The organism is Leptothermofonsia sp. ETS-13, assembly GCF_049200465.1.
Classification (GTDB): domain Bacteria; phylum Cyanobacteriota; class Cyanobacteriia; order Leptolyngbyales; family Leptolyngbyaceae; genus Leptothermofonsia.
This window is the reverse complement of sequence record NZ_CP120836.1, coordinates 4,779,281-5,009,966: the sequence shown is the minus strand read 5'-3', so window position 1 is coordinate 5,009,966 and position 230,686 is coordinate 4,779,281. Positions and strand designations below refer to the sequence as shown.

206 protein-coding genes, 3 tRNA genes, 3 pseudogenes, 1 riboswitch and 1 other annotated feature (1 of these 214 only partly in view) are annotated in these 230,686 nt (G+C 50.1%); of the genes and pseudogenes, 109 read left to right on the top strand and 103 right to left on the bottom strand.

What is annotated here, in order from left to right; all coding sequences use genetic code 11:
• Window positions 1–15: 15 nt before the first annotated feature.
• From P4D80_RS22835 to P4D80_RS22820, 4 genes are all read right to left on the bottom strand, one after another.
• The gene (locus P4D80_RS22835; protein WP_421656357.1) at window positions 16–426 is read right to left on the bottom strand and encodes a KH domain-containing protein; all 411 of its coding nucleotides are present in this window, start codon (window positions 424–426) and stop codon (window positions 16–18) included.
• Entirely contained in the window at window positions 419–667 is a 249-nt protein-coding gene (gene rpsP / locus P4D80_RS22830) for a 30S ribosomal protein S16 (RefSeq protein WP_421656356.1), read from the bottom strand. The genes P4D80_RS22835 and rpsP overlap by 8 nt, the downstream gene beginning before the upstream one ends.
• A 125-nt stretch (window positions 668–792) precedes the next feature.
• Window positions 793–2,256 (bottom strand): signal recognition particle protein, encoded by a 1,464-nt coding sequence (ffh, locus tag P4D80_RS22825; protein ID WP_421656354.1) that lies wholly within the window; start codon window positions 2,254–2,256, stop codon window positions 793–795.
• A gap of 172 nt (window positions 2,257–2,428) precedes the next feature.
• Window positions 2,429–2,662: a hypothetical protein gene (locus P4D80_RS22820; protein ID WP_421659618.1), complete on the bottom strand. Its 234-nt coding sequence runs from the start codon at window positions 2,660–2,662 to the stop codon at window positions 2,429–2,431.
• Window positions 2,663–3,092: 430 nt separating this feature from the next.
• Here P4D80_RS22820 and P4D80_RS22815 point away from each other — a divergent pair, with 430 nt between their 5' ends.
• From P4D80_RS22815 to P4D80_RS22795, 5 genes are all read left to right on the top strand, one after another.
• Complete coding sequence (locus tag P4D80_RS22815; protein ID WP_421656353.1) at window positions 3,093–4,046, top strand: DUF1517 domain-containing protein; 954 nt, start codon at window positions 3,093–3,095, stop codon at window positions 4,044–4,046.
• Window positions 4,047–4,359: 313 nt separating this feature from the next.
• Entirely contained in the window at window positions 4,360–5,016 is a 657-nt protein-coding gene (locus P4D80_RS22810) for a cysteine hydrolase family protein (RefSeq protein WP_421656351.1), read from the top strand.
• A complete protein-coding gene (locus P4D80_RS22805) occupies window positions 4,961–5,128 on the top strand; it encodes a hypothetical protein (protein WP_421656349.1) in 168 nt (55 codons plus the stop codon). The genes P4D80_RS22810 and P4D80_RS22805 overlap by 56 nt, the downstream gene beginning before the upstream one ends.
• Before the next feature lie 33 nt (window positions 5,129–5,161).
• Window positions 5,162–5,617, top strand: a complete 456-nt coding sequence (locus P4D80_RS22800) for a cupin domain-containing protein (RefSeq protein WP_421656347.1) — start codon at window positions 5,162–5,164, stop codon at window positions 5,615–5,617.
• Window positions 5,618–5,650: 33 nt separating this feature from the next.
• Window positions 5,651–7,267 (top strand): CocE/NonD family hydrolase, encoded by a 1,617-nt coding sequence (locus P4D80_RS22795; protein WP_421659587.1) that lies wholly within the window; start codon window positions 5,651–5,653, stop codon window positions 7,265–7,267.
• Window positions 7,268–7,537: 270 nt separating this feature from the next.
• Here the strand turns inward: P4D80_RS22795 and P4D80_RS22790 are convergent, their stop codons facing one another.
• The gene (locus tag P4D80_RS22790; protein WP_421656346.1) at window positions 7,538–7,822 is read right to left on the bottom strand and encodes a DUF427 domain-containing protein; all 285 of its coding nucleotides are present in this window, start codon (window positions 7,820–7,822) and stop codon (window positions 7,538–7,540) included.
• 235 nt (window positions 7,823–8,057) lie between these two features.
• Here P4D80_RS22790 and P4D80_RS22785 point away from each other — a divergent pair, with 235 nt between their 5' ends.
• The 3 genes from P4D80_RS22785 (at window position 8,058) to argB (ending at window position 11,718) form a co-directional block, all read left to right on the top strand.
• Window positions 8,058–10,043: an AMP-dependent synthetase/ligase gene (locus tag P4D80_RS22785; protein WP_421656344.1), complete on the top strand. Its 1,986-nt coding sequence runs from the start codon at window positions 8,058–8,060 to the stop codon at window positions 10,041–10,043.
• 135 nt (window positions 10,044–10,178) lie between these two features.
• The gene (locus P4D80_RS22780; protein WP_421656343.1) at window positions 10,179–10,628 is read left to right on the top strand and encodes a YlqD family protein; all 450 of its coding nucleotides are present in this window, start codon (window positions 10,179–10,181) and stop codon (window positions 10,626–10,628) included.
• A 196-nt stretch (window positions 10,629–10,824) separates the two neighbouring features.
• Window positions 10,825–11,718, top strand: coding sequence for an acetylglutamate kinase (gene argB, locus P4D80_RS22775; RefSeq protein WP_421656342.1), 894 nt, complete (start codon window positions 10,825–10,827; stop codon window positions 11,716–11,718).
• Here the strand turns inward: argB and queC are convergent.
• Complete coding sequence (gene queC, locus P4D80_RS22770) at window positions 11,701–12,396, bottom strand: 7-cyano-7-deazaguanine synthase QueC (protein ID WP_421656341.1); 696 nt, start codon at window positions 12,394–12,396, stop codon at window positions 11,701–11,703. The genes argB and queC overlap by 18 nt on opposite strands.
• A gap of 228 nt (window positions 12,397–12,624) precedes the next feature.
• Window positions 12,625–12,987, bottom strand: coding sequence for a DUF4058 family protein (locus P4D80_RS22765; protein WP_421656339.1), 363 nt, complete (start codon window positions 12,985–12,987; stop codon window positions 12,625–12,627).
• Between the two features lie 133 nt (window positions 12,988–13,120).
• On the opposite strand from P4D80_RS22765, the gene sat reads away from it, so the two are divergent.
• Entirely contained in the window at window positions 13,121–14,305 is a 1,185-nt protein-coding gene (gene sat, locus P4D80_RS22760; protein WP_421656338.1) for a sulfate adenylyltransferase, read from the top strand.
• Between the two features lie 313 nt (window positions 14,306–14,618).
• Here the strand turns inward: sat and murQ are convergent, their stop codons facing one another.
• Together murQ and P4D80_RS22750 are read right to left on the bottom strand one after the other, a co-directional pair.
• Window positions 14,619–15,545 carry an N-acetylmuramic acid 6-phosphate etherase gene (gene murQ, locus P4D80_RS22755; protein ID WP_421656336.1) on the bottom strand — a complete coding sequence of 309 codons (927 nt, stop codon included), beginning with the start codon at window positions 15,543–15,545 and terminating at the stop codon, window positions 14,619–14,621.
• A gap of 255 nt (window positions 15,546–15,800) precedes the next feature.
• Window positions 15,801–16,190 (bottom strand): DUF3110 domain-containing protein, encoded by a 390-nt coding sequence (locus tag P4D80_RS22750; protein ID WP_421656334.1) that lies wholly within the window; start codon window positions 16,188–16,190, stop codon window positions 15,801–15,803.
• Window positions 16,191–16,838: 648 nt separating this feature from the next.
• On the opposite strand from P4D80_RS22750, the gene P4D80_RS22745 reads away from it, so the two are divergent.
• The 5 genes from P4D80_RS22745 (at window position 16,839) to pdeM (ending at window position 27,010) form a co-directional block, all read left to right on the top strand.
• On the top strand, window positions 16,839–20,861 hold the full coding sequence (locus P4D80_RS22745; RefSeq protein WP_421656332.1) for a DUF4347 domain-containing protein: 4,023 nt from the start codon (window positions 16,839–16,841) through the stop codon (window positions 20,859–20,861).
• Between the two features lie 421 nt (window positions 20,862–21,282).
• Window positions 21,283–22,401 carry a glycine cleavage system aminomethyltransferase GcvT gene (gene gcvT, locus P4D80_RS22740; RefSeq protein ID WP_421656331.1) on the top strand — a complete coding sequence of 373 codons (1,119 nt, stop codon included), beginning with the start codon at window positions 21,283–21,285 and terminating at the stop codon, window positions 22,399–22,401.
• A gap of 73 nt (window positions 22,402–22,474) precedes the next feature.
• Window positions 22,475–22,864 (top strand): glycine cleavage system protein GcvH, encoded by a 390-nt coding sequence (gene gcvH / locus P4D80_RS22735; protein WP_421656330.1) that lies wholly within the window; start codon window positions 22,475–22,477, stop codon window positions 22,862–22,864.
• Between the two features lie 247 nt (window positions 22,865–23,111).
• Window positions 23,112–26,126, top strand: a complete 3,015-nt coding sequence (gene gcvP / locus P4D80_RS22730) for an aminomethyl-transferring glycine dehydrogenase (protein ID WP_421656329.1) — start codon at window positions 23,112–23,114, stop codon at window positions 26,124–26,126.
• A 206-nt stretch (window positions 26,127–26,332) separates the two neighbouring features.
• Complete coding sequence (gene pdeM / locus P4D80_RS22725) at window positions 26,333–27,010, top strand: ligase-associated DNA damage response endonuclease PdeM (RefSeq protein WP_421656328.1); 678 nt, start codon at window positions 26,333–26,335, stop codon at window positions 27,008–27,010.
• A 97-nt stretch (window positions 27,011–27,107) separates the two neighbouring features.
• Here pdeM and P4D80_RS22720 read toward each other — a convergent pair whose 3' ends face one another.
• Window positions 27,108–29,270, bottom strand: coding sequence for an NACHT domain-containing protein (locus P4D80_RS22720; protein WP_421656326.1), 2,163 nt, complete (start codon window positions 29,268–29,270; stop codon window positions 27,108–27,110).
• 505 nt (window positions 29,271–29,775) lie between these two features.
• Here P4D80_RS22720 and P4D80_RS22715 point away from each other — a divergent pair.
• Window positions 29,776–30,357, top strand: coding sequence for an NADPH-dependent FMN reductase (locus P4D80_RS22715; protein ID WP_421656325.1), 582 nt, complete (start codon window positions 29,776–29,778; stop codon window positions 30,355–30,357).
• Between the two features lie 19 nt (window positions 30,358–30,376).
• Here the strand turns inward: P4D80_RS22715 and P4D80_RS22710 are convergent, their stop codons facing one another.
• The 5 genes from P4D80_RS22710 to P4D80_RS22690 form a co-directional block, all read right to left on the bottom strand.
• Window positions 30,377–30,751 carry a hypothetical protein gene (locus tag P4D80_RS22710; RefSeq protein WP_421656324.1) on the bottom strand — a complete coding sequence of 125 codons (375 nt, stop codon included), beginning with the start codon at window positions 30,749–30,751 and terminating at the stop codon, window positions 30,377–30,379.
• A gap of 50 nt (window positions 30,752–30,801) precedes the next feature.
• The gene (locus tag P4D80_RS22705; protein ID WP_421656323.1) at window positions 30,802–31,068 is read right to left on the bottom strand and encodes a hypothetical protein; all 267 of its coding nucleotides are present in this window, start codon (window positions 31,066–31,068) and stop codon (window positions 30,802–30,804) included.
• A 367-nt stretch (window positions 31,069–31,435) separates the two neighbouring features.
• Window positions 31,436–31,672 (bottom strand): hypothetical protein, encoded by a 237-nt coding sequence (locus tag P4D80_RS22700; protein WP_421656322.1) that lies wholly within the window; start codon window positions 31,670–31,672, stop codon window positions 31,436–31,438.
• A gap of 69 nt (window positions 31,673–31,741) precedes the next feature.
• Complete coding sequence (locus P4D80_RS22695; protein WP_421656321.1) at window positions 31,742–32,773, bottom strand: diguanylate cyclase domain-containing protein; 1,032 nt, start codon at window positions 32,771–32,773, stop codon at window positions 31,742–31,744.
• Between the two features lie 185 nt (window positions 32,774–32,958).
• On the bottom strand, window positions 32,959–33,126 hold the full coding sequence (locus P4D80_RS22690) for a hypothetical protein (RefSeq protein WP_421656320.1): 168 nt from the start codon (window positions 33,124–33,126) through the stop codon (window positions 32,959–32,961).
• Window positions 33,127–33,138: 12 nt separating this feature from the next.
• Between P4D80_RS22690 and P4D80_RS22685 the strand changes: the two genes are divergently transcribed.
• From P4D80_RS22685 to P4D80_RS22670, 4 genes are all read left to right on the top strand, one after another.
• Entirely contained in the window at window positions 33,139–34,161 is a 1,023-nt protein-coding gene (locus P4D80_RS22685; RefSeq protein WP_421656319.1) for an ABC transporter ATP-binding protein, read from the top strand.
• Window positions 34,162–34,974, top strand: a complete 813-nt coding sequence (locus P4D80_RS22680) for an ABC transporter permease (protein ID WP_421656318.1) — start codon at window positions 34,162–34,164, stop codon at window positions 34,972–34,974.
• A 295-nt stretch (window positions 34,975–35,269) separates the two neighbouring features.
• Window positions 35,270–36,859 (top strand): GldG family protein, encoded by a 1,590-nt coding sequence (locus P4D80_RS22675; protein ID WP_421656317.1) that lies wholly within the window; start codon window positions 35,270–35,272, stop codon window positions 36,857–36,859.
• A gap of 3 nt (window positions 36,860–36,862) precedes the next feature.
• Window positions 36,863–37,495, top strand: coding sequence for a DUF4340 domain-containing protein (locus P4D80_RS22670; protein ID WP_421656316.1), 633 nt, complete (start codon window positions 36,863–36,865; stop codon window positions 37,493–37,495).
• 28 nt (window positions 37,496–37,523) lie between these two features.
• Here P4D80_RS22670 and P4D80_RS22665 read toward each other — a convergent pair whose 3' ends face one another.
• On the bottom strand, window positions 37,524–37,910 hold the full coding sequence (locus P4D80_RS22665; RefSeq protein ID WP_421656315.1) for a YybH family protein: 387 nt from the start codon (window positions 37,908–37,910) through the stop codon (window positions 37,524–37,526).
• Window positions 37,911–38,481: 571 nt separating this feature from the next.
• Between P4D80_RS22665 and P4D80_RS22660 the strand changes: the two genes are divergently transcribed.
• Window positions 38,482–39,654, top strand: coding sequence for a DNA double-strand break repair nuclease NurA (locus P4D80_RS22660; protein WP_421656314.1), 1,173 nt, complete (start codon window positions 38,482–38,484; stop codon window positions 39,652–39,654).
• A gap of 24 nt (window positions 39,655–39,678) precedes the next feature.
• On the top strand, window positions 39,679–40,389 hold the full coding sequence (locus P4D80_RS22655; RefSeq protein ID WP_421656313.1) for an HAD family hydrolase: 711 nt from the start codon (window positions 39,679–39,681) through the stop codon (window positions 40,387–40,389).
• A 407-nt stretch (window positions 40,390–40,796) separates the two neighbouring features.
• Here P4D80_RS22655 and P4D80_RS22650 read toward each other — a convergent pair.
• The 5 genes and pseudogenes from P4D80_RS22650 to P4D80_RS22630 all read right to left on the bottom strand — a co-directional run.
• A pseudogene (locus P4D80_RS22650) lies at window positions 40,797–40,988 on the bottom strand (IS982 family transposase); the annotation flags it as partial.
• A 174-nt stretch (window positions 40,989–41,162) separates the two neighbouring features.
• The gene (locus P4D80_RS22645) at window positions 41,163–42,011 is read right to left on the bottom strand and encodes a nitrate ABC transporter ATP-binding protein (RefSeq protein WP_421656312.1); all 849 of its coding nucleotides are present in this window, start codon (window positions 42,009–42,011) and stop codon (window positions 41,163–41,165) included.
• 173 nt (window positions 42,012–42,184) lie between these two features.
• Window positions 42,185–44,188: a nitrate ABC transporter ATP-binding protein gene (locus P4D80_RS22640; protein WP_421656311.1), complete on the bottom strand. Its 2,004-nt coding sequence runs from the start codon at window positions 44,186–44,188 to the stop codon at window positions 42,185–42,187.
• Between the two features lie 37 nt (window positions 44,189–44,225).
• Window positions 44,226–45,077, bottom strand: coding sequence for a nitrate ABC transporter permease (gene ntrB / locus P4D80_RS22635; RefSeq protein WP_421656310.1), 852 nt, complete (start codon window positions 45,075–45,077; stop codon window positions 44,226–44,228).
• A 171-nt stretch (window positions 45,078–45,248) separates the two neighbouring features.
• Window positions 45,249–46,613: a CmpA/NrtA family ABC transporter substrate-binding protein gene (locus P4D80_RS22630; RefSeq protein ID WP_421656309.1), complete on the bottom strand. Its 1,365-nt coding sequence runs from the start codon at window positions 46,611–46,613 to the stop codon at window positions 45,249–45,251.
• Between the two features lie 941 nt (window positions 46,614–47,554).
• Here P4D80_RS22630 and P4D80_RS22625 point away from each other — a divergent pair.
• The gene (locus P4D80_RS22625; RefSeq protein ID WP_421656308.1) at window positions 47,555–48,652 is read left to right on the top strand and encodes a leucine-rich repeat domain-containing protein; all 1,098 of its coding nucleotides are present in this window, start codon (window positions 47,555–47,557) and stop codon (window positions 48,650–48,652) included.
• Window positions 48,653–48,744: 92 nt separating this feature from the next.
• On the opposite strand, the gene P4D80_RS22620 is transcribed toward P4D80_RS22625, so the two are convergent.
• Window positions 48,745–49,584 (bottom strand): prephenate/arogenate dehydrogenase, encoded by an 840-nt coding sequence (locus P4D80_RS22620; RefSeq protein WP_421656307.1) that lies wholly within the window; start codon window positions 49,582–49,584, stop codon window positions 48,745–48,747.
• Window positions 49,585–49,782: 198 nt separating this feature from the next.
• Between P4D80_RS22620 and P4D80_RS22615 the strand changes: the two genes are divergently transcribed.
• From P4D80_RS22615 to P4D80_RS22605, 3 genes are all read left to right on the top strand, one after another.
• A complete protein-coding gene (locus P4D80_RS22615) occupies window positions 49,783–51,375 on the top strand; it encodes a pentapeptide repeat-containing protein (RefSeq protein ID WP_421656306.1) in 1,593 nt (530 codons plus the stop codon).
• 446 nt (window positions 51,376–51,821) lie between these two features.
• Window positions 51,822–52,709 (top strand): hypothetical protein, encoded by an 888-nt coding sequence (locus P4D80_RS22610; RefSeq protein WP_421656305.1) that lies wholly within the window; start codon window positions 51,822–51,824, stop codon window positions 52,707–52,709.
• Between the two features lie 72 nt (window positions 52,710–52,781).
• Window positions 52,782–53,414, top strand: coding sequence for a helicase C-terminal domain-containing protein (locus P4D80_RS22605; protein ID WP_421656304.1), 633 nt, complete (start codon window positions 52,782–52,784; stop codon window positions 53,412–53,414).
• A gap of 195 nt (window positions 53,415–53,609) precedes the next feature.
• On the opposite strand, the gene P4D80_RS22600 is transcribed toward P4D80_RS22605, so the two are convergent.
• From P4D80_RS22600 to P4D80_RS22545, 12 genes are all read right to left on the bottom strand, one after another.
• The gene (locus tag P4D80_RS22600; protein ID WP_421656303.1) at window positions 53,610–54,104 is read right to left on the bottom strand and encodes a cupredoxin domain-containing protein; all 495 of its coding nucleotides are present in this window, start codon (window positions 54,102–54,104) and stop codon (window positions 53,610–53,612) included.
• A gap of 654 nt (window positions 54,105–54,758) precedes the next feature.
• Entirely contained in the window at window positions 54,759–58,343 is a 3,585-nt protein-coding gene (locus P4D80_RS22595; RefSeq protein WP_421656302.1) for a glycerophosphodiester phosphodiesterase family protein, read from the bottom strand.
• A gap of 664 nt (window positions 58,344–59,007) precedes the next feature.
• Entirely contained in the window at window positions 59,008–64,326 is a 5,319-nt protein-coding gene (locus P4D80_RS22590) for a phytase (RefSeq protein ID WP_421656301.1), read from the bottom strand.
• Between the two features lie 337 nt (window positions 64,327–64,663).
• Window positions 64,664–68,374 (bottom strand): ExeM/NucH family extracellular endonuclease, encoded by a 3,711-nt coding sequence (locus P4D80_RS22585; RefSeq protein ID WP_421656300.1) that lies wholly within the window; start codon window positions 68,372–68,374, stop codon window positions 64,664–64,666.
• Between the two features lie 497 nt (window positions 68,375–68,871).
• The gene (locus tag P4D80_RS22580; RefSeq protein ID WP_421659586.1) at window positions 68,872–69,237 is read right to left on the bottom strand and encodes a DUF1993 family protein; all 366 of its coding nucleotides are present in this window, start codon (window positions 69,235–69,237) and stop codon (window positions 68,872–68,874) included.
• Window positions 69,234–69,398: a DUF1993 family protein gene (locus P4D80_RS22575; protein WP_421656299.1), complete on the bottom strand. Its 165-nt coding sequence runs from the start codon at window positions 69,396–69,398 to the stop codon at window positions 69,234–69,236. Before P4D80_RS22575 ends, P4D80_RS22580 begins: the two co-directional genes overlap by 4 nt.
• Window positions 69,399–69,481: 83 nt before the next feature.
• Window positions 69,482–72,289, bottom strand: a complete 2,808-nt coding sequence (locus P4D80_RS22570) for a M16 family metallopeptidase (RefSeq protein ID WP_421656298.1) — start codon at window positions 72,287–72,289, stop codon at window positions 69,482–69,484.
• A 239-nt stretch (window positions 72,290–72,528) separates the two neighbouring features.
• Window positions 72,529–73,329 carry an energy-coupling factor ABC transporter ATP-binding protein gene (locus tag P4D80_RS22565; protein ID WP_421656297.1) on the bottom strand — a complete coding sequence of 267 codons (801 nt, stop codon included), beginning with the start codon at window positions 73,327–73,329 and terminating at the stop codon, window positions 72,529–72,531.
• A gap of 17 nt (window positions 73,330–73,346) precedes the next feature.
• Window positions 73,347–74,144: a cobalt ECF transporter T component CbiQ gene (cbiQ, locus tag P4D80_RS22560; protein WP_421656296.1), complete on the bottom strand. Its 798-nt coding sequence runs from the start codon at window positions 74,142–74,144 to the stop codon at window positions 73,347–73,349.
• A 2-nt stretch (window positions 74,145–74,146) separates the two neighbouring features.
• Window positions 74,147–74,797: a cobalt transporter CbiM gene (cbiM, locus tag P4D80_RS22555; RefSeq protein ID WP_421656295.1), complete on the bottom strand. Its 651-nt coding sequence runs from the start codon at window positions 74,795–74,797 to the stop codon at window positions 74,147–74,149.
• Window positions 74,798–75,229 (bottom strand): carboxypeptidase regulatory-like domain-containing protein, encoded by a 432-nt coding sequence (locus P4D80_RS22550; protein ID WP_421656294.1) that lies wholly within the window; start codon window positions 75,227–75,229, stop codon window positions 74,798–74,800.
• 49 nt (window positions 75,230–75,278) lie between these two features.
• Complete coding sequence (locus P4D80_RS22545) at window positions 75,279–76,142, bottom strand: DUF4382 domain-containing protein (RefSeq protein WP_421656293.1); 864 nt, start codon at window positions 76,140–76,142, stop codon at window positions 75,279–75,281.
• A 265-nt stretch (window positions 76,143–76,407) separates the two neighbouring features.
• On the opposite strand from P4D80_RS22545, the gene rplS reads away from it, so the two are divergent.
• The 8 genes from rplS (at window position 76,408) to rplL (ending at window position 80,723) form a co-directional block, all read left to right on the top strand.
• Entirely contained in the window at window positions 76,408–76,770 is a 363-nt protein-coding gene (gene rplS / locus P4D80_RS22540) for a 50S ribosomal protein L19 (protein ID WP_421656292.1), read from the top strand.
• 245 nt (window positions 76,771–77,015) lie between these two features.
• Window positions 77,016–77,088 (top strand) — tRNA-Trp (locus P4D80_RS22535).
• A 75-nt stretch (window positions 77,089–77,163) separates the two neighbouring features.
• The gene (gene secE, locus P4D80_RS22530) at window positions 77,164–77,385 is read left to right on the top strand and encodes a preprotein translocase subunit SecE (RefSeq protein WP_421656291.1); all 222 of its coding nucleotides are present in this window, start codon (window positions 77,164–77,166) and stop codon (window positions 77,383–77,385) included.
• The gene (nusG, locus tag P4D80_RS22525; RefSeq protein WP_421656290.1) at window positions 77,382–78,017 is read left to right on the top strand and encodes a transcription termination/antitermination protein NusG; all 636 of its coding nucleotides are present in this window, start codon (window positions 77,382–77,384) and stop codon (window positions 78,015–78,017) included. The genes secE and nusG overlap by 4 nt, the downstream gene beginning before the upstream one ends.
• 8 nt (window positions 78,018–78,025) lie before the next feature.
• Window positions 78,026–78,451, top strand: a complete 426-nt coding sequence (rplK, locus tag P4D80_RS22520; RefSeq protein WP_421656289.1) for a 50S ribosomal protein L11 — start codon at window positions 78,026–78,028, stop codon at window positions 78,449–78,451.
• 197 nt (window positions 78,452–78,648) lie between these two features.
• Window positions 78,649–79,362, top strand: a complete 714-nt coding sequence (gene rplA, locus P4D80_RS22515) for a 50S ribosomal protein L1 (protein ID WP_421656288.1) — start codon at window positions 78,649–78,651, stop codon at window positions 79,360–79,362.
• A 109-nt stretch (window positions 79,363–79,471) separates the two neighbouring features.
• Window positions 79,472–79,634: a sequence feature (ribosomal protein L10 leader region), on the top strand.
• Between the two features lie 55 nt (window positions 79,635–79,689).
• Window positions 79,690–80,223 carry a 50S ribosomal protein L10 gene (gene rplJ / locus P4D80_RS22510; RefSeq protein WP_421656287.1) on the top strand — a complete coding sequence of 178 codons (534 nt, stop codon included), beginning with the start codon at window positions 79,690–79,692 and terminating at the stop codon, window positions 80,221–80,223.
• 104 nt (window positions 80,224–80,327) lie between these two features.
• Window positions 80,328–80,723 carry a 50S ribosomal protein L7/L12 gene (gene rplL, locus P4D80_RS22505; RefSeq protein WP_421656286.1) on the top strand — a complete coding sequence of 132 codons (396 nt, stop codon included), beginning with the start codon at window positions 80,328–80,330 and terminating at the stop codon, window positions 80,721–80,723.
• Window positions 80,724–80,878: 155 nt separating this feature from the next.
• Here rplL and P4D80_RS22500 read toward each other — a convergent pair whose 3' ends face one another.
• On the bottom strand, window positions 80,879–81,154 hold the full coding sequence (locus tag P4D80_RS22500) for a GlsB/YeaQ/YmgE family stress response membrane protein (RefSeq protein WP_421656285.1): 276 nt from the start codon (window positions 81,152–81,154) through the stop codon (window positions 80,879–80,881).
• Window positions 81,155–81,837: 683 nt separating this feature from the next.
• Between P4D80_RS22500 and P4D80_RS22495 the strand changes: the two genes are divergently transcribed.
• The gene (locus tag P4D80_RS22495; RefSeq protein WP_421659585.1) at window positions 81,838–84,216 is read left to right on the top strand and encodes a protein kinase domain-containing protein; all 2,379 of its coding nucleotides are present in this window, start codon (window positions 81,838–81,840) and stop codon (window positions 84,214–84,216) included.
• 282 nt (window positions 84,217–84,498) lie between these two features.
• Here P4D80_RS22495 and P4D80_RS22490 read toward each other — a convergent pair whose 3' ends face one another.
• The 5 genes from P4D80_RS22490 to P4D80_RS22470 all read right to left on the bottom strand — a co-directional run bounded on the left by P4D80_RS22490 (window position 84,499) and on the right by P4D80_RS22470 (window position 87,703).
• A complete protein-coding gene (locus P4D80_RS22490) occupies window positions 84,499–85,197 on the bottom strand; it encodes a DUF4079 domain-containing protein (RefSeq protein ID WP_421656284.1) in 699 nt (232 codons plus the stop codon).
• Between the two features lie 366 nt (window positions 85,198–85,563).
• Complete coding sequence (locus P4D80_RS22485; RefSeq protein ID WP_421656283.1) at window positions 85,564–86,160, bottom strand: DUF4439 domain-containing protein; 597 nt, start codon at window positions 86,158–86,160, stop codon at window positions 85,564–85,566.
• 510 nt (window positions 86,161–86,670) lie between these two features.
• The gene (locus P4D80_RS22480; RefSeq protein WP_421656282.1) at window positions 86,671–87,048 is read right to left on the bottom strand and encodes a hypothetical protein; all 378 of its coding nucleotides are present in this window, start codon (window positions 87,046–87,048) and stop codon (window positions 86,671–86,673) included.
• Window positions 87,029–87,352: a hypothetical protein gene (locus P4D80_RS22475; RefSeq protein ID WP_421656281.1), complete on the bottom strand. Its 324-nt coding sequence runs from the start codon at window positions 87,350–87,352 to the stop codon at window positions 87,029–87,031. Before P4D80_RS22475 ends, P4D80_RS22480 begins: the two co-directional genes overlap by 20 nt.
• A gap of 105 nt (window positions 87,353–87,457) precedes the next feature.
• Window positions 87,458–87,703: a hypothetical protein gene (locus P4D80_RS22470; RefSeq protein WP_421656280.1), complete on the bottom strand. Its 246-nt coding sequence runs from the start codon at window positions 87,701–87,703 to the stop codon at window positions 87,458–87,460.
• 210 nt (window positions 87,704–87,913) lie between these two features.
• Between P4D80_RS22470 and P4D80_RS22465 the strand changes: the two genes are divergently transcribed.
• From P4D80_RS22465 to P4D80_RS22440, 6 genes are all read left to right on the top strand, one after another.
• Complete coding sequence (locus tag P4D80_RS22465) at window positions 87,914–88,258, top strand: rubredoxin (protein ID WP_421656279.1); 345 nt, start codon at window positions 87,914–87,916, stop codon at window positions 88,256–88,258.
• A gap of 84 nt (window positions 88,259–88,342) precedes the next feature.
• Entirely contained in the window at window positions 88,343–89,341 is a 999-nt protein-coding gene (locus P4D80_RS22460; protein WP_421656278.1) for a photosynthesis system II assembly factor Ycf48, read from the top strand.
• A 116-nt stretch (window positions 89,342–89,457) separates the two neighbouring features.
• Window positions 89,458–89,706, top strand: coding sequence for a cytochrome b559 subunit alpha (psbE, locus tag P4D80_RS22455; protein WP_421656277.1), 249 nt, complete (start codon window positions 89,458–89,460; stop codon window positions 89,704–89,706).
• 20 nt (window positions 89,707–89,726) lie between these two features.
• Window positions 89,727–89,861: a cytochrome b559 subunit beta gene (gene psbF, locus P4D80_RS22450; RefSeq protein ID WP_421656276.1), complete on the top strand. Its 135-nt coding sequence runs from the start codon at window positions 89,727–89,729 to the stop codon at window positions 89,859–89,861.
• Window positions 89,862–89,870: 9 nt separating this feature from the next.
• On the top strand, window positions 89,871–89,993 hold the full coding sequence (locus tag P4D80_RS22445; RefSeq protein ID WP_225938291.1) for a photosystem II reaction center protein L: 123 nt from the start codon (window positions 89,871–89,873) through the stop codon (window positions 89,991–89,993).
• Between the two features lie 171 nt (window positions 89,994–90,164).
• A complete protein-coding gene (locus tag P4D80_RS22440; RefSeq protein ID WP_421656275.1) occupies window positions 90,165–90,284 on the top strand; it encodes a photosystem II reaction center protein J in 120 nt (39 codons plus the stop codon).
• A gap of 109 nt (window positions 90,285–90,393) precedes the next feature.
• On the opposite strand, the gene P4D80_RS22435 is transcribed toward P4D80_RS22440, so the two are convergent.
• The 6 genes from P4D80_RS22435 to P4D80_RS22410 all read right to left on the bottom strand — a co-directional run bounded on the left by P4D80_RS22435 (window position 90,394) and on the right by P4D80_RS22410 (window position 95,342).
• Window positions 90,394–90,522 carry a photosystem I reaction center subunit VIII gene (locus P4D80_RS22435; protein ID WP_223046032.1) on the bottom strand — a complete coding sequence of 43 codons (129 nt, stop codon included), beginning with the start codon at window positions 90,520–90,522 and terminating at the stop codon, window positions 90,394–90,396.
• Between the two features lie 183 nt (window positions 90,523–90,705).
• Entirely contained in the window at window positions 90,706–93,306 is a 2,601-nt protein-coding gene (locus tag P4D80_RS22430; RefSeq protein ID WP_421656273.1) for a hypothetical protein, read from the bottom strand.
• 149 nt (window positions 93,307–93,455) lie between these two features.
• Window positions 93,456–93,749: a hypothetical protein gene (locus tag P4D80_RS22425; protein ID WP_421656272.1), complete on the bottom strand. Its 294-nt coding sequence runs from the start codon at window positions 93,747–93,749 to the stop codon at window positions 93,456–93,458.
• Window positions 93,750–93,764: 15 nt separating this feature from the next.
• Complete coding sequence (locus tag P4D80_RS22420; protein ID WP_421656271.1) at window positions 93,765–94,310, bottom strand: hypothetical protein; 546 nt, start codon at window positions 94,308–94,310, stop codon at window positions 93,765–93,767.
• A 2-nt stretch (window positions 94,311–94,312) separates the two neighbouring features.
• Complete coding sequence (locus P4D80_RS22415) at window positions 94,313–94,777, bottom strand: hypothetical protein (RefSeq protein WP_421656270.1); 465 nt, start codon at window positions 94,775–94,777, stop codon at window positions 94,313–94,315.
• Window positions 94,778–94,925: 148 nt separating this feature from the next.
• Window positions 94,926–95,342 (bottom strand): secondary thiamine-phosphate synthase enzyme YjbQ, encoded by a 417-nt coding sequence (locus P4D80_RS22410; RefSeq protein WP_421656269.1) that lies wholly within the window; start codon window positions 95,340–95,342, stop codon window positions 94,926–94,928.
• A gap of 221 nt (window positions 95,343–95,563) precedes the next feature.
• On the opposite strand from P4D80_RS22410, the gene P4D80_RS22405 reads away from it, so the two are divergent.
• From P4D80_RS22405 to P4D80_RS22375, 7 genes are all read left to right on the top strand, one after another.
• Window positions 95,564–95,848, top strand: a complete 285-nt coding sequence (locus tag P4D80_RS22405; protein ID WP_421656268.1) for a pentapeptide repeat-containing protein — start codon at window positions 95,564–95,566, stop codon at window positions 95,846–95,848.
• A gap of 423 nt (window positions 95,849–96,271) precedes the next feature.
• Complete coding sequence (locus P4D80_RS22400) at window positions 96,272–99,034, top strand: FG-GAP-like repeat-containing protein (RefSeq protein ID WP_421656267.1); 2,763 nt, start codon at window positions 96,272–96,274, stop codon at window positions 99,032–99,034.
• Between the two features lie 490 nt (window positions 99,035–99,524).
• Complete coding sequence (locus P4D80_RS22395) at window positions 99,525–99,830, top strand: hypothetical protein (RefSeq protein WP_421656266.1); 306 nt, start codon at window positions 99,525–99,527, stop codon at window positions 99,828–99,830.
• A 10-nt stretch (window positions 99,831–99,840) separates the two neighbouring features.
• Complete coding sequence (locus P4D80_RS22390) at window positions 99,841–101,856, top strand: caspase, EACC1-associated type (protein WP_421656265.1); 2,016 nt, start codon at window positions 99,841–99,843, stop codon at window positions 101,854–101,856.
• Window positions 101,857–102,127: 271 nt separating this feature from the next.
• On the top strand, window positions 102,128–103,327 hold the full coding sequence (locus P4D80_RS22385) for a PRC-barrel domain-containing protein (RefSeq protein WP_421656264.1): 1,200 nt from the start codon (window positions 102,128–102,130) through the stop codon (window positions 103,325–103,327).
• Window positions 103,328–103,430: 103 nt separating this feature from the next.
• On the top strand, window positions 103,431–104,312 hold the full coding sequence (locus tag P4D80_RS22380) for a rhodanese-related sulfurtransferase (RefSeq protein WP_421656263.1): 882 nt from the start codon (window positions 103,431–103,433) through the stop codon (window positions 104,310–104,312).
• Window positions 104,313–104,563: 251 nt separating this feature from the next.
• Window positions 104,564–105,637 (top strand): Photosystem Q(B) protein 1, encoded by a 1,074-nt coding sequence (locus P4D80_RS22375; protein WP_421656262.1) that lies wholly within the window; start codon window positions 104,564–104,566, stop codon window positions 105,635–105,637.
• 207 nt (window positions 105,638–105,844) lie between these two features.
• Here P4D80_RS22375 and P4D80_RS22370 read toward each other — a convergent pair whose 3' ends face one another.
• From P4D80_RS22370 to P4D80_RS22360, 3 genes are all read right to left on the bottom strand, one after another.
• Complete coding sequence (locus tag P4D80_RS22370; RefSeq protein WP_421656260.1) at window positions 105,845–107,050, bottom strand: NAD(P)/FAD-dependent oxidoreductase; 1,206 nt, start codon at window positions 107,048–107,050, stop codon at window positions 105,845–105,847.
• A 467-nt stretch (window positions 107,051–107,517) separates the two neighbouring features.
• Window positions 107,518–107,679 (bottom strand): hypothetical protein, encoded by a 162-nt coding sequence (locus P4D80_RS22365; RefSeq protein ID WP_421656259.1) that lies wholly within the window; start codon window positions 107,677–107,679, stop codon window positions 107,518–107,520.
• An 85-nt stretch (window positions 107,680–107,764) separates the two neighbouring features.
• Entirely contained in the window at window positions 107,765–109,597 is a 1,833-nt protein-coding gene (locus tag P4D80_RS22360) for a phospholipase D-like domain-containing protein (RefSeq protein WP_421656258.1), read from the bottom strand.
• Between the two features lie 417 nt (window positions 109,598–110,014).
• On the opposite strand from P4D80_RS22360, the gene plsX reads away from it, so the two are divergent.
• From plsX to P4D80_RS22330, 6 genes are all read left to right on the top strand, one after another.
• Window positions 110,015–111,064, top strand: a complete 1,050-nt coding sequence (plsX, locus tag P4D80_RS22355; protein ID WP_421656257.1) for a phosphate acyltransferase PlsX — start codon at window positions 110,015–110,017, stop codon at window positions 111,062–111,064.
• A gap of 41 nt (window positions 111,065–111,105) precedes the next feature.
• Window positions 111,106–112,110 (top strand): beta-ketoacyl-ACP synthase III, encoded by a 1,005-nt coding sequence (locus P4D80_RS22350; RefSeq protein ID WP_421656256.1) that lies wholly within the window; start codon window positions 111,106–111,108, stop codon window positions 112,108–112,110.
• Between the two features lie 600 nt (window positions 112,111–112,710).
• A complete protein-coding gene (fabD, locus tag P4D80_RS22345; RefSeq protein ID WP_421656255.1) occupies window positions 112,711–113,595 on the top strand; it encodes an ACP S-malonyltransferase in 885 nt (294 codons plus the stop codon).
• A 103-nt stretch (window positions 113,596–113,698) separates the two neighbouring features.
• Window positions 113,699–114,001, top strand: coding sequence for a hypothetical protein (locus tag P4D80_RS22340; protein WP_421656254.1), 303 nt, complete (start codon window positions 113,699–113,701; stop codon window positions 113,999–114,001).
• 58 nt (window positions 114,002–114,059) lie between these two features.
• Window positions 114,060–114,323 (top strand): hypothetical protein, encoded by a 264-nt coding sequence (locus P4D80_RS22335; protein ID WP_421656253.1) that lies wholly within the window; start codon window positions 114,060–114,062, stop codon window positions 114,321–114,323.
• Between the two features lie 7 nt (window positions 114,324–114,330).
• Window positions 114,331–114,969 carry a lysophospholipid acyltransferase family protein gene (locus tag P4D80_RS22330; protein ID WP_421656251.1) on the top strand — a complete coding sequence of 213 codons (639 nt, stop codon included), beginning with the start codon at window positions 114,331–114,333 and terminating at the stop codon, window positions 114,967–114,969.
• A gap of 43 nt (window positions 114,970–115,012) precedes the next feature.
• Here the strand turns inward: P4D80_RS22330 and P4D80_RS22325 are convergent, their stop codons facing one another.
• From P4D80_RS22325 to P4D80_RS22315, 3 genes are all read right to left on the bottom strand, one after another.
• Window positions 115,013–115,303 (bottom strand): DUF2288 domain-containing protein, encoded by a 291-nt coding sequence (locus tag P4D80_RS22325; RefSeq protein ID WP_421656250.1) that lies wholly within the window; start codon window positions 115,301–115,303, stop codon window positions 115,013–115,015.
• A gap of 78 nt (window positions 115,304–115,381) precedes the next feature.
• The gene (locus tag P4D80_RS22320; RefSeq protein WP_421656249.1) at window positions 115,382–115,927 is read right to left on the bottom strand and encodes a YdcF family protein; all 546 of its coding nucleotides are present in this window, start codon (window positions 115,925–115,927) and stop codon (window positions 115,382–115,384) included.
• Window positions 115,928–116,296: 369 nt separating this feature from the next.
• A complete protein-coding gene (locus P4D80_RS22315) occupies window positions 116,297–117,097 on the bottom strand; it encodes a tetratricopeptide repeat protein (RefSeq protein WP_421656248.1) in 801 nt (266 codons plus the stop codon).
• Between the two features lie 357 nt (window positions 117,098–117,454).
• Between P4D80_RS22315 and thyX the strand changes: the two genes are divergently transcribed.
• From thyX to rpoD, 5 genes and pseudogenes are all read left to right on the top strand, one after another.
• Window positions 117,455–118,177 (top strand): FAD-dependent thymidylate synthase, encoded by a 723-nt coding sequence (gene thyX, locus P4D80_RS22310; RefSeq protein WP_421656247.1) that lies wholly within the window; start codon window positions 117,455–117,457, stop codon window positions 118,175–118,177.
• Between the two features lie 315 nt (window positions 118,178–118,492).
• Window positions 118,493–120,061 (top strand): hypothetical protein, encoded by a 1,569-nt coding sequence (locus P4D80_RS22305; RefSeq protein ID WP_421656246.1) that lies wholly within the window; start codon window positions 118,493–118,495, stop codon window positions 120,059–120,061.
• A gap of 878 nt (window positions 120,062–120,939) precedes the next feature.
• The gene (locus tag P4D80_RS22300) at window positions 120,940–121,335 is read left to right on the top strand and encodes a response regulator (RefSeq protein WP_421656245.1); all 396 of its coding nucleotides are present in this window, start codon (window positions 120,940–120,942) and stop codon (window positions 121,333–121,335) included.
• A gap of 57 nt (window positions 121,336–121,392) precedes the next feature.
• Complete coding sequence (locus P4D80_RS22295; RefSeq protein WP_421656244.1) at window positions 121,393–122,091, top strand: polysaccharide deacetylase family protein; 699 nt, start codon at window positions 121,393–121,395, stop codon at window positions 122,089–122,091.
• A 790-nt stretch (window positions 122,092–122,881) separates the two neighbouring features.
• Window positions 122,882–124,025 (top strand): annotated as a pseudogene (rpoD, locus tag P4D80_RS22290) (RNA polymerase sigma factor RpoD).
• A 520-nt stretch (window positions 124,026–124,545) separates the two neighbouring features.
• Here the strand turns inward: rpoD and P4D80_RS22285 are convergent.
• Window positions 124,546–125,526 (bottom strand): metal ABC transporter solute-binding protein, Zn/Mn family, encoded by a 981-nt coding sequence (locus P4D80_RS22285; protein WP_421656243.1) that lies wholly within the window; start codon window positions 125,524–125,526, stop codon window positions 124,546–124,548.
• Between the two features lie 79 nt (window positions 125,527–125,605).
• Between P4D80_RS22285 and P4D80_RS22280 the strand changes: the two genes are divergently transcribed.
• Both P4D80_RS22280 and P4D80_RS22275 read left to right on the top strand, forming a co-directional pair.
• On the top strand, window positions 125,606–125,776 hold the full coding sequence (locus P4D80_RS22280; RefSeq protein ID WP_421656242.1) for a transposase: 171 nt from the start codon (window positions 125,606–125,608) through the stop codon (window positions 125,774–125,776).
• 23 nt (window positions 125,777–125,799) lie between these two features.
• Entirely contained in the window at window positions 125,800–126,303 is a 504-nt protein-coding gene (locus P4D80_RS22275; protein ID WP_421656241.1) for a hypothetical protein, read from the top strand.
• A 161-nt stretch (window positions 126,304–126,464) separates the two neighbouring features.
• Here P4D80_RS22275 and P4D80_RS22270 read toward each other — a convergent pair.
• A pseudogene (locus P4D80_RS22270) lies at window positions 126,465–126,588 on the bottom strand (ISKra4 family transposase); the annotation flags it as partial.
• Window positions 126,589–126,804: 216 nt separating this feature from the next.
• Entirely contained in the window at window positions 126,805–127,377 is a 573-nt protein-coding gene (locus tag P4D80_RS22265) for a hypothetical protein (RefSeq protein WP_421656240.1), read from the bottom strand.
• Between the two features lie 578 nt (window positions 127,378–127,955).
• Between P4D80_RS22265 and P4D80_RS22260 the strand changes: the two genes are divergently transcribed.
• On the top strand, window positions 127,956–128,114 hold the full coding sequence (locus tag P4D80_RS22260; RefSeq protein WP_421656239.1) for a hypothetical protein: 159 nt from the start codon (window positions 127,956–127,958) through the stop codon (window positions 128,112–128,114).
• On the opposite strand, the gene P4D80_RS22255 is transcribed toward P4D80_RS22260, so the two are convergent.
• Window positions 128,111–130,948, bottom strand: a complete 2,838-nt coding sequence (locus P4D80_RS22255; RefSeq protein WP_421656238.1) for an ATP-binding protein — start codon at window positions 130,946–130,948, stop codon at window positions 128,111–128,113. The two genes, P4D80_RS22260 and P4D80_RS22255, sit on opposite strands and share 4 nt — an antisense overlap.
• Window positions 130,949–131,207: 259 nt before the next feature.
• Between P4D80_RS22255 and P4D80_RS22250 the strand changes: the two genes are divergently transcribed.
• Window positions 131,208–131,444, top strand: a complete 237-nt coding sequence (locus P4D80_RS22250) for a hypothetical protein (RefSeq protein ID WP_421656237.1) — start codon at window positions 131,208–131,210, stop codon at window positions 131,442–131,444.
• Between the two features lie 300 nt (window positions 131,445–131,744).
• Here the strand turns inward: P4D80_RS22250 and P4D80_RS22245 are convergent.
• Together P4D80_RS22245 and P4D80_RS22240 are read right to left on the bottom strand one after the other, a co-directional pair.
• Window positions 131,745–131,818, bottom strand: a tRNA-Pro gene (locus P4D80_RS22245).
• Between the two features lie 139 nt (window positions 131,819–131,957).
• Window positions 131,958–132,434 (bottom strand): GNAT family N-acetyltransferase, encoded by a 477-nt coding sequence (locus P4D80_RS22240; protein WP_421656236.1) that lies wholly within the window; start codon window positions 132,432–132,434, stop codon window positions 131,958–131,960.
• A 281-nt stretch (window positions 132,435–132,715) separates the two neighbouring features.
• Here P4D80_RS22240 and P4D80_RS22235 point away from each other — a divergent pair, with 281 nt between their 5' ends.
• The 3 genes from P4D80_RS22235 (at window position 132,716) to P4D80_RS22225 (ending at window position 134,772) form a co-directional block, all read left to right on the top strand.
• On the top strand, window positions 132,716–133,429 hold the full coding sequence (locus P4D80_RS22235; protein WP_421656235.1) for a hypothetical protein: 714 nt from the start codon (window positions 132,716–132,718) through the stop codon (window positions 133,427–133,429).
• Between the two features lie 53 nt (window positions 133,430–133,482).
• Window positions 133,483–134,385 (top strand): alpha/beta fold hydrolase, encoded by a 903-nt coding sequence (locus tag P4D80_RS22230; protein WP_421656234.1) that lies wholly within the window; start codon window positions 133,483–133,485, stop codon window positions 134,383–134,385.
• 111 nt (window positions 134,386–134,496) lie between these two features.
• Window positions 134,497–134,772 (top strand): hypothetical protein, encoded by a 276-nt coding sequence (locus P4D80_RS22225; RefSeq protein WP_421656233.1) that lies wholly within the window; start codon window positions 134,497–134,499, stop codon window positions 134,770–134,772.
• Window positions 134,773–135,143: 371 nt separating this feature from the next.
• Here P4D80_RS22225 and tsaD read toward each other — a convergent pair whose 3' ends face one another.
• On the bottom strand, window positions 135,144–136,193 hold the full coding sequence (gene tsaD, locus P4D80_RS22220) for a tRNA (adenosine(37)-N6)-threonylcarbamoyltransferase complex transferase subunit TsaD (RefSeq protein WP_421656232.1): 1,050 nt from the start codon (window positions 136,191–136,193) through the stop codon (window positions 135,144–135,146).
• A 164-nt stretch (window positions 136,194–136,357) separates the two neighbouring features.
• Between tsaD and P4D80_RS22215 the strand changes: the two genes are divergently transcribed.
• The 3 genes from P4D80_RS22215 (at window position 136,358) to P4D80_RS22205 (ending at window position 137,810) form a co-directional block, all read left to right on the top strand.
• Window positions 136,358–136,849, top strand: coding sequence for a Photosystem I reaction center subunit III (locus P4D80_RS22215; RefSeq protein WP_421656231.1), 492 nt, complete (start codon window positions 136,358–136,360; stop codon window positions 136,847–136,849).
• A gap of 38 nt (window positions 136,850–136,887) precedes the next feature.
• Entirely contained in the window at window positions 136,888–137,016 is a 129-nt protein-coding gene (gene psaJ, locus P4D80_RS22210) for a photosystem I reaction center subunit IX (RefSeq protein WP_421656230.1), read from the top strand.
• Window positions 137,017–137,318: 302 nt separating this feature from the next.
• The gene (locus tag P4D80_RS22205) at window positions 137,319–137,810 is read left to right on the top strand and encodes a photosystem I reaction center subunit XI (protein ID WP_421656229.1); all 492 of its coding nucleotides are present in this window, start codon (window positions 137,319–137,321) and stop codon (window positions 137,808–137,810) included.
• A gap of 123 nt (window positions 137,811–137,933) precedes the next feature.
• Here P4D80_RS22205 and P4D80_RS22200 read toward each other — a convergent pair whose 3' ends face one another.
• Window positions 137,934–138,689 (bottom strand): DUF429 domain-containing protein, encoded by a 756-nt coding sequence (locus P4D80_RS22200; RefSeq protein WP_421656228.1) that lies wholly within the window; start codon window positions 138,687–138,689, stop codon window positions 137,934–137,936.
• Window positions 138,690–138,967: 278 nt separating this feature from the next.
• Here P4D80_RS22200 and P4D80_RS22195 point away from each other — a divergent pair, with 278 nt between their 5' ends.
• Entirely contained in the window at window positions 138,968–139,183 is a 216-nt protein-coding gene (locus tag P4D80_RS22195; RefSeq protein ID WP_421656227.1) for an NAD(P)H-quinone oxidoreductase subunit O, read from the top strand.
• Window positions 139,184–139,657: 474 nt separating this feature from the next.
• On the opposite strand, the gene P4D80_RS22190 is transcribed toward P4D80_RS22195, so the two are convergent.
• Window positions 139,658–140,236, bottom strand: coding sequence for a helix-turn-helix transcriptional regulator (locus tag P4D80_RS22190; RefSeq protein ID WP_421656226.1), 579 nt, complete (start codon window positions 140,234–140,236; stop codon window positions 139,658–139,660).
• 1,571 nt (window positions 140,237–141,807) lie between these two features.
• Between P4D80_RS22190 and P4D80_RS22185 the strand changes: the two genes are divergently transcribed.
• The 5 genes from P4D80_RS22185 to P4D80_RS22165 all read left to right on the top strand — a co-directional run bounded on the left by P4D80_RS22185 (window position 141,808) and on the right by P4D80_RS22165 (window position 146,748).
• Window positions 141,808–143,523 (top strand): ABC-F family ATP-binding cassette domain-containing protein, encoded by a 1,716-nt coding sequence (locus P4D80_RS22185; protein ID WP_421656225.1) that lies wholly within the window; start codon window positions 141,808–141,810, stop codon window positions 143,521–143,523.
• A gap of 353 nt (window positions 143,524–143,876) precedes the next feature.
• Window positions 143,877–145,475 (top strand): 2,3-bisphosphoglycerate-independent phosphoglycerate mutase, encoded by a 1,599-nt coding sequence (gene gpmI / locus P4D80_RS22180; protein ID WP_421656224.1) that lies wholly within the window; start codon window positions 143,877–143,879, stop codon window positions 145,473–145,475.
• A gap of 256 nt (window positions 145,476–145,731) precedes the next feature.
• Window positions 145,732–145,965: a preprotein translocase subunit SecG gene (secG, locus tag P4D80_RS22175; RefSeq protein WP_421656223.1), complete on the top strand. Its 234-nt coding sequence runs from the start codon at window positions 145,732–145,734 to the stop codon at window positions 145,963–145,965.
• A 32-nt stretch (window positions 145,966–145,997) separates the two neighbouring features.
• On the top strand, window positions 145,998–146,372 hold the full coding sequence (locus P4D80_RS22170) for a hypothetical protein (RefSeq protein WP_421656222.1): 375 nt from the start codon (window positions 145,998–146,000) through the stop codon (window positions 146,370–146,372).
• The gene (locus tag P4D80_RS22165) at window positions 146,323–146,748 is read left to right on the top strand and encodes a hypothetical protein (protein WP_421656221.1); all 426 of its coding nucleotides are present in this window, start codon (window positions 146,323–146,325) and stop codon (window positions 146,746–146,748) included. Before P4D80_RS22170 ends, P4D80_RS22165 begins: the two co-directional genes overlap by 50 nt.
• Before the next feature lie 257 nt (window positions 146,749–147,005).
• Here the strand turns inward: P4D80_RS22165 and P4D80_RS22160 are convergent, their stop codons facing one another.
• Window positions 147,006–148,619 carry a protein kinase domain-containing protein gene (locus tag P4D80_RS22160; protein ID WP_421656220.1) on the bottom strand — a complete coding sequence of 538 codons (1,614 nt, stop codon included), beginning with the start codon at window positions 148,617–148,619 and terminating at the stop codon, window positions 147,006–147,008.
• 436 nt (window positions 148,620–149,055) lie between these two features.
• Here P4D80_RS22160 and P4D80_RS22155 point away from each other — a divergent pair, with 436 nt between their 5' ends.
• Entirely contained in the window at window positions 149,056–149,913 is an 858-nt protein-coding gene (locus P4D80_RS22155) for a DUF72 domain-containing protein (protein ID WP_421656219.1), read from the top strand.
• Between the two features lie 285 nt (window positions 149,914–150,198).
• On the opposite strand, the gene ndhD1 is transcribed toward P4D80_RS22155, so the two are convergent.
• The 4 genes from ndhD1 to P4D80_RS22135 all read right to left on the bottom strand — a co-directional run bounded on the left by ndhD1 (window position 150,199) and on the right by P4D80_RS22135 (window position 156,053).
• Window positions 150,199–151,794: a photosynthetic/respiratory NAD(P)H-quinone oxidoreductase subunit D1 gene (gene ndhD1 / locus P4D80_RS22150; protein ID WP_421656218.1), complete on the bottom strand. Its 1,596-nt coding sequence runs from the start codon at window positions 151,792–151,794 to the stop codon at window positions 150,199–150,201.
• A 234-nt stretch (window positions 151,795–152,028) separates the two neighbouring features.
• Complete coding sequence (locus P4D80_RS22145) at window positions 152,029–154,116, bottom strand: NAD(P)H-quinone oxidoreductase subunit 5 (RefSeq protein WP_421656217.1); 2,088 nt, start codon at window positions 154,114–154,116, stop codon at window positions 152,029–152,031.
• 335 nt (window positions 154,117–154,451) lie between these two features.
• Window positions 154,452–154,913 carry a DUF3531 family protein gene (locus P4D80_RS22140; protein ID WP_421656216.1) on the bottom strand — a complete coding sequence of 154 codons (462 nt, stop codon included), beginning with the start codon at window positions 154,911–154,913 and terminating at the stop codon, window positions 154,452–154,454.
• A 180-nt stretch (window positions 154,914–155,093) separates the two neighbouring features.
• Window positions 155,094–156,053: a Sll0314/Alr1548 family TPR repeat-containing protein gene (locus tag P4D80_RS22135; protein WP_421656214.1), complete on the bottom strand. Its 960-nt coding sequence runs from the start codon at window positions 156,051–156,053 to the stop codon at window positions 155,094–155,096.
• A 622-nt stretch (window positions 156,054–156,675) separates the two neighbouring features.
• Here P4D80_RS22135 and P4D80_RS22130 point away from each other — a divergent pair.
• A complete protein-coding gene (locus tag P4D80_RS22130) occupies window positions 156,676–157,338 on the top strand; it encodes an ABC transporter ATP-binding protein (RefSeq protein WP_421656213.1) in 663 nt (220 codons plus the stop codon).
• 148 nt (window positions 157,339–157,486) lie between these two features.
• Here P4D80_RS22130 and P4D80_RS22125 read toward each other — a convergent pair whose 3' ends face one another.
• The gene (locus P4D80_RS22125; RefSeq protein WP_421656212.1) at window positions 157,487–157,840 is read right to left on the bottom strand and encodes a hypothetical protein; all 354 of its coding nucleotides are present in this window, start codon (window positions 157,838–157,840) and stop codon (window positions 157,487–157,489) included.
• Between the two features lie 6 nt (window positions 157,841–157,846).
• On the opposite strand from P4D80_RS22125, the gene P4D80_RS22120 reads away from it, so the two are divergent.
• Window positions 157,847–158,185, top strand: coding sequence for a formylglycine-generating enzyme family protein (locus P4D80_RS22120; RefSeq protein WP_421656211.1), 339 nt, complete (start codon window positions 157,847–157,849; stop codon window positions 158,183–158,185).
• A 124-nt stretch (window positions 158,186–158,309) separates the two neighbouring features.
• Here P4D80_RS22120 and rbsK read toward each other — a convergent pair whose 3' ends face one another.
• The 7 genes from rbsK to P4D80_RS22085 form a co-directional block, all read right to left on the bottom strand.
• The gene (gene rbsK / locus P4D80_RS22115; RefSeq protein ID WP_421656210.1) at window positions 158,310–159,242 is read right to left on the bottom strand and encodes a ribokinase; all 933 of its coding nucleotides are present in this window, start codon (window positions 159,240–159,242) and stop codon (window positions 158,310–158,312) included.
• Window positions 159,236–159,730: a DUF427 domain-containing protein gene (locus P4D80_RS22110; protein WP_421656209.1), complete on the bottom strand. Its 495-nt coding sequence runs from the start codon at window positions 159,728–159,730 to the stop codon at window positions 159,236–159,238. Before P4D80_RS22110 ends, rbsK begins: the two co-directional genes overlap by 7 nt.
• Before the next feature lie 12 nt (window positions 159,731–159,742).
• A complete protein-coding gene (locus P4D80_RS22105) occupies window positions 159,743–160,282 on the bottom strand; it encodes a hypothetical protein (RefSeq protein ID WP_421656208.1) in 540 nt (179 codons plus the stop codon).
• Window positions 160,283–160,529: 247 nt separating this feature from the next.
• Window positions 160,530–161,798, bottom strand: a complete 1,269-nt coding sequence (locus tag P4D80_RS22100; protein ID WP_421656207.1) for a URC4/urg3 family protein — start codon at window positions 161,796–161,798, stop codon at window positions 160,530–160,532.
• Window positions 161,799–161,932: 134 nt separating this feature from the next.
• Window positions 161,933–163,201, bottom strand: a complete 1,269-nt coding sequence (locus P4D80_RS22095; RefSeq protein ID WP_421656206.1) for a GTP cyclohydrolase II — start codon at window positions 163,199–163,201, stop codon at window positions 161,933–161,935.
• 355 nt (window positions 163,202–163,556) lie between these two features.
• Window positions 163,557–164,786: an A/G-specific adenine glycosylase gene (mutY, locus tag P4D80_RS22090; RefSeq protein ID WP_421656205.1), complete on the bottom strand. Its 1,230-nt coding sequence runs from the start codon at window positions 164,784–164,786 to the stop codon at window positions 163,557–163,559.
• A gap of 94 nt (window positions 164,787–164,880) precedes the next feature.
• Window positions 164,881–165,222 carry a DUF760 domain-containing protein gene (locus P4D80_RS22085; protein WP_421656204.1) on the bottom strand — a complete coding sequence of 114 codons (342 nt, stop codon included), beginning with the start codon at window positions 165,220–165,222 and terminating at the stop codon, window positions 164,881–164,883.
• Window positions 165,223–165,905: 683 nt separating this feature from the next.
• Here P4D80_RS22085 and P4D80_RS22080 point away from each other — a divergent pair.
• Both P4D80_RS22080 and P4D80_RS22075 read left to right on the top strand, forming a co-directional pair.
• On the top strand, window positions 165,906–166,613 hold the full coding sequence (locus tag P4D80_RS22080; RefSeq protein ID WP_421656203.1) for a TVP38/TMEM64 family protein: 708 nt from the start codon (window positions 165,906–165,908) through the stop codon (window positions 166,611–166,613).
• Window positions 166,614–166,619: 6 nt separating this feature from the next.
• Window positions 166,620–168,167, top strand: a complete 1,548-nt coding sequence (locus P4D80_RS22075; protein ID WP_421656202.1) for a mercuric reductase — start codon at window positions 166,620–166,622, stop codon at window positions 168,165–168,167.
• A 42-nt stretch (window positions 168,168–168,209) separates the two neighbouring features.
• Here the strand turns inward: P4D80_RS22075 and P4D80_RS22070 are convergent, their stop codons facing one another.
• Window positions 168,210–168,734 carry a hypothetical protein gene (locus P4D80_RS22070; protein ID WP_421656201.1) on the bottom strand — a complete coding sequence of 175 codons (525 nt, stop codon included), beginning with the start codon at window positions 168,732–168,734 and terminating at the stop codon, window positions 168,210–168,212.
• Between the two features lie 962 nt (window positions 168,735–169,696).
• On the opposite strand from P4D80_RS22070, the gene P4D80_RS22065 reads away from it, so the two are divergent.
• A complete protein-coding gene (locus tag P4D80_RS22065) occupies window positions 169,697–170,287 on the top strand; it encodes a DUF2808 domain-containing protein (protein ID WP_421656200.1) in 591 nt (196 codons plus the stop codon).
• Between the two features lie 3 nt (window positions 170,288–170,290).
• Here the strand turns inward: P4D80_RS22065 and P4D80_RS22060 are convergent, their stop codons facing one another.
• Complete coding sequence (locus tag P4D80_RS22060; protein ID WP_421656199.1) at window positions 170,291–171,052, bottom strand: TIGR03943 family putative permease subunit; 762 nt, start codon at window positions 171,050–171,052, stop codon at window positions 170,291–170,293.
• Window positions 171,053–171,138: 86 nt separating this feature from the next.
• Window positions 171,139–172,179: a permease gene (locus tag P4D80_RS22055; protein ID WP_421659584.1), complete on the bottom strand. Its 1,041-nt coding sequence runs from the start codon at window positions 172,177–172,179 to the stop codon at window positions 171,139–171,141.
• 721 nt (window positions 172,180–172,900) lie between these two features.
• Window positions 172,901–173,031, top strand: a riboswitch (cyclic di-AMP (ydaO/yuaA leader).
• 125 nt (window positions 173,032–173,156) lie between these two features.
• On the opposite strand from P4D80_RS22055, the gene P4D80_RS22050 reads away from it, so the two are divergent.
• Window positions 173,157–173,819 (top strand): universal stress protein, encoded by a 663-nt coding sequence (locus P4D80_RS22050; protein WP_421656198.1) that lies wholly within the window; start codon window positions 173,157–173,159, stop codon window positions 173,817–173,819.
• A 17-nt stretch (window positions 173,820–173,836) separates the two neighbouring features.
• Here P4D80_RS22050 and P4D80_RS22045 read toward each other — a convergent pair whose 3' ends face one another.
• Together P4D80_RS22045 and P4D80_RS22040 are read right to left on the bottom strand one after the other, a co-directional pair.
• Window positions 173,837–174,820: a M48 family metallopeptidase gene (locus P4D80_RS22045; RefSeq protein ID WP_421656197.1), complete on the bottom strand. Its 984-nt coding sequence runs from the start codon at window positions 174,818–174,820 to the stop codon at window positions 173,837–173,839.
• A 69-nt stretch (window positions 174,821–174,889) separates the two neighbouring features.
• Window positions 174,890–175,957 carry a S49 family peptidase gene (locus P4D80_RS22040; protein WP_421656196.1) on the bottom strand — a complete coding sequence of 356 codons (1,068 nt, stop codon included), beginning with the start codon at window positions 175,955–175,957 and terminating at the stop codon, window positions 174,890–174,892.
• A gap of 146 nt (window positions 175,958–176,103) precedes the next feature.
• Here P4D80_RS22040 and map point away from each other — a divergent pair, with 146 nt between their 5' ends.
• Window positions 176,104–176,928, top strand: a complete 825-nt coding sequence (gene map / locus P4D80_RS22035) for a type I methionyl aminopeptidase (RefSeq protein ID WP_421656195.1) — start codon at window positions 176,104–176,106, stop codon at window positions 176,926–176,928.
• A gap of 10 nt (window positions 176,929–176,938) precedes the next feature.
• On the opposite strand, the gene fabG is transcribed toward map, so the two are convergent.
• Window positions 176,939–177,703, bottom strand: a complete 765-nt coding sequence (gene fabG, locus P4D80_RS22030; protein WP_421659583.1) for a 3-oxoacyl-[acyl-carrier-protein] reductase — start codon at window positions 177,701–177,703, stop codon at window positions 176,939–176,941.
• Window positions 177,704–178,035: 332 nt separating this feature from the next.
• Between fabG and P4D80_RS22025 the strand changes: the two genes are divergently transcribed.
• From P4D80_RS22025 to P4D80_RS22015, 3 genes are read left to right on the top strand one after another with little or no spacing between them, the layout of a single operon-like run.
• Window positions 178,036–178,950 carry a hypothetical protein gene (locus tag P4D80_RS22025; protein WP_421656194.1) on the top strand — a complete coding sequence of 305 codons (915 nt, stop codon included), beginning with the start codon at window positions 178,036–178,038 and terminating at the stop codon, window positions 178,948–178,950.
• Window positions 178,951–178,963: 13 nt separating this feature from the next.
• Window positions 178,964–179,128, top strand: a complete 165-nt coding sequence (gene rd / locus P4D80_RS22020) for a rubredoxin (protein ID WP_421656193.1) — start codon at window positions 178,964–178,966, stop codon at window positions 179,126–179,128.
• Between the two features lie 48 nt (window positions 179,129–179,176).
• A complete protein-coding gene (locus tag P4D80_RS22015) occupies window positions 179,177–180,418 on the top strand; it encodes an NAD(P)/FAD-dependent oxidoreductase (RefSeq protein WP_421656192.1) in 1,242 nt (413 codons plus the stop codon).
• On the opposite strand, the gene P4D80_RS22010 is transcribed toward P4D80_RS22015, so the two are convergent.
• Together P4D80_RS22010 and P4D80_RS22005 are read right to left on the bottom strand one after the other, a co-directional pair.
• Window positions 180,415–181,173 carry a HEAT repeat domain-containing protein gene (locus P4D80_RS22010; protein ID WP_421656191.1) on the bottom strand — a complete coding sequence of 253 codons (759 nt, stop codon included), beginning with the start codon at window positions 181,171–181,173 and terminating at the stop codon, window positions 180,415–180,417. The two genes, P4D80_RS22015 and P4D80_RS22010, sit on opposite strands and share 4 nt — an antisense overlap.
• 384 nt (window positions 181,174–181,557) lie before the next feature.
• The gene (locus P4D80_RS22005) at window positions 181,558–183,372 is read right to left on the bottom strand and encodes a M3 family oligoendopeptidase (RefSeq protein WP_421656190.1); all 1,815 of its coding nucleotides are present in this window, start codon (window positions 183,370–183,372) and stop codon (window positions 181,558–181,560) included.
• 622 nt (window positions 183,373–183,994) lie between these two features.
• On the opposite strand from P4D80_RS22005, the gene P4D80_RS22000 reads away from it, so the two are divergent.
• Both P4D80_RS22000 and P4D80_RS21995 read left to right on the top strand, forming a co-directional pair.
• Window positions 183,995–184,933: a M48 family metallopeptidase gene (locus P4D80_RS22000; protein ID WP_421656189.1), complete on the top strand. Its 939-nt coding sequence runs from the start codon at window positions 183,995–183,997 to the stop codon at window positions 184,931–184,933.
• Between the two features lie 11 nt (window positions 184,934–184,944).
• A complete protein-coding gene (locus tag P4D80_RS21995) occupies window positions 184,945–185,103 on the top strand; it encodes a hypothetical protein (RefSeq protein ID WP_421656188.1) in 159 nt (52 codons plus the stop codon).
• A 73-nt stretch (window positions 185,104–185,176) separates the two neighbouring features.
• Here P4D80_RS21995 and uvrA read toward each other — a convergent pair whose 3' ends face one another.
• A complete protein-coding gene (uvrA, locus tag P4D80_RS21990) occupies window positions 185,177–188,224 on the bottom strand; it encodes an excinuclease ABC subunit UvrA (protein WP_421656187.1) in 3,048 nt (1,015 codons plus the stop codon).
• A 699-nt stretch (window positions 188,225–188,923) separates the two neighbouring features.
• On the opposite strand from uvrA, the gene P4D80_RS21985 reads away from it, so the two are divergent.
• The 4 genes from P4D80_RS21985 to mdh all read left to right on the top strand — a co-directional run bounded on the left by P4D80_RS21985 (window position 188,924) and on the right by mdh (window position 194,611).
• Window positions 188,924–190,807, top strand: a complete 1,884-nt coding sequence (locus P4D80_RS21985) for a fibro-slime domain-containing protein (RefSeq protein WP_421656186.1) — start codon at window positions 188,924–188,926, stop codon at window positions 190,805–190,807.
• 39 nt (window positions 190,808–190,846) lie between these two features.
• On the top strand, window positions 190,847–191,425 hold the full coding sequence (locus P4D80_RS21980; protein ID WP_421656185.1) for a cupin domain-containing protein: 579 nt from the start codon (window positions 190,847–190,849) through the stop codon (window positions 191,423–191,425).
• Window positions 191,426–191,667: 242 nt separating this feature from the next.
• The gene (locus tag P4D80_RS21975) at window positions 191,668–193,560 is read left to right on the top strand and encodes an iron uptake porin (RefSeq protein WP_421656184.1); all 1,893 of its coding nucleotides are present in this window, start codon (window positions 191,668–191,670) and stop codon (window positions 193,558–193,560) included.
• 88 nt (window positions 193,561–193,648) lie between these two features.
• Window positions 193,649–194,611, top strand: coding sequence for a malate dehydrogenase (gene mdh, locus P4D80_RS21970; protein ID WP_421656182.1), 963 nt, complete (start codon window positions 193,649–193,651; stop codon window positions 194,609–194,611).
• A gap of 65 nt (window positions 194,612–194,676) precedes the next feature.
• On the opposite strand, the gene P4D80_RS21965 is transcribed toward mdh, so the two are convergent.
• The 3 genes from P4D80_RS21965 to P4D80_RS21955 form a co-directional block, all read right to left on the bottom strand.
• Window positions 194,677–195,999 (bottom strand): APC family permease, encoded by a 1,323-nt coding sequence (locus tag P4D80_RS21965; RefSeq protein WP_421656181.1) that lies wholly within the window; start codon window positions 195,997–195,999, stop codon window positions 194,677–194,679.
• A 66-nt stretch (window positions 196,000–196,065) separates the two neighbouring features.
• On the bottom strand, window positions 196,066–196,323 hold the full coding sequence (locus tag P4D80_RS21960; protein ID WP_421656179.1) for a hypothetical protein: 258 nt from the start codon (window positions 196,321–196,323) through the stop codon (window positions 196,066–196,068).
• A 177-nt stretch (window positions 196,324–196,500) separates the two neighbouring features.
• On the bottom strand, window positions 196,501–196,623 hold the full coding sequence (locus tag P4D80_RS21955) for a hypothetical protein (protein ID WP_421656178.1): 123 nt from the start codon (window positions 196,621–196,623) through the stop codon (window positions 196,501–196,503).
• A gap of 860 nt (window positions 196,624–197,483) precedes the next feature.
• Here P4D80_RS21955 and P4D80_RS21950 point away from each other — a divergent pair.
• The 5 genes from P4D80_RS21950 to P4D80_RS21930 all read left to right on the top strand — a co-directional run bounded on the left by P4D80_RS21950 (window position 197,484) and on the right by P4D80_RS21930 (window position 199,944).
• Window positions 197,484–198,566, top strand: coding sequence for a class I fructose-bisphosphate aldolase (locus tag P4D80_RS21950; protein ID WP_421656177.1), 1,083 nt, complete (start codon window positions 197,484–197,486; stop codon window positions 198,564–198,566).
• Between the two features lie 223 nt (window positions 198,567–198,789).
• Window positions 198,790–199,257, top strand: a complete 468-nt coding sequence (locus tag P4D80_RS21945) for an AI-2E family transporter (RefSeq protein WP_421656176.1) — start codon at window positions 198,790–198,792, stop codon at window positions 199,255–199,257.
• A complete protein-coding gene (locus P4D80_RS21940; protein ID WP_421656175.1) occupies window positions 199,250–199,483 on the top strand; it encodes an AI-2E family transporter in 234 nt (77 codons plus the stop codon). Before P4D80_RS21945 ends, P4D80_RS21940 begins: the two co-directional genes overlap by 8 nt.
• Window positions 199,480–199,644 carry a DUF6888 family protein gene (locus tag P4D80_RS21935; protein ID WP_421656174.1) on the top strand — a complete coding sequence of 55 codons (165 nt, stop codon included), beginning with the start codon at window positions 199,480–199,482 and terminating at the stop codon, window positions 199,642–199,644. Before P4D80_RS21940 ends, P4D80_RS21935 begins: the two co-directional genes overlap by 4 nt.
• Window positions 199,645–199,680: 36 nt before the next feature.
• Window positions 199,681–199,944 carry a DUF6887 family protein gene (locus P4D80_RS21930; protein ID WP_421659582.1) on the top strand — a complete coding sequence of 88 codons (264 nt, stop codon included), beginning with the start codon at window positions 199,681–199,683 and terminating at the stop codon, window positions 199,942–199,944.
• Here P4D80_RS21930 and P4D80_RS21925 read toward each other — a convergent pair.
• Window positions 199,937–200,350: a hypothetical protein gene (locus P4D80_RS21925; protein WP_421656173.1), complete on the bottom strand. Its 414-nt coding sequence runs from the start codon at window positions 200,348–200,350 to the stop codon at window positions 199,937–199,939. The two genes, P4D80_RS21930 and P4D80_RS21925, sit on opposite strands and share 8 nt — an antisense overlap.
• Between P4D80_RS21925 and P4D80_RS21920 the strand changes: the two genes are divergently transcribed.
• Complete coding sequence (locus tag P4D80_RS21920; protein WP_421656172.1) at window positions 200,313–200,675, top strand: phage holin family protein; 363 nt, start codon at window positions 200,313–200,315, stop codon at window positions 200,673–200,675. The genes P4D80_RS21925 and P4D80_RS21920 overlap by 38 nt on opposite strands.
• 33 nt (window positions 200,676–200,708) lie before the next feature.
• Here P4D80_RS21920 and P4D80_RS21915 read toward each other — a convergent pair whose 3' ends face one another.
• A complete protein-coding gene (locus tag P4D80_RS21915) occupies window positions 200,709–202,202 on the bottom strand; it encodes a S10 family peptidase (RefSeq protein WP_421656171.1) in 1,494 nt (497 codons plus the stop codon).
• A 722-nt stretch (window positions 202,203–202,924) separates the two neighbouring features.
• Here P4D80_RS21915 and P4D80_RS21910 point away from each other — a divergent pair.
• On the top strand, window positions 202,925–203,404 hold the full coding sequence (locus P4D80_RS21910; RefSeq protein ID WP_421656170.1) for a MarR family transcriptional regulator: 480 nt from the start codon (window positions 202,925–202,927) through the stop codon (window positions 203,402–203,404).
• Between the two features lie 294 nt (window positions 203,405–203,698).
• On the opposite strand, the gene P4D80_RS21905 is transcribed toward P4D80_RS21910, so the two are convergent.
• From P4D80_RS21905 to P4D80_RS21860, 10 genes are all read right to left on the bottom strand, one after another.
• Window positions 203,699–203,839, bottom strand: a complete 141-nt coding sequence (locus P4D80_RS21905) for a hypothetical protein (RefSeq protein ID WP_421656169.1) — start codon at window positions 203,837–203,839, stop codon at window positions 203,699–203,701.
• A 76-nt stretch (window positions 203,840–203,915) separates the two neighbouring features.
• Window positions 203,916–204,272 carry a PadR family transcriptional regulator gene (locus tag P4D80_RS21900; protein WP_421656168.1) on the bottom strand — a complete coding sequence of 119 codons (357 nt, stop codon included), beginning with the start codon at window positions 204,270–204,272 and terminating at the stop codon, window positions 203,916–203,918.
• A 101-nt stretch (window positions 204,273–204,373) separates the two neighbouring features.
• Window positions 204,374–205,066 (bottom strand): HEAT repeat domain-containing protein, encoded by a 693-nt coding sequence (locus P4D80_RS21895; RefSeq protein ID WP_421656167.1) that lies wholly within the window; start codon window positions 205,064–205,066, stop codon window positions 204,374–204,376.
• A 295-nt stretch (window positions 205,067–205,361) separates the two neighbouring features.
• Window positions 205,362–206,210 (bottom strand): HEAT repeat domain-containing protein, encoded by an 849-nt coding sequence (locus P4D80_RS21890; protein WP_421656166.1) that lies wholly within the window; start codon window positions 206,208–206,210, stop codon window positions 205,362–205,364.
• Window positions 206,211–206,239: 29 nt separating this feature from the next.
• The gene (locus P4D80_RS21885) at window positions 206,240–206,464 is read right to left on the bottom strand and encodes a phycobilisome linker polypeptide (RefSeq protein WP_421656165.1); all 225 of its coding nucleotides are present in this window, start codon (window positions 206,462–206,464) and stop codon (window positions 206,240–206,242) included.
• Between the two features lie 100 nt (window positions 206,465–206,564).
• Window positions 206,565–207,437 carry a phycobilisome rod-core linker polypeptide gene (locus P4D80_RS21880; RefSeq protein ID WP_421656164.1) on the bottom strand — a complete coding sequence of 291 codons (873 nt, stop codon included), beginning with the start codon at window positions 207,435–207,437 and terminating at the stop codon, window positions 206,565–206,567.
• Between the two features lie 312 nt (window positions 207,438–207,749).
• Window positions 207,750–208,565, bottom strand: coding sequence for a phycobilisome rod-core linker polypeptide (locus tag P4D80_RS21875; protein WP_421656163.1), 816 nt, complete (start codon window positions 208,563–208,565; stop codon window positions 207,750–207,752).
• Window positions 208,566–208,712: 147 nt separating this feature from the next.
• The gene (gene cpcA, locus P4D80_RS21870; RefSeq protein WP_421656162.1) at window positions 208,713–209,201 is read right to left on the bottom strand and encodes a phycocyanin subunit alpha; all 489 of its coding nucleotides are present in this window, start codon (window positions 209,199–209,201) and stop codon (window positions 208,713–208,715) included.
• Window positions 209,202–209,322: 121 nt separating this feature from the next.
• Entirely contained in the window at window positions 209,323–209,841 is a 519-nt protein-coding gene (locus P4D80_RS21865) for a phycocyanin subunit beta (protein ID WP_421656161.1), read from the bottom strand.
• Between the two features lie 849 nt (window positions 209,842–210,690).
• Window positions 210,691–211,254, bottom strand: a complete 564-nt coding sequence (locus P4D80_RS21860; protein ID WP_421656160.1) for a phycobiliprotein lyase — start codon at window positions 211,252–211,254, stop codon at window positions 210,691–210,693.
• Between the two features lie 505 nt (window positions 211,255–211,759).
• On the opposite strand from P4D80_RS21860, the gene P4D80_RS21855 reads away from it, so the two are divergent.
• From P4D80_RS21855 to P4D80_RS21840, 4 genes are all read left to right on the top strand, one after another.
• Entirely contained in the window at window positions 211,760–212,314 is a 555-nt protein-coding gene (locus P4D80_RS21855) for a phycobiliprotein lyase (protein ID WP_421656159.1), read from the top strand.
• Window positions 212,315–212,554: 240 nt separating this feature from the next.
• Window positions 212,555–213,178: a phycobiliprotein lyase gene (locus P4D80_RS21850; RefSeq protein WP_421659581.1), complete on the top strand. Its 624-nt coding sequence runs from the start codon at window positions 212,555–212,557 to the stop codon at window positions 213,176–213,178.
• 1 nt (window position 213,179) lies between these two features.
• Complete coding sequence (locus P4D80_RS21845; protein ID WP_421656158.1) at window positions 213,180–213,764, top strand: hypothetical protein; 585 nt, start codon at window positions 213,180–213,182, stop codon at window positions 213,762–213,764.
• Window positions 213,765–214,359: 595 nt separating this feature from the next.
• On the top strand, window positions 214,360–215,112 hold the full coding sequence (locus P4D80_RS21840) for a phycobilisome rod-core linker polypeptide (protein WP_421656157.1): 753 nt from the start codon (window positions 214,360–214,362) through the stop codon (window positions 215,110–215,112).
• Between the two features lie 368 nt (window positions 215,113–215,480).
• On the opposite strand, the gene P4D80_RS21835 is transcribed toward P4D80_RS21840, so the two are convergent.
• From P4D80_RS21835 to rimO, 3 genes are all read right to left on the bottom strand, one after another.
• Window positions 215,481–218,873, bottom strand: a complete 3,393-nt coding sequence (locus P4D80_RS21835; RefSeq protein ID WP_421656156.1) for a choice-of-anchor I family protein — start codon at window positions 218,871–218,873, stop codon at window positions 215,481–215,483.
• A gap of 650 nt (window positions 218,874–219,523) precedes the next feature.
• Entirely contained in the window at window positions 219,524–220,942 is a 1,419-nt protein-coding gene (locus P4D80_RS21830) for a DEAD/DEAH box helicase (protein ID WP_421656155.1), read from the bottom strand.
• Window positions 220,943–221,031: 89 nt separating this feature from the next.
• Window positions 221,032–222,387 (bottom strand): 30S ribosomal protein S12 methylthiotransferase RimO, encoded by a 1,356-nt coding sequence (gene rimO / locus P4D80_RS21825; protein ID WP_421656154.1) that lies wholly within the window; start codon window positions 222,385–222,387, stop codon window positions 221,032–221,034.
• 252 nt (window positions 222,388–222,639) lie between these two features.
• Here rimO and P4D80_RS21820 point away from each other — a divergent pair, with 252 nt between their 5' ends.
• The 4 genes from P4D80_RS21820 (at window position 222,640) to P4D80_RS21805 (ending at window position 224,988) form a co-directional block, all read left to right on the top strand.
• Window positions 222,640–222,858, top strand: a complete 219-nt coding sequence (locus P4D80_RS21820) for a KGK domain-containing protein (protein WP_421656152.1) — start codon at window positions 222,640–222,642, stop codon at window positions 222,856–222,858.
• Window positions 222,859–222,949: 91 nt separating this feature from the next.
• Window positions 222,950–223,021: transfer RNA gene (locus P4D80_RS21815), tRNA-Lys, on the top strand.
• A 245-nt stretch (window positions 223,022–223,266) separates the two neighbouring features.
• Complete coding sequence (gene fba, locus P4D80_RS21810; RefSeq protein WP_421656150.1) at window positions 223,267–224,346, top strand: class II fructose-bisphosphate aldolase; 1,080 nt, start codon at window positions 223,267–223,269, stop codon at window positions 224,344–224,346.
• Between the two features lie 81 nt (window positions 224,347–224,427).
• The gene (locus P4D80_RS21805; RefSeq protein ID WP_421656148.1) at window positions 224,428–224,988 is read left to right on the top strand and encodes a pyridoxamine 5'-phosphate oxidase family protein; all 561 of its coding nucleotides are present in this window, start codon (window positions 224,428–224,430) and stop codon (window positions 224,986–224,988) included.
• Between the two features lie 33 nt (window positions 224,989–225,021).
• On the opposite strand, the gene P4D80_RS21800 is transcribed toward P4D80_RS21805, so the two are convergent.
• Complete coding sequence (locus P4D80_RS21800) at window positions 225,022–226,290, bottom strand: S41 family peptidase (protein ID WP_421656146.1); 1,269 nt, start codon at window positions 226,288–226,290, stop codon at window positions 225,022–225,024.
• A 389-nt stretch (window positions 226,291–226,679) separates the two neighbouring features.
• Between P4D80_RS21800 and P4D80_RS21795 the strand changes: the two genes are divergently transcribed.
• From P4D80_RS21795 to P4D80_RS21785, 3 genes are all read left to right on the top strand, one after another.
• A complete protein-coding gene (locus tag P4D80_RS21795; RefSeq protein WP_421656144.1) occupies window positions 226,680–228,434 on the top strand; it encodes a mechanosensitive ion channel in 1,755 nt (584 codons plus the stop codon).
• 183 nt (window positions 228,435–228,617) lie between these two features.
• Window positions 228,618–229,361 carry a hypothetical protein gene (locus P4D80_RS21790; protein WP_421656142.1) on the top strand — a complete coding sequence of 248 codons (744 nt, stop codon included), beginning with the start codon at window positions 228,618–228,620 and terminating at the stop codon, window positions 229,359–229,361.
• A gap of 15 nt (window positions 229,362–229,376) precedes the next feature.
• Window positions 229,377–229,916 (top strand): hypothetical protein, encoded by a 540-nt coding sequence (locus P4D80_RS21785; RefSeq protein ID WP_421656140.1) that lies wholly within the window; start codon window positions 229,377–229,379, stop codon window positions 229,914–229,916.
• On the opposite strand, the gene P4D80_RS21780 is transcribed toward P4D80_RS21785, so the two are convergent.
• Window positions 229,902–230,686, bottom strand: the 3' portion of a protein-coding gene (locus tag P4D80_RS21780; protein ID WP_421656138.1) for a hypothetical protein. The gene runs 442 nt beyond the window's last position; 785 of the gene's 1,227 nt are visible here — the last part of the coding sequence; its start codon lies off the right edge, out of view; its stop codon occupies window positions 229,902–229,904. The two genes, P4D80_RS21785 and P4D80_RS21780, sit on opposite strands and share 15 nt — an antisense overlap.

The window sequence follows — 230,686 nt, the reverse complement described above, 5'->3', positions numbered from 1 at the left end:
TCAGGAATAGGGGAATCAGTTTCCAGAGAAATGATTGCGCGATCGTGGCCTTGATGACCCTCTAGAACTTGAAGGTCGTCGTGAATTGCTTCTTTCGGAGGGAGAATCGGGAGTGCTATCCCCATCGCGCATGTGGGGAAATCCGCCATAGATATCCAGATAGGCTGAATACCCAGCTGAGCGAGCAACACCCTCCAGAACGGTGCGAATGGCTTGAATATTGCGCCCACCCCGCCCAAAAACTCGCCCCTTGTCTGAACCTTCAAATGCCAGACGCACCCAAACCTTTGCCTTACTCTGGGAAACTTCACAGTCAACTTTAAGAGACTCCGGTACCTCAAGGAAAGGCTGAACCAAAAACTTAACCAATCCTGCGTAGTCTGGAGTAACGATTTTGGAAGCGTTTGTTGCAACGGGTTCAGGCATTGACCTGCTCAAAAACGTTGGCTTTCTGCAAAATACTGCGTACGGTATCAGTTGGCTGTGCCCCTTCTTTGAGGCGCTTTACAATCGCGGGAACATTCAGCCGCGTTTCATCCGTGCGGGGATTGTAAAAACCCAGCTCTTCCAGTGGACGTCCGTCTCGACGACTCGTGCTGTGCATCGCGACAATCCGGTAGCTGACTTCACGTTTTTTGCCGTATCGCTTCAATCGCAATTTGATCATATTCTGTAGGGTGTGCTTTTCCTAGGAATGACAACAGTTAAGGGTTTCAGTTTCAGGAAGCAGGGATGAGCCACCAACCCGCAAACTCTTAAAGAAGATCATGGACTCATTATTTTATCACACTGCTATAGCGTTCCGAATCCCTTCTTCTTTTTATCCTTCTTTTTCTTCTTACCCGGATTTCCACCGGGATAGCCCCGCCACCCTGGTTGCGGGGGACGATAGCCAGCCGCAGGACCACCCATACCGGGCATTCCACCCATACCGGGCATTCCCGGCATCCCCGGCAAACGTCCCTGCCCCATCTGTTGCATCATGTTCCGCATCTTCTGGAACTTGCTCACCAGTTCACTCACATCCCTTTCTGAGCGCCCAGAACCACGAGCCACCCGGCGACGGCGGCTGGGTGAGCCTGCTAACAGCTCCGGATTCTTTCGCTCTTCAATTGTCATCGAACCAATCATGGCTTCTGCTTTCTTCAGTTCAGCCTCCCCTTGCTGAAGCTGGTCATCGCTAATTTTGTTCATGCCTGGGATCAGTTTCATGATGCCACCCAGGGAGCCCATAGTTTTTAGCAGGCGAGTCTGTTTAAGGAAGTCGGTAAAGTCAAACTTGGCAGAAAGGATCTTTTCCTGCATCTTCTCAGCTTCTGCCAGGTCAACTTCTTCCCGCGCCTTCTCGACCAGGGTCAGCACGTCGCCCATACCCAAAATGCGGGAGGCCATGCGATCAGGATAGAAGGGTTGGAGGGCTTCTACTTTCTCGCCAACACCGATGAACTTGATTGGTTTACCGGAAATCTGCCGCACCGAAAGGGCTGCCCCACCCCGCGTATCGCCATCCATTTTGGTCAGAATGGCCCCTGTAATACCAATCTGTTCATGGAAGGTGTGGGTCAGGTTGGCCGCTTCCTGACCAGTCATGGCATCGACTACCAGCAGCACTTCGTGGGGTTGCACAGTTTCCTTGATGCGAGCCAGTTCTGCCATCATGTCCTGGTCAATCTGCAAACGACCAGCGGTGTCAATGATGACAGTGTTGATGCCATCTTCCCTGGCTTTTTCGACTCCCCGGCGGGCAATTTCAACCGGATTGGCATCCTTGCCCATCTCAAAGACAGGAACATCGATCTGTTTACCCAGGGTGATTAACTGGTCGATCGCCGCTGGACGGTAAACATCGGTGGCTACCAGCATTGTGCTACGATTTTCCTTCCGCAGGTGAAGTGCCAGTTTAGCGGTTGCCGTGGTTTTACCCGTTCCCTGCAAGCCTGCCATCAGGATGATAGTGGGGGGCGTTTCGGCTTCTGCCAGAGGCTCGTTGGCCCCACCCATCACCTCGACCAGTTCGTTATAAACAATTTCAATGAACTGCTGGTCTGGACGAACACCGGTGATGACTTCTGCACCCTGGGCTTTGGTTTCCACCTCGGCCACAAAGTTTTTTACTACCTGGAGGTTGACGTCGGCCTCCAGCAGGGCGCGCCGGACTTCCCTCACGGCTTCTTTAATATTGGACTCAGAAATTCTGTCCTGACCGCGCAGTTTTTTCCAGGCTGATTCGAGGCGATCGGAGAGGGCTTCAAACATAGAGGTTTCTTGGAGGTGACTAACCCTTATACAAAAAATAGCGTGGCAACTATTCGCCCGCTATTTACCACTATGTAACAGATTAGTGCGTTCCTGGTAAGGATCCTACAGGGAATGCCCGTACCAGCAAAACTGATATTTCTAAAATCCTTCCTGCATTCATTCTGTTCGCTTAACCTAAACCGAGCCACTCAAGTAAACCCTGACCCGTGACATATTCAATGATCAGGGTAAGTGCAAAGCCAATCATCGCAGCGCGACCGTTTAAACGCTCAGCATACTCATTGAAGCCAAATTTGGGTTCCTCTAATCTTGGGGTTGCAGTGGGCTGTGTTTGAGTCATGGGGTTCACCTTGTATCTACCGTGACGGGGAAGTTGAGTTGGGCGAAAAGCGCCAACTGCCATCAGTTTACAATTCTTAATAGGTTTTAGCACAGAGATGTTTGTGGTTCAACTGCGAGTGAGTGGATGGGAGGATGAGGGGATGGGGAAACCTCAGAATTCAAAATTTACTCAGAATTCAAAAATTTAGAACTCATCTAACCCTGCCACTCATCTGCTCATCTACTTTCCCCTCACTCCTCACTAACAACTAGCGCAGGGAGGATTAACCCTAATGTTTCAGTACGGGAATCCGCCTAAAAGCATCTTCTGGTCGATTTTCTATGTGGGTTGAAGGCGATAAAGTAGTAGTAGGCAGATTCATAACTCTTAATGAGATGTTGGTTCCTTTTAAGTCGCCTTTTGAAAAGGTTAGATTGGTTCCGTTATTCGAGTTTGGATTTAAGAGGACAGCTTTTAACTGTCATTTACGAAGCGTCTGGGTAGGCACGTTATGCGAAACAAAATTACTTCACTGTTCAAGCCATTGCTGAAGGTGCTGTTGGCGATCGGGCTGGTGCTAACCCTGGCATTTAGCCATGCCAATGGGGCTCTGGCGGCTCCTGGTGGCGGACGGATTGGGGGTGGTTCCTTTAGGGCACCGAGCCGCACCTACACGGCACCCCGGACCTATGCTCCTCCAGGTGGTGGCTATGGTTATGGGGGCGGCTATGGAGTTCCCTTCGTCTTTCCTTCGCCGATTTTTTGGGTTGGAGGGGGTGGATTGTTTAGTGTCCTGATTTTCCTGGCGATCGCCGGATTTCTGGTGCAAACCTTCCGCCGCTTCCAGAGCAGCGATGGTTACGGTTACGAGGTGGCTGATCCTACTGTTTCTGTTGCTTGTCTCCAGGTTGGGTTGCTGGCAGAGGCGCGTGAGCTGCAAACAGACTTGAACAAGCTGGCGATGAAAGCAGATACCAGCTCTACCGCGGGTCTGTCAGCCGTTCTGCAGGAAACGACATTGGCACTTTTGCGTCACCCCGAATATTGGGTTTATGGTGGCTCTACGGTTCAACAAGCCCGTTTGCAGTCGGCTGAGGCTGAGTTCAATCGGATGCTGTTATCTGAGCGTAGTAAGTTTAGTGGTGAAACCCTGTCGAATGTCAATAACCAGCTTCGTCAGGCGACGACCCCTAAACCCCTTCCCAGTTCCCAAGCTGATGGGGCATTGTTGGAGCAAGGTCCGGGCGAATATATTGTGGTGACGTTGCTGGTTGGTACACAAGGCAAGCTGGATCTGCCCAAGGTGAACAACTCGGATGATATGCGTCGGGCATTACAGCAACTGGGGGGAGTTCCCAGCGATCGTCTGCTGGCGCTAGAAGTTCTGTGGACACCTCAGGCAGAGGGCGATGTCCTCACCAGCGAAGACTTGCTGGTGCAGTATCCGAACCTGAAAATGATCTAGCATCGTAGGCCAATCGGTCTGAATCACAATCGGTCTGAATCACAATTTGTTGTAGAAAAAGGGGCTGCTCAGCCCCTTTTTTTATTTTGTTTGTCTGTAGCGAATTCCCAGAATCAGTGACTGTTTGAACTTTTTTCAGCTCTTATCTGTAGTAAAGGTGAGTCGAACAGGTTGCTGGTATAGTAACCGCACTAACAACTATAGCGATCCTGCTTGAAATTTGAATGGGGTGCAGGGGTTCTACCCCAACCCCCCTTGTTCACAAATAGCTTGTGAACGCTATAACAACCAACCACTAACAACTTTCCTGACCATGGACACACCTCTTCGGACTCTGGGAATTCCCCCCAATGCCTGGGCAGTGAATGCAGACATTGCAGACATTACCCGTCCGCCCCTGGAACCGCGACCCGTCACTTTAAAAACAGAAACGAAAACCCTGCGCCTGGATCTGGCAAAAACAGCCATGCTGGTCATCGACATGCAAAACGACTTTTGCCACCCCGATGGCTGGCTGGCCCATATTGGCGTCGATATTAACCCCGCTCGCACACCGATCGCGCCCCTCCAGAGATTGCTACCCGTTCTACGCAGTCTCCAGGTACCAGTGATTTGGGTGAACTGGGGCAACCGTCCTGACCTGCTGAATATCGGTGCCGGGTTGCGCCACGTCTACAATTCCACAGGCAACGGGGTCGGGTTGGGTGATCCCCTTCCGGCAAACGGTGCGCCCGTACTAATTAGGGATAGCTGGGCCGCCGCTGTGGTTAATGAACTGGAACAAAAACCGGAAGACATCCGGGTGGATAAGTACCGGATGAGCGGATTTTGGGACACGCCTCTCGATAGTATTCTCAAAAACCTGGGTAAGACAACGCTCCTTTTTTGGTGGAGTCAATGCCGACCAGTGTGTAATGGCAACGTTACAGGATGCCAATTTTCTGGGCTACGATTGCATTCTGGTGACTGATTGTGCTGCCACAACATCACCCGACTATTGCTGGCACGCAACCCTATACAACGTCAAACAGTGTTTTGGATTTGCAACGGATTCTTTCGCAATTTTGGATGCCGTTAAGTGAGCAACCCTCACTCATTTGTCAGGAGCACCTGTTATGGATTCTGCAAGCTGTGTGATTCCGGTGGTTAAATCTCCTAATGACTACCAGGCATTTCGTATCAGCCCCCAGGATACGAATCGTCTGGCGATCGTGTTTGATCCGCAATCGGCCAATATGTCACTTACGTTTTGTGTAGAGATTTTCGATGTGGGTGGCAAAACTCCTCCTAACCGGCATCAGCTTGCTGTAGAAATGTTCTTTGTCTTAAAGGGAGAGGGGTTAGCCACCTGTGATGGCAAAACGGTGCCCATTCGAGCAGGAGACAGTATTCTGGTACCGCCGACTGGAACCCACGAGATTCAAAATACGGGTTCTGAACGTTTGTATGCTTTGTGTATTATGGTGCCTAATGAAGATTTCGCCGAATTGATTCGCAGTGGTACCCCGGTCGAACTGGATGAAGAGGATTTGTTGGTGCTGAGGCGGGCTCCGTCGCCGGTGCTGTGTTAAATGTTCAAGGTTGGCCCTAAAGAAACAGTGTCGATGCTGACCCGGGATGGGGTGCGGCTGGATGCAGATGTTTACCGCCCGGATGCGGAGGGGCTGTTTCCGGTGTTGCTGATGCGACAGCCTTACGGGAGGGCGATCGCGTCTACTGTCGTTTATGCCCATCCCGTCTGGTATGCGGCTCACGGCTATATTGTGGTGATTCAAGATGTGCGTGGTCGTGGTACATCTGAGGGGAAGTTTCAGCTATTTGCCAATGAGATAGGGGATGGCTATGATGCGGTTAACTGGGCAGCCAGTCTTCCAGGCAGCACTGGGCAGGTTGGGATGTACGGATTCTCCTATCAGGGGATGACCCAGCTCTATGCCGCGATCGCCCAACCCCCTGCCTTGAAAACAATTTGTCCGGCGATGCTGGCCTATGACCTCTATACAGACTGGGCCTATGAGGGAGGGGCCTTTTGCCTTCAGACAAACCTGGGCTGGGCAGTTCAGCTAGCGGCTGAAACGGCTCGTTTGAAGGGGGATATGGAGTCTCACCAGACCCTGTCCACCGCTGCAAAGAATCTCACCTTTTGTGACCCGATTCCAACCCGCTCCGAAATTTTGAAAACACTGGCCCCCGATTCTTTCTACCACGAGTGGTTAGCCCATCCTGAACCGGAGGAATATTGGGACACACTCTCTCCCAGAATCCTTCTACAGGATGTGGACCTGCCCATGCTGCACATTGGGGGCTGGTTTGATACGTACATGCGTGGAACGCTCAACCTCTATAAAGCGATGGCCTGCCGCAGCCAATTCCGGCAACAACTCGTAGTGGGTCCCTGGGCTCATCTCCCTTGGGGACGCAAGGTGGGAGCGGTCGATTATGGAGAGGAGGCCGCAAGTCCATGCGATCGCCTCCAGATTCAGTGGTTCGACCACTTTCTCAAAGGCTCTAATACCAGCTTTGTAGACAATGCCCCCGTTTTGCTGTTTGAGATGGGCAGTAACACCTGGCGCTCCTTCAAAACCTGGAACGACAACCAGACGCCCTTTTACCTGGCAAGTACCGGGCTGGCCGGAATGGGCGATCGCGAAGGCTTGCTCCAGCCCACTCCCCCCACCTCGCAACCGATCCCCGATATCCTTGTCCATGACCCCTGGCGCCCCGTCCCTGCTCTCGGTGGTCACGCCGCCATTCCTTCCGGCCCCTTTGACCGTTCCAGCCTCGACTGTCGCACCGATATCCTCAAGTACACAACAGAACCCCTGAGTCATGACCTTTGCCTGGCGGGAGACATTATCGCGCTCATCTGCTGCACAGCAGACACTCCCAGCTTTGATCTCTGCGCTGTGCTGTCAGAAGTATTTCCAAATGGAAGTGTCTATCCCTTTAGCCAGGGGTATGTTCGGGTTAATCCAGGGGAGTCAACCAATCCCGTCAGGCTGGTCCTCCAGCCTACCTGTATTCGCCTCAAACAGGGGAATGCGCTTCGCCTCAGCCTTAGTGCGGCCTGCTTTCCAGCCTACCCTGTCAATGCAGGCACAGGGGCACCAGCAGGAGAAAGCCGGTTAATCGATCAGCAAATCATCACGGTTACAGTGTTTAGTGGGGGCGATCGCCCCTCTCAAGTTCTACTTCCTGTCCTGACGGAACAGTCGCCATGAGGTAACGGTTGGCATTTTTCCTCTAAAACTGCACATCTAAAGTGAATCCAGAAAGGATATCTTCGCCTGAGAGGGTGACTGGACATACAGACCATGAGTACAGCACGGCGGGAATACGGATACCATCCTGGCTCCCTCCTATTCCCCACTCCCCAACCCAATGGTTACTGGACTTATGCCATCGTCCACTGGTCCCTTAAAGAATGTGGCTAACTCAACTGAAAAACCCTGTAATAAAACACTTGATCATTCCCCACTTGTTACAACTCTTTAAGCCTCAACTTTTACTCCTCTCCAAAAGGCAACATATCCAGCAATCTTTTTGGCCGCATCTTTGGGTTCTGGGTAGTACCAGGCAGCGTTTTGATTCACCTGACCATTTACCTCAATATCGTAATAACTTGCAACGCCTTTCCAGGGGCAGGTGGTATGGGTATTGCTATCCTTGAAATACTCACGCTTAATGGTGTCGGGGGGGAAGTAATAATTCCCTTCAACAATTTCGTATTGGTTACTCTCAGCAAGAACGGCACCGTTCCAAACTGCTTTGGGCATAACTGTTCTCTCCCAATAAATACGCCAGGAAAAGCCTAACGAAGTTCAGGGTCAGGATGCAACGTTGAGAGGTTAGAAATACGAAGAACTGATCGCAGTTTTCTGGAAAAATCCAGCCAGAATCTGTTCTGTCCTTGAAAAGTTTTGAGGGTGATTGGGAAACGATAGGGTTGAATGAAAGGTGAATTCTGATCGTTAAGCCGTACAATCATCCTCAACTATCGGAGTAGCTGATATGAATAGCTCCCTCTCTTACCCGATGTCAGAGCTTGAACGTCAGAATTTGAAGCGTCTGGCAGACTATAGCCATGTTCAGTCTCTACCAGAGGTTTGGGCGATCGCAGCTCAACGCTTCAATCACAAAACTGCGCTCTATGACCCCCACTCCAGGCCCACAGTCAAGATTACCTACGCTCAGTTGTATGAGCAAATTCGGCAATTTGCGATCGGTTTGCAGATTCTGGGCATTCAACCAGGGGAACGGGTCGCCCTCTTTTCCGACAACAGCCCCCGCTGGTTCATTGCGGATCAGGGCATGATAACCGCCGGGGCCGCCAATGCCGTTCGCAGTTCACAGGCAGAGCGCGAGGAATTATTTTTCATTCTGGAACACAGTGGTTCAACCGGGCTGGTGGTAGAAGACCAGGCAACGCTGAAGAAATTGCGCGATCGCCTGACCAGTTTTCCCCTCAAATTTGTCATTTTGCTTTCTGACGAAACCCCCGACGAAAAAACGGAACTCAAAGTACTGAACTTTCCGCAGCTCATGGAGTTGGGGCAAAACCAGGACCTCCAACCCGTTAGCCAGAACCGGGGAACCCTGGCAACCCTGATTTACACCTCCGGCACCACTGGAAGACCAAAGGGCGTAATGCTGAGTCATGGTAACCTGCTGCATCAGGTCAACACCCTGGGAGCCGTCGTGCAGCCCCAACCCGAAAATCGTGTCCTCAGCATCCTGCCCACTTGGCACTCCTATGAACGCAGCGTGGAATACTTCCTGCTTTCCCAGGGCTGCACCCAGATCTACACCAGCATTCGCACCATCAAAAAAGACCTGAAGGAGTTTAAACCCCATTATATGGTCAGCGTCCCACGCATCTGGGAATCCGTTTACGAGGGGATTCAAAAGCAGTTCAAAGAGCAACCAGTCAAAAAACAGAAATTAATCCACTTCTTTCTGGGCCTCAGTCAGCGCTACATTGAAGCCCGCCGCCTGTGGCAAAATCTGGACCTGTTGCGTCAAGATCCATCTTTCCTGCAACGGTTAATTGCTGGTATTCAAGCCCTGATTCTCTATCCACTGCATGCGCTGGGAGAGAAAATTGTTTACAAGAAAGTGCGGGATGCGGTAACGGGTGGAGAATTCCGGCATGCCATCAGCGGCGGAGGTTCCCTGGCCAGGCACCTGGATGACTTTTTTGAAATCGTTGGCGTCAGCGTATTGGTTGGCTATGGCTTGACTGAAACATCCCCAGTCACCAATGCCCGTCGCCCCTGGCGTAACCTGCGTGGCTCATCCGGTCAGCCTATTCCTGGTACAGAAATTCGCATTGTTGACCCCGATACCCACCGCACCCTTACTCCCGGCCAGAAGGGGCTGGTACTGATTCGGGGGCCCCAGGTGATGCAGGGCTATTACAAAAATCCAGAAGCCACCCAAAAGGCCATTGACCCTGACGGATGGTTTGACAGCGGCGACCTGGGCTGGGTTACCCGTGAAAACGATCTGGTACTGACGGGGCGGGCTAAAGACACGATTGTATTAACGAATGGCGAAAACATTGAGCCGCAGCCGATTGAAGATGCCTGTCTGCGCAGTCCCTATATTACCCAAATTATGCTCGTTGGGCAGGATCAGAAGGCTTTAGGAGCCCTGATTGTGCCCAATCTGGATGCCCTGAGGGAGTGGGCAGCCGCTCAAGGGCTTCACCTGGAACTACCAGAAGGAAGTCCAGAGCCCGAATCTACCCCAACTCCCCATTCTCCATCCTCCACCCTTGGCCTCGACAGCAAGCCTGTTCAAGACCTGATTCGCCAAGAACTGAACCGGGAAGTTCAGAATCGCCCCGGGTACCGCCCGGACGATCGCATCGGTCCCTTCCGCCTTATCCTGGAACCCTTCACTATAGAAAACGGGTTGCTCACCCAGACCTTAAAAATTCGTCGGAATGTCGTTATGGATCGCTACCAGGGTATGATTGACGAGATGTTTGTTTAATCCAAAGTAATTCATTTGCACGGTTTCGTCGGTCGTGTGCTCCCCCACTGACGGTAATCGCATCGTCAGCGGGTACCGATCCCGGCGAGCATGTATCTACCGTTTTCCTCACACCCTTTCCTTGACGAAACGTTTATGGATGTATCTCAGTCTCACCTGCTCTTAAGACGCGCAGTAAATGTAAAAGCGATCGTCACTCCCCGCTGGAAGGAGGAGGCACAACAGCAACTGCAAGCCCAGATCAATCAACTTGACAATCAGCTACAGCAGTTGGAAATGCAGGGACAGCGTATGATTGCTGAAATCGAGAAGCAGACCCTGAAACCAATGCCTCCCGAAGTAAAACAGCAGATCGAAAACATTCAGATGCAGGTGAACCAGAAGAAAAGCGAACTGTTAGAGCAAAAAAATCAAATTTTGCAGCAACTTCAGCAAGTTCAAATGCTGGAGTTAAACCAGGAAGTCAACCAGGGGCAAATCGACAGCATTTTTCGAGTGGAAGTGGGCGACAACCTGATCGAAAAAATGCAGGTAGAAGTTCTGCTGGAGGATGGTGTAGTTAAAGACATTCGTGGCGCGCTGTAGAGCCGCCGAGCCATTGGCTATTTGCTCCTAGCCTGGTACAAACGCGATCGCCAGAACGGCGCCACTACTGGATGATGTTTTAGATCGGGGGGCGGGGTAAGTGGAAGGGAGATCGCCGAATTGTTGCAATTGAGAGTGTGGATGGGTGCAGTTTCCACTACACTGCGTATGATCTGTTTCAATTCTCCTGCGACCCATGACTACCACCCACGAATATATCCAGGAAGCTGAAGCAACTAGAGTCCGGATTCTCAGCGAAGCCTTGCCTTACATTCAGCAACTATCCGGCAAGACGGTTGTTGTCAAATATGGCGGCGCCGCCATGAAGGACAGTCACCTGAAGGATAAGGTGATCCGGGATGTCGTGCTGATGTCCTGTGTGGGAATCCGTCCGGTGGTTGTGCATGGAGGTGGACCGGAAATCAATGCCTGGTTGGATAAACTGGGCATTGAACCCCAGTTTAAAAATGGGCTGCGGGTAACGGATGCGCCGACGATGGATGTAGTGGAAATGGTCTTGGTGGGGCGGGTGAATAAGGAACTGGTCGCCCTGATTAACCAGGCAGGCGGGAAAGCTGTGGGACTCTGCGGTAAGGATGCTAACCTGATTAAGGCTCGTCCAGCAGACCACGAAGGAATTGGCTTTGTGGGAGAAGTGACCAGTGTTGACACCAGGATTTTGGAATCTTTGGTCAGCAGTGGTTATATTCCAGTGGTGTCCAGTGTGGCGGCGGACAATACCGGGCAGGCATACAATATCAACGCTGATACTGTTGCAGGGGAAATTGCTGCCGCCTTAGGGGCAGAGAAATTGATTCTGTTAACCGATACGGCTGGAATCTTGAGGGATTACAAGGACCTGTCTACCCTGATTCCAAAATTAGATATTCAGGAAGCACGAAAGCTGATTGAGACGGGGGTTGTGTCGGGCGGGATGATTCCAAAGGTGAATTGCTGTGTGCGATCGCTGGCTCAGGGAGTCCGTGCTGCCCATATTATTGACGGTCGCCTGCCCCACTCTCTCCTGCTCGAAATTTTTACCGATTCTGGAATCGGTTCTATGATCGTGGCATCAGAGTTTATGGCTTAGGTTTCGAGCCGTCGGTGTTGCTAGATCGGGACATCCAGCTTCAATTAAGGCGCGATCGCGAATTCGGCAGGAATCACAGACCCCACAGGGTTTATCTCCTCCCTGGTAGCACGACCAGGTGGTTGCAATAGGCACACCCAATTTCAATGCCCGCCGCACAATATCCACCTTTGAATCCATCACTAAGGGCGCAACCAGGCGTGGGGCTTTGCCTTCCAGTCCTGCTCTTGAGGAAAGGGTAGCGAGGTGCTGGTAAACCTCCAGGTATTCGGGTCGGCAGTCGGGGTAGCCTGAATAATCTACTGCATTGATACCCAGGTAAATGGCCTTGGCTTCTTTGGCTTCCGCAAGGGAAAGGGCGATCGCCAGAAACACCGTATTTCTTCCCGGCACGTAGGTCACGGGAATCACTCCCGGCTGCACGCCATCGGTTGGCACCTCAATTGCATCATCCGTTAAAGCAGAACCACCCCACTGGGACAGGTTCACATCTACGACAAAATGTTCTTGAATTCCCAGATACTCTGCCACCCGCTTGGCAGCGATCAGTTCCTTCTTGTGGCGTTGGCCATAGTTGAGCGAAAGCGCAATTACATCGTAACCATCGGCGATCGCCTGAGCTGCCGAGGTTGCAGAATCCAACCCGCCCGAAAGTAACACAACTGCTTTGGGTTTCATTATCATTCACTGTATTAAACCTGCCAGTAGCTATTATGAAATGTCTGTAGCAACGGCATAAAAAGTAAGTTAAGGGAAAGGCCCTATGGTGGAGTACTTTCCACCTGCTCCATGTTTTCCCAGCTCCTAATCCGTGGCCCCCTCCCTAGTGGTTCACCAAAGGAACTCTGCCTGGTTATCTAAACCCAGAAAGACCAATTTAGGAGGTTTTGAAGGGTTTGCAATCCTTCAAAATCTGCTTGGCAGACTACCAGTCGCAACCTCTCGAATTTCCGGATAGCCCTCTCGAAATTCCACAGGCATTGGCATTGTTACGTCGACTGGTATAGCTGGAGATGATGCGATCGCAATACTCGCTGAAGTTTGATCACTTGAGGTACGTGACCGCTCCACCGTCACGTCTGGAATACCTACCAACAAAGCATCTTCTCCACTCATCTGGTATACCCACTTTTCAATGGCTGCCCGGTATTTGGGCAACAGTTGCGGATTCAATGTTTCAGCCAGAATCCCAATCAACAGGTGGTGAACCTCTGTCCAAAGTTCAGAATTCTCCAGATAGGGGTTCATGCCTGGAAATGGAGAAGGCATCGATTACCTCATAGGTCAGGCTATCCCATTTTAGTCACTAAACTGCGGTCTTCTCACCCCAATGCCCCCCTGGCCTAGTAGGATTGATTTGTGAACAAAATCTAAAGTTGGCAATTCAAAATCAGCAACTTCCATGACTCATCCAGACAGCATTGCTCCCCACGGTGGCACCCTGATTAACCGCATCGCCACACCTGACCAGCGGGCAGAATTTCTTGATAAAGCTGAGTACCTACCCAACGTGCAACTGGATACGCGGGCAGTTTCTGATCTAGAGATGATTGCGATCGGTGGGTTTAGCCCTCTCATTGGATTTATGGAGAAAGCTGACTACGATCGCGTCGTCAACGATATGCATCTGGCAGATGGCCTGCCCTGGTCAATTCCCATTACCCTTTCGGTCACTGAAGAGGTAGCAGCACCGCTGAAAGAAGGCAGTCTGGTGCGTCTGGATAATCCCCATGGTCACTTCATTGGCGTGCTGCAACTGACCCAGAAGTATCACTACGACAAACGCCACGAAGCGTTAATGGTTTACCGTACCAATGAAGAGAAGCATCCCGGTGTTGCCGTAGTCTACCAGCAGGGGCCTGTCAATCTGGCGGGTCCAGTCTGGTTACTTCAACGGGACCCTGACCCACGCTTTCCTACCTATCAAATCGACCCGGCAGAGTCACGTATACTGTTTCGGGACAAGGGTTGGAAAACCATTGTCGGTTTTCAGACCCGCAACCCCATCCACCGGGCCCACGAATACATCATCAAATGTGCCCTCGAAATTGTGGATGGTCTGTTTCTCCATCCCCTGGTAGGAGCGACGAAGGAAGATGATATTCCGGCTGACGTGCGGATGAACTGCTACGAAATTATGCTGGAACACTACTTTCCGAAGGAGCGGGTGATTCTGGCAATTAATCCAGCGGCAATGCGGTATGCAGGACCTCGAGAGGCGATCTTCCACGCCTTAGTTCGAAAAAATTACGGTTGTACTCACTTTATTGTTGGGCGTGATCATGCAGGTGTGGGCGACTATTATGGCACCTACGATGCCCAGCATATCTTTGACGAGTTCAATCCAGATGAGTTAGGCATTACGCCTCTGAAATTTGAACACGCCTTTTACTGCCTGCGCACAAAGCAAATGGCAACCACGAAGACCAGCCCTAGTACACGGGAAGAACGAATTCATCTTTCCGGGACAAAGGTGCGGGAGATGTTGCGTCGGGGTGAGTTACCGCCGCCAGAGTTTTCCCGTCCAGAAGTGGCGGCTGAACTGGCAAGAGCCATGCAAGTTCAGGAAATTAGCTACGAAATTTGAAATGTTGAGCCCACGCAGATAAGTAGCCAGTGCAGGATGGCAGAAATCACGGTTCAGTTGTGATGGGGATGGGGGGATAGGGGGATGGGTAGATGAGGGGTCATCCAAACAACTGGCGAGAAACTTCTGCCATGAAACACTAGGGGTTCACCAAAGGAACTTTAGCCGGGATTCCATCCCTGCACCCCGTCCTAAGCCTGGTGGCTATAGCTTTATCGGGTTCCAACTCAGTGTGCTGGAACAATACCCTGACGCTAGAGAATCAACGTGAAGAACCTGTAAAGAGAGGTTGAGAAACGTGTGACAGGTAGAATTAAGGGAGATGGTTTCCTTGATTAACCGAATTCAGAGCTTTTCTCAAATTTCCCTGGTGCTCTGCCAGTAAGCGATCGCCCGCTTCCTTTTCTAATCCTGTCCAGTGCATCAGGAGGGCTAGTTTGACCTGGCGTCCGCTGTGTTCAAGCAAATAGCCTGCCTCTTCCCGGCTCAGGCCAGTGAGGTCACACAGAATTCGGATGGCGCGATCGTGAAGTTTTTTATTCGTCACAGCCACATCCACCATGCGATTCCCGTAGACCTTGCCCAGTTGTACCATCGTCCCGGTTGAGAGAATGTTGAGCGCCAGCTTGGTGACGGTTCCCGCTTTGAGTCGGGTAGAACCTGCCAGCACTTCGGGACCCACCAGCAGGCGAATGTCCACATCAACCTGGACGCTGACCTGCTCCGCTGAAACACAGGCAATAAAAATGGTTGTGGCACCCCGCTGGCGAGCGGCTTTCAGGGCACCGTGAACGTAAGGAGTGGTACCGCCTGCGGTGATGCCGACTACCACATCCTGGTTTGTAATCTGATGATGGGCGATCGCCTCTGCTCCATCTTCTGCCCGGTCTTCCAATTCTTCTGAACTGCGCACCAGGGCAGCAGTCCCTCCCGCAATAATGCCCTGCACCTGCTCTGGTGACGTACAGAAGGTGGGAGGACATTCCGCTGCATCCAGTACACCCAGGCGTCCACTTGTGCCTGCGCCAACGTAGAATAGCCGTCCGCCCTGGCGGAGGGCCTCAGCCGTTCGGTCAATTGCCCTGGCCAGTTCCCGTCGAACCTGGGCGATCGCTGCAATCACCTTGGCATCTTCCCGGTTAAACAGGTCAACCAGTTCCAGCGAGCTCAATTGATCCAGATTATGACTATCTGGATTGGCCTGCTCCGTCAACAGATGCCCACGTTCCGTAATGTCCATTTTCTATCCTTGCTTTTTACAGCACGTTGCTGATTTTAGGGATCTATAATTTTAGGGATCTATAGCTATAGCCACCAGGCTTAGGACAGGGGACAGGGGTGGAACCTCTGGCTGGGGGCTTCGCCCCACACCCCCTTTAAAGCCAATGTCCTGAGCAACCTGGCGACAGCTATAAAAAGTGCTAGATGCTTGATGGAAACCTGGTTCCAAATTATCCCGTTATTGAGCAATACCTTTTACAGAAGCCCTTCCAACTTACAGAAGCCCTTCTAACTGTCGCCGAATCCGCTCTAACTCAGCATCGGCAATGGGTTTCGGGGGAGCTTCTTCGGGTCGCCAATCGGTTTCTTCAACGTTCGTTTCGGGGGGAACCATGAGCAGGCGATCGGCATCACTCTGGGGCACAAAGCCTTTAGGTACCAGTTGGCAATCATACCCGGCGCTTTGACAAAACTCTTCAATTTCTTCTTGCTCCATCGCTTCGATAGTTGGGGATGGAAAGTCCTGGGCTTCCAGCAAGAGGGCATAACGGGTTGCGTCGTCTTCTTCCTCAAACATCAGCACCCAGTTTTGCTCGCCAATCCGAATCGTATGGATGCCTTCGTTTTCTGTTCTGGCATTAAACAGTAGGACAAAAACCTGCATGGGTATCAATTTCTCTCAACTATCGTTACTTAATCTTAATGATGGTCCAGACTCAATCTTAATCAAGTTCCAGACTAGTAGTCCGTCAGGATAGATTTGAGCTACCCCTCAAATCTATAAAATCCATTTCCAGGGTGTTTTAAGGGTTTTCAACCCCTCAAAACAGTCTTGACAGACCACTAGATTAATGGATTTGTGGGCATTGCTGAATCTAAGGATGAAAAAAGGTGCTGGATGCTTGAGACTTCGCTTCAATTCATCCCGCTTTTCAGCAACGCTGATTTGTGGATGCGGGAAGGGGAAAGGACCAGGGACTAGAGGCTAAGAGGGTTGTTAGTTGTTGGTTGTTAGTTGTTAGAGGGGAGGAGGGGGGAAAGGCGTGGGTAGGTGGAGGGGTGGAGGGGTGGATGAGTTCTGAGTTCTGAGTGATCTCCCAGCTCCTGCCTCCTCCCTAACCCCCCAGCCCCTTCATAGATTACATCACTCTTTGAACTTGCCGTAAATTTACGGAAAAGCTGTCCTGCGTTTCATCTCTTTTATGGAGTAGAGGAATACACCTGAGAAAGAGAGGTTACTCTGGTTAATTTTTCATTAAGAGGAGTTATTTGAGGATGAATCCATTGAAGCTCAGTGATTAGTGGGTGTTTATTGACTGGTTCAATTGTTTTGGGGGATGCGATCGTGGAATTAATAAAATCTTGTGCTTTTTTTAACACTTCATCTTTCAGGTATTCGTCGTTTGAACTTGATTCCACCTTACCCCACGCTTGTAGTTCAGAACTTGCCTCCCTGCGATGGAAACTGGGCTGGCAAACTTCCAGCGACGGGGCTGCCACCAGTCTGGTCTTTGTCGATGCGGGAGTTGGTAATTACCAGAGTCTGCTGACCAACCTGAAGCCAGGAACTGAGGTCTACTGGCTCAATCCGTGGCAGGATGCTGTTCAGCAAATTACCCAAACTTTGCTTGGACGGAGTGGAGTCTCCAGCATTCAGATTATCTCCCACGGATCAGCAGGCAGTTTACAACTGGGGGGCGGTGGTCTAAGTCTGGGCAACCTCCACCATTATTCCAGTCAGTTACAGTCCTGGTCGGGGGCGCTGACTGCCGATGCGGATATTCTCCTTTATGGCTGCAATGTGGCGGCGGCTGAGGACGGGCTGATGTTTGTGCAACAACTTGTCCAGATGACAGGTGCAGATGTTGCGGCCAGCATTGACCTGACAGGAACCAGTACGTTGGGTGGAGACTGGGACCTGGAAGTCAGTACGGGAAGCATTGAGTCGGCTTTTGCTTTCAATCCAGCAGATTATATGGGACTGCTGGCCAGCCCGGTGATTACGTTGCCGGGAGGGGCGATCGCGTACACCGAAAACACTGCGCCAGTGCTAATTGATACCAGTGCAACGGTTGCGGACAGGGACAATCCTGCCAGCTTTAACAACGGAACGTTGACAGTTAGCATTGTGGCAGGTGGTACGGCTTCAGATCGTCTTGCCATTCGTAATCAGGGCAATAGTGCCGGACAAATCGGGTTAGACGGTCGAATTATCAATTTTAGTGGTACGCAGATTGGTACCTTTACAGGGGGCATCGGCACTGAAAATTTGGTGATTAGCCTGAATAGTGCAGCGACCCCCACTGCCGTTACAGCTTTGTTGCGCAACCTGACCTATTCCAATGTTTCGGATAATTTGCCAGCGATTGGCGATCGCACCCTATCCATTGTCTTAAACGATGGCGCCGGAGAACTCAGCACCCCTGCCACCAAAACAGTCAATGTGAGTGGAATTAACGACACTCCGTTCATTGGCAGTCCGCTCACCCTATACGATGGGACGGCCAACCTGCTGATAACAGCTGCTGGTTCCGCTCCCGGAGGTCCCTGGTTTGATTACCGAGATACCTCTGCGTTGAGAGGCACTGCGAACCAGTCGGCTGGTAGCGGTGGCACTACCCTGACTACTGATATTCCAATCTCTGCCGGATATAGCAATTACCGCTTCACTCAACAAAGCACCAGCCTGACCAACATTACATTCATTCCCAGTCAGATTAACCCCACCACGTTTCCAACCCTTGATCGCAATGCGGGTTACGTTCTCAGCTTTAGTACTCAGGTTAATCGTGAAACCCGCAGCACCTCTGCCAATAAGAACAACGATGGTAAGGACGATCGCGCTGGCTTCAGTGTCATCGTGATCGGCAATGACTTGAGAGGGATTGAGCTTGGTTTCTGGGAAAACCGGATCTGGGCCCAGGAAGATGGCACATCTCAAACCAATCCAGCTTTAGAACCCGATAGCGCTCCTGCCAGCAATTTCCGCACCCTGTTTACCCAGGCAGAGTTTGTAGAGGTCAACACAACGGCTCTCACTAGCTACAATCTGGCAATCCTAGGAAATTCCTACACCCTTTTTGGCAATGGTACTCCGCTGCTGAGTGGCAGCCTGCGGGACTATACCGCCTTTGTACCACCAACTTTGTCAATTCCACCTTTCCAGGTCACGCTACCCGATCTCTACTCCCTGCCCAACTTTATCTTTTTTGGCGATAACACTCCTTCTGCCGCAGCTTCATTTAAGATTAATGCCGTTTCTCTGGCAACCAATGCTCCCCTTCCGACCCAAACGGTTAATGAAGACACACCGCTAGTGCTGCCACGGGCATTCGTCGGTGACATCGATGCAGGCAGCAACAGTGTCACCGTTACCCTCTTAGCCACCAATGGTACTGTGACCGTCAATGCAAGTGTGCCGGGTGGGTTAACTGGTGGCAATATTTCTGGCAATGGCACCTCATCGGTGACACTCACGGGAAGCCTGACGCAAATTAATGCCACGCTTAATGGATCCGCCGCATTAACCTACCAGGGAAATCCCAATTTCTTTGGGGCTGATACCCTGACGATCGCCGTGAATGACGGAGGCGCAACGGGTGGTTTGGCTCAGACCACAACCCGGCCCCTGACGATCAACGTTAACCCGGTGAACGACCGCCCCAGTTTCACCGCACTGAATCCTCCCGCCGCTAATTTCAACAGTGGGCTACAAACCATTCCCAACTGGGCCACCTTTAACCCTGGGGCAGCCAACGAAAATACCCAGACGGCAACCTACATCGTCAACAACATTTCCAATCCCAGCCTGTTTGCCCCTGGAGGAGCCCCGGCGATCGCGGCCAACGGCACCCTTACCTATATCCCAGCAACAGGGGTTTCCGGCACTTCCACCTTCCAGGTGACGGTTCAAGATAACGGCGGCACGGCCAATGGTGGGCAAAACACCTCAGTCACTCAAACCTTCACCATTACTGTCAATCCCTCTCTCGTTACCAACAGTGCCCCCGTGCTGAACAATTCCGGCAATCCCACCCTGAACTCGGTGATTCGGAACAGCCTGAATCCGGCTGGCACCTACGTTTCCACCCTGATTTCTCGCCTGGCAGGAATTACTGACGCAGATGCAGGGGCGCTGCGGGGAATTGCCATTACCGGCGTTGATAACACCAATGGTCAATGGCAGTTTTCGACGAATGGCGGCGTCACCTGGACGAATTTTGGCACGCCCACCAGTGCGATCGCCCGCCTGCTTGCCGATGCACCTGGTAACCGCATCCGCTTTGTACCCAACACCGGCTACCTGGGCAATGCCAGCATTACCTTCCGCGCCTGGGATCAGACCACGGGGAGCAACGGAGAAACCGCCAACACCAGCAGCAATGGTGGCTCTACGGCCTTCAGCACTGCCACAGAAACCGCAACGATTACTGTAACTACGCCATCCGCTGCAAACTCAGACTTTAACGGCGATGGCTTTGCCGATCTGCTCTGGCGAAATCAGGTAACGGGCGGAAATGTCCTCTGGCTGTTTGATGAAAATGGATTCAATGTCTCCGTTCCACTGTTGCCAGTTGACCCCAACTTCACCGTCGAAGCCACCAAAGATCTGGATGGGGATGGTTACGTCGATATTTTCTGGCGCAACCAGGTAACTGGCGAAAATGTTCTCTGGCTCATGAATGGTGTCACGCTTAAGTCTTTTGTCAACCTGTTTCCCGTTGCCCCAGGTTGGCGGATTGCAGCGGCTGAAGATTTTGACAACGATAACTCCATCGACTTCTTCTGGCGGAATCAGTGGACAGGTGAAAATGTCTTCTGGAAGATGAACGGCATCAATTTTCAATCCTTTGTCAATCTTTTCCCGGTTGCCCCCAACTGGACGGTGGCTGCTGCCAGGGACTTTGACAACAATGGTTCCCTGGACATTCTCTGGCGCAATCAGGCGACAGGCGAAAACGTGATCTGGAAAATGAATGGGTTTTCCTTTGGTTCTTTCGTCAGTCTGTTCCCGGTTGCCCCCAATTGGGCGATCGCCGTTGCCGAAGATTTTAATGGCGATGGTTTCGTGGACTTCCTCTGGCGCAACCAGACAACAGGGGAGAACGTAATCTGGAAAATGAACGGTCTATCCTTTGATTCCTTTGTGAACCTGTTCCCGGTTACGCCCAGCCTGGCGATCGCCACAGCCAGAGACCTGAACAAAGATGGTTCCCTAGAGATTGTCTGGCGTAACCAGGCAACCGGCGAAAATGTGGTCTGGGTAATGGACGATTTCTCCCTCGAATCCTACTTCAACCTGTCGCCAATTGGCCCCAATTGGAAGTTAGTTTAAGAAAGAAGGCGTTGCTGAAAAGCAGTATAGCGATAGTCATGATGGTTAGGACGGGGTGCAGGGGTAGAACCCCCCTGCCTGGGGGCGCAGCCCCAACTCCCTCTCTAATTCCAATGTCCTAACGCACCCGCGTAGAGCTATATGAATCGAAACAAAGTTTCGAGCATACAGCACCTATTGCATACCCAAATTCAGCAACGTCAGAAAGAAAGAAGAAAGAGAAGCCAGGAGTCAGGAGCCAGGAGGGAAGAGGCGCAGGAGTAGGCGAGTGGGGGTGTAATGGAGCCTGAATGTAAAAAGCAATCCCCCTATCCTCCCATCCACTCGTCTACCCCTCACTCACTTAACTAGCAACTAACAACTGACAACTTAACCAACTGCTATAGGATGAGAATGTTCGTCTGCTTTGGAATTCAGACTTGTGACTCAATCCGATGCTGCTTCGTTAGCGCGTACTCCTCTCTATGACCTCTGCTTAGAACTCAATGCCCGAATGACCGAGTTCTCTGGCTGGGAAATGCCTGTCCAGTACAGTGGTATTTCCCGCGAACATCAGGCAGTAAGAACAGCGGCCGGCATGTTCGATATTTCCCACATGGGCAAGTTTCGGCTGACGGGTAAGAATGTGCTGGAGCAGATCCAACGCCTGGTTCCCTCCGACCTGAGTCACTTACAGCCTGGTCAAGCGCAATACACCGTTTTGCTCAATCCCCAGGCTGGCATTGTAGACGACCTGATTTTCTACTATCAGGGTGAGGATGGTGGGGGAAGTCAGCGCTGGGTGGTGATTGTGAATGCGGCCACTACGCAGAAAGATCAGGACTGGATGAAGTCCAACCTGGATCTAAGCCAGATGGAATTCCAGGATTGCTCTGGGGCGAATACGTTAATTGCGGTGCAGGGTCCCGACGCGGTTCGCTACCTGCAATCCTTTGTGGCAGAAGATCTGTCAGCCGTTAAACCCTTTGGGCACCTGGAAGGCACGGTTCTGGGGCAACCGGGCTTTCTGGCTCGCACTGGCTATACAGGGGAAGACGGATTTGAGGTGATGACGGCCCCAGAAACGGGCCGGGAATTGTGGCGATCGCTCCTCCAGGTGGGCGTCATCCCCTGTGGCCTCGGTGCCCGCGATACCCTGCGTCTGGAAGCTGCCATGGCGCTTTACGGACAGGATATTGATGATTCCACAACTCCTTTGGAAGCTGGGCTTGGCTGGCTTGTCCATCTCGATACCAAAGGCGAATTTATCGGACGACCAGTTCTGGAAAAACAAAAGCAGGATGGGGTACAGCGACGGCTAGTAGGGCTGCAAATGCAGGGACGCAATATTGCCCGCCACGGTTATCCGGTTTATGTCGATGGCAAACCTGTGGGGGAAGTCACCAGTGGCACCCAGTCGCCCACCCTGGGGGTTGCGATCGCCCTGGCTTACGTTCCTACCCCCCTTTCCAAACTCGATCAAATTCTGGAAGTCGAAATTCGGGGTAAACTCTATCCGGCAGTTGTTGTCAAACGCCCTTTCTATCGAAGAGTGAAGTAGAGAGCAAAAATCCTCTTTACCCCTCCCTCTTTACCCTCTACCCTTTACCTGTACCCCTGATTGAGGACAACCAATGGCTTTTGAATATCCTGATGATCTGAAGTACCTGGACTCTCACGAATACGCCCGCCTGGAGGGAGAGATCGCAACGATTGGAATTACCGCCTTCGCTGTTGATCAATTGGGTGACATTGTATTTCTGGAGTTGCCTGAAGTCGGCGATGCGGTTGAAAAAGGTGAGAAATTTGGCACGGTTGAGTCAGTCAAAGCGGTTGAGGATCTGAACTCTCCAGTAACGGGAACTGTCGTTGAGTGTAATACGCCTCTTGTTGATGCCCCCGAACATCTGGCAGACGACCCCTATGGTGAAGGTTGGCTGATCAAAGTCCGGGTTGACGACCCGGCGGATCTGGATGACGCCCTTTCTGCCAGCGAGTATCAGGAGCAGGTTGAAGGGGAATAGGCCACTAGCTATTAGCTATGGCGATTAGCGATTACTCTCTGCTCTCCGGCTGCTCCCTATTTTCTAATTGGCCCACTACTCGCCTCTGGACAGTTGAACCTCTAGTATTCGCTCTGTGAAGAGTATATAAATCAGCAACTCGTAGAACCCTGCAACCAGGCGTTTGTCACAGAATATTTGTTAAAGTCTGTGAAGATGGCTTCGGCTAAAAATCCGAGTTGTAACTGTTTTCTGAATCAGAGTCCCTATGCTAAAGCGTTCTGCGGATCGAAATGGTATGCGTCTCAATGGTTCCCGAATGAATAACCTTGACCAGCCCAAGAACGGTTCAGCCGCTGCCTCCAACGGCGCATCCCAGGCGGCTCCCCGTTCCAAGCCTCAGACCCCACTTCCGGCGAACCCTCTGGCCTATACGGACTCGTTTGAACGCAGGCACATTGGTCCCAGCCCGGATGACCTGCCCCAAATGCTAAAGCTGCTGGGGTTTGATAGTCTGGATGGGTTGATTGATGCAGCCATTCCGGCAGCCATTCGGATGCAGCGGCCTTTGCATCTGGAATCTGCCAAAAGCGAGTATGAACTCCTGCAAGAGTTGAGGGAGATTGCTCAGGAAAATCATGTATACCGCTCCTTTATTGGCATGGGGTATTACAACTGCATCACTCCACCCGTCATTCAACGCAATATTCTGGAAAACCCCGGCTGGTATACCCAGTACACTCCTTACCAGCCTGAAATTTCTCAGGGACGGCTAGAAGCGCTGTTGAACTTTCAAACCCTCGTCTCTGACCTGACCGGGCTGGAAATTGCCAATGCTTCCTTACTAGATGAAGGAACAGCGGCGGCGGAAGCCATGTCCATGAGTTATGGTTTGAGTAAGACCGAATCAAAAACCTTCTGGGTATCGGAAGCCTGCCACCCCCAAACGATTGAGGTCGTGAAGACCCGAGCGGTGCCACTGGGCATCGAAGTTCTGGTAGGAGACCACCGAAAATTCCAGTTTGAGCAGCCGGTGTTTGGGGTACTGCTTCAATATCCTGCCAGCGATGGAGCGATTTACGACTATGAGGAATTTTGCGATCGCGCCCATGCTGCTGGAGCCCTGGTCACCGTTGCAGCTGACTTGCTCAGCCTCACTCTGCTGAAGCCACCAGGAGAATTTGGGGCAGACATTGCGGTTGGCAACACTCAACGTTTTGGGGTGCCCCTGGGTTATGGCGGTCCCCATGCGGCTTATTTCGTCACCAAAGAAGCCTTCAAGCGTCAGCTTCCCGGTCGACTGGTGGGTGTCTCCAAAGATGTGCATGGGCGTCCCGCTCTGCGACTGGCGCTTCAAACCCGTGAGCAACACATCCGGCGCGACAAAGCCACCAGCAACATCTGTACCGCTCAGGTACTGCTGGCGATCATCGCCAGTATGTATGCTGTTTACCACGGTGCCGAGGGATTGCGCCAAATTGCCACACGCATCCACTGCATGACCAGCATTCTGGCAGAAGGCTTACAGAAATTGGGCTATGTACTGGGTTCAGAACCTTACTTCGATACTCTGCGAGTGATGGTTCCTGCCGAAAAGGCGAAGGATGTTGTTAGACGCGCCCATTCCCATCAGATCAACCTGCGTCAGATTGATGCTCAAACCTTCGGGATTTCGCTGGACGAAACCGTTTCTTCGGATGATTTGCTGGCGCTATTCCAGATTTTTGCGGGTGAGCAGATTGCCCACTTCACACCGGAAGATGTGCTGTCCCACTGTCCGACGCCCTGTTTCCCGGAGAACCTCTGCCGTACTAGTCCCTACCTCACCCATCCTGTCTTTAACTCCTACCACTCAGAAACCGAACTGCTGCGTTACATATATCGGTTGCAGTCGAAGGATCTATCGCTGGCAACGGCGATGATTCCCCTGGGTTCCTGCACGATGAAGTTAAACGCCACCTCTGAGATGATGCCCATCACCTGGCCTGAGTTTAGCCAGATTCACCCCTTTGCTCCCTTACATCAAACAAAGGGCTACCAGATTCTGTTTGAACAGCTAGAGGAATGGCTGGCAGAAATCACAGGATTTGCAGGTATCTCACTCCAGCCGAATGCCGGTTCCCAGGGAGAGTATGCCGGGTTGTTGGTGATCCGGAAGTATCACGAATCTCGCGGAGAGGGCGATCGCACCGTATGTCTGATTCCCCAATCTGCCCACGGGACTAACCCTGCCAGTGCAGTCATGGCAGGGATGCAGGTCGTATCCGTGGCTTGCGATAGCGACGGCAATATTGATGTGGCAGATCTGAAAGCAAAAGCAGAACAGTACAAAGAACGGCTATCTGCCCTGATGGTGACCTATCCTTCCACCCATGGTGTGTTTGAAGAGTCGATTCGGGAAATCTGCGACATTATCCACGCCAATGGCGGACAGGTGTACATGGACGGAGCCAACATGAATGCCCAGGTTGGTTTGTGCCGCCCGGCGGACTTTGGGGCTGATGTTTGTCACCTTAATTTACATAAAACCTTCTGCATTCCTCATGGAGGGGGCGGTCCCGGTATGGGGCCAATTGGGGTCGCCAAACATCTGGTGCCCTTCCTGCCACAACATCCAGTGATAACGGTGGGTGGCAAGCAGGGGATTGGTCCTATTTCTGCGGCACCCTGGGGTAGTGCCAGCATTCTGCCCATTTCCTGGGTCTACATTGCGTTGATGGGCGCGGAAGGGCTAAAAAAAGCTACAGAAGTTGCGATTTTGAATGCCAACTACATTGCAAAGCGGTTGGAGAAACACTATTCCGTTCTTTATAAAGGCAAAAACGGTTTAGTTGCCCATGAGTGCATCATTGATTTGCGGCAATTTAAGAAGACGGCTGAAATCGAGGTAGATGATGTTGCCAAGCGGCTGATTGATTACGGCTTTCACCCACCCACTGTGTCTTGGCCCGTGGCTGGCACGATGATGGTAGAACCAACGGAAAGTGAATCTAGACAGGAGCTAGACCGTTTCTGTGATGCTATGATTGCCATCCGTGAAGAAATTCGTGAGATTGAAGAAGGGAAGGCCGATCGCAAAGATAATCTGTTGAAAAATGCTCCTCACACTATATTTGCGCTCATAGCCGACGAGTGGACCCATCCCTACTCCCGGCAACGGGCTGTGTACCCCGATGCCTGGACACGGGAAAACAAGTTTTGGGCCGCGGTGGGACGAATTGATCAGGCTTATGGCGATCGCAACCTGGTTTGTACCTGCCTGCCGATGGAAGCGTATCAGTAAGTAGCTAGGCGAAATTAAATTAAGGATAATTTGGGGGGTGGAGGGGGTTAAACCCCCTGCCTGGGGGCTTCGCCCCCACTCCCTTTCTAATTCCAATGTCCTAACGCACCCGCGTAGAGCTATATTAATAGGCTCATGCAGCTCTGCATCTAGTGAGTCTAATCATTACACGGTATTGTGGGTAGGAAGTTTGGTCTCAGGCTAGAGTGGTTTATTCATGGAGAAAATTAACGTTTCTGGGGTTGAACTTCAACTGCTTCCTGAAAAAAGCCATTTATGTTGAGCAATTGAAAGCTTTACTGATCTCTGATGTGCATTTGGGTAAGTCAGAAACGTTTCAATCTCTGGGAATTCCTGTTTCAAATCGGGTTAACCAGGCTACACTTGATCGCTTACAAAAATTGTGCGATCGCTTTCAGCCAGAAAATCTGTTTATCTTGGGTGATCTGTTTCACTCCAGATTTGCCTTAGTTGATGAAGTAATTGATAGCTGGTTCAGTTTTGTGAGCCATGCTTGTACAGATGTGAAGTTAGTTATCGGAAATCACGATCGCGCGCTCGTGCCAACTTTGAAAAAGCTTTCAGTCAGTTACTTCACTGATGCAGTTCAAATTGGCAATCTGATTCTTAGCCATGAACCTAAACCTCAGAAAAATTTTCTGAATGTTTGTGGGCATATTCATCCCTGTGTGCGAATCAAAACCCGATTAGACAATCTGCGATTACCTTGCTTTTATTTAGATTTCAATCAGAATCTTTTGATGTTACCGTCTTTTGGGGAATTCACAGGAGGGTTTGATGTAGCTCTAAAACTGAATTCAACTGCTTATGTTGTGACTGACAATTCAGTCATTCCATTGAAAGATAATCGTGATGCATTGTAGTAGTTTGGATGATGTTTTTAAGGGTACGGAGCATTGTTAAAAGCATTCCTATGCAGGACTACCTTAAAGCTTAGTAGCAACGTTCCCATCAGGAGAATCAGTTTACTTTTAGCATTCGTTCCTCAATTGCCATCCATGTCCTTGGGGAAACTCTGACGGCGGCTTGCTTACATCGCACTAAAAGCCAATTGGCGTATAGGTAGCGTTCTAGTTTGCGGAGCTCGTCGCTGGAAAGATGGGTCCAGGTTGGGTCTAGCTTGAGAGTACTGAACCAGATTTGAAAAATGCGATTATGAAACGCCTGCAAAACACTGGCAGGCTGTCGGATATCGGGAGCCTGCTCCTTAATTTCTTTCAATCGGGCAATGAGAACTTCGAAGCGAATGTTTTTGAAAATATTGAATTTGGCTAGCTCATCGGTAAAAGTCCGGGTGAGGGCATCGTTGAGTTCTTTCCCAAAGGCACGGGTGGCGAGGGATTGGGTCAGGGCGATCGCCAGCGCACGGGTTGGAATTGCAGCGCGGGCGGGTGTTCTATCCTGGGAATTGGTGAACCCTGGAATGCGAGTGTTGGCAAGCGTTAAGGCTAAATTCAACTTGCGAGAAAGTTCAGGGTGCAGAACATGCGCCAGGCTGAGCGCATAGTCATTCACCACTGCCAGAAAAAGGGCTGTCACTCGTTTGGTGGCGGGAGAAAGGGTATCCCTGGAGTCGTGGGTGACTTCATCGGCCCAGTTCAGGAGTGACCGTAACTTGGGCGTATCAATCAGGGTTTTTGCCTGGGCTTCCATAGCCAGTAGCAGGGAATCGGCTCCGCCCCGCATGAGTCCAGCGACGAGGAGAAACACTTCCTGCCAGCGTTCTTGGGTAAGGTGATCGGTGACGAGCTGAGGGATGAGGTGCTGATCATCGATATACTGAGCTGCCAGGTATTCCTGGAGGGTCAGGTGGGAAAAGGAAAACACCTCCTGCGCTCGCTCCACCAGAATCCCCTGTTGAACGGCGATCGCTTCCAACACTCTCTCGCCATTCAGGTGTCTGGGAGCATTCAAATTGTTAGCCAGAAAGGTCTTAATCTGGTCAACCACCTCCCGTTGGGAAAAGAATAGGCGGTTGGCTTCAAATCCCTGGTAGGCAATCTCTGACAGCAGGACTTCTTCGTACTCAGTACTCAGCCCCTGGTAAACCTCCTCCTGAAAGATACGCTTTTCCGCCGCCCACTCTTCTAACAGCACGCGCAGGGCTTTGCGGTAGAGGACACTGCGGTTTTGGGGAAAGTTTTGGGAACTGTGATAAACCAGGCAGAGCAAGGTCAGCAGGAGGGGAGACTGGGCAAGCTCTCTGGCACAGCGGTTTTCAGGCTTTTGCAACAGTTTCCAGCATTTCTCTGCCGTCCCCGCTTCCCGATCAGCATCGGAATAGAACCAGTTTTTGATGAATTGTTCGATCTGGTCCCGGCTAAAGTCTGCCATTGCCACATCGGTGAAACGGCGAAAGTTGTGGCGGTAGGCGGCGATGCGACAGGAGGCGATGAAACGGTTTTTGTCGTACTGATCGACAAAGTTCTGGATTTGACGGATGGCACTGTCCAAATTTTTAGTGGGTACTTCATCCAGCCCATCCAGCAGAATTAGCAATTGCCCCTGCTCTAACAACTTTTGAGTTACCAGATCTGGGGAAGGAAAGCCACAGATGCGAAACTCCTGAGCGATCGCCTTTTCCAGCTCAATCTCCGGTGCGGCAAAGTTTTTGAGTTCAATCAGTACAGGAATACATTCGTGGGTGTAGCCGCCTGCCTTTCCTTTCAATGCTTCCAGCCCCATTTTGCGCAGAAAGGTAGACTTGCCTGCCCCTGGTCCACCCAGCACCATCAGATATTGCTTTTCGTTGGCAACTTTCAATCCATCCTGCTTTTTAGAGTTTTTGGGTTGAAAGCTGCGATCGCCCTGTTGCCGGAAGGCTTTTTCCAGGTCTTCAATTGACTCAAACCGACTGATACCGTCTCGATCTAAAAATTGCACTGCCGTATATACTGACTCCAGCGGTACCGGCTCCCGCATTCCCAACACTTTCAAAATGCCGTGACGGGCCGTATAGTTCTGAACATACTGTTCCGATGCCCGCTCGATCAACTGCTGAGGGTCTTCATCTTTCTCCTTGATCCAACTAAAAAATTTACCCCCACCGTCGCAAACCACGCGGCTAAAGATTGATGCCAGGGTCAGCGTTGCTGCCGGAATAATAATCCGCTCAAAAAGCATGAAAGATTATCTGGACTTCTAAATTCACTGTAATCTTACTGCGGATCTTGCCCACCCGATTTAGGGTGAGTTTCTGTAGGGCTCAGGAGGGAAAAAGAAGAAAGAGGAAAGAAAACAGAGGAAAGAGGAGAGAAGTGCGGAGGAGTATAGCCCTTTTCAAGGGTGTGATGTACAGTGAAGACTCTGCACCCCGCTGCACCTCACACTCCCGTACCTCATTCAAATGAAAACCGCTATAAGGGTTGATGGCAAGATTCTCCCACCCATTCAACAGATATAGCTATAGCCACTAAGCTTAGGACGGGGTGCAGGGGTGGAACCCCTCTGGCTGGGGGTGCAGTCCCCACCCCCCCTTAAAACCAATGTCCTAAGCAACCTGGCGACAGCTATAGGTCTCTATTCAGAAGCAAATGAGACATCTCTCCAGAGAAAGTTGAAGTTCCGATACTTTTCTTCCCATAATATTTTATTGTTTTCAGTTTTTTAGCCACGTATATCGAGTTCCATGGCTTATACACCCAAAATCCTGGCATTTGCTGGCAGCACACGAACCGATTCGTTTAACAAAAAGCTGGTCAAAATTGCAGGGGCAGGCGCTCGTTCGGCGGGGGCAGACATAACATTTTTAGACCTGCGGGATATTCCCATGCCGCTGTATGATGGTGACCTGGAGGCAGAGCAGGGAATTCCGCCATGGGCGCGTCAGTTTAAAGATTTACTGTTGGCTCACGATGAATTGTTAATCGCCTCGCCTGAATACAACAGTTCACTTTCGGGAGTGTTGAAAAATGCGATCAACTGGGCCTCCCGTCCCGTTGAGGGAGAAGCACCACTCGGTTGTTTTGTGGGTAAAGTGGCTTCTATTATGAGCGCATCCCCTGGAGCCTTGGGTGGTTTGCGGGGACTGGTGCATCTGCGAGCAATCCTGGGAAACATTAAGGTACTGGTACTGCCCGATCAGGTTGCTGTGGGCAAGGCTCATGAGGCATTTAATCCCGATGGCTCTCTCAAAGAGGCCAAACAACAAGAATCCATTGAAAAATTGGGAGAGAACCTGGCGACCATACTGGCAAAGTTAACCCCTTAGGTAAATTCGACAGGCCGCCTTACAATCCGACCAATTCTCGTGTTTCTAATCCAGTTAGCTTGAGTGCGATCGCCATCTGCCGATCTAATTTGGCGACGCTAAATTCGTTTCTTAAATGTTCTAACCGGGCCACCGCGTTTGCTTTTTCAGTCGTCAGGCGGTTCAGAACATCCAGAGCCCGCTTGTATTCTAGATTCATCTGAAGGATTTCAAAACGGCGGGCTTTCCGTTGGTTGTCATTTTTCAGGTTTGCCTCGAACGCCACAATCTTGTCAGCATTTCCTTCCAGATGAGCAAGATGCTGGCGGGCTTCCGTAAGCCGGTGTTCAATTTCATTGACAACTTGCGCTGCCTGGGCGATTGCCTCAGGATACTGACTAAGACTGAGCTTCATAGCGGTACGAATCAAATTCAAAATTAAGCTTTTTAAAGTCCAGGGGCAAATCAGGCAACCTCTGCAAGCTGAGGAAATTGAGTGTGGGTGGGCACTTCTACCAGGGGCATCTGGCTACCTGGCTCTACAGCCACTTTCTCCAGTACCTTGACCTCAATGTTAACTGCAACTAGGTAAGACCCAGCTTCTGCTCCCACGGCTTCCGCAATCAAGTCAGCCAGAGCGGGGTGATTTGCCGTAATCGGATCTCGCAGAGTCCGACGGTCCCATTCGTAGCGGGCATTGGGGTCGAGGTTGAGAACATAGTGCTTTGTCATAGGGCAAAAACCTGTGGGGGGAGTATGGAGTTCGTTCCCTTTCATTATAGTACTATAGTACTAAGTCATCAACTTTGCCCTTAAAGCCTATCCGCACCCCTTAAAGCCAATGTCCTAAGCAACCTGGCGACAGTTATATAGCGGCAGTCATTGTGGTTAGGACGGGGTGCAGGGGTTCCACCCCTGGCTGGGGGCGAAGCCCCCACTCCCTCTCTAATTCCAATGTCCTAATGCACCCGCGTAGAGCTATAAAATCTGTGGTTGATTTTCCAGGAATCAGGAGTCGGTTCACCATTTCATCATTGAAAATGAAATCCTCTACCTGGGAGGAGGGGTAATGGAGTGATGGACTGACATTCCTTAGTCCTTACTCTCCCCTGGCTGTCAAGGTAATTCCCATCACTCCCCAGGTCAGAAAGAATTGCCGAAACAGATCTTTGCTGGCACTCGTCAGGTTGCCGTCGGCATCGATTTTGCCCCCTTCGATGATTTTGCCGCGATCGGTCCGAAAGCTGAGTCGTAGATCGCCATCGTTATCTTCCTGAATAAACAGTTGCCCCGTTGCCAGTACCTGCCCAGAACCACTCGAAACCGAAAACCGCATCGCTCAATCCCCTGCACGTCATGAACTATTTTGACAGGGTTGCCGGGGTTTACGCTTGTCGCCCGTTGCCTATTGCTCGATGACGCACTCTTCAATGATGCGATCGCGCCCCTCTGTCTTTGCCCGGTAAAGGGCTTTGTCAGCAGCGGCAACCAGGCAATCAGGAATCAGGGTTAGCTGGGGGACAATAGTTGCAACTCCCAGACTCAGGGTGACGAATAGTGAAACCGAGGAGCCTTTGTGTTCCATTTGCAGGCGTTTGATCCCTGTCCGAATTTCCTCCGCAACCTGAACTGCACCTTCCTGGGGGGTATTTGGCAGGATAATGGCAAACTCTTCTCCACCATAGCGGGCAACTACATCTGCTGGACGTTTAGCTGCGGCCTGCAACACCCTGGCAATAGTGCGCAGGCAATCATCTCCTGACTGGTGTCCATAGGTGTCATTGTAGGCTTTGAAGCAGTCCACATCACAAAGGATAAGGGAGAGGGGCAATTGTTCGCGGGTGAGTCTGCGCCATTCCTGCTCCAGGTATTCGTCAAAGCGGCGGCGATTGGCAACCTGGGTTAGCCCATCCAGATTAGCCAGGCGGTGGAGTTCCTGGTTGGCTGCCTGAAGGGCTGCTTCGGCGGCGAGGCGATCGCGCACTTGCTGCTTCAGCAGTTCATTCTGCTCATGCAACTGTTGCTGCAAACGCCGCAACTTTATATGAATAGTGACTCGCGCCATCACCTCTGGAATGCGAAAGGGTTTGGTAATGTAGTCCACTCCACCGACATCAAACGCCCGCAGCTTGTCTAAGACCTCATCCAGAGCACTGATAAAAATTACAGGAATGTCTTGCGTTTGGGCACTCGCCTTCAACAACTGACACAGCTCATACCCGTCCATTTGAGGCATGCAAATATCCAACAAAATCAGGTCAGGTGGTGCCGCTTGAATAGACGACAGCGCCATCTCACCACTGGTCACTGCCCGCACCTCATAGCCGCGTCGGGTTAATATCCGGGACAGCAGGTGCAAATTTTCCAGGGTGTCATCCACAATCAAAATTGTGCCCTGGTTCCTATCTCCCTGGCCATGTTCTGATTGCGTGCTCATGCCTTGTCCCCTTGCTGCACGACTCTCTGTTTCCAAAATATTCTCATTTATAGGCTCTGCCTCGCTGCTATCGCTGCTGATTTGGGGGGATCTCGGGTACCAAAGGAGCCAAATGGATTTTATAGTAATTCCCAAATAGGTGCAGTATCGTCGTCGGCCAGAATTCAAAAGCCAATAGCTGTAATTCAGAAAGGTTTTGTCGTTCTAACTTCTGACTTCTGGCTTCTGAACTCAAAGGATATGGTAAACAAAATGGAAATCACTTTCAAAATCACTTTCAAATTAGCTTGATGAACCGGAATAGTGTAAGATGCCTTTTCGCTGATGTAACCACCGTTTAAGATGGGCAACATCAGTCACGCCTGATGGTGAGGTTTATCATGATTGAAGTTGAGCATCTGAGCAAGATCTACGGCTCAACCACTGCAATTGAGGATGTCACTTTTGCAGTTGAACGAGGGGAGATCCTGGGTTTCCTGGGGCCGAATGGAGCCGGAAAGACCACCACTATGCGGATTCTGACAGGATATTTGCCCGCGACTTCTGGCACTGCAAAGGTTGCCGGATTTGAAGTGCATGAGGATTCCCTTGCAGTCCGGCGGCAGATTGGTTACTTACCAGAAACGCCACCCCTTTACCCGGAGATGACTGTCGAGGGTTTTCTGCATTTCGTAGCCCGGATTAAGGGAGTGAGTGCGGGCGATCGCGATCGCCAGGTGGAATCAGCCATGAACCGCTGTGGCCTGATAGAGAAGCGCACCACCCTCATCCGCAAGCTATCGAAAGGCTATAAGCAGCGGGTGGGCATTGCGCAGGCGATCGTCCACGACCCACCCGCCATCATTCTGGACGAACCTACCGTTGGGCTGGATCCCCGCCAAATTATTGAAGTTCGAAACCTGATCAAGAGCCTGGCCGGAGATCACACGGTCATTCTGTCTACCCATATCCTTCCGGAGGTGAGTATGACCTGTAGCCGGGTTGCTATTATCAATCGGGGACGCATTGTCGCCACCAACACCCCCGAAAACCTGATGACTCAACTTAGCGAGGCTTCCAGCTACGAGTTGGAGGTTGATGCCAATACAGGTGAGGCCGAAACTGAATTAATCTCATCTATTAAAGGATTGGCTGGGGTCAAACAGGTTGAGCGGTTAGCCAGTAACCTACCGGAACACCGCTTTAAACTGCGCGTCACGACTGAGCAGGGAGCTGAGTCCGTCGGGCGAGCCATTGCGGCTACGGTTGTGGGGGCTGGTCTGGGGCTAGAGGAAATGCGACGAACTCAGGCCAGTCTGGAGGATGTCTTCCTTCAGTTGACGACGGAAGAAGCTCCGGTGGAAACCGATACAGAGAGCCAAACTGAAACGACAGGAGAAGCGGCGTAGATGCGTGTGATTATCGCCAATATACTGGCTATTTACCAGCGGGAACTGCGGAGTTACTTTGCTTCGCCCCTGGCCTATGTGGTGGCTGGAATTTTCTGGCTGCTGGCAGGAATTTTTTACACAGCGCTGCTGTTGGGACCCGATGGGGTAATTCAGCGAGCTGCCTTGATTGATTTGCAGAGTCAGCAGTTAGGGGTTCCGGCCCCACCTGTTGATGCTCCCACCATCCTGCTGCGGTTCTTTCTGGAAGCGCTGGGGTTTATTTCCATTTTCATTCTGCCTGTTCTGTCGATGGGGCTCTATGCCGAGGAGCGCAAACGCGGCACACTGGAACTGCTGGCCACTTCGCCCATTACGAACTGGGCTGTGGCGCTGGGCAAATTGCTGGCTGTAGTGACGTTTTTCTTGACGATGGTGCTGCCCCTGCTGCTGTATCAGGCGATTGCCTACGCTGCCACCAACCCTCCGATGAGTGTGGCGATCGTCCTGCTGGGGCACTTTGGGCTGATTCTGCTGGCAGCTTCCATTCTCTCCCTGGGAATGTTCATTTCCTCCCTGACTGACAGCACCATTCTGGCCGCGATTTTCACCTTTGCCCTAGTGCTGCTGCTATGGATGATTGATAGTCTTTCCAAAAGCTTCAGCGGTCCTCTAGGTAACATCCTGGGACACCTCTCGCTCCTAAAACACTATGGTAACCTAACCCAGGGCATCCTGGATACCAGCAGCCTCATACTGTTCGCCAGCTACATTATCTTGGGGTTATTTTTGACTGCCCAGTCGATTGAGGCGTTTAAGTTTCAAAGATCATAGATGAGAGGGAGTGTTAGGGAGTGGGGAGTGATGGGGTGGATGGGCTTCTGCCGTGAGCCTCAGCCGAATGTTAGATGAGTGTTGAGTGTTGAGAATTGAGGACTGACCCCTACCCCTACCCCCTCGGCTCCCTAACTTCTGGCTCCTAGCCCCTCCCCTCGACTCCCGCCCCCTTCCCCCACCCTCTACTGAGTTCTACCGGGTTCCATGATGAAAACAATCAAAGCGAATCTGAAATATCTGAAATACCTGTTCTGGCTTGGGCCAATGCTGGTGCTGGCTGGGTTGACGGCTGGTGTTGTATCGGGAACCTGGGGGGGCTGTACCGCTGGGACTGATCGTTACAGGGATAGGGATACTTGGGCTGTGGCTCCTATTTCTGAGTCGATTTGAGGAAAGCAAAACACGGCCTGGCTTCTGGCGCAGGCGATCAACCCAGGCCGGTACCAATGCCCTGATTGCGACACTGGCGGTGCTGGCGATCCTGGGGCTTATTAACTTTTTGGGTGCCCGCTATGTGTGGCGATTGGATCTGACTGAAAATCAGATATTTACGCTGTCGCCAGAGACGCAGCAACTGGTACGCAGTTTGAAGCAACCCGTAAAGGTGTGGCTGTTTGATCCTCAACAAAGTAGTCAGGACCGGGAGCTATTGGCAAGCTACCGTCGGCTCAGTCCCCAGTTGAGCTATGAGTTTGTCAACCCCAATGCCCAGCCATCGCTGGTGGAACGGCTGGAGGTGAAGAAACCAGGGGATGTAATCGTAGAGGTTCCCGCGACCAGTCGAAAGCAATTTGTGCAGTCCGTGAATGAGCAGGAGCGGTTGTCGGAGGCGAAGTTAACGAATGCGATCGCCCAGGTTACGGGCACCCGGCAGGCCACGGTCTACTTCGTTCAGGGGCACGGAGAGCGCTCCATTGAGGAAAGCCAGGAAGCCATGGCTCAGGCAGCAAAAGCATTGCAGGACAGGGGCTATACAGTGAAGCCGTTCAATCTGGTCAAAACGGCGACGTTTCCTAAAGATGCCAGGGTAGTGGTGCTGGCCGGTCCGCAGAAAGCCTTGCTGAAGCCAGAGGTGGACGCCCTGAATAATTTTGTGAAGCAGGGTGGCAATCTGTTGGTGATGGTCGATCCCAATGTCGATCCAGGGCTGGATAGCTTGTTGGCTCCCTGGGGCATCACGCTCGGCCCGTGGGTGGTGATAGACGCCTCCGGGCGTGCAGTCAATCTAGGCCCTACCGATGTTACAGTAACTCGATACGGAGACCACCCCATTACCAGGGAGTTTGGCAATTCCCTCTCGTTCTACAGCGCTGCCAGACCTGTAGACGTGAAACAGATACCAGGAATCACCGCGACGCCACTTCTATTTACCGGCGATTTTGTCAATGATCGCGTCTGGGCCGAAAGCGACTTGAAAAAGCAGCCAGTGCAATTTGATGCCCAGAGCGATCGCCAGGGGCCGTTAGTCCTGGGTTTTGCTCTCAGCCGCCCTATTGGAGACCCCCCGAAACCTTCCCCCAGTCCTTCGCCCACGGTTTCTCCTGGAGCCAAGGCATCCCCCAGTCCCAGCCCTTCGCCCAGTCCGAATGCCGACAAGGATACTGCCTCTAAGAAAGAGGCTCGTCTGGTAGTGATTGGAAACTCCAGCTTTGTGGCGGATGGTTACTTCAACCAGGTCATTAATGGCGATGTGTTCCTCAACTCAGTTCGCTGGCTCAGCCAGGAAGAACAGCAAACCCTCTCCATCCGTCCCAAGGAAGCCAAAAATCGCCGCATTACCCTCAATAGCCAGCAGGCCAACCTGATCGCCTGGCTGTCCCTGGTCATCCTGCCACTGATTGGTTTTGGTACGGCTGCAACTGTTTGGTGGAAGAGACGATAACCCATGAAAATCCAGCGAACTCCTCTCATCTTGTTAGCGGCTGCGTTGCTGTTGGGTACCGGCGTTTTGCTCTATGAAACGCAGGTTGCTCCAAAGCAGGAAGAGGCAAAAGAGACTGCCAAAAAACTCTTCTCCTTCAAGGAAGAAGATGTTCAGACTTTGAGCCTGACGACCCCGTTGCAAACCCTCTCGTTTGAGAAAAAGCCTGCGGCAGCTCAACCCAAATCGAATCAGAAGCAGTCGTCCCAGGCTGTGGCAAACGCTTTTGTCTGGCAGATGGTGGCTCCCGTCAAAACAACGGCTAACGATGCCCATGTTTCCTACCTGCTCAACTTGATGTCAACGAGCAAGCAGCAACAGACCATCACCGTGCCAGCCACACAACGAGCCGAGTTTGGGTTTGACCAACCGATGGCGATCGCCGAAGTTAAACTCAAAAACCAACAGATCCATCGCCTGATCCTGGGCAAACCCAACTTTGATCGCACCGCCCTCTACGCCCAAATCGACCCACCCAGCGACCCTAAAAAAGATCTCTCTGTGGTACTGGTACCCATTGATTTTGACAATGCCGTCAATCGCCCCCTTTCGGAATGGCAGATGCAACAGAAATCGGATAAATCAGATAAAAAGTGACCCGATCGAACCCTCACCTCAACGGTCATTACTTGAGGTTCCACATTTGCCGCTTGATCAGCCATTCCCCTGATGCCTGTCGATGGAAAAGCCAGGTCTTTGTGGTTTTGAAGGATTTCGTCGCCCCATCCCCATGGGCAACAGTACTCACGTCGCCATGGGCAATTCCATAGACCCATTGATCGCCGATCTGCAAAGCATCAATGGGTGTAATTTTGACACTCCACTTCGCGACATCATAGTCCTTCTGCTCGTTCTTCGAGATTTCCTCTGGGCCATGTTCAGGTTCTGACCCCGGTGGAATCCGAATCGCGTCTGCGGCGAATAGTTTCGCATAGGCGATCGAATCATTAGCGCTAACGGCGGCCTGATACTTCTCACACATTGTTTTGAGAACTTCGTTTGCATCAATCATTGTTCGTGGCTCCCTGGTTAATTTGCTCCTTCCTGTTGCGCAGCAGATGAGCAGTATTGGTTAGCCGAAGTGCCTTCTTGCACCAACGTGGAAGCTCTTCACACTGCCTAAGGTATTAGCACTCACGCAAGACCAGTTTTGTGTCAAGATTGAATAGATCGCTATGCGTCCTTGTGTAGTGAATAGCCAGGACAAACTCCGCGAAGGTTCAGCAGAAAATCACTCAACCTAAACTCTTAACAGCCGCGACCACGTTATGTTTATGCTACTTAGGCTGTATGGTTTTTTGCAACAGTAAATTACAAATCTTTGGGACTGGTAATTGTGCAACCTATCCTCATCTCAAGATCTTTGGGATAGGTAAAGTAGATGGTCATAATTCACTGTAAGCAGGGGGAGTGGGGGCTGCGCCCTCAGGCAGGGGGTTTTACCCCATCCACCCCAAAATTATTGTTAATTTAATTGTGCCTAGCGACTTACGCGCTGCTTTGCCCATCTTAACCTTGTTCTAGGGACAGGCACGGAGGCACTGCCCCTATCAGAACTTGATAACTCACAACTCACAACTCCCATGCCCCTTAAACCTGCTCAAATTCTTAACCGTCTCAACGAAAAACGATCGGATTTCGAAAATTTTGACAAAACGGCTCAGGAAGCTTTTGAAATCTATCTTCAAGCGTTGAAGGAGGCTTCGCAAGAATCAGCCGACGAATTGCTGGAGCGATTGCAGGGGTTTACAATCAGCGATCGCGGTGCCGAGCCTTTAGAGCCCGTCGGTCATTATCCCCACTGGGTCATTCCTTTTCAACTGGCCTGGCAGAGCCGGGAACAGAGTTATCAGTGGGTGCGCGATCGCATTGCTGGAGTATCAACCTTTGCAGTAGACGGTTCCCAGATCTATCCCGGCAAAGATCTGTCTATCCCCATTGCGCTGGTGCAAATTGGCTGGTTCGAAAACTTTCACACTAGCGATGGCGATTACGACAAAGATGTGGAAGTGGATGTCATGACACCCAGCGATTTAAAGGTGAGCAGCGGCAGTGAACCGGTCGATCGCAAAGTCAACATGCGCCGCTTTGAGATGGAAACCCAGCGCTTGATTCGCTACATGAAAGAGCGGGAAGGCTGCGAAAATTGCCTCGCATTCTTTGATGGCTCCCTCATTGTCACCTTTGCCGATGCCTTTGATGAAACAACCCGTAACCATTACATTGATTGTGTAGTCAATCTGCTGCAAGCCAGTGAAGACTATCGCGTGCCCCTGATTGGTTACATCGATACCTCCTATGCCAGCGATTTAACCCTGATGTTGCAACGGTCGTTTAACCTGCCGGAAGCCTCCTCCCTCCAGGATGCGGCGTTAGTGGGAAGATTTATGAAATGGGGCGATCGCACCCCCCTCTTCCGCAGCCGCCGACCGGGAATTCTATCCAAATACCCTGCAAAACTATCCAGCCAAATTGCGTTTACTTACCTGAAAGCTCACGACGGCTTCCCTATTCGGTTAGAGCTTCCCGTCTGGATTTATGAAGCCAAATTGCATAAACAGATCATTGACTGGGTGCGCTGCGAAATCATTGTTGGCGGCGGATACCCCTATGCCATTGAAACCGCCGATCAGACCGCCGTTCTTAAATCAGAAGAGCGCCAGATGTTCTACCGTCTGCTTCAGGATTGGGCAGAGGAGGAGAACCTGGACCTGCGGCTTTCGCGCAAAATGGTAAGCAAGGCACGGCGCCGATAGTGTTCTGTCAGGAAAATTTTGATAATGGTTTATCTTGCAATTGCAACAGACTACGACGGTACCCTTGCCCAGGATGGGCAGGTCGGAGCGGCAACCCTGGCAGCACTGCGGCGCTGGCGCAACAAAGGGAGAAAACTAATTTTGATTACGGGGCGACAGTTTGATGATTTACTCCAGGTTTGCCCTTGTCTTGACCTGTTTGATTGGGTGGTTGTAGAAAATGGGGCAATGCTCTACCAGCCAGCCAGCAAGGTGGAAAGATTGTTGACCGATCGACCAGCGCAGGAGTTTGTTCAACGATTGAGCGATCGCATCCAGAAAGCCATCCAATCGACTGCAACCTCTTCGTTTGCTAAGCTTCAGTCAAATATTGCCCCTGTCGCAGCCGGACGAGTCATTGTCACCACTTGGGAGCCTCACAGCGTGGAAGCGATCGCCCTCATCCAGGAAATGGGACTGGATTTGCAGGTCATCCTCAACAAAGGAGCGGTGATGATTCTGCCCAATGGCATCGACAAGGCAACTGGTTTAGTCGCCGCCGCCAATGAACTAGGAATTGGACTGGAGGCGATCGTAGGCATTGGGGACGCCGAAAATGACCTGGTGTTCCTCAAAATTTGCGGTTATTCCGTGGCCGTTGCAAACGCCCTCCCTGTGGTGAAAGAACAGGTTGATCACGTCACCACCCACAGTCGCGGAGCCGGTGTGGTTGAGTTGATTGAAGCGATTGGATAGCGGTAAGGAAATCAGCAACGGTAGATCTTCTGCAATCCTTCACAACCCAGTAAATTGATTTTTCTGGGTTTAGATAACCAGGCAAATTTCCTTTGGCGAGCCATTAGCTACTTAGGTCAACGTCAGTTCGGGTTAAGCAGAAGCAGGCAAAGCAGTATCAATCATGAGTGAAGGTTTCTTCGGCTGATGACAGTAGGCAATCAAACCGCAGACTAAGTTGACCAAGCAGTTATAGCGGTAGTCGCTCACTAAGCCAGGAAACGCACCACGCCAGTGGCGACAAACCATCTTGGTGTATAACTCTACGCGGGTGCGTTAGGACATTGGAATTAGAGAGGGAGTGGGGGCTGCGCCCCCAGCCAGGGGTTCCACCCCTGCACCCCGTCCTAACCATAATGACTACCGCTGTAGAACCACTTGAAATTACGGTATGCTGACTGATGAAAGGCAATCAGAATCGTCATGATCTCACTTAAGCAGAGGCTGCGGCTTCGCCGTCGCTGTTGTAAGCCATCCCCTAGAAGTTGCTGCTGCCATCGGGGTTCAAACCACTGGCAGAAGTCATCGACATGACAAAATAAGGATTCTAAATTGAGCATGGGACGGTTAGATGTGTTGAGAATTAGGTGCTTTCAACTGTATCTATTCCGTCCCTCCTTATCCCAAACTCACGTTACCCAACGTTGTTTCAATACTCACCAAACGATGTCTTCTAAAAAAGCGGGATAGGGATCCCGCTAATTTGCCCATCATCTGGCAATCAGTTGACGGCTCTACCCCACGTCGTCGTGGGCGAAGCGATTGTAGAGGTAGTCAAGAGCGTAGTTCCGGAGGTTGTAAAACTCCGGATCTTCCATAATCCGGGCGCGATCGCGGGGACGGGGGAAGGGAATTTCCAGCACTTCGCCAATATTGGCAGCCGGGCCATTGGTCATCATCACCAGGCGATCGGCCAGGAACAGCGCTTCATCAATGTCGTGGGTAATCATCAAAACAGTGCAGCGATGATCATTCCAGATTTTCAATAACTCTTCCTGAAGTTCTTCTTTGGTAATGGCATCCAGTGCTCCAAACGGTTCATCCAGAATCAGTACCTCAGGGCGAATCGCCAGAGCACGGGCGATCGCCACCCGCTGTTTCATCCCGCCAGAAAGCTGCGGCGGCTTTTTGTTGGCGGCATCTGCCAGTCCCACCATCGTCAGGTGTTCCCGCACAATCCGTTTCTTTTCCGCTTCAGACTTTTGGGGATAAACCGAGTCCACGGCCAGGTAAATGTTTTCAAATGCAGTTAGCCAGGGCAGGAGCGCGTATCCCTGAAACACCACCATGCGATCGGGACCCGGTTTGGTAATGGGAGCGCCGTGCAGCCGGACTTCCCCGATGCTGGGTTTAGCAAAGCCAGAAATCATATTCAGCAGGGTCGTTTTACCACAGCCAGAGTGACCGATGATGCATATGAATTCACCTTCCTGTACATCAAGATTGACGTTTTCCAGAACGGTGTAGGGACCTTTGGGGGTAGGGTAAATTTTGGAGACATTTTCAATGGTCAAAAAAGGAGCCTGACCTGAGTAATGTCTACTCTTTTGCGATGGAGTGAGGGTTGTGTTGATGGTTTGCATAGGAGTGGTTTTGAGTTCTGAGTCTGAGTTCTAAGTTGTGACAGAGATAGTGCCTGTATGACTACTCTGAGTTTTGAATTTTGAGTTGGATGTTTGGATAGCAACCTTCTGTGGTTAACGAATCATTGCCTCTGACAGTTCCAACTCAAAATTCATAACCCATAACGGTGGGGCTAACTTGCCCGGGGCATTGGTGTATCTAGAGCGACCTCAGCCATGTAGATGTCATGTTTAATCTCCAGGCTGTTGAGGTAAGCGATCGGGTCATCGGTGTTAAAAGTGACGCCATCAAATAGTTGGATGGCTCCCCGACTATAGGTGAGGTCAGACAGGCCCAGTTCTCTGGCAGCAATACTGAACACACTTACCCGACAAACCCGCTCCAGAATTTCGACCCAGTTGCGTGGGAAGGGAGTGTCTCCCCAGCGAGCCATTTGGGTCATCATCCACAGATGTTCAGTCCGGCTGGGACGATTGACACCCTGGCCATAGAACAGGTGATGGGCGTATTCCTTGGGGGAAGGGTGAATGTCACATACCAGGGGATTGGGGTCACCCAGGTGAATGTAGGCCAGGTCAGTGCTCAGGTATTCACGGCGGGAAAGGATTTCCCGAATTTCTTCGTGGTTGGCTTCATCCATGCAGTAGCGGCAGGCTTCCAACAATGCTTTAACGAGGGCAATATGGGTGTTGGGATAGGCGATCGCCCAATCCTCTCGCACCCCTAACACCTTGCCTGGATGGCCGGGGAAAATTTCCAGATCGGTAGCAATGGTGTAGCCAATTTCTTCAACCGCTGCCCGCACATTCCACGGTTCGCCGACACAGAAGCCATCAATGTTGCCCGCCTTGAGATTGGCAATCATCTGGGCCGGGGGAATCGTGGTTAGAGTCACGTCTTTGTCAGGATGGATGCCGCCTGCTGCCAACCAGTAGCGCAGAAGCAGGTTATGCATTGAGGCGGGATGCACCATCCCAAAGGTGTGCTGCTTGTCGGAAGTTTCCAGCAGCATGCGCTTTAAATCATTGAGCGTATGGACACCCTGGTTGTAAAAGTTTTTGTCTAGGGTGATAGCATTCCCGTTGCGAGTCAGGGTCAGGGCACTGACAACAGGTAAGGGCCTATTGTCCAGGCCACCCAGGGTTAACCACACAGGCATCCCAGAAGGCATTTGAGCCGCATCCAGATACCCTCCAGCGATGCCATCCTGAATTCCCCGCCAACTGGATTCGCGCACCAGGTTCACTTCTTCCAACCCGTGGTGGGCAAAGAAGCCTTTTTCCCTGGCAACGGCCAGCGGGGCACAGGCCGTCAGAGGCACAAAGCCAATCTCCAGATTGATTTTTTCTAAACCGTGGCGGGCGATCGCACTTTTTTTTCGGGCCCGCAACTGCTTGATCTGTTTCTGCTGGTTCAGGAAGTAGATAATTTCACTCCGCATGGAGTAGTAGCTGGGGTGGTTCACGACTTCCAACCGCTTGCGGGGGTGGGGAAGATTCACCTCCATGATTTGACCAATTTGGGAGCCGGGTCCATTAGTCAGCATCACCACCCGATCCGATAGCAGCAATGCCTCATCCACATCATGAGTCACCATCACCGCAGTGACATGGCTCTCTTCACAGATTTGCATCAACTGTTCTTGCAGATTGCCACGGGTCAGGGCGTCCAGTGCGCCAAACGGTTCATCCAGCAGCAGCAGTTTGGGACGAATGGCCAGGGCACGGGCGATCGCCACCCGCTGCTTCTGCCCACCCGATAGCATGGCCGGAGGCTTATCAGCGTGAGGTTGCAAGCCCACCATCTTGATGTGGTGTTGCACAATCCGGTCCCGTTCTGGCCTGGGTACCCCACCCATTACCTCATCCACAGCCAGGGCGATGTTTTCTCGCACGCTCATCCACGGCAGCAAGGAATAGTTTTGAAACACCACCATCTTGTCGGGACCAGGACGCTTGATGTGTTGCCCGTCCAGCAGCACAATGCCGTCGGTGGGCAAATCCAGCCCGGCAATCATATTCAGTAGAGTTGATTTGCCGCAACCGGAGTGTCCTATCAGGGAGATAAACTCACCCTGCTTAATTTCTAAGTTGATTCCCCGTAAGGCAATGTATTCTTTGCCGCCTGGCAGGGGAAACACCTTATCCACTTGATCAACAGTTACAAATGCTGTCATGGCTTTCCATCCTTGTGTCTAAGAATTGCAACCTGCATTAGCTCCGCATGTCAGGGGGGAGAATCTTACGCTGAAGAAATGCCATCAGGCGATCGAGTAACAGACCCACTGCTCCGATGTAAATCACCGCCAAAATCACTTCACTGACATAGTTATTCTGGTAAGCACTCCAGATGAAGAAGCCAATTCCGACGACCCCCGACATCACAATTTCTGCCGCAATAATGGCCAGCCAGGCCAGACCGATCGCAATCCGCAGCCCAGTAAAGATATAGGGCAGCGCGGACGGAATCAAAATCTTGAAGAAGTACTTGCGGGGAGAGATTTGCAAAACCCGGGCAACGTTCTTATAGTCCTGGGGAATTTGTTGTACCCCTACGGTGGTGTTGATCAAGATAGGCCACACCGCCGTAATAAAAATCACAAAAATTGCGGCTGCTTGCACATTTGGCAAAGCAATCAAAGTGATCGGAACCCACGCCAGCGGAGCAATCATTCGCAGGAACTGAAAGAGCGGGTCAAGCGCTTTGTTGACTTTGGGTTGGGTTCCCACCAGAATGCCCACACCAATACCCACAATTGCCGCCGCCGAATAACCCAATGCCACCCGTTTCAAGCTTTCCAGAGTTTGCCAGAACAGTCCTTTATCCAGTCCACCCCGGTCAAGAAATGGATAGAACAGCAGTTCACGAGTGTTTTTGTCGGTCAGTAAAGAGCTGGGGGGAGGAAGTTTGGTGATTCCAACCATTGACAGAAACTGCCAGATAACCAGGAATCCCACGATTCCCACCAGGGGTAACAGAATGTCTTCACCGTTCTTTTTCCAGAACGATCGCATCGACCCCGAAAAATTCATCCCGGCGTTCCGGTTTCCTGCTTTTGCGACCATAGTTATCCTCTTCAAGTTCAAGAAATGCAAGAATTGTGATGTTCGGTATCGGGTTGCGATCGCCCTCCGCCCCTGAAGCTAAGGTCGATTCGCACTGAGCCGACTTGCATGGGGTGCGTTGCCGCGCACCCCGCGCATTATTGGTAGAGAAAGGGTTCAGGCAAAAAAGGACTAAGCCCTTTTAATCTTGAGGCTTGCCAGATAGGCTTCTGGCTTCTCTGGATCAAACGTCACCCCATCGAAAAACTTCTCCACCCCACGGGAAGTGGAAGTTGGAATATCAGCGGAAGCAATCCCGGCTTCCTTCGCGGCCTCTCGCCACAGGTCTTCTCGATTGACCTTATCCAATAGCTTCTTGGCGGTATCGATGTCCTTAATGGCTCCATCATGGAAGCCCCAACGCATCGTCTCAGTCAGGAACCACAGGTCGTGGCTCTTGTAGGGATAAGACACACTGCCAAGATCATCTTTCCAGTACAGGGGACCGGCTTTGAAATCATTGATTTCAGGTTTACCATCGCCCATTGCATATTTCCCTTCATAGGGAGGAGTCAAAACATTAACGGGAACATTGAAGTAGTTGCGACCTGACACAATTGAAATCAGTTCTGAGCGGTTTTCAGGCTTGTCACACCACTGCTGCGCTTCCATCACTGCCTTCAGAATGGCTTTAGTCGCCTTGGGGTGCTTATCGACCCAATCTGCTCGCAACGCCAGATACTCCTCGGGATGAAACTTCCAAATTTGTTCAGTCAATGCCGCCATAAATCCAATATCATCCGCCACAATCCGGTAGGGCCAGGGGTCACCGGTACTGAAGGCATCCATAGTACCTGTTTTCATCCCCTGTACTGTTTCAGCGGAGGGTACGGCAAGCAAGTCAACGTCTTTATCTGGATCAATCTCATTGGCTGCAAACCAATAGCGAATCCAAAAGTCCTGATTTACGTTTGGGAATGTATGGGCAGCCTTAAACTTCCTTCCCTCCGTCTTTTCATATGCTTTGATGTAGTCTGGATCGTTAATCTTTAATCCAAGCCCTTTGCCTGCATTTTTGCCAGAAATGGCAATTCCATTGCCATGAGTTATTAGCTGAGCAAGGACATACATGGGGGTTTTGCGACCATTAGTAATCAATCCTTCGGTAATTAGATGAGGCATGGGCATTTGCCACTGTCCACCATCAATTCCCCCAGCCTCTGAACCATTGACAATATTGTCCCGTGCAGATGCCCAGCTTGCCTGCTTCGACACCTCGGCTCCAGTCAATCCATACTTGGCAAAAAAGCCTTTTTCTTTAGCAATGATGAGGGGGGCAGACTCCACAATGGGAATATAGCCCAGTTTGACGGTTGTCACCTCTGGAGCATCGGCGGCATTTACATTCACTGCTGGAGCTGCCGTTGGGCTTTGTTGAGTTGCAGCAGTATCGCTGGGTGGATTGCCCAGGCAACCCTTTAGAAAAATTGTGGATGCGGCAGTTGCACTGGCTGTTGTGAGAAATCGACGCCGTGTAAATCTAGAAAATTCTGTCATGAACCCTCCTGATTCAGTAAAAGAATGGCAAGCGGCAAGAGACTGTGGATAGGTGCGATCGCCCCTATCTACCTGGACTGAGATCTTGCAAGAACCTGTCTTCAACAGCTTCAGAGCAGGTTCGTCACGCCTTGAAAACGCAACAGAAAGATCTCTGATATTTGGAATAGAAAAATACTGAGCAGTTCTTCAACTTAGTAAATAAGTTTACCGTCTTTTTTTGAGAAAAACTTATCTTTTTGCATCAACCATTAAACGAATATTAAATCCAATCTATAAGTAATTATTGAAGATTCCCAATTTTTTTGAACTCACTTACCTATTTGACTCTATTAACCAGGGACATTTAAGAGTTTGCAACTTCCACTCTGTCATTCAGCAGCAGGCATTCAGTGAGTTTTCAATTCTATCAATTGAGTTTTACCAATGCATCAAATTCTTGTATTCGGAGAGTCTTCAATCCTACCAATCAAGTTTTATCGATACATCGAATCTTTCTAATGAAGTTGATAGTTTTAATCAATAAAAAATAGGTGACCATAATTAATTGTAAAGGGGAGTGGGGGCTGCGCCCCCAAGCCGGGGGTTTCACCTCCTCCACCCCCGAAATTATCCTTAATTTAATTGCGCCTAGCTACTTGTAGTTGATATTGCTAACCGGGTACTGGTCAATGAAACGAATCAATGAACCAAAATTACCTGAATCTTTTTGAACTTTTGCCAAAACCTCGGAGGTTTAAGCGCCAATATGGGTCATGAGGGGGAGTTCCAGGTTAAAGGCGTTGCTGAAAAGCAGTATGAATCGAAACGAAGTTTCGAGCGTACAGCACCTATTTCATACCCAAATTCAGCAACAACCCCAGGTTAAAACCTCTGAGGCTTGCGTAAGCTTTATAGGATGGAAATGATAACGTGCCACCTTATCTTTAAACGTTTGGCAAATGGTCTATTCCCTTTGCAGAGCTATCGGTTGGAGTATTTTTGGGGGGGCGATCGCCCTCCTCAGCCTTCCCACCATCGCGGCTGAATCACTTTCCTACGAGCGCTTTGTTGATTGGTGTGTCAATCAAACATCGCTTCCTCAAGCAACACAATCCACTGTCACACTGTTACTTGCCATATCAGGAACTAATGACTGTCAGCAAGCGGATGCAAACCTGTCCAGGCTCACTTCATTGCAGCTACCGAGCAGCCAGCTTTCCGATCTACGCCCCTTGGCTTCTCTGACCCAGTTGCAAATGCTTCAGCTCAGCAGTAACCAGATTACTGATTTAAGTCCTCTATCAGCGCTCACAAAACTAACCACACTGATACTGGATGTGAACCAGATTGCAGATTTACGCCCCCTGACACCCTTGACAAACCTGCAACTGCTTGTGCTTGACACGAATCAAATTGTTGACCTGCAACCCCTCTCCTCCCTGAACAATCTGACCCATCTGCTGCTCTATGACAACCAGATTTCCGATCTCTCACCATTGGCAGCACTTACCAATTTGCAGGCGCTTTCTCTCTACAACAATCAAATTTCCAACCTCCGCCCCCTATCTTCCCTCACCAACTTGCAAGTGCTTTCTCTCTACGACAACCAAATTTCCGATCTCCGCTCCCTGGCACCGCTGACCCAACTCAAAACCTTACAGTTATTTGGCAATCAAATTTCCGATCTGCGCCCCTTAGCAACACTCAGCCAACTGGAAACTCTCTCTTTGTTTGACAATCAAATTCGCGATTTAAGTCCATTATCACCATTGAAGAATTTGAAAGAGTTGATGATCGGAAATAACCCAATCGCCGACCTCCGCCCCCTGGCATCCCTCACTAACCTGACCCGGTTATCCCTATTCAACACCCCTGTAAGAGACTTAACTCCATTGCAGTCGCTGACTCAACTTACTCAACTCGACCTTTACAACACCCAGGTTTCCGATCTCACTCCACTCAAAGCTCTGCCAAACCTGAAGTCACTGGATGTGCGAAGAACACAACTGACCGAAAAGACCTGTCCAGTTCAGCCAGAGTCCGTGTGCCGATTCTAGAAGCTGTTAGTGGTTAGTTGTTCCATCACTCATCCACCCTCCCACTCCCTCCTCCCTTCTCCCTCCTCCCTTCTCCCTGTTGTCTTCATCCGCTAGCGCAAAAACTGGAGTCTGGCGGCCTGGGTCTGCTTCAGTGCAGCCTCCAATGCGATCCAGTCCTCCTGTTCAACCCAGGTAATCATCTGGTTCAAGGCTTCCCGGTAACTGTGGAGGGACTGCACCAGTGCAGCTTTGTTGTAGCTTGCCATCATCACTCCCAACTCTGGATTGCCACCCCCGACCCGGCTGGTATCGCGAAAACCAGAGCTGGCTAATGCCTGGGCCAGTTCCAGAATGGTTGGATTCGTTTCGCCCATACAGGTGGTAATCAGGCTGGCGCTGACCATGACTGGCAGATGGGAAATCCAGGCGACGGCGCGATCGTGGTCGTGGGGGTGACTGTGATAGATTTGAACTTGCAATGGGCGTATCACTTCTTCAACCAGTTGTGTTGCTCTGGTGGGAGTAGTTTCTGTTGGCGTTAGCACGTAAGGAGTGCCTACAAATAAATTACGCAGAGCAGCCTCAATGCCACTATCGGCAGTTCCTGCCATCGGGTGGCCGCCAACAAAGTTTTCCCATAGGGGAGCGATCGCATCCACCACCCACCCCTTCACTGAACCCACATCGGTCAGTATCGTATCCTCAGAAAGGTAGGGAATGAGTTCTTCTACCGTTGCCTGCATCACCCCAAGGGGGGTACAAATAAAGACCACATCAGTATTTTTCATCAGGGTCAGGCTGGTACTGGCATCATCAACCGCACCGCGCGCGATCGCCCGCTGACAGGTTTCTTCCTTTCGACTTACACCCCATACTTGATGGCCGTGCGATCGCAAATCCAGCCCTAGCGAACCACCGATTAAACCTAGCCCTACAATGCCAATATTCATAGTGTTTGCTCACACTCCGGAATGGCCCTCCTAAGAGTTTGCAATAAGCGAAACTTATCAACAACATAAAATCCAATATTCCAGAGATTTTAGTTGGGATGAAAGCGTAGCTTACGCTACTGTTTCACCGGCAAACCGGGAGAATCTTCAAAATCAATAGTCTAAAATCCAACGGGCAAATTTTGTTCAAATCTGGGCATGCTAACCTTTGTTTCTGGCATCCACCTGGGACAGTTAAAAAGGATTTTGATGAAAGCTGAGGACGTTTTAAGCAAGTATGCAGCAGGCGAGCGAGACTTTCCGAACGCCAACCTGACTGAGGCTAATCTCAGTGGAGCCAATCTGAGTCGAGCCAATCTGAGTGGAGCGAACCTGAGTGTCGCCAACCTGAGCGGAGCCAACCTGAGTGCTGCGAACCTCACCAAAGCCAAGCTCAATGTTGCCAAACTCAGTGGAGCGAATCTGGGAAAATCTAACCTCTATGGAGCCATTCTCAACGTGGCTAACCTGACCCTGGCAGACCTGAATGGGGCAGAGTTGAGCCACGCTTCCCTCGTGCGAGCAGAATTGAGCCGAGCAGAACTGAGTGGAGCGAACCTGAGCCGCACCAATTTCAGTGGAGCCGACCTCAAAGATGCAAAATTGCGAAACGTTAACCTCACCCATGCCAATCTCAGCCGGGCAGATTTGAAGTGGACGACCGTCACCTCTGCAAACCTGTCTCAGGCAAACCTTCATGGCACTGACCTCAGTAGCGCCGACTTTAGTGGAGCCGACCTCAGTAATACCGAACTGCGACAGGCTAACCTGAGCCGCACCAATCTGCGTGGTGCGAATCTGACAGGTGCCAACCTGCGCTGGGCCGACCTCAGTGGTGCTGACCTCAGTGGTGCTGACCTCAGTGGTGCCCGGTTAAGTGGGGCCAACCTAACGGGTGCCAACCTGAGCAATGCCACTTTACTCGGTACAACCCTCGTCCATGTAGATTTAACCAGAGCCAACCTGATTGGGGTCGATTGGGCCGGGGCTGATTTGAGCGGAGCAACGTTGACTGGCGCAAAGCTCTATGCAGCTCCAAGATGCGGCATCAAAACGGATGGGTTGATTTGTGAATGGGTCGATCTCAGCCCTAATGGGGATCAAAGCAAAATTTACCGTCTTGGGGCTGAGGCCTACCGCAGCTTTTTTCGGGAAACCTCCCCCGCCGTGCGCATTGTCGTTGATGCCATGCTGGATCACGATGCCCATCACGCACTGGCATTGACCTATCGCCAGATTGCCCAGCATTACCAGCTTCCATCCAGCCCACCCAATATCCAGGTAGGACGCCGTCGAACCACCCTCACCTTTGAAATTGAAACCGATTACGAATTATTTTTACTTTGTTACATCGCGATCCTGCCGTTTAAGGATGCGGCTGATACCCAAAAAGTTGCGATCGCCCTCGTTAAACTGATTCAGTCAGCAGAACTGGCCAATAACCTGAAAGATCCAGAAAAGCTGCAACCGCTGAATACCCATCTCAGCCAGATGTTAGCTAAAGCCAGCGAGTTTACCCTGTCCGAAAACTCTGTGAGTATCCTCAGAAAAATCAAATTCTTCCAGGCCCCTACCAAAACCACCCTGATCAACTCCAGCAATCGGGCAATCCTTCTCTACAGTCACCCAACCTTTGGCAAACAAGCCATTCACCAACCTGAGTTGGTTACTCAAGCCGTCATCAAATCAGAACATTCCCCAGAACTACCTCCTTTGTCTGCACTTGTTGAGTTCATCCAGGGATTTCACTAGGAATGAGGGGTGGAGGGGGGAGGAGGGAGTAGCCCCCACATTTCCTTTAAAGCTAATGCCCTAAGCAACCTGGCGACAGCTATAACAGACGACTCCTCACTTTGGCAAAGTCAATCTTTTCTGCTCTATTCCCTTTGCCTCCAGGGTGTGAGAGATTAAGACATCCTCTGTTAAAGCATTGAAATTTCTCGATAGAAATTCAATTGTAGCCACAGCCACCAGGCTTGGAACGGGGTGCAGGGGTAGAACCCTCTGGCTGGGGCTTTCCCCTTTAAACCCAGTATTCCAAGCAACCTGGCGACAGCTATATCTGCACGGTTCAGGAAAGACGGGCTGGTATCGCTTACTTCTGTTAGTAAGTGTGTATTCTGGCATAGTGACAGAGAGCGTTATGAGTAATCTGGGGTTGTCGATGCTTCTAGTATGTGTGCCAGAATGAAGGTCATTTGGTAAACGAGGGGCTGAAATCGGTGATTGAGGTAGAAGTCCACCAGCAATTGCGCGCTTTCCTGCGAGAGCAGGGCAAGCCTTACTGGTCGCACCATCTAACCATGGCACGGCTGGTGGCGCGGGCGTTACGCCTGGGACGAAGCGCTCTGATGCAGACAGATGCACTTTCGCGTTATCAGGGTCGCTATCGCCTGAGTTATTTAGTGCCCGTGCTGATGTGGCAGGGGCCAGTGGTACTGGTTGCCCGTGAAGCGGTACAGCAGCGCCTATTGATGGTCGAGATCCCCCAGTTGCGGCAATGGATTCAGTCTTCCAAGTCGATTCGGACGGGGGATTGCTTTCCGGACCCTGACTTTCAAGGCTTACTGCTGACCACCCCAGAATCGTGGTTGAGCGATCGCCTCCACCTTAGAGGACGATTTCCGGATGGCATTCCGACCATTTTGGATGGGGTTGATGACCTGGAAAGTTGGGTTTGTAACCAACTGACCACCCGCATCCACTCAGGCGACTGGGATGAGCTGATGCTGGCATTTCCCAGCCATACCGAGTTCATTCGAGATGCCCGTGTGCAATTAACTAAAACGATTTTTGAGCGTCCTGCTAACCCTTACGAGTGCTTTCTGCTCGAACCTTACGAACGCCAAATTCTAAGAACCCTGTTTCAGGACCTCCAAACCCTCTCCCCCCCCATCCTCCAATTCCCCTCTCCCCCAGCATTCCCTCCCTCCCCCCCTCCTGGAAAAGTTTCCACCAATCCCTTCAGGTGGAAAGTTATTTGCTCTGGGCTGATGTTACCCGTCGCCAGGGACAGTTTTCTCTCAACTGCGGTCCGGTTGAGGTTGCCTCTGCTCTGGCTCCAATCTGGGATCAGCAGCCTCTGATTCTAATTGGGGGAGCGCTGGATCTGGACGCGGAAGCTACTGTTTACCGGCAACGCCTTGGATTAGGGGGATTTGACCTGCTTGAAATTTGCTAGCGATCGCCAGGAGGAACTGATTCAGCTTTACCTGCCCGAAAAGCTGCCCATGCCCAATACGCCTGAATTTCAGTGGGCACTGATTCAGGAAATGCACACGCTCCTACGAGTCAGCGCAGGAGCCCAGGGTTTGACAGTTTTGATTGTGGGTGATGTTCCCCTTAAGGCCCAGGTTGCCTCAGTGCTGGCATCTGAGTTTGGTTCGCGGGTTCAGGTAGAACGCACCTGCCTGGATGACAATGGTATTTTGGTAACGGGGTGGGAGTTCTGGCGACAGCATCAAAGTGTGTTGCCAGCACCCCATTTGTTAGCGATCGCCACCCTTCCCATCCCCTCTCTAGAAAATCCTCTGGTTGCCGGACGGGTTGCCTACTACAAACATCAGCGGCAAGATTGGTTTCGCCTTTACCTGCTCCCCGAAGCATTAAGTGAACTGCAACGGGCGATCGCTCCTGTGCGAGAACGACAGGGCATTGTTGCTTTACTTGATAGCCGGGTGGTTCATCGGAATTATGGACATCAAGTGCTGGCAGCCCTCAGCCCCCTGGCACGTCTGAGCTACCTGGATGCAGGTCTCTTTGCCCAACCAGACTACTCGGTTCTAGACTGAGGATTGTAGATAAGTAGCTAGACGCAACTAAATTTAAGGATAATTTCGAGGGTAGAGGAGGTGAAACCTCCTGCCTGGGAGCGCACTTTCCCCTCCCCCTTTATCGTTAATTATGGCTACCTACTTAAAACCTCATGACCCACAGTGGCGCTTAAACCTCCGAGGTTTTGGCAAAATCATTTTTTGGAGCTTACATTATTTGATGGCGATCGCACCCACCATTCCAGCTTCTGCATGTCCGGAAATGGTACAGCGGAGTTGATAGGTTCCTGGTTTGATGGGGACAAAGACCCACTCGGCTTCGGCTCCAGGTTTTAGTTCAAGTTCGTGGATGGCTCCTTTAATTTCTACCTTTCCAGCTTCTACCTTCTGGTTCCAGATGTTATCAGCAAAGTCTTTGGCGGTAAAGTAATGTTTTTGGGAACTGGGGTTGGTGAGAATGAGTTTGTAATGCTTGCCAGAAACAAATTCTAGATTGTCAGGGACAAATTTGAGTTCATCCGCAGCATTGCCCAGGCTGACTTTGACTTCAATCACAGGTTGTTTCAAAAGCCCACTGGAAGGAGTGGAGGCGGCGATCGCCGCTGGCATCACAACCAGGCCAATCAGAAAAACAAAGCCTGCCATGAGCCAGCCAACGTTTACCCGATGACAATGGCGGCGATTTATAGAATGGATCAGGAAATTCATAGACCGAATAGGCAATCAATATCTCTACATATACCGTGAACATCTCCAATGATCTAATTAACTGAAACATATATGTAGCAGTCCTAAATCAGCCATGAGATGGAGAGGCTTTGTGAGAAGGAGTCCTGCGGAACTCCTCCTCACAATCCAAATAGGATCGCGATATAGCAGTCGCCAGGTTGCTTAGGACATTAGGTTTAAGGAGGGTGTGGGGGCTTTTCGTCCCCAGCCAGGGATTCCACCCCTGCACCCCGTCCTAAGCTTAGCGACTATCACCATAGAAAACCCCCTCCTCAGAAAAACCCCTCCTCTATCGTTCTTCTCCCAAACTCAGGAAAAGAGTATATCGACAGGGGAAGGGCAATGTGAGGGGGTCGTTGTCTAACCGAAAAGGGCACCCTGAACGGGATTTTGGTTTTCCCAGCTTGCTGTTGAAAGAGTAGCGTATAGCTCTACGCGGGTGCGTTAGGACATTGGAATTAGAGAGGGAGTAGGGGCTTCGCCCCCAGCCAGGGGTGGAATCCCTGCACCCCGTCCTAACCATAATGACTACCGCTATAACGACTCTTTCAGCCCAAACAAAATCCCTGGAATACTGATTTTGTTTGGTGATCAGGGAAGCTTATCACCCAGTTCGTCTGAGAGCTGGGATTTCTATAAAGCTAGAGAAGATGAACCTGTCTGCAAACTGGCCGAAAGCACAGACAATCCGCTGGCCTGGCTGGCTCGATTCAGGATTGAAGGTTCTAACCCCGTTAGGGCAGATTGCCACTTGTAACCCAGACCCGCCGGTAATGCCAGGGGTTCAATGCAATCTGTTCCTTGTGCCGCCAGGCCAATCCGCGGGTCAAGATTAAGTGGTTCATCCAGTTGCAGCAGGATGATTTCGTTATTGTCGATCGCCGGTGGTCGCCCCACCGAGAATGGGTAATTGTTGTCATTGGCAACCAGAATCGTGTTAGCGTCAATCACCAGCACGTCTTCAATGGTTTCAAACGGGAAATTAAAGGTTGTACTGCCATCTCCATTGAGATCGTTGGGATCCTGAATGTTCAGGAGATCGGCAATCTCAGTCTTGGCAACAAACCCGTTGGCGTCAATTTCAGAGAAATCAACTTTAAAGATTTTCTTAAATTGAGCTGTTGCCCCCTGTCCTGGATCACGCTCAATTACCAGAAACTCGTTCTCATTGATAACAGCAAAATCGCCGATCGCATGGTTGGGATTAGACAGTGGATAATAGCCCACCAGTCCGGTGTACCGCTGAGTGGCAACATCAAATTCGTAGATACGCAGGGCATTGGTTGGATCACCTGCCACAAATCCTTCTAATAATGGGTAAAGGGTGGAACCATCGGGACTGATTGCCATCCCCTCAAACCCTTTTGAGCGACCCAGGTTTGCCACGGGTGGAGGTGTAATGTAACTGCTGACCACACTTACCCCTGTACCGGGGAAGTCTGTAAAGAAGCCATCCACACCCAGATCAATAAACTGGCGGTATTCTGCGGCAGGGTTGCCGTTGTAGTCAGAAGCCAGGAAGAAGCCTTCGTTGCGCAGGGTGTAGAGATGAACAATCAAACCAGCCGCATGGGCATCTTGAATCAGGCTGGTGGGTGTACCCAGAACGCGATCAGCATCGCTGATCACACCGTCGCCATTGAGGTCATCGGGAGTCCCATTGCCATCCCGATCAACAGTGGTGGCTGGGATAATCCGCCGCTTATCAGGACCAATGCCAGCCGCATAGGTGGCAATTTCTGCCAGACCCACTGGGGTGGCCAGATCAGCGTAGGTACGGGTATCACCGCTCACTACAAAATCGTAGGGTCTACCGGAACCCGCAATCAATTGAACCAGCGGCAAGTCAACGTTTGCGGCTGGCATGATGGTGCTGTTCAGGTCTTTGAGATTGCTGACTTCAAAGGACTGAATGTAAACCCTTGATGGGTCGGTGAAGTTGTTGGCAACCAGCGTATCAATCAATAACTGGCTGGTGTTGTAACCCTGATTCAAAAAGAAGACGGGGTGCTTGGTTTCAGGGTATATGCCAATTTTGCGTCCGGTTTCTCGCTCGATCTGCTTTACCAGGTCAATAATTTCTGCCAGGGTGGGCACCTTCAGCCCATCATTGTTGAAATCGGTGCCACGCAGGGCAGGCAGGCGTTCGATCGCGTTCAACGACTGAATTTCGGCCAGGGTAAAGTCTTCTGCAAACCAACCCCTTCTTTCCACGCCATCCAGGTTTTTGGTCGTGAGGCGATCAGCAAATTCGGGCCGCAGGTAAACATCCGTGCTGGTGTCGGTGGTGTTGAGGGAACCATCGGCGTTCAACACGGCCAGCATGGGTTCATGGCGGGCAATGAGAACCCCGTCTTTGGTTACCACCAAGTCCGGTTCAATGAAGTCTGCTCCCTGGGCGATCGCCAGTTTGTAGGCGGCCAATGTATGCTCAGGGCGCTCTCCGCTGGCTCCCCGGTGTCCAATCACAATGGGAGTATTGCTGCTGAGGGTATCGAATTCAGTGGTTTGTAGCAGATCGGGGTTTTGCGGCGATCGCACAAACGGGCTGGTAATCTGATCACGCACCAGGTCGCCTGTGCCGGGGAAATCGGTAAAGTAGCCATCCACTCCTAACCGAATGAACTGCTGATACTCCAGTTCCGGGTTGCCGTTGTAGTCAGAAGCCAGGAACCGTCCCTCGTTGCGGAAGGTGTAGGGATGCACCAGTAAACCAGCGGCATGGGCATCCTGTACCAGGTTGGTAGGAGGCAGTGTCACCCGATCAGCATCGTTGATGACGCCATCGTTATTCAGGTCGTCTGGTAATCCGTCATTGTTGTTGTCTACATTTTTGACAGAAACGATCATCCGCTTCCAGGGACCAATCCCATCTGCATAGGTGGCAATTTCTGCTAGTCCCTGGGGAGTTTGCAAATCAGCGTAGGTGCGGGTGTCGCCGTTGACGGTGAAATCATAAGGACGAGCATTGACACTTTGATACAGGAGGGAGCCATCGCTGTAGTTGACATCGAAAGCATCTAACAGTTGCACTAGCGGCAGATCAACCCCTGCCGCAGGCATGATGACACTGTTGAGTTCCTTCAGGTTGCTAACTTCAAAGGATTGAATGAATACCCGTGACGGATTGGTAAAGTCTTTGGCAACCAGGGTGTCAATCAGCTTCTCTTCCAGAGAAAGTCCCAAATTGTCGTGGTAAGTGGGGTGTTTGGTTTCCGGGTAAATGCCGATCTTTCGTCCGGTGATGGCTTCTTCTCGCTTAACCAGATCAATAATTTCTTCAAGAGTAGGAATCTCAAAGACCCCATTAAAGGCTTGAGTTCGATAGCCCTGGGGCATGACTGCACGTAGAGTTTTAATTTCTGCCAGGGTGAAGTCGGAAGCAAAAAAGCCTTCTTCGGCAATGCCATCAACAACTTTGGTTGTGCGGCGATCGGCAAACTCTGGGCGGCTGGCAACGTCGGTGGTGTTAATCAGGTTGGGTTCGTGGCGAGCAATCAGATAACCGTCTTTGGTGGCAACCAGGTCGGGTTCAATGAAGTCCGCTCCCCGTCGAATTGCCAGTTGATAGGCTTCCAGGGTGTGTTCTGGGAGTTCGCCACTCGCGCCCCGGTGCCCGATCACAATTGGTGATTGACCATTGAGGGTGTTGAGTGGATAGAAATTGGGGGTAGCGATGGGCGCATCCAACAATTTGCCCGTTGCGTCAAAATGCAGCAGGTAAGGCCCAAATTCATCTCCAATCCAGATGGTGCCATCATCTGCAAGCACAAACGATTCGATATCGAAGTCGGCACCCGTCAGGAGGCGATCGCTCGTGTTCTCATTCACAATACTGAAGGGAATTTTTCGATCGGGGTCTGAAAATTGAATGAAATCGAGAATATCAACGCTGCCATCTCCCCCGTCCTCTCCCCGAAAGTTAGGCTCGACGCGGTAAATCCGCAACAGAAAGTCAGAACTGTTTTCCTTGCGCCCAAAGCCATTGTCAGGCATGAACCAGAAGGTACCATCGTTGCCTGCAAACTGTACGCCGCTAAATCCCTGAACGGGCTGTCCGGGAAATGGACCCGTGCGATTATTTGCAGAAATGCCATTCCCTGCCGAAGGACCTTCAGCATAGGTATCAGCAGGTAGAGAAGCAAACCCAATTAGTGTAATATCCGCCATAATTTTTGTTGGAATGCTGGCGCATTCTATCGATAGAATTGCGTCCATAGCATCCCATCAGAAAATTAAGAGGCGGCAATATTAACTTGAAGCTTCTATTTAGATGAAATTAAGAAATCGATACCTAAATTATTACCATCTTTGGCAGACATTAGAGATAATCTAGAAAGAAAAATCTTGATTCTATCAATAGAAAATACTTAAAAATAAGAAGAACTGTATTAATTTTTCAGAGTTTGTTTCAACCAGGTGAACCGAACAAGGTAATGATGAGCGGCGCCAGTCGCCATCGGTAACAGCTCAAAAATCATTAAGCTTCTCCCAACGCACCTTCAAAACCTCCGAAATTTTGGGACATCCTTAACAATATGCCCTTCCATTGATTGGTTTCTTGCTAAGTAGCCAGGTGCAATTCAATTAAGGATAATTTCGGGGGTAGAGGGGGTGGAAACCCTATCTACCCCCTTTACAAATTAATGATGACTACCTACTTAGGATCATGGATTTCATAACACCGCATTCTTTGAGTGAACTGACCTCTCCCCCTTCCCCTCTCCGAGGCGGAGAGGGGTGCCAAAGGCGGGATGAGGTTTTCGGAGTTATTTAATTTTCATTCCTTAGTGGTTTGTCAGTTTTAATTTTGCACCTCCGGATTGAGTAAGAGTGGTTATTTTGTGAGTTGAAAACTCAGAAAATAAGTATTGACAGACCACTAGCTAATTGTTTGACCCACGCCTAGCGCCGCCAACGGATCACGCTGAAATGGATTGGTGGTCAATCCTGACCCGTAGCTGCCAAAGCCCACTCCCGCTGCTCCTGCAACTGAATTGGGACTGGAAAGGGTCGGCGTCACCTCAAACTGACTGACGATTTCTGGGGTCAAACTGGTAATGGCAGTGGGATTTGCCAGGAGTTGCTGTTCGCTATAGAAAGGAATGCCGTAGGTAGTTACCGTCAGCTTTTGGGTGTCTGGAGCAATGTCAATTTCTGTCCAGCCATAGACATGGGTTGAGAGATAGTCCCCTTGCAGGAGGGTGGCGTTGATCTCGGAACCCTGCAAACCTAACGGATCGTAACCAAACAAATCGGTTTGTCCCTTCAACAGTTGTTTGATGAAGTCATCCTTATCATTCGGAATATCATCAGCGTCGGGGGCAACGGGCAGGCTCTCATAAAAGGCAAACTGTTCTGGCGTAATCAGTCCGGCTCCCAGTGATAAACGAGCAACGGTGGGTCCAAACAAACCCTCAAAGAATGCCGCTGGACCCGTGACAATCTCAAACGCTCCAGTTTGAATCTGGGGCTGACCGGGGGCTAACTGATAGGTGAGGTTGTTCACCAGAGTGCCGTGGAAGTCGCCGGATAAGAAGACAACGTTCTGGATGTTGTTGTCATTAATAAACTTGAGCAGTTCGGTCCGCTCGGCGGCGTACCCCTCAAATCGATCTTCGGCATTAATCACACCAAAGTTTTGAATCGGTTCGGGCACGGCAATAAATTTCCAGGTAATGCCGTTCTGCTGAGCTGCCAGCAGATCCTGTTTGAGGTCAGAAAGTTGCTGACGGCCTAATAGGGTACGGTTGGGGTCGAAGGCGTTGACCAAAAATTCGGTGGGATTACTCAGATTGGCGGGAGCCAGTTGGACATCCCGGAAGGAACGGGTATCCAGGACAAACATGGCGGCGTCGCTGCCGTAGGTGTTGAAACGGTAAAGCTTCAGCTTCCCTGCGGTGCGGGGGTCGCCGGTTGCGCCATAGAATTCATTGCGAATTGGATGATACTCCTGAAAGGCTTGCAGGGCCGAGCGATAGACCTGGGTTTCATTGACAAAATCCACTGCGTCCGTAAACAGAGGATCGGGTGAGGAGCCAATGGTGGGAGCATCGGGGGATTGTCCAGGAGCCGCCCCTCCAGCGAAGTTATCGACAATTTCGTGATCATCAATAGTCGCCAGGATGGAGGTGGATGCGTAAATATCGCGGACGGTATTTAGCCCAAACCGGGGGGAAACATTTTCGGCGTGTTTGGTGCGGAACTGATCCAGGGTACGGGCCTGGGTGACTCCTGGTAAGGCGGCGGTTTCGGTATCAGCATAGATGGTGTCGCCCAGCTTGAGGAAAAAGTCGAGGCTGCGATCGCTCACATTTGACAGGGAGGGGAAGGGAGGAGACTGCTGCCAGTCGCCCGTTACACCAAACCGTAAGCCCGCATAGGTACCCAATTCTGCCGAGGTTCTAAACCGTCCGATTTCTATATCTCCGGCGGCATCTGTCACCCGGTAATAGTAGTCGCTATCGGGAGTAAGCCCGGTGATTTCCAGTTTGGCGGGTACAAATGGATCAATCACTCGTCCGGTCACAATGCCATCAATGGTAGAAAAATTGGGGCTGAAGGAATATTCAACATTCACCTCGCCTGTAAAAGTGCTGCGGGCCCAGAGAACCGTCGATGTCTGGGTAGTGTCTCCACTGGCAATGCCCAGTAGGGAAGCGGGAGTCGGATTGCGCGGGTTATAGCTGAAGGTATCAATCAGTAATGGATCAGGGAAAGTATTGGCGATGTTTTCCCAGGGCACAAACTTAAAGTTGGTGCTGATGTTCTCCAGTTCGCCCTCGTCTTCCACCAATACAGCCGGGTCATTCAAACCATCTTGGGTGACAAATAGACCGAAGGGGAAGTTGGGACCAAGGGACACGTTGATCACATCTGCCCCATCCGACTCCTGCACACCGTCAATGCTGCCATTGGGGCCGACGGCAAACCTGCCCAGATATTGGTTGTTGCCATCGCGAGAGTAGACGGCAAAGATATTGTTGCCCTGGCTGGAAGCCAGCAGGTAACCCGTACCGTCAGGACCGTAGTAAATGGTCAGCCCCTCCATATCATTTTCTACAATGCTGCCGCCAACGGCTTTCACACGATCAATCAAAATTCCCGTATTACTGCTGTCGGGTTCTGCCAGGTACTTCCAGATACCAACATTTTCCTGCCCGATATAAAGGAAACCCGTTTCCTGATCAACCACCATCCCTTCCAACTGTGGGTCGGTGTCTGCGGGGGCGCCTTCGGGAATGGGAACAGTGAAGTTGCGGACTCGCTCAGCTCCAATAGTGCCGTTGCCTGTATCAAATAAACGGTATTGCGCCACATCTCCTGTTTCCCGACGGTTGGCAAAGACATAGTAGTCCTGGGTCAAAGGGCTGCGGTAGAGGGCGATTCCGTAGGCACTCCGCTCGTCTGAGGAGTAGGGTGGTTCAAATGGTGCTGCCTGAAACAGGGTGCCGATGCTGCTGTCGGTAATGTCTTCTAAATAGTTGCCATCTGTTGCTGCGGGGTTGATCTTGAAGATAACCAGTTTATCGTTGTTGCGATCGGTGGCAACGGCAATATCAATGGGTTCTCCGCACAGATGGAAGCCATATTGCAGGTCAATATTGTTATAGCGAATGCCACCGGGGTTAATTTCCTGCACCAGTTCGCCGGAAAGGTTATACACGCGCAATCCAGCATTTTTAACCACAGTGAGTACCAGACTTTTAGCTGGATCGGTGGGATGAACGTAGATTGCGGGGTCGTCAGCGTCTGCCTGCTGGTCGTCTGGCAGGGTGGGGTCATCCAGTAAGGCCGGGCGAGTTTCCACGGTGGGGGCAACGGTCGGCACCAGGTCGGCTCCCAGGGTGAGAATTTGGGTGAATTGGGTGGTATTAAAGTTGTTGTCGCTGACCAGCACAATGGATTGACGACCATCGGCCAGACGGGGACCAAATTCAATGCCTTCTATGTTGTCGGTGCCGGTGGGCAGGTTGAGGTTATCCAGGTTCAGTAGAAGCCGCTTCTGGACGGGTTGGATGGTGGTTCGTTGTTCTGGGGTGAGGCTGTTGAGGGATGCGATCGCGCTAATATCTGTCGCCCCCTGCAAGCTGATCTCGTAAATCTTGATCGTGTTACCCGTACCAGGGATTCCGGCAGTAAAGGAACGCTCCAGGGCCAGCATCGTACCCCGATTGTCAATTGCCAGCAAATCTACCAGTCCGTTGGTATTGAAGCTGGTCGGCGTCGGAGGTGGAACCGCAACCGGATCCACCTCATAAAGGTATTCCTTCTCTGGCTGTCCATTGACCAGATTGTACTGAATGATGCGGGCGGGGCTGGAAGCCGTGGCACTGGCGGCAGGACCATCCTGTACCAGAGCATTTTCGGTCGCGGTATAGAGATAGCGCTGGTTGGGCGTAATGGTGAGGCTTTCAAATGCCAGATTGTTGCGAATCCCGGAAATCAGTGTATCGCCTGCGTTAATCACACCATCGCCGTTAGTGTCCTGCACAACTGGCAGGAACTTAGTCGGGATAAGTAGCGATCGCACCTGCTGTCCCGTAGCCAGGTCAAACTCATTTACAAAGGGATTCGCCACCCGACCAGCAGTGATGTTGGCTTCCCCTTCCGAGGAAATAAATGCGGTGCCACGCCCCGTTAAGACAATATCTTCCGGGTCAAGCTGGAAGGGAGCAAAGGTGTTACTGTTCTCGTCCCGCAGCAGGGTAACACCCGTAAAGGTGACGGTGGGAGTGCCATCGGCAGCTAATTCAATGTCGGCGGTATAGAAGCGGGGTGGGGTGTTGTCGGCTGGGGGCGGCGAGGCGGGTGAGTTGGTGGCGGTGCGATCGCCGCGATCGTCCGAAATAATGTAGTAACGGTTGGTTGCCCGATCGTAGAAAATCCCAGACAGTCCGCCAATCTGAGTGTTGATGCCATTCAGTTCTGCCGTTAGAGCGGTGGGAAAAATTTGCTGTCCGCCCAGATCTGGGTCGAGTACGGTGGTTCCAGGTTCCGTAGCTCCCAACTGCACATCTACATAAACCGGGCGGTGGTCAGAACTGGGAAATCCTCCCGGCAGGGTGGGGTTGAACGTGCCCACCAGCGGAAACAGAGGATCGGTGTTGAGAGGCCAGAAAACAGCAGAGTTGGTAATCTCCAGGTCGGCAGAAGGGAGCACATAGTCTGCCCGCAGGTTGCCCGGAGCGGTGTCGGCAAAGTCCGCGGTGTCAAAAGCAGGATTACTCCGGTGATTCAGGTTCGCACCCCCCTGAAGGACTGACTGCTGGGGACCGCCAGGGCTACTGGGAATAAAATTGGTATTGATGTTGGGATTTTGCAGCAATTGACGAATGGCAAAGTTATAGCTGTCCCCATCATTCGGGTCGGCGTTCTGGTCGCCCATGATAACAAAGCTTGACCCAGCAGGCAGACCGCCAAAGTTGCCGCTGTCGTCGTAGATATAGCCGCCCCGACCGGGAGTAACATAATCGGACCAGAAGCGGATTTCGTCATGGTTGCGCTTGCCATTCCGGTCTTCGGGGCCATCAAATACAGGCGGGGTGGGGTGACTGATCAGAACATGGATGACCTGCCCATCCACGATAATGGGCACATCCCAGTGGCTCTTAGAGGAAAGACGCAGGATTGCCTGTTCTTCCGGTGAGTAGAAGCCTCCCAGGTTTTCGTTCACGGGAGTGGCGGGGTTGTCTACGGTTGGATCATTGGTCAGTAAATTACTCGGCATGTCCTTCCAGAGAAATGTCTGGAAGGTGCGCACGTTGGCGGTGTCGATTGGATATTTGGAGAGCAACACCATACCAAACTGGCCGGGAAAGTTGCCGAAACCGAAGGAGTCATCTCCATAGCCGGGGGTTTCTGGTGTAGTAACGGCGACCCCATTATTATTCAAATCAAATCCAGTGGCGATGCCAGTGTTGGAGGGTGCGATATAGACGTAGGGATAGCGCACCGAATCTGTTCCATTCTGGCTGACGGAGAGATAGTTTTGCTGGAACAGGCGCACGGGCTGGAGGGGGTCTGATTCTACATAGTCAAATTCATTGAGCAGCAAAACGTCTGGGTTAATGCGCTGGATGATCTCAGCAACAGTTCTGGCCTGAGCGTTGTCAGGGGTGGACAGGTCAGTGGCCAGTCGTCCAGCACTGTTCCGATTCAGTGAGGCATTGAATTGGGAAAAACGAATGGTAGAGGGCATAGGTAGCTTCCTGAAGATATGGGAGAGTTAAAGAACTGTAGGAGAGGGCAGGGGTGAATCAAGGGGGCAGGAAGGATGGGAGATATAGCGGTAGTCATTATGGTTAGGACGGGATGCAGGGGTGGAACCCCTGGCTGGGGGCGAAGCCCCCACTCCCTCTCTAATTCCAATGTCCTAACGCACCCGCGTAGAGCTATAGGAAAGGGAAAGGGGATGGGAAGGATTTTGCTCTAGGAAGCAGGCAATAGGGCCTGAGGAAACCGAAGAAAGCAGGTGGGTAAGGTCTCTCCAGCCAAGAAAAGAGGATTTAGAGACCGTGCCCACCTGATAAGGCGAATTAGACAAACAGGCTGGCAACGGAGAACAGCCCGTCGTCAAATTTGATGAATTCGATGTTGATCAGGGTGTCAGTTCCAATGCCAGCCCCGGTGATGGTGAAGCGATCGCGATCGCCGCTCAGGGTGAAACTGGCTCTGGTGCCGCCGTATTCCACCACATCCCCAGTGACGGTGTAGGTCTGGCCGTTGAGGGCAGTGAAGGTGGTGAGGCGATCGCTTCGACCTACCTGTCCGCCACCGTCGAACACGTTATTGTTCGCATTCCCAATGAAGCGGTCATTGCGGCTGGTGCCGATGACGTTTTCGATGTTGCTGAGGGTATCCGTCCAGGCAAGAGCACGGTTGGTGCTGGAATGTCTGGCAACGCTGCTAATCAAGTTCACATCTAGTCCTGCAATGGTGCCAAATACGCCATTGAAGACGAGGTCGGAGTAATCTGCGGTATCAATGTTGCCACCCCCATCCAGGTTGTCATTGCCTAAACCACCATTCAGCAGGTCGTTCCCATCGCCGCCAAAGATGCGATCGTCGCCACTTTTACCGAAGAGGGTATCGTTGCCAATTCCCCCATCGATCAAGTCTGCTTTGCTACCGCCGTAGATGGTGTCGTTGCCGCTTTCACCGTAGAGTTCGCTGACGGTGCCGTCAAAGTCATTGAAGCGATCAGTGCGATCGGCTGCCAGAATGTCATTGCCATCACCGCCGTAGATGATGTCGCCACCCCGACCCCCTTCAATCACGTCATTGCCACCCAATCCCCAGATGGTGTCGTTCCCGTTATTGCCGCTGATGCAATCGGGACCCTCGGTGCCATTGATGGTGTCGTTTCTACGAGTCCCCTCAATCATGTTGATGGTGGGACGAATCAGGTCGAGCCCAATAATAACGGGGTCATGGTCTGAGGTGCGGAAGGCATTTGGTTCGTACAAGTTATTGCCGGTTGGCTTCGCTTCAAAAGACTGCTCATCGCCATCCCGCAGCATGTTGTTGTAGTCAAACACAGGCACTTCATCAGCGTTGATATGCCATTCGGCAACGCCTGTAACCTGGGCTACCATCGACGCATTCGCCAGAGCATGATCCAGATAACCCAGTTGCCCGTTAAACACGAAGCTGTAAGCGTTGTTACCACCAAATCGTTCAACCAGATCGGTGTAACCCGCATTCTTAATCGCAGTAATTGGCGTTTCGCCCCTGTAGGCATTGAGGTCACCAATAATCAGGTAATCGGGGTCGCCCTGCCCGGTGGGATCGCTGGGTAGCCAGGTGTTAACCAGGTAGGCAGCCGCTTTGGTGCGAGTATCGTTCCAGGCACTTTGACCATCGTTTTGATCCAGGTCTGCTCCCGTAGCTTCCGCTGCCCCCTTGGACTTGAGGTGATTGACCACAACCGTAAAAGCTTCCCCAAAGTCGGGGTTATTGGGATTTATCACTTCAAAGGTTTGGGCGATCGCCGGACGGTTCCGCTGCTGCCCGGTGTTATTGGGGTCAGTAAAGGCCGGATCATTCAAAATTGCAACGGTTCCTTTTGGTTGCACAACCGCTGGTTTGTAGATAATGGCAACTGTGATTTGATCAGTACCGACGACGCCTGTATTGATGTAGCTATAGGTTCCGGCTCCGGCAACGGCATTGAGGCGATTGACCAGTTCTTGAATAGCAGTGCCGTTATTTTCAATCTCAACTAAGCCAAAAATATCGGCATTGATGCCCGTCAGTGCCGCAATCAATTTCTCATTCTGGCGGTTAAATTCGTCTTCGCTATCAGCTCCCCGATTCTGGGATACCCCAAACGGTGCATCAAAGTAATTCAATACATTGAAATTGGCAACTTTGATATTGCCACCTACATCTGGGGCAGTCATCGGACGGGGATTTTCAACTGTAAAGGTGACTGGAGTTGCTTCTGTGGGGCGAATTCTCCAGGCATCGGTGCCCGTTTGTCCAGCAAATGACCAGTGCAGCACGCCCGTCAGGCTACCGACCGAATCGCCGCCCCGGAAGTAGTTCACACCCTGGGTGCCGGTACCAAAACCACCGGGTTGGGGATGGTAGAACACACCATCGGGGAGCGGCGCATTTTGCCGATTGTTGTCGTCATCCAGAATGATGCGGCTGCGTTTCAGGTTATCTAGGAAAGCCGTATATTCTGTTGAGGTTGGTGTGTTGTCGATGTGGCTGTACTGGTAGGGGCGTCCCCCTGCCGTCAACACAATTTGTCCGTAACGAGCCAGTTCAAAGTATTCCGACACATACAGCTTGTCGGCAAACTGCACTCGCATTCCCTCGTACTGCTCGTAGAAGTCATCGATGTCGCCTGTAACTGGCAGTCCAATGATGGTAGGGGGTACCAGAGCCAGATTGTTGCCACCATCGACTAGGGTGATGCTACCAGCAGTGGTGGCGCTCACCTGGGTCATACCAAAGAATTCACTGACAGCTCCCGTTAAGCGAACAATCTGCCCTTCCTGCACGTCCAGAGGGGCGGTATTGCCCGTAAAAACGAAGATCCCCTCTGAGGTGGTGAGGTCGATGTCCTGATCCACAACTTCCTCCTGGATGAAGAAGCCTCGCAACTGATTGGTCAACTGGAAGTCGGCGGTAACCACTCCCTCAATCGTTACTGTCTGACCATTCAGGGGGCTGACATCGTTATGAACGCCCCCTGCTAGCTGGGTTGATGCATTGCCCTGAATCTGGTGAATCCTGGTTAGTTGCAGAGCAGCGTCATTGTCAATGATGCTGACGTTGAGGTTGGGAATTGTGAGGCTGGTATAGGCTGGATCGGCACTGCTGGCGATCGCATGGGTGATGATACCTGTGTGGGGGCCTTCCACAACCGTATCGTTCACGGCCCGAACAGTGACAGTGCCCTGAGTAGTCGTGCTGTCCAGGGTTAGCGTCACGGAACTGAAAAAGTTGACGCCATCAATGCTGATCTGGGTCTGGGCATCGGCGGCGATCGCAATCTGTACCGTTCCTGTCGGTGTGGTGTTGAGGGCGATCGTGTAGCTGTCCGTAATCTCCGGGGTGGCTTCATTGACCTGGGTAATACCGCCAGACTCGGTGAGCGTGATTCCTGCTACCGGCTGGGAGGTAATGGCAGTGACGGTTAAGTCATCAATGGCCAGCCCGTGATCGTTGCTGGGATGGTTAATATCTGACCAGCGCAACCAGATCTCCTGACCAGGTGCGAGACTCAAACCATCCAATGTTGCGGAAAGGTTGGTACGATTTGCCACAGCGTTCCCATCCAGGGCACCAGCGGTTGTGCTAAACACAGGACTGGTAAAGTCGAGAGCGTTGAAATCGCTCCAGACCCCTGTGGTCAGACTGGTAGCATTCACCTGATATTGAAAATCTACCGTTTGAGCCAGACCGGTGCCGCCGCCATTGCGCCACTGTTCACCGATGTAACCGATATTCAGACCGCTGACAGTACTGCTGGTGTTGTTTACAAACCGGGCACCGTAAAGGATAGTGTCGGTGCTGCCCGAACCTACGGAACCCAGGGCGCGATCGCTTGAACTAGATGCCCCAAAACTGTAGAGCGCTCCTGTAGTGGATGAACCCGTTCCGGTGTTGTAGAGCAATCGATTGGAATACCAACCAGCAAGGGTTGAGTCATCCGTCCAGGTAATGCCAGTGCCCGTACTGGCGAGGGTGTCAAAGGTTTGAGTGTAAGGGTTACTTAAAGAAATCGCAGGCATGAAAGTACCTCGGTCAGTAGCGGGAAATGAACATAAATCTGAGCGATCTCACCCATCAACGAAACGCGTACAAGGGTTTGCTGCCAAAAACACAGCAAAAAGTAGCCAGAGGAAACCCAATTCCCGGCGATTCTGGCTGTCATGGACGGTAGCGAGGCGATCGTGACTGTCCAAACAGGTGGTTGGAGTTAAAAGTTCACACAAGCGGGAATGGATAGGCAGGCAACACTTTGCTCTGTCGCTTTATACAAATCCCACATGAACTTTAAGAAATTTCTATCAAACCTTTAAAATGTCCGTAATGATACTGAAAAATCACAATAACTTCATACATCTCTCACAGAGAGTAAATGCTATACCAATTCTTGAAAATCGGACTGCGAAACTCCCGATTTTCGCTATTGCAATACTTATTCTCCCGCTGGTCTGGCACGAGCCAATGAAAAATTCAGCCCTCTTCAAAAAGTTACTTGACCTCGCCCGGCTCAGAGGCTGTATTAGGCATCACCTTGATGGTTTAAAAACGGCACTAAATGCATCATAAAATCTCGCTTTCCTATTGGTACTCCTTCCATACGGAGGATGTTATAGGCTGTTGTCATATGAAAATAAAAATTCGGTATGAGAAAATCATTTACATACGAGATTCCAGATATTTCCATATATAGCTCTGGCCCAAACTCAAGCCGATAGCTTTCTGAAAGCTTAGCATCGACAACATTGATACTTGCCAGAAGTCCCTTGGTAGATGAAATATGATCACGAGCTTCAGTGAATGACTTTACGTCAGGGTTCAAGTTGTTTGCTGACTGACCTAAGCACCATAATGCGAAGTTGCGAGGCTGATTACAGGTAAACGCTATTTGTGTGTACCAAAAGGGAACATATCAGGCGCTATGCGTCGCTGCAAAAGGGACTCCACATCGTCTGTGAAATGGCCTTCAGCCACATCTAATAGATGGCTTAAAGTATCAAGCCTGGAATTGAAAATGTCTTTTAGTACTGCAATTTTCTGACTTTCCATTAGGTTCTTTAGAGACAAACTTATGAGGCGGCGGCGGAGAATGAGGGGGAAAGTTTTGTCAGTCAACTAGGTCAACAACTTGTCTACTTTATTGTGGAAGAAGGTGGCCCCGCGGTCACAATTACAATGCGATCTGGGTGCAGCAGTTCGGCAATTACCTGATTAACCTGGGCTGGAGTCACGGCTTCGATCTTATCTGTATAATTACGAATTTCGTTGATGTCCAGGCCAAATACAGCGTTCATCAAGATAAGGCTAGCCAGATCATCTGGATCGGCGAGTTCTACCGAGTAGCTACTGGTGAGCGATCGCTTCGCCGCAGCCACTTCTGCCCCGGTGACCCCTTTTTCATGCACCTGTTTCAAAAGACCTAGCGTACTGGCGATCGCCCGTTCGGTGTCCTCTGGTGCGGTTTGTAAAGTAATGAGGAAGGGTCCTGCGTTTTTGCCCGCCTGGAAGAAACTATAGATGCCATAGGTCAGACCCTGGCGATCACGAATCTCAGTTCCCAAACGGCTGGAGAGGGTATCACCGCCAAGGATCTGGTTCATCACTAATGCCGCATAGTAGCGGGGGTCTTTCCGGGTAATGGCGTTATAGCCCAGAAAGGTCACTGATTGAGTCTTACCGGGTAAGGCTGGAGCCTTACGAACAACAGTTTGGGGCAGTGGCACATCCGGAAACGTCAGTTTTGTATCGTTCGTTGGGTCTTCCCAGGTTCCCAGTTCCCGATTCAGCAAACTCCGCACCTGAGCCGGGTCAAAATCACCCAGCAGCGTTAACACGGTACTATCTGGGTGATAGTGGTCTCGATAAAACCGCACCACATCATCGCGAGTAATGGCGTTCAGGCTGGCTTCTGTGGGGAAAGTGTGGAAGGGATGATTTTCTGGATAAACCGTCTGCTGGAAAACGCGGCGGGCCAGTCGGGCAGGGTTATCCAGTTCCAGTTTCAAAGCCGTCAGCGCCCGTTGGCGGCTTAACTCCAGTTCCTTTTCGGGAAAACTGGCATTCTTCAGCACGTCCGCCAGTACCTGAGTCAGAACGGGTAAATCCGAGGCCAGGGCGCTACCGGAAACCCTAACCCCTTCTCGACCGGCTGAGAAGGACAGGCTGGCTCCCCGATTTTCTAAAGTTTTGGCGATCGCCAGCGCATCTCTGGTTTTCGTACCATTCATCAGGTTAGCTGCTGTCAGGCTTGCCAGTCCTGCGGTGGCGGGCTGGTCAAAAGTACTGCCTGCTTCAATGAAGCCGCTGAGGGTAACGGTGGGAGTGCTGCGATCGGGCAACAGCAACACCTGTAAGCCGTTTGCGAGCGTCAGCTTTTCAGGCAATGGCTGTTCAGAGTGGTTTCCATTGGTTGCCAGGGGGGGCAGATACTTCGCTACTTCCGCCGGATCAACGGGCTCACCAGGGCTGAAATTCTCCGTAGTTTGGGCAAAGTTGCCAGCACTTGCCCCCTGACCATTGGGCCGGGTTGGTTCAAAGAAGCCAACCGTGCGCTTATTCGGAGCGAGATAGGTTTGAGCTGCTCGCTGTACATCGGCAGCAGTGACTTTAGAAATGGCATTCAACAGGCGATCAGTGAAGCGGTAGTCGCCCGTTGTGGTCTGGTCATCTCCAAGTTGAAATGCCTGACTGACAATATCCCGGTTCCGCAGTAGCATGGAAGCCCGGTACTGAGTCTTAGCCCGTTCCAGTTCTTCCTGAGAAACCCCTCTATCGCGCAGATCAGCCAGAGTTTTCTGCAATACCTGGTCAATCTGCTTCAAATCCTTACCAGGAGCCGCAGTAATTGAAAATTCATACCAACCGCCCCCAATCATGTTGGCGGCATAACCATCGGCACTGCTGGCCAGCCCTGTTTCCACCAACGCCTGATAGAGGCGAGAACTGCGCCCCCCTGCCAGAATATAGTCCATTATCTGCAAGACAGGCACATCGGGATGGGTTGCATTGGGAAGCGGGTAGATTTCATTCAAAATTGCGGCACTCCCCGGTTCTCGCAGAACAATGGGAGGTTTTGCTGAACCACTATCAGAGGCTAGTTGAGATGGGTTCTCCGCGGGTAGGGGTTGAGTTTCCCTGGGAAGCTTGCCAAAGGTTTCTTTCACCAGATTCAGGGTTGGTTCCGTCTGAAAGTTACCCACAATAATCAGGGTGGCGTTATCAGGCCGGTAATAGCTCTGGTAGTAGTCTCGCACCTGCTGGACAGTGAACCGCTCCACATCAGCTTTGGTGCCACCCACTGGCAGGCCATAGGGGCTGTTGGGAAAGGCTGCTTTCATTACTGCCCGCCCCAGTCGATAACCCGGACTGTTTTCATAGCCTTGTAACTCTGAAATGACGACCCGTTTTTCACTGGCAAGCTCTTTTTCACCAATAATGGAATTCTTCATGCGATCGGCTTCGAGAACCAGCAACGCCTTCAACTTGTCTTGCTCAACAGTGCCGAAGTAGGCAGTCTGGTCGTAACTGGTAAAGGCATTTGAGTCGCTGCCCAGAACACTGAAAAACTGCCCAAACTGGATCGGACGTTCCTTTGTGCCCTTAAACATCAGGTGTTCTAGCTGGTGGGCAATGCCGTTGATGCCAGGTGTTTCGTTGCGGGACCCCACGCGATACCACACCTGAACAGTGACGACGGGAACTGTGTTCACCTCTTTGGTCAGCACCGTCAGCCCATTGTCCAGCACCGTTTTGCGGACGTTTTGAGTCAGAGAAAGGGAGGGGCTGACGGCTTCCGCTGGGGGTGGAGTGTTTTGAGCGGCAGTCCAGGGAGGAGCAAGCTGAGAACCAGCGGGCAGCCCAGAAAACAGAACAGCCGTTAGACAGAGACTACAGAGGAACCCGAACAAACCGTAGCGACGTAAATGCTTTGGCAACGACATAACCTGCGGAAACCTGAACATTCTTGGATGATAATTTTCATTCAAGCGGTGTACAGCCCGTTGAGACGGGGTATGGAGTCTAGGGTTGACCTCCCAGGAGTGAAAACCACTACATTGCTCCTAAAGACAACGCCTGTCATCCGGATGGCTTTGGAGTGAAGCTTAATCGTAGCTCAAATTAATCGCATTCGTTCTTCACTCATTCCCTACTCCCAGACATCCATACTCCCAGACATCTATCAAATCACCGGAGCATCATCCATCCGACAATAAGGGCGACTGTAGCTGAGGGGCAATTCCAGGGCATATTGTTCCAACTGTTCTGAATCACTTAGGATTGTTTCGGTGGGGCCGTCGTACACAATTTGCCCCTGACTGAGGACAATTGTGCGATCGCACAACTCCAGTGCCAGATCGAGATCGTGGGTCGCAATCAACTGCGTCAATGGCAACTGATCCAGCAAATGAATCAGTTGACGGCGGCTGCGGGGATCCAGTTGGACGGAGGGTTCATCTAGCAACAAAATTTGGGGATTCATTGCCAGAACACTGGCGATCGCCACCCGCTTCTTCTCCCCTCCCGACAAATGATGAGGTGGGCGGTGTGCCAATCCCTGCACCTGCGTCAGTGCCAGAGCAATACTGACCCGTTCGTCAACCTCATCGGGTAACAACCCCATATTCTGGGGGCCAAAGGCCACATCTTCCCAGACAGAAGGCGAAAACAGCTGGTCATCCGGGTTTTGAAACACCAATCCCACATCAGGGCGAAAATTACCCGGTAACACCGATTCTCCAAACAGAGCAATTCTGCCAGCTGTAGGTGCCAGTACTCCACACAGCAACCGAAACAGGGTTGTTTTTCCACAGCCATTGGCACCAATGACCGCAACCCGCTCTCCCGAATGAATCCTCAAATTCACTGCTCGCAAAACATCAGGGCAATCGGAGTAGGAAAATTCCAAATCGGTCACGGCGATCGCTGCCTCAACCATTGCAATTGGCAGTTCTCGTTCAAGCAGTGGATTCATCAGTGTCATGGCGTCTCAATTAGTGACTAAAGCAAAAATTCAGCGGCCACAAAACCCGCTGCAATTAACAGGGTGAGAAGAAGGGCAGCACTACTCCAGGAAAGAGTTTTGAGTTTTGAGTTTTGAGTTTTGAGTTTTGAGTTTTGAAGGGTATATCCCCTTAACTGCATAGCTTGATAAACCTGCTCCGCCTGCTCGTAGCTCCGGATCAAAAGACTGCCTGCCAGGGCCGCAAGCTGTTTCAAAGTCTGACTATTGGGGCTCAGTAGGCCTCTCCTGTTTCGGTTGCTGAAGCCACGCAGTCGCATAGCAGTTTGCATAACAGTCAGATTATCGGCGATGTCGTAGAGATAGCGGTAACTCAGTAGGGTCATATCAGCCAGAACAGGCGGAAGACCGAGCGATCGCATCGCCCTCACTAACGTGGCAAACGGAGTCGTACTCAATAGAATCAACCCCAGTGTGAGAATCGAGAAAAACCGCGCTGTGATTAATAGGACAGCAATACAGCCCTCCTGGCGCAATGCAAGGATACCCCATTGCCAGATCACTGTCTCACCCGACACAAACGGCAGCAGCAGGATAATCCCCAGCAAAAAGAAACCCGGATAACGGAAGCGGTTGAGTAAAAAAGAAATGGGCAGTCCCGAAGTCGCGTAGAGCCCCCCAGTCACCAGCAGCATGGCAGGCACTAACCGTAGATCCTGCACAGCTGCAAAGGCAAAAACCAATGCCCCAAAGCTAATTAACTTTGGGTTGGGTAGCCAGCGATGGATGGGAGAATCCCCATTGGCATGGGCATCCAGGTTCAACCGCCCCACCATACTTACCACTCACCCTGTAGCAGTTCTGGTTTTACCCGTTCCAGAAACAACACCAGCATTGCAGTGAAGGTTCCCTCAATTAGAGCCAATGGAATGTGCGCTAATAGCAAGGTGAAAACCGCTGCTTGCTCGATTGCGGCATCCAGATCAGAAGGAATCGTTGTGATCACTACGGTGAAAAAGATTAATGCAGAAAGGCCCAGGCCAAAAGCCCCCGCCAGAAAAGCAAACAGCCCAGAGGCAAGCCTCGGCTTAAGTCGTCTACCCAAGGTATGACGAAGTTGAAACAGGTAATATGCCACCAAAGCTGGAATGCCCATAATCAGCGCATTGATCCCCAGGGTGCTGATGCCGCCATGCCCGAAGGTCGCCGCTTGAAAAAATAAGCCAATTAAAATTGCCGGAAATGCATAGTAACCCAGCACGCAGCCCAGCATTCCGTTTAGTACCAGATGCACACTGGCAGGAGGAATGGGGATATGAATCAGGGAAGCCACAAAAAAAGCTGTAGTCAGAAGGGCTGCTTTGGGAACTCCCAGCATTGGATCTTTCCTGCGGTTGATCTGCTGCAAAGAGTACCAGGTTACGAGGCTAGTAACCGCGTATCCACCTATACAAATCTGAACTGGTACGATGCCGTCGGGTATGTGCATCTACTTCCTCCGCCAGAAGAAGAGTGCCGTGCCAATCAATCCCCAGACGACAGACGCCGTCATCACTCCTTTCTGTAATGGAGTGTAGCCGCTGCTCCTGTTTGTCGAAGCGACAACATTAGTCGCCCCCACGGGAATCGTGACAATGTCTCCATGCCCTGCCGATCGCACTTTGACTTCCCAATTTCCAGGCAGCGAAGCGTCGGGAGCAAAAGTGAACCGTCCTTTGTCATCGGTCTGTCCTTTGAGCCAGGGGTCTTCTTTGTTTGGTGCATAAACCGTAACTGAGGCCTGTTTCATCGGCGCCCCAGTGTCATAATTTGCCTGGATCTCAAGTGCCTGAGTGGTTTTGTACTGGATCACTGCTCCGTGAGCGATCGCACGCCCTGTCTGAAATGCCACCAAACATACCACTGGAATCCACCACCTCACCGTTCTGCCCTCCTGCTCTTGATTATTGCCATTGCTCCTGTAAACTGCCTCAGGCTTGAGTCAGAGTTTCTTTACAATGCCCTTCCCCCACATGTCCTAAAGAAGGAAAAATCGACTCCAACTTTTTGAAATCCTCAAGGGAAAGCTGTTGTTTCAGGCCTGCCATATCCACGTCTAATTTGCCATTGCGGGCGATCGCCGCCAGTGGTTCAAACCCCAATGCCTGTTTGTTCAAGTCATCGTCCATTGGCACATCTGCATCTCCAAACAGGTGATCAAAATGGAAGGTCGCCTCTAGATCCGCTTTATCTCCTGGCTTCAATAAGCCTTTGCGATCATCCCCCACAAAATCACCACAGCTAAAGGCCATTTCCTGATCAATTCTGAGAGTGAAATCAACGGTCTTTCCGTCTTTTGTGGCTTTACCTTTCAGCAGCAGGGGGTAACCTTTGGCCGGACCATCTGCTGGCTTCACCATCCTCCAGGACAGCGCATTATAACGTCCGGCAGGCGCATTCACCTCACCGACTAGCACGGGCTCCGCCCTTTCATCCCCCGCCGCCAGATCAACCGTCTGCGTTTGGTCTAATTTCACTTGCTGCTTTGCTTTTAAGTCCTGATCTTTTTGTGGATCATAAGGCGGCTCGGTTTGATACGCCGTTATATTACTCAACGTAGTGTAAACATTTTCAAAACTAATTTTCCAGCCATCCTTCGAAGTAAATCCCTGACGTACAAAGTCCTCACCATTTGCTCGAATTTCTAAAGTTCCAGTATCTGCCGCTTCCGTGGTTGCTGCGGGTGACCCCGTTCCAGGAGATTGAATACTCGCTGGTTGATTTCCTGAACAACCTTGAACGGTACCCGAAGCAATCAGCCCAATGCCAGCCAGAGTAGCTAGAAACTTTTTCATGTGGTCACGGTCCTTACAGAGTTTCCATCGTCAGTAATATCGTCCCCTTCCTAGGAATACAATCCTCCTTAGGGGGATGCAGGATGGGTGGGAGGGGGGATGAGTCGATGAGCATATAGAGTAGTGGAGTAAAGAAACCTCACCCTATCACCTTGTTCCTCTTATTACTCCCTCACCCCTCCACCTTCCCAGTTTTCCAGACAGCCTCTAGACTTTCTAAAGCATCTCACGCTATAGTTGTAGACTGTGAGTTTTTGCCAGACCTATGCAAGCCCAGGAAATTATCCGCTCCATTGAAGCGGAACAAATGAAAACAAATCTGCCTGAAATTCACGTTGGCGATACTGTCAAAGTTGGCGTGATCATTCAAGAAGGTGGTAAAGAGCGAACCCAGCCTTACGAAGGTGTTGTCATTTCCAAGAAGGGATCTGGCATCAATCAAAACATTACTGTTCGACGTACATTCCAGGGTGTTGGAGTTGAGCGGGTTTTTCTCATCCACTCCCCCCGGATTGAGAACATCAAAGTTCTGCGTCGTGGTAAGGTTCGGCGTGCTAAGCTTTACTACCTGCGCGATCGCATTGGTAAGGCAACCCGTCTCAAACAGCGGTTTGATCGAGCCCTATAGAAGAATTGTTAGCAGTTAGTTGTTGTCTATCAGCAAAGATTCAACTAACAATTAACAACTATGGCGATCCTTCTTGAAATTTGAACGGGGTGCAGGGGTTCTCCCCTGCCTGGGGGCTTCTGCCCCACTTCCCTCGTTCACAAAAAATTATTTGTGAACGCTATAACAACCAATTGCTATCTAATTGGTAGTAATTGCTATCTAATTGGTAGACTGGAAGGTACAGCCCAAAGGGCTTAGCTTGTGCGCTCTTAGTTCAGTTGGTAGAACGCAGGTCTCCAAAACCTGATGTCGGGGGTTCGAGTCCTCCAGGGCGCGCTGAGCATTTTTGGCAGTGAAGTAGGTTGGATTCAATCTTACTTAACGTGGTATCCAAAGGGGAGGATGATAACCGTGGCAAAGGATGAAGCAAAGGGACAAGAGGAAAAATCCGGATTTAATCCCTCCACTTTCCTTCAAGAAACAAAAGATGAGCTTAATAAAGTAGTTTGGCCTAGTCGTCAACAGCTCATCAGCGAATCGGTTGCCGTGATCCTGATGGTTACCCTCTCTGCAAGCTTGATCTATCTTGTTGACAACTTCTTCGCGTGGGCAGCGCAGCAGGTGTTTGGATGACCTACATTTCAGACGAATCCCAAAACTTAGTTCACACCGACTCTGAGGATGAAGAAGAATATTCTCGCGCCCAGGGCCGTTGGTATGCTGTGCAGGTGGCTTCCGGCTGTGAAAAGCGAGTTAAAGCCAATCTAGAACAGCGCATTGAGACTCTGGATGTGGCCAATCGTATCTTTCAGGTCGAAATTCCCCAAACCCCAGCGGTTAAGCTGCGTAAAGATGGTTCTCGTCAAAACACCGAAGAGAAGGTTTTTCCCGGCTATGTCCTGGTCAATATGATCATGGATGATGAAACCTGGCAGGTAGTTAAAAACACTCCCAATGTCATCAACTTCGTCGGGGCGGAGCAAAAACGCCGTTACGGACGTGGGCGAGGGCATGTTAAGCCCATGCCCTTGGGACATTCCGAAGTTGAGCGGATCTTCAAACAAACTCAAGAGCAAGAGCCAGTCATCAAGATCGACATGGCTCCCGGAGACAAGATTCTGGTACTTTCCGGTCCCTTCAAAGACTTTGAAGGGGAAGTAATTGAGGTCAGCCCAGAACGCAGTAAGCTAAAAGCTCTGCTATCTATTTTTGGACGCGATACCCCCGTGGAATTAGAGTTTAATCAGGTTCAGAAAGAGAGCTAATACCGTCAATGGCAAAGAAAGTAGTTGCAGTGATTAAGCTGGCAATTTCCGCTGGCAAGGCAAACCCTGCCCCTCCCATTGGTCCTGCGCTGGGTCAGCACGGGGTCAATATCATGATGTTCTGTAAGGAATACAACGCCAGAACTGCTGACCAGGCAGGAATGGTGGTTCCGGTTGAAATTTCGGTCTACGAAGATCGTAGTTTCACCTTCGTTCTCAAAACCCCTCCGGCTTCTAAACTCATTGCCAAAGCAGCCGGAGTTGAGCGGGGATCTGGCGAACCCAATCGTAAAAAAGTCGGTTCAATTACCCGTACCCAACTGCGAGAAATTGCCCAGACTAAAATGCCTGACCTCAATGCTAACGACATTGAAGCCGCGATGAAAATCGTCGAAGGCACGGCCCGCAATATGGGAATTACAGTTAAGGATTAGATGGGGAGTTTTGAGTTCTGATTAAGGAGACAGGGAATAGGGTGAGGGTTAGGTGGATGAGTAGATGAGTTTCAAGTTTTGGGTTTCTACCTTCCCCTTCTTCTTTCTTTTTTCTTCTCCTTCCCCTCACTTTCTCTAACAACTAACAACTATCAGGGGCAGAGGCCGAACCTCGTTATGACCCCAGGAGACTAACGATGAAAAAAACATCCAGAAGACTGCAAGAGCTTCAGAAAAAAGTTGAGAGTCGTCCCTATCAACCGCTCGAAGCATTGAACTTACTGAAAGAGACGGCAACGGCCAAATTTCCAGAATCGGCTGAAGCTCACATCCGCCTTGGAATTGATCCCAAGTACAGCGACCAGCAGTTAAGAACCACTGTCGTTCTGCCCAAAGGAACGGGACAAACCATTCGCGTTGCAGTGATTGCCCGTGGGGAGAAGGTGACGGAAGCTACCAATGCGGGAGCTGATATCGCCGGTTCTGAAGATTTGATTAATGAGATTCAGCAGGGCATGATGGACTTCGATTTGCTGATTGCAACCCCCGACATGATGCCCCAGGTAGCAAAGCTTGGTAAACTTCTGGGTCCCCGCGGTTTGATGCCCTCTCCCAAGGGAGGCACTGTGACGTTTGACTTGCCTCAGGCGATCGCCGAATTCAAAGCCGGTAAGCTTGAGTTTCGGGCAGATAGAACCGGAATTGTTCATGTGATGTTTGGCAAATCCTCTTTCCCAGCGGAGGATTTACTGATTAACCTGAAGGCACTGCAAGAGACCATTGATCGCAACCGTCCTTCAGGTGCCAAGGGCCGCTACTGGCGCAGTGTTTTTGTTGCTGCCACCATGGGTCCCTCGATTGAAGTAGATATCAATGCTTTACGGGATATGAAGGTGGGAGAAGCCGCGTAGATCGGGGTTCGCTGTCAGCCATTAGTTGCTAGACTATTAACTGGCTGCAAAACTGCCTACTCAATTCAAAGTTTTTCGTTAGGGATTCCAACAGCTAGCAATCAAAACCTACAACTGAACAGTGAAGCCAGAGACAGCAGGTGCTCAGTGCTTAATAACCTGCCGAGGTTTCCTCCAAATTCAAATAGCCCCATTTGCGGTATGACAGCAATGGTGCTCTAGAAGTTTGAGTGTGAACCCCGGCCTGATTGTCGGGGTTTTTTGATGAGAGTTGGCAGCGCATTTCAAGTTTGAACACAAACGACCCGATCAGGAGGTGAGAAACGAATGGGTAGAACGCTGGAAGACAAAAAAGCGATTGTAGAAGAGCTCAAACAAGACTTGAGCAATTCCCAATTAGCTGTCGTAATCGACTACAAGGGACTGACCGTTGCCGAGATCACGGATCTGCGTAAGCGGCTGTTGCCAACTGGCACAAAGTGTACTGTGACAAAAAACACACTGATGCGAATCGCCGTTGAGGGTGATACCAACTGGCAACCGATAACCGAGTTCCTGAAAGGTTCTTCTGCCTTTCTATTGGTTAAGGATGACGTGGGTGGCGCGCTGAAGGCGTACCAGGACTTCCAGAAAGCCTCCAAGAAGACTGAGCTTCGCGGTGGCGTGATGGAAGGGCGGGCGCTGTCAAATGCCGATGTGAAGGCGATCGCCGACCTCCCATCCAAGGAGCAACTAATAGCTCAAATTGCTGGCGCTATCAACGGTGTAGCAACCAAGCTGGCCGTTGGTATCAACCAGGTTCCCGCCTCTTTGGCACGTGGCATCCAGGCGATCGCCGACAAAGAGAAAGACGCCGCCTAGCCCAGTGATTAGAGAGTTGTTGTTAGTTTTTAGAAAATTTCTTACCTAACAACTAACAACTAACAACCAACAACCGACAACTAACTAAAACCAGGAGTTAATCAATGTCCGCAGCAACTGACGAAATTTTGGAAAAGCTAAAATCCCTGACTCTGCTGGAAGCCGCAGACCTTGTGAAGCAGATTGAAGAAACCTTTGGGGTGAGCGCAGCGGCTCCAGTGGGTGGCATGATGATGGCAGCCCCCGTTGGAGGAGCCGCTGCCCCAGCGGAGGAAGTCGAAGAGAAGACCGAATTTGACGTCATTCTGGAAGAAGTTCCGGCTGATAAGAAGATCGCCATTCTGAAGGTTGTCCGGACTCTCACGGGTTTGGGTCTGAAGGAAGCGAAGGATTTGGTGGAAGCAGCCCCCAAACCTGTCAAAGAAGGCATCGCAAAGGCTGATGCCGAAGATGCGAAGAAACAACTGGAAGAAGCCGGAGCTAAGGTTTCGGTTAAGTAAACGGGATGCTTCTATAGAGACATTCTGTGGAATGTCTCTACAAACGGTCAATTCTGATCCCCAAAAAGCCTTCTGGAAATGACAGATTATCACAACCAGAAGGCTTTTTGAATTTGCACTCTTTGAATTCAGTAAATGCGGGTGATCAACTAAAACTAGGCAGCCCGACGGGTGAATAGACTCCACAACCAGATTGCAATGATTGCACCAATGATGGCCACGATGATGCCACCGATATTAAAAGGAGCTGCCGTCGAAAATACAAGGGTGCCCGTTGTCAGAAGCGAGAACAGTGCACCGCCAATGAATGAACCCACGATACCCAAAAGCATTGTAGCCAGGATACCACCCCCCTGGGTGCCAGGATAAATGGCTTTTGCGATCGCCCCAGCCAGAAGACCCAAAATGATCCAAGCAATGAGGTTACCCATATTGTGATTCTCCCAAGTGTTTCAAGTAAAGTTGACTGAATGATCAGGCTGATCTAGTCAGCAGATTTTCTCACGCGATGTAGTATACGATTTAACAACAGAATGTGCAAGGAACCCCAAAACAATGATTAGTTTTAGTCTTATCTTACTTCCAATAACTCCTAAAAGGTTGGCTTAAATGTAGAAATGTTAAATACAAAATAATACTTAAGGAAACGCCAACCAGAAAGCTTTCCGTACCCTGTTTTGAAAAATCCTGACAACCATTTTAGTTACTCCACTAATTTGGAGACAGGTGATCTGGGTAAAGCAGTTAACGACTGGAACTTGGTGGGGGATCTCAAATAGATTGAGAGCGTTTTTATTGCAAAAATAGAATCATTTCTACCACCTCTTAACCTGAGCGATCGTAGACCTGAATCAATTGTGAAGAAGAAGAGTTGTGAAAAGCTTCCCCCGCGGAGAAAGTCTTTCACGATCCAGACAGGATGAGTGCATCTTACTTTTACAGGGTTGCTCATCATCATGCACCTAACCCGCCATATACCAATCGGTATTACGTTTAATCAAAAAATGTCTACCGACTTAACAAAACCAACCTGGTAAGATCCAGACCATCACGGTAGAGTCAATAAGAAAGCATCTCCATTTTTGGGGAGAGGCTGCTGTGCTCTGTGGATGCGATGCTGGGTGAACTTCTTGGTGCACGCTACAAAGTAATTGAGGTTTTAGGGGCAGGGGGCTTTGGGCACACCTACATTGCTGAAGATACTCAGCGCCCTGGCAATCCCCGCTGTGTGCTCAAGCACCTGACCTTTGCCAGCCCTAATACAGCCGTTTTAGAACAGGTGCGACGGCTGTTTCGAGCAGAAGCAGAAACCCTGGAAAAATTGGGCAAGCATGACCAGATTCCGCAGCTTCTGGCCTATTTTGAGGAGAATCGAGAGTTTTATCTAGTTCAGGAATTTATTGAAGGACCTTCCCTGAGTGAGGAGTTTGCCCGTGGAACCCGATTTACCGAAAGCCAGGTCATTGCCCTGCTGGAGGATGTGCTAACCACCCTTGTCTTTGTTCACAGTCAGGGGGTGATTCACCGCGACATTAAGCCGGAGAACCTGATTCGTCGCACCAGTGACGGAAAATTTGTGCTGATTGATTTTGGGGCGGTGAAAACCATCAGTCATACGATCGCGGAATCAACCGGCGAAACCAGTATGAGCGTTCCCATCTATACTTCAGGGTATGGGGCGAGTGAGCAGTGTCTGGGCAAAGCCCGCTTCAGTAGTGACCTTTATTCCCTGGGAATGGTTGCACTCCAGGCACTGACAGGGTTACGTCCGTCTCAGTTGCCGCAAGACTTTAATACCTCTGAGATTATCTGGCGAGACCAGGTTCAGGTGAACAGTGACCTGGCAGCGTTTTTGGACAAGATGGTTTGCTATCACTTTATGCACCGCTACCAGTCGGCATCGGAAGCGCTGCAAGCTCTGCGGCAAATTATCTCTGGTTCGCCAACAGTGATGACGCGTCCGGCCACGCCTTCCAGTCGGGTTGGGGCGACTGTAATTCCAGGGGTTGAAACTCAGGCTCAATATTCCACCCCCCTTGAACAGAAATCGGAGTATAGCTCTCCAGACCTGCCTAGCCAATCGCACTCGAAAGTCCGAAAAGTCTTGCTCTTGGGAGGGAGTGCGATCGCTGCTACCCTGGCACTTTCCTTCTTTGCGCGTAATCTTTCCCAATTTCCCTCCCTATCTCCGGTGCCTGGTGCTGTTACTGGCGATTCTGTGGAAACGGCAAGCGACCTCCAGATGAAGGAGCGCATGAGCACAGGTGAAAGAATTTTGAATCAGTGGCAAACGAACTCTAAAAAGCAGGAAGGGGTTGAGCAGTTTGCTAGCGGAAACTATGCCAAGGCAATTGAGGCATTTCAGGCATCTCTTAAGAGCGATCGCACCGATCCAGAAACATTGATCTATCTGAATAACGCCCGAATTAGTTCCAACCCATCCTATGAAATTGCAGCCGCGATTCAAATGGGAGATGATGCGCTGCGATCGGCCCTGGAAGTGTTACGCGGAGTTGCCCAGGCCCAGGATGAGGTGAATCGGGCAGGAGGCATCAACGGCACTCCTTTGAAGGTTCGCCTGGCTGATGACGGCAATCAACCGAAAATCGCACGCCAACTGGCAAAGGCATTCGTCAATGATCCCGCTATTTTGGGAGTTGTAGGACACACCATTAGCGACACAACGATCGCCGCCGCCAAAATTTACCAGGACAACCAACTGGTGATGATTGCGCCTATCAGTTCTGCCGTTCAGTTATCCAATGTTGGCGATCATATTTTTCGGACTATTCCCAGCGATCAGTTAACCGCCAGAACCCTGGTCAACCACCTGTTGAATCGAATGAAACGGCGCAGAGTGGTCATTTTCTTTAACTCTTCCAGCGATTACAGTAATTCCCTCAAGAATGAATTCAGGAATGCTCTGTTCTACAGTGCGGGCATTGAACCTGTAGCGGAATTTGACCTTGCCCGCCCAGACTTTGATGCCTATGAAAGCGTCAATGCGGCGATCGCGAAAGGGGCAGAAGCAATCATGCTGGCATCAGACCACACTCGTTCAGACCGGGCAATTCAGGTCGTCTCGGTCAATGCAAAACGACTCAAACTCCTTTCTGGCGAAAGCCTGTTTGCACCCAAACTCCTCAAAATTGCAGGAAGGGATGCGGTGGGAATGGTGATCGCCGTGCCAGCAGATCTGACCCAGCCCTCGTTTAAGCAGAAATTCACCACCCTCTGGGGCAATCAGATTCCTTTAAGCTGGCGCACGGCACTCGGCTATGATGCTACTGTCACGCTGATTCAAGCTCTTCAGAATGTGCCAACCCGCTCTGGAATTCAACGAGCCATCACACAGAATTTCTCCACTACCGGAGCCACTGGACCGATTCAATTTTTGCCAACGGGCGATCGCAAGGGCAGCATTTACTTGATGACTGTAGCTCCCGCAGCTTCAAACAATGGCAATACTTACAGCTTTAAGGCGCTTCCTTAAGTTCTGGTGCCGAGATATTAAGTAGGTAGCCATCATTAATGTAGCCATCCTTAATTGTAAAGGGGGGTGGAGGCGCAGCCCTCAAGCAGGGGGTTTCACCCCCTTCTCCCCCCGGAATTATCCTTAATTTAATTGCGCCTAGCTAAATATAGCGGTAGTCATTATGGTTAGGACGGGGTGCAGGGGTGGAACCCCTGGCTGGGAGCACTGCTCCCACCCTCCTTAAAACCAATGCCCTCAGCAACCTGGCGACAGCTATAACTGTATTTCATGCCTTCAGCATTACTCGCACTTCTTGTTCGCAAAATCGCACTTGTAAATTGCAGGTGCCTGCCAATTGAGTGGAATTTCTAACAGATCCCGTGTTCCAGTAATTCCCTGGCTAATGAAGAACAAGAGAGCAATACTGTTGAGAACAATGTGAACATTACGCCAGCGGTTTTGCCGATCCTGATAAATTTCCTGAACAATCGCCAGGGAAAAAATCATCAGCATGGTAACTGCTATGCCAAAGTAAAAATGAGAGAGATACCATTCGTCATCTCGGCGAAAGACTTCCGGTTGAAACCCAAGGATTACCACGCCCATCCCGGTAAGAGTTGCAAAGATGGCCCTCCAGATCTTAGGTCTGGCATTGTAAAGAATTGCCAGGGATGCGATCGTGGCAGCAAAGATAGCAATGACGAAGAAAAACCGAAATGGCTCCTTCGTCCAGGCTTCATTCTTCAGCATTTTGGAAAAAATAGGATAAGCCAGCCCCAGGAGAGCAATCCCAACCACAGAACCGCTTAGCCACCGCCCTAGCTGTACATGCTCCTGTCCAACCATAGGAGGAATTTTACTTTTACCTTCGTCAACAACTTGCAAGCGGCGCTGACGAGTCTGCCATGCGAGACGCGCTACTATCCCAATGAGCGGAAAGACAATCACCACTGCCAGTGCTGGATGCAGTATGGCAAGAGTATCCTGAAGATCGAGCATGGAAGTACCTCTTCGGTTAAGAGAAAGGCTGAATGAAGTGTGGAATGGTAGTAGATTACCAGGTTGGGATGAAAGTCTGCTGAGTTTCAGGAAAACAATTGATAAGAAAAGAAGCCAGGAGCCAGGAGTCAGAAGGGGAAAGGAGGGGAAGGGGGAGGGGGAGGGTGGATGAGGGGATGGGTGGATGGGTGGATGAGGGGGAAAGTGATGGAGTGTCGGAATGATGGGGTTTGTCAATTTTTTTGGCAATCCTGGAAAGGGGGGCTAGGGAATCAGGGTTTCGAGGAGTCAGAGCCCCGTTTCTAGAACACCCTTATGGAGTAGGGAAATCCCCCATCCCCCCATCCCCCCTCCACCCCTCATTCCTCACACCTTCAATACCCAATTACTGCGAGTATCTGCGCTGACGAAGGAAGCTGGAATTACCTGCAAGTTGACACCCAGAGCCTTGAAGGCTGCACGAATGGCTGTTGCATGAGCGGCTTCGTTCGCGCCGATGCTGGCATCTGCGGTGATGAGGGCAGGGGTCTTAAGTTTGGCGGCTTCCTGGGTGTAGGCGATCGCAGCATCAGTTTCAAGCGCCAGTGCCAGTTTGGCAATGTTTACGTCTGAATCCAGTCCGCCTTCTCCTGATTTGAGGTACGATGAAACGTCATAACTCTTCTCTGCCCGAACTGGAACTCCACCAAGGCTGCTTATAGCTGCTGCCAGGGCATCTCGATACTGTTTGTGATCGGCTTGATTGGCAAGCGCAACAGCCAACACAGCCTGTCCTACGGAGGTACTGGAAAGTTTGCCTGCGGCAAAACTGTAAGCCCAAATAGCCTGGTGTTCGTAATAAAGGGCGGTATTAAGGATTTTGACATCGTTTTGTTTGTCCGCAGGAGTTGCTGCTGCTACCCAGTTAGCAAGGGCAGGAATGCCAAGCGCACTCGTAATCCCTGCAACGGTTCCAGTAACCAATATTTGGCGGCGAGAGTACCGCTGCGATCAGCGCGCAGATGTTCTTGCCAGGAAAGAACGTTCCATATCCATAGGTCTATCCTTAATGTAAAAGTTGAACATTTTCAGTGGAAGGAGGTATGCTGCGCGCTTACATACCCCAAATCACCGAATTTTCAGCAAATTATGAAGGACCTATTGCCAGTGACTAATGGAATAGAGCACTGGTCAAAAGGTCAATTCTGGAAATGTATACGGATAGTCTTTGAGATTGGATTCCGTTGCCAGCAGTAAAGGCTGTTAATTGTCCCCCCACCCTCCCATGCCTTTTCCCTTCTGGCTCCTGGCTCCTGACCTCTTTCTTTTTCTCAGCCCCAATTCTCGTTCCTAATGCATTTTCAGAAGACCTTTTTTGCTAGGGGTTCTAGCAGGGGACAATCAAAATAGTCACAGACTCTGGTCTTAACTTCTTGTCCGCTCAGTATCCGTTGTGGTTCTACAATGGCCCGCTTGGCATGAATCCACTTCGGCTCAATCGCATTCAAGCAGAGACTTTTTACAGGTAACTGAGAGAGAATCAATCGCCCCCCTATTTCCCGTTCGCTTGACTTGAGCCTGGTGTTGCCTGACCCATGGCCGCACAGGCTTGGAGAGGTGCCAGCTCACGTTATCCCCAATCAAGGGCCGCACTCGCTGACCCATTTGACTCACTTGCTGAGCGATCCAGGCTAAAAACTCACCAGTGATCTTGCTCCGCGGGCGTTGCTCCACACAGCGCACCAGCATCTGGGAGTGCGCTCTTAAGTACACCCCATAACAAGCGATGGCTTTAGCCTCAGGGTCACGTTTGTCTTGTGTCTCTTCCATCAACGCTAACGACTTCCCATTCTCACGCCAGGGGTGCATCATTGGGTCGCGCAACCGACTCCACTAGACCTCGTCGAGAACGCCCACAATCCAAGCTGGGTTCTGCTCTCTCAGCTTGAGTCATCGGTTGTGCTGTCGCTTTTTTTAGCTCATACTGCTCATCGGGAGAGCCAATCCACCGCTTGGCTCGACTCCAGGTGATGTCCTGCTGGGGAACCACTTCTGCCAACAGGTCTAACGTCCAGGTGGAGCGAACTTTGCCATCCTGCCAAAGATTATAGCGGTAGTCATTATGGTTAGGACGGGGTGCAGGGGTGGAACCCCTGGCTGGGGGCGAAGCCCCCACTCCCTCTCTAATTCCAATGTCCTAACGCACCTGCGTAGAGCTATAGCATGGAGCACCTGCCGCAATTGGGCGCGCTTGTCCTCATCCAAGATGGGTTTGACCGTTTTAGGACAACTCGATCAGGCGTGCAAACAAGCTAACCCCTGCTGCTCGAAGGCACGAATCACCTTGCAAACAGTTTTGGACACTACCACCGACCGTGGTGGCAATGTCTCTGGGCTGGATACGTCTAGCCCTAGCCAGCAAGATTTGGCAGCGCCGCAGGGTAAAAGCATCTTTGCAGCGTAGTCCCTGTTCGAGGGCAGCTTGTTGGGTTTCACTCAAGGGACACATGTATAGAGGGGGAAGCATCAGGGTTATGAGCCAGTGGAAAGTGTCTCCTCTAAAGGATCTTTGACTCCTGCTAATTGCGTAATCAGTGCGCTGAAGTCGCACTAAGCAACCTGGCGATAGCTATAACTTCTAATCTTGCAAATCATCTGCTTAATTTGCGACGCCAATCGTGTAATAATAATTCACAGAGTTTTCAGAATTCGTAGGACTTTTTTAGGACTTGAAGCGATGAGCACTCAAACTGCCGATTCTACCGAACCTAAAGCTCTGGATCGTTATGAGTGTCTGACCTGCGGCTATGTATATGAACCGACAAAAGGGGATGATCGACGCCAGGTTCCACCTGGAACACCTTTTAATGAGGTTCCGGCAGATTGGCGTTGCCCAGTTTGTGGGGCAACGAAAAGTCGATTTCGTAGCATTGGGATCAAGGGAGCCCCCTCTGGCTTTGAGGAGAATCTGAAGTACGGTTTAGGGGTGAACGCTTTGACGCCTGGTCAGAAAAATCTCTTGATTTTTGGAGCGTTGGGGCTGGCGGTTTTGTTTTTCCTTAGCCTATATGGGCTTCAGTAATTCAGGTGCGCTTCGTTCAGGTTATTTGCCTAAAGTCTTTAAGATTTCATTGGTGTGATTTAGTTTAAGTTGGGAAGCCGTTGTATGGACTTAGCCGCGAAGTTTTTGAAACGGATGGTTGCACTAGTGGCGATCGCCATTCTATGTGTAGGCTGCGGAGGCTATCTCCCTGCAATGACTGATAACCCCTGGCAGGTGATTACGCTTCCAACCGATGCGAATCCGCTGGATATTAGTTTTACTGGGAATCCGCAGCATGGCTGGCTGGTTGGCACCAACTCCACCTTGATGGAAACCCTTGATGGAGGGAATACCTGGAAACCTTATACCCTTGAATTGGATCAGGCTTATCGCCTCACCTCTGTTAGCTTCCTGGGTGATGAGGGGTGGGTTGTCGGTCAGCCCTCGATTCTGCTGCACACCGTGGATGGTGGGAAATCCTGGTCTCGTGTGCCCTTAAGTGAAAAGCTTCCGGGTGCTCCCAATACAATTGTGGCCCTTGGCCCCCTATCGGCTGAGATGACGACCAGTGTAGGGGCGATTTACCAGACTACGGATGGGGGCAGAAATTGGAAAGCAATGGTTGAGGAGGCGGTTGGCGTCATCCGCAATATTTCGCGATCACCTGATGGCAAGTATGTGGCTGTCTCATCGCGAGGTAATTTCTACTCCACCTGGAAACCGGGTCAACCTGCCTGGGAGCCCCATAACCGGAATAGTTCTCGCCGGGTTCAAAATATGGGCTTTACGGCAGACGGTCGGCTGTGGATGCTGGCGCGGGGTGGTCAAATTCAGTTTACGGATCAGGAAAATACTGGAGAGTGGCAAGATCCGATCAATCCGGAGTTTGCGACTAGCTGGGGATTACTTGACCTGGCCTATCGGACGCCAAATGAGGTCTGGGTTGCTGGTGGAAGTGGCAACTTGCTTCGCAGCTTAGACGGAGGGTTGACCTGGGAGAAGGATACGGCGGTTGAAGATGTTCCATCTAACTTCTACAAAATTCTGTTCTTTGGGTCAGATCAAGGGTTTGTGATGGGACAGAAGGGTGTTCTGCTGAAGTATGAGGCAGCATCTGCTTGAAATTAGGCAGGTAGCGGGAAATGGGAATCTTTAACTCCTATTTTTTACCCGATATCCTGTACCCTCTGTCCCGTATGATAGGAATTGATTTTTGCTTATCGTTCAGGAGGAATCTAATGGCTGGTACTACTGGAGAGCGTCCATTTGGGGACATTATTACAAGCGTTCGTTATTGGGTGATTCATAGCATCACGATTCCAGCATTGTTTATTGCTGGTTGGCTGTTTGTTAGCACGGGTTTGGCCTATGACGTGTTTGGCACTCCCCGTCCAAACGAGTACTATCCAACCGGGCAACAAACCGCTCCCATCATTTCAGATCGCTACGAGGCGAAACAGCAGATTGAAGATTTTCTTGCAAAGTAGTTTTAGAGATTCTTTGACTTATGAGCAGCTCTACTCCAAATCAACCTGTTTCCTATCCTATTTTTACGGTTCGGTGGCTGGCGGTTCATACGCTGGCGGTTCCAACCGTTTTCTTCCTGGGCGCGATCGCAGCTATGCAGTTTATTCAAAGGTAATGAGAAGCTATGATTAGAGGTACTCCCAATCCCAACAAGCAACCCGTTGAGCTAAACCGTACTTCCCTTTACCTGGGTTTGCTACTGATCTTCGTGCTTGGCATTCTTTTCTCTAGTTATTTCTTCAACTAGTAGAGTGAATTGAAAGTCTTGCAACATAGGTGTACAAAGCGACAGTGAAATCTAACGCTTTTAGAATCCTGGTGTTGCAAAAATCAATTCTCACTGCACTAGTTGATTTCTAATTAACTTGTTGTCTGGTTATGTAGTGTTTATTGTCTGCTGAGTTAGGAGGCAAATCACGTGTTAAGTTCTGGAAGAATTCCTTTGTGGATTGTGGCAACAATCGCAGGAACCGGTGTACTCGTCGTATTAGGGCTTTTCTTCTACGGCGCTTATGCGGGTTTGGGTTCTGCAATGTAAATCGAAAGCCTGATGGCTTCATCTCCACACCCAAGTTGTTACTAATAGAAAAACCGCCTCAGATACCTGAGCGGTTTTTCTGTTATGAACAGTACAGTGGTGAATTCAATTAAATTCCACTGGGATCTTCACGCTCAATGTAAATGAACAGGAGCCCAAAAACAACTGCGGGCAAAAGCCAGCAGACTACAGGAATAAGAATCCAGGGCAAGAAAGAAGCTGCGTATTCACCTGTCATAACAACGTTTCCTATCTAGATTTAGATGATTCCTGGAAAGACTCTACAGTGAACCGGGGACAAGTTTGTGGTTTCTAAAGATTCTTAATAATTAGAACCTGGAATCAAAGCCGTCAGGTGGGCAATAATAACCCGACGAAGAGCGCTGTTGGAGAAGCATTTAAAGTGCTGTTGGAGCAGCATTTAAAGTGTAGAGTCAAAGTCATCCAGGGAAACAACAGGCAGGTCGGGGGGGACGATGCTGCGGTCAAGGCTGACTTTATGACTTTCCCGTTGGGTGTGCATTTCAATTGCAATGGCCTCAAACAGCACCTCCAGGCTACCAAATGGTACGGTGAGTTGGGTCAGTGCTTCCAACTCTCCCCGGCTGTTGGGAAGGAAGTCGAGCAGCCAGCGGGGACCATCTAGGAGCGATCGCGTCTGACGGTCAATCAGCCACAGTTTGACGTAGATGCGAGGCTCCAGGTAGGGCAATTTAACGCGAATGTTCACAGGCTTGCCAGCAACCAGTTCTGTCATTGTCACCTCTAAAACTGGCGTTGGAACCGGCTCATCCGGTGGCAAAATAAGCGGATTGGGTTCCTCGACAGTGTAAGCTAAGACTGATGGTCTAAAGCCGTTACGCTGGCGCTGGCGGCCATTGGGTAGTGGTTCATCATCCACAACTACTTCCTCCATTGCCCGACGATCTACTTTTTCAGCCTTAGAGGAACCATTGCGGGCCGTCTGTGCAACTTTACCAGGATAAAGCTTTGACCGTAACCACTCCGACAACTCAGTATCATTGGCCAGGGAACTTAACCGGGTCAGAAATCGATCTTGTAGCTTCAGGGATTGAAACTCCATCTGGACTGGTGATGGCAGATCGATAACAGGTGTGTCAGGCTGAGCTTCGTTGGCTGGGACGGGGGCAGATTCTGCCCGATCTTGTTCAATCGGGCTTTCGGTTTCCGCCCCCTCCGTCAATTGCGAAATTGGACTCGGAACGCCATCACCTGGCTCCGTAGGAGTGGCCTGCTCAGTTTCTGAAACACCTCCTGGTTCAGTTGGAATGGCTTCTGCCATCAATTCAAGCCCAGGTTCTGCTGTTACAGTGGATTCAATGCCCCCCTGACCAGAATCTGCGTCAGCCTGTTCTAAATCGCTTGGCTGAAAGGGGCTAAAGGTCGTTGCCTGCGGGTTGACTGGAAAGATAAAGGTCGGCAGTTCAATCGGTTTTGTCCGGGGTTGGTCGGGATTGGGATGGTAGATTTGTGGCGGTAGGGGTTGACCGAGCAAATACTGAAAACGGCGGGGTGGAGTGGGGGGAGTTTCAACTGGCTCTGGCTTTAGGAAGGAGAGATTGAGGGAAGGCATTTCCTGCTCTTTCGCTAACCTTTGGGAAAGCTCCAGGGGTAAATCAATACGATCAATCTGGTCCTCTTCTGTTTGCGCAGCGAGGGTTTCGTCAAGGGCTTCGTTAATTTTCTCCAGTTCTCCAACCAGTTCCTGCGGGTCAACGGTGATGGTAAATGCCTGAGTGGTGAGTGTAGTCAACTCACTGCTGGTTTCTAACGTTGAGCCACACAACAAAACCTCCCCAAGAATGAGGCGCGTTTGTAAATCATTGGGGAGGGAGAAGGAAAAGGAAAAGGAAAAGGGAGGGGATTGCTGGGAAATGGGTTGGCGATCGCTGACCAACACCTGTAGACTTTGGGGATCTCGCAAACAAAGCTGAATTTCTCGAAGTGTTGCTCCGGTTAATTGAAGCGTCTCCTCTACCGGCTCCCACAGGTCTGCAATTTCAAGTTTAGGCGATCGCTCTTCCTGTCCTGAGGTTGGGTTTTTATTGGGTGCTTCGCCTGGCTCAACTGCAACCTGCCCAGAAATGGTTAATCCTTCACCCCGGTGAGAAATGATTGCCTCCTGGTTCAAGCTTAGAACGGGAGTCGACCCGGGGGGAAGAAGATACCCAAAGGAGGGGGTTGTCGTATCCACGGGCAGACTAGATTGGTAGGAGACGTCAACAGGGGTGGAAGGCTCTGCTGGAGACGAATCCGCCGGAGCCAAATCAGGTGCCATCGTAGTCAGGTCAAAATCGTGCATGACCTCATCCACCAGTCGATCGGACAGTTGCTTAGCCAGTTGAAACAGGCGATCCATTGAAGCGCCTAAAATTTCTGCTACTTCAGGTGGCAGATCGGATGAACCGTTGAGGGCGATCGCAGGTTCTGAAGCAGTAACAGGTTGGGAAGGAGGCTCATCCATTAACTTAGCATTGGAACTCTCCAGGCCAGTACTTTCCAGGCCAACAGCCGGCATAGCCGATGGTGTTGCGACCGATTCGTTTTGAGATTGGGTCACATCCGATGAATGGTTCTCTCCACTTGAAGTATCAGAGTTCGGGGCCTCAGAAGTCATCCAGGGAGAATCCCATTCCTCTGGCTCGACTTCCTTAGCCGATACTTGTAACTTGACCGTATATTGCCAGGCATCACCTACCAAGTCAGACATCAAATCCATCGAAGAACAGCATAGTTCCCATAGCCCTGGCTCAAGGCGGGTGTAGGGAATCACAACCAACAACCCATCTTGATTTGTGCGAGCAGAGCGCTTTTGAATCCGGCGTTTGGGTGGGTTTTCCTCCAGAACCAGATGGCTGATGCGAACTTCAACCTCTGTATTTTTTTGGCTGGAACGAGCCACTACCCGGTAGCGCCCTTCTAGAATCTCAATGTTGGATGAATCCAGGGGAAGCCAGGAGCGATCGCCGTCTTTTTGCAGTAAAAATTCCCAGTGTTTCATTACACACCTGCTAGGGGTTCCCCCATTAGATTCTTAGAAAGATAACGCTAAATCTGGTGGAAGGAAAGAAAATTTCCCGCTTAAAGGTTGAGATGATAACTAAATATAGGAGATAAAGCAAAAATATTTACATTCTGTTTAGATTAGGTCTAGATTCTTGCCATCACTCGAGTTAAACGAACCACCACTCTGACCAGTGTCTGAACTTCTCCTGCCCGTTCTACCTCACGGCGCAGTTCTTGCATGTGGGCCAGATCTTCTGATGTGCAAATCACCTCATTCTCCAGGATTTTGCTACGAGCTTCCGAAAACGTCATCATGGCTTTGTCCAGCTCTTCCTTAAGCTCCAGTTTCTCGTCCAGGTCTGCTTCCATATAGCGAACGTCCAGTTCGTTCATGACAGCAGAAGCGGTTTGTAGAAACTCGGTGTTGTTGTTAGGCATAGTGACTTCCTGGAATCAATTTTTCGAAGCTGAGGCGGGTTTACCTTGAGTACGGTTTTCGGTAGCAGTGTTAACCCTATCGAGCAGAGAGGTCGTCGCCTCACGCCAGAGGGGATCTTCCTTGATTTCAATCAAAATGCTATTTGTTTTGGTTTGAAGAGCTGTAAGGTCTTGTCCGCTGACTGCTGCTGTATTGAGAATGCGTGGGATGAGGACATTGATCTGATTCAAGTCCAGATCATCGTATTGATTGATTAGTTCTCCCAATTCTTTGCCGAGCACAGCCGCTTTCAGGCATTGAGCAACTGTGACTTCCAGCAATTTCTGTTCCTGCTCTTTCATTTGCTGCCACTCACCCATAATTTCGCCGACCTGGTTTTCCACATCCCGCAACCGATCTCTCAAGGATTGTGGAGCCCCATCCCCCTGTTCCTTAAGCTGCGCCTGCAAGTCCTGGTAAATCTTGCGCTGACGCCGAAGCTTAACAACGATCGCATTTCGCTGGCGATTCAGGACTGGCGAATTTTTGGTAATAGCATCAGCAAACAGCACCATTTGCACCGTCAATTTTGCACCGTCAATTTTCTGGCGTGTTCAGCAGACTCCCGTACCTCATCTTTAGCAACTAGGCTACCCCTATCCAACTTCTCAAAAATTGCTGCAAAGCTTTCGTACTGGCTACACAAATCCGTAATAAAGCTATCCCACTTTGGGTCGGCAGGCGGTTTATAGGGGTTGATCGCCAGGTCTACCAGATTCGAGTTAATTTCACTGCGAGAGTTGAGAATGCCATTCACAAAATCCCGCCGCACCTCAGCAGGCGAACGCGGCGGTGGAGCTAGCTCTGCCTTATGCATTGTGTCGATCGCCTGAATCGCGGCCAGCGACTCCGCCCTGAACTGCACCGCTGCTCCCTGAAGCGCCCTCGCCTTCTCAACATTACAGCCCAACAGCAGCGTACTTCCCACAATCAGAAAGCAAGCAATGATTGAAGAACGACCAGGCAACGAAGATGAAGAATACTGCATCGAAACGAGATTAGAATGGAGATCCTTCCCGGTCTTTCTATGGAGCACTCTTCCCCACCCTTTCCCATCCACAATCCTTCGGCCCCCCATAATTTTTATCCTTTTTTCTTCTTTATTCTTTCTTGCTTTCTTCTTTCTTCTTTTTCCCTCACTCTCCCATCACATGCACCACAAGTTCGCGTGTATGCCCGTGCTGGCGGTGTTCCCAGAGATAAATACCCTGCCAGGTACCCAAAACTAAACGTCCTCTGGAAACTGGGATTTGTTCGGAGGTACTGGTTAGCGCTGTACGGATATGGGCAGGCATATCATCGGGGCCTTCCGTGCTGTGAATATAGTTCTCCCATTCGGGGACTAATTTAGAGAAGAAGTTTTCTAAATCTTTCAACACATCTGGATCGGCGTTTTCCTGAATTAGTAAGCTGGCAGATGTATGGCGCAAAAATAGGGTGCAAACTCCGGTTTGAATTCCGGATTCAGCTACCACTGCCTGCACCTTAGGCGTGATTTTGGAAAGCGATTTACCCGCTGTTGAAATGCGGAGCATCTTTTGATAATGGGCCATATTAATAACAGAAAAAATGCTGTTTGCAGAGCTATTTTAGCGAGAGGAGCTCTGAGGAAAATCTATAGATTCCCTGGAGATCGAGTGCTGGGTTTACTGAATAGCAGGGTGAGTTGCAACTTTTAATTCATTCTGCTCTAGATTCATCCCTGGAATCAGCAATATCAATGCTGTGTAGAGGGGAGCGATCGTCACAGAGAGATAAGGTTGGAGCGAAAAGCATGGATGTGATTGAACTCCAAATGCTGTATGCAGCAGGAGAAAGAGATTTTCGCAACGTAGACCTCCGTTCAGCCTGCCTGAGCTATATCGACTTAAGCGGTGCAGTCCTGACCAGAGCCAATCTACGCCACGCTAATCTGCGTTGGGCAAACCTGCGCCAGGCCAACCTGAGCTGGTCAGATTTGAGGGGAGCGGACTTAAGCTGGGCAGATTTACAAGACGCAGATCTGAGCCATGCCAATCTGAAAGGGGCCAAAATGCCTGATGGAACAATTCACGAGTGAGCAACCGCCTGTTCCTAGGGGTCTGTCAAGACTGTTTTGATGGGTTGAAAACCCTCAAAACACCTAAGAATTGGGTTTTGTAGATTTGAGTTATCCCTCAAATCTACCCTGACGGACTACTAGTGCAACACGGCGGGAATACAGATACCATTCTGGCTCCCTCTGACTCCCCACTCCCCAATCCAATGGTTACTGGACTGATGCCATTGTCCACTAGTGTTGCGAACACTAAATTTTGCAACATAGGGGTTTGGGGGCGAAGCCCCAAGCAGGAGTGGAACCCCTGCACCCCCAACAAAACCTTCGTTTTGCTGTACTAGTTTCATTCGTGGCGCTGGAGACAAGGTTCATAGTCACTAAAGGGCTATCCTTTAGGGGCGGGTACAGCTTTGGCAGCAAGATGGCGTTGAGAGGAGAGTCGCAATGGTGATTCACAAGTCTTTAACGGGCGATCGCTCAGAACCACTCAAACTTGCACCTGATCGCTCACTCTCAGATGGTCTGGCATTCCAACCTGTGATTCTGGCCGGAGATCCAAACGGTAATCCCCCAGACTCTCCTGAGCGTCGAATTGATCCCAACACCACCACATCTCCCTTTGCAGGGGTGGGAAGCGTTCGGGTCATTCTATCAGAAGATCAGCGGTTCCTGGGTTCTGGAGCTGCCATCAGTCGCCGCCACATTCTCACGGCTGCCCATGTGCTGGATGTGGTGAATGAGGATGGTGTGGTTGACCCTGCGCCTGACAATGTCATTTTCAACTTGAACTTTGGCCAGAACCTATCGCACCAAATCAGAGCCAGCGAATTGCAAATCTTCCCTGGCTACACCGGCTTCAACAACACCGTTGAAAACGACATTGCCATTATCACTCTCAGCAGCGACCTGCCAGAAGGGGTACCGATTTATCCACTCAACCGCACACCGTTACTGGCTGGAACTACGATTACCATGGTCGGTTATGGCACGTCTGGCGACGGCATCACTGGACAGGTTCCGGGTACCGCCAGCCTGACGGTGAAGCGGGTTGGGCAAAACCAGACTGAAGACACCGCCCTGCTGGGGTTGAATGGTGCCTTTTTGTATGACTTTGATGGACCTGATGCCTCCACGAACCTGTTTGGGGTGGTAGGGTCGGGAACGACGCTGGGCAATACCATTGAAGCAACCGTGGGGCCGGGGGATTCTGGGGGACCGAGTTTTCTTCAAGTTGGAAATCAACTTTTGCTGGCGGGGGTAAATACGTTTGCCTTTGGTTTACCCGGAGGGTTGGGATTGCCGGGAGCGATTCAGGGCACCTTTGGAACAGGTGGCGGCGGGGTGGATGTTGCCGACCCGAACAAACTGGCCTGGATTGATGGCATTCTTGCCTCGGTCACTAAACCTGGAAGCCTTCAGGGGCGAAAATGGAGTGATCTGGATGGTGATCGCATTTCTGACCCAGGAGAACCCGGTTTGCCCGGTTGGACGATTTACCTAGATCTGAACCAGAATGGTATTCTCGACACTGGTGAACCCAGCACCCAGACCGATGCTAACGGCAACTACACGTTCACAAACCTGACGGCAGGAACCTACACCGTCGCAGAGGTGCCACAGTCAGGATGGCAACAGACCTTTCCTGCTAGCCAACCCCAGGAACTCTTTAAGGCAGACTTTAGCGATGCTGTGGGGGCTCCCAGCCTGGATGGGTTCACGATTGACAACACAGGTGTGCCTGTAGTGGGCTTATGGCATCTCTCCAGCAGGCGCGGCAACGATCCAGGCCATTCAGCGGATGATAGTCTCTACTTTGGCAGGGATGAAGGTCCCAATGGTGGCGGCAATTACAATGTGGGCCATACCGCCGGAAGGGTCGTTTCTCCGGCGATCGCTCTGACAGGTATTTCGGGGGCAGAGCTATCCTTCAGCTATTTCCTCAGAGTTGAGACTGATCCGAGTACAGACCAACCCCGCGTGCGGATTTCTCGAAATGGCGGCGAGTACCAGACCGTTGCAGCGAAGACCGACATTCTACAACCTGTTCTCAACCCAACCTGGCGCAGCGCCACGATTGACCTGACTCCCTTCATTGGCAGCACAATCCAGATTCAGTTTGACTTCAACACCCTGGATGCCTCACTCAATAACTTTGAAGGTTGGTACGTGGATGATGTCACGGTGCGCAGTACGGGAAGTTCTGCCTACCGGGTGCAGGTGAGGGGTGGAGAAACGCTGACTAACCTCAATTTTGGTAATTGGCAACTAGTGCAGGAGAACCGTCCTGAGAACGACTTTAACGGAGATGGCAATTCCGATCTTCTCTGGCGCAACCAGGTTTCAGGTGAAACCGTGATCTGGCATATGGACGGAGCAACGCTAATTAGCTTTACAAGTTTGCCGATCGCCCATCCTACCTGGAAACTAGCTGCCGTCACCGACTTTGATGGCGATCGTGACCCCGATATCCTCTGGCAAAATCAGGCTTCCGGTGAAACAGTGATCTGGCAAATGAACGGGGCAACACTAGATACCTTTGCAAATCTGCCCATCGCCCACCCCACCTGGACTGTTTTAGAAGCTGCCGACTTTGATGGGGACAACGATTCAGACATCCTCTGGCGTAATTCAGAAACTGGCGAAAATGTCCTCTGGCAAATGAATGGAACGTTAATCAATACGGTGGCTGCACTGCCAGTGGCCCACTCCAGTTGGCGCTTTGGAGACGCAGCTGATTTTGATGGCGATGGCGATCTAGATTTGCTCTGGCGCAATCCCGAAACGGGTGAAAACGTCCTCTGGCAGATGAATGGAACGTCGCTCAGTACCTTTAGCAGCTTGCCTGTTGCCGATGCGAACTGGGCGATCGCCACAATAGCCAATTTCGACGCCGATAGCAACCCAGAGATTCTCTGGTACAACTCCGCAACCCGACAGGTTGTGATCTGGCAAATGAATGGGCTGGCTTACAGTAGTCATATTTCGCTACCTACAACTGACCCTGGTTGGGAAATCGAGGATGCAGTCGATCTAAACGCAGACAGCAGAGCCGAAATTCTCCTGCGAAACGACATAACCGGTGCCAATGGTGTCTGGTTTGTGAACAGCCTTATCCAGCCCTCTCCCTTAGAACCTGCTCCGGTTAGCTTTGCAGAACTTCCTCTGGCTGATGCCCACTGGCGGCTGGTGCGATCGCCCCCTGTATAAGAGGCGGCAGATTCAGGTTCGATTCTTTAAGGCATCTGTCGTTAGGGGTAAAGGGCTAAGGGTTGCAGGCTGCGGGCTCCTTTCTTCAAGGCATCTATCGCTATAGCGGTAATGATTGTGGTGGTTAGGACGGGATGCGGGACTGGCTAGGGGCGCCGCAGCCCCAACCCCCCCATAAACCCATGTCTCACGCAACCTGGCGACAGCTATACTTTTATTCATATCTGAAGAAAAAACGGTTAGAATTTCCCCAGGAAATATATAGTGGTAGTCATTATGGTTAGGATGGGGTGCAGGGGTGGAACCCCTGGCTGGGGGCGAAGCCCCCACTCCCTCTCTAATTCCAATGTCCTAACGCACCCGCGTAGAACTATAAAAGGTTCCAAAGCAATCATCCTGAAAGGTTTGAGGGATTGTAATGACAGGTTTGTCTACCGTAAAGCTAACTATCAACTTTAACGATCCAGAAGCGGATGCCAGTGAGCGAGAGATGAAAGTTCAAAAGCTTCTGAAGCAGTTAAAAGACCTGGATGAAATTGAATCAGTAGGCCGGGTTCCTGATCCCAATCCACCAGCAGGTAACAAATCTGTCGGGGGTTTTTTAGTGGGGCTTTTGACGGCAGAGATAAAAACTGAGAATTTTACAAAGCTTATGGGTTTTCTAAGTGGCCCACTGGCGGGCAAACCCATTGAGCTTGAAGTGGAAGCCAATGGAAAAAAGATCAAACTCAAGGCTAACAGCTCAAAAGACTTTGAAGCGGCTGTTGAAGCGGCAAAAGATTTTGTCAAAGTTTAGGTAAACCACAATGGCAAAGATAGCTTTGCTGATCGGAGTCAGTGAATACAGTGACTCTGGCTTAAACTCACTTCCTGCAGCGACGAATGACGTGCAGGCTTTACAAGCCGTGTTGCAATGGCTTGGTGATTTTAATGAAGTCTTTCCGTTGTTGAACCCCAACAAGACCCAGATGGAGGAAGCGATCGAAAAGGCATTTAGCGATCGCCGCAGAGATGATTTACTCATGTTTTATTTCTCCGGTCATGGAGTTAAAGATGATAATGGTAGACTTTTCTTTGCCACTCGTAATACTCGCAAGCTAACCCTCCGCTCCACGGCTGTTCCTGCCAGTTTTGTCCATGAAGTGATGGGTGAATCCAGATCCAGACAGCAGATTGTCATTCTCGATTGCTGCTACAGTGGCGCTTTTGCTGAGGGCATGAGAACGAAAGATGACCAGTCAGTCAATATTCAAGGGCAATTACGTGGAGAAGGGCGAGCCGTTTTAACCTCGTCAACTGCTCACGAATATTCTTTGGAGCAACAGGGGCAGGGACTCTCTGTTTATACACACCATCTGGTCGATGGCATCTGGAACGGAACAGCAGATTTAGACCGGGATGGCTGGATTTCCATTCAAGAGCTTCACGAATATACCAAAAGCAAAGTCCGGGAAGTTTCATCCGCGATGAAACCAGAAATTTACATGGATCGGGAAGCCTACAAGATTTATCTCTGTAGAGCACCCCAAGTTGATCCTGAGTTGCTCTATTTCAAAGAGGTTGAAGACTCACTTCGTAGAGGCGAAATCTATTTCTTTTCCAGAAACTGGGTAGATACCGTCCGGTATTGGCTATCGATGCCAGCACGCCCAGATTATGTCGTTTCCAGTGTTGGTCAGGCAACATTATCCGCTGTACAAAGTAAGGTAGGACTCACAGCAGAAAGCGCAGCAGCGATTCAAGAACGAGTTTTACAACCCTACCGTGAACGCCATAAGCATAAACAACAGTATCGCGAAGCATTTGCAAAAGAATTTCGACGCAGAAAGTCCATTACACCTCTACAACGTCAGGGGTTAAAGCGATTGCAACATATTTCAGGGTTGGCAGATACTGAGGTTTCTGCGATCGAAGAAGAATTTACTCAGGAACCCAAATGGCTATCTAATTCAGGTGTTAAGAATCTTTTTTCTACTGGAAACATTCAAATAGTTCTTTGGGCTACGATTTTTGTTGTATCTGGACTAATTGTAATTTCAGTGATTCAAATCTTCCAATCATCCAAGGAATCCTCTCTTGAGATACCATCTCCTTCTCCAGAGATTTCTATCCCGCCTACTCCTGGTGTAACCTCAAGTCCTTCAAGGTTTTTTAACTCAGAGACAGAAATCTTATTTTCTCAAGGAGAAGAGAAGTTTAGCAAAAAAGATTTTAAAGGTGCGATCTTAAATTTTGAACAAGTAGTTCAACGAGATCCTCAAAATATAAAAGCATATTTGTGGTTGGGTGAGGCTTACTTTAGATTAGATAAATTTAAAGAGACAATTGCAATTTGTGAGCAATTAATTAATGAAGATGCGGATCTGGAAAACCTTAGCTCTGATAATTTAATTTATCTATACGATTTAAAGGGAAGATCTTATTATCAATGGGGAAAATCAAAAAACTCTTTGGATCTTTCATTGTTTAAACATGCACAAGGAAGCTTTCAAGAAGCAATTATATTAATGGAATCCAAATCTCTGGCAACATTTGAAAATCAACAGAAGCTTTATAAGCTTTACTTCCAGAAAGGAGAGATTGAACTTTCTCTGGATAATACTAAAGATGCAATAGAAGCTTTTAGCAAAGCAATCGAAATAAATTCAAGAGATTCAAAGTCTTTTGAGAGAAGAGGCGATGCATGGAAAACTTTAAACCAATTTACAAATGCTAAGAAAGACTATGTTAGGGCGAGTGAAATTCTGCAAGAAAAAGGGAATCAAAAAGAAAGTGAAAGAGTCAAAAGAAAAATTACTCAGCTTCAGAAGCCCAGGCGCTAAATTGAATTCCAGCAAGTAACCTGGGGTGGAACTGCCAATCCTGCGATCGTGGAGCGATGAGAAGGGCGATCGCTGGCGTTATGGTGTTTAATTGGTTGAAGTCTAGCTAAACCTTCGCTGCCCCATTATCCTAAGATATATAGCTAGCGACCCTTCTTGAAATTTGAACGAGGTGCAGGGGGGGAACCCCTGCGTAGGGGTGAAGTCCCCCCTTGCTCACAAATAGTTGGTGAGCGCTATAGAACACACTCTCAAAAACTTAGAAAACACGATGACCGCTCAACCAGAGGTTGTCAAACAAAGTGAATTAGTAAACCAACTGGTCATCAACCGCGACAACATGGAGGAGCTAGGGCGGGTCGAGGTGCTGTGGATGTATGCGCCGTCCCATCGCGTGTTAGGCTTTGTCTGCAAAGCGGGCTTGTTGAGCAAAAGGAAAAAAGCATTCAAATTGTCCCAGGTTTCCTCCTTAGGAACCAATGGAATTCTGACCCATTCCCAACCGGAAGAAACCGATGCCGAAAAAGTATCCAGGCTTGAGTCGGTTATCAACTGCGAAATCTGGAGCGATTCAGGGCAAAAAGTGGGCAAAATCATCGATTACATTTTTAATTTAAAAACTGGCGAAATTTCGAAATACCTCTTTATTTCGAGTCATTTGGACTTTGTTACAGGTGAAATTTATCAACTGTTTCCCAGTCAGGTTTTAAGTATTGGACGAAGGCGAGTTCTTGTGCCTGAGTACGCTCTCAAGAATCTTTCTATTTACCGGGAGGGAATTAAGCAAAAACTCACCAGAGCAACTGAGTTTCTTAAGGAAGAAAAGGAACAGGTTGCTCAGGAGTTAAAAACTTTGACTCAGCGGGCTCAAGAAACTACCCAGCAGGCAAAGGGACGGTTTCGGAACCTCACTGAGCAATTGAAAGACCGGGTTCAATCAATCTCCCAGGAGGCGAAAGAAAAAATTCATTCCCTCAGCGAACAACTGAAAGAAGAAGTCCAAACTCTCTCAGAACAGGCAAAAGAAAAAGGGAGTGAATGGTTTGAACAGATGCGAGAACAAACCCAAACCCTGGGCGAACAGGTTGAAGATGGAATTCAAACGTTAACCGTTCAAGCAAAAGAAATTCTCGATTCCGATGAGGAGGAAGAGTGGAATCAAACTTCCTCACTAATGGCCCAAGAGGACCCGGAGGACTTCTTTGACGCCCTCTTCAAAGAAGAGGAGGAAACAACCTCGCCTTCTAACCAGGTTTCGCCGCCTGTTCCCTCTCAATCCCTGAAGGATGAACCCGAAACCCCAGCGCCATCTAATGCCACTCCACTCCAACCAGACGAAACCTTATCCGATCAAAAGGAGACGGTAGACTTTATCTGGGATGATGTCTGGGACGATCGCCCCAACCCCACCTCAACCATCGAACAAAATATCATCATTCCTGGTAGAGCCAGAGACCAAAGAGCACAATGAACTCTGGACGCCATCCAAACCTTCATCCAAAACAGGAGAGGAATCCCTTAAAGCAGAAGAGGACGAACCCTGGGCTTAATGTACGGGATTAACGGAACAAGAGATGACACTGGTTGTTGCAACATTCTACAAATTTGTCAAATTGCCGGATTGTGCAGAGCAGCGATCGCCCCTGCTAGCTTACTGCACCCAGAAGGGAATTAAGGGCACGATTTTGCTCGCCCCCGAAGGCATCAATGGTACAATTGCTGGCTCTCGTACAGCGATTGACGATGTCCTTTTCTTTCTCCGCTCCGATCCGCGCCTTTCAGATCTGGAACATCGAGAGTCGTTGGCAATTTCCTTTCCCTTCGATCGAATGAAAGTGCGGCTTAAAAAGGAAATTGTCACACTGGGGATGCCTCAGATCAACCCCAATGATCAGGTTGGTACCTATGTTAACCCTGAAGATTGGAATGCCCTGATTTCTGACCCAGAAGTGGTGGTGATTGATACGCGCAACAAGTACGAAGTCGATATTGGCACCTTTAAGGGAGCTCAAAACCCAAAAATCCAATCATTTCGCCAATTTCCAGAGTATGTTCAAACCCATCTAGATCCTGCAAGGCACAAAAAAATTGCCATGTTTTGCACAGGTGGTATTCGTTGTGAGAAAGCTTCGGCCTTCATGCTGGCGCAGGGATTCCAGGAGGTCTATCACCTCAAAGGAGGCATCCTGAAATATCTGGAGGCCGTTCCACCCGATGAGAGCTTATGGCAGGGCGAATGTTTTGTGTTTGACCAGCGGGTAGCTATACAACACAGATTAGAAATGGGTACTCACGAAATGTGCCTAAGTTGTGGACATCCAGTTTCTAGCACAGACAAGGCTTCCCCACAATATGAGGAAGGAGTTTCTTGTCCCCATTGTTTCCATCAGCTAACTGAAGAGAAACGGTTACGGCAGCAAGCAAAACAACGGCAGTTGAAACGGGGTGAACGTTGACAGCTACATCAATAATAAATTTTGATCTTATTTCATCTTCGTTCGTAACAGATTCTCTAAAATAGAATTGATTGTCCTGCCAGTTTGCGATCGCCATAACCTTCGCTAAAAGCCTTTTTGCCGCTTGAATTCCGCAATTTGATCCCTCAAGAATTTGAGAAACCCTTCATCCCGTCTCAGATTCTTCAACGATTTCTAAGCCAAACATATCAAGTTCTAAATCAAACTTATCAAGATAGGAGGGAGAAGCAATGAGTACCCTCATTCAACAACGGCGTGAATTTGAATTTGACCGCCTGTGGGATAGGCTTTGTGCCTGGATTACCAGCACAGAGCATCCGATTTACATTGGCTGGTTCGGTATTCTAATGATTCCAACATTACTGGCCGCAACCATCTGTTTTGTCCTGGCTTTCATCGTTGCCCCCAGTGTTGACATGGAAGGCATTCGATCGCCAATCCTGGGTTCTCTCATGGATGGCAATAACTTAATTACAGCGGCGGTTGTTCCTACCTCGGCGGCAATTGGGCTGCACCTTTACCCTATCTGGGCTGCTGGCTCTATGGATGAATGGCTCTATAACGGGGGACCCTATCAGCTCATTGTCCTACATTTCTTAATTGCCATCTGGTGCTACCTGGGACGGCTCTGGGAACTCAGTTACCGGATTGGTGCCCGCCCCTGGATCGCCGCTGCCTTTTCTGCACCGGCAGCAGCGGCAACCGCAGTCTTGCTAATTTATCCCATTGGTCAGGGCAGTTTTTCGGAAGGGCTACCCTTGGGAATTTCCGGAACATTCCATTTCATGCTGGCATTCCAGGCAGATCACAATATTCTCATGCACCCATTCCATATGCTGGGGGTTGCAGGTATTTTTGGAGGGGCTTTACTCAGTTCGCTCCACGGCTCCCTGGTGGCTTCAACCCTGATTCGCACCACAACTGATGAAACGGTTTCCATTAATAGCGGCTACACTCTTGGACAAGGCAAAGTCACCTACAACTTCAGAGCGGGACATTATGGGTTTTTGGGGCGGTTGCTCGTTCCTTCCCTGGCAGTGCAAAATCATCGGGCACTCCACTTCCTGCTGGCAGCCTTGCCAACTGTAGGAATTTGGTTCGCCTCCATGGGGGTATGTAGTGCTGCATTTAATTTGAATGGCTTTAACTTCCAGCACTCCTTGCTAGATAGTCGGGGATCTGTAATCAGAACAGACGCTGACCTGCTAAATCGGGCTAATCTGGGAATTCAGGTCATGCATGCACCTAATACGCACCACTTTCCCATGCTGCTGTCTGGCGGAAAGGAAGTTCCGATCGCCTGATACAGCTATAGTCACTACGCTGAATACAAGTTGCAGGTGTAAAACTTCACATTCCCGTACCTCACTCAAATGAAAACCGCTGTAAGTAGGTAGCTATCATTAGTTTGTAAAGGGGGGTGAGGGTTACGCCTCCAGGTAAGGAGTTTCGCTCCCTCCACCGCCGAAATTATAGTTGCGCCTAGCTACTTGTTGCGCCTAGCTACCTATTTACAACTGCCCAAGACTTGCTAAGGCATCTGTAATGGGGCGAGTCATCCAATGAATTCCCACTTTGATTTGATGTTCAAGAGTTGGCATCCGGTATAGGTAAGCCAACCGTCGGAAAACATGAGCAAACGGACCATCCAGTTTTAGCCCCAGGGCGGTTAAGGTCGCATTGTTGGTGCCCAGGGTCATCATTTCTCCTAGATGCTGGTAGCGGAAAGGCAGTAGGGGGCGATCGCTCAAAGATGCCCACAGGTTCCAACCGACATACTCAGCCTGCTGGATAGCCGCCTGGGCGGTGATAGGAGCTTGCTGTCCTTCGGCATCTTTGCAGTCTGCCAGATCCCCCAGAGCAAACACTTCAGGTTGGTCAACTAGTTGTAGCGTGGGGGTCACAACAATTTGCCCTTTCGGGTTTTTCTTCAATGGAAGGTCATTGATTACATCTGGAACGCGGGTACCGACCGTCCAAACCACTATATCAACGGGGATTGTATCCGTGTTGCCTTTGTAAGTCAGGGAAATAGTATTGGCTGAAACTTCCTCAACAGCTGTTTCCAGATCGATCCAGATGCTCCTTTCCTCAAGGGCTCTGGTTGCGGCTTCCCGGTTGAAATCAGTCGAAGTCTTAAGAATTTGACTGGTCAGCTCAATCAGGCGAATGCGCCCCCGCTCCTGCAAGCGATCTGCCAGTTTGCAGGCCAACTCCACCCCAGAGTAGCCGCCTCCAACAATCGCCACCCGAATTCGGTCTGTCTCCGACTCTTCCAGGGTTCGCAATCGCTCTTCCAGGCGATAGGCATCAGCGATCGTGCGAAACGGGATGGCGTGTTCTACAACCCCTGGCACCTTATCTAAGGGGGTTTCCCCACCCAATGCCAACACCAGCCTGTCATAGGCGATTTCAGGGCTATCCTGGAGATGCACCTGCTTTTCTTGCAAATTAATCCCTGCGACTACGCTCTGGTAGAAGCGAACGCCTGTCCCTGCGAGCAGTTCCTCAAATGGAGGGCTAATTTCCCAGGTTTGCAATTCCCCAGTCATCAATTCATACAACAAGGGGGAGAAGAGGAAGCGATCGCTGCGATCGACCAGCACAATCTCTGGCTTTTCCTGCTTAACCCAGGGCAACTGACTGAGGCGTAAAGCTGTGTAGAGACCCCCAAAGCCTCCACCCAAAATGCAAATACGAGCAGGTTGTTGAGTCATGGGTTTGGATCAGAAGGGCGAACTGTGGAAGCAATTCATTTTCAGGATAACAACTGCTAGTGGGTGTGAGGTGGGAATTTTAGATTGTGGATTGACACCCCGGCCCCCCCAGCCCCCTATCCCCTTTCTTCCCTCTAACCTCGTACACTAATTCCGCTTGCATCATTTTATGAAGTTCCACCCGTAGATCCACGGGCTGACCCTCCGTTTAATCTGGAGGACCTCATTTTTGTCAATAACAGACTTAATTGGAAACAAAGAGAGAAATCAATTCTTAACGTAAAACTATCAATCCTTATAGTTTTATCGTCCATTCTTAGATGGAGCAATTTATCGCAATTTATTCTGGTTTATTAACGATAACGTCAACTGATTTAGGTAATTTAACGCTGGTCTCAGCCCGTTTATTTTTGACATTCTGTAACTAACTAGCTGGGCATCTATCCATTTTGTGCATCTGTTATGCGTCAAATCACGATTTTCCTATCGATTGCAGCATTGATGGTCACTGTGGCAGAGCCTGCGATCGCAGGTAGAAAGGGTGTGCCAGGACGCCGAGTGGGTGGAGGTACTCGGATAACTACACCTCGCATCCAACAGGCTTCTCCATCACACCCTGCTACACCCATACCCCCATCCCCTTCTAGCTTCTGACTCCTGACTCTTTAATCCCTGATTTCTTCCTTCCCACCTTAGAGCAAACACCAGCCATCACTACCAGGTCACGTGGTCTTCCAGCTTTCTAAGAAGTTTGGGTCCTACACCGGAAACCTGATCCAGATCCCGGAGTGAGCGAAAAGGTTTCTGCTGGCGGGCAGCGATAATTCGCTTTGCTAGTCCGGGACCTACACTGGGCAGGGCTTCCAGTTCAACCTGACTTGCAGTGTTTAAATTCACCCTCTGGCCTCCTGGATAAGGCTTAACCAGGGTAGATTTCTTCAATCGGGTTAAAGGTTTCAGGCTTCGGGCGTTGTCTGGCGTTCTGGCTAGCAGCACACGGGCAGGGGGGATAGATAGCGGTGGGCATTGTTTACTGTGAGCCTCTGCTTTCTTGCGAATGGCGGGAGGAACGCCCAAAATTGCATCAGTGTATAGGCGATCGAATTCTCGCAGGTAGTGGGCGGCAACCATTTCATTACGAATCACCAAAATCGTTTCATCATTGCCTAAGTTTGCGGCGTCAGTCCAGTTGTGAGAACCTGTGATTACAATTTGACGATCCACAATGCCAAACTTGTTATGCAGCAGATCGCCAGGCAATAAGCGGGGGACACCAACGGTTGTAATTGGATTTTGCCAGGGGCGGTTTCCCAACTCGTACTTACAGTTTTCGTCAGCAAGGGCAACACCCATCATATCCAGTGCTTCACTGTAGGAGCGGTAGGCGAAACCAGGCTCAATCAAAGCTCGGATTTGGACTCCCCTTTGCTGAACTGGTTCCAGCAGGTTTACCAGGTTTTGGTCAGAAAAAACAAACAGTGCCATTTCAATTGACTGACCGGCAGTACTGAGCGTCCTTCCAATGAGACCGTTGCTGCTTTTGCTCCAGGGAATGGCACGCGCAGATGGAGAGAATTGAACTTCAACCTGGGAAGCCCCGATCGCAACCGAGCGTGCAGGACGAAACGGTTTCTGGATTCCAAATTTACTGTCCTTCTTGCCTCCCGGACCGTCTCCCCACATGAGATTGAATTCCTGATTAAAGAAGGCAGCCAGTTCGGGACTGTCAATCTTCAACAGGTTGTTGGCGTTCCCTCGGCTGGCAGAAACCTTAAGGTCGCCGTGAATATCACTGGTGGTGAAGTTGGCGGAGGTGACAATGACCAGGCGATTATCAACAACGACAAACTTGTGGTGCATCAGATCGCTGCCCGCTGAACCATCTGCCGTATCGTCAATCCGGGGAACACCGGCGCGATCGAGCATCACCAGGGCATCCCGCTGCTCAATTTCTGCCTGGCTCAGTTGCCCATCGCCATCAAGATCGATTAATAGACGGGCTTCTTCGTGACGGTTCTGTTCCCGATCGGGCAATTTAGCAGCCTCTTCTGAGGAAAAACTGCTGAATGGACGCGAGTAAGTATTTTCTAAAATTACCCGCACCTTAACTCCTGCCCGATGCCGCTCAATTAGCGCTTCAGCAATCCGAGGTAGCCGCAGTTCCTGGACAGCTACCTCCACCGTTGAGCGGGCGGTGGCGATCGCGTCCACAATCACTTGTTCCAGGTCATCCCCATCTCGAATCTGATGTCGATAAGGCTCGGTGTAGCTTGTAGCAGGGTTGTGATTAGTGTAGACCTGAATGAACTCGTCCTGGAAGAGCGGGGTTGGTCGGGCAGGTTGACTTTGCCCTCGTTGACAGGCAGGTAAGGCTAGAGCCAACAGCAAAACAACGTAACGACGAAGCAGGGTGAGATGTAGAGACACGGGTGGGTGGGAATAGGTAGATGGGTGATCGAGTGATAGGGTGATGGGGTGGATGAGTGAATGAGTGGATGAGTTCTGAGTTTTGAGTTCTGAGTGGGCCTGGCAATTTTTTTGTGGCAATCCTGGAAAGGGAGTCAGAGTTTCAAGGAGTGAGAGCGGCTTTGTCAATTTTTTTGTGGCAATCCTGGAAAGGGAGTCGAGGGAATCAGGGTTTCAAGGAGTTAGAACCCCGTTTCCAGAACACTCTCGTGAGAGCACCATTTCTGAGACCTACCCTCCTGAGTTCTAATGCTTGATCCCTCCTGGCCCTTGGCCCCCAGTCCCTGACTCCTACCTTCTGGCTCTTAGCTTCTTTCCTCATTCTTCTCTCTTTCGCCCTTTTGCATCAGAGTGCCCAGATCAGGACCCGTTTTCTCTATCTAGAACCACGAGGAGGTTTTGATTGGTTTTGGAAGCTTGCGGGTTCTATTCCTTTCATTAGGAGATAACGGTCAGATAAAACTGATAGAATCTGTAAGGTTTCTATAACTTTGACCAATGGGATCAACGCGGGCAAGGATTGCGATCGACGCAATGGGCGGGGACTACGCCCCAACTGAAATTGTTGCTGGAGCAGTTAGAGCGCAGGAAGAATTGGGGGTCGAGGTGTTGCTGGTCGGTGAACCGGACCAGATCAAAGCTTCGGTCAAATCATCTGTCAATCTTTCTTCCCTCAGGATTGTTCCTTCTGAGGGAACTGTAGAGATGAATGAAGAACCATTAAGTGCCCTCAGGCGCAAGCCAAAGGCATCTATTAACGTCGCAATGGAGCTGGTGAAGAAGAAAGAGGCAGATGCAGTTGTTTCTGCCGGTCACTCAGGTGCGGCAATGGCGGCTGCCCTACTGCGGTTGGGACGTTTACCAGGGATTGATCGTCCTGCTATTGGCGCTGTGCTGCCAACAATGGTTCCAGGTAAGCCAGTCATTATTTTGGATGTGGGTGCCAATGTGGACTGTCGCCCCAAGTTTTTAGAGCAGTTTGCCTTTCTGGGTACAATGTATTCCCAGTATGTGTTGGGAGTGTCTGATCCCAAGGTGGGATTGCTCAATATTGGTGAAGAGTCTTGTAAGGGGAATGAGCTGGCCCTGCGTACCCATCAGCTCTTGCAGGAGAATGCTCAGATTCCCTTTATTGGCAATGCGGAAGGGCGGGATGTCCTCTCAGGCAACTTTGACGTCATCGTTTGTGACGGCTTTGTGGGAAATGTTCTGTTGAAATTTGCTGAAGCTGTGGGTGAGGTGGCGCTGCAAATTTTACGGGAGGAACTGCCCCAAGGGTTGCATGGCAAAGTAGGAGTTTCTCTGTTAAAACCTAATCTGCGACGGATCAAACAACGGATGGATCACGCAGAGCATGGGGGCGGTCTGCTGCTCGGGGTAGCAGGAATTTGCATCATCAGTCATGGTAGTTCTCAGGCTCCAACAATTTTTAATGCTGCTCGTCTTGCCAGAGAGGCAGTTGATAACCGGGTGTTGGAGCGAATTCAATCTTTCCAGACCGGGAAAGCGCAACAGTCAGTGGTGGGTAGCCATCCAGCAGAAAGCTGACTGTCGCCAGATTTTCTGGAAACCCCAGTGACTGATGGAGAATGGTTTTGGAACAAGTAGGAATAGGCATCGCAGTAACAGGAACGGGTTCTGCAATACCGGCAGTGTCTCTGTCAAATGATGGACTGAGTCAGATTGTAGAAACCTCCGACGAGTGGATTTCTTCTCGCACAGGAATTCGTCATCGGCGGCTGGCGGTTCCTGCAGAGTCGCTAGCAAAACTGTCAGCAGAAGCGGCGAAGGCGGCGATCGCCACAGCCCATCTCACCCCGATGGACATTGACCTTATTCTGCTGGCAACCTCAACTCCGGATGACCTGTTTGGCACAGCTTGTCTGGTTCAGGCAGAACTGGGGGCCACCAAAGCCGTTGCTTTTGACCTGACGGCGGCCTGCTCCGGATTTGTGTTTGGCATGGTAACGGCAGCCCAGTTTATTCGAGCTGGGGCTTATCAGAATGTTGTGCTAATCGGGGCGGATGTGCTTTCCCGTTGGGTAGACTGGAGCGATCGCCGCACCTGCGTTTTGTTTGGTGATGGAGCTGGGGCGGTGGTGATGCAACCAAATGAACGCGATCGCCTGCTTGGCTTTGAGCTGCGCAGCGATGGTACTCAGAATCATTTTCTCAATCTGGCATTCCAACCCCGGCCCAAAGAACTCCTGCGAGGCACCACAGTTGGGCAGGGCACTTTTCACCCTATCACCATGAATGGTCAGGAAGTCTACCGCTTTGCCGTTCGCCGTGTGCCCGAAGTGATTGAAAAAGCTCTATTTCGCGCCAACTTGACCATTGCCGATGTAGATTGGCTGCTGTTACACCAGGCAAATCAGCGCATTCTGGATGCAGTGGGCGATCGCTTAAAGATTCCAGCTGAAAAAGTCATCAGTAACCTGGCGAAATACGGCAACACCTCTGCGGCTTCCATTCCCCTGGCGCTAGATGAAGAAGTCCGTCAGGGTAAGGTCAAAGCTGGGGATACCATTGTTTCTGCTGGCTTTGGAGCAGGGCTCACCTGGGGAGCCACTGTATTTCAGTGGGGACGCTGATCCAGGATTTTTGCTTCAATTCAGAAAAACAGCCAAAGTATAAGCTTCACAAATAAGTAGCTAAGTACAATTAAATTAAATTAAAGATAGTTTCGGGAGTGGAGGGGGTGAAACCCCCTCCACCCTTTACCAATTAATGATGACTACCTACTTATGTAAACAATGATAGCAACACGAGCTTGGATACTGATGAGCGGCAAGAGCGATGTGGATAGATTAAAGCCGTTTGGAGTAACCTATGCACTGGCTCTTCGCGTTTCTAGTAGGATTGATTCTTGTTTCTAGTAGGATTGATTCTTACAATTGTCCTCCCCCTTTTACAACCTTCCATGGCTCGTTCTGCGGGTAGTTGTGACACCAGCTATCCAGATGTTTACATTGCCCCACTACCACCAAATTTTGATTGTAAAGATATTCCCTATCGTAATTTCAGAGTTTTACCTCCCGATCCTCATCGTTTTGACAGAGATAAAGATGGGATTGGGTGTGAGAAGAGAAAGTAAATTTGCCAGCGCAACAACAGAGGACGCCGAAAACTTCCATAGGCGACTACGCAAACCCGTACAATAACTAGAGGGTGTTTGTTGGATTGATTTCAGAATGACTAAGACCGCATGGGTGTTTCCGGGGCAGGGCTCTCAGACTGTCGGCATGGGGGCTGACCTGCTCGACCTGCCAGAAGCGAAGGCAAAGTTTGAACCATCAGATAAGATCCTGGGCTGGTCTGTGGCGAAAATTTGGCAAAGCGAAGATGACAAAGTCTCCCGCACCCTCTATACCCAGCCCTGCCTCTATGTCATGGAAGCCATTCTGGTAGACCTGTTGAAAGCACGGGGACAGCAGCCGGACTTTGTGGCTGGTCATAGCCTGGGAGAATACTCGGCCCTTTATGCAGCGGGAGTCTTTAGCTTTGAGGATGGGCTGCGGTTGATCAAACGTCGGGCTGAGCTCATGGATAGTGCCTCTGATGGAATGATGGCGGCTCTTTTGGGATTTGATCGCAACCAGCTTGAACAGCAACTTCAGCAAACTCCCAATGTGGTTCTGGCAAATGACAATAACGCTGGACAGGTTGTAATCTCTGGAACCCCAGATGCAATCGAAGCCATTATCCATAACGTGAAATTTAAAAAAGCCGTGAAGCTCAATGTTAGTGGAGCCTTTCACTCTCCTCTCATGACAGAAGCAGCGGTTGAATTTCAAAAAGATCTGGATACAGTTCACTTCTCGCCTGCTCAGGTACCAGTTCTATCCAATGTCGATCCGGCCCCTGCAACTGATGCCAACCTACTGAAGGAGCGCCTCAGTCGGCAAATGACTGGAACAGTCCGCTGGCGGGAAATTTCTCTCAGAATGCCAGAGGAAGGAATTGAAAGAGTTGTGGAAGTGGGTCCTGGTAAAGTCCTGACGGGCATCATCAAACGCACCTGCCCCAACCTGGTGTTAGAAAATATTAGTGGTGCGGCGGATTTGACCAACCTGTAGAGTTCTGCTGGCTTGTTGGTAAAAGGTCCCTGCTCCCAAACTCTTTAGAGAGCGCCTAAAACAAAAACAATAGCCAGAGGTAAATTATTGGTTTGTCGCCTGATTGCTTATTTTTTTATTGGTAGGCATAATTGGCATTACCCTACTCTCTTTGACCCGCTATGTGGGATGGAACCTACTTCTAGAACTGGCCTCCCACTTCCAGCGCCAGTACCTGATGGCAAGCCTCTGTTTGTTGGCATTGCTGGTACTCACCCGCCAGAAGAAGTTACTCCTTGTTGGGCTATCTTGTCTTGCGATTATCCTGATCGAAATTTTGCCCTGGTATATGCCTCAAGCAAAAGCTGCTGAGGTCAAAGAGGGGGAACCTTCGGATATTAAGCTCAAACCTTTATCCACCCAATAAGAGCTACGCCAAGGTTTTAGCGCTTGTTCGAGAAGCCAAGCCAGATGTTGCTGTTTTCATGGAAGTCACAAACTCATGGCTAAAACAATTGGACACCCTTTCCGACATTCTTCCCTATTCCACCAGTGAAACGCTGCCCTATCTGGGGATGGTTATCCGCAAGATTCCTCTTGCCCTATTCTGGTTAATAGCGATCCCTATTGATCACTGCCTCATTAGTCCAGAGCTTACTGTTACAGGTATTTGGACAGGTCCCAATGTAGGGTCCGATCATCTGCCGTTGATAACTGATCTGGCGATCGCGGCAGACCATAAACCTTAAAGTTTGTATGAGCAGAAATCGTGAACCGTTGACCAATCTGTTGCTTTACTACCTGTTCAAGTGGTCGGTGGTAAACCCAATGCTACGCATCTATTTCCGTGGCCGCATCTACGGCGCTGAGAAAGTACCCCAAAACGGGCCAATACTTGTGGTCAGCAATCATGCCAGCGACTTTGACCCTCCCATCTTGTCCTGCTGTATGAGGCGTCCAGTGGCATACATGGCAAAAGAAGAGTTATTTCGCATTCCAATACTCAGACAAGCTATTACCCTCTACGGTGCCTATCCAGTGAAGCGAGGTTCTGCTGATCGCAGTGCAATTCGAGCAGCCCTGGCATCTCTAGACCAGGGTTGGGCCGCAGGCGTATTCATCACCGGAACCCGGACTCCTGATGGACGGGTCACAGAGCCCAAATTAGGTGCGGCTATGATTGCTGCAAAAGCCCAGGTTCCACTGTTGCCAGTTAGCCTCTGGGGAACTCATGCTATTTTCCGAAAAGGTTCTGCTTTTCCCTATCCCGTCCCTGTGACTGTCAGGGTGGGGGATCTGATTTCTCCCCCCGCTTCCACTGAACGCGGCGAACTGGAAACTGTGACTCAACAATGTGCCGATGCCATTAATGCCCTGCACGCTCTGGGGCGGTAAAAGCATCTGCTTTTTGCTTCCTGCACCTACTACCTACCGCCTACTATAGGAATTCCTGCACTAGAACGTAAGGCTGGACAATGAGGGCGTTGAACCGTTTGGTTTGGTTCTGGTTCCAGTTAGTTAGTTGAGCGGAAGAGGGTTTGTAGATCAGGGCTTCATCGATCCAGTGCTGGACGCAGGAAACGTCATCGTTTGCGATCGCAACCCCCACATCCACAAGATTGAGTTCTTTTTCGACCACAATCACCGAATTACGCCGTGCATGGGGAGCTAACCAGTTCCACTCGGCTTCGTCCAGCGACGCCGTTAGTTCTGCTCTTAGATCACTCATTGTTCAGTTATCGATTGTTTGTTAATTGGTGGTGAGTGAGAGAAGTGTTCCCTCCCCTAACACCGACTACCTTCCCCATTATCGACTCATCTTTGCCCCATAGCGACTTTCATATCGCCCACTTAAAGTGGAACCTGTCCGTCCGGTCGCCAACCATAGAAGGGCTCTGCCTCCATCTCGCAGAGTTTTGGCTAACGGTTCAGATGTTCGCTCTGAGGGTACAGCAACGGGTTTCAAATAAATTCCTCGACTGCCGAATACGATTTCGCCAATCGTACGGGAACGGCGCATATGGTAATCGGAGGTAATAAGATAAACGCTCCCAATCCCTTTGGCACGCAGGGTGTCCACCAGCGTTGTGAAGTTAGTTACGGTATCAACGGCTGCTCTGTCAATATGAACCCGATCCAAGTTCACTCCGGCATCGGAAAAAACAGCTCTGGTGTACTCTGGATTGCTGCCGCTTGAAACCCAGATGGGTAAATCGGGGTGCTGACGGGCAAATTCTGCGGCAAAATCTTCTCGTTTTGTGTCGCCCCCTAATACCAGGACTGCCTGGGGTTGCTCAAAGTATCCTCTAATTTCTCGATAACCTACCCAGCTACTAAAAATGAGCGTCAGCAAAAGAAGCCACCTTAACTTAAGCCATGTCGAGCGAATCAGCATTGGAGCGCATTCACAATTAGAAAGAAATCAATCAGCCTTGTAGCTGGGCTATCTATTGGACTATACGAAGATAGGCTACCACTTGTTTGTAGCGTTTAAGTTAAGCGTACTAATAATTTTCTAATTTTCAGAATTTCGGAGTGATTTTTGATTGCCTATATTGTGTGACCATTCCATTGGGATAAGTAACTGGACAAAATTAAATTGAAGATAGATTTGGGGGCAGAGGGGGTGAAACCCCCTGCCTGGGGGCGAAGCCCCCATTCCTTCTTCTGACAACTAACTGGGTGGAGCTACTTAGGAACCGCAATAGAAGGAAGGTAATTCCTACTGGGATGAGGACTGGGGCTTAGACAGTTGTTCCTGGGCTTGGGCAATGGTGGCTTTCATTTGGGGAGTTTCTAAAAACTTTTGCGTGTCTGCCAGCAGGCGATCGCCCCACAGATTCTCTTTCAAAAACTTCAAATCACTGTAACGACTATCGAGCTTGATTGCCGATTCCCCTAACGCTAAACCCTGGGTACGCTCCCCTCTAGTATAAAGAGCAACAGCAATCGCCAGTTGGGGTTCTGCGGCTTTTTTATCAATCGCCGCCGCTGATCGCCAACGTTTGAGCGCTTCATCCACATCACCCTGCTCATACTTGATAAGCCCAATGTTATTAATAGCGGGCCAAAATTCCTTGTCTTGAGCAATGGCTTTCTCATACTGGGCGATCGCTTCGGAATACTGCTTTAGCATCAGGTAAGCATTGCCTAGATCAAACAAAGCACCCGGAACATTGGGTTTAATCTTCAAACCAGCCTTGAGATGCTCGATCGCAGTTGCGTATTGAGCCTTTTGAAAGTAAGCCGATCCTAACCCAAACAAAACGGCAGCGCTCTTCGGGTCAAGGGACTGCGCCTGCTTTAGCGCATCGATTCCCTTATCTAACTCGTTGGTTTGCAGGTATAACCCACCCAACAAAGACCAAACCTCCGGGCTTTTAGGTGCCAGTTGGGTTGCCAAACGTGCCCTTGGCAATGCCAATTCATACTGCTGAAACTGAGCCAACTGCGCAGCTTCTCGAGCCAAACTAAGACCCTGACGTTCCAGCTTGGTCGGGTCCAGTTGGATCGTATGAGGCACAAGCGCCTGAGATAAGGCTGGCTGGGCGACACCCCAAAGCCCTAGTAAAACGAGGAATGAGAGAAAAGAATTACGATTAGGCACGGTTCGGCTTTCAGAGGAGTACAAGTATTGATAGCTTAGTCGATTTCAATTTCATGGTGGCACAAATGTCTGAGCGAAGCGATGGCCGATTCAACCAAACCTCAACTGGAAAGGCAGTAGCGGATCTTAACAGATAAAAAGGCAATCAACCGGGTTGGTGGTATTGGTTACCTGCTAGTCCAGAAGCGATGCTAACAAAAAGGTTTAGGATTAACCGCCTCCGACCTAACTAAAGTTATTCTAAGGAGCTTAATGCGTTCAGCCTGAGAACTTATGGATCGTTTTACTGTTGAGGTGATTGCCCAGACACCGAATCCACAGCAGGTTATCTATGCTGCGATGCACCAGGACTATGCTGAAGGCTTTGTCTGGAACGACCGCGATCGCTTCCCAACTGAAGACAAATGCGGTGAGATTATCGTTAAACATCTGCTGGCTGGCAACCGGGGGCATTACGGACCGCTGGAACATCCCCAAATTGTTCTCAACTGTGGCTGGTTTCCCCACAGCACGATGCAGCAAGTCCGCACCCATCGGGTTGGTATCAGTTTTGATGTTCAATCCTTCCGCTACACGGGCAGCCGCATCATTGACGTGGTGGAAGGCAGGCGCGAAGTCGAAGAAGTGTTTTATCTCCGTCCCGTCGGGGCCTATAGCGATCGCCAGGGCAAACGGTATAACTATACTCCCGAACAACGTCAGCAAGATATTGAGTGGTGTCTGGAAGCGTGCCGTCGCTATGCTGAACGGATCAACCAGGGGTTTGCCGAGGAACACGCCCGTGGGCTGATTCCATTTGATGTTCGGCAACACTGGGTTATGTCAGCCAATGTGCGATCGCTGATGCACCTCCTCGACCTGCGCTGGAAGCTGGACGCTCAGCTAGAGGCTCAGAAACTCTGTGAAACCATCTGGCCTCACTTTCAGGCATGGGTGCCCGCGGTCGCAGAGTGGTATGAAACCAACCGTTTGAAAAAAGCCCGCCTTGCACCGTAGCCTGCTCCCAGCCCCTACGCCAAATCCCTCTTACGGGCTTACTGACCTGCAAAATGTATTAGATAACTTTATTAAGTGCCAGTAAAGTACCTATAAAGCAGCCATAAAACAGGGTGTAATCGGAAACATCCATTTATTTATTCGGTCTGTAGAGAGAGAAATACAGCCAAACTCTGCTAGCCCGGCAGTGTAGACCTTCTGGCTCATCCATTCTGAATGGCAAGGTCACATTGCGGCGGCTTCGTGGAGGAGTTTGCTGTGTCTTTGAGGTGCATTTGTTCGCTCTACCTCGCTTAATTCATTCACAACAGACCTATGAATAACTTCGGCAAACTGGTATCCCAATCGCAAAAGCGCCCTTTCTGGAAAAGACTTTCCATCGCCGCACTGGCTACAACCATGGTGCTGGGTGGCTATGTGCCCCCAACCCCTGCCACCAACCAACCTATACTCATTAGCAAGAAGCAACGCCATCCTAAGGGAAAGCAGCGCCACCATAAGGATTGGAAAGCGGCTCTGCACTGTGCCCGTCTTACTAAAACCAACCAACTGCTACTCCAGCTCGATCTCCTAGATAAGCCTGCAACCAGCTATGCCAACGTTGCTTACTTTATCTATGCGCGCCGCAATGACCAGTGGATACAGGTCTTTACCAACACAGGTGCCCGCCTAATCACTAACCAGGCTGGGAGAGTCACCCTGGCTCCAGAAGTCTTTCCCATTGCCGAGCTACAGCGGCGGTTGGGCACAACTGATTTATCTAACCTGGAGCTTAAAATTGCCACCCTGCTCCGCTATGATGTCCAGGGTGGAGAGCGGCTTCAAACGATTCAGTTTGAGCGTGTGCTGAGATATGATGCGATCGCCCAAACCACCACCACCCAGATCGCTACCTATACTGGCATGAATTCACTAGAGGTAGCCCAGGCAACCGCCATCATTCCTAATCCAGTTTCCCCCTTTGGTGTCCAACCTGTCGCCTATTCCAAGCCAGTCTCATCCTCTACTCGGCGAGAGCAGAGCCGTTTCAGTCTGGCCGTTGTTCAAAAATCGGCAACTCTATCAAATGTCATTGCCCGCGTTTCGTTAAAAGCAAGAAACGGCCAAAGCTTTTTGCAGGAACAATTCATTGGCGACTTCCGCTACAGGCTGAAAGGGAAGAAGCAGAAAGCCAGGTTCCTGAAAGGGTTGTATGCGGGCGATCGCGTCGTTGTTCGCCTATTTACGGGTGAGCGGCTGATTGGCTACAGCGAGTTTGAGCTGCTTGGATCGAGTAATACGGTGACCCTGGTTCTGCCCGATCGCCCGCTTGAATATGGCATCGTGCGCACAGTTTACGGCAGCGACCGCAACGAAGACTTTGTGATTGACCGAAACGGCCCGATCTACGACTATTTCACACAGATCACTCAGGCGCAGCGACTTCAGGAAACTCGTGTCACTTTCCTCAACGCTCTTCAAAGTGTCAGCCTGGATATGTTTGCCCTACCGGGTCTACCTGCGCCTCGCCCAATTTGTACCTACCCAGTTTCTTTCACAACCGGGTCCTATGCACTGGTGAACCAGGTCATTCAGGTGTTTGGCACAGATCTGGCTCCAGCTTTAGTCTCCTTCCCCGGTCAACTGGTACAGGTCATCAATCTTAGTACAACCAGCCTTTCTGTCTATGAAGTCAGTCAATTGATAACCACTTACCGCCGAATGGGTGTGACAGGTGGAACAGTTGTTTACACTGACGACGATGACCGACGCTCAGGCAAGAAACCTCGTAAACGCCGTTGCAACCAGGGAATTGGCAATGGCTCCGAAGGATGTGATCCTGGCAATTCACGCCCCCATGGTGGAAGTAATGATGAGGACGATGACGATGACGATGATGATTAAATCCTCATGATGTCATCATCAAGCATCTTTCACCGTGCCTGATTTAACGTTCTGCCGGTCAATCAACGCCACTAGTATAGCGGTAGTCATTATGGTTAGGACGGGGGTGCAGGGGTAGAACCCCTGGCTGGGGGCGAAGCCCCCACTCCCTCTCTAATTCCAATGTCCTAACGCACCCGCGTAGAGCTATACAGCAAAACGAAAGCTTTGTTGGGGGTTTAGGGGCTTCGCCCCTAAACCCCATGTTGCAAAATTTAGTGTTTGCAACAATAGCAGCTTTCAAATCAATTGCGGATGGTCCCCCCAGGGAGAACCATCCGCAATGTCAAAGAACTCTTAGCGATCGCTTATCACTGACTTTTAGAACATAAAGAAATTCTTGATCTTAAAGCTTTCATTAAAGAAAGCTTTCATTAAAGAGGATCCATTGAGACAATTTTCCTTCTGTTTAAGAATGAGAATCGCGATAGTTAAGGCTCAAACTTAATCTATATCAAGATTGGCTCAATCTGAACAAAACCTAAAGAGTTATCTGTTTAATCCAATCCATCTTTCTGGAGAGATTATTTAAGGATCAGAAATCAGCCTCAGATGGAAAAAAGCCATAAATTCTTCTGTTCAATAAATTAGAAAATCAGCCTGCGGCAATCGATCCGCCTGTTTTATTTTTCTTGAAAAAACACTCAATATTCCTGAATATAAATTCTAAGAAATATTTCGATATATTTTTGTTGACTCTTAAAACCTAAAAAAAACGGAAGAAGTTGAGCAGGAATCAATTGGCAAAAAGGGATTAGGAAAAAGATTTCAGTCATTTTTGTTTCTCAAAACAAGTTGATTAGAGGAGTTATATTAGCGATTAATCTGTTGTTAACGCTATGCACTTTTCGTCCGGCTATATCTTGCTACTAGCGAAGCAACCTCAGAAAGTCAACGTACTGACAACGTTACTGGGGCGCTCTAGCTACTCTGTGGCGATCGCAAACACAGAGGAACAGGCGATCGCCCAACTGGCTCAGCACCCCCCCTTTTTGATCATTCTGGCAGGCAATCACGACCACTGGGCTCAAAGCCTTCTGCATGAACTCCGCACCCATGCCAAAAACCACCACATTACCCTCGTTGCCCTGACCGACTTCCATGCCCCAAGCTGGATTCATCAGGAAGAAAATCCAGGCTTTGATGGCTTCCTGGTTAACCCCATTAGCAGCGATATTCTTTCATCCCTGGTTCAATCCGCTCAAACCCGGCAAATCTGTTGCCCCACAGGCTAAAAGCAGAAGAGCGTTAGAATAGCTGCATTACTCTCTCTCCGCCCCCTTCTCCCGGCTATGCAGCTTGCACCGTTCTACCCCGTGGTTTACCAGGTACTCAAACCTTTATTTCCCAATTGCCTCTGGTCAGGTTGTGAACATAGCCGTAAAATTGCCCTCACCTTTGATGATGGTCCCCATCCAGAATATACACCTCAGCTCTTAAAGGTTCTGGATCGTCACGGTATTCTGGCTAGTTTTTTCTGGTTAGGAGTTTGTGTCAACCGCTCCCCGGCAACCGCTAAAGCGGTGTATGAATCGGGTCACTGGATCGGGTTGCATGGTTATGACCATCGCTCCTTTCCCATGCTTTCCCCAATCGAACTTAAACAGTCCCTCGAACAAACTCAGGAAGCGATCGCCCAGGCTTGCCAGCTTTCGTTTGAAGCTGTCCGCGATGTTCGTCCTCCCAATGGTTTTTTTACACCTCAAACCTTAGACTTGCTTCGGCAGTGGAACTACCGTCCAGTCATGTGGAGCGTGGTTCCTGAGGATTGGTTGAGACCCGGTGTGGCGATCGTGGTTCAACGCGTTCTGCAACAGGTCAAGAGTGGTTCCCTGATTGTCCTGCACGACGGTTATCACGGAGGTGTTGATGTAGCTGAAACCGCTGATCAGTTAATTTCTACCCTACTGGAGCAAAATTATCACTTTGTCACAGTAGACCAACTCTGGAAGTTCAACGAAACTCAGAGGAATGAAGCCGGAATTGACTAATCAATCATCCCCACTACCATTACTACGTTCCCCTCACCTTGATCTTCAGCCTTCTGGCTCCTGGTACTACATTATGAATCGTTACATCGTTTGAATAATATATTAGAACTACTAATTATTCCTATTAAGGCAGATTAGTGTAAGTCATTTGTTTTTGCTCTCATCTCCATTAATCCATTAATTGGAGTTCACTGAAATGGCTGAAGTCATTTCCGCAATATGTTCAGGCTTAGTAATAATTCCCCCTTAGTATTCTAAAAAAGTGTAATTAACTTAATAGTCAACGCTGATCAAGTTCTGGGGATTATAGGTTAACGTAGCTACAGGAGATTAGATTCCTGAGCGGAATTGTCCGTACGAGGAGTTTCTTACGTGACTCTCCATGTTTTTGGCAATTCCCTCTAATTTAACGATTGTTGTAAGAAATCGCATCCGATTTGGGTGCTAAACAGCTGAAAATATCCCTAATATCTGGTTAAATTACGCGAACTACAGAGCCAATTTGAGCTCTTTTCTAACTTTCTTAACATTCAGGACGACAAAGGAAAAGCGTGCAACTTCTGTCAGAAAAGCTACAATCAAAAAGGTTTTTACAGGACTCTGCTGTGAGTACCATGTAATTTGGTGCCTTTGCCTACGTCATGATTTGACGGGAGTTAGGTGTCTAGTCAGCCGATATGGTTATTTCTGCGGATTTGGTCGTTCTAAACCCTATTAGTTATCCTGAGTGAGATGTTCTCTGTTGACCGATTTTCGTTTTTTTTTAGTTAAGGAGCATGAGGAACTCGGCATGACCCAGGCCAACGACGTACTCGAAATCGACTTGTTAAACGACGCCCCTAGTGATCTGCCTGATAGTGAGTTAGGGTTTTTCATCGACGATGAAGACGATCGAGACGATCCTCTAGAAGCTTCTGCCGAAGATGATGATGGCAAGTCCGATAAAATTCGCTCTACCCGACGTCGAGCGCAGGCGAAGAAGAAGCATTACACCGAAGATTCCATTCGTCTGTACTTGCAGGAAATTGGTCGGATTCGGCTGCTACGAGCTGACGAGGAAATTGAATTGGCTCGTAAGATCGCTGATTTGTTGGAGCTGGAGCGGATTCGGGAAAGCCTCCAACAACAACTTGAGCGCGATCCTCAAGATAATGAATGGGCTAATGCTGTCAATATGCCCCTGCCTGCGTTCCGTCACCGCTTGCACCTGGGTCGTCGGGCGAAAGACAAGATGGTCCAGTCTAACCTGCGGCTGGTGGTGTCGATCGCGAAGAAGTATATGAATCGGGGGTTGTCCTTCCAAGATTTGATTCAGGAGGGAAGCCTGGGTTTGATTCGTGCGGCTGAAAAGTTTGACCACGAAAAGGGCTATAAGTTTTCGACTTATGCGACCTGGTGGATTCGCCAGGCTATTACCCGGGCGATCGCCGACCAGTCTCGCACTATTCGCCTTCCCGTCCATCTTTACGAAACAATTTCTCGGATTAAGAAAACCACCAAGCTGCTGTCTCAGGAAATGGGGCGCAAACCCACTGAAGAAGAAATTGCAACCCGCATGGAGATGACCATCGAGAAGCTTAGGTTTATTGCCAAGTCGGCCCAGTTGCCTATCTCTCTAGAAACGCCGATTGGTAAAGAGGAAGATTCTCGTTTGGGCGACTTCATTGAGTCAGATGGTGAAACACCTGAGGACCAGGTTTCTAAGAATTTGCTCAGGGAAGACCTGGAAAATGTGTTAGACACCCCTTAGCCCCCGCGAGCGTGATGTTTTGAGACTGCGTTATGGGCTGGATGATGGGCGGATGAAGACTCTCGAAGAGATTGGTCAGATTTTCAACGTCACCCGTGAGCGAATTCGCCAAATTGAAGCAAAGGCTCTGCGTAAGCTTCGCCACCCAAATCGTAACAGCGTACTGAAGGAGTACATCCGTTAGGGATAGCTGTTGCCAGTTTGCTTACGACATTGGGTTTAAGGAGAAGTGTGGGCTTGGCCCCAACCAGGGGTTCTACTCCTGCGCTCTATCCTAAGCTAAATGGCTATAGCTAAGTAGCTAGACGCAATTAAATGGCTATAGCTAAGTAGCTAGACGCAATTAAATTGAGGATAATTGCGGGGATGAAGGGGATGACTTCCTCTACCTGAAGGTGCAGCCCTTACTCCCCTTTCTTACATTAATTGTGGCTATCTACTTATATAGCAATCCCAAATCGGTTGTGAGATTAAGAAGCTTTGTGAGAAAGGACTCCTGCGAAACCCTTTCTGATGCCGATTTGAATGATGGGCCTTGCACATCACCCTACTGCCTTTGGCATCTCACTTTGCCAAGGGGGGGCTAGGAGAGGTCAGGTTTGTCCTGTTCAAATCAAATTGGTATCACAATCCAGATAGGGTTGCTATATCACCGTAAGTATCAACTATTCAGAGTTCTGGGCAGTCTGACCAGGCTTTTTATGCTATTCAGAAGTGATCTTTGGCTTAAATGGTTTAACTTTTCCGCCTAAAGCCTGAGCGATGGTTGTTGTATTGACAACCATCATTTTGACATAAGTGTCGGCACCACTGCCGGGGGCACCAAGCGAGTCAGAGTACAACTGACGGGGAGCCAGCTTTACTCCAGCTTCTTGAGCAACAGTTTTAATAAGGGCGGGATTAATGGTGGTTTCAGCAAAAATAGCGGGCACGCCTGCCACCCGGATTGAATCCGTCAACTGCTGAACAGTCTGGGCACTCGGTTGCTCTTCTGTACTGATACCAATCAGGCTTCCAGCGAGTGTTAATCCATAGGCCCGTGCGTAGTAGTGAAAGGCATCGTGAGTCGTTACCAGTTTGCGGTTTGGGGGTGGAATAGTTTTGATCTGTTCTCGTATCCAGATATCTAGCTGTTCCAGGTGTTGCCGAAATCGGGTAGCGTTTTGAGTGAAGCGATCGCGGTTGATATTGATAGGTGATAGTTCAATCAAGGCATCCCGAATGACGAGCACCATAGTAATCACATTTCTCACATCTCCCCAAACGTGGGGATCGGGTACCTTCTGACCCTGTTTTTGCATTTCGATTGGAGAAACCACCTCCCCCACTGCAAGCTTACGAGTCTCTGCACCCGCCGCATTCATTAGCCGGATGATGCCAGGCTCCAGATCGTAACCGTTGTAGAGGATTAAATCTGCTTCTTCTAGTGCCTTGCTATCTGTGGGGATCGGTTCATAAACGTGGGGATCAGCACCCGGTTTAAGAATGCCCGTAAGCTGAATCGCATCTCCAGCAATCTCGCTTGTGAGATTGGTGAGAATCGTACTGGTAGAAACCACTTTCGGTCTAACATCGATTGAAACTTGAGGCGAAACAGGTTGAGTTCGAGAGCATCCATGCAAAATCAACACAGAGACTAACCCAACCAAAAACTGCCGTCGCTTAACACCTTTTCTATTGATCATCTTCACCAATAGATTTCATATTTTTTTCATTTTTCAATCTTACACCTTTCGTTGCCTGAATCGGAGTCTTTATAGCTCTATGCAGGTGCAGGTCACCTTGTTAGCCGACCGAGGCTTTGAACATGCTGCCCTGGTTCGCTGGTTGAGGCAGCAGCAGTGGTCTTGGGCAATTCGGGTCAAGTCGGATCTTGCCGTTACCCTCGCCAATGGGCAAATACGCTCGGTGGAACACCTCACCCCGCCCCCTTAGGCAGGCTTACCTTATACCCTAACGTGCAGGTCTTCACTGATATTGCCTGTCATCTTGCCACTGCTCACCAAGGCGATGCGAAAGACGCTGGGGCAGTGTTGTCTGACCGTCCGCCCTCGCTGCAAACCTTGGTGCTTTATGGTCAGCGCTTTGGGGGCATTGAACCCCATTTCAAGGATTACAAGTCTGCTGCCTTTGAGGTTTTGCACTCCGGTTTGCGCAATGCTCAGGCACTGACTTGTTTATTGATGCTGCTCGACTGTGCCACCTTAATTGCAGTGATGTTAGGAATGCTGCTGCTGCAAGCAGGACAACATACTGTCATTGATTGGCATGGAGAGCGCGGTTTGAGTTTTCTGCAATTGGGTCTGCGACAGTTGGCAGGGCTTTGCTATCAGCGCTTACCCTTGCCGTCGCTGGTGGCGTTGACCCAAACAAACCCGCCTCCAGCTTGTGCTTCTCAAAAGAAACGAACCGCCTTTGATAGCCGGATCGAATTCTCTAAAGTCATTGCATTCTCATATTGAGACAATCCTGAGCTTTCTGCACTACTAAGATTCAAAGCAATGGAAAAGTAATTGCAAAGATGGGTGCCCCCATAGAGAGAGCAGGTTGGAGCTAGGGAGCATCCCAGTTTAGAGCCAAGTATTATTGCTTAGGGCAAAAGCACCATTAATTAAAGTAGGCACTAATTAAGGTAGGCACAACGAAGGCGAAGAATGAGAGGAGCAGAAGAAAGGAAGCCACTGCGCTCCAGGGAGTTTGACACGGGCAGCGATACGTTTGACAGTGGACTCAACAGAATCCGCGCCGCTCACTCTAGACTTTCAAAGTCTTACAGTTGCTCCTCTGGCGTGTCTTCTTTCAAAATTTTTTCTGCTTTATGAAATGGTACTCCAGTTCTTTGGCTTTCTCTGGGGTCATTTTTGCCTTTTCCTTGTTCCTTTCTCTCAGTCTACATCTGAGTATTTATGTTCGTGGCAAAAGTAGGATACTCCCTGGAGCTACTTACCAGAGTATTTCAATTTCTAACCTTCTCCAATGATGGGTTGGATCAGAGTCCCCTTCCAGACCCGCTCAAAAGGGATCCCAACTTTGCGATAAAGTGACCTGACTTCTTCAGCACTGGTGGCTGAAAATATACAAGCGGAGTGAGTTCCATCCAAAGCAATAATTGAAAAGGCAGATTGAATATTCAACTCATCCAGACAGCCCTTGGCCTGCCACTTAGTTGCTTCATAGATTGTCCTGGTGATAGGCGGGTCATAGTTCACTTCTGCGACGATCAGGGAAGTACCCTGGGAAAAATTTTGAGGCTCTTCTGCCAACCACAAGTCTGCCTGCCACACTCGCTGAAACGGCATCCGAGCCTGACGGCAGGCTTCTCGAATCGTCTCAACATAGGGAACTTTGAACAGGCAAATGGAGCGATCGCCATTCACCGCTACCAGGGAATACAACCAATGCACCTGCCGCGCTTCCAGGCAGCCATCAAGGGCGTGATTCACCTGCATCCAGTGGTCATAGGCCACAGGAGCGGAGAGCGAAGGTGAAAAGGTTCGCTCTAAAATGGCAAGTTTCGCTGCAGAATTCAGGTTCATAATCGGATATCTGCTGCTCTAGCTCTATTGTAAGACTGAGGCCAGAGATGCAGCTTGAGATTCCTTTGGCAATTCCTTGCATGTCTTGGCTGAGACCCTGAAAGTTTGGAAAACCTGGAAGTCTTGATTGAGGTCTGAAGCAGCTTGATTGAGGTCTGAAACAGGTTAATACCAAATTTAAGCAACTTTAACGGAGATGCCTGATAAAGGAGGTCAGAAGTCAGGAGTCAGAATAAATCTTGCTTCTGGCTCCAGGCTTTTTGGCTTCTCAGATCCTTAATTTGTCGCATTGAACAATCAAATCGTTTTAGTTGTATGGCTCTACGCGGGTGCGTTAGGACATTGGAATTAGAGAGGGAGTGGGGGCGAAGCCCCCAGCCAGGGGTTCCACTCCTGCACTCCGTCCTAACCATAATGACTACCGCTATAAAAGGGGGATTGGGGGCTGCGCCCCCAGGAAGGGGTTCTACCCCCTCCACCCCCTAAATTATCCTTGATTTAATTGCACCTGGCTACTTATAACTCCAGCTGAGCCACCTGCTGTTGAGCCAGAGCGCTTAAACTGTGATCTCTAAATAATGCTTTTAACTTCCTGGCATGCTGTTTGGCAGAATCAATGTTACCGAATTGGCGATTTGCCTGAATCAGAATGGACCATGCCAGGGCAATCTCGCTGGGGTTATCAACGATTTGTGCTGCTTCTAAGGCTTCCTCCGCGCGGGCGATCGCCAGCTTAACATTTCCCCTGCTGGAGATCCCATTTTGCCGCCAGGGCTTGAATGTAGGAGAGCATCCGGGGCGAGTCGATGCGTTTGAGGATCTGGCGCGATCGCTCCAACACTTCTGCGGCATTCTTTTCCTGCAATAGATAGCGGGTAATTGCATCCAGGGCGGCAGCATGAGGGGCTTCACTGCCTTCCCCCACTTGCGCGGAAACGTGGATCAATTCGTTGCAATAATCCAGGGCGAGTGAGGGTTGCCCTGCCTCTAACTCCAGCATCACCAGATTGGTTAAACAGGTGCATTCACGCCAGTGATCCTGAGCAGCCTGTGCCATTTGCCAGCCCTGACGCAGTAGCGATCGCGCCTCATCTACCTGTCCCTGATAGCGGCGCACACAGCCCAGCCCCAGGGGAATGTCGATCGTTTCTAAACCGAGGCGATCGCCAATGGATTGTGCTTCCAGCAGCAGAGCCTCTGCCCGTGGAATATCTCGCCCAATTTCTGCCAGACAATCTCCCGTATGCGCCAGCATGTACATGGTGGTAGCAGGACTGGCAGTGCGCCCCTGTTCGGCAGCTCTCAGGGACTGCCGCTGCACCTCGCTCAGATTACCGTGGTCATAGTTGAGGACGATTAGTGCTTCCAGGCCGGTGGCTTCTTCCTCCTTCAGTTTCAGTGCCGCCGCTTCCTGAATAAGTTGCTGTAGTTCCCGTTGTAGCGTTGCGACCCGATCCTTCGGCACTCCTGCTTTGACATAGGCTTTCAACAATCCCAACTGAAGCCTTACCCGCGTGCCAGCTTCCAGATAGTGACAGTGGCGAATTCCGCGCTGCGCAAGCTCTGAGGCTTCTGAGTAGGCAAAGATGCGCAAACAACGTTCTGCCGCTCTTAGAGATGCGGATGCCGCTAAAGCATGATCGCTGCCCAGATCGGCGTGATGGGCGACATCGTTGATCAGCTGGGTGGTAGGTGAGGCGATCGCATGCAATACCTGAGCAATGTGAGTGTGAATCAACCGGCGGCGGGGTTCGGAAAACTGCTCATAGGCCACCTGCCGCACAATGTCATGGGCAAAGTCGTAGGACACCTCTCCGTCAATCATGCTGCCGGGGCGGATAATTCCGTGCTGTTCTAGCTGGTCAATCGCTGTCAGCAGACGAGGTAGGGATAAATCCATGACTTTCGCCAAAATGGTTGGGTTGAAACTTCGTCCCAAGGCGGCTGCCCAAAACACCAACTCTCGCGTTACCTCATCCAGTTGCACCAGCCGCCCCTGAATTAGCGTTTTCAGGGTGCCAGAAGCGGCTCCAACTGCCTGAGGAGATGGGATGCGGGCAATCTCTAGGGCAAACAGAGGATTGCCACCACTATTGGTAAAAATCTGGTCACAATCCACCTCGCATCCCACAGCTTGGGCCAGGGTCAGGGTCTGCTGGCGATCAAGAGGAGCCAGTTCCACCATCCGAATCCGATGTTCTCGATGTAATGCCTGGATGAATTTATAGGCTAGGAGATTGGTTTCGATTTCCCGTTTGCGGGCAGCACAGGCAAACCAGATGGGATGGTGATGGCTGAAGAGACGGGTAACGTAATGCAGGAAGGCGATTGAAGTTTCATCCAGCCATTGCACATCATCCAGCACGACCAGCACAGGTGCGGTTTGGCTCAGTTGGGCCATAAACTGAGCTGCCAGATCAAACAGCCGTCCCCGGTTCAGGGTGGCAGATGGGTTAGTGCTGAGTACGAGCGCTCTCAGCTCGCTAAGAAATTCTGTGGCTCCAATCACCTGAAAGGCATCCACCCAGACTCCATAGGGGCGCAACATTTCTGCTTCGAACCCTCTGCCCCAAAGGACATAGCCTCTCTTCAATTGGAATTCTCTCACCAGTTCCTCCAGCAGGCGGGTTTTGCCAATACCAGGTTCGCCGACTAAAAACAGAAGGTCGGTAGAGGTGCGATCGCGGCAGTCTGTAATCCACCGCTTCACAATTGTCCATTCAGCTTCCCGCCCAATTAAAGGCAAAGTGGAGGTCGGCAGAATCGGATTGGCGGCAATGTTGGGAATGGGAGGGAAAGTCGTCGCAGGTTGGGGTTGGGCGATCGCCACACAACTTGACGGTGTTGGAGTCTCTTCCAACATCAGCAGGTCTTCGTAGAGCTTGCGGGTGGTTGGGCTGGGATTCACCCCTAACTCTTCTTGCAGGAGGGTCATGCACTGGTGATATACTCGCAAGGCACTGGCGCGATCGCCCTCCTGCATATGGAGACGCATCAGGTGACAGTAAGCCAGTTCATTGAGTGGGTCAAGCCGCTGTAACTGTTGGGCATAGCGGATGGCAGAGCGGTGGTTTCCCTGGGCTGTAAGCAACGTGACCAGGGTATCCAACGCAGCAATCGCCTGTTGCCGTAGTTGCTCCCGGTAGGGCACAATCCAGTCATCATAACAACCGGGCAGTAAGTCACCCTGATAGAGCCTTGCAGCCTGTTCCAGGGCTTGAGTTTTGGTCGATTGGGCGATCGCAGCTTCAAACTCTGCCACATCCAACCAGCAGTCTTCGTCCTGCATCCATTGAATGGTTTTCGTTTCAACGCGCAACCAGCGATCAATATGGGGAACCGACTGTTTTAGCTCATGCAAACGCCGCCGTAAATTGGCTTTAGCATCGGCATCAGTTGCATCGGGCCAGAGATGAGTTGCCACCTGCTGCCGGGATTGAGGCGTGCCTCGATGCAACAGAATAAACGCCAGTAATGCCTGTAACCGCTCTGAATTGACCCCAGTAATGGTTAATCCGTCAGCTGTTAGACAGAATTCTCCTAAAAGCTTGATATGGAGGTTTGTAGCCACAGAACAACACAGGACAAGAACAGGGGTCTAATAAGGTAAGTATCGAATTCAGGACTTACGCATCCAATACATCGTTAGGCTAAAACCTCCGAGGTTTGCGTAAGCCCTAAAATTTTAAGATGCCAGATCTCGAGTGAGCAGGGGGCGATCGCGAAACTTAAGACAATCACTCAATCCCCCGCCCAAAGTTGGTTCTCCCAGCTTGCCGATGAAAGAGTAGCTTATAAGATAGGTAGCCATAACTGATTGTAAAGGGAGAATGGGGCTACGCCCCCAGGCAGGAGGTGAAACTCCCTCCACCCTCGAAACTATCCTTAATCTCGAAACTGTCCTTAATTTAATTGCGCCTGGCTACTTATCTTTGCATCCCAAACAGGATCTCTGGAAGACTGATTCGGCCTTACTGATAAGCTTTACCTATAGCGATCCTGCTTCAAATTTGAACGGGGTACAGGGATTTCATCGTTGCACCCCGTCCAAAGCCTGGTGGCTATAACTAATAACCCCTTCCCTCAGAGCTGGAGAAAAGGGGAGTTCTATATAGGGTTTCGGTATAATTTTTATCCGTTAAAAATAGCTTAATTGAACATTTAGCGGAGTGAATTAAGCAGCAATGAAGAATTGCAGCAGGATTATCAAGAATTAACACTTACCCTGAATAATCTTACCCCTCAGGAACTTGCCCAATCAGCCATTTCAATCAGTAAATGGTAGAAGCGCCATTTTGAGAAGGTATTCTTTTTGTATTGGTTCAGGATCGATTTAAGGGTAAATGATTCCTGATTCTTAGAACCTATCGGGATGACAGGATTTGAACCTGCGGCATCCTGCTCCCAAAGCAGGCGCGCTACCAAGCTGCGCTACATCCCGTTGATCTGTATTTAGATAGTATAGCTTTCTTTTCTCCCAAAGTTGAGACCTTGACCTTTAGACTTTGCTCTCAAAAAGCTTTCAGGGTCAGTACAGATTTAAAGAAAATTAGGGAACGATCATAATTAGGACAGTATGGCTAGTCTGGATACCAAAACATTCCTTTAATTCCTTCGGGGTCAGACATAAACCCTAGATTTCGGTAAAAGTCAACAACCTGGGGGTCTGCAAATAAAGTAATGTTGCTAATATCTTCACTCCGCAATTTTTTGATGACTTGTCTCATCAACGCTTTACCCAAGCCCTTCCCTTGGAAATCTGGATGAACAACGACATCCCATATGGTGGCGTTGAAGGCGTGGTCTGAGGTTGCCCGTGAAAAGCCAATCAGCCGTCGTTGAGTGCCCCGCTGCTCCCACATTGAAACCACCAGGAAGCTATGCTGAATTGCTTTTTTGACTTTCCGTAAGGGACGACGAGACCAACCCACGGCATCACATAGTTCTTCCAGTTCGTAGAGGTCAATATCCCGGTCTGTACTGAAAAAAATGCGCGAGTTGGGGCGATCGCTAGCCGTATCACCAACGTAACCTTCGACCTGAAGCGTCTTTGACACAGCAGGAGCATCTGAACTACTGAACAGGCTTTTCCAAAAACCCATGCAAGCGTGGTTAAGGTAGTAGAAATTAGATCACAGTACTAGATAGTATATTCTGCCGTACCCCTTCTTCGCTGCTACATCAGCGCCAATCAATCAGCCAGTTGAGCGATCGCAGGCACCACAACTGCACAATCAAGGGTATAAAGGGTTCACATCTGTTTCTAGTGCCGCCATCAATCTATTGCATCCAATAGTCGTCTGCTTGACAAAATGAGTTCCTAACTATGGCCTTAGGTTTGAAGTCATCGACACTGGAGCTATTAAAGCGCTTCAACCGGGCGTTTCCGCAGTTTTATGAGCAGTTTGTCAGCAGTGAAATTCAACTGCAAAATCTGAGGCTGGCTTATCATCTGTATCAAACGAAGCAGGCTGTCATCGAGTTGAAACAGGAAGGCAGCAAAAGTGTCCTCCATTTTGCCTACCGCAACCAATCTTTTTTATTAAGTGACATCTTCGGCGTACTGGCAGCCTATGGGCTTACCATCCATAGTCTAAGTCTATATGGGCAGATCTATCCGCCAATGCTGGTATTTATCAAGCTCATTGTGTCTCGCAGCGGTAAAGCCCTGACTGAAAAAACAGCAGAAAATGTCTGTCGGGCCATTCGGGAAGCCCTGGCGGGCCGGTTTGAGGTGGAGGAGATGCTGGCTGTTGAGTTTAACCTCGATGCTGGGCTAGAGCAGGTTGAGACAGCGTTTTATGTGGATCCAGTCTTCCACTTGCCTGCCCTGTTGATTGAAGCCGATAACCAGCCAGGGTTATTTTACAAGGTTATGTACGCTATCTGGCAGGAGGATTTGCTGGTAGTTAACGCAAACCTGCTCGTTTGGCGTGGACGCACTCGCCTCATCCTGTATCTACTTGGTCCCAATGAAAGTCTGATTCCAGAATATCTGGGACAGAAGATTGCGGAAGGAGTCAAACAACGTCTCTTGGGGAGAAGGTTTTAGTCTCTTGGGGATAAATTTTTAGAGCGATCGCCGTCGCAGGTTAGCATAGAACTATGCCAACCATTGACATCCTGGGCGTTCCCCACGTTTACGACCTGACGCAACCAACAACTTCGGGTGAAGTTTTAGTCTTCATCCACGGTTGGCTGCTCAGTCGTCACTACTGGCAGCCTTTAGTTGAACGGCTGTCGGTTGATCATCAGTGTCTTGCCTATGACCTGCGGGGATTTGGCTGCTCTCAGCCTCGACCAAACACTTCATTTGAGCAGACGGTCTGTAACAGTTACAAACTGTCAGCCTACGCCAACGACCTGGTGCTGATGTTGAAACAGTTAGATGTCAGGCAGGTATGGTTGGTGGGTCATTCTCTGGGGGGCAGCATTGCTCTCTGGGCCGCAGACCAATCCCCTGACCTGGTGAAAGGAGTGATTTGTCTCAACACGGGTGGCGGAATTTATCTCAAGGAAGAATTTGAGCGGTTTCGCACGGCGGGGCAACAGCTAGTGAAATTTCGCCCTCGCTGGTTATGCCATGTCCCCCTGCTGGATTTGCTGTTTACACGGGCGAGCGTGGCACGAGCGATCGCTCGTCAATGGGGCAGACAACGGCTAATTGATTTTGTCACTGCCCACCCTGAAGCGGCTCTAGGGGCCTTACTGGATTCAACCACCGAAGCCGAGGTGCATCGCTTACCCCAGATCGTTTCTCGCCTGAAGCAGCCAGTTTACTTCATTGCCGGGGTGAAAGACCCCATTATGGAACCCCAGTATGTCCACCACCTGGCAAGCTTCCATACCCTATTTCAAGGTCATGGGGCAAATGTGATCGAAATTGCCAACTGTGGTCACCTGGCCATGGTGGAACAGCCAGATGCTGTAGCTGAAAAAATTCGGTTCATTCTTACAGGACATTGTCTTGAAGGGCTAAAGGATGCAGGTTTTAGTCAATCAGACTAACATAACCGGGCGATAGGTGACAGGCAACAGGTAGCTACGATCTCATCAATAAAATAATTCCAGGAGAATCCTATGAAAATCTCCTGATTGAAAACTTTTTGTCTAACCATTTTGCTGATTTCAACGGTATGGATGGCAGATCTGGCATGGAGTCATCCCCTTCCCCTCTCCCAGGAGCCGCTGATCCTTGCTCAAACGCCTAAAGCCACTCCTACCCCAACAACCATCCCAGCTTCAGAACGGGCAACAGAGTCTCAAACCCCTCCAGTTAGAGAGGAAACCCGCTCAAGCCGTCCTCAGCAACCGGCTTCGGGCGAACAGTCTGCGACAATTGATCAACCTAGTGATCAACCTAAGCGAAGGTGCCATCCGTTCCTGCTTGGTTAATGGGCTGCCGATTGGAAGAAGCTTTTTGCTGCCAGAGATAAGTCTCAGTAGCAATTGCCTGTCGCAAAACAGCAATGGGATCAATTTCCTGTCCCTCAACAGCTTGTCGCGTTTCAACAAGAAATTTCTACTCTGCAATTAATTCTTTGGGTAGCCTAATAGCGATCTCATTGCTGTCTATATATGTTGGCTCTATGTAGTATTGGCGATACCTCTTAATTCAGTGTGAATGGCACCAGAATTAAGATTTTTATGGAAGAACCATATCTCTCAGCAAAGGGTTTAGAGTTAATTCAGTCCCACTTAATTAATTATTATTTAATTAATAATTAAAGCTTATCAAGCATCTTCAGGTTCAACTGAGCGGGATTTTAGATAATTGGCTTATAAAGCTGCATCACATTTGAAATTGCCATGCGGGATTGAGCACCCAGGGTCAGGGGTGAGGTATGTCCCCGCTCCAGATGCTCGGCAGCAGCGCAGGCAATCATGGCAGCGTTGTCAGTGCAGAATTTCAGGGGTGGAAAGAGGACCCGCAGGTTATGAGTCTCAGCCGCTTTCTGGAGATGATGGCGCAGGCCACTGTTGGCTGCAACCCCACCCCCTACAGCGATTGTCTTGAGTCCATAGTCAAGGGCGCAGGCGATCGCTCGTTTTGTCAATGCCCGCGCTACAGTTTCCTGAAAACTGGCTGACAGATCCGCAACAGGCAGCGGTTGATCATTTTGTTGAAGTTTTTGGGTCAGCCGCAAAACGGCTGTTTTTAAGCCGCTAAAGCTGGAGTCATAGGGATGAAAGCCTCCTTCCGGTAAGGACACCTGGCCTTCTGGCAGAGGAAAGGCGGCAGGATTTCCCTGTTTTGCCAGGCGATCAATGACGGGGCCACCGGGGTAACCCAGGTCCATCAACCTCGCTACTTTATCAAAGGCTTCACCTGCCGCATCATCGCGAGTTTGCCCCAGAGTTTCATACTGACCACAATCCTTCACGTAAATCAGGCTGGTATGGCCACCAGAGACGAGCAAGCAGAGAAAGGGCGGTTGTAAATCCGGGGCTGTCAGGTAAGAGGCGTAGATGTGCCCCTCCAGGTGATGCACACCAATGAAAGGCTTCTGGTGCAGGAGCGCCAGGGTTTTGGCAGCGGTTAAGCCCACCAACAGGGCACCCACCAGGCCGGGGGCGCAGGTTGCGGCAATGCCATCGATCGCCATCCAGGTAAGGTCAGCATCCTGCAAGGATTGGGCGATCGCCCCATTCAGCGTTTCCACATGCTGACGCGAAGCCACCTCTGGCACAATCCCTCCATAGCGTTGATGCAGGGGGATTTGGGACGCAACGATATTACTTAATACTTGACGATTCTTTACGATCGCCACCGCCGTTTCGTCACAACTTGTTTCAATTGCAAGGATTGTCGCCATTTGCTGGTAATTTTTTGGGGTATAGCCACTTCTTGTAGCTTAAAATCAATTGGCTTTGTTGAGAGCAGGATGATCCTGTTCAATGTCGGTCATCCTGCGATTGGCAAGTTGACTGCGTCTTGATACATGAAGTTTTTTGTTCTGTAACAAAGGGAAACAATTCCATGAGACGATTGTTTGCTCTAATTCTTGCCTTCTTCCTCTGGTTTAGCATCGCCCCAATCCCATCGGCCAGTGCGGCTCCTACCGATCCAGTTTTAGTTCCTTGCAAAGATTCTCCAGCATTTCAGCAACGGATGAAATCTTCTCAAAGTGCAACGGCAGCACGTCGGGCTGAGGCATACGGCAACTTGATGTGCGGACAAGAAGGTCTGCCCCACCTGGTTGTAGACCCGGATTATGCTCACCTGGGTGAGTTTGTCATCCCCAGCCTTCTCTTTCTGCTGATTGCGGGCTGGATTGGTTGGGCCGGTCGTTCTTACATCCAGGCGGCTAAAAAGACTAGTAACCCTGAAGAGAAGGAAATCATCATTGATGTTCCTTTGGCAATCCAGTGTGCGTTATCGGGTGCTTTATGGCCCCTTGCAGCGCTTAAAGAATTGACCACAGGCGAGCTGACCGCTAAAGACGACGAGATTCCGGTCTCTGTCCGCTAACCCATCCAACGTACTAAACAGCTTTTGGAGAGTCTTTCATGCAGTACTTTGTCAAGTATCTTTCTACCGCACCTGTGATTACAGCCATCTGGTTGACCATCACAGCAGGTATTTTGATTGAGTTTAATCGGTTCTATCCCGATATTCTTTTCCATCCCATGCCATAGGATAGTTGTCGCCAGGTTGCTTAGGACATTGGTTTTAAGGAGATGTAGGGAATTCGCCTCCAGCCAGGGGTTCCATACCTGCACCCCGTCCTAAGCCTGGTGGCTATAGCTATACCTGGTTCACCTGTACAAGGGTAGATTTCAACCCACACAAAGTGAACATTGTTCCTGTTAGCTGAGGTTTCGCAGTTGCCCAAAGGTGACTGCGAATTTATTTTTTGTAACAATCAACAGTTGAACCCCTAAACTCGTTCTGAAACAACACATCTGTTGTCAAAGTTGGTTAAATCGGTATTGGACTCATGCGAAGTAAGGAACTGCAAGCCCGCTTGAGCGAACAAAAGAACCGGGAGGTTGTTCACCCCTTTGGCGATCCTCAGTTTGGTGACCTGGCAACTCCTATTAATACCTCACACTGGGTAAGGACGTATCTCAATTACTTGCCTGCCGTCCGTCAAGGTTTAACACCTCTGCAAAGAGGTTTGGAAGTAGGGATGGTGCATGGCTATTGGTTGGTTGGACCTTTTGCCCGATTAGGACCGTTGCGGGATAGTGCGATCGCCAATCTGGTGGGCTTCCTCTGTGCAGTTGTTCTGGTCGTTATTTCTACCTTCGCTCTGGGTCTGTATGCCCTTAGCAATCCACCAGCCCCCATTGCCGTCACTGCACCAGACGCGTTCAGAACTTCTGGTGGTTGGAGCCGCTTTGCCAACGGCTTCTTGATCGGCGGAGTGGGGGGCGCGATCGTGGCGTGGCTAGTGCTGATTGGGGTGGGATTGTTTGGGAAGGGGTGAGGGGTAGGGGATGAGGCAGAAGAAAGAGGAAAGAAGAAGTGGGAGGTTAGAGAGTAAGGGAGTAGGGGAGTAAAAGAATAATCACCTCATCCCCCCCACCCCATCACCCATCACCCCATCCACTCATCCACCTATCCACCCACCCTTTCCCCTTGTCACTGGCACTACGATGTAACCTTCGGTGCGATCGCCCAACACCCAGTTGCGTTCTAGTCCCCAATACCACCAGTGGGCAGCAATGTAAGCACAGATAATGCTGTCTAACTGGTCTTCCAGGGCTTTGAGTGCGGCTCCTTTAAGGGGAATCTCTGGTAGCGATAGTTTGCTCTGGCTGAGGTCGAGAGCAGGTTCTAGTTGAGGCAGGCGATCGCAAATGTACATCCTGAGTTTGGTCAGTTCTGCGCGCCGTTCTGCCAGCTTTCCTTTTTTGTATTTCAAAATTTGCTCTAGGTCGAAAAGATGCACAATTGCGGGGTGGGGAAAGGCTTCGATCTGATACCGGCCAGACTGTTTCGGTTCCATCTGAGGTGCATGTTGAAAGCCGCGAGCCTCTAAACTTAACCCAAAGCCAACAGTACGTTCGGCGAAACGACTGCCCAAATTAGCCGGATAGCAACCGGCATGATAACGCCCAAAATATTTGTGGGTGAGGCGATCGGGAAGGCGCATTCCAGTCAAGTTAGGGATCAGTGTTGGAGCATCGACCGCGACCAGGGCTGATTGTGGTTCTGGTGCCCAATCATCGATCCAGGCAAGGACGTCGGCGATCGCTTCCTGCCGTTTTAAGTCCAGCATTTTCAGACGGTCATTCTGCCACTCTAGGCAGCACAACCCACTGGCCCCTGATGTCCAGCCAAAGTCAATCCCCAGAAATCTCATTTAGCATTAATCGTCCCTATAGGTAACAGGCTACTCTTCTGCTTTTGGTTTCTATAACTGTCACCAGGTTGCTCAGGACATTGGGTTCAAAAGGGGAGTTGGGGACTTCGCCCCCAGTCAGGGGTTTCACCCCTGCACCCTGCCCTAAGCCTAGTGACTATCGCTGTAACTCCTTTCTTTCGCCTTTCGTCCTTCGCCTTCCTTTCTGACTTCTGGCTTCTGGATCCTTTCCTCTCCTACAATTCATAAAAGAAATCCGTCTAAACAACTCTAAAACTATGCCAATCAAACGGGGCGACATGGTAAAGGCTGTTAAAGAAAAACTGGAAAACAGCTTGGAAGCAAGAGCCAGCGACGTTCGCTTTCCTCCCTATATCTTTGAAACTCCCGGTGAGGTCGTTGATCTAAGCGGCGACTATGCTCTCATTAAATGGGGGATCGTGCCAACTCCTAATATCTGGCTGCGGATTGATCAGGTAGAACCGTTTAGCTGAACCCTTTTTAGCCAATTACTAGTGGTCAATCAATCAATAATTGACGGGTAACCAAAATCCAGGTTGTTGATTAGGGTTGAATTTTGCAAGTCTTCGACCCGTCAAAATTTTTCTGAAGGAACACTAGTGGTTTACCAAAGGAACTTTGCCTGTCTATCTAAGCCCGGAAAAACAAATTTAGAGAGTTTTTCCGGGTTTACAATTCTTCAAAATCTGCCTGGCAAACTACTAGTACAGCAAAACTTTCGTTTTGCTAGGGGTGCAGGGGTTCTACCCTTGTTTGGAGGCAAAGCCTCCAAAAACCATCGGTCGTGAATCAGAGAAATGTGGGCTCATAACTTACCAAGGTTTTCAGGTTTGATTGACTCAAATCTGAAGACAGGCAAATGAAGGTATCCTGGTAATTGTTATAAATTTTCCCACACCTCTTTGATGCACTACCAACCATCTTGCAAAATTTAGTATTTACAAACACTAGGATGCCTGACTCGATCGCCACTCTTCATCGTCTAGGGCTGTCTGCCGCTTGAAATGAATGTTTTTCAGGTGCTTTTTTACCGTTTCTTCTGCAATATAAAGCTCTTCTGCAATTTGCTTTCGTTTGTAGCCAGCTCGACGCAGTAGCCAAACGTCCCTCTCACGGGGAGTGAGGTTCCACTTCTGGGCTTCTGCGATCGCCAACCCGTGCACCGACTGATTCTGATCCTGAAGCCGCAGCAAAATACAGGGCCGCTGCGCACTCTTCAGGTTGATCCACTGAGCTCGGATACGGAATGTTGTTTTTCCAGTGTCCACATCTGACTCAATCATGATGGGGCGATCGCCATACACATCTTTGCTTTCCACCAGTGCTTCACATACCTGCTGAAGTTCTTTAGGTAGAAGTTCTTTAGGTAACGGATTAGCTTTCTCCTGGATCAATTGGGTACAAATAGAATAGGCAATCGTGTTTGCATACATCACCTCTTGCTGGTCGGTTAACACTAAAATACCGTCAACAAAACTTTCTAAAACGGCGTGAAGAAAGTTCTCGGAACTCTCTGAACTATTCATAATTCACTCCTGGGGGCTTGAATGAATTGAGTAGGCTGCATTAATCCAATGAAACGCCAAAAATGGATTGAAATTCTCCTCACATGATTGCAACCCATTTGCAATAAGCACTTTGCCAATAGGTCTCAGTTTCGAAATGCGTTCCTTCATTAATGTGTTAATCCAAACTGAGGCTCATAAAATCCGGATTTAGCAACAATAAAAAAGCAATTATTCCCCGCGATAAAAATTATTCCCCGCGATAAACCTGACGATTTATTTTTTAACCATTTCTAATGACTTTTTTCAGGTATAGCGGTAGTCATTATGGTTAGGACGGGGTGCAGGGGTGGAACCCCTGGCTGAGGACGAAGCCCCCACTCCCTCTCTAATTCCAATGTCCTAACGCACCTGCGTAGAGCTATATTAGGTTTCAAGTATCAAGAAAGTTGTGTAGAATCCCCTGACTAACAAAACTCTTGAAACCCTTAGAAATTCGCAGGTTAAGTTGAGGAACGAAATTCAACGCTCAACCTTCTTTGCGATTGTTGGATTTCGCAATGCCTAACTCAACCTATACGAAAAGCTTTGTCAGTCAACCAGGCAGAATCTAATATCTCAGCAAGATTGGAATCATGTATTTCAACGTATTAAAAGATACATAGAGTTAGGTGTAACTCCTACCTGGCAGAAGCCATGCTATTAGTCAAATTAGTCAACTACTCTATTGTCTTTCACCTTTAATTTTTATTACCTTCTTTGAATGCTTCAAATCTCACATTATTTATTATCCGAAACATTATTCGAAACAAGAGAAAGATGGCGCTCCTGGAAGTCTGGCAATAAGTTTCGCTTATCACCAAAACAAAATCAATATTCCAGGGGCTTTATTTGAGATGAAAGAGTAGATTATGCTAATCTTTCACCAACGAGCTGAGAGAACCAGGAAACCATTTTCCAGGAAAGTAAAGAGCCACTTTTCAGTAGCATATATCAAACTACATCAGCTTAACCTGTGAGATAAGTTGACAGTTCTTATTTGAAAAATTCTAAATTCCTGATAGTCAGAAACTTAAACCATTCCGTTTTATAAAAGCACCCTCAGAGGTCATGACGAAAACTTGAAAAGTCTGCATCATCAAAGGTTGAACATCTGAAAAATAGTTCAGCTCTTCTCTAGATGTTTCCATCTCAAAAGAATCAGAAAAACCGGATTTTTGAAGTGCTCATCTCTACTTTTAGTGCTCATCTCTACTTTTATAACAACCGCTTTAAAGCTCAACCTCATCAAAATGGGTGAGTCAGCATCCGGCACTTCCGCCCACTTACATCACCTTCTTGCCATCCCCTCGCCAATTGTCATAACTTTTGTTACAGTCATCCCAGATAGCTCTCCTGAGAGTTTGGTGATAAGTAGCTAGGCGCAATTAAATTAAGGATAATTTCGGAGGTGGAGGGGGTGAAACCCCTTGCCTGGGGGCACAGCCCCCACTTCCCCCTCTACAATTAACTATGGCTCCCTACCTAAGTGGCTCTTTCATCAATGAACCAGGAGAACCTCCCAGATCTGTAGCAGCGAACCTGGACCTTCTATGCTTCGCCTTGAACATATCAGCAAAATCTACCCGACTGGCGAAGTCCTTAAAGACATTAACTGGGAAGTGAAGCCGGGCGATCGCATTGGCTTAGTAGGAGTTAACGGGGCGGGCAAGTCTACTCAGCTAAAAATTATTTCCGGCGAAATTGAACCGACCTCCGGGGAAGTCATTCGCCCCGCCAGTCTCCATATTGCTTACCTGACCCAGGAATTTGAGGTGGACCCGAACCGCACAGTGCGGGAAGAATTTTGGCGAGCCTTTAAGCAGGCCAATGCAGTTCACGAAGCTCTGGCGATTGTCCACCGGGAAATGGAGACAGCCAATCCTGAACAGCTAGACGCCCTCCTGCAGCAGATGGATCGGCTTCAGCGGCAGTTTGAGGCTATGGATGGATACGCGCTGGAAGCCCGGATTGAAAAGATCCTGCCCGAAATGGGGTTTGCTCTTGAAGATGGCGATCGCTCCGTCAGCGACTTTAGTGGTGGCTGGCAAATGCGCATGAGCCTGGGCAAAATTCTGCTGCAAGAACCCGATCTTTTGCTGCTGGACGAGCCCACCAACCATCTCGATCTGGAGACGATTGAATGGCTGGAAACCTACCTCAAGAACCTGACCACACCCATGGTCATCGTTTCCCACGATCGCGAATTTCTAGATCGCCTCTGCACCCAGATCGTTGAGACCGAACGGGGCATTTCCACCACCTACCTGGGTAACTACTCAGCCTACCTGCAACAAAAAGCCGAACAGCAAGAATCCCAACTCAGTGCCTACGAACGGCAACAAAAAGAACTAGAAAAACAGCAGGCATTTATTGATCGCTTCCGCGCCAGTGCCACCCGCAGCACCCAGGCCAAAAGCCGGGAGAAACAGCTAGAGAAAATTGAGCGGATCGAAGCCCCCGACAGTACCCTCAAAACCTTGCGCTTTCGCTTCCCCCCTTCTCCCCGCAGTGGGCGGGAAGTCGTGATCGTTCAGGATTTAACCCATGCCTACGATGACAAAATCCTGTTTTTAGGAGCAGATTTGTTGATCGAGCGGGGCGATCGCGTCTCTTTCCTGGGCCCCAATGGTTCCGGCAAATCCACCCTGCTGCGTTTGATCATGGGCATGGAAAAGCCGACCGATGGCACGATCAAGCTCGGCGAACATAACGTCATTCCCAGCTATTTTGAGCAGAACCAGGCAGAAGCGCTGGATTTGCAAAAAACCGTGATGGAGACCATCCATGACGAAGTACCCGACTGGACCAATGAAGAAGTTCGCACCCTGTTGGGGCAATTTTTATTTAGCGGCGATGTCGTTTTCAAAAAAGTCGAGGCCCTTAGTGGTGGCGAAAAAGCACGGTTGGCTCTGGCAAAAATGCTGCAGCGCCCCGCTAACCTGCTCATCCTTGATGAACCAACCAACCATCTGGATATTCCTGCCAAGGAGATGCTGGAAGAAGCTCTCCAGCATTATGATGGAACAGTCATCATTGTTTCCCACGATCGCTACTTCATTTCCAAAATTGCCAACAAAATTGTCGAAATTCGAGATGGCGAACTGCGGCTGTACCGGGGCGATTACCACTACTACCTTCAAAAAGTAGCAGAGGAAAAAGAAAAAGAACGGCTAGCCCTGATAGAGGCTGAAAAAGCCGCAAAAGCTGCCGCCAAACGAGCCAGGCAAAAGGAAAAAGAGAAATCACGCAAAGCTGCGAAAGGATAGCGATCCTGTAGCATTGGTAACGGTAAAAGTGCGCCTGCCCAGATAACCCTTTATATCAGCAATGATTTTGTAAAACTTCCACAGACAATCCTGACTTTCAACCATAGGGCCTGAACCCTTGAACAAGTCCAATCATTTCTTGCTTAAAGATTTCAATGTCTCGCCTATTGACAGCAAAAGGCCTACTTGAAAAGTGAATCAGTTCATCGCAAGGTTTTGAGTCTACATGGCAATTCGGTGAATCTACTGCTAGCCAGTCCCTATCCAGGTATCTTTGCTAATTTGAGGATGATGGCAGCAATGGTATGATTTGCGGAGAATTATTCTAACTAAATGAAAGGGCGAATTTGAGTATGGCGCAAGCGCCTGTATCTCCAGTAGTACTGGTCATTCTGGATGGGTGGGGTTACCGCGAGGAAACCGATGGCAACGCTGTCGCAGCCGCAAACACTCCAGTCATGGATAGCCTCTGGGCAGCGTATCCTCACACACTGATTCGAACCTCAGGCAAAGCAGTTGGGCTCCCTGAGGGGCAAATGGGCAACTCTGAAGTGGGACACCTTAATATTGGAGCGGGTCGGGTAGTTCCCCAGGAACTGGTTAGAATTTCAGACGCTGTGGAAGACGGCACTCTACTCAGCAATAGCGCTCTCGTCAAAGTTTGCCAGGAAGTGAAGCGGAGTGGGGGAAAGTTACATCTGGTTGGGCTTTGCTCCGATGGAGGAGTCCATTCCCATGTGGAGCACTTGTTAGGGTTGCTTGACATGGCAAAACACCAGTTACTTTCAGATGTTTGTGTTCATGTCATCACGGATGGTCGAGATACGCCCCCCACATCAGGGATCAATTCAGTTCAACAGATCCAGGCTCACATGGATGCGATCGGGATCGGTAGAATCGTCACCCTCAGTGGTCGCTATTACAGTATGGACCGAGATCGCCGCTGGGATCGGGTCAAGCAAGCCTACGACCTGATGACTCAAGATGGGGCAGGAGATGGACGTACAGCCATTGAAGTTTTGCAAGCATTCTACGAGGGGGGAACGACCGATGAGTTTGTCATTCCCACTCGAATTGCCCCTGGAGCTGTTCAAGCGGGAGATGGAGTCATTTTCTTCAACTTCCGTCCAGACCGGGCTCGCCAGTTAACCCAGGCATTTGTTGATCCTAACTTTCAAGGATTTGAACGGGAGCGAATTTGGCCTCTGAGCTTTGCCACTTTTACGCAATACGATCCTAATTTTCCAGTGCTGGTCGCCTTTGAGCCTCAAAATCTTAATAATATCCTGGGTCAGGTCATTGCTCAGCACGGTTTGCGTCAGTTCCGTACCGCTGAAACCGAAAAGTACGCACATGTCACCTATTTCTTCAACGGTGGGATCGAAGAACCCTTTGAAGGAGAAGATCGGGAGTTGGTTCCCAGTCCCTCAGTCGCTACCTACGATCGCGAACCATCCATGTCCGCCGAAAAGGTCACAGATGTGGCGATCGCAGCGATTGAAAAGCGCATTTACTCACTGGTTGTCATCAACTACGCCAACCCTGACATGGTGGGGCACACAGGTAAAATGGAACCCACCATCCAGGCATTAGAAACGGTGGATCGGTGTCTGGGGCGTTTGCTAGAGAGCATCATTCAGGTCGGGGGAACCACCATCATCATCGCCGACCACGGCAACGCTGAACTGATGTGGGATAGCCAGGGCAACCCCTGGACCGCTCATACCACAAATCCTGTCCCCTTTATTCTGGTTGAAGGCGAAGGGCTCAAGATCCCCGGTCATGGCACTGAAGTTCCCCTCCGCTCTGATGGGCGCCTGGCAGACATTGCCCCCACTATTCTGGATATCCTGAAATTGCCTCAACCTCCTGAAATGACTGGGCGATCCATGATTCTTTCTGCTGATATGGAGATTCGCCCTAACCGGACTCCCATCAAGGTTGCTCGTTAAGGTATAGCAATAGCCACCAGGCTCAGGACGGGGTGCAGGGGTTCTACCCCTAGAGTTTCGCCCCTACCCCTCTTTAAATTCGGTGTCCTAAGCAACCTGGCAACAGCTATAAGCTCTAGAGCGATCAAGGCGACATCAGCAACCGCTTCGAGTAGACACCGTCAAACCTTGAACTTTAGACTAGTCAATGAGCTATCGGCTGAATTATCATCGCCAGTTTCTTTTTTCGTATTTCTCTTCTGTTAAAGGTTATCCGATGACACTGACTTACATCGTTGAAACAATTTGGGCGCTATCTGCCCTAGGGCTCATCACTTTAGTGTTGCTCCATAGCCCCAAGGGGGATGGTTTGGGGAGTTTGGGAGGACAGGCACAACTATTTACCAGCACCAAAAGTGCAGAAACCACTTTGAATCGCATCACCTGGATTTTGACCGTCATTTTCATGGGAATGACCGTGATCCTGAGTGCCAACTGGCTGCCCAAGTAAGCAAGAAATAGGGCAATTTTTGGAATCATGATATGCCACTTTGCCTAAACCACTGGTTCATGCGATCGCTCCTGGCAATTGCAGGAATCAGTTTAGCGATCGCCCTTTCCACTGTACCTGCTCGTTCCAACCTACCTCCCCTGCAAGCCCATCCTCTCCCACCCAGTCTGGAAAAATGGCAGGATAGGCAAAACGCAGGGGACTACTTTGACCAGATCAAACCGGTAGATGTTGGCTACCTCATCTGGTCAAAGTTTCCAGTCACCGTTTTCATCGAACCCCCTCACTTCGGACGAAGCAAAGTATCCCTTCACCACTCAACGGGCCGAAACCTGGATCAAAGCTGTCTCTCAAGCTGTGCAGGAATGGAACTCTTACCTTCCTTTAGAAATCACCCAGCAGGCTGAAAAGGCAGATATTACAGTGTTGCGCTCGCCCCCACCCCTCCAATTCCCCCCCCCAGAAACCAACCCCTCCGATAGCCAGCCAGATCGCCCCAGACTTGCGATCGGCCGCGCCCGTTCCGCTGAAACCCGCTTCGAGATTTATACCAAAACCACCTCTTCTGAAGAGCCGCCTGTCCTCGCTCATCGCTTTACCATCCGCCTGCGTCCCGATCAGGCATCTTCCTATCTTCTAGCTGCTGCCCGCCATGAGTTGGGGCACGCTCTTGGCATCTGGGGACACAGCCCACTCCAGACCGACGCCCTTTATTTTTTCCCAGGTTCGCAACTCTCCGCCCATCTCCAATCGGGATATCAATACGCTCAAACGTATTTATGAGCAACCGACCCGTCTGGGGTGGGCACAGTCTGATTCATCCAAATCTCTTGAGCGCTATAGTTTTATGCGGTTGCATTAGGACATTCGAATGAGAGAAAGTGAGGGCTTCGCCTCCAGCCACGGGTTCCCTCCCTGCACTCTGTCCTTAGTCTGGTGACTATCGCTATAAAGTATAGAGTGCAAGGCAACTTAATTGCTGTCGAACACAATCGCTACCAGCGATGTCGCCAATCTTGAAGTAAAAAGCAGCGCCTCACCTACCAGATGCCCCGTTTACCACTAGGGCGGACTGTCATCCAGTTCGTGCGAGCCATTGCCAGTTGCTCTTCAGTTAGCTTGGCTCCGGTAAGATTAGCTCCACAGAGGTTTGCCCCGCGAAGATTTGCATTCAGCAGATAGGCAGAGGAAAGATCGGCTCCGCGCAGGTCAGCCCCTTCCAGGTCGGCATTGCTCATATAAGCCTTAACCAGGTTGGCATCCCGTAGATTGGCCCGGTTGAGATTCGCTCGCCCAAAATCCGTATTGGACAGAACCGCCCCCTGGAGGTTGATTTTGCTCAGGTTTGCCTGGTGAAAATTCGCTCCGGAGAGATTGGCCCGTTGGAGAGAAAGCGAGTTGAGATCGTGGGAGGCAAAATCCCGCACGCCCTTCCCGTAGTAAGTTTGCACGCTATCAGCATCCAACCGAATCGGAATTTTGCTTTTCTCCCCTGCAAATTCTCGACCCCGCCCGGTGGAATTATCCCGATTTCTCAAAGGAGAACTATTGGAGGGTCTGGAGTCTAAACCGGAACCCCGAATTGAACCCGTTTGAAAACCAGTGGAGTCCAGTTTTTGTCGTGCCCGGATTGCCATTGCAGCGCGGGCAGCGGGTGAAGAAGGTGTCCCACCCGTTGAGTCTGGATCGCGATAACCACCCGATTTACGCTTGGAGCCTGTATTTTGCTTTGCCATTCCCTTTTCCAGACTTTCCAGGTATGGCTCCAAGTCCAACTCTCTGAAAATTCTTTCGGCTGTCTGGTAGCGTTGCTTGACCGAAACCTCCAGCATGTTTTCCAGGACTTTAGCGAAATGATCACTAATGTGGACATATTTCTGCCAAAGCAGTTCACCCGTGGTGGGGTCGTAGTCCAAGTCTTTGGGAGACTTGCCCGTGAGTAGATAAATGCAGGTAACACCCAGAGCGTAGATATCGCTGGCAGGAACCGGGCGCATGGCCATCTGCTCAGGGGGCGCAAAACCTGGAGTGCCGATCGCGTAGGAGGTGAAAGCGGTTTGTTCAGAATTACTCGTCTGGGATTGCTGCTGGTACTTGACGGCACCAAAGTCAATCAGCACTAGTTTGAGGTCCTGGTCGCGCCGAATGATGTTGGCTGGCTTGATATCCCGATGGATCACGCGATTGGTGTGAATATACTCCAGGACTGGCAGAATTTCGCTCAAAAACTGTTTAACGCCGTGCTCCGTTAGTGGACCATCTCTTTTGACAATTTGCTGTAGAGTAGAACCACTGACATATTCCTGAACCAGATAAAACTCCTGGTTCGCTTCAAAGTAATCCAGCAGACGTGGTAGCTGGGGATGGTTGCCAATTCTTCCGAGGGTTTCGGCTTCCCGCTTAAAGAGCTCCCGTGCCATGTCCAGAACGTGGGGAGCCGTTGCACTGGGGCGAAGTTGCTTGATGACGCAGTTGGGATGACCAGGCAGGGATTCATCAATAGCAAGGAAGGTGGCACCAAACCCACCCTGACCAAGTGTTTGGATCACTCGATAGCGATCGCGCAATAGCAACTTGGCACCACAAGCCTGACACACGTCTGTCTGAAGCGAATTTTGAGGATTGGGACAGCCCGAATTGAGGCAGTAGCTCATTAGCACCACTCGCTATCGATTTCGACTACAGGGAATACTGCTACCCTAATCTCATTATCCAGGTAGGGACAGCAAATAAGAGTGTCGTTCATGCGGGAAATCCCTTGAAGAGTTGCTGAAGTTCCTCTCCTTCGGCTTGAAGCATGTATAAATGTCCCTTGAATTACGGATTTCACCGTTTTTGCACGATACACCCCCAGCTAATAAGATTCCCAGGCCTGACGCTGTTGCAACAGTTTCATCGCTATCCTGACCTGAAAACAACTATCAGATCCGTGATGGTAGAGTCCCGCAGATCAAAACCTGCTATTTCATTGTTACTGCAATCATGAGAGAACTTCCGTACATTTACAACTAATTATGAAAGAAGGAAGTTCTGAGCAGTCAGAATTCCGCTTCTATCAAGGCTCTTCAGGGAGAAGGGAGGCATTGCTCAATGAATTTTCGTCTTGGCTGTGCTATTTGGGCTTATAAGGGTTGGGTGGGAGATCTTTTTCCACCAGAAAGCCATCCGGGAGGTTTTTTGCGGCTCTATAGTCAACGCTTCACCACCGTAGAAGGGAACACAACCTTCTATTCCATCCCCGATGCAAAAACGATTGCCCGCTGGGCAAAGGAGACACCCACCAAATTTCAGTTCTGTCTAAAGCTGCCCAAGGCTTTTACCCATCAAGGTCTTTTAGAGCCTCATCTCTCAGAAACCCTCCATTTTTTGAACCAAATGAGAGGATTGGGCGATCGCCTGGGTCCATTGTTTGCTCAGCTTCCGCCCAGCTATAGGCCTTCCCTTCTGGGGGATCTGGAAGCCTTTCTAACGGCGTTACCACGAAATCAGGCTGAATTTGCGCTAGAAGTTCGCCACCCTGATTGGTTTCAGGAACCCCATTGTTGCCGACTAACGGACTTGTTAGAAGAACTGAGCATTGGGCGAGTTTTGTTAGACACACGCCCAATTTATGAGGTGCCGGATGATCCGCAACTCCATTCCGAACGACGCAAGCCTCGATTACCCTTGCAGCTTAGCGTCACTGCTCCATTCAGCCTGATCCGCTATATCAGTCACCCCCATCTGGAGATGAATCAACCATTTATGGAGACATGGATCGCCTGTATTGATGAATGGCTACGGCAGGGGACGCGGATTTACTTCTTTGTTCATTGTCCTGTAGAGGCGCGATCGCCCACCAATGCCCGTCATTTCCAGCATCTACTAGAGGAACGGGCAATCCCCGTACCACCTCTACCCTGGAACCAACTGGAGCCGCTTCCGACCCAACTGAGGCTGTTTGAATAGTTGTTACTCAAAACTCATCTACCCATTCACCCAATCCACCCATCTGCTCCATCACGCCTTACTCCCCCACCCTCCCATTCATCCACTCCTATCCCTTTCTGGTTCTAGCTCCTCCCTGCTTGGTAATGACACAAGACGGTATTCCCACTTGATCGATGCGTTATAGCTCTACGCAGGTGCGTTAGGACATTGGGATTAGAGAGGGAATTGGGGCTGCACCCTTAGCCTTGGGTGGAACCCCTGCACCCTGTCCTAAGCCTAGTGACTATCGCTGTATCAATACACCTACTCAATAGCTGGGGCTTTTAGCAATTCGCCATTAAAAGCTCCCAAAGTAGTAGATTGGGTCGCTGCTTGTTTAGAAACCGCTGGCAGGCTTTCACGTAGCCGCTCAGTTAGCTCAACCGATTTTGCATCATAAACCTGGGTCAGGATTTTGGGGTAAAGTCCAATGCCGATAATTGGGACAAGCAATGAACCAATGATGAAAATTTCACGGGGTTCCGCATCAACCAGCACTTCGTGGGAAGTCAGTTCCTTATTTTCGGGACCGTAAAAGATCTCTCGCAGGTTTGAGAGCAGGTAGATTGGGGTAAGGATGACTCCGACCGCTGCCAGCAAAATCACAATCACCTTGAAAGTAGGGTTGTAGGCATCACTCTGGGCAAAACCTACAAAGACCATTAACTCTGCGACAAACCCACTCATTCCGGGTAAGGCTAGGGATGCCAGGGAACAGGCCGTCCACATGGCAAAGATCTTCTTCATCTTTTGTCCAACACCACCCATTTCATCCAGCATGAGGGTGTGGGTGCGATCGTAGGTTGCGCCAACGAGGAAGAAGAGACTGGCTCCAATTAACCCGTGGGAGACCATTTGTAGCAGGGCACCACTCAGTCCCAAATCAGTAAAGGAAGCGATCCCAATTGTTACAAAGCCCATGTGAGAGATGGAAGAGTAAGCAATCTTCCGCTTCAGGTTCCGCTGGGCGAAGGAGGTTAAGGCCGCATAAATAATGTTTACAATTCCCAAAATCACCAGTGCTGGGGCAAAGATGGCATGGGCATCGGGCAGCATTCCGGCATTCATCCTTACCAGAGCGTAGCCCCCCATCTTGAGGAGAATGCCTGCCAGCAACATGTGCACTGGGGCAGTTGCCTCACCGTGAGCATCGGGCAACCAGGTGTGGAGGGGAATGATGGGCAGCTTGACCGCATAGGCGACCAGGAAGGCAGCGTACATCCATAGCTGGAAGTTAATGGTGTAGTCCTTAAGCGCCAGCGTTTGCATATCAAAGGAAACGGTATCCCCGTAGAATGCCATTGCCAGTCCCGCTACCAAGATAAACAGAGAACTTCCGGCGGTATAAAGGATGAATTTGGTTGCGGCATACATGCGCTTTTTGCCACCCCAAATTGCCAGCAACAGGTAAACCGGGATTAGCTCTAGTTCCCACACCAGGAAGAACAGCAGCATATCCTGAACTGCAAATACGGCGATCTGCCCGCCGTACATAGCCAGCATCAGGAAGTAGAACAGGCGAGGCTTGAGGGTAACCGGCCAGGCTGCCAGAATTGCCAGGGTCGTGATGAACCCAGTTAGCAAGATGAGGGGCATGGAGAGCCCATCTGCGCCGACTGACCATTTCAGGTCTAACTGAGGAATCCAGTTGTAGCTTTCGACCAATTGCAGGTTCGGATTAGAGGTGTCGTAGCCGGTGTAAAAGGCATAGACCAGAATTACAAAGTCAATTAGCCCGATGACAAGAGCATACCAGCGAACAGTTTTGCCATCCTTATCTGGCAAGAAGGGAATCAGCAGAGAGGCTGCGATTGGAAACAGAATGCTCGTAGTTAGCCAGGGAAAATCAGCAGTCAGCATTTCAGCGATGGGTTGTTAGGTGTTAGCTGTTAGAGCAGATACGGGTGATAGAAAATGGGAATTCTGCCAGTTCCTTTTTTGCGGGAGGGAGTATTTGGTCAATAAACCTAGAATTAGTGAGTCTGGTTACTACCAGGTGTTCTGTTCCCAGAAAGGAATTGGAGTGATTGCATTTAGCACCCCGCAGAATTGTATCGGTATTCATCTACTGACCATGCAACCACTCATAACTTCTTAAGTAATTCCAGAGAAAATTACCAATCCCAGTACGGCAGCAAACACAATCAGGGCGTAAAACTGAGCGCGACCATTCTCAAAGTATTTGAGCACTTCACCAGTCAGGAGAGTGACTAAACCTGCCAGGTTGACAACGCCATCGACAACTTTGTAATCCACTTCCAGTACTTGCCTTGCAAGGCGACGGCTCCCTAGTACAAATACGTTGTAATAGATGTCGTCGAAGTACCACTTGTTCTTAGAGAGTTGGTAAAGGGATGGAATCCGGGCAGCGATCGCCGCCGGGTCAATCGTTTTGCGCAGATACATCATCACGGCCAGCGTGATACCGATCAGGGAAATGCCCACCGAACTACCCGCCATCAACAGAAACTCACTCCAATCAAAGTGAGCGGCTGCTTCGGTCATGTCAAACACCTCACTGGGAGGATGAATAAACGCCTCGAAGTAGTTAGCGAAAGGAGTCCCAACCAAACCAACCAGGATCGAAGGCACGGCCAGAAGCATCAGCGGCAGCGTCATTGAAATAGGAGACTCGTGGGGAGTGGTGCTGTGATGGTGCCCATGGGTGTCGTGCTCTCCTTTAGCGCGATCGGGCTCTGTTTCCATCGTCAGTTCCTTGGGATTCATGGCACCGGGGCCCATTGAAAGTCCCATTTCCTGAAGTTGCTCCAGCTTGATCTGCTGACGAACAGATGTATCAGTGCCGCGAAACCTTCCTTCAAAGGTGGAGAAGTACATACGAAACATGTAAAAGGCGGTGATCCCTGCGGTAATCCAGGCAACCAACCACATCATCGGATTCGCCTCATAGGCCAGACCAATAATCTCATCCTTGGACCAAAATCCGGCAAAGGGTGGAATTCCACTAATGGCCAGGGTTCCGATCAAAAAGGTGATGGCGGTAATTGGCATAAATTTACGTAATCCGCCCATCATGCGCATATCTTGGGCATAGGCTGGGTCATGACCTACTACCCCCTCCATGCCATGGATTACAGATCCAGAGCAAAGAAACAACATGGCTTTGAAGTAGGCATGGGTCATCAGGTGAAACATTCCGGCGGTGTAGCCACCCACGCCCATTCCCATAACCATGTAGCCAAGTTGGGACATGGTGGAGTAGGCGAGTCCCTTTTTAATGTCATTCTGGGTAATTGCGATGGTTGCGCCAATAAAGGCAGTCACGGTGCCTGTCCAGGCAATGACGCTCATAGCCGTTGGAATATCTTCAAAGACTGGAAACATCCGAGCAATGAGAAATACCCCGGCAGCCACCATCGTTGCTGCGTGAATCAGTGCTGAAATGGGGGTTGGGCCTTCCATGGCATCGGGTAGCCATACGTGCAGGGGAACCTGGGCTGACTTTGCAACCGGGCCAAGAAAGACCAGTACGGCAAACAGGGCTGCCATCGCCCCACTCAAAACACCCGATTCGACTAATTGCTGGAGGCGATCGCCAATCACGTCAAATTCAAAACTGCGGGTCGCCCAGTAAAGCCCCAACATGCCTAGGAGCAAGCCAAAGTCGCCAACTCGGTTAGTCACAAAAGCTTTTTGGCAGGCATCGGCTGCCGCTTTCCGGTCATACCAGAACCCAATCAGCAGGTAGGAGCACATCCCTACCAGTTCCCAAAAGACGTAGACCTGCACCAGATTGGGGCTAACAACCAGGCCCAGCATAGAGGAGCTAAACAGACTCAAATAAGCGTAGAAGCGAACATAGCCGGGGTCATGTGCCATGTATCCGTCGGTGTAGATCATGACGAGAAAGGCGACGGTGGTCACAATTACGAGCATGAGGGCGGTGAGGTGATCGATGGTATACCCCATACTCAGGTGGAAGTCACCCGCCGATGCCCATTCAATCATCCGGGTGTAAGGCTTATGTCCCTGGTACTGACTCCAGAAAAGGGCGAAAGATAAAACCATCGCCGCTCCACAGAGGGACACAATGAAAATTGAACTGGGGCTCCTGAGTTGACTGGTTGCCTTGCCAAAAGAAATGAGTCCTAGACCAAGAATCATGGCTCCCGCCAGTGGCAGGACTGGAATCAGCCAGGCGTATTCGTAAATTGCTTCCATGGCTTATGCCTACTTATGCCTACGTTTAAAGTTCTTCACGCGATTGGGAAAACCGTTTACATTGTGACACACAGCTTAGGACAAACTGTCAAGAGCGAACACAACATTTCAGATTCCAGGGAAGTAAAGGGATAGGGAGTAGGGGATAGGGGAGTGAAGGGGTGAGGAGAGAGATGAAAACTCACAACTCATCCACCTAATTCCCCCCTCCACCCACTCCCTGCTCCCCATTCCTGAGACTTCTGCCATTGCTGCGTTATTATTCATTGCCCGACCACAGATCAGGCATGAGACACAATTATCTTCAAACTTTTTAATGGAGTTGTACTCGCTCTTTAGTTGTATTCGTTTTCGGCAACGAAGCTGGAGCGGCGATCGCGATCGCGAACCGTCCAATCTTCATTTTCACCACCGATAATGACCTGGTTTAGAGTGACATAATCCTGACTAAATTGGCGGAGAGCGTTGATCAATACGTCGATCGCAATACCATCACTGGTTCCCAGATCAAACCAGCACCGCCCCCAGTTGCCCAGGTACTCAACCTCGCCCATGTTGTGCATCAGTGCCAGCAGGCTACTATCTGCCGTGTCTTCGTTATACTCCATGTAGCTGATATCAACACCCATCTCCTGCACTTGCAGATTCTCAGCATTGAACCCTCCCAACTTTCCCAGGAAGAACCAAGAGTTGAAGACCTCTTCGATGTACTGTTTTTCCATCTCAGAGGGAACCGTGCTGAACTCAATCCAGATCCAGAGGTCAAATGGATCAAATTCGCGAAATTGAACCTGCATAACGGGTGAAGTAAATAGCGAGAAGATGACTAACACACTTATAGCCTATCGTTGATTGTCAACGGCTCTTCATAGCGATCCTTCTTGAAATTTGAAAAGGGTACAAGGGGAAACCCCTGCACCTCGTTCACAAACTACTTGCGAATGCTGTAACAGTTTGAGGTTAGTTCGCAACTCCGGTTACTTGCCAACATTCTGCAAGCGTCTCTGGGTGCGATCGTGTTCCCGTTGGATTTGCCTCACCAGGGCTGGAGGTAACTGGCTCTTCTTGTCTAACGCTTTTTGAAATAGGGCAATGCTGTCCCGGTTATTGCCCTGCTTTACCAAAATTTGAGCCTTGAGATAGTAGAGTTCAGGGTTGTTGGGTGTAGCCTGGATCGCACGGTCGATCGCTTCCAGTGCCTTAGCGGGCTGGTTTAAGTCACGGTAGCCCAGGGCAATTCCGCGATCGGCCAGATAGCGGGGACCGGCATACTTGTTTAAACGCTCGATCGCCTGAGAAGGGCTAGAAAAAGGCAGATTCAACGCCATCATCAGCTCAATGTATCCTTTCACCAGGTTAAGTTCAGGGTCATTAGGAGCCTGTGCTTCTGCTGCATCCAGATATTTAAACGCCTGCTGTACCTCGCTCAAACCTTGGGGAGTTCCCCTTACCGTTCCCTCTTTGAGAACAACATAACCCGCTTCAAGGAAATGACCGACTGCCAGATAGAGGTTGCCTCGGAGGGGGTCTTTCCCCAACAGCGCCTGGGCAGCAGTACGGGTTTGACCTGCATAGGTATGAAATTCTTCCAGCAGAGCAGCTTTTTTCTGAGGATCTTTCTCGCCCTGCCAGTCAATATAGACCAGAGAAGCCTTCATTGCGGGAGTCATTGGTTCACTGGGATCTGCCTGCTGAAGATATTTGGCCGCGGCGGGATAGTTACCCTCCTCAAAAAAAGCTTTGAAAGCCGCTTCGGTGCGATCGCCAATTGATCGAGCAGCACCAGTCCGAAAAGGATCTTTAGCCAGAGATGGATATACCCAAAGGCTGAGAGAAATTAGCGTTGCACTGGTAACGCTCAATACCGGTTTAAGGGCAGCGCGAGGGCGAACTCGCTTAAAGCGAACCCACTTAGACGCGGTGAACCAATCCGTCATAATCTCTATCCTGGTCAATCAAGTCCAACTATTCATAGTAAATGGCGTCAATTTAAATTGGCATCCCCTGATCAGAAAGAAAGAAGAAGATAAAAGGAGCCAGGGAGGGGGGAGAGTGATGATTGGGTAAAGTAGTCTTAACCTCCATACTTTTTGAAGAAAACTGCCTGCCCAGGTTATGAGCAGACAGTTTGGGTCTCACAAAGCCAATGGAGGTTTAGAGGACAATTGAGTAGACGTGGCCGGACAAGGTAAGTTCCAGATGATGAAAATGAAAGGTAAGGGTGTGCGAAATCTTTTGAATTTGTTAATTTTTTTGTGGCAGTCCTGGAAAGGGGGTTGAGGGAATCAGGGTTTCGAGGATTCAGAGCCCTGTTTCTAGAACACCCTCAGTTTTTTTAACTTACGCAAACTCGGAGGTTGTAACTTAAAAACTGCACCTTATGCCCCACATCGGCGCTTAGACCTCCGAGGTTTTGGCAAAATACGTAAGTGCTGATAGCAACCAGCATTGCTCATCATCACCTCTTGAATTTACCCTTCATCCTTCTCCTCCTTAGCTTCTGGCACTTTTCCCTCCCAGATCCTGTCTCCTACCCCCTTACGCCCTGACACCTCAAGAATGCTTTACATCCGTAACCTGACTTACCACCCACCAGCCTGCCACCAGCCGATTTTGAAAGCCGTGAATTTGGAAATTGCACCGCAACAGATGGGGTTGGTAATTGGTCCCAGTGGGTCAGGAAAGACAACTCTACTGGAAATTTTGGCGGGGTTAACAGAAAAAACGGCGGGTGAAGTTTGCTGGCGTGAGCAGGAATTGACTTCCCTTCATCTTCAACAACTGAGCGGTCTGGTGTTTCAGTTCCCAGAACGGCATTTTTGTGGGGGAACCATCCTGGAAGAGTTGCGGTTAGGGCATCCGGAATTGACGAGCGATCGCATCCAGGAAGCCCTGAACGAAGTGGGTCTTTCTCAACTGCCTTTGAGCACGTCGCCCAATTCACTTAGCGGAGGGCAGCAACGCCGACTTGCCTTTGCTGTGCAGCTTATTCGCCAGCCCCATTTGCTGTTGCTGGATGAACCGACTGCCGGGTTGGACTGGTCGATGCGACGACAGTTAGTGAACCTGCTAGCGAAGCTGAAAACCCACTGGAGCCTACTGGTTGTTTCCCACGATGTCAATGACTTAGTCGATATTGCCGACCAGTGCTGGACGCTTAGCCACGGCGAACTCGCCTCTGCCAATGTGGAAATGTTGAAATCCAAGGCAAGGATTAGTTAAAGCTTAGGGGTAACAGGTAGCAGGTGATAGAAGTTGTTATGGCGATCCTTCTTGAAATTTGAACGGGGTGGAACCCCAGCACCCCGTCGTGGGGGGCGAAGCCCCCCCTTGTTCACAAACTATTTGTGAACGCTATAGAATCTTTATGTCAAATTTTCGTGAGTTTGAGTTTCACACATTGATTGTGGATGCCTACGGATAACCGCAGGAAAGTCAGCGCTCCTCCACTCAATGTTCCATAGTAGATTTGGGAGAAGGCATTGAGCTGGAATTGATTACCATTCCGGGTGGCACGTTTCTGATGGGTGCGCCGGAAACAGAGGATGGCTGGCATCCAACTCAAACACCTCAGCATGAAGTGGCGATCGCCCCCTCTCTGGATAGGCAAGTACCCCATATAGGCAAGTACCCCATCACTCAAGCCCAATAGAGTGCGATCGCGACCCTGCCCAAAATCAACAGATCGCTCATGCCCAAACCCTCCTGCTTTGAGGGTAGACATCGACCTGTGGAGCAGGTGTCCTGGTTGGATGCTGTTGAGTTTTGCGATCGCCTCTCTGCTCACAGCGGACAAACCTACCGACTTCCCAGTGAAGCCGAATGGGAATACTGCTGCCGTGCTACTACCCAAACTCCCTTCTGTTTTGGCGAAACCATCACCACCGACCTCGCCAACTATTCCGGGATTGACTGGGAATTTGAAGGATGGATTTCCAGTAAAGGCTCCTACGGTAAAGGACCTCCAGGCGGCGATCGGCGGGAAACGATCAACGTTGGCAGCCTTCAAATTGCAATCGGGAAGGCAAGTGTTAATAGAGTCAATGGGGTAGATTTCAGAGGGGAGTAGTAGCACTTATTCATAAATAAACTGACAGGAGCAAATTCAAAACTCTCCAATGAAAGTTTTAGAAGTCTACAATCACGGGTTCCCCTTTTTCGAAACCCTGACAAAAAATCACCCTTTCTCCCCCTCACTTCTCATTCCTTACCCCTCTCTCGATCAAGAAGGCATCAAACGTGGAGCGATCGCTCATAGCTGCCTGCGCGCCTGCTTGCGTCACTGCCAGTGCCCCAGCCGCCGCTCCCCATACCACAGCTTGCCGCAGAGGCAAACCCTCAACCAGGGCCGCCACCAGTCCTCCCGCAAATGCATCGCCAGCAGCAACCGTATCTACGGCATCAACCGAAAACGCAGGGGTAAAGAAGATTTCGTCCGCCGTTGCGCAAAACACTCCCTGGGCACCGAGCTTGATAATGACTGTGTTCGCTCCCTGCTGGCGCAAATGCTGGGCGGCGATCGCAGCCGTTTCCGGACTGTTGACCGGAAGTCCCGCCAGTTGACTGGCTTCCACCTCATTCGGCACCAGAATGTCCACCAATGGATACAAATCAGTAATCGGAGTTGTCGGTACGGGTGCCGGGTCAAGAATCACCCGTACCCCGGCTTCATGGGCAACCCTCGCTGCTGCCCGGACGACTGCGATCGGCACTTCTAGCTGAAGCAGTAGGGCATCCGCCTCAGGCAGTATTTCCACCAGGCGATCCACATCTTCACTGTTCATTCGACCGTTGGCACCCAGGACCCCAACAATCTGGTTCTTGCCCCCATCCGCCACAGTAATGATGGCAACCCCTGAATGGGCTTCCTCATCTACCAGCACAGAGTCAATCTGCACCCCCGCCACCCTCAGTTCCTCCAACAGTTCCTGGCCAAAGGCATCATCCCCCACCCGCCCCACCATCTGAGTTGGAATCCCTAATTTGGACAGGGCAACGGCCTGATTTGCCCCCTTCCCTCCCGGTGTAGTGAAAAAATGAGAACCCAATAGCGTCTCCCCTGCTTCAGGCAGTCGCGGCGTCCGGGTTACCAGGTCCATGTTGATGCTGCCAAAGACAATTACCATCCCCAACTTCCTGGCGCTCCTTTGAATGGCCCTACAATATCGCTGGTGATCCAACCACCGTAGAAATTGCCTGGTTGCGGTTCGACTTTTTCTCCATCCACATAGCAGGCATCCATTGGTGCGGGATAGAAAGCAACGTAGTTTTTGATTGCAGTGAAGGCAGGAGTGGGGTCCGGGTAGTACCAGGCAACGTCATTAGCTTGGCGATCGCCCACAACCAGGTGATAGTAGGTACCCTGCCCTTTCCACTCACAGAATGTAGTGCGGGGGCTTTTGATTAAGTGTTCTTGCCTGATATCTTCAGGCGGGATGTAATAGACCGGGGGGTGGCTGGTTTCCAATACCCGTTTGGCACGACGGGTATCGGCGATCGTCACTCCATTGAAAACCACCTGAATATGTTTACTAGTGTCTTCCAGACGGGGTGGGCGGGGATAGTCCCAGACAGATTCTTGCCCAGGCTGGGGAGGGATAGGTTGAGGACGCATAAAACGGCAGGCTTAATCTGAGAGATGCCACTCAATGTACCAATCTTTGTTGATCCTCTGATAGTCGAATAAGGGTTGAGCTTCTTGAGGGCGGATTGGAAAACTCTTATAGTTTGGCTTGTAAACGTAGAGCTTTGAGCAAGGAGTCAACCAGCATTCCCGTCGGCTCTGGTCTGGTTTCCCCTCAAAGTTTGCCGTTTCAAGCTCACCGTTCTTTTTGAAAGAGGCGAAAACCTGCTGCACTTCCCCCTCTTCCATCCATCGTTTAATCGGTTCAAAATCCTTCATTGCCACCCCATCTGCTTCCACATATTTAGGAAAGCCAACCCCAGTTGAAGTGCAATAACCCATATCCGATCGCAAAACAAAAGAGCCTCTTGAATACTGGATGTTTTCACAGGATTGGTCAGCGACAACTCTTCTAATCTTTTTCTGCTGAATCAAAGAAATCAATTGCTCCAGTTTCTCAGCTTTTGAAATTTCGGCTTCTACCCTCACCGAACGGGCTAACTTGACAGTTACAACAAACGCTGCAACAACAAAAAATGCCAATCCCGCTATCCAAAAAACTCTTTTCATTTTGAAACAGGCTTAAGCCATTGCCTTCACCAATGCTATTCCAGCCGTGATGCAGTCCGTTGCTAGAGAATGAGTTTTACTGGCAACACCTGTGGTGCTAAAGAATTCTAGAAGCGAAGCCAGGAGCCAGAAGCCAGAAGTATAAGTAGGTAGTCATCATTAATTGTAAAGGGGGGAGTGGGGGCTGCGCCCCAAGGCAGGGGTTTCACCCCCTATTGCTCTAAAAAACGGTTCCATCGCTTTCAATTTGAATGGGTGGGATACCCCCAGGTCGCCGTTCTGCTGCGATTTTGCGTCCTGCGGTCCAGGTGCCACCTTGAAGGATTTTTACGAGGGGAAGTTGAGTAGCCGTCAGGTTAAGTTGTTGCCGAATGGTTTCAGCAATTTTGTCCAACAGGGTGACGGTTAAAGCCCGCCACTCCACGATCGCTTCAGAACCTGGCAAATGAGCTTTTTGAAGGATCGTAGGGTCTTTGACCTGTAATAAGCCCAGATCCAGACATAAGCCACCGTTTCGATATTCTGGTAGTCCCGTGAGAGCATCTAGCTCAATGATTTCTACTCCTATCTCTTGCAACGGCTCTAGCAAGGAGTAGGTTAGCCACTGAGATAGTTTATGGAAAGGGATGAGGGTGGGGTAGGGAGTGGGGAGTGGGGAGTGGGGGGAAGTGGTTTGGGGGGATAGGGCTGGATGAGGCCAAACATCCCCCAGGTTGACTCCTGCAAGGGTTATGCGTCCAGACCAGATATTGCCCAGTCCCTCCAGAACGGCTTGCAAAACAGTGCTGGCTGTTAATTGCCCCTGAACAGTTTGATCTAGCAAATAGTTGACCAGGTAGCCGGGGCGGGGATTTTGAAGACCGAAGTACTTGGGATGAAGTTGGAGGGTTTGTCCTAACCGTTGTAGAAGTTCTGCCCTTCCCTGCATTGCAACCAGGGGATTGGTTTGACTGGCCTGGAAGCCCTGGGCCAGTTGGTCTGTTGACAGTTTTTGAAGGGCGATCGCATCCACCTGTAAGGGGTTAGCGGGGTCATTGGAAAATAATCCCTGACAAAATAGGTGAAAACTAGCAACCGCCAGGCCCTCCGACCGTCGGAACACTTTTCCCGTTTCCGGTTCCTGATACTGCCACTGGGAGCCTGCCCCTGCATCAAGTAGAACACTAATAATTGCCAGGTCAAACTTCGCCCAGGCTTTTTCAAGCGGAGTTAAGTCAGCGAGCTTTTCTTCCAGTTGAGCCAGTCGCGGTACATCCCCTACCTCAAAGTGTCGCCAGCGACTGTGAAATGGAATATCCAGATTGGGATAGTTTTCACGAATAACCTGAATGACATAATCTGCGGTTGCCGTAAGCTGACTCAGATTGGAGCGAAAATAGCGTAACCGATCAGCACAAGCCAGCTCAAATAACTGTTCACAACGCTCCCGAATAGCCTGGGGGGAACGCAGATAGGCGATCGCTTCTCTATCGGTCGGATCCAATTTCACAGTTGAAGAAGGGGGAAGGAGGGGCCAGGAGTCAGGAGAGGTGAGAAGTGAGAGGGAGGGGATAGGGTGAAGGGGGGAGGGAGGGAGGAGGGAAATACCTCATCCTCCTATCCCCTCATCCCCCCATCCCCCCTCTACTCTGCCAAACTCCTTCCCTTGATTTGCGCCAGGGTGACTTCATCGGGCACTTCGCCGTTCGTGTAATAGCCAGCCGCCTTTTTGGCTTCGATCTCGACTTTGGCATCTGCTGGAATCAAATCTTCCGGGATTGGAACCCGTTCAACAATTTTGATGCCAGCCTGGGTAATGGCGTTGTATTTCATGTTGCTCATGGAGATGAAGCGATCAATCTGAGTGATGCCAAGCCAGTGGAGTACGTCGGGCATCAGCTCTTGAAAGCGCATGTCCTGCACCCCTGCTACACACTCGGTGCGGGTAAAATAAGCATCAGCGCGATCGCCCCCTTCCTGTCGTTTGCGGGCGTTGTAAACCAGAAATTTGGTCACTTCACCCAGGGCACGTCCCTCCTTGCGCAGGTAAACGATTACTCCTGCTCCCTCCTCTTGTTGGGCAGTTTGCACACAGGCTTCAACTCCGTGCACCAGGTAGGGACGGCAGGTGCAAATATCAGAGCCAAACACATCGGAGCCATTGCACTCATCATGAACGCGTACTGCCAGGGGTCGATTGGGGTCAGTGATGGCCGCAATATCTCCCACGATGTAAACAGTCATGCCACCAATGGGCGGTAAAAAAACATGAAAATCTGGACGGGTTATCAGTTCAGGAAACATGCCGCCAGTTTGTTCAAACAGAGCACGGCGCAATTCAGACTCAGCCACGTTCAGTCGTCGGGCGATGCCTGGTAGGTACCAGACGGGTTCGATCGCCGCCTTCGTTACAACCAAATCGCCACCAGCCTTCAGAATTTTGCCATCAATCCGAATTCGTCCTTTGACAACAGCTTCCTGAAGCTCTGGCATGTTGATATGGGCTTTGGTAATGGCGATCGTGGGGCGAATGTCGTAGCCCTCCTCGTACAGGGAAGCATAAATTTCGCCAACTATTGCCCCAAATGGATCAAGAGAAACAATTTTGTTGGGGTCAAACCAGGAGGGATGGGGGCCAATTGATTCAGCGGGAGATGTGTTGGTTAGATCAGCCCGGTGGTCTGTTTGAAGCTGACCACTAGCGATCGCCAGCGCCCGATAAACCCCATAAGAACCAGAGTGAGTACCAATCACATTGCGATGGGCGGCAGTGGTTAGCGTACCAATGATAGGTCCGCGCTTGAGCGGATCCGTTTCTCCCCAGTGAATTGGAAGCGGTTTTGGACCAAATCGAGCAGGATGGGACGTGAGAACAATATGTTTCGGTTTTAGCCCTGTCTTTTCACTTGGCATAGATGCTCTCCCTGAGGTTGAACCGTCATTTGTAGAGCGGACCGCACGAGTAAACGCCGATACCCATAAAATCAATCCTCCTTGCAAAAGCCACAATTGCGAGGGATCTGCGGTAATCAGCGTGTCCGGGTAGAGCCTTCGATCTTACCAGTAGGAGCCACTGCTATAGGTGTTTTAGGCAGCAAAAATCGGTGCATAGAGAAGCACTTCGGAAGTTATATAAGTAGGTAGTCATAATTAATTTGTAAAGGGGCGTGGAGGGGGTTAAACCCCCTCCACGCCCAAAATTATTCTTAATCTTAATTTAATTGCGCCTGGCTACTGAGCTGTCGCCAGGTTGCTCAGGACATTGGCTCTAAGGGGGTGTGGGGGCTGCGCCCCCAGCAAGGGGTTCCACCCCTGACCCATCTACACCTTCCGCCTTTTGCTTCAGGGCTTCAATGATCTGTACATTTGCTTTAGGAAAGGGGTATTGCTCCAGTTCGACAAGGGTGACCCAACGCACTTCATCGCACTCAATCGGTTGAGGTTCGCCGCTAATATGACGACAATGGTGGACGTTGAGTGTGACATGGAAGTGGGAGTAGGTGTGTTCGACAGTAATGAGGCGATCGCCCACCTGAATCTCAATCCCCAACTCTTCCCGGATTTCCCGCTGAATGCAGTCTTCCACCGTTTCTCCCGGTTCCAGCTTGCCCCCAGGAAATTCCCACAATCCACCTAAAAGACCACTTTGACGGCGGCGGTCAATCAGGATCTGTCCCTGGCTGTTCCAGATAACAGCTACCCCAATCATTTTGCGGGGGATAGGAGCGCGGGTTTCAGTCATAGGTAATTGAGATTGAATGCCTAGATTGTAAGCCTGACAGTGCAGTTTCCAGGGACAGCGAGGACAATCTGGGCTATGGGGAGTACAGAGGGTAGCTCCCAGATCCATCAAAGCCTGGTTAAAATCACGCGACTGCCGGGGGTCAAGAAGACTTTCAGATAATTGCCAGAGATGGGCGATCGCGCGATTGGGAGGAACCTGCAAGGCCACTAAGCGTGCCAGTACGCGCTTTACATTGCCATCCAGAATGGGAGTTGGCTGGTTGAATGCTGCACTTAGAATTCCCCCCGCGGTTGTACGTCCAATACCGGGAAGGGAAATGGCAACCTCCAGTTGTTCAGGAAATACGCCATTGTATTGCTTAACCAGTTCCTGAGCCGCCAGGTGCAGATTGCGGGCACGAGCATAATATCCCAATCCCTGCCATGCCTTCAAAACCTGCTGCTGGTCTGCCATTGCCAGGTCTTGAACAGTTGGGAACCATTCTAACCAGCGTTCGTAATAGGGAATAACCGTTTTCACCTGGGTCTGTTGCAGCATAATCTCAGATATCCAGATGGCGTAGGGGTCACGGCTATGCCGCCAGGGTAAATCCCTCCCAGACTGGTGATACCAGTTCAGCAATGAGTGTCTTAAATCACCGATTCTCAAATCGCTGGTTTTTAAGTCGCTAATATTAGAACCCGGCAGGTAATATCCACCACCTGCCGAGTCTTTAAGTTTAGGAGAGTGCGATCGCTTTCTTGAGAGGGCCACTTATCCGACTAACGTTTAGCAAACAGCGATTAGCATTTCAGAAGTTTCTAGAAAAATCAGTCGATACCAACAGAGCCCGGACGGCTAACAGCTATTAGCCCTCTGTGGTGGAATTATCTGCACCAATCAAAGATTTTTCTAGCGCCATCCGCTGCTCGGCATTACGGAGGAAGTAACCGCTCATCATCGCAGACGCCAGCAAACGTCCCAGATCTTCGCGAGAGGTGGTTACCGTAATGTTGAAGTGTTCGGAAGGTAAAGCACCTAACATGCCGATAATGTTTCGCTCCATTACCTGGAACACCTCAGGAGAGCTAGGACGCGAAAGCTGGGCGATCGCTTCGGGGCTAAGGGACTGGACGTAATGCCAGAACTGATTGCCCGACTCAGCAGTATCTCCAAAGAATTCTGGCACTCTATCTGATGTGTTGTTCACAGAAGGAACCTCAATCAACGGCTGTAATGATTCTATAAATTTAATGTACTCAGTAAACTCAAGGATGCGAAGTGGGCAGAACCGAACTGGATTGGTGGGTTGCCTCACCTGAACTGTTGCCTCACCTGAACTTTATAGCGATAGTCATTGTGGTTAGGACGGGGTGCGGGGGTGGAACCCCTGGCTGGGGGCGAAGCCCCCACTCATTCTCTAATTCCAATGTCCTAACGCACCTGCGTAGAGCTATACAACATCCATTTTGCGATCGCCCACGTACATCCTTCAGACCCAGAAAAATGGGATGAATTTTATTAGCAAACTCTTCCGAACAACTCAGGAAAAAATCATTCTTCCCAGAAGGCTTTTTCCTAAAGTTATAGTTATAGCGATCCTTCTTGAAATTTGAACAGGGTGCAGGGGTGGAACCCCTGTGTGGGAGCTTCGCCCCCATTGTTCACAAACTATTTGTGAAAGCTATAAGTCACTAAGTTGAGGACGGGTGCAGGGGGGAACCCCTGGCTGGAGGCGAAGCCTCCACACCCTCGTTAAAGCTAATGCCCTGAGCAACCTGGCGACAGCTACAGCTTATAGATGACAGATGTACGTGAGCCGACGGCACAAGTAATATGGTGAATCCCATGACCCAACAATCCTTTTTAAGGTCAAAGTGGCTGAGGTTATTTATGATTGCTTCTGGCGTAGCCATTCTCGCGATCGCACTGAAACAATTGAATGTGCAGGATTATCTGCAAAGTGTTCTGCTCTGGATCCAGAACTTGGGACCTGCTGGGGCGATCGCCTTTATGGCAATCTATATTCTGGCAACCGTGCTGTTTATCCCCGGTTCCTTGCTGACGCTTGGGGGGGGTGCCATCTTTGGAGTGTTACTGGGCTCAGTTTATGTTTTTCTGGCCGCTTCTATCGGCGCAACCCTGGCTTTTCTAATCGGACGTTACCTGGCCAGGGGTTGGGTCTCGAAACAGATCGAAGGCAATACAAAATTCAAGGCTGTGGACAATGCGATCGCCCGTGAAGGTCTCAAGATTGTGATTCTAACACGCCTTTCCCCCGTCTTCCCCTTCAACCTGTTGAACTATGCTCTTGGTGTCACCCAGGTTTCTCTGAAGGATTATCTTGTGGGATTCATTGGCATGCTCCCTGGAACGGTTATGTACGTCTACATAGGCTCTCTTGCAGGCAGTCTGGCCATGATTGGCTCCCCCTCAACCGCCAATCCCCAAACCCAAATGATTCAATGGATCATTCGCATTGTTGGCTTGATTGCTACGATTGCTGTCACCGTTTACGTCACCCGGATTGCCCGGAAAGCCTTAGATGAAAGTGTCGCAAATGAACCAGTGAACAACGCGCCCATCAGGGAGGGAGAGTAGGTGTCTATGTCATCTTTCACCACAGATGAACCCAGCATTCAACCCCTAGACCAGTACAACCAGACACTAGTTTCCTACGTCCATCCGCTGGATTGGGTAAATCCCAAACCCGCCGAATGTTACGATCTGGTCGTGATTGGGGCAGGAACCGCTGGGTTGGTGACGGCGGCTGGAGCCGCAGGGCTGGGATTGGGGTTGAAAGTGGCACTGATTGAAAAGCACTTGATGGGGGGAGATTGCCTGAATGTGGGCTGTGTTCCTTCTAAGTGTCTGATTCGCTCCTCACGGGTGGTTGCTGATATGCGAGATGCTGATCGCTTTGGGGTGCGATCGCCCAAGGATATCGAAGTAGACTTTCCCGCTGTAATGGAACGAATGCGGCGACTCAGAGCAGGCATCAGCCACCACGACTCAGCCGAGCGGTTTCAAAAATTGGGCGTAGACGTGTTTCTGGGCGAAGGGCGATTTATCAGTAACAATACGCTCCAGGTTGAAGGGAATTCTCTGCGCTTCAAAAAAGCGGTCATCGCCACGGGTGCCCGTGCCCTGCGTCCCAGGATTGAAGGACTGGCAGAAGCAGGATTTCTCACGAACGAAACCGTGTTTTCTCTTACAGAACGCCCCAACCGATTAGCCGTCATTGGAGCCGGACCGATTGGCTGTGAGCTGGCCCAATCCTTTCAGCGTCTGGGCTGTGAAGTAACCTTGCTGCACAAGAATGATCACATCCTGGATAAGGAAGATGCCGATGCCGCCGAAATTGTGCAGCAAGTCTTTCTGCGGGAAGGCATCCGGCTAGTACTGAACTGCAAACTCAACTGGGTCGAAAAAACGCCCGCAGGTAAAACCATTTATTTCACTAGCAATGGCCAGGAAAGCACCGTCACCGTTGACGAAATCCTGGTTGGGGCGGGGCGTGCCCCCAATGTAGAAGGGCTAAACCTGGAAGCCGTTGGGGTACAGTACGACCCGCGCAAGGGCATCCTGGTGAATGATTACCTGCAAACGACGAACCCCAAAATTTATGCGGCAGGCGACATCTGCATGAACTGGAAATTCACCCACGCCGCGGATGCGGCAGCCCGGATTGTCATCAAAAATGCCTTGTTTGCCCCCTTTGGACTGGGACGCTCCAGGCTCAGCAGTCTGGTGATGCCCTGGGCAACCTACACCGCGCCCGAAGTTGCCCATGTCGGGCTTTACGAGCGGGAAGCAAAGGAACAGAGAATTGAGATTGAAACGATTAAAATTCCCTTTACTGGCGTGGATCGGGCAATCGCCGATGGTGAGGAAGAAGGCTTTGTCAAAATTCACTACAAAAAAGGCTCAGACCGGATTGTGGGAGCCACGATTGTGGCCAACCACGCGGGAGAAATGATCAGTGAAATTACAATGGCGATCGTCCACAAAATTGGTCTTAGCAAACTCTCTAGCGTTATTCACCCCTACCCTACCCAGGCAGAAGCGATTAAGAAAGCTGCTGATGCTTACCGACGCACCCTATTGACCCCACGAACAAAAACACTGCTGGGATTGGCAACCAAACTTTCATAAGTCAGGCGAACTCCTCGAGCTTAAGCATGCGGCAGGAACTACTCAATCCCCAATCCCTAGCAAATTTAAATTGAGAGAATTCCAGCATTCCTTCAGTAAAACAATCCCAGCCAGTAGCTTCAGCGTCTCCAGTAACCAGTAACCAGCATGCAGCGAATTCATTAAAGCAGGGGGTTCTGAAACCGGATTAAACAAATTGAGTTGCAGCCCTAAACCGCTCATTTGAGGAGCCAAACCATAGGTGAAAGCCAGAGCTACCACTAGCAGCAGAGAGGCCAGAAAAACGGCCTGATGAGTCGGTCGGGTTCCGTTCCCCAATGTGTACCGTAAATTGAGAATTCCAGTCAAAACCAGAGCCGCACACACCAATTCAACCCGGTTAAAAACCCAGAATAGGGAATGGCCAGCGATCGCAAAACCAGACTCGGCCATCATCCCGGAAGTATAAAGAACCGGCATCACAACGGTGTCCACAATCAAACTAGCACTCAGCCAAAATAACAACGTCAACATCACCACCGTTTGCCAGGCTGGTTTTCTCACAGTTACTCTAGAAATCATTGCCATTTGAGTTGCCTCTTAAAAGCCTCAGTCTTAGCTTATCGAATACAGCAAGAAATCATCATGAAATAAATAGGAAAAAAACACACTAGAAAAGACTCAAAAAAGAAAAGACTCAAAAAATCTAAAACCTGGCAGAAATCTGCCAGGTTAAAAGTTAGTGAGTTAAGAACTAAACCAATCAATGCAGTTAACTAAACATATCCTGCGCTCGCCAGCTAAATAGGCAGAAACACAGTCCTCCTTATATTCTTACTGGAGTAGACTACACTAGCCAGCTGGCACAAAACCAGCTAATACGCGTTACACGAGGCACGCAATGATCCGCGAAACATGTTTTAACAAACAATCAATTCGCTTACAGATCACTGACTCGCGCAGGTGCTTCGGGAAGGGGACACAGTCCCAAAAGCTACTACTGATAAGAGGATGTTCGCTCTTTGTGTCCAAGTAAACAATAGCATTTGGAATGTTTTACAGCCTACACCGTTTAATAGAAGTTCACTTCAAATTAAATATCAACACAAATGATTTAAGGAAAGAAACAATGAACCAGAATCTGGTATTTCTCCCGTTAGAAAACCATAAGTCAAAAACCTGATGACAACCTCCACGACAGCAAATCAGTGCGCTAGGCTAGCAATAAGTAGCTGGGCGCAATTAATTTAAGGATAATTTCGGGGGTAGAGGGGGTGAAACCCTCTGCCTGGGGGCGCAGCCCCAACCCCCCTTTAAAATTAATTGTGGCGACTTACTTACTGGATTCTGAAAAGACCTATAGCGTTCACAAATAGTTTGTGAACAAGGGGGACTTTGTCCCCACGAAGGAGTTCCACCCCCTGCACCCTGTTCAAATTTCAAGAAGGATCGCTATAGTCCTTTTCAAGGGTGTGAAGTACAGTGAGGGTGCAGAGCACCCTCACTGTACTTCACAATCACATACCTCATTCAAATGAAAACCGCTATATATGAAGATTAATTGGTCGCGGCTGGTTGCGGCATTAGCAGTTTCGGTAAGCACCTTTGGAGTGATCAACATTCCAGGGCAGGCAGTGCAATTGTCGGATGGAACGGTTGCCTTTACGGGAGCACCCAGGCTAGTGGGAGCATCTGCATCTCAGTCGGCTGCCTATTTTTGGGGTTCGTGGTATTCCTTTACCATCACTCTGCCTGAGAATGCGGGTGAACCACTGCAAAAGGTCACGATTTCCCAGGAAGATAACGTGTCTTATGCATACTTTGATCTCAGCAAAACAGAGGCCTATGAGGGCACCCGTCGTCGTTCTGAAACAAGACTGCCCATCCAAAATGTGACGCTGGATCCCAATAAACGATTAATTACCGTTCTATTTGATCCGCCCGTTTCCCCTGGAAAAACCATTACGATTGAACTATATGCCGATCGCAACCCCTATGCTGGCGGCGTTTACTTATATGGCGTAACTGCCTTCCCTGCCGGAGAAAAAGCGCAAGGTCAGTTTCTGGGGTTTGGACGCATCCATATCTATGACAGTTACGACACATTCTTTTTCAGAAGCCCATTTCGTCGCTGGCATTAGCAGTCAGTAATCGTAGGGATTCTGAGGTTCGGGAATTTCTGCAATTGATTTTGCTTCAATCACAAGCTGGCGTTTGCCTGCCAGCGTTTCTGTAACCATCTGCCCTTGAATTTCCAACCAGGTATCGGGTTTGTAGGTTTCGCGGCTCTGGGACAGTTTGACAGGTAGGCTAACCGGGTAAACATCGGCAGCGCAGCAAGTAATCACAAAGCGGGAAATGAGCAAGTACTGGTTGGGCAAATGAGGGGGATAGGTCACAAACCCCTGAACCTTTGCTTTTTGCCCCGTGTAGGCATCGGGTTCGGGATAAACCGTTAACGTCCGAATCCAATCAACCAGAGACTTGTCCTCTGACTTTTCAGATGCCCGAAACGCTTGAGGCTTGACCCGCGTGACGGTTAAGGTGTCGGCAATACCCCGATCAATCGCCGTCTGGCTGGCAAAAGCACGGGGGGTAACAACCATTCCCAGAATGGCGATCGCCAGCAGTAGCGTACTACTCCATCCCGGCGGAAGCAGGGTCAGGTGCTGGTTAGGTGCACCTCCTCGTACAGCCGGACGGCGGGCCTGCTGGATCAGCATCCATGACCTTAAACCGGCCAATATCAGAAGCGCGAGCGCAGCAGCTACCGTCAGCCACATGTAATTGGGATGAATCAGCAGGTAGAGCTTCCCAGTCAGCCAGTACTTGAGAAACAGAAGGCCCCAGGCTGCGATCGCCATTACATCTAACCAGGGAGGAACAGAGCGAAGGAGACGAGACATAGGAAAGGGGAAAGGGCGTGAGGGGTCAGGGTCTAGCAGGAAAAAAGGGGAAGGGGAGAAGGGTGAGGAGTAAGGAACGAGGAAATTCAACTCACATACAAATTCACAATCAGCGTAAACAGAAATGTCAACTGTCCCGCTAAGGCAAACAGATAAAAAACGGCTCTTGGCTTAAAGATGGAGAGCATCAGACCAACTGCCTTCAAATCGATCATGGGACCAAACACCAGAAAAGCCAGAAGCGATCCTGTAGTAAAAGTTGAGGCAAAAGACAATGCAAAGAAAGAATCAACGGTGGAACAGATCGAAACAACTGCCGCCAGCAGCATCATGGCAAGGATAGAGGTGACTGACCCCTGCCCTAAACTGAGGATAATGTCCCGCGGAACAAAGACCTGCACGATCGCGGCGATCGCGCTTCCCAAAATCAGCACCCCACCCAACTCCCGCATTTCCTGTACGGTATTTTCTATCAGCAGAATAAACTTGTAAGATAGCGGCTTGCCTGCTGTACTGGCTGCTACCATTGTCGCCTGAAGCTCAGCTACATCCAATCGTCCCAACTGTCCTGGCTCGTTTAGCCAATAGGTTCCAGACTGTAGGAGAGCAGGCGTAGAGGTACCGCCCCTATGTACGGGTGCAGAACCCTGCGCCCCTTCCCCCTTCACCGGAATTGTCCGTGCGACTGCTGGGCGCAGTAGGGGACGCAAATCTTTCTGGGCGCTGAATACCCAGCCCAGGATGGTCGCGATCGCCAGAGAAAAGCCAATTCGCATGAACACAATTTCAGGCTGGTCACGAAAAGCTGTCCAGGTCGCCCAAATCACCACGGGATTAATCGTTGGTGCTGCCAGCAGAAAGCCTATTGCCACCGAAGACGGCACTCCCTGCATCAGCAGTCGGCGGGCAACAGGCACATTGCCACACTCACACACAGGAAACAAAAAGCCAATGCAGCTTCCAACCAGAGCCCCCAGCAACGGATTTTGAGGCATCAATCGGACTAACTTGCGTTCATCGACAAAAAACAGAAGAAAGCCAGAAAACAGCACCCCCAAAAGCAGAAACGGGAATGCCTCCACCAGCAAACTCAGAAATAGCGTGAACGCACTGTTTAGTTGATTCAGATTCATGCATCCTGCGATCGCGTCATTCAGGTCATTCTACCGGAGCGTGTTCATTCTATCGGATGGGAGCTTTATTGCTTAAGGGTAAAGTAGCTTGAAATAAGCTGAGAATCTAGCATCCTACAAAATGGATTAGGAGTAAACTTTTCCATAGAAAAAGGACTCTCACAACTTTCTCCGTCCGAAAATGACTTATAGCGTCCTTCTCGAAATTTGAACGGGGTGCAGGGGTTCCACCCCTGCGTGGGGGCTTCGCCTCTACTCCCCTTGTTCACAAACTATTTGTGAACGCCATAAATTGCCATAGCAATCCTATCTGGATTGTGAAAAGACTTTCCCTGATGGAAAAGTCTTTTACAAATCACCTTTTTTATATAAATGATTTAAATTGCCAGAGTTTGAGGTTTTGTAAATAAAATCGCAACAAAAGGGAGAAACAAATGAGTTCAGTAGTGCACTCGGTATAAACAGCCATATCACCGAACTCAAAGCCCCCACTCGATTGATAAGCGATAGTGAAACTATGGTGGGAGAGATAGGCGATCAGTTTTGGATACGCTATATTAGCTACGAAACCTGATCTGGGATTCTACGAGCATTAGCCTGCGATTGTTTTTGAAATAGCAGTTTAGAACAACAGATTGGTTTAAATTTAACTAGTATTTCTGCAATGACTTAGCAGAACTTTAACCAAGTGGGTAGCCTAATCCGAATTCATTTCGACTGTGAAGTGCGGTTGAAGGATTCAGAGCGGAGGAACCAAATTCCAGGGGCTAATCTCAGGATGGCTGAGAGAGACACCTTCCAGTCTTAGCCCGTCAGCTAACTCCGTCGGCAATGGGAGGAGTACCCAAGACTATCGCTCTTGCAGCATTGGTCATTGGTGTCTCCGGGAAGACAGGAATCCTCCGGGAAAGGCTTTTGTGTCTATACCTAACCCACCTCTCCCTACTCCTTATTGTCTGAGAGGTTTAAACGTGAACACTTTATCAATGCTTGCCCGTCTTGAAGGTGCCCTGGGGCGCAACGATTTAGCCAAACGAATGGTTCTCATCCCCCAAAGCCCTGGAGTCAAAGCACGACCGACTCAGGACTTGAATTTTGTAGTGGGTTATAACGGTTCACCCAAAAGCCAGACCGCTTTAGACCTGACGCTGTGGATTGCCCATCAAACACGGCTTGCAACCCAGCAACAGGTCATCGTTCAGGTTGTATATGTGGTTGATTGGGAAGATGAGTGTGGTCAGTCGCGCATCCGCAAAGCGTCGGCAGTTGGGATGGGTAATTACCGCGAAATAGGAAACTCTCGCCAGACTTCAACCCATCGCCTAAACGGGGGAACGATCGCCGAACTGCACTCTCCATCGGAACTTTTGAGAACCCAGCAATCCTGTCAGTTTGAACAATTTGAGCAGGCAGACCGTATTCTCTGGCAGGCTCGTCACCTGGCGGAGGAATGGCGCGGTTCCCTTGAAACCCATCTGCGCTTTGGACGGGTTGCAGAGGAACTGCGTAGTGTAGTAGAAACCGAATCAGCGGCCCTCTTGCTTTTGGGTTGTGAGTCGGCTGAGAGTCCATTGATAGCACGTCTGGGAAATGATTTCCCTTGCCCGGTATTGGGAATCCCGCCTGCTCTGTAGGGGAAATCGGCAAACGATTAGCCACTGCGTTTGATGCGATCGATTTCCCGCTGAAGCTCTTCAATTTGACGACGTAAATCGTCAACTTCGGCCTGGGTTTCAGCGACATTTGATTCGGATTTTACCTCAACTTCCACTGAGCCTTCTGCTCCAGCACGGGGGTAGTTTCCTGCTTTAATTTGGCGGTATTCCTCAGAAACAGCCCATTCCTGCAAGTAAATAGCCCGTTCTACCGTAAAGGGATGGGTTAAAAATACTCCCTGAGAGAGATTGTTATAGAGCAAAAACTTGTAAATCTGATTGAGTCCGTCCTGATCCAGTTCCTGGTACTGCTGAGATTGGCGCATAAACTCATCCAGACTTAGCTCATGGGCATAATGGCTGCTGCCGCCTGCCATTTTCATCATGGAGTGCATCACCGGATTCAGCTCATCCATGACCAGCAAAGAGGCGCGATCGGCGGAAAGTTCTGCTTTGCGTAGCCACTCATAAAACGCGATCAAAAGTCCTGTTGTAATCAGTTCGCTCAATCCAAACGTCATTCTGGATAATCCAGAGACAGCAAACATCGTCCAGGTAGCCATCTGAATCAGGACAGAGTGACCACACTTGATGTGTCCCAGTTCGTGAGCAATGACCGATCGCAATTCCGCCTCACTCAATAGATCGAGTAATCCACTGTTGATTGTGAGACAGGGATAATCCTGCCCAAGCGCAAATGCATTCGCCAACGGGTTTTGAGAGATAAAAAGACTAGGCTCCGGATAAACATCCAGATCCCGCAAACACTCTCGAAAAATCTGATAAACGCTGGCACATTGTCGGGGCCCGACATGAATGCTATTACCCATCTGAAAGACAAACTGGGGACGTTCCGCCAGAAATTCCACAAATTTTCGAGCAACAAGGTCAAACCCTGGCACTCCCCGTAACGTCTGTTCGGCTTGACGATCAAGGGGATGCCGAAAAGCTGTGCTTGAAATTCCAGGATAGGTGGGCATGGGTAGGCTCCATCAAGGCAAAGGAAGTTGGGAAAGACAGGGAGCGGAAAGGTAAGCCCTGCGGCAGGTTTATTGGCTGATCGACTCACGTGGGCATAACTGAGCAACATTGCCGTAGTAAACCAGCACTGCATGGGTGATTGCCGTACAGAGGTCTCGTGTAATGGTTTTTTGCTCTTGCTCTTTTTGGGTAACCATTGACTGGTTCCCCAGCAAACCTGCCAACAAGCCCCGTTGCTGGCTGACCTGCACTACTTGATAATCGTCGCCAACTTTTGCCCGCTTGACTAGGTCTGCGATCGCCTCATCCCGGCTCTTCGTTCCATCAATGAGCTTAAACTCCTGAGCTGTTTTGTTATCAAAAATCATCGCTCCCATCTGGTCACGGATCTGCTTTTCACTAATGTTCCGCGCCCTGGCAACCCGGTTCACAAAGTTGCTGTACTCATTGTTGACTCCCTGTCGCAGCACCTTGAGTTCTTCCTCAGTGGGTTTGCGGAAAGGGTTCCCCAAATCCTTGCCCCGCCCCGCAGAAATAATAGTTTGTTGAATTCCATTGCGAGTAGTAATTCCCTGACCCAGCAGCCCACCATCTACAGCTACGGGACCGTCATAGTAAGTTAATGCCGCCCCAATCACACCAATACTACCAATCAAACTACCCGGAGCTGCGTAAATCACATCCGCACCCACCATTGACATCACACCTCCCGACGCAGACAGTCCTTCAACATAACCAACGATTGGCTGTTTTGTGGTTTTCCGATAATTCACTAGGGAATTGTAGATGGCATCAGAACCAACCACTGTTCCTCCCGGTGTGGAAAGCCGCAGAAAAATTCCCTTGACCCGTTTGTCTTCACTGATGCGTTCCAGAAGCCTCTGAATCTGATAACCGTAAGTCACCTCCCCTCCCGCCAACCCCGAAATCCCTCCCGATGGGCTGTTAAGAATCACACCATTGATCTGAAGCTCCAGCAGTCGGTTCTGGCTGATTTTTTTACCTTCTACAAACTTAAAGTTGAGGGGGTCCTCCGGCTCAAGGCTCTCCCCCTTCTGCTGCCCACAGGATGCAAACGACAGTCCGATCAAAAGACCTACCAGTCCTGCCAGCGCATACTTCCAAGCCTGTCTCATATGGAAACTCTCATGACAGTTAGCAACGCCGTCATATTAAGCGAATGAGTGTTGAAATTGCATCCCATTCTGGGAATTCCAAGTATGGAAAAGATTTACGTTACTCTAATAAAAGTGACGGATCAAAACTCAGCTTCAGGACAAACATGAATCTCATCAGCCAGTTGCTCACTCCATCTGCTCTACCCGCGCTCGGACGGAAAAGTCGGGGGATTGAAATTAAATCTGCTCGAGAAATTGAGGTTATGCGGCAGGCTGCGAAAATTGTGGCGACAGTGCTGAAGGAGATTTCTGAACTGGTTGAGCCGGGTATGACTACCGCAGACCTGGATGCCCATGCGGAAAAGCGAATTCGGGAAATGGGTGCCACTCCCAGTTTTAAGGGCTACCACGGGTTTCCAGCTTCCATCTGTGCCTGCCTTAACCATGAGGTAGTACATGGCATTCCCAATCGGAAGAAGGTGATCCGCGAAGGGGATGTGCTGAAAGTGGATACAGGCGCTTACTTTGAAGGCTTTCATGGTGACTCTTGCATCACGATCGCCGTTGGCCGGGTTACTCCCGAAGCAGCCCGATTAATTCAAGTGGCTGAAGAAGCTCTTTACAAAGGCATTGCTAGGGTCAAAGCGGGCGCATTTTTAATGGACCTGGCTGGGGCGATCGAAGACCATGTGAAAGCAAATGGTTTCACCGTGGTTGAAGACTACACCGGGCATGGGGTCGGGCGCAACCTGCACGAAGAGCCCTCGGTGTTCAACTTCCGCACCCACTCCTTACCCAATGTGAAATTGAAGGCTGGCATGACGCTGGCGATCGAACCCATCGTCAACGCAGGTTCTAAAGTCACCCGTACTCTCCACGATCGCTGGACGGTTGTGACCGTCGATAATGCCCTCTCCGCCCAGTTTGAACACACCGTTCTAGTCACCGAAGACGGCTACGAAATTTTGACCGATCGAACCACAGTTTGACCTCAAAACTCTAAATCATCACCATACCGCCATCCACATTAAACGTCTGCCCGGTAATATAGGCAGCGGCAGGATCCGCCGCCAGGAAGCGGATCATGCCTGCAACCTCTTCCGGTTTGCCATAGCGCCCCAGGGGAATGAATTTCAAGATCTCCTCCGCATCGAGGCTATGGGTCATATCCGTGGCAATGAAGCCAGGAGCCACTGCATTAGCCGTAATGCCACGGCTGGCTAACTCTTTGGCAACCGTCTTGGTAAAGCCAATCACACCGGCCTTTGCGGCACTGTAGTTGGCCTGTCCAGGATTGCCCATCTGCCCAGCAACGGAGGTAATGTTGATAATCCGCCCGGAGCGCTGCTTCAGCATGATTTTGCTCACTGCACGGGTACAGAGGAAAACCCCCGTCAGGTTCAGATCAATCACGGCCTGCCATTCCTCCGGCTTCATCCGCAACAGAAGTGTATCACGGGTAATGCCCGCATTATTGACCAGAACATCAATCCGCCCCCACTTCTCCATCGTAGCGTTGACCAGGGATTCTACCTGATCAGCCTTAGAAACATCGGCGGGGAGGGCGATCGCCTCACTCCCCATTGCCAGAATTTCTGCAACCACCTTCTCAGCCGACTCTTGTGAACTGGCGTAGTTAACCACCACCCTGGCTCCCTCCGCCGCCAGCACCAGTGCCGTTGTCCGCCCAATACCTCGGGAAGCCCCTGTGACAATTGCCACTTTTCCCCGCAACTGTTGCAACCCTTCTGGCAATGCTTCCATACTCCCCTCTTCTGACGCTTGCATTCTCAACACGGCAAACACTGCTAGATCATCATAAGACAGAAGGGAACAGGGGATGGGAGTGTTGCTGAAAAGCAGCATGAATCGAAACGAAGTTTCGAGCATACAGCACCTATTTCATACCCAAATTCAGCAACGCCGGGGATGGGAGTGGGGGAGTAAAGAAACCTTACCCTATCACTCCCTCACCCCTTTCCTGTTCCGATTTATTAAGAGAAGGACCAATCGCATAGAAGGAACCTTTATCTGCTGTCACAATGATGGGCAAGGCATGACACCAATAATGAGCTGATTTTAGCGAGAAGTTTGCTATGCCGAGTAATCCGCTGTTTTATCCATTGAGCGACCAAGTTAAAGCGGGGGATTTTCGTGACCAAGTTCAGCTGGCGCTGGCGATCGCCGATGCCACTATGCTCAAAACCCTCCTGGTGAACTGCATTCCACCGATTGTTGAGCAGCGGCACCTGAAAACCATTTCAACCGAGATTGGGGTTCCCACCGCTAACCAGCAGACGGCAGATGGTATTCTTCATTTTGAAGTTATTAAGTGCATGCTGGCAGAACCTAACCAGCCCGTTGAATTGAGGCCGACTACCGGTGGCTGGACCCGTGAAAGCCGTGAAGTAGCAAAGCTAACCCGGCACGCATCTGAAATTCAGACGCTGGGACAAAACCTTGCCCTCGCACCCACCATCTCGTTACTAGCCGAGTCAGGATTTACCCCCAAACAGGTGGAAAATATCCTGCAGTTGCCCCACGATGCCTGGTATAAGTCCTGGTGGTATGCAGTTGATCAAAACGGTAATTTCACCATTCCTTTTCTGCGTCACATTCGTACCCTGCACTATTCGGATGGAACCCTCACCATTCAATACAGAGACTTTTTTGAGCAAGAAAAACCCGTTTGCTTTGCGAGCCTGGCCCAGAGGGCGTTGGTTTTCATTAAACCGGATGGTCAGGGATTTGGAGAAACCCTCAGACAGATTAACTACCAGCGACAAACTTTGGGCATTTACCAGGCCGTTTTAATTTGCAATACTATCTCTGAATTGGAAGCGCGGGGATGCATTAACCAGGGCATTAGCTTATATCCGGCTGTAGAACTGGTGCTGCCAACCCGGTCTGACTGCACCCACTGCGGGCGGAAGGAATGTGTCATGAACGGTCGAGAAAATTCCCCAGTCGCTATGTGCTACGGCTTTTTGCCAGAGAGTGAGTTTGTTTAGGAGGGGGCTGACCATGCGATACATCTGCTCGGTCTGTGGGTACATTTATGACCCGGAAGAAGGAGATCCGGATGGCGGTATTGATCCAGGTACGCCGTTTGAAGCTATTCCAGAAGATTGGGTCTGCCCTGTTTGTGGAGCCAGTAAAGATCAGTTTGAGCCAGAACAAATGGCCTGAGATTGGTCATGAACTTTTCTGATTCTTCCTTGTCTATTAAAGCTCTAAATGTCATTTAAAGCTCTAAATGTCGTTGTCATTGGTGGAGGTGCAGCTGGTTTCTTTGGTGCCATTGCCTGTGCGGAAAGCCATCCCCATGCGCGAGTGACTTTATTGGAAGCGGCTCGTAAACCTCTTACCAAAGTAGAAATTTCTGGTGGGGGACGCTGTAATGTCACCCATGCTTGTTTTGACCCCTCTCTTCTGGTACAGCACTACCCACGGGGTAGCAAAGCTCTTAGGGGAGCCTTCACCCGATTTCAGGCAAAAGATACGATCGCCTGGTTTGAGTCCCGCGGAGTGAAGTTAAAAGCGGAGGCGGACGGGCGTATATTTCCCGTAACTGACGACTCTGCCACAATTGTGAATTGCTTGATGAAATCTGCCATCGATGCTGGAGTCCAGGTTCGGATAGGAGCGGCAGTCAAGTCAGTGATGCAATCGGGAACAACTTTTCAGATTCAGTTGAAATCGGGTGAAGTGCTGAAAGTAGACCGACTGTTGCTGGCAACGGGAAGTAGCCCGGTAGGGTATGCGATCGCCCAATCCCTAGGTCACTCCATCGAACCTCCTGTTCCCTCCCTCTTTACCTTTACCATCAGAGATTCCCGACTGCAAAATCTGGCAGGAGTTTCCTTCAATTCTGTCCATCTGCGGCTTCAGATTGGAGAAAAAACTCGTCTGGAACAAACAGGCCCCTTGCTCATTACCCATTGGGGCTTAAGCGGTCCCGCCGTGCTGAAACTCTCTGCCTGGGGAGCCAGAGACTTATACGACAGCCACTACCAGGCCACACTGATCATTAACTGGCTGCCCCAATACAACCCGGAAACCCTGCGACAGGATTTACTGAAAGTAAAATCCCAATTACCCCAGCGAACCATTGCGGCAAACTGTCCGGTGCCCATTCCCCGCCGCCTCTGGGAACGGTTGATCGAGCAGGTTGGCATCGGCGAGGGCGGCACTGGCCCAATTCGCTGGGCAGAACTTTCCAATAAGACCCTCAATGCCCTGATCCAGGAACTTACCCGTGGTCAATATCAGATCAGCGGTAAAGGTGCATTCAAAGAAGAGTTTGTTACCTGCGGTGGCGTCAGTCTCAAGGAAGTCGATTTCAAAACCCTGGAAAGCCGTTGCTGTCCTGGTTTATATTTTGCCGGAGAAATTCTTGACATCGACGGGGTGACGGGTGGCTTTAACTTTCAAAGTGCCTGGACTACGGGATGGTTGGCAGGACAGGCCATGGGTTAGAGTAATCCTTCCCGTTCCAGTTCCTCGATCATCTGCAATCCTCGTGGATCTCCCAGTTTAAGCAGTGACGATCGCGCATCCTCTCGCACACCCAGGTCTTCATCCTCCACCAGGGTTTCTAACAGAGCATCAACGGCAGTTGCATAAACCACATTGGAAGGCAGTTCCCGGCAGAGTTGGCCAATTGACCAGGCACAGTTACTGCGTACTGCAGCAACCGGATCGCGGCGCATCGCTTCAATCAAGGGGGGAATCGAGGCAATCACTGCTTCATAACCAACGGCTGACATCTGCGCCAGAGCACTAGCCGCCCATAAACGAACGGCAGAAATGTCTGTTTTGAGGGCATCAATCAGGGTCGGTTGGGAACGGCGATCGCGGCAGTTGCCCAGCGCCCAAATTACCCCTTTTCGCACGTAACCATTAAAATCCTCGTCATACTGCTTGATCAAGGATTCAACAGCATCGGGACTGGGATTTCGTCCTAACCCGTAAGCCGCACTCACCCTTACTAGTGGGCAAGGGTCTTCCAGGAGTCGGATTAAATGGGGCACTGCCCGCTCATCCTGAAGTTCACAGAATGCTCTCGCTGCTAGCATCCGCTGGTTGGGATCTGGCGATTCCAACAGCAACAACATTTCCTCCGGGTCGGGTTTTGGCTCCTCCGACTCGGCATCAATGGCTTCCATGTGATCTAGCGGACTTTCTAGATCATCATCCAGGTTGAGGACTGTCAAGTCATCGTCATCATACATACTGTAACTTTACAGCACGAAGGGCAAGCCTTTAGCCTTATCGCTCATGGGCTTCTTCTCAATCAAATTTATAAGTAGGTAGTCATAATTAATTTGTAAAGGGGGAATGGGGGCTCCCCCCTTAGGCAGGGAGTTTCACCCCCTCCAGCCCCGAAATTACGGCTGTCGCCAGATTACTCAGAACATTGGTTTTAAGGGGGGTTGGGGGCTTTGCCCCAGCCAGGGGTAAAACCCCTATGCACCCCGTCCTAAGCCTGGTGACTGTCGCTATATCCTTAATTTAAGGACCGGCATTGCTAAATCTGGGGATGAAAAAGGTGCTGGATGCTTGAAACTTCGTTTCAATTCATCCCACTTTTCAGCAACGCCAAGGATATCTTCATCTCATAAAGTCGCTTGAAGTTGATCCAGCAAGCCTTCAACATACTCCAAAGCAGCATGGATCGTAGCTGGATTCTCCAGATCAACATCGACATACTTGCGGAGAGCTGCCACCTGATCCATACTGCCACCTGCCGCTAGCAATTCCAGATAACCAGGAATGAAGGCTTTGCCCCCGACTTGCAGATATTTTTGGTAGCAGGCGAGGCTGACAATATTCGATGCCGTGTACTGATAGCAATAATAAGGTTTGAAGTAGATATGACTGATGCGGGCCCAATCATACTGGTGTTCCGGTAAGACTTCGACAGCATCGCCACACAGTTCTTGATAAAGGGACTGCCACTGCTCATTCACAAATTTGGCGTCAAAGCTACCTTCAACCGCGCGATCGTGGATTACCAGTTCCAGACGGCTAATCGTGCTCTGGCGGAACAATAGATTGAGCTGATCCTCTAACTGGCGGGTAAGGAAGGATTGCTTCAAGGCAGGGTCATCGGCTGTTTTGAGCAGGTAATCCAGCAGTAGCAGTTCATTAAAGGTGGAAGCAATTTCTGCCAGCACCATCGGGGGGTTGCTGTTGAGGTAGGTCTGGCGATCGCCAATCCAGGCAAAATGCAGCCCGTGCCCCATCTCATGCGCCAGGGTAAACAGAGAATTGTAATCATCTGTATAAGACAGCAGCAGATAGCTGTGCTTCCCGTAGGTATAGGAACAGAAGGCGCCTCCTCGTTTGCCGGGACGCACCTTCGCATCCACCCAGTCTTTCAGGAAAAATTCTTCGGCTCGGCGGGCATAGTTGGGGTCGAACTGATCCAGGGCAGCTAGCAGCGTCTTAACCCCTGTTTTGTAGGAAATGGGTGGTTGGCTTTCTGTAGTCCAGGGGGCATAGACATCACAGGTGCGAATTTTCTGCCCCAATGTTTTGCCCTTGAGGGTGTAATAGCGTTGCCAGAGGTCGAAGCGATCGCGCGTCCCCTCCATAATTGCCCGGAAAACGGGCTCTGAAACCTCATCGGCCAATAGCTGTTTGTGCAGGGTGGAAGAATAACCACGCATCTGGTTTTCCAATCGATGGTCCTGCGCCACTGTATTGAGAATGTAAGCATACAGTGAGTTGTGCTGCTTCATCACCTGACGAATGGAGGCATAAGCGTTGTAACGCACCTGCGGGTCAGGGTGAAACGACAGGGCACTCAGTTCTGATTCCGTACTGGCAGATTTGCCATCGGGCGTGGTGACGGGCTCATATTCCTGCTCGCCCAGGTGGACCGATCGCAGTTGAATAAACGCCTGCCGTCCGGTCAGGTTGTCCTGATTGCGGGTCTGCTCCACTTCTTCACTGAGTTTGTAAGGGCGAAATCTGGCAAGCTGATTCAGATAGTGACGGTAGGTCTGAAGCACGGGTGCTGCATCCAGTTCGGCAAATCTTTCTTCGTCTAATCCTTTCAGTTCCAGGTCAAAGAAGAGAAGCTGATTTTCAACAACTGTCAGCGCTTCCATCACTTTGTCAAGGAACTGCTTTGCTTCCGTATCGCGAGTATCCGCCGAAAAAACCAGGGATGGGAAGGCGTAGAGATAGCCTGATTTTTCAGCGATCGCCTCCAATTGTTTTAAACAATTTGCAATTTCCTCTGGAGACAACGACCCGACCCTTCCACGGTAGGCACCTCGAAACTGGTTTGCCGTTTTCTGTAACCACTCCAGATCATTCGCCAGGGTTGGATCATCAAAGCCCTGATAGAGGTCGGCGAGATTCCACTCCTGAGGAACATCCAGTTGAGCCAATTTGGAATCATCAAAAACAGACTGCGCCAAGGTGAAACTCCTTCTTATCCACGTATTTTTCTCAAACCTAGCACCCGCTACCCTCCATTCCTCCAACCAAAGGCTCCATTCCTCCAACCAAAGGTGAGAGGCCGCTCACTCCTGGGTTTTGAAGGCTGGGTAGGATTAGATAATTTCTATCTTAGATGAAATCATTTCGACTTCGCCCAAATTCCTCTCGTTAAAACATTATATGGCGATAGCCATCAATCTCAGGACGGGGTGCACAGGGGTTGAACCCCTCCCTGCACCCCGTCCTAACCATAATGACTACCGCTATAACACCTGTCATCTATAGCAGTCCTAAATCAGTCGTGAGATTGAGAGGCTTTGTGAGAAAAGATTCTGCAGGAATCCTTTCTCACAATCCAAATAGGATCGCTATATAGCGTTCACAAATAGTTTGTGAACAAAGGGGGATGAGGGCTTCGCTCCCACGCAGGGGTGGAACCCCTGCACCCCGTTCAAATTTCAAGAAGAATCGCTATATATGAACTTCTTTGAGCATCAAGATCAGGCACGCTAGAACACAAAATGGCTGGTGGGTTTATTTGCCCTTTCGGTTCTTTGTATCGTTTTGATGGTATACGGAGCTGCACTATTTTCATTCGGCATGGGTGCTCGTTCTAGAGCGGGACTCGGTTTGTGGCACCCCGGATTGTTTTGGACGGTTGCCATTCCCACGGTAGTCGTGATTGGAGTGGGCAGTTTGTATAAACTGATGGTGCTCAGTCAAGGTGGTAGTATTATTACCCAAGAAATGGGCGGGCGGTTGATTACACCAGACACACCAAATCCTGCCGAATACCAATTGCTAAACATTGTGGAGGAAATGGCGATCGCCTCCGGCATTTCAGTCCCTGCGGTTTACGTGTTGGATGGGGAACCAGGAATTAATGCCTTCGCGGCGGGTTTTACGCCCAATGATGCCGTTATCGGTGTGACCCGTGGTTGCATGGAAATTCTGACCCGCGACGAGCTTCAGGGTGTGATTGGGCATGAGTTTAGCCATATTCTCAATGGCGATATGCGCCTCAACCTGCGATTGGTGGGTGTTTTGAATGGGATTCTGCTGATTTACATTCTGGGTCGCCTTGCAATCGAAGTGCGGAGCGGGCGCGATCGCAACGGCAATGGAATTGCATTGTTTGGGCTGGCCTTATTGATTATTGGTAGTGTGGGATTGTTTTTTGGTCGGGTGATTAAAGCCGCTGTTTCCCGTCAGCGTGAGTTTTTAGCCGATGCCTCAGCCGTGCAATTCACCCGTAACCCAGACGGTATTTCCGCGGCTCTCCGAAAAATTGCCACCCACCATTCCCATTCCCTTGTCCAATCACCCTATGCCGAGGGAAACAGCCACCTCTTTTTTGGCAGTGCTCTACGGTTTGACCTGTTTGGCGACCTGTTTGCTACCCATCCTCCGCTTGAAGAACGCATTCATCGGTTGGAGGGGTCTATCGTTTACCAGGAGTCAGTCAGCTATCGTTGCCAGAAATTCCCCCCGCCTGCAACTTTAGAGACATGCAGAGAAGCCTGGAAAAACTGGGTTTAGCCTCTCCTAAATTGAAACAAGTGATCGTGGACGCCTGTGCCCATACAGTGCTGCTTGACAATACTGTCACCATTCAGGAAACGGAACTGATGCGGGCGATCGCCATCACCCTTGACTGTCCCCTGCCACCTTTCCTGATGCAGAAAAGAGGCTTTAGGAACAAACCTTGAGCCCACCATGCCGTAGAAAAAGTGCCGCTGAAAAAACATTCGGTTCTCCAAATTGGGTCAGCAGTATGATGCTCTATGCCGTAGCGGGCACAGATGGATACTGCTGCAAGACATGTTTGAGGTACTGTCCGGTATAGGAATTGGGATTTTCTGCCACTTCTTCAGGAGTCCCGATCGCAATCACTTCACCGCCGCGATCGCCCCCCTCCGGCCCCAGGTCAATAATCCAGTCTGAACAGCGAACCACATCCAGATTATGCTCAATCACCAGCACCGTATTGCCTTTATCCACCAGCCGTTGCAGCACATCCAGCAGCTTGTGGACATCATAAAAAGACAAGCCAGTCGTCGGTTCGTCAATCAAATACAGTGTCTTACCAGTGGCGCGGCGGGATAGCTCTGTCGCCAGTTTCACCCGCTGTGCTTCTCCCCCCGATAGGGTGGGAGCAGGTTGACCCAGGCGAATGTAGCCCAAACCTACATCCGACAGGGTTTGCAGGCGAGCGGCTGCTTGAGGAATGTTTTGGAAAAACTCCAGCGCTTCATCGACCGTCATTTCCAGCACATCGGCAATGGATTTGCCCTTAAACTTTACTTGCAGCGTTTCCCGGTTGTAGCGGGCACCCTTACAGACCTCACACTGCACATACACATCCGGCAGAAAGTTCATCTCGATCACATTGACGCCCTGCCCACCGCAGGCTTCGCAGCGTCCGCCCTTCACATTGAAAGAAAATTGGCCGGGTTTATAACCCCGCGCTTTGGCCTCAATCGTTTCGGCAAACACATCCCGGATAATATCAAAGGTGCCTGTGTAGGTGGCAGGGTTGGAGCGGGGTGTGCGCCCAATTGGAGATTGATCGATGACGATCGCCTTGTCCAGGGCATTTAATCCGCCCACAGGCTCCATTTCCTTCGGTTGGGGGACCTTGCTACCAAAATGGTGTTGCAGGGAAGGATAAAGCAGTTCGTTGATCAGGGTAGATTTCCCAGAGCCGGATACACCTGTAACGCAAACCATTTTGCCGAGGGGAATATCCACGTCAATGTGCTTGAGATTATTTCGGTGAGCATTGCGAATCTTGAGCACACGCCCGTTGCCCCCGCGTCGCTTGGCAGGAGTGTGAATCACCCGTCGCCCAGACAGATAGGCTCCAGTCAGGGATTCGGGGGAGTTGAGTAGCGCTTCCAGACTTCCCTGAGCCACCACCCGCCCCCCATGCACTCCCGCTCCTGGGCCAATATCTACCAGATGGTCGGCAGAACGGATGGTTTCTTCATCATGCTCCACCACAATCAGTGTATTCCCCAGGTCGCGCAGTCGGGTTAGCGTCCGCAACAGGCGGGAGTTGTCACGCTGGTGCAATCCAATGCTGGGTTCGTCCAGTACGTAAAGAACACCTGTTAAACCGGAGCCAATTTGGGTCGCCAACCGAATTCGCTGCGCTTCACCTCCAGAAAGCGTCATGGCTGGACGATCCAGAGTTAGATAGTCCAACCCTACATCCAGCAGGAATTGCAGTCGTGCTTTAATCTCCCGCAGAGCCAGGTCTGCAATCTGGGCCTGACGGGTACTGAGTTGCATGCTATTGATTCGGTTCAGGCAGTCCCGGATGGAAACTCCCAGCAAATCCGCAATGCCGTACTGCCCCAGTCTTACTGCCAGGGCTTCTGGCTTCAGACGCTTCCCTTTGCACACCTCACAGGGCTGGTCTACCAGGTATTGCTCCAGCTTTTGCTTATACACCTCTGAGCTGGCCTCCTGGTATTGCCGCTCCAGCATGGGCAAAACGCCTTCATAGCGGCGATAGTAGCCTTTACTCTGGCGGTAACGGGAATCCACATCGATCCAGATTGGGTCTTTGGAGCCGTGCAGGAGAACGTCTCGTTGTTCTTTGGTCAACTGATTCCAGGGAGTCTGGATGTCAAAGTTAAATGCTGCCGCCACACTGCACAGGAGGGACAGGTAGTAGGTGTTGTCTTTATCTGACCAGGGGGCGATCGCCGCATACACCGGCAACTCCGGATTCGGGATAACCAGATCTGCGGTGAACTTCCGGTGACTGCCCAATCCATGACAGGCAGGACAGGCTCCATAGGGCGAGTTGAAGGAAAACAGCCGGGGAGACAGTTCTTCCATGACTGCGCCATGTTCCGGGCAGGCAAAGTTTTCGGAGAAGACCAGGGGGCTGGGGGCTGGAGGCTGGGAAGTGGCGGCATCCGTCTGGTAGGCTCCACCCTTTTCAGCCGCTTTGAGGGATTTGGATTTGCCAGAGGGCAGTTCAACCACGTTGCCTCCTGGCTCCTGGCTCCTGGCTCCTGACTCCTCCTGCACAATATCAATGATCGCAATTCCCTCAGAATGCTTCAGACAGGTCGAGAGCGAATCTGCCAGACGCTCCTGAATGCCTTCCTTCTTCACCAGGCGATCCACCACAATTTCAATCGTGTGGGATTGGTTCTTGTCCAGTTCGATGGAATCGCTGAGTTCCCTCACTTCGCCGTCGATCCGAACCCGGACAAAGCCTTCCGCCGCAAGGCTGGAAAGGAGTTTTTTATGGGTGCCTTTTTTGCCCCGCACAACCGGTGCCAGGATTTGAAAGCGGGTGCGATCGGGCAGTTCCATGATCCGATCCACCATCTGGTCAATGGTTTGGGGGGCAATGGAGCGATCGCAATGGGGACAGTGAGGCTCTCCTGCCCGTCCATACAGCAACCGCAAATAGTCATAAATCTCAGTCACCGTACCCACCGTAGAGCGGGGGTTATGGGAAGTGGATTTTTGGTCAATCGAAATCGCCGGACTGAGCCCTTCAATGGCGTCCACATCTGGCTTATCCACTTGTCCTAAAAACTGACGAGCATAGGCACTGAGGGATTCCACGTACCGTCGCTGTCCCTCAGCAAAAATCGTGTCAAATGCCAGGGAAGATTTGCCTGAGCCAGAGACACCCGTGAAGACAATCAGGCGATCGCGCGGCAATTCCAGATCAATATTTTTAAGGTTATGCTGCCGTGCTCCCCGGATGCGGATGCAGTTCAGCGGCGCAGATGGCCTGGTAGTTTGACCATTGCGAGACTTCGCCGCTCGCGTATTCCCACCATTGGCTCGATCAGACATAGGAGCAGAGAGAAACAATGCTTAACATTCTACCGTTTCAAGTTCTTCATCGACGCTTTGACTACTGTTGAAGTGCTTCATGGCAGAAGTTTTACATCAGCACTATGGAGAAGCGATGGAGTAGGGGCGGGGGGGAAGGGGGGAGGTAAGGAGAGATCGTCCCGTCACCCTATCACGTTAGAACCGGGGCTTATTTGTGCCTGCGTTGGGAGGGGTTGAAAAAGCGATCGGTTAAAGTTTCGTCAGCCAGGCAAGCAGCATGACTTATTAAGTCTCTCTAAAAATGCATCGCTTTATACTAATAGGGCTTTACTTTTTCAGGTCAACTTTGAGTTAATTGCAGATAGTTTTGAAAGCAATCTTTCTCACATTTGCTTGAGAATTGAAGCTTGATTTCAATTATAAATCACACGAATGAGTGATAAAAATTAGAAAGAATCGTTTTCTGAAAGCCTTATGGGGGAACAGTTTAAACTGTTTTAATGCTTGCCTTAAATTATTCTGGCACCCTGTCCGGAATACTTCAAATATGAGATGTTTTCAATTCTAGACTTAAGCTGATTAGTTAAGTCAGTGCATGAAATCTGACAGTTTGAAGTTGCATCTTTCAGATAGCTAAGTACATCTGAAAGAGCTGGAGTCATCAAAGCTCCCAGTTTCGACGAACGAACTGTCAACACATCAATAAGGAGATTACGAATGCCTGTGCCCTCATTTCCTCTCCGTACGATTGGAACCTTGCCCCCTAACGCTGACACCGATCCCAGCAGTTATTTGATTGTTCCCGCTACTATCCGAGACTTTACCCACAAACCCCTTTCCCTGTTTCCAGATATCCAACCCCATCCGGATTTTGAAATGGATGAGCAGACTCAGGGGGGGTATCGTCTGGTGCCTAACATTGTGGTGAAAAATAAACTTGAGATAGACCCGAAGGATAATAAGTCCAAACCCATTTATGCTGGGGGCAACCTTCCCTGGACAACTGGTGCAGACAACTTCAATAAATGGTTCAGAGGTCGTGATCCAAGAACGACTGAAGATATTCTGCTGATTCTGACAAGAACCCCTGCAGGAACCTACGTCCTGGATAGTGACGAAGATGCAACGTTGCAGGCGATCGGTGGCTTCTTCTCAATCGATGGAAAATTGTTGGGCAATTCCGGTAAGGATGCCCGTGGCAAAGAGCACAACTTTCACTTCACCCTGGAAGCCCACTGCCAGTTCACTTACAAACGTGGGCAAACCTTTAAGTTCCGGGGCGATGATGATCTCTGGGTATTCATCGGCAAGCCCGGTGCCACTGACACCAAATTAGTCATTGACCTGGGTGGTGTTCACCCCAGAGAAAAACAGGAAGTAAACCTGGATACGCTAGGGCTGACTGAGGGTGAAACTTACTCCCTTGACCTGTTTTACGCAGAACGGCACACCACCGAGGCCAACTTCAGGGTTGAAACGTCGATTCTCGTTCTGCCGACGGTCAGTATTGAAGCGACCAAACCCCTTGCCCATAAAACGAATTCTGTGCGGGGTGAGTTCACCATCAGCATGAATCGTCCCGCTCCAGCGGGTGGCATGGTTGTGAAATGTGTCATAAATGAGCTAAGCGATAACCGCAACTCACCTCCACTGTCTCATGCAGGAGCAGGGGTTGACTTTCTGCTTGATCCAGGGATTCTTGAAGTGCCCATTTCCGAAGGGCAAATGCAAGCGAAACTTCAGGTTGTTCCCCTGGGGGCTCCTCCAGCCGGGAAGTTTGCTGGGGCGGTGGTGCTTTCCCTGAAGCCCGATCGCACTTACCAAATAGGTAAATCCGCTGATACCGTCACAATTTTTGATCAAGTTCCATGGCACGTCACAGTTGCTCCAGTGGCCGATGCCCGTAAAGTAAATCCCCAACAGAATGGCGCTTTCAAGATTCAATTGAATCATCCCGCGCCGGGCCCAGGTTTAGCAGTTAACTACCGGGTTTTTCCTGGGTCCGTTGCAGTTGAAGGTCATGATTATGTGGCTTTGAGCGGTGTGGTGGTTGTGCCTCCAGGACAAACGGAGGCCGTGATCCCAGTTGTGCCTCTCGGTTCGCTGAATGAAACAGCCGCCAAGCCACTGGCTCTGCAACTGGGTCTTGGAACTGACTACACGGTGGATGCCACCCCTGCCACAATTCATATTCACGACCAGGCGATCGCTCCCCCGCTCATTCCAACAGTCGGCATCACTGGGACAGGACCCGCCGTCAGGAATCCACGGCAGGATGGTTTCTTCACCATCATCTGTCCGGACAAACCTGCCCACGTGGAACTTAAAGTAAGCTACCAGTTGAGTGGCACAGCCGTGATGGGTCGAGACTATGTGAATATCCCAGAAGTCGCTCCTGGCACACCCTTTGGAACGGCTACCATCCCTGCCGGGCAGAACAGTGTCCGCATTCCAGTCATCCCCACCCTGCTGTTTGGTTCGCCCACGCCAGTCAGGGTGACTGCAACCCTCCTACCTGCTCCCGGCACCTACAACTTAGGGGCAAACCCGGCTCATGTGGATATTATTGCTAAGCCAACTCCACAAGGGCCACACCAGTAACCGACAACACTGACTTAGGACATTGGCTTTAATGGGGGTGTGGGGACTTCGCCCCCAGCCAGGGGTTCCACCCCTGCACCCTGTCCTAACCATAATGACTACCGCTATATTGCCCCAGGAAATAGATATTGCCCCAGAATTCCCAGAGGTGCCAATATGCCTGTTATCACTCCTGATCGCGTCATCGTGGAGGAAAACCCTTCCCGCGTCGCACACGAACCAAATCTTATACTCTGGATCAGCGAAGCAGGAGGGCTTACCCAGTTCGGTGCGTTCATCGAAATCCTGCATCCTGGCTCTCGTTCGTCGAATAAGCATTGGCATAGCGCTGAGGATGAAATGGTCTATGTCCTCGAAGGCGAGATTACGCTCATCGAAGGAGACACAGAGACTATGTTACGTCCTGGTGACGCCGCAACTTTTCAAGCAGGAGTGCCGGTAGGTCACTTTCTCGAGAATCGTAGCGCGAAGGCAACGCGATGCCTAGTAGTTGGCACTCGAGCGGCAGTAGACACAATCACGTATCCTGACCTTGATCGGGTTTGTCACCGCGACCGATCGCTGCCAGACGACCTCTGGACTAACGGCGCGGGAGAACCTGCCCTGAATCCCTACTAGCAATGATTGCCATACGCGCAGTTTGCGGCTGGGTCAAAACGCCCGACGATGTTCTCGCTGAGTGCGTTACGCAAGAGTCGCCTAACGTTGTTTTAGCTCCAATTTTTCCAGGCTAGCGATCGCCCGACCACCTCATTGAGGGATTGAAAATTCTTCACAAAGTTCCAAATTGGTTTAAGGCGGATGTAGAGATCTCTATACTTGATTGCAAGACAGGTGTATTTATCAACCGTGAGGAGTTAATGATGGCATTTAATAATCAGGCTTTAAGAAACTTGTTGCTGGCAGCTCCTGGGCTGCTGGCTGTTGCTTCAGTCAGCATGGCTTCTGCTGCGACAGCAACCTCCAATCTAGCAGAAGCACAGACAGCCCAGGCAATCCAGCCCTTTGAACAGGCTAACACCAGCCTCCCCGCTCCTTTAACCACAGACCATCCCCAGCCAGCTCAGCTCATCGCTCAAGCCACAGCTCCTGTTCAATCGACCCAATCAGGCGATTCCACCACCCGTTCTCTGCGGCAGATTAACCGATACGCCAACGAAAGCAGTGCTCAGAATTTTGACTCCCAAGATCAGGTCACTTCTGTTTCCCAGTTAACCGATGTTAGCCCTAAAGATTGGGCCTTCCAGGCATTGCAATCACTGGTTGAGCGCTACGGCTGCATCGTTGGCTATCCAGATAGAACCTATCGTGGCTACCGTGCCCTGTCCCGTTACGAGTTTGCGGCTGGGTTGAATGCCTGCATGGACCGGATTAGTGAACTCCTGACTGCCTCCCTCGCCGATTTTGTCAGGAAAGAAGATCTACTCACGATTCAGAAACTTCAGGAAGAATTTGCCGCAGAGTTAGCTGTCCTGCGTGGCAGGATCGACTCCTTAGAAGTTCGTACCGCAACCCTTGAAAAACAACAGTTCTCTACAACCACTAAACTGGTTGGGGAAGTTATCTTCAACGTGAGTGACATTTTTGGCGATCAGGTTGATGACATCAACAACACTGTTTTTCAAGATCGAGTCCGCCTCAGTCTGCTGAGCAGCTTTTCAGGTAAGGATCTGTTGACCACTCGTCTGGTTGCCAGCAATTACGAAGCATTCCTGGTTCAACCCAACACGATTTCGCCTGCGATCGACCGGGGCACGGCTGAAGGTGTTCCCGCACTTTCTGTCCGGGGAGACTCGATCAACAACTCTGTCTTTGTTGACCGACTGGATTACACCTTTCCAATTGGGGAACGGTTGCGAGTCTTTGTCGCTGCCGCAGGGGGCAGAAGCGGGTACTACGCCTACAGTACCGTTAATCCCTACTTCGACGACTTTGATGGCGGCAGTGGAGCTATCACCACCTTTGGACAGGAAAGCCCTATTTACCGGATTGGGGGCGGAGCTGGGGCAGCCCTTAACTTTGCCCTTGACTCCGGTAGAAAATTTGTCCTCGCAGGCGGCTACTTAGCATCAAACGCCAGCAGTCCCCTTGCTAAAGAAGGGCTATTCAATGGGGACTATGCGGCTTTTGGGCAACTCACTGTGACTCCCAGTAACTGGTTCCAGATCGGTTTCACCTACGTCAACGCCTATCACACGTCGGGTAACTCCATCTTCAACCTGGGCTACGACGATAATGTCTTCTTTACAGGCACAGTCCCTGCCAACGCATTGCATACAGGACTCTCTGTATTTTCTGGAATTGGAGTACCCGCTATCACCAATTCTTACGGTGTTCAGGCTTCTTTCAAAATCAGTCCTAAATTTGCTATCAATGCCTTTGGCGGATACACTGACTTGAAGTTGATCAGCACTGGAGATGGGGAGATCTGGTACTACGGTCTGGGTCTTGCCTTCCCTGATCTGTTCAAGCGGGGCAACTTGGGTGGCATCATTGTCGGTCGAGAACCCTACCTGGGTAGTCTCAGGATAGGGGGTGCGGTTCCTGCTGCCCTTGGCCTTCCCGGTTCAGCCCGGTTGAGGGATCTCAATTTTGGCGATGATTTCTCGCTGCACATCGAAGCCTTTTACAAGATCCAGATTACAAACAATATCTCCATCACTCCCGGTCTTGTCTGGATTACGAATCCCGATCAGGACGATCGCAACGATGATTTTGTCATCGGCACCATCCGCACCACCTTCAGCTTTTAGACGCTAATCGTTAACCTTCCTTTCCATTTCCACCCGTCGCCGGGAGGAGCGATTCATAATGGCAACATAGAGAGCTTCAGGCAAACCTATGGTTGTACGTCCTCCTTTGATTGCGTGTACCACAGCCCGCGTCACGATCATCGGCGCAGGAAATGTTGGCAGTACCTTAGCCCAGCGCATTTCTGAAAAAAACATGGCCGATGTGGTGCTGCTGGATGTGATTGAAGGTCGTCCGCAGGGATTGGCGCTGGATTTGATGGAAGCACGGGGAGTGGAGCGACACGATCGCCAGATTATTGGCACCAATGATTTTGCCGATACCGCAGGCTCAAACGTAATTGTGATTACGGCGGGCTTACCCCGTAAACCGGGGATGAGCCGGGAAGACCTGATGAAAACGAATGGCAAGATTGTCTGGGATGTGGCTAAGCAGGCGATCGCTTATTCTCCCGATGCTGTTCTCATTGTGGTAACTAATCCCCTGGATGTAATGACTTACGTGGCCTGGAAAGCAACCGGCCTTCCTCCCCGTCAGGTCATGGGCATGGCAGGTGTCCTTGACTCTGCCCGCTTCCAGACTTTTTTGTCGATGGAATTGGGAGTTTCTGTTAGTGATATTAACGCCACAGTTTTAGGTGGGCATGGAGATTTGATGGTGCCTCTCCCCCGCTTTACGACGGTGGGTGGCGTTCCCATTACGGAACTGCTGGATGCGGCCACGATTGATCGCCTGGTGGAACGAACCCGCAACGGGGGTGCAGAAATTGTGGAATTAATGCGAACTGGTAGCGCCTATTTTGCACCTGCCTCTTCGACCTCGGTGATGGTGGAAGCAGTTCTGCTCAACCAGGCGCGGATGTTACCAGTGGCGGCCTATCTCCAGGGAGAGTACGGACTCAAGGATATTTTCATCGGAGTGCCGTGCCGTCTCGGCTGTCAGGGAGTTGAAAGCGTGCTGGAACTGAATTTAACCGCTGAAGAACGTGCAGCCCTCCACACCTCTGCCCAATTGGTACGAGAAAACATTGATCGCCTAACCGATTTATTGTAGCTGTCGCCAGTTTGCTCAAGACATTGAGTTAAGGAGGTATGGAGGCTTCGACCCTGCACCCTGTTCTAAGCTTGATTAATCCGTCTACTCAAAGTTTGGTGGATGACAATGAGAAGCAGCCCCACCCCAATAAAACCTGCCGCTAATGTGTGGCTTTCGCGGGAAGCAAACGCCATCAAGATAGTGTTAGAAACGAGAGCCAGCGCCGGAAGTAGAAAAGGAATCTGAAACCCTCCTGGTTGACGCTCCTGACGTTTAATCACAAGCAATGACAGGTTGACCAGACAAAACATCAACAGGATTAGAGTGGCGGTGGTGCCTGCCAGAAATTGGAGGGTTCCTGAAAGAGCGAGAATAATTGCGATCGGCAGAATCACTAACAGCGTGCGGTAAGGAGTTGCTCGACGGGCGTGTAATTTCCCTAACCAGGCTAGCAACAATCCTTCTCGCGCCATGCCAAACAGTAAACGGGAAGCCGTCACAAAGTTGAGGAGCGCCGTATTTAATACGGCAAACAAGGCAATAAACGTAAAGATCACGGGTGGAAAGTCAGGTTGGGCGCGTTTAACTACATCCAGGAGGGGTGCCTGAGAAGCCTGAAGTTCAGCGGGACTCAAAACCTGGGTTGCCAGCCAGGAGATCAGAATATAAATCAAACCAGCAATCCCAAGCGCTAACAGAATTGCCATGGGAACCGTGTGTTCCGGTTTTTTGACCTCTTCTGAAACATTTACAATATCCTCAAATCCGATAAAGGCATAGAAAGCAAGTGCCGCGCCCTGGAAGACAGGTATCCAAAATACTCCAGCTTGAACTGGAGAGGCTGTTGTGATTGCACTGCTGTCTACTCCTGATCCTCCCAATAGATAGAGGACTGAAACAATAATGACAATGAACAATCCTGAAACTTCAAGGAATGTGCAAAAGATGTTGAGGGCTGAAGATTCTTCCATGCCACGAAAGTTCACAAAAGCAAGCCCAGAAAATAGGGCTATTACAACCACCCAGGATGGAATGACTGGAATGAAAGTATTGAAGTAACCTGCAAAGGCTTTTGAAAGGGTTGCCATGGAAACAACGCAGGTGCAAAACATGAGCCAGCCAACCAGCAGCGACAGCCAATCAGTGTTGAAAGCTTTTTGCACAAAGTAGGCAACACCTCCACTTTTAGGAAACCGACTGCCCAGTTCGGCATAGCTGAGAGCCGTTAGTGCGGCAACGATCATGGCAAGCAGGAAGGAGAGCCATACCAGAGAGCCGGAAACTCCAGCAATTTTCCCGACTACAGCGTAGATTCCAGCACCGAGAATGTCACCGACGCCATAAATAACCAGGGTTTTGAGGCCAAAAACTTGCTTCAGTGATTGAGGCTCTATGTTGTTTTCCATGTCAATTTTTTTTAGTCCCTCTATGTTCTTCTAGAGTCCTAATGATTGTGAGGATCAGTAACTCGTTCATTCAATATTATTTGATTTTCTTCTTTCGATGGTGACGAGCATAAGCCAAACCAGCACCAGCCAATGAAAAACCCGCGATCGCGGTTGGTTCTGGAATTGTGTCTGCTGCAATAACGTGCCCATAGAGGATAGGCTGCACCTAGAGCGGGAGAAGATTGGCGAGGCGATCGCCCGATGGCAAGAATCACACATCTTCTCCAGCCCCTTTGGCTGAAAATTCGAGATTCCGTAAGGCGCGTTGTATGCGGTAGTCATTATGGTTAGGACGGAGTGCAGGGGTTCCACCCCTGGCTGGGGGCTTCGCCCCCACTCCCTCTCTCTCTAATTCCAATGTCCTAATGCACTCGCGTAGAGCTATAAATCTGAGCGATTCATTTCTGGCTTGAAGGCTGCAAGAATGGCGCGGGTGACATCATAAGCGCTTGCAGTCCGCTAGTTTACATTTCCGCCCCAGCGCTGGCGAATTTTTTCGGAAAAGGAATTGGTGGGATAGGCTCTGGGATGCCAGAGGGCGGGCAATATTAAACCGTTGAAATCGCTCTGTCCTAGTTTCACCGTTTTGATGATGCACAAGGGGGGACTGCCGAACAGTGCCAGTTGCCCCTGATTGGTCTAGGCGAGGGCGATCGCCTTCTCCAATCGATCCACATGGGGCGTGATCAGCCTTCCTTCATTTCAGTCCTCTTGCGGGGAAAAGGGTTAGTAAACACGCTGTCAGCTTCTGAGAGAGCGCGAATAAGAGGCCAACTTGCGTTTCAGTCCCCTTGCGGGGAAGAGGGTTAGTAAACTACTTGAATTAGTCGAGTCTCTTAGACTCGCAGACGTGCTTCCGTCCCCTTGCAGGGAAGAGGGTTAGTAAACCTGATGCCATTAGGGCTTTCAAAGAGTAACTGTTCCTGGTTGTTTCCGTCCCCTTGCGGGGAAGAGGGTTAGTAAATACTCACGTACAAAGTGGTAGCTTACATTTTCTTGTCGTTCCCGTCCCTTTGCAGGGAAGAGGGTTAGTAAACTCTAGTGCTTTTAGAGCCTTATCATGCCTGTCCTTCAGGCTGCATTTTTACACAACCGATTTTACCTATCAACAAGCCGGGTTCATTTTTAATAGGTTGTTTGGAAAGGCGGCTAAAACCCAGATATAGCAGGCAATCTACACATGTTAACAAAGTTATGGGGTTTTTAGGAGCGACTGAGCTCATCACACCAGCATATTCTCTATGGTTTGGAAGGAGTATTACTATCTATTAATAGTAGAAAAATATTTTTGGGAGTAGGGAGTGAGGTAAGCTGGTATACAGGGAGCCTGCGCTATCTATTGAGGCGGGTTAAGATGAGGGTAGGAATCTGGCGGTATCCACCCGTGAGGCCGACTGTTTCTCAGATCACATTTCCCATTTCGCGGCGAGGGAAGAAGGACTATGACCGCTACACTGACGGCTCCTGAATCGATTGAATCCTGGCTGGGTGATGAAGCCGACTATTTGCTGAACTACAAAGCAAAGGTTTCTAAAGATTTACTCCATCTGCCGGGACCGGATTTTATTGATCGCGTGTTTGTGCAGAGCGATCGCAACCCACAAGTATTGCGCAATCTGCAACAGCTTTACTCCCACGGGCGACTGGCGAACACTGGCTATCTTTCGATTCTGCCAGTTGACCAGGGAATTGAACATTCGGCAGCAGCATCCTTTGCCCCCAATCCCATTTATTTTGATGGAGAAAACATCATTAAACTGGCGATCGAGGGGGGCTGTAACGCTGTTGCGACCACCCTGGGCGTGCTGGGTAGTGTTTCTCGTAAATACGCCCATAAAATTCCGTTTATTGTCAAGATTAACCACAACGAACTCCTGACCTTTCCCAACCAGTTTGATCAGGTTCTGTTTGCTTCGGTAGAGCAGGCATGGAATCTGGGTGCAGTGGCGATCGGTGCCACCATTTACTTTGGTTCGCCAGAATCGACCCGGCAAATTCAGGAAATTAGCCAGGCGTTTGAACGGGCCCATGAACTGGGAATGGTGACGATTCTGTGGTGCTATCTGCGCAATAGCGCATTCAAACAGGACAGAGACTATCACCTGGCAGCAGATCTGACCGGACAGGCCAATCACCTGGGGGTCACAATCGAAGCCGATATCATTAAACAAAAGCTGCCGGAAGTGAACAATGGTTACGGTGCGATCGCCCAGGCCACCGGACAAAGCTATGGCAAAACGGATAAACGAATTTATTCTGAGCTAACCAGCGACCACCCAATTGACCTGACCCGCTACCAAGTATTGAACTGCTATGCCGGACGGGCAGGTTTAATTAACTCTGGTGGGGCTGCGGGTAAGAATGACTTTGCCGAAGCCATCCGGACTGCTGTGATTAACAAACGTGCCGGAGGATGTGGACTCATCTCTGGGCGCAAAACCTTCCAGCGGCCCTTTGAAGAAGGAGTCAAATTATTTCACGCCATTCAGGATGTTTACCTGTCGCCGGATGTGACGATCGCTTAGGGGTAGATAGGTGACTCATCCACTCTCCCACCCCTCCACCTACCCACTCTCCTAAAGTTAGATACAACAACAGTAAAGGTAAAGTTTAAGTGTGTTCAGACATACCGAAGGCGATCATATTCGAGTAGATCTTCTTATCAATGAGGCATAGAATCAGTCATACCTGAAGATAGAACAATAAAAAGAAGCTGGCGGATATCGACTACCCCTTAATCTAAAAGAATTGATTCAACAATCAACGGAGCAACTGCCTGACTGGATAAAAGGGTTGGGAGATAGAACTATTCTGCTAATGTTGAATGTGGTGGGTGGAATTTCTTCCCTACTGCTGACCATTGTGCTGACGTTTTACCTACTCATTGATGGAAAACATGTCTGGAATGCTCTCTTTCAGTGGTTGCCACTGAATCATCGTGAACAGATTCGGCGATCGCTGCAAAACGATTTTCGCAGCTATTTCATTGGTCAGGCGACATTAGGTCTAATCATGGGCATAGTGCTCTCAATCGTATTTTTTGTCTTAAAAGTACCCTATAGCTTACTTTTGGGATCAACAGTGGGCATTATGACCCTGATTCCGTTTGGGGATGCGCTTGGCTATATCCTGGTTTGCCTGCTGTTAGCTGCCCAATCTCCGAGCTTAGCTCTCACGGTTCTGGCAATTTCCACAATTATTGGACCAGGTGATTGATCAAGCAACTGCACCGCGTATTCTAAGTGGCTTTACAGAGCTCAAACCAATCTGGGTGATCATCACCCTATTGCTAGGAACAAAATTATTTGGATTTCCTGGCCTGCTGCTCACTGTCCCCGTCGCCAGTTTCATCAATAGCCTGCTAGAGGATGAAACACTCCAGACTGAGCCTGACAGCGATAATATTGAAACGGTTTTATTAATGGATAAAGTGCTGGGGTGAAGAGAAAAAGTTGTTATCGGCTGACAAATGTGATCTACCCTGGCTGGCAATACAAAACTGTTGAGCTTGTCAGAATAGACGAACGTACTGGGCATCTATACGTGCTTGCTGGAGATAGTTTTGACTTTGAGATTAAGCCGGCAGGAGGATACGAGCCATGACATTAGTAAACTAAGCATTGCTGAAAAGCAGTATGAATCGAAACGAAGTTTCGAGCATACAGCATCTATTTCATACCCAAATTCAGCAACGCCGCAAACTATGAGGCGATGAACCTTGATGAATTACGTCAATATGTCTTGACTCACCGAGAAGACCTGAATGCTTTTCGTGTTTATATTGATATAGCGGCAGTCATTATGGTTAGGACGGGGTGCAGGGGTGGAACCCCTGGCTGGGGGCGAAGCCCCCACTCCCTCTCTAATTCCAATGTCCTAACGCACCTGCGTAGAGCTACATAACAAAAACGCCATCCATTAACACGGGCTTACCAGTTACCCTGAATTTCTTATTTTTCTCTTTTCTTTTAAGTGTATGCTCAGCTATTGCAATAGAATGCAGGCGTAAACCCAGATATCCAGATGTTTTGCCCTTAACCCCTGCCCCCAGGCAGTTCATATCCTCGGGCCGAAAAGATGCTGGTACAGCAAAACGAAAGTTTTGTTGGGGGTGCAGGGGTTCTACCCCTGCTTGGGGGCGGAGCTCCAAATCCCTCATGTTGCAAAATATAGTGTTTGCAACACTAGATATTTGAAACTTTCGTTTCAAATTTTCCCTCTTTTTAGTAACACTGTTTTCTGCTATACCATCTACTTGAGGAGTTTGCCCAATGGTTCCTTTTCTGATTTCCGTCGTTGTTCTCGCCATTAGCTTGTTAATCGTTTCAAAACTACCTACAGGCGTTGAGGTTGATAATCCCTGGATTGCCCTGATTGCAGGTGGAATTATTGGTGCATTAAACGGGATATGGGGGTTATTCCCTGATGCGTTTAGAGGAATCATCTGGTTATTTAGCCTGGGGTTGATTCCCCTGCTTGGAAGCATTATTGTTTTTGGCCTCACTGCCTGGCTGATTGAAGGTTTTCGGCTGCGTTGGGGAATTGGTAGCGCCATTTTGGGTGCGATCGCCCTTAGCATTATCAATTCGATTCTGGTCTTCATTCTGCGTCAGACTGGGCTGATTGCCATTTAGCCTCTTCTGCCTGGCGTTGTCATGCAAATCGATCTAAGCGATCGCTTTCTGATAAAGCGTTCTAATTTCGGCTAACCACTGTTGACGGGAATCATCCCAGGTGTAGAACATGTGCCCACCGCGGAAATGCTTTAATGTCAGGTTGGGGCGAATCTCAGGATTCAACTTCATCAGATCAGCTAGATGGTTGGAGGCAAAGTAGGGCGTGACCAGATCAAAAAAGCCGTGGGTGATATATACCTGCATGTAAGGGTTTAGCGTCATCCCTACCCGCAAATCATCCACCGCGCCAATAAAGCCCATCCGCAGTTCCCCCTTCAGGTCAAACTTCCAGGCTTTAAACGTTTCCAGGTTGAGGAGGTGGTACGTCAGGTCAGTTTCCACCTTCAAGGTATCTCGCAGATGGCTGTTGATCGCTCCGGTAAAGAGTCGATCCAGCCCATCCAGGGTAGGGTCAATGCCTTCGTAGATCTGGCGATCGGGGAAGGGGTCGATCGCTGTAATTGATGCGTCATACAGGCCCACAATTTTTTGTTGATCACGCAGGAGTTCCCTGGCAAAGATTTCAATCCTAACCCGTCCGGCCTGCTTTTCAACCAGCGACAGGGGCAAACCAATCAAATCCGCCAACTGTTGGTAGGCCGTTTGACGTTCATCAGGCGTGACTGCGTCTCCCATCGCTAAAAGGGGAATCAAGGTTTTGCGGGCAAATTGTTCCGCTGCGGTCAGGTGGGCTTGAAAATTATTCGGTTCTCCTGCCCAGCGGGCGCGATTGTGATGGGCGGCAGCGGCAGCAAAGGAAGGAACCAGGGTGGCCCAGGAGGTCAGGTTGTAGTCGCTGCCATCCAGCAAACTGAACTCTAAGGCTGGAGAAATTAATATCGCCCCCGAAAGGCCCACACCAAACTCCTGCTGAAGCTTGCGGGCTAGTTTGGCAACGCGAAAACCTCCATAGCTTTCCCCCGCAATAAAAATAGGAGATAACCAGCGGTTGTGCCGCGAAAGAAATCGCTGAATAAACTCTCCCAACGATTTCAGGTCCCGTTCTACTTCCCAGAATTCGACTTCCCTGGGTTTGTCTTTTTCGTCCGGGTTGGCTTTCTCGTCGGATTTATCCTGAGATTTCTTGTCGTCGGTAAGACTGCGACTGAAGCCCGTACCCACCGGATCAATAAAGACCAGATCGGTAAAACTGAGCCAGCTTTCAAGGTTATCGACTACCCGTACTGGAGGTTTAGGCAACGTGCCATTTTGACCAAAATAGATCCGCTTAGGCCCTAAGGCTCCCATGTGCAAATAAGCAGAAGCGGCTCCAGGTCCTCCATTGAAAACAAAGGTTAGCGGTCGGGAAGAAGCTTCCCGTTCTTTGGCTAAATACGCCACATGAAACATCTCCGCCGCAGGTTTTTCTCGTTCGTAGAGAATTTGCCACTCCGCCGTAGCCGTGTAGTGAATCTGGCGATCAGGAAGGGAAAGCGTATGTTCAGTTGTGCTGCCTTTACGGGGAGAAGGGGCGTTGTCGGACATAGGGGCGCTGTTGGTTAGGTAAGGGGAAATGGGTGGATGGGTGAGGGGATAAGGAGTAAAAGGTGAAGAACCGCAATTCGTTCAGATGACACTGCCTGTAGGGGCAAATGATTGTTCACTTATGGGTCGAGGTTCTGAAGTAGTGATGATTCGTCAGTCAGATTCCGTGCAGAGTGGATCAGGCATTTCCTTAGATTTAACACACTGAGGACGTTAAACCCAGAAGTTGGGGATCTCCACTTCTCTATTGATTTCTGGACTATTGCCCTGAAGGATCCCCCGACTTCCAGTAATATAAGAAGCACCGTCTGAATGATAGGGCCTAAATCCTTCTTAAGGCAGAGATGTAGCGAATGTTTCGTGACCGGGAATACGGATGACGAGGGATGCATCTTTTCAGCACTAATTCAATAATTTTCTCGCATTGCCGGTTATTGCCTTTTATAGCCGTAGCCACCAAGCTCAGGACAGGGTGCAGAGGTGGAGCCTGTGACTGGGGGCGCAGCTTCCACACCCCCTTAAAGCCAAGGTTCTAAGCCTGATGGCTATTGCTATAACTGAATCTGGCGAACCCGGATAACACTGCTGATGGAGATGGGAGAAGGAGTTTCGCAGGACCTCTTGGTTTCAATTCATCCAACTCTAAATTCATCCCTGAAGTCAGCAATGCCTTTGGAGGATACAGTTAGGGATGGAGATGAAATCATAGCGATCGCAGCAGCATGGAGCATCTTTCCCAGGTGATAACCCCCGCTTTGTGTGCGACAGAGTTGATGGAAACAGTTCCCATCATCATGCAGTTCATTCGTGCAGAAATGCGGGGACAAAGTGCATCCTTGCTGTCCGTACCGCAATTTCGGGTGCTGGCCTATTTAAATCGCTATCCTCGCGCATCTCTATCAGACATGTCAGAACATCTGGGTGTGACTCGCGCCACGGCCTCTGCCATGACTGAACGGTTAGTGCAGCGCAACTTCATTTATCGGGTTGAGCATCCCCAAATGCGCCGTCAAGTCATGCTGACATTAACCGAGTCCGGTTCCGCTTACTTAAAGGACATTCGGCTAATGACTCAAGAAAAGGTCGCCACCCTGCTGCATCCTCTGACCGAAGAGGAACTGCTACACGTCTCCACCGGGTTGGCTACTCTCGCAAAAATCTTTAAAGTTGCTGTCTCTGACAGTGAGGAGAAAAGGGAATAGTTGAGATGGGTGGATGAGTGATAGGGGGATGGTCAGTTGTTTAGTTGTTGTTTGCCAGTTGTAGTCATTAGAGCGGTGTGAGGTATGAGGTGAAAACTCTTTACCCATCCACTCACCTACCCTCCCACTCCTTTCCCCTTCTGGCTCCTTGCAAAACGCATCCAATATAGCTTTACGCGAGTGCGTTAGGACATTGGAATTAGAGAGGGAGTGGGGGCTGCGTCCCCAGCCAGGGGTTCCACCCCTGCACCCCGTCCTGATCTATAGGAGTATTGCTATACAAGCGGGAACTCGTTAACTCCATCGGGTCTGATTGGAGTAATACAGCCAGAAATCTAGCTTTCGCCGGATCGCTTCCCGCTCTGGTCCGGGATTGGAGTAGTAAAGCTGATGACGCAGTTCACGAATGATGGATCTTCTATCGCTGTTAGACATTTCAATGCCTCTTCAATAACGCAAGATTGGGGGCTTTTCCAAGGTAGAGAAAAATCGAGAAGATCTGGAGAAGCCCCTACGCGATCGCCGTCCCATTCCGATTCACGTACTCCTGCCAGAGATGAGCCAGCTCTTCTGCCTTTGCCTTCTTTTCAGGAAAAATCTGATACATCTGCCGCGGGCGTCCGCGTCCATCCACCTTTTTGGAATAACCCCGGATCAGGCCCTCCTTTAAGAGAAATTTGAGAGCACCGTAGAGAATGGTATCCGATAAGCGGTAGGGTGGATAATTGCGCTCAACCAGTTGAACCAATTCGGTTCCATAGGAATCTTCCTGCAGAAGTGTATTTAGCACAAAACAGGTTGCCTGCTCCTGGTTCAGATACCAAACGGGAGGATTTTGGAAGAATTGATAAATCTCCTTCAGGGTCATCACCATTTACTCCGTAGAAAATCAATTGCTTAAATAGCTTAGACGGATGAAATGGCGTTTTGGTTCAGGGCATTGGAAAAATTTATGGAACGGGAAACGAATCAGGAACGATGAGTTTCTTGCACAGATAGGAATTCTGAATTTTCCTGCTCCCCCTCACGCAACGCCTGCTGAGCAAATCGAGCCCGCGTACGGACGGTTAAATCTCCATCGTGATTGGCTACCTGCTGAAGCTGCTCCAAAATCGGGGCAATGGAATTGGGTTGCGTCAGAGTCATGGCCCTTGCTAACCCTTGTAATGCTACCACCGCAGCATAACGCACCACCCATTCTGGATCTTGAGCAACCACCCGTAACACATCCAATACCTGGAGCTGAGCAGGTGGAACCTGTTCTATTGGTAATTCATGCCAGCGCAAATTACCTAACCCTCTGGCTGCTGCCCGGCGTACACTCAAGGCAAAATCGTTCTTTGCTGCTTCGAGCAGTGTATCTAATGCCCGTGGATGCCCAATCCCGGCAAGGGCTCGAATGGCCCATGCTCTTGCACTATAGTTATAGCCGTCCAGTAAATCTAGCAACGGTTGAACTGCAACATCCCCCATCTGGATGAGTCCATCCACTGCAGCAACAGCAACCCCAGGATTGTTGTAACCCAGAGCAGCAATCAGGGTCGGTAGTCCTTCTTCTAAACGAGCGGCAGCCAGATCCTGTACAGCCTTAAGCAGTTTTGCAGGAGAATCAGCCGCTTCCACTGCCTGAATCAATTGTTGCGCAAGGAGAGAATTGGACATTGGGAAGGGAGAGGGGTGAAGGTTCGTTGTTCGTTGTTCATTGCTCGTTGTTAGTTATAGCTCTACGCAGGTGCGTTAGGACATTGGAATTAGAGAGGGAGTGGGGGCTTGGCCCCCAGCCAGGGGTGGAACCCCTGCACCCCGTTCTAACCACAATAACTACCGCTATAAATGAGGGGTGAAAAGTAAGGAGTGATAGGGAAACAGGGTGATAGGGTAAGGTTTCTCTACTCCATCACTCCATCACTCATCCATCCATCTACTTCTCACTCATCACTTCTCGACCCTCGCCCTCTTACAAAAGGCTATCCATCAAATTCATTACTTGAATGGCGTCTTGAGAGAATGAGTTGGATGGTGTTTGCTTAATTTCGTGTTCTAGCAAGCCTTTGAGGGAAATGAGTTTAAGACTGTTTTCAGCATAGGTACGGGCGATCGCATCCGCGGCTGGCAAATATCCGATTGCGCCCAAATCGGCCAGGGCGGCCCGTCGCAATTGTAGAGTTGCACCCGACAATGCCTGCACTAACCGTTCTCCATAAATGGGTTCATGAGTTAGCTGGTACATTGCACGAGCGGCCGCATACTGGATCCGCTCGGTTGGATGCTCCAAAAACGGCTTGATCACCGGGATCGACTCGATTGCCTGTAAAGTGCCCAACGCTTCTAAAAGGGCGTCGTAGGGTTGGGAAAGATCAGGTTGGTGAGGAACTAACTGCCCTCCCTCCACCCCTGTTGCTAAAAGATGGGTCAATGCAGAAATAGATGCTGAATCGCCCAGTAATTCCAGCGACTGAGCAGCGGCTTCCCGTACATAGTAGTCAGAGCAATTTAATGAACCAATTAGGGCCGGAACTGCCCGCCGATCGCCCAGCTTTCCCAGTGCTCTGGCAGCATTACGCCGTAAAGGATAGCCACCCGCTTCAGTGCGATCGGCCTCATCATCCAGGGCTGCAATCAGGGCATCCACTGCCGCTGGTTCATTGACCCGAAATCGACCCAGCCACCAGGCCGCGTAAACCCGCAAACCTAAATCAGAACCCTGGAGATTGGCGATCGCCTGTTCAACAGTTAGAGCCTCACGGCTGACAGATTCTTCCGCCAGCCGTGAGGACTCTTTTGCATCAGAATGGGACTCTCCCATGAGTCTCAAATCAACCGTCAGAACGACAACTAGAGCGCTTTGATACTCTTGATTTTGCCGCCCATGCGGGTGATCCGTTGCATCTCCTCATTCATCCGGCTATAGGGAACCGTGATAAAGGTACTGGCGCTGGAACGGATGGGATAACCATTGGCATCGGTTTCACCGCTCTGGCGTAGTCCAGTCACTTCGTATTGAAAGTAGCGACCATTGGATGGGGAACCGCTTCTTCCAGTTAGTACTTGACCCAACATAGGTTTTGCTCCAACAAATAATGTTAAAACTCAGCGTTTTGTAGTCAAACATCAGAATTCAGGAATCAACTTTCCCAATTCTGATCTTTAGAGTACAAGACTAGAGTGGAGTGATGCTGGCGATTTTGCCGCCCTGACGCAGAACGCGCTGCATATGGGGCGTCAATTCTTCATAAGGAATGATCACGGACTTGTTCACCCGACGTACCTTGGGATAGCCAGGACCCGCAATACCAGCTACTTCTACCCGGAAAAGACGACCAGAACCGTAGGCGGCTGATCCACCAAATGCACTGTAGGAAGCCTCTCCTTTGAGGGCAGGCAGGTAAGCAAAACCATTGCTTGTGTTACCTGAGGGAGAAACTACTGCTGACGCTTTATTGCGAGCCAAGTCTTGGGCCAAACGGGACGATTTCCCAGATAGTTGCGAGCGATCGCTATTCGCATAACCCCGGTAAAGCTGGAACATGCGGGTAAACCCAACAGTTCTCTGACCAACGCCAGTGGTGACGAGATCGCGGTAGTAGGGCACGATATTTTCACCAAAGTACTGCTGGTACTCTGGTGAATCGATGTAGGAGTCGATGTCAGCATCGTAGCCCTTGTTTTCGTAGAGATCCAGGTGATAGATTACCTCGGACTCATCGTAAGGGGCGCGACCGAGCAGGTGTTTGCAGTTCAGCTCGATAACACGGGTTTGGAAGCAGTTATAGAAAACCTTTTGCTTGTACAGTTCCGATTTGGCAACCTGACGGACAAATTCCTGCACGGTAATTTGCCGATTCCGCAGGAGGGACTCAGCGCCAACCAGACGTTCAGATGCCATTAGGTAGTCATTCCCCAACACCTGACGGTAAACGGCACGAATCACGGCTTCAATTTCTTCTGGCGTTGCCTGGGGGCGCAGTTCAACGGGAGCGGTTTCATCAAATGCGGATGTTCCTAAGCGAGAGGCTGCTGCTGTAATTGGCACGCGAATTCTCCTTATCGTAATCGATGGTCGTAAGATAATGATCAGTGGTGAATAGGGAACAATAGGCAATCGAAATCAGTAAGAGGTAACTCCTACCCATCCCTTATTGCCCATTACTCCTGATGGCCTTGCTGAATTTGGATGTGAAATAGATTCTATAGCGCTCCTTCTCGGAGTTTGAACGGGGTGCAGGGATAGAACCCCTGCGTGGAGGCTTTGCCCCCCTTGTTCACAAACTATTTGTGAACGCTATATATGCTCGAAATTTCGTTTTGATTCACAGGCTTTTCAGCAACGCCTCCAAAACTTGCCCTATACGGGCGTTACACTAATGACCTTACTGCCTGCGCGATTCAGCTGCTGCAGCTTGCTCGACAGTTGGCCGTAGGAAACAAGAATTTCGGTGGTGGTGCGACGGACAACCGTTGAACTGGGAGACGCAGCCTGGAGTACTCTGAGGCGATAAACATCTCCTCGATCTCCACCCGTTGCTCCCGCCAAAGCGCCTGTCGAAGGAACGGTAATTGGAGTTGCCAGATTTCTGGCTACTTCCCAGGTCAGGCGGCCCTGCTTTTTGCCCTGAGCGCGATCGCTATTGGCATAACCGCGATAGAGCTGGAACATCCGGCTAAACCCAACTGTTCTTTGACCAACTCCCGTAGTGATGAAATCCCGGTAGTAGGGAACAATATTCTCACCGAAGCTCTGTTGATATTCCACCGAGTCGATGTAAGAGTTGATCTCCGCTTCATACCCCTGCGAAGTGTAGAGATCAACGTGGTAGGCGATCTCAGACTCGTCGTAGGGAGCGCGTCCCAACAGATGCTTGTAATTCAGTTCAATAAAGCGTGTTTGGAAATTGGGATAGAAAAACTTCTTCCGATAAAGCTCGGATTGAGCGATCGCGCGCACAAAATCCCGAACGGTGATCTTGCCCTGGCGCAGCAGCGACTCAACGCTGACTAATCGCTCACTCTGCATCACATGTTCATTGCCCAAAACCTGCCGGTAGGCGGCCCAAATCACTGCCTGCACGTCATCTTCAGTCCAGTTTGGGCGCAATTCAACAGGTTCTGCTTCTTCAAATGGTCTGATCCCTAATCTCCCTGCTTCTTTCAAACCAGCCATATCTGCTTTCCCCCGCTTTCGCTACTAAAATCAACACTTTATTTCCAGGAAATGTTAAGTTTGGTGCCATAAAACTTGCCCGGGAAGGTAACAACTGCCAGCTGAAACTGCCAGAGCTGCTTACCTTTCCGGGCAAAACTCACACTCTTAGCTCAGAGCGTTGATTGCGTAGTCGATGTAGCAGTTAGCCTCGGTTGCAGCGTCGCCGCTCAGACCGTGGTTAGCTTTGATGTACTTGAGAGCTTCAATGTACCAGCTGGGAGACAACTCGAAGGTGCTGTTGATCTCAGCCAGACCAGCAATCAGGTACTCATCCATGGGGCCAGTACCACCAGCAATCAGGCAGTAAGTGATCATCCGCAGATAGTAGCCGATATCACGCACACACTTAGCTTTACCAGTAGCGGTAGAAGCATAGTTGTTGCCTTGCATCTGGGTGGTGTAGGGGAACTTTTGGTACACAGCGTTAGCAGCACCTTCAGCCAGTTGATTTGCCTTGCTAGCCAACTGCTTAGCAGCTTCCAGGCTAGGACCAGCTTGACGCAAACGACCAAAAGCTACCTGAAGCTCGGAGGTGCTCAGAAAACGGCCTTGAGAATCTGCAGCTGCAACTGCTTCAGTCAATGGGGTCTTCATCGGTTTTGTATCTCCCTAATGCTTTTGCAAAGTTTTGGATGAATCAGACTTTTGTCATTTGTCGCAAGTCATTTGTCACTCAGATTGACTTCTGACCTCTGACTCCTGACTAAATAGATGCTTAGGCAACAGCCGCAGCAGCACGATCAAAGTAGCCAGCAATTTCAGCCATCAGAGCACTACAGTCGCCTTTGGTGATGCCATTGGGATCGTTAGCGATCGCAATCGCGGCATCCTTCATCTTGGCAATACCTGCGGCAACAGACGCGCCAGGAACACCCAGAGCCAGGTAGGTCTCGCGGAGACCATTCAGGCAGCGATCATCCAGAACGCTAGCATCGCCAGTAAAGATGGCGTAGGTAATATAGCGCAGAATGATTTCCATATCACGCAAGCAAGCAGCCATGCGGCGATTGGTATAAGCATTGCCACCGGGAGCGATCAGCTGAGGCTGCTCAGCAAACAGTGCACGAGCGGCGCTAGCAACGATCCCAGAAGCATTACCGGTGATCCGGTTAACGGCATCGATACGCTTGAGGCCATCTTTAACCATGGCGGACAGAGCATCGATTTGAGCATTGCTAACGTACTCACCACGCGTATCAGCCTGGGAAACGACCTTAGTAAACGCGTCTAGCATTGATTCAATCTCCTAATTTGCTCGATTGAGTAAGGTTTGTTTCAAAACTGAGGAAATCAGTTTAAATTTCGTGTCAGACCGCCAAGGCAATCTGAAAAGGGTTACGCAACACCAGGACTTGCATATTAGTTTTCCCCCACCAACCATTAGCCAGCGTATGTAACGCAGTGCCTCTGGATAGAATTATGAGAAAACTTCATACTTGTCTGAGGAACTGAAAAGCCCGTTTTTACGGCGTTTTTCCCTCTGGGTCTTACGCTTCAACCCTTCAAGTTGTTTATACAATACTTCTGGCAACCATGTTTGTTACGAATTATTAGAAGTTCGTGTTTCGTCGCAAAAAACAACAAATGAAAAAGCCCCGGAAATCCCTATTAGATAAGCGTTCTCGGGATCTAAACTCATTTCTTACTCAACTAACTTCTGTTAAGAAGCGTAAATCCTCTTCTAACTGACTCAATTTTGGATCAATTACTACAGCGCAGTAATTTTTGGACAAAACGTCAGAACCCAGGTACTTACAAGCCTATAGCGATTTCTAAGAGAAAGCAGATAAAGCAGACGGTGCTTTCCAAGCTTCTTTCTAAAGTATTGCTGACGCTTTTTACCCATCTAATCATCTACCCATCCACCCTCCCACTCCTTTCCTCTTCTAGTTTCTGGCTCCTGGCTTCTGATTCCTGGCTTCTATATCCAGGTCGGTTTGTAAAGAAGGTTAAGAAATTTTTCAACAGGATTTTCCAATAGTGTAAAGGAGCGGTTGCTCATTCCGGATATAAGAATCTCGCTCTAACCGCTCTCTTCTAAGGGATAGATTTGGAAAAGGGCTGAATTAGACTGATCGATCAATTAAGCTAAAATTTCTGGTAATTCTTCAAACAGACGCCGTTCTAGATACTGGCCAATCATCTGCTCTTCATTGGCTCGTGAAATTATAGTTTGGCGTGTACGGTAATTAGACCCAACCAGTTTAATTTCTTCCTCGAACACGGAGCCACTATATTCCGTTCTCAACCGCATAGTTTTGGGATCGGAAAGATAAAACTGAGCAGTGACAGGCTTTGATGTAGCAAATCCACGATCGCGATACAAAGTAGTTCCCGATACCCCAAACACCGTTGAACCCGTTACCTGCTTAAATGCTGGGCCGGAGTAATTACTCTCCCATGTTGTCTTTGCTCCACAGACCAGGATTCCACCATTGGTTAACCCATGCATCTGTGCTAGCTCAGTGAGTTCATCGCTGCCACGCTCTAAAAACTGAACCGTCAGAAAGCTGACCACCTCTTGAGCCTGTCCATCTTTCAGAGTGTAATAGCGCCGCTCAGACCGCCAGTTACCTTCTGATTGCCGAAAAAAACCTTCCACCAAAAACTCTTGCGATAACTGGGGAGCTTGAGCAGGAAACATCATAAAATCAGACCTCACAGAGTGTTTTTCACAAGATAGGCATTAAGTCAAGCGATCGCCCATATTTTGCCACATCTCTTTACATTTCTTCATCCTAACTCATCCTTGAGAAGCAGGCAAATTGAGAAGCAGGCAAATATTGTCCTGACCCCTATGGCTACTGCTCCATCGGCCTGAAGCAGGCATCAAGCTTTTGCTGTAAGCGTACCCTCCTGGGTAGGGGAATCCAGAGCCTTTGTACCACAGTTTGCAGATCCCTCAAATTGTCCCTAGACTACCCAGTCAATTTAGTGAGTATTTATACTTTTTTATTGAACCTAAAGAATTAGGGCCGGGTCTCTGACAATTCTGGCAAGCCGTTCTACTGTGGTTTATGGTGGGGTGCTGTTAGCCAGCCAGGGTTAGCCATCAGTTATTTTTAATGGTGGCTGGCGTCCAGTAGAAAGACAGCATCCTTGAAAGAGAAATCTTTTGGTAGATAAGTTTTGGTAGATAAGTGGTTGAGCTTATGGACTCTGTGCAACAGTTTCATCAGTTTTTTGAGTATTGCGTCGGGAATTGGACAACCGAACGCACCTACCACTACCTGACTCAGCAAGAGGTGGAGCGATCGCGCACCCAGTTTGTGATTAATCCGGTTGCTTCAGAAATTAAAGCCAAGGTTCTGTCAGACAATGAATATCCAGCGCAGTCTGACCTGGATCAGCTCCCTGGGTTTCACCTGGCCTTTGATACGGTTTCCGAAAAGGGCGAAGAAGTTTCCCAGGCATTGAATATGCTGTTTGTCACCCATCACCAGGAGAATGGAGTGCTGATGGGAGATTATTTGCGCGATCGCGCCTACGAAGAAGCCAAACCCATGGTGGCAAAATTTCGCTTTGACCCTATTCAAAGTGAACTCCTCATGACCACTACCTATACCCGTGTAGTCGCCGTCGATTCCATCACCCTCGTCAATCCCACCCTGCGTATCCGCAAGATTGTTACCTATCGTCGTCCTGAATCAGGTCAACCCATGAATGAAGTGGTTTTAGTTGGGTTTGGTGTAGAGCAAAAAGCTTAGCCATAGCAGGTAACAGGCGACAGGCAATAGGTGGCAGGTAACGAGTGAAAGGTGACAAAAGAACGCGGCATCCGGAGGGAGCCAGGGGGAAAGAAGTGCCTGGTGCCCGTAACCTGTTGCCCTTAAAGGAAGAGGGTTTCTCAGAAATGCGGTAGAAGAATTAGACTTGATGAAATATCGTTATGAAATATCTTTGAGAAAATTAGAACGGTTTCCCTGGAAAAGGAGTTAATACCCTTGATGGATGTTGTGGAGTTTTTTCGGCAAAGTGCAGGCAGGTGGCGATCGCAGCGCACCACCCATCACCTCGCATTCAAGCAATCAGAGTGGGGAGATTCTCAGATTGTGGTGGAGTCTCTTGAAGCTGATCACCCAGAGATTATTGAGCTATGTAAACTTCACCAGATTGATCCAGTCCTTTCGGTAGGTGGTTCCCGCGTCCAGTGGAAAGGCACGATGGAGTGGGATAACGAAGGCGAGGAAAACCATCAGGGGGACACGGTGTTTGCGATCGTCCCAGATGAAGACAATCCCCACCAGGGCAGGCTTTTGCGCGAACGAGGTTATGCCGAAGTGATGCCTGTGGTAGGGCTTTACCATCTGGATGAAGAGGGCGGCCTGGTGCTCACCACCGAGTACGAAACGATGAGTTCGATTGAACGGTTCTGGTTTGCCAACCCCAACCTGCGACTGAGGACCAGCACGGTCAAACGCTTTGGCGGGTTCAGTACTGCATCATTTTGTACAGAAACCCGGCTTGAAGTTGGCTTAGAAACTCAGTTAAACCCTTCCTCAAATATTTCCTCTCTACCGTCGCAGGATGTCCTTCGCTCAAGACCGTTCCAATCCGTACTGGGTTGGTGATTTGCCTACTGATCTAAACGCTTTCCGGCGGGGGCTGGAGTACTTGCACGTGATGCAAGATCTGGCTCTGGAGCCGGGGATGGTTAACCTGTTAGAGTCGGTGCGCGATCGCGCCATTATCCTGACCTGGATTGGCGAAAACATTGATACCGTGAATGCAACACTCCAACGGTATCTGTTCGCCTGCCATGATTGCTTTCACCCACAAGAGCGCCGTTCCATGCAAATTTTTGCTGTTCCCCTGGCCCAGTCCCTGGGGCTGGACGGTCTGTGTAACATTGCAACCAACCCCATCACTATTCTGATTGACGTAGGTCGAGTGTCCCCAGAAGGTTGGTTGAGCATCGTTGCTCACGAGTATGCCCATGCCCATATTGCCAGCCCCGGCCATCACCCCAGCTTTGCAGTTGTGCTTTCCCATCTCTGCTTAGGGTTGGGATTGCAAACCCTAGGCGAGCCTACTGAATGGACTTTGCGAAGTTGGCCCCCCTACACTCCAACCCTCACTCCATTAGCATTTTGGCGAGGGGAACCAGAAAGAAGGAGAACAGGAACTGCCAGACCCTCATTTCTCAGCGGTAATTGATCGAAAGCGATCATGGCTATAGAGCCTATCCCGGCAGAATTACAGATTATTAATTGGAAAGAGAACCGAATCCCAAATCTCCTACTCTGGATTTTGGCAAGGTTCATTGACGATGACTCTTAGCATTTCTTTCTTCCTCGTTCTAGCTCTTCTGAGAGTTTGGCGATGAAGTTTCGCTTATCTCCCAACAAAATCCAAATATTCTAGGGGTTGTGTTGGGAACGAGAGAGGCTAACTATAGCCACCAGGCTTAGGACAGAGTGCAGGGGTGGAACCCCCGGCTGGGGCTTCGCCCCCACACCCCCCCCTTAAAACCAGTGTCCTAAGCAATCTGGCGACAGCTATAGCTTACACTGCTCTTTCGCCGGCAGGTCGAGAGAACCCTCTTTCTAGTAATTACAACCAGCTAGTGGAACAGTTTCCTGAGAAACGCACACTTGTAGTGTAATTGCAGATAGACAAAAACCTTACTGATTCAGCGTTTGTGCATCATTAAGGAGTGTAAAAAATTATCAGTTTGCTGAGAGTTCGAGTCCGCTTTGCCCTTATGATCAGGGAAATTTGTAAAGTTTCGTAAGAAGGGAGTTTTTTAAACGTGGCTATTCCTCTGTTAGAGTACGCCCCCTCCAGCAAAAATGTCCGGGTCGCTGGCTACGAAGTTCCAAACGAAGAAAAGCCGAAAATCTATTCAACTGACAACATTCTTTCTCGGACGGAAATGGATGACCTGATTGAGGCTGCTTATCGTCAGATGTTCTTCCATGCCTTCAAAGCAGATCGAGAGATTGCTTTAGAATCGCAACTTCGTAACGGGCAAATTACAGTTCGTGAGTTCATTCGCGGTTTGGCTCTGTCCAAAACCTTTATCAACAGCTTCTATAACCTCAATAGTAACTACCGCTTTGTAGAACATTGCGTTCAGAAGATTCTAGGACGCGATGTCTACAGCCAGCGTGAAAAGATTGCCTGGTCGGCTGTGGTGATGTCTAAAGGCGTCAAAGGCTTTATTGACGAGCTGCTGAACAGCGACGAGTATATTGAGAACTTTGGCGAAAATATTGTTCCTTATCAGCGTCGTCGGGTTCTGCCCTCCGGCGCAAGTGAACTGCCCTTCAACATCAAGTCTCCACGCTACGATGCCTACTACCGTGGCAAGCTGGGCTTCCCACAGATTATCTGGCAGACAGTGGTCAAAAGCTACAGACCGCAAGACAAAACTCCGAAGGCTGGTGATCCTGCTAACTTCAAAGGAATGGCTCAAAGCATTAGCCCAGTGGGTAATTTACCACAACGGGTTTCTGCTCTTAATATCGACTATGAAAGAAAGGTCCCTTATCGCCAACGGTAACAAAAGCGGTTGATTAGATTCAACACGCCTAACCGAGCGACAATCCTCCAAAATCGAGGAGCTGGAGTTTAAGTGCTGGGATTCAGAGAAGTACTTTTCTGAGTCTTGGTCGTTGAATTCCCGCTCCTCGATATGTTTTTAGGATGCTATAAGTAGGTGGCCATCATTAATTAATTGTAAAGAGGTGGAGTGGGGGGTTCACCCCCTCCACCCCCAAAATCATCCTTAATTTAATTGCGCCTGGCTACTGAGCATTCACAAATAGTTTGTGAACAAGGGGGGGTAGGGATTTTGCCCCATGCAGGGGTGGAACCCCTGCACTAAGCCCGGTGGCTATAGCTATACCTTTCACGGCACTTGAATGGATCTCAAACGATGGTGAAGTTGATATCCGAAAGGCTATCAACTTTGACTCCCTTCAAAAATGCCAGGTCGTCGCCAGTGGCAGCAATTTCAATCAACATGCCATTCCTGGTTCGCGTGAGGGTCAAATCGCTCAGGGTTAGATTACCTCCCAGGGCAAGGGTGGTTTTATCAAGTTTGAAATTGTAGATCGTATCAAGCCCGTCACCCTGATTGAGGAGGATAGTGTCTTGTCCCCCGCTGAGCCAGATGGAATCGTTGCCAGCACCCCCACTAATACTATTGATGCCCCGACCGACATGGATGGTGTCGTCACCATCGCCGCCAAACACGGTGTTATTGCCACCGCCAGCAAAGATGAGGTCGTCGTCATCCCCACCGTAGATCACATCATTGCCAGAACCAGCCCAGATGCGATCGCGACCTTTCCCACCATAGATGAGATTGTTGCCATTTCCGGCTTTTATGTCATCATTGCCATCCCCACCGTTGAGGATATCGTCATCTGCCCTGGCTACTAGGTCATCATTGCCATCGCCCCCATAGAGATTATTGTTGCCCCGACCTGCGATGATGATATCCTTGCCACCTAGTCCGTAGAAAATTTCGTCTCCTTTTCTGCCGCGCAACAAGTCATTGCCGTTTGTACCGTTGATGACAGGCGTGTAACCCTGACAATTTTGAGTCGAAATTTCGTAGTAAGTGGTGGTTTTGCTGATTTCATTGGACACAATCAGGAGTGGTTGTCCGGTTGGACTCTGGTTAGAAGCAACGAAGACCAGCCCTTCTGGGGAGATATCTCCCGGTGTGTTGATGTATTGAGCGAAAGTTGGGCTAGATGGATTGGAGACATCAAAGACCATGACGCCGCCTACCCGCTCCAGGCCAATGAAGCCATAGGTGCGCCCGTTGATGACGCCTGTGACCAAACCTTCGGGTTCGGGACCTTTGTTGTCGCTGCGGTTATCAAAACTGTCGGCAGTTCCCTCCGAGTTAAACAAGTTTGGAATCAGGGAAGCGGTAAGTTGCTCTAGGAGATCTCCACTGTCATAAACGAGATCGCCCTGGTCATTCCAAATTGAAAAGGAGCGGGCACCAAAGGCGTAGATTTGCTCGAAGTGCCCGTTGCCATCTATGTCGCCCAGTGTGTTTGTAACTGTCAGGCGTCCTAGGGCAGCGTTGTTTTTAAGAGCGGTTGCATTAGGGAAAACGGTCGGATCCAATCTATAGTTATTGCTGCTTACCCGGACCTCTTCACTAAAACCAGTGTAATCACGGGCATCGCCTTCGTTAGCCGTGATCAGGTAAGTTTCTCCATTGACGGTGAAGGAGGCGATCGCATCGGGTTGGTACATTCCAAAAACGGGCCAGTTGCGGATGTTAATGCCACCATCGCGATCGCTGGCATCCAACCCATTATTTTGCAGTGTAATCAAACCCAGAACAGGGATTTCTGCATTGGGATCAGGCGTGAACGTGCCTGTGGTTGGATCGATGGTAATTCCGGCCACGGTAAAGTCGTTATCGTTAATCACCGCAATTGTGTTGCGATCGATCAGGGTCAAACCCTCGACCTTTTCTACCGTGTTGTAGCCTGCGGTAGCCAGATCCACGTGCAATGTTTTGCGAATGGGAGTCACCCCTGCGGCAGCCAACTCTGTCAGTGTCATCTGATCCAAACTCTTGCCGTTAATCAGGTTGGGTAGATTGGAAATCTCTGTTGCCCCTTGCAAGCTGAAACGGTAGATCTTCTTCTGAATCTGCCCCAATGGATCACTATCAATCGCGTCATCATCTCGTTCTACCACCAGAAATTCGCCATTGCCGATGGCTACCGCATCTCCAATTTTGTCAGCGCGGGTATCCGTAGCACTGACCGTTGGTGGATTGTCCATAACATAGATAAACTGACGCGTTGCCTGGGTCACCGGATCAAACTCGACAATCCGAATATTTTGTAAGCCATTCAGGGTTGCGTTACTAAGCGTTTCCGGGTTACGGATGGGGCTTTGAACAAAGGCATAGACCTTACCATCCTGGAAGGCGACCGCTTCAAATCCTCGATTTTGACGGCGTTGACCTAAAACCGCAGGTAATACTTCTGTGCCAAAGGTTCCGACAGGTTCGCCCGCTGCTGCCGCGGTTCCAATCGGGACGAAGCGATCAATCAACACTCCCTCAGCATCAAAGTGATAAATGGCAGGACGGTACTCATCAACCATCCAGAAGGTGTTATCCGGTGCAACGACAATCCCTTCTATATCTGCCCCTAATAGATCACGATGGAGAAGGTTGCCAACCAAATCGACGGGTACTTCATCGTTGTAGGGAGTATTGGTATTGGAGTTGATTGCCGTGTTGGGTAAACCAGAGAGGGGTACGCCCGGAGCGGACTGTAGTTGAATGCGTTCGGTAATCGTGATTTCACTAGTTTCGCGGTTCAACTCAAACCGAATAATTTCCGGCACGAAGTCAGGTAACAGGAAAGGACGGTTAATACCGGTCGACTCTCCATTGGGACCGCGGTCGGTGTGGGTAATGAACTTGAGATTGCCGTTTTCTGCATACCCCTCAAAGTGCAACCCGGAGAAGCCACCCAGTGGAATCTCTTGGCCAGCGGTAGTTGTGCCTAGCGTCGGTAAATCGTCGAAATTGTAGGTTTCCAGCCCTAACACCGTTGGTTGATTGTGGTTTTTGAAACCGAGTGCTTTCAAGTCGGTGATGGTCGCGGTTGGAATATCGAGAATCGCGATCGCGTTATTTTCCTGAAGGGTAATCCAGGCGGTTTTTGAATCACTGGAAACTGTAATGTATTCCGGCTCTAAATCCTGGGCAACCGTGGCATTGGGTCCAAAAATCCGGATACCCTGGGCAATCAAGGCCGCTTTCTGATCATTAAAAGCGCTGAAACCCGCTGTCACTACATCCGCTTGAGAAAGACCGAAGATTCCTTTAGAAAGATCAATAATGCTGACTGATCCTTCAGGATCAACAGAATTGGGTTGGTTGTAACTGTCGGGTTCGCCCTCATTGGCAACCAGGATATTTTTGCCATCCGGGGTAAAAGTCAGCATATCGGGCAAGGCACCGACGGTGACCGCATTCAGGAAGTTACCGTCTACATCGTAGAATGCAACAGTTCCAGGAGCTTGCCTATTCGCGTTTTCCAATGCCACAGCCACAACGCCATTTCTGACTGCAACGCTGTTAGCTGTTCCAATTGCTGAGGTGTCGAGCGATCGAAGTAATTGGGGATTGGTAGGATTACTGCTATCTAAAATGTCTAAAAATTGAGTTCCAGAAACAACAAAAGTTCGCTGAGTGAGCGGGTCAAAAGCAGAAATCTCAGAACCATTGGTTGAAGAATAGGTTCCAAGTGCAGAAAGTGTGATTGTCATTGTTCGCCTCTATGCTGGGGGTGATGAAAATTTTCCAGACTGAAGTCCGGGATGAGCCTAATTCATCCTCGCCTTTGGCTTACCGATCAAGCCTTTATGAGTTTGTAGAAAATACCGTTACTACTTATACCTGAGCCAATCAACAACTGGTGTGTCTTTACGCGATCTTGACATTTTTATTTAACCGAAAATTAGTCGAGGTATAATTTCCCCTTAATGCTTATTCCTGTAGATTGCCGTAGTTCTCCGGTAGCCAATCTTCTGTTAATACCAGCTCTAGAGAATATCTGGAAACACTGAAATATCTATAGCGATCTTATTTGGACTGTGAGAAGGAGTTTCGCAGGAACTCCTTCTCATAAAGCCTCTCTATCTCACGGCTGATTTAGGACTGCTATAGGTGAAAGAGAAATATTGCTGTATTTGATTGTTGCTTTGGCAGCAAACTAAAACTCGTATTATAGTCATGGCAATCAGGCTTAGGACAGGGTACAGGGGTAGAGCCCCCGGCTGAGGGTAAGCCCGCACATCTTCTTAGATTCAGCGTCCCAGGCAAGCTGGCAACAGTTATAAATATGATAAGTGAGCCTGTTTAAGGCAGTAGGGTGGGCACTACCCACCCTACTTGTGTTGTGTAATTCCACTATTGCCTAGCGATCGCCCCTGTGAGAAACCTGTCCATTCGATTCAACTGAGCGAGCTCGCTTAACGAGTTTTGGCTTTGGAGTCGAGGCCGAAGGGGCATCCTCAGCGGGATCAGAATTACCTCGCATCCAGGCGGGTCGCATCTGGTCGTAGGCCATTTGCAAAGCAGCCGCGGCGATCGCATGCGGCTCATACTCTTCCGATAGCTGGGCCACGATTGGCAAGAAAGACGCCATCCGTTCACCCGTCAAGGCTTCTCGAATTCGATCCTGCAACTTCTCCAGTTGACGGGCCTCAATCTGAGCGCGGGTAGGAATGGAGGCAATTTCCAGGCGCTGGCGGACATGGTACTCAATATCTCTCAGCTTGCGCCGATCTAGAGGATGAATGATGGAAATGGCTGTTCCTTCCTTACCGGCACGTCCAGTACGACCAATCCGGTGGACGTAGTTTTCCACACTGTCGGGCAAGTCGTAGTTAATCACATGGGTCAGGTCATCCACATGGATGCCACGAGCCGCGATGTCCGTTGCCACCACCCAGCGAACTTGACGTTGACGGAAACGCAGTAGCAAACGCTCCCGCTGAGTCTGGCTCAAATCACCATGATATTCATCGACACTATGTCCGGCAGCTTGAAGTTGACTGGTGAGTTCAGCCGCTGCTTTGCGGGTACGAACAAAGATCAGAGCGGATTCGGGATCTTCCAATTCCAGGATGGGTAGCAGAGCGCGGGCTTTGGTCCAACCACGGGGCACCATATAGGCCACCTGGTTGATCCGGGTAGGAGCCGCTTTGGGCTGCTCAATTGTGATGGTGACAGGCGATCGCAAGAACTTCGTTACCAGTTTGCGAATGGAGGGGTCCATCGTGGCGGAGAAAAAGGCAGTTTGCCGCTCAATGGGAGCCTGATTCAGAATCTTCTCCACATCCTGAATGAAGCCCATATTGAGCATCTCATCCGCCTCATCTAAAACCAGCCAGTTGAGATTGTTCAGCTTCAAGTCTCCCCGGCTCAGCAAATCCAGGACTCGTCCTGGAGTGCCAACCACAATTTGAGCACCCCGTTGGAGCCGCGAAACCTGAGGGTCAATTGCCTGTCCCCCGTAGATGGTAACAACTTTGAGGCGGCGATCGTCGTTAAAGCTACGAATGGCCTGACAAACCTGGAGGGCCAATTCACGGGTTGGCGTCAGAATCAGCGCCTGTACAACCGGCATCTTCAGATCAATTCGCTCCAGGATGGGCAGCGAAAAGGCAGCGGTTTTACCAGTACCTGTCTGCGCCTGACCCACCACATCCCGCCCGGAAAGCAGGTGGGGGATCGCCTGGGACTGAATCTCGGTTGGGTTGCTAAAGCCGATAGATTCCAGGAAACGGGCACGGTTTTCGGAAATTCCGAGGCTATGGAACGAAAGGGTCATTGAATCTCCTATTTCGGTGGATTAAGTACAAAAAAGCCAGGGGCTTTACAAAAGCTGTCGGAGCGATCGCCAAAACAATCGCTTGAATGTTACGGAACGCTTAAAGGCTGGGCATGGATCAAGTCAGAAGCTATGGCAACGTGACCATGCAGGTCGTACACATCAGCGTGGTCAATGGCAACAGGAACAAGCGATCCCAGACGAGCTTCCCCCTGGACATAGACCAATCCATCAACTTCAGGTGAAAAGCGAGCAGAGCGACCGACCAGTTCTCCTGTTTCGGAATTTTCTTGCTCAATTAAAACGTCAACCACTTTGCCAACTTCTGCCTGGTTTTTCTTGAGTGAGATGGGCTGCTGAATGGTCATCAAAGCGTCACGGCGCTCATTCATGACCGATTCGGGCAGTTGGTTAGGCAAATCGTAAGCGGGAGTTCCTTCTTCCGGTGAAAAGATAAAAACACCAACGTGGTCAAACTCGTGGCGCTGGACAAATTGCAGCAGGTGTTCAAAGTGTTCTTCGGTTTCCCCAGGATAACCCACAATAAAGGTTGTTCGCAGAACTGCATCCGGAATTGCGGCTTTAATCCGCTCAATGATGCCATCGTTGACACGCCCCTGCCAGGGACGGTTCATCGCCCGCAAAACATCTGGGTGGGAATGTTGCAGGGGCAAATCCAGGTAAGGTAGCACATTGGGAGTTTCCTGAATCGCTTCTATCACTCTGGGGGTTAGCCCTGTTGGGTAAGCATAGTGCATCCGAATCCAGGGAACATCGACTTTGCCAAGAGCTCGCAATAATTCGGCAAGCCTGGGTTCGCCGTATATGTCCAGCCCATAGTTAGTGGTGATCTGGGAAATCAGAATAAGTTCCTGAACCCCTTCCGAGGACAGCCGTTCTGCCTCTGCCACGATGGACTCGATCGATCGCGATCGCTGGTTCCCCCGCAGGTGAGGAATAATGCAAAACGCACAGCGATAGTCGCAACCTTCCGCAATCCGTAAATACGCCACCCCTTCGGTTGTCGTTCGATAGCGTGGGGTAGTTTCATCGGCAATGTAGGTGGGTTCGGGGGACACTTCCTTCACCCGTTCTCCCCCTTCTGCCCGCTCAATGACATTCACAATTTTGTGATAATCACCAGTACCAACCAGGGCGACGGCCTCTGGCAGTTCTTCTAGTAGCTGCTCCTGAAAGTGTTGGGCCATGCAGCCAGTAATGACGATCTTCTTATTGGCCTCTGCAAGTTCAACCAGCGTTCGCACTGACTCCTCTCGTGCCGCCTGAATAAAGCTGCACGTGTTTACAATCACGTAGTCCGCCCGTTCTTCGTCGGAATCAACTTGGTACCCTGCCTGAACGAGAAGCCCAAGCATGTGCTCGGTATCAATCCGGTTCTTTTCGCAGCCTAAATGTGTGACAGCAATGGTTGGCTTATTGCCCATGAAGTTTAATATGCGTGAAGAAGTAACCAATCGTTAAGCTGTAGCGATCGCTTATGCGATGGATCATCTCCCCGCTTCAAAATCTGTAGCTGAGTGTTCTGTAATTACCACCCAGTGCAATCGCCCAGAGGATATCTGTAAAGACATAGTAACGCAAAAACCAGAATATTACGATAATTTTACAAAAACATTTTCTGTACCCTTGAGGTTTAAGACATAGCTTATAGCTATAATCACCAAGCTTAGGACGGGATGCAGGGGCGGAACCCCTGGCTGGGAGCGAAGCCCTCACACCTCCTTAAAGCTGTTGCCTGTGAAGTATTGCAACCGGGGAACACTGCACCTCAGAAAGGGAAATTGAAGCTGCGACTTAACTTAGAATTTTGTCCAGAGGTCTCTGAAGTCGTCACATCGAATCCTGTGATGCAACCCATTGACGTACCGCAAAAGGTTTCAGTGGCTGGAATTTGAGTTAAAGTGCTTTGTTTATTGCAGAAACATTTTCATATCTGCTCAAATTTGTGTTACGTTAAGAAACGGTGTTAGGAACGACGCCAAACAGGGGTCGCTAGCTCAGCGGTAGAGCACTCGGCTTTTAACCGATTGGTCTCGGGTTCGAATCCCGGGCGACCCATAAAACAAACCAAGTAATAGGACTGACAGAATCTGGCAACGTAGGGATTTTCACGATTATCTGTGCAAATCAACTTATTTGTATTCCATAAACCTATAAGTAAATTAAATAGTGATTTTTGCCTATAAAATTCGCCAAACTCCGCTTTTCCCCTGCCTCTGATAGGCAAAGTATCTTAAGATTATCCTAAGCATTTTCTTTTTATAGCTAACTGACCACGTTTAACCTAACCAGGAGGACTGTCTATGGCGCTCGTACCAATGCGACTGCTGCTGGATCACGCAGCGGAGAATGGTTACGGCATTCCTGCATTCAACGTCAACAACATGGAGCAGATCCAGGCAATTATGCAGGCTGCCCATGAAACCGATAGCCCGGTGATTCTGCAAGCCTCCCGTGGTGCCCGTAAGTATGCAGGTGAAAACTTCCTCCGTCACCTGATTCTGGCTGCGGTGGAAACCTATCCCCACATTCCCATCGTGATGCACCAAGATCACGGTAATGAGCCTGCAACCTGCTACTCTGCAATTAAGAATGGCTTCACCAGCGTCATGATGGACGGTTCTCTAGAAGCAGATGCTAAGACTCCTGCCAGCTATGAATACAACGTCGCTGTGACTAGAGAAGTTGTGAAAGTCGCTCATTCTCTAGGCGTCAGCGTTGAAGGCGAACTGGGTTGCCTGGGCTCCCTAGAAACCGGAATGGGTGATAAAGAAGATGGTCACGGTTTTGAGGGTAAGCTCTCCCATGATCAATTGTTAACGGATCCTGACCAGGCTGTAGACTTTGTTGAGCAAACCCAAGTAGATGCTTTGGCTGTAGCAATTGGAACCAGCCACGGTGCTTATAAGTTCACTCGCAAGCCTACTGGGGAAATTTTGGCAATTAGCCGAATTGAAGAAATTCACCGTCGCCTGCCTAATACTCACCTGGTGATGCACGGTTCCTCGTCTGTGCCCGAAGATTTGCTCGCCTTGATTAACCAGTATGGTGGTGCAATTCCTGAAACCTATGGAGTTCCTGTTGAAGAGATCCAGAAGGGGATTAAGAGCGGCGTCCGTAAGGTGAATATCGATACCGACAACCGCTTGGCCATCACGGCGGCAGTACGGGAAGCTCTGACAAAGGATCCTAAAGAGTTTGATCCCCGTCACTTCCTGAAGCCTTCTATCAAATATATGCAAAAAGTTTGTGCCGACCGCTATCAGCAGTTTGGTACCGCTGGCAATGCTAGCAAGATTAAGCAAATCTCAATTGATGAGTTTGCAGTTAAGTATGCTAAGGGCGAACTTAGCCAGGTGACTAAGAAGGCAGTAGGGGTCTAACCTGCTGTTTTGATTGTGAGTCTTTAGCCTGACCGGGTAGTTTTTGGCTATCCGGTTTTTGTCTGTTGTTTCTCTAGAATCATGGCAAAACTATTTGATGAGATCACTGACGAACTCCAGCGCTTTATTGTCAATCAGCACATTTTTTTCGTTGCCACAGCCCCTTTGAGTTCGTTGGGGCATGTTAATCTTTCCCCTAAAGGATTAGACAGTTTTCGGATTCTTTCGCCCAGGCAAGTGGCCTATCTCGACCTGACGGGTAGCGGTAATGAAACGTCTGCTCATCTCCAGGAAAATGGGCGCATTACTTTTATGTTTTGCGCGTTTCAGGATGCTCCCTGTATTCTGCGGCTTTATGGGCATGGGTATGTGGTTTTGCCCGATTCACCCCAGTGGGAGGAACTGTATCCTCTGTTTTGCCCCATTCCTGGTATGCGTCAGATAATTGTTGCAGACATTGAACGGGTACAGACCTCCTGTGGTACAGGAGTGCCTCTGTATGAATATCAGGGACAGCGGGATGCGCTTTTGAATTGGGCAGTTAAGAAGGGGGAGCAGGGAATACGGGAGTATCAACAGTTAAAAAATCGGGTCAGCATTGATGGGTTGCTGACGCCGTTGGCGAAGGGGTGGAATGGGTAGATGGTGGATAGGTGGATGAGTATTTCAAAATTTCTAATAGGCTAATAGGGCAGCGATCGCCCGCTCCTTTTGAGGATCGGCTCCCTGGGCATACTCTATGGGAGCGGGTACAACGACATCGGGAGTGACGCCTTTTCCTTCTAACCGTTCGTTGCCATTGACATAGACATCGGCGACTGCGACATAAAGTAAACTGCCATCTTTCATCAGAAAGGGGCGTCCGGCTACGACATAACCAGCGGTTTTCGTGCCAATGACGGGGCCGATTTTGTATTGTTGGAAGGCATAAGCCAGAATTTCTTTGGCACTGCGGCTGCCTTCATTCACAATCATGACGACGGGTTTATTCCATTGGGCGTAGTTGACGTAGCGTTTTCCATCCCGGGAAATGCTGGTAATACTTAAGTCACGTTCTTTTGAAAAAATGTTTAGGGCAGTGAGGGGTGCGCCGCCCCATCCATCGCGCAGATCCAGGATCAATCCATCCGCATTGTTGAGGCGTCCGTAGATCAGGTCTTCTTCAAGCTGTTGTTGATATTGATCGCCTGCATAAGACCAGATATGGACATAGCCAAGCCGTTTTCCATTGCGTTGCATGATTCGAGTGCTGGCTTTTTGCGCATCTAAGAACATGGTGGTCGCATCCAGCATTTTCGGTGTAACTTTGATGTCTTGCTGGCTGTTGGCTGAAGGGGTTCGCTGGATCCGTAAGTTGATAGGTTGACCTGCTTTTTCAGCAAAGGATTGGATGGGATGGAATGGACGATCGTCGGCACTGAGGATTTGATCGCCCACCTGTAGCCCTGCCTGGGCGGCTGGACTACCATCAAAAATTGCACTGACAAAGGTTTTTCCTTTAATCTCTTTGGTGACAATGCCAATGCCGCTGTATTCAATTTTTCCTTTTGGTAAAAATTGCTGGACGGATTTTTGCAACTGGGACGATCGCGGCACAAAAATTCCCAAAACCTGGTAGTAAGCGGGTTCCTCTGGAGTGTAGTAGTAGGTATGGGAGGTTTTTAACTCAGCCAGCATTTGGTTCACAACTGCTGCAAATTCTGCTTTGGATTTGGCTGCGGTGACCTGGGGTTCGTAGCTTTTTCGTAGAGATTTCCAATCCACCCCATTCATCTTTGGATCGTAAAAATTGTCTTGAACCGTTTCCCAAACCTGGTTGAACACTTCAGTTTGGGTGCGGGTTGCCGGAAATAACGGCGAAATAAAGCTGAAGAACAACACCAGTGAGAGACTCAGCAGGGTTGCGATCGCCCATCGATGGCGGGAAAGTCTCAAACCGTTCATACGGATCTGTCACCAATTCTTAAGGTTGGGCTTTCTACGGTAGCGAGTTTCAACCCCGTTTGCCTACTGCTCAGGTGAAGAATCGGGGAGCGGATGAGTGGAGTGGGAGGGCGAAAGGAGTGGATGAGTGGATGAGTGACAGGGTGGATGAGTAAACGAGTAGATGAAGCAATCTATTGTCATCAAAGTTCAAGTATTTCCCGGCTCATTTCTTCATAAAGGTAGATACGAAGAAATACCACCATCCTTTAATCTTCTGGATGGAGATTAATCACGTAACTGAGGCAACCTTCTTTGTTGTTAAAAAAATGCTTTCATTGTTGTTGAAAAAATGCTTTCATTCGAGTTGGAATTAATCTCCGTATAGGTAGCCGTCTACTTGAGGAAAAATGAATATTACCTGGTTAAATGGACCAACTTCAGGTTTCCATGTTCTGCTGCTCTCGTGTTTGAAACTTTCTCCCCTCTTAGCACAAATTGACATTAGGCCAACTACCACTCCAGCTAATGATATCGTCCAAACAGTAACCAGAGATTTGGGCACATCTCTGCCCAACCTGGTCAGAGCGATCGTCATTCTGGTTGTGGGTTGGCTGCTATCTCTTCTGATTGCAGCTTTTGTTCGTCGGTTATTGAAACGGACTCAAATTGATAATCGCCTGGCAAACTGGATTTCTGGGCGACCAACAGCAGCAGAGGCTCCTCCCGTTGAAAAGTGGATTTCTGGGGCTGTTTTCTGGCTGCTATTTATTTTTACAATTGTTGCTTTTCTGCAAGCTCTGCAATTAACTGCGGTTTCTGAACCGCTTAATAACTTCCTGAATCAGGTCATTGGTTATCTTCCTTCACTGGCCGGGGCACTGGCCCTACTGGCGATCGCATGGCTATTAGCAACACTGGTCAAACTGGTTGTAACGCGATCGCTCCAGGCATTCAAGATTGATGAGCGGTTGGGACAGCAACTTGAGCCACCCCCATCCACGGATGCAGCAGTTCCTCCCCCATCTGCAACTGGGGAAGCTTCGCTGCCCACGGATCAGTTCTTGTTGAGCGAAACTATCGGTAACACTCTGTACTGGTTTATCTTTCTGCTGTTTTTGCCTTCAGTTTTAAATACCCTGGGGTTACAGGGAACGTTGCAGCCAATTCAGGGGCTGCTAAATAGCATCCTGTCGATTATTCCGAATGTTTTAGCGGCGCTCTTAATCAGTGCAGCCGGTTGGTTGATCGCTCAAGTCGTGCGTCGGATTGTTACCAATCTCTTAGCCGCTGCTGGAGTTGATCGCATCGGTGCCCGGTTTGGACTTGCGCAGACACCCAGTACCCGTTCACTGTCGTGGATTATTGGCACTCTTGTATTCGTTTTGATTCTGATTCCAACAGCAATTTCTGCCCTCAACGCACTTCGAATTGAGGCAATTTCGGGTCCGGCCATTAACATGCTGAATCAGATTTTGAATGCACTGCCACAGATTTTTACTGCCATTCTGATCTTGATTGTTGCCTATGTAATTGGGCAGTTTCTGGCTGAATTAGTGACCAATATCCTGACTGGCCTGGGATTCAATAACATCTTTTACTGGTTGGGATTAAAGTCTGAACCCTACACGATCAGTCCCCCTGAGGTACCACCCGCCCAGCCAGAGGGAGCGATGCCAGAACAACCTGAGCCCAGCAGGGCAGTTCCTACAAAAACACCTTCGGAAGTGGTGGGAATTGTGGTTTGGATTGGGGTCATGCTGTTTGCCGCGATTGCAGCCATTAACATTCTCAATATTGAAGCACTGACTGCGGTGTTTACCGGCATTACGGTGATTTTTGGCCGCATTATTGCTGGTTTGATTGTGTTTGCAATTGGGCTGTATCTGGCAAATCTGGCCTTTAACCTGATTGCCAGTTCGGGTGGTCGTCAGGCAAGAATCCTTGGTCAAACGGCTCGAATTGCCATTATCGTGCTGGTTTCTGCCATGGCCCTGCAACAAATTGGGGTGGCCAGCGACATCATTAACCTGGCGTTTGGGTTACTCCTGGGGGCCATTGCGGTTGCGATCGCTCTCGCCTTTGGCCTGGGAGGACGGGATATCGCGGCTGAGCAAATTCGTGAATGGCTGGCCTCCTTTAAGCGAGGAGATATGGAGCGGTAATGTGTGGCAGGGGAATGGGTAGTTATTGATCAGGTGAGGGGAGTTTTGAGTTCAAGGCGAAAGCAACTCAAAACTTGGAACTCAAAACCTCCTCCACCCCTCCACCCTCACATTTCATGCGCCACTTTCAAAAATTGCGGCTATCCTGGGGCTTAGTCCAGGCTGAGCATAGAAGGGGTAGCCATGAAAAGAAAATTTTGGATTGCCCATTTGGGTATAGCAGCGTTTTTGGCAAGCTGTTCTCAGGCTCCTGATAGTCAGCAGGTGCAGGCTCCGGCTTCACAACCTGCGGGTGGTGCGGCGCAGTCGTCGCCTCAATCTGCTCAAGCTCAAAGTTTTCCTGACCCGATCGCCAGCCCCACCGCAATTGTTGAAGTACCCGCCGTTCCGGGGCTCTTGAAGCCAACGAACCCGCAGAAGCGTGTGTCGAAGATCGCTACCGGGCGTAGGAATCCCTTTGAAGCCATTCCAACAGCTCCCATTGCGATTCCCGTCTCAGCCAGGAGGACCCAATCAACGGCGCGATCTCTGCCCAACTTACCTCCAAAACCTTTCTCTCCTCCGCCTCTTTCTACCGTACCCGTGAATTCCAATCCGGGTTCTCTGCCTCCTCTGACTGTGTCTGCCAACCCGAACCTGATACCGTTGCCACCTGTTGGCGTGTCTGCGGCTCCCCCCTCCCGGGGCAACCTTGCAGAAGCGATCGAGGTGACTGGAGTTTTGCAAATCAAAGGCAAGTGGAATGTGATTGTCAAAGAACCTGGTTCTCCCACGAGCCGCTACGTCAAAGCGGGAGATTATTTGGCAAACGGCCGGGTGCTTGTTAAGCGAATCTTAGCAGGAGCGGAACCTGTCGTAGTTTTGCAGCAGAATGGTATTGAGGTGATTAAATCACTGGGGAGTTCCGGTGGACCAACTGCCAGCTAGTAGAAAAGCGTTTTTATGACAGAACAACCGATTGTTCGGCGCAATGCCGTCAACAGCGGGAAACATCCAGCCAAGGTACCAGAGCGGCGCAGTCTCGATTATGCCGGAACTTACGTTTGCCCGGTGTGTCGTCATGGGCAGATTTCAACGCTGCCATTGATGGATGCATTTGCCTGCAATTTCTGTCGTCATATCTTCACTGCCGATTTGCGGAACCAGTCAGTGCGGGTTGAGGACAGTTCTCAACCAATGACCTGGCGCTGGAATGGGCGGCGATGGCAGGGAGCAGCCACCCATTCCGATGTAGACCTGACAATTATTATCTGGCTGGTTGGGACTGCCCTGGTCATTCTGCCGCCGGGTTTAATCTGGCTTTCCTCCCATACGTTTCCTCCAATGCGGGGAAGTGCCTGGTATTGGTTTCCAACGGTCTGGGTTTGCCTGGCGTTTCTTTCCCATTTTTTGTTCGTGGCATGGCTGTTTGCAGAACATTATCAGGTTCCCTTCTATATCACCTGTAAAATTCGACTGCAAGACTGGTTAGGGAGGTGGTAACACAGAGTCTATCCGCTGAATCAATGAGTGAATTCGGATAAGGTCCGAGGCAGTGGTTTTGGATTGTTTTTTGAGCCAGGCGATCGCCGCTTTGCGATCCTTTTGAGCCGCCACTAGCAATGCTCCCCAGGCTTTCACCTCAGGCTGTGCAGGATTCACCTGGAGTACAGCTCCTACCCGGTTAAGCAATCGACCAGAGTCGGCTCTCAGCAAATCTGCCGTCTCCAGGCTATTCTCAGGACTCGACTTAAACACCTGGAGCGCTCTCAGCCAGCGACCATCCACGAGATGGGCGAGAACCTGCGGGTTTGGACTTGCCCAGGACTTCTCCGCCTGGGTTTGGGTGGCTCTGGCATGCCAGTGGATCAGATCCATTTGTGCCTGGGCCACTGCCGACCATTTTTCCTTGTTCCGGCGTTTGAAGGACTGTAGCCACTGCCAGCTAATTGACCATAACCCATTCCGGGCTAATAGCAATGCTTGACTGTAAGTTGGATGGTTAATGGCAGGCTCAGCCAGCGAGATGGGTTCCAGTTGAATCGGGTTGGGTAAAAATTTACGTGGTTGTACCTGGTAGATTTTAAACTGCGGTTCCATACCAACGGTTTGGTTAAGCACCAGCTCTGGCGTTTTTCCGCTAGTAATTTGCTGCCAGTGGGGTACTTTGCCGTTAGTGGTGCTCCAATCCAGGATGATACTGAGGTGAAATCGGCCAGGGTTGTAATGCACCACTTTTCCGTAGGCCACAGTATTGCCCCCTTGCGACCATT

What these genes read in the sequence shown, in the direction of transcription:
- P4D80_RS22835 (WP_421656357.1), bottom strand. Translation starts at nt 426, where the DNA reads ATGCCTGAACCCGTTGCAACAAACGCTTCCAAAATCGTTACTCCAGAC.
- rpsP (WP_421656356.1), bottom strand. Translation starts at nt 667, where the DNA reads ATGATCAAATTGCGATTGAAGCGATACGGCAAAAAACGTGAAGTCAGC.
- ffh (WP_421656354.1), bottom strand. Translation starts at nt 2,256, where the DNA reads ATGTTTGAAGCCCTCTCCGATCGCCTCGAATCAGCCTGGAAAAAACTG.
- P4D80_RS22820 (WP_421659618.1), bottom strand. Translation starts at nt 2,662, where the DNA reads ATGGCAGTTGGCGCTTTTCGCCCAACTCAACTTCCCCGTCACGGTAGA.
- P4D80_RS22815 (WP_421656353.1), top strand. Translation starts at nt 3,093, where the DNA reads ATGCGAAACAAAATTACTTCACTGTTCAAGCCATTGCTGAAGGTGCTG.
- P4D80_RS22810 (WP_421656351.1), top strand. Translation starts at nt 4,360, where the DNA reads ATGGACACACCTCTTCGGACTCTGGGAATTCCCCCCAATGCCTGGGCA.
- P4D80_RS22805 (WP_421656349.1), top strand. Translation starts at nt 4,961, where the DNA reads ATGGCAACGTTACAGGATGCCAATTTTCTGGGCTACGATTGCATTCTG.
- P4D80_RS22800 (WP_421656347.1), top strand. Translation starts at nt 5,162, where the DNA reads ATGGATTCTGCAAGCTGTGTGATTCCGGTGGTTAAATCTCCTAATGAC.
- P4D80_RS22795 (WP_421659587.1), top strand. Translation starts at nt 5,651, where the DNA reads ATGCTGACCCGGGATGGGGTGCGGCTGGATGCAGATGTTTACCGCCCG.
- P4D80_RS22790 (WP_421656346.1), bottom strand. Translation starts at nt 7,822, where the DNA reads ATGCCCAAAGCAGTTTGGAACGGTGCCGTTCTTGCTGAGAGTAACCAA.
- P4D80_RS22785 (WP_421656344.1), top strand. Translation starts at nt 8,058, where the DNA reads ATGAATAGCTCCCTCTCTTACCCGATGTCAGAGCTTGAACGTCAGAAT.
- P4D80_RS22780 (WP_421656343.1), top strand. Translation starts at nt 10,179, where the DNA reads ATGGATGTATCTCAGTCTCACCTGCTCTTAAGACGCGCAGTAAATGTA.
- argB (WP_421656342.1), top strand. Translation starts at nt 10,825, where the DNA reads ATGACTACCACCCACGAATATATCCAGGAAGCTGAAGCAACTAGAGTC.
- queC (WP_421656341.1), bottom strand. Translation starts at nt 12,396, where the DNA reads ATGAAACCCAAAGCAGTTGTGTTACTTTCGGGCGGGTTGGATTCTGCA.
- P4D80_RS22765 (WP_421656339.1), bottom strand. Translation starts at nt 12,987, where the DNA reads ATGCCTTCTCCATTTCCAGGCATGAACCCCTATCTGGAGAATTCTGAA.
- sat (WP_421656338.1), top strand. Translation starts at nt 13,121, where the DNA reads ATGACTCATCCAGACAGCATTGCTCCCCACGGTGGCACCCTGATTAAC.
- murQ (WP_421656336.1), bottom strand. Translation starts at nt 15,545, where the DNA reads ATGGACATTACGGAACGTGGGCATCTGTTGACGGAGCAGGCCAATCCA.
- P4D80_RS22750 (WP_421656334.1), bottom strand. Translation starts at nt 16,190, where the DNA reads ATGCAGGTTTTTGTCCTACTGTTTAATGCCAGAACAGAAAACGAAGGC.
- gcvH (WP_421656330.1), top strand. Translation starts at nt 22,475, where the DNA reads ATGGCTTTTGAATATCCTGATGATCTGAAGTACCTGGACTCTCACGAA.
- gcvP (WP_421656329.1), top strand. Translation starts at nt 23,112, where the DNA reads ATGCTAAAGCGTTCTGCGGATCGAAATGGTATGCGTCTCAATGGTTCC.
- P4D80_RS22720 (WP_421656326.1), bottom strand. Translation starts at nt 29,270, where the DNA reads ATGCTTTTTGAGCGGATTATTATTCCGGCAGCAACGCTGACCCTGGCA.
- P4D80_RS22715 (WP_421656325.1), top strand. Translation starts at nt 29,776, where the DNA reads ATGGCTTATACACCCAAAATCCTGGCATTTGCTGGCAGCACACGAACC.
- P4D80_RS22710 (WP_421656324.1), bottom strand. Translation starts at nt 30,751, where the DNA reads ATGAAGCTCAGTCTTAGTCAGTATCCTGAGGCAATCGCCCAGGCAGCG.
- P4D80_RS22705 (WP_421656323.1), bottom strand. Translation starts at nt 31,068, where the DNA reads ATGACAAAGCACTATGTTCTCAACCTCGACCCCAATGCCCGCTACGAA.
- P4D80_RS22700 (WP_421656322.1), bottom strand. Translation starts at nt 31,672, where the DNA reads ATGCGGTTTTCGGTTTCGAGTGGTTCTGGGCAGGTACTGGCAACGGGG.
- P4D80_RS22695 (WP_421656321.1), bottom strand. Translation starts at nt 32,773, where the DNA reads ATGAGCACGCAATCAGAACATGGCCAGGGAGATAGGAACCAGGGCACA.
- P4D80_RS22690 (WP_421656320.1), bottom strand. Translation starts at nt 33,126, where the DNA reads ATGTTGCCCATCTTAAACGGTGGTTACATCAGCGAAAAGGCATCTTAC.
- P4D80_RS22685 (WP_421656319.1), top strand. Translation starts at nt 33,139, where the DNA reads ATGGTGAGGTTTATCATGATTGAAGTTGAGCATCTGAGCAAGATCTAC.
- P4D80_RS22680 (WP_421656318.1), top strand. Translation starts at nt 34,162, where the DNA reads ATGCGTGTGATTATCGCCAATATACTGGCTATTTACCAGCGGGAACTG.
- P4D80_RS22670 (WP_421656316.1), top strand. Translation starts at nt 36,863, where the DNA reads ATGAAAATCCAGCGAACTCCTCTCATCTTGTTAGCGGCTGCGTTGCTG.
- P4D80_RS22665 (WP_421656315.1), bottom strand. Translation starts at nt 37,910, where the DNA reads ATGATTGATGCAAACGAAGTTCTCAAAACAATGTGTGAGAAGTATCAG.
- P4D80_RS22660 (WP_421656314.1), top strand. Translation starts at nt 38,482, where the DNA reads ATGCCCCTTAAACCTGCTCAAATTCTTAACCGTCTCAACGAAAAACGA.
- P4D80_RS22655 (WP_421656313.1), top strand. Translation starts at nt 39,679, where the DNA reads ATGGTTTATCTTGCAATTGCAACAGACTACGACGGTACCCTTGCCCAG.
- P4D80_RS22645 (WP_421656312.1), bottom strand. Translation starts at nt 42,011, where the DNA reads ATGCAAACCATCAACACAACCCTCACTCCATCGCAAAAGAGTAGACAT.
- P4D80_RS22640 (WP_421656311.1), bottom strand. Translation starts at nt 44,188, where the DNA reads ATGACAGCATTTGTAACTGTTGATCAAGTGGATAAGGTGTTTCCCCTG.
- ntrB (WP_421656310.1), bottom strand. Translation starts at nt 45,077, where the DNA reads ATGGTCGCAAAAGCAGGAAACCGGAACGCCGGGATGAATTTTTCGGGG.
- P4D80_RS22630 (WP_421656309.1), bottom strand. Translation starts at nt 46,613, where the DNA reads ATGACAGAATTTTCTAGATTTACACGGCGTCGATTTCTCACAACAGCC.
- P4D80_RS22625 (WP_421656308.1), top strand. Translation starts at nt 47,555, where the DNA reads ATGGTCTATTCCCTTTGCAGAGCTATCGGTTGGAGTATTTTTGGGGGG.
- P4D80_RS22620 (WP_421656307.1), bottom strand. Translation starts at nt 49,584, where the DNA reads ATGAATATTGGCATTGTAGGGCTAGGTTTAATCGGTGGTTCGCTAGGG.
- P4D80_RS22615 (WP_421656306.1), top strand. Translation starts at nt 49,783, where the DNA reads ATGCTAACCTTTGTTTCTGGCATCCACCTGGGACAGTTAAAAAGGATT.
- P4D80_RS22600 (WP_421656303.1), bottom strand. Translation starts at nt 54,104, where the DNA reads ATGAATTTCCTGATCCATTCTATAAATCGCCGCCATTGTCATCGGGTA.
- P4D80_RS22595 (WP_421656302.1), bottom strand. Translation starts at nt 58,343, where the DNA reads ATGGACGCAATTCTATCGATAGAATGCGCCAGCATTCCAACAAAAATT.
- P4D80_RS22590 (WP_421656301.1), bottom strand. Translation starts at nt 64,326, where the DNA reads ATGCCCTCTACCATTCGTTTTTCCCAATTCAATGCCTCACTGAATCGG.
- P4D80_RS22585 (WP_421656300.1), bottom strand. Translation starts at nt 68,374, where the DNA reads ATGCCTGCGATTTCTTTAAGTAACCCTTACACTCAAACCTTTGACACC.
- P4D80_RS22575 (WP_421656299.1), bottom strand. Translation starts at nt 69,398, where the DNA reads ATGGAAAGTCAGAAAATTGCAGTACTAAAAGACATTTTCAATTCCAGG.
- P4D80_RS22570 (WP_421656298.1), bottom strand. Translation starts at nt 72,289, where the DNA reads ATGTCGTTGCCAAAGCATTTACGTCGCTACGGTTTGTTCGGGTTCCTC.
- P4D80_RS22565 (WP_421656297.1), bottom strand. Translation starts at nt 73,329, where the DNA reads ATGACACTGATGAATCCACTGCTTGAACGAGAACTGCCAATTGCAATG.
- cbiQ (WP_421656296.1), bottom strand. Translation starts at nt 74,144, where the DNA reads ATGGTGGGGCGGTTGAACCTGGATGCCCATGCCAATGGGGATTCTCCC.
- cbiM (WP_421656295.1), bottom strand. Translation starts at nt 74,797, where the DNA reads ATGCACATACCCGACGGCATCGTACCAGTTCAGATTTGTATAGGTGGA.
- P4D80_RS22545 (WP_421656293.1), bottom strand. Translation starts at nt 76,142, where the DNA reads ATGAAAAAGTTTCTAGCTACTCTGGCTGGCATTGGGCTGATTGCTTCG.
- rplS (WP_421656292.1), top strand. Translation starts at nt 76,408, where the DNA reads ATGCAAGCCCAGGAAATTATCCGCTCCATTGAAGCGGAACAAATGAAA.
- nusG (WP_421656290.1), top strand. Translation starts at nt 77,382, where the DNA reads ATGACCTACATTTCAGACGAATCCCAAAACTTAGTTCACACCGACTCT.
- rplK (WP_421656289.1), top strand. Translation starts at nt 78,026, where the DNA reads ATGGCAAAGAAAGTAGTTGCAGTGATTAAGCTGGCAATTTCCGCTGGC.
- rplA (WP_421656288.1), top strand. Translation starts at nt 78,649, where the DNA reads ATGAAAAAAACATCCAGAAGACTGCAAGAGCTTCAGAAAAAAGTTGAG.
- rplJ (WP_421656287.1), top strand. Translation starts at nt 79,690, where the DNA reads ATGGGTAGAACGCTGGAAGACAAAAAAGCGATTGTAGAAGAGCTCAAA.
- rplL (WP_421656286.1), top strand. Translation starts at nt 80,328, where the DNA reads ATGTCCGCAGCAACTGACGAAATTTTGGAAAAGCTAAAATCCCTGACT.
- P4D80_RS22500 (WP_421656285.1), bottom strand. Translation starts at nt 81,154, where the DNA reads ATGGGTAACCTCATTGCTTGGATCATTTTGGGTCTTCTGGCTGGGGCG.
- P4D80_RS22495 (WP_421659585.1), top strand. Translation starts at nt 81,838, where the DNA reads ATGCTGGGTGAACTTCTTGGTGCACGCTACAAAGTAATTGAGGTTTTA.
- P4D80_RS22490 (WP_421656284.1), bottom strand. Translation starts at nt 85,197, where the DNA reads ATGCTCGATCTTCAGGATACTCTTGCCATACTGCATCCAGCACTGGCA.
- P4D80_RS22480 (WP_421656282.1), bottom strand. Translation starts at nt 87,048, where the DNA reads ATGATGCACCCCTGGCGTGAGAATGGGAAGTCGTTAGCGTTGATGGAA.
- P4D80_RS22470 (WP_421656280.1), bottom strand. Translation starts at nt 87,703, where the DNA reads ATGCTTCCCCCTCTATACATGTGTCCCTTGAGTGAAACCCAACAAGCT.
- P4D80_RS22465 (WP_421656279.1), top strand. Translation starts at nt 87,914, where the DNA reads ATGAGCACTCAAACTGCCGATTCTACCGAACCTAAAGCTCTGGATCGT.
- P4D80_RS22460 (WP_421656278.1), top strand. Translation starts at nt 88,343, where the DNA reads ATGGACTTAGCCGCGAAGTTTTTGAAACGGATGGTTGCACTAGTGGCG.
- psbE (WP_421656277.1), top strand. Translation starts at nt 89,458, where the DNA reads ATGGCTGGTACTACTGGAGAGCGTCCATTTGGGGACATTATTACAAGC.
- psbF (WP_421656276.1), top strand. Translation starts at nt 89,727, where the DNA reads ATGAGCAGCTCTACTCCAAATCAACCTGTTTCCTATCCTATTTTTACG.
- P4D80_RS22445 (WP_225938291.1), top strand. Translation starts at nt 89,871, where the DNA reads ATGATTAGAGGTACTCCCAATCCCAACAAGCAACCCGTTGAGCTAAAC.
- P4D80_RS22435 (WP_223046032.1), bottom strand. Translation starts at nt 90,522, where the DNA reads ATGACAGGTGAATACGCAGCTTCTTTCTTGCCCTGGATTCTTATTCCT.
- P4D80_RS22430 (WP_421656273.1), bottom strand. Translation starts at nt 93,306, where the DNA reads ATGAAACACTGGGAATTTTTACTGCAAAAAGACGGCGATCGCTCCTGG.
- P4D80_RS22425 (WP_421656272.1), bottom strand. Translation starts at nt 93,749, where the DNA reads ATGCCTAACAACAACACCGAGTTTCTACAAACCGCTTCTGCTGTCATG.
- P4D80_RS22415 (WP_421656270.1), bottom strand. Translation starts at nt 94,777, where the DNA reads ATGCAGTATTCTTCATCTTCGTTGCCTGGTCGTTCTTCAATCATTGCT.
- P4D80_RS22410 (WP_421656269.1), bottom strand. Translation starts at nt 95,342, where the DNA reads ATGGCCCATTATCAAAAGATGCTCCGCATTTCAACAGCGGGTAAATCG.
- P4D80_RS22405 (WP_421656268.1), top strand. Translation starts at nt 95,564, where the DNA reads ATGGATGTGATTGAACTCCAAATGCTGTATGCAGCAGGAGAAAGAGAT.
- P4D80_RS22400 (WP_421656267.1), top strand. Translation starts at nt 96,272, where the DNA reads ATGGTGATTCACAAGTCTTTAACGGGCGATCGCTCAGAACCACTCAAA.
- P4D80_RS22395 (WP_421656266.1), top strand. Translation starts at nt 99,525, where the DNA reads ATGAAAGTTCAAAAGCTTCTGAAGCAGTTAAAAGACCTGGATGAAATT.
- P4D80_RS22390 (WP_421656265.1), top strand. Translation starts at nt 99,841, where the DNA reads ATGGCAAAGATAGCTTTGCTGATCGGAGTCAGTGAATACAGTGACTCT.
- P4D80_RS22385 (WP_421656264.1), top strand. Translation starts at nt 102,128, where the DNA reads ATGACCGCTCAACCAGAGGTTGTCAAACAAAGTGAATTAGTAAACCAA.
- P4D80_RS22380 (WP_421656263.1), top strand. Translation starts at nt 103,431, where the DNA reads ATGACACTGGTTGTTGCAACATTCTACAAATTTGTCAAATTGCCGGAT.
- P4D80_RS22375 (WP_421656262.1), top strand. Translation starts at nt 104,564, where the DNA reads ATGAGTACCCTCATTCAACAACGGCGTGAATTTGAATTTGACCGCCTG.
- P4D80_RS22370 (WP_421656260.1), bottom strand. Translation starts at nt 107,050, where the DNA reads ATGACTCAACAACCTGCTCGTATTTGCATTTTGGGTGGAGGCTTTGGG.
- P4D80_RS22365 (WP_421656259.1), bottom strand. Translation starts at nt 107,679, where the DNA reads ATGGGTGTAGCAGGGTGTGATGGAGAAGCCTGTTGGATGCGAGGTGTA.
- plsX (WP_421656257.1), top strand. Translation starts at nt 110,015, where the DNA reads ATGGGATCAACGCGGGCAAGGATTGCGATCGACGCAATGGGCGGGGAC.
- P4D80_RS22350 (WP_421656256.1), top strand. Translation starts at nt 111,106, where the DNA reads ATGGTTTTGGAACAAGTAGGAATAGGCATCGCAGTAACAGGAACGGGT.
- fabD (WP_421656255.1), top strand. Translation starts at nt 112,711, where the DNA reads ATGACTAAGACCGCATGGGTGTTTCCGGGGCAGGGCTCTCAGACTGTC.
- P4D80_RS22335 (WP_421656253.1), top strand. Translation starts at nt 114,060, where the DNA reads ATGGAAGTCACAAACTCATGGCTAAAACAATTGGACACCCTTTCCGAC.
- P4D80_RS22330 (WP_421656251.1), top strand. Translation starts at nt 114,331, where the DNA reads ATGAGCAGAAATCGTGAACCGTTGACCAATCTGTTGCTTTACTACCTG.
- P4D80_RS22325 (WP_421656250.1), bottom strand. Translation starts at nt 115,303, where the DNA reads ATGAGTGATCTAAGAGCAGAACTAACGGCGTCGCTGGACGAAGCCGAG.
- thyX (WP_421656247.1), top strand. Translation starts at nt 117,455, where the DNA reads ATGGATCGTTTTACTGTTGAGGTGATTGCCCAGACACCGAATCCACAG.
- P4D80_RS22305 (WP_421656246.1), top strand. Translation starts at nt 118,493, where the DNA reads ATGAATAACTTCGGCAAACTGGTATCCCAATCGCAAAAGCGCCCTTTC.
- P4D80_RS22300 (WP_421656245.1), top strand. Translation starts at nt 120,940, where the DNA reads ATGCACTTTTCGTCCGGCTATATCTTGCTACTAGCGAAGCAACCTCAG.
- P4D80_RS22295 (WP_421656244.1), top strand. Translation starts at nt 121,393, where the DNA reads ATGCAGCTTGCACCGTTCTACCCCGTGGTTTACCAGGTACTCAAACCT.
- P4D80_RS22285 (WP_421656243.1), bottom strand. Translation starts at nt 125,526, where the DNA reads ATGATCAATAGAAAAGGTGTTAAGCGACGGCAGTTTTTGGTTGGGTTA.
- P4D80_RS22280 (WP_421656242.1), top strand. Translation starts at nt 125,606, where the DNA reads ATGCAGGTGCAGGTCACCTTGTTAGCCGACCGAGGCTTTGAACATGCT.
- P4D80_RS22265 (WP_421656240.1), bottom strand. Translation starts at nt 127,377, where the DNA reads ATGAACCTGAATTCTGCAGCGAAACTTGCCATTTTAGAGCGAACCTTT.
- P4D80_RS22260 (WP_421656239.1), top strand. Translation starts at nt 127,956, where the DNA reads ATGCTTTTAACTTCCTGGCATGCTGTTTGGCAGAATCAATGTTACCGA.
- P4D80_RS22250 (WP_421656237.1), top strand. Translation starts at nt 131,208, where the DNA reads ATGGGGCTACGCCCCCAGGCAGGAGGTGAAACTCCCTCCACCCTCGAA.
- P4D80_RS22230 (WP_421656234.1), top strand. Translation starts at nt 133,483, where the DNA reads ATGCCAACCATTGACATCCTGGGCGTTCCCCACGTTTACGACCTGACG.
- tsaD (WP_421656232.1), bottom strand. Translation starts at nt 136,193, where the DNA reads ATGGCGACAATCCTTGCAATTGAAACAAGTTGTGACGAAACGGCGGTG.
- P4D80_RS22215 (WP_421656231.1), top strand. Translation starts at nt 136,358, where the DNA reads ATGAGACGATTGTTTGCTCTAATTCTTGCCTTCTTCCTCTGGTTTAGC.
- psaJ (WP_421656230.1), top strand. Translation starts at nt 136,888, where the DNA reads ATGCAGTACTTTGTCAAGTATCTTTCTACCGCACCTGTGATTACAGCC.
- P4D80_RS22205 (WP_421656229.1), top strand. Translation starts at nt 137,319, where the DNA reads ATGCGAAGTAAGGAACTGCAAGCCCGCTTGAGCGAACAAAAGAACCGG.
- P4D80_RS22200 (WP_421656228.1), bottom strand. Translation starts at nt 138,689, where the DNA reads ATGAGATTTCTGGGGATTGACTTTGGCTGGACATCAGGGGCCAGTGGG.
- P4D80_RS22195 (WP_421656227.1), top strand. Translation starts at nt 138,968, where the DNA reads ATGCCAATCAAACGGGGCGACATGGTAAAGGCTGTTAAAGAAAAACTG.
- P4D80_RS22190 (WP_421656226.1), bottom strand. Translation starts at nt 140,236, where the DNA reads ATGAATAGTTCAGAGAGTTCCGAGAACTTTCTTCACGCCGTTTTAGAA.
- P4D80_RS22185 (WP_421656225.1), top strand. Translation starts at nt 141,808, where the DNA reads ATGCTTCGCCTTGAACATATCAGCAAAATCTACCCGACTGGCGAAGTC.
- gpmI (WP_421656224.1), top strand. Translation starts at nt 143,877, where the DNA reads ATGGCGCAAGCGCCTGTATCTCCAGTAGTACTGGTCATTCTGGATGGG.
- secG (WP_421656223.1), top strand. Translation starts at nt 145,732, where the DNA reads ATGACACTGACTTACATCGTTGAAACAATTTGGGCGCTATCTGCCCTA.
- P4D80_RS22170 (WP_421656222.1), top strand. Translation starts at nt 145,998, where the DNA reads ATGCCACTTTGCCTAAACCACTGGTTCATGCGATCGCTCCTGGCAATT.
- P4D80_RS22160 (WP_421656220.1), bottom strand. Translation starts at nt 148,619, where the DNA reads ATGAGCTACTGCCTCAATTCGGGCTGTCCCAATCCTCAAAATTCGCTT.
- P4D80_RS22155 (WP_421656219.1), top strand. Translation starts at nt 149,056, where the DNA reads ATGAATTTTCGTCTTGGCTGTGCTATTTGGGCTTATAAGGGTTGGGTG.
- ndhD1 (WP_421656218.1), bottom strand. Translation starts at nt 151,794, where the DNA reads ATGCTGACTGCTGATTTTCCCTGGCTAACTACGAGCATTCTGTTTCCA.
- P4D80_RS22145 (WP_421656217.1), bottom strand. Translation starts at nt 154,116, where the DNA reads ATGGAAGCAATTTACGAATACGCCTGGCTGATTCCAGTCCTGCCACTG.
- P4D80_RS22140 (WP_421656216.1), bottom strand. Translation starts at nt 154,913, where the DNA reads ATGCAGGTTCAATTTCGCGAATTTGATCCATTTGACCTCTGGATCTGG.
- P4D80_RS22135 (WP_421656214.1), bottom strand. Translation starts at nt 156,053, where the DNA reads ATGACGGATTGGTTCACCGCGTCTAAGTGGGTTCGCTTTAAGCGAGTT.
- P4D80_RS22130 (WP_421656213.1), top strand. Translation starts at nt 156,676, where the DNA reads ATGCTTTACATCCGTAACCTGACTTACCACCCACCAGCCTGCCACCAG.
- P4D80_RS22125 (WP_421656212.1), bottom strand. Translation starts at nt 157,840, where the DNA reads ATGTCTACCCTCAAAGCAGGAGGGTTTGGGCATGAGCGATCTGTTGAT.
- rbsK (WP_421656210.1), bottom strand. Translation starts at nt 159,242, where the DNA reads ATGGTAATTGTCTTTGGCAGCATCAACATGGACCTGGTAACCCGGACG.
- P4D80_RS22110 (WP_421656209.1), bottom strand. Translation starts at nt 159,730, where the DNA reads ATGCGTCCTCAACCTATCCCTCCCCAGCCTGGGCAAGAATCTGTCTGG.
- P4D80_RS22095 (WP_421656206.1), bottom strand. Translation starts at nt 163,201, where the DNA reads ATGCCAAGTGAAAAGACAGGGCTAAAACCGAAACATATTGTTCTCACG.
- P4D80_RS22080 (WP_421656203.1), top strand. Translation starts at nt 165,906, where the DNA reads ATGATTGCTTCTGGCGTAGCCATTCTCGCGATCGCACTGAAACAATTG.
- P4D80_RS22075 (WP_421656202.1), top strand. Translation starts at nt 166,620, where the DNA reads ATGTCATCTTTCACCACAGATGAACCCAGCATTCAACCCCTAGACCAG.
- P4D80_RS22070 (WP_421656201.1), bottom strand. Translation starts at nt 168,734, where the DNA reads ATGGCAATGATTTCTAGAGTAACTGTGAGAAAACCAGCCTGGCAAACG.
- P4D80_RS22065 (WP_421656200.1), top strand. Translation starts at nt 169,697, where the DNA reads ATGAAGATTAATTGGTCGCGGCTGGTTGCGGCATTAGCAGTTTCGGTA.
- P4D80_RS22060 (WP_421656199.1), bottom strand. Translation starts at nt 171,052, where the DNA reads ATGTCTCGTCTCCTTCGCTCTGTTCCTCCCTGGTTAGATGTAATGGCG.
- P4D80_RS22045 (WP_421656197.1), bottom strand. Translation starts at nt 174,820, where the DNA reads ATGCCCACCTATCCTGGAATTTCAAGCACAGCTTTTCGGCATCCCCTT.
- P4D80_RS22040 (WP_421656196.1), bottom strand. Translation starts at nt 175,957, where the DNA reads ATGAGACAGGCTTGGAAGTATGCGCTGGCAGGACTGGTAGGTCTTTTG.
- map (WP_421656195.1), top strand. Translation starts at nt 176,104, where the DNA reads ATGAATCTCATCAGCCAGTTGCTCACTCCATCTGCTCTACCCGCGCTC.
- fabG (WP_421659583.1), bottom strand. Translation starts at nt 177,703, where the DNA reads ATGGAAGCATTGCCAGAAGGGTTGCAACAGTTGCGGGGAAAAGTGGCA.
- P4D80_RS22025 (WP_421656194.1), top strand. Translation starts at nt 178,036, where the DNA reads ATGCCGAGTAATCCGCTGTTTTATCCATTGAGCGACCAAGTTAAAGCG.
- rd (WP_421656193.1), top strand. Translation starts at nt 178,964, where the DNA reads ATGCGATACATCTGCTCGGTCTGTGGGTACATTTATGACCCGGAAGAA.
- P4D80_RS22015 (WP_421656192.1), top strand. Translation starts at nt 179,177, where the DNA reads ATGTCATTTAAAGCTCTAAATGTCGTTGTCATTGGTGGAGGTGCAGCT.
- P4D80_RS22010 (WP_421656191.1), bottom strand. Translation starts at nt 181,173, where the DNA reads ATGTATGATGACGATGACTTGACAGTCCTCAACCTGGATGATGATCTA.
- P4D80_RS22000 (WP_421656189.1), top strand. Translation starts at nt 183,995, where the DNA reads ATGGGTGCTCGTTCTAGAGCGGGACTCGGTTTGTGGCACCCCGGATTG.
- uvrA (WP_421656187.1), bottom strand. Translation starts at nt 188,224, where the DNA reads ATGTCTGATCGAGCCAATGGTGGGAATACGCGAGCGGCGAAGTCTCGC.
- P4D80_RS21985 (WP_421656186.1), top strand. Translation starts at nt 188,924, where the DNA reads ATGCCTGTGCCCTCATTTCCTCTCCGTACGATTGGAACCTTGCCCCCT.
- P4D80_RS21975 (WP_421656184.1), top strand. Translation starts at nt 191,668, where the DNA reads ATGATGGCATTTAATAATCAGGCTTTAAGAAACTTGTTGCTGGCAGCT.
- mdh (WP_421656182.1), top strand. Translation starts at nt 193,649, where the DNA reads ATGGTTGTACGTCCTCCTTTGATTGCGTGTACCACAGCCCGCGTCACG.
- P4D80_RS21965 (WP_421656181.1), bottom strand. Translation starts at nt 195,999, where the DNA reads ATGGAAAACAACATAGAGCCTCAATCACTGAAGCAAGTTTTTGGCCTC.
- P4D80_RS21960 (WP_421656179.1), bottom strand. Translation starts at nt 196,323, where the DNA reads ATGACTACCGCATACAACGCGCCTTACGGAATCTCGAATTTTCAGCCA.
- P4D80_RS21950 (WP_421656177.1), top strand. Translation starts at nt 197,484, where the DNA reads ATGACCGCTACACTGACGGCTCCTGAATCGATTGAATCCTGGCTGGGT.
- P4D80_RS21920 (WP_421656172.1), top strand. Translation starts at nt 200,313, where the DNA reads ATGGTTCCTTTTCTGATTTCCGTCGTTGTTCTCGCCATTAGCTTGTTA.
- P4D80_RS21925 (WP_421656173.1), bottom strand. Translation starts at nt 200,350, where the DNA reads ATGGCGAGAACAACGACGGAAATCAGAAAAGGAACCATTGGGCAAACT.
- P4D80_RS21915 (WP_421656171.1), bottom strand. Translation starts at nt 202,202, where the DNA reads ATGTCCGACAACGCCCCTTCTCCCCGTAAAGGCAGCACAACTGAACAT.
- P4D80_RS21910 (WP_421656170.1), top strand. Translation starts at nt 202,925, where the DNA reads ATGGAGCATCTTTCCCAGGTGATAACCCCCGCTTTGTGTGCGACAGAG.
- P4D80_RS21905 (WP_421656169.1), bottom strand. Translation starts at nt 203,839, where the DNA reads ATGTCTAACAGCGATAGAAGATCCATCATTCGTGAACTGCGTCATCAG.
- P4D80_RS21900 (WP_421656168.1), bottom strand. Translation starts at nt 204,272, where the DNA reads ATGACCCTGAAGGAGATTTATCAATTCTTCCAAAATCCTCCCGTTTGG.
- P4D80_RS21895 (WP_421656167.1), bottom strand. Translation starts at nt 205,066, where the DNA reads ATGTCCAATTCTCTCCTTGCGCAACAATTGATTCAGGCAGTGGAAGCG.
- P4D80_RS21890 (WP_421656166.1), bottom strand. Translation starts at nt 206,210, where the DNA reads ATGGGAGAGTCCCATTCTGATGCAAAAGAGTCCTCACGGCTGGCGGAA.
- P4D80_RS21885 (WP_421656165.1), bottom strand. Translation starts at nt 206,464, where the DNA reads ATGTTGGGTCAAGTACTAACTGGAAGAAGCGGTTCCCCATCCAATGGT.
- P4D80_RS21875 (WP_421656163.1), bottom strand. Translation starts at nt 208,565, where the DNA reads ATGGCTGGTTTGAAAGAAGCAGGGAGATTAGGGATCAGACCATTTGAA.
- cpcA (WP_421656162.1), bottom strand. Translation starts at nt 209,201, where the DNA reads ATGAAGACCCCATTGACTGAAGCAGTTGCAGCTGCAGATTCTCAAGGC.
- P4D80_RS21865 (WP_421656161.1), bottom strand. Translation starts at nt 209,841, where the DNA reads ATGCTAGACGCGTTTACTAAGGTCGTTTCCCAGGCTGATACGCGTGGT.
- P4D80_RS21860 (WP_421656160.1), bottom strand. Translation starts at nt 211,254, where the DNA reads ATGATGTTTCCTGCTCAAGCTCCCCAGTTATCGCAAGAGTTTTTGGTG.
- P4D80_RS21855 (WP_421656159.1), top strand. Translation starts at nt 211,760, where the DNA reads ATGGACTCTGTGCAACAGTTTCATCAGTTTTTTGAGTATTGCGTCGGG.
- P4D80_RS21850 (WP_421659581.1), top strand. Translation starts at nt 212,555, where the DNA reads ATGGATGTTGTGGAGTTTTTTCGGCAAAGTGCAGGCAGGTGGCGATCG.
- P4D80_RS21835 (WP_421656156.1), bottom strand. Translation starts at nt 218,873, where the DNA reads ATGACAATCACACTTTCTGCACTTGGAACCTATTCTTCAACCAATGGT.
- P4D80_RS21830 (WP_421656155.1), bottom strand. Translation starts at nt 220,942, where the DNA reads ATGACCCTTTCGTTCCATAGCCTCGGAATTTCCGAAAACCGTGCCCGT.
- rimO (WP_421656154.1), bottom strand. Translation starts at nt 222,387, where the DNA reads ATGGGCAATAAGCCAACCATTGCTGTCACACATTTAGGCTGCGAAAAG.
- P4D80_RS21820 (WP_421656152.1), top strand. Translation starts at nt 222,640, where the DNA reads ATGCAGGGGCGGAACCCCTGGCTGGGAGCGAAGCCCTCACACCTCCTT.
- fba (WP_421656150.1), top strand. Translation starts at nt 223,267, where the DNA reads ATGGCGCTCGTACCAATGCGACTGCTGCTGGATCACGCAGCGGAGAAT.
- P4D80_RS21805 (WP_421656148.1), top strand. Translation starts at nt 224,428, where the DNA reads ATGGCAAAACTATTTGATGAGATCACTGACGAACTCCAGCGCTTTATT.
- P4D80_RS21800 (WP_421656146.1), bottom strand. Translation starts at nt 226,290, where the DNA reads ATGAACGGTTTGAGACTTTCCCGCCATCGATGGGCGATCGCAACCCTG.
- P4D80_RS21795 (WP_421656144.1), top strand. Translation starts at nt 226,680, where the DNA reads ATGAATATTACCTGGTTAAATGGACCAACTTCAGGTTTCCATGTTCTG.
- P4D80_RS21790 (WP_421656142.1), top strand. Translation starts at nt 228,618, where the DNA reads ATGAAAAGAAAATTTTGGATTGCCCATTTGGGTATAGCAGCGTTTTTG.
- P4D80_RS21785 (WP_421656140.1), top strand. Translation starts at nt 229,377, where the DNA reads ATGACAGAACAACCGATTGTTCGGCGCAATGCCGTCAACAGCGGGAAA.